The sequence below is a fragment of the Thermomonas sp. genome (assembly GCF_046293095.1).
Lineage (GTDB): Bacteria > Pseudomonadota > Gammaproteobacteria > Xanthomonadales > Xanthomonadaceae > Thermomonas.
The window spans coordinates 221,419-445,929 of sequence record NZ_JBKBPN010000001.1; the positions used below are offsets into that span (position 1 = coordinate 221,419).

A 224,511-nucleotide genomic window follows, 5' to 3' on the forward strand; every position below is an offset into this window, starting at 1 on the left:
AATTGACCGGCGATCCGCACGGGCTCGCTTCCGCGCTCGCGAAGATCGAGCGGTTGAGCCATTCCTGGCGCGCCTGGCTGTTACCCGGATGGGGCAATCCGGAACCCTCCTGGTTGCGCACCCACCCGGCGACGGCGGAGCGCATCCAACGCTTGCGGGAGTTGGCCGAGTCGATGGCACCGCAGCCGCTTCAATCCAGGCCATTCCGGCCGGAATTCGCCCTGGTGCAGCGTCCGCCGCGCTGGCGCGCCAGTGGCCTCTGGCGCTGATTTCAAAAAGGAGATCCTGATGACCTACCCCGACCCCTACAGCCGCCCGACGCCGGACCGATTCATCCGGCGCTGGCTCGTCATCACCGCCAGTGTCGCGGCGCTCATGCTGCTGTGGCAGTTCCTGCCGGCCATCGAAGCCTGGTTCAGCCCCCGCGAGGCAGCCGAGCGCACGGTGACGCCACGCGGCGATCTGGCCGCCGACGAAAAGGCCACCATCGAACTCTTCGACAAATCGCGCGCCTCGGTGGTCTACATCACCACGGCCCAGTTGGTGCGCGATGCCTGGTCGCGCAATGTGTTTTCGGTGCCACGCGGCACCGGCTCAGGCTTCATCTGGGACGAGGCAGGTCACGTCGTGACCAACTTTCACGTCATCCAGGGGGCGTCGTCCGCCACGGTCAAATTGGCAGATGGCCGCGACTATCAAGCAGTGCTCGTCGGCACCAGTCCTGCGCATGACATTGCGGTGCTCAAGATCGGCGTCGGCTTCAAGCGCCCGCCGGCAGTGCCGGTCGGCACCAGTGTCGATCTCAAGGTGGGCCAGAAGGTTTTTGCCATCGGCAATCCCTTCGGGCTCGACTGGACGCTCACCACCGGTATCGTTTCCGCGCTCGACCGCACGCTCGACGGCGAAGGTGGCGGCCCTGCCATCGACCATCTGATCCAGACCGACGCGGCCATCAACCCCGGCAACTCCGGCGGCCCCTTACTCGATTCGGCGGGGCGGCTGATCGGCATCAACACCGCCATCTACAGCCCTTCGGGCGCGTCGGCCGGTATTGGCTTCTCGGTGCCGGTCGACACGGTCATGCGCGTGGTGCCGCAGATCATCAAGACCGGCAAGTACATCCGCCCGGCGCTGGGCATCGAGGTGGACGAGCAACTCAACGCGCGCCTGCAGGCCCTTATCGGCAGTAAAGGCGTGTTCGTGCTGCGCGTGACGCCAGGCTCGGCAGCACAAAAGGCCGGACTGACTGGCGTCGACGTCGGCCCGCAAGGCATTTCGCCCGGAGACCGCATCGTCAGCATCGACGGTAGTACCGTCGACGATGTCGCCCAACTCCTGGCCCGACTTGACGACAAAAAAGTTGGCGATGTCGTGATCTTGTCAGTGGATCGGGCTGGTAAGTCGCGCGAGGTGCAGGTGGAGTTACAACCGGGAGTTTGATGAAAAGTGGATCATGGGCCTGGGCCTGCACAGCGAAACAACCTAGCAACTTCAGCCTCGCGCCGAGTAACGAGCCCCGGCAGCACTTTCCCGCCACCATAGACCCAACGGCGCAGCTCACTTGCGGCAGCAGCCCAATCCCGCTGATTGACCCGGCGACGCAACGTCGACGTCTGCAACCGCCCCGCACCGAGGTTGAACGTAAAGTCCACGATGGCCGCCAGCCGCCCCCCGGGCTCGGTGGCCAGCACCGGGCAGTAGCGCAGCGTGGCGGTGAGCGCCGTCTGCAGGTCACTGGCCAGATAGGCCTCCGCCTCGTCCTCCGTGATCGGTGGGTGATTCGGATCGCAGAGGTGGCCGTAGCCGATGCTCCAGTAGCCGGCCGGGCAAACGTAGGGATGTGCGCGGCCCGGATCGGCTCTCGGCACACGGTGGAAGCCCTCGAAGCGCTTGGCCAGTTCGATGGCCGCTTTTGGTACCTCGATCAAGGCCGCACCCGGTCGAACACGCGGCCGAGGAACCAGAAGTTGAGCACCCCGGCCCACAGTGCCTGATCGGCCTCGGTCCAGGCGTGCAGGATCGCGGTGCCCCAACCTGCGCCAGCGGTCACGGCGGCCGCGAACGCCGCCGTCTTGGCGGCGCAGTACAGCGTCATGAACCAGTAGGTGATGACCGGGCGCACGCTGCAGGACAAGGCATCAGCCCAGCGCACCCCGGCTTTCTCGCCCTGCGTGCGGACGGCTTCGCGCAGCGTCTCGATGGCACCGACGTTCCACGCGGCATCGGCACCCGCGCCGATTTCCGACATTCGCTGCGCTCCGCGCAGCTTCTCGAACTCCAGCGCCTTGTCCTGCATCGCGAGCTCGTGACTGCGCTCGCCTTTGCGGTCCAGCCATTTCAGGATTTCAGGCGCGAGGCGGAAGGCCCCTCCAAGGAGGCCACCGAGCAGTGTCTCGATCATTGCGGGCCTCCAATCAGTTTCAACTTGATGGCGGCGCCAACGAGCAGTGCGGCCAGGATGCCGGTCGTGATGACCTTGACGGTGGTCTGCCAGGCCGTGCGTCGGGCATCACGCCAGGCTTCCAGCAGGTCGCGTAGTTCGCGGATGTCGCGTGCGGCGTGGCCGTTTTCCAGGCCAAGGTGGGTCAGGACACGCTCGGCTCCGCGTTCAGCGGCGCGGTCCAGCAGTTCGTCGAAGTCCTCGCGGCGCAAGAGGAGCATGTTCTCGACGAGAGCAGGCTGTTGTTGTTCGGGTTCGGTCATTGCGGTCTCCAGAAATGCGAAACCCGCCTCGTGGGCGGGTTTCTGGTGGGTACGAAGATGGGAAATCAGATGGCGATGCCTGCGCTCCAGCCGGTGGACTTGTAGGCCGAGAGCTTGGCCTCGTCCTCGATGTAGCAAAGCCAGCCGATCTTGGGCGAGTGGTACTCCCAGGCATCGGCAATGCGCGCCGCGATCTGGTTGGTTTTGCCTGCCCACACGCCGGTGGCAGCGGCAGGAATGAGGTAGCGGTCGCCGTTGGTGGGGCTGGCAGGTGGCGTGGTCAGGTCGCGGTCTTTCACGGATAGGCCGACCACAGCGCCGAGGCGCTTGAGGTTGGCGTCCATGCCGGTGTCCCAGCCGCTCTCGCCGAGCGTCCAGCCGTAGTTGAGCCCAAGGTTCGGGTCGGTCGATGACATGGTCTATCTCCAGAGGTTCGATGCTTGGCGAATGTGCCGGACTGCTTCCGGGTCGCCGGTGCGGTGGCTTTGCTGCGGATGCTGCCGCCAGTGACGCCCAACGATGGGCAGGTACAGCACGCCACCGCGTTTGGCTACGAGCAGGGTCAGCAGCCAGTCGGCAAAGTTGTGGATGTCGGTGGTTTCCTCGAGTACGGCCTCGACGGCGGACCGGCGCATCACGATCAGGCCGTGCACGTGGCTGGCGCTGTTGGCGTGTTGCCAACGGCTGTAGGCCAGACGCCGCACCGCGATGTCCCGGCCAGACTCGTCCATCAGCGCTTCGTCGGTGTAGGCCATCACCGCCTGCGGGCAGGCACCCAGCGCATCGGCCAGTTGCGTGAAGGCACTGGCTTCGTACAAATCGTCGGGATCGACAAAGGACACCAGCGGCAGCGTGCCTTGTGCATAGCCTGCCGCGCGTGCCTCACCGATACGGCCCGGAATGCCGGGCAAAACGTGCAACTGGATCGGTGCCTCCTCGAGGCTGGCGATGCAGACCTCACGCCATTCGGCAGGCTCGTTCAGGGTGAGCAGATGAACATCGATGCGCGGCTCCATCACACACCTCCCCAATACTGCCCCCAGCGTAGGCCGTAGCCCGCGCGATCCATGACCCGCACCTGCGGCTGCCAGCTGCTCAAACCATCGCGCTCGGCACTGATCTCCACCGTGATGCGGTCGCCCAGCGCAGCGGCATCCAGCGCGGCCACTGCTGCCGTCCAGATAAAGGTTGTGCCGAGCAGTCCCGTTTCGGTGTGCGCCAGCACGCCATTGCGATTGCGGATGCGTAGCGTGTAGGTCACGCCCAGTTCCGGCCCGATGTCGCCCTCGTCTTGCTGCACGAGATAGGCGGTCTGCTGCGTGCGGTCGCGATGCGCCCACGCGACGTTGAGATCACCGGCCACCACGGCAGGCTCAGTCTGGCCGTTGAGGCGGATACGACCGGGGGGATACGGCAAAGCCTGCCGACCGGCCAGCACCATCGGCTGCCCATTGGCGGCCAACACAGGATCGCCCTGATCGGTCGACGTGCGAGGAATCGCGCCCACGAACACCGATTCCCCCGGGGCGCGCTCCGCACCTTCGGATGCCAGCCATTCGCCGACACCGATCAACCGAGTCCCCGAGGCATGTGCTTGGGGTGTGGTGTCGAGCACGCCGCGTGCGAGATCGATGGTCGCGTTGGCAGCATCGAAGGCCAAGACGGCAACGGCCTCTGCAATCGCCCCACTGGCGGCCATCAGATACGCGTAGTCGCCCTCGGCCAGTCTTTCCGGCTGACTGACGGCGGTCACCGGCACGCCGATGGCATCGACCTCGCTGGCAGGCAAGGCTGCATCGAGCATCAGCAGCGGCGCATAGTCCTCGCCCACGTCGGCAGTGAGGTCGCCACTCGATGCGCCGGTGGCCAGTTGCCAATTCAACTGCCCGGCGCCACCGGCGGCGGCCAGCGCACCGACGTAGGTGTCCGTATCGGTCAGGTAGGCCAGATCTGCGCGCGACAAGCGTCGGGCCAGTTCCCAGTACGGCACCTCGACGGCCAGCACCAAGGCGGGTGGCAACGGTGAGAGGGGCGGCTCCTCGACGTGCGGCGGCGGGGGTGACAGTACGGTGTCGTTCATCCCGAATACATCCTCCATGGCTTCGATGCGCCACTCGGCCGCGCCCAAGGTGCCGGTGTCGATACCGGTGACGCGCACCACCATCCTCTCGATGCCCAAACGCGGCCAGTTCAGCAGGAACACGTCGCCCGGTAGCGGCGCGCGTTCCAGTGCATCGCGTGCCACGGTCAGACTCATCCGCGCCAGGGGTGAACCCAAGGCGCGCAGGTCACGCAAGGCCAGCCGAGCAGCCAGCGGCCCGTAGTTGACGCCAGGGTAGTCGCGGCGCTGATTGATCACGCCGCCTTGCAACTGAATGGCAGCGAGGTTTTCCACGGTGACGGTCGCATCACCGCCGGTTTGCCAGTCGGTGTAGACTACCGTCAGTTCGTTGGGCAGTTCGCCCCACTGGGCGCGCTCGAAGCGCTCCAGCCGCACGATCTCGTCGGGCCCCAACTGCGGCAGGCTGTCGATCCAGTAATCGTCGCGCAGCAGCTTGAGCTCGAAAGTGCCTTGTTCCGGGTCGGTGTAGAGGATGCCGCCGATGTGGTCGATGACCTGGCCGATGAAACTCTCGATGGGCTGTTGCCGTGTCCAGATCAGATTGAGGCCGAAGCCTTCGCTCGACAAAGCCCATGCCGCGTTCCAGAAACTCCAGCCGATGGTGCTCTGCGGATAGCCCATACCCCAATGTGGATCGGTGAGGCACTGCACCAGGATGTGCGCCGGGTTCATACCGACACTGATCTCACGGGCCTCAATCTCATCCCAGGTGCGGACTTCGGCGTTCCACTCCATCCACGGCGCATCGAACCAACCCGCCGTGAAGCGCCGGACGCGCACTGCCCACGGTTTGATGTAGGGGTTGTTGGCCGCGAACAGGATCTTGCGTGCCACCAAGGACAGCACGCCCCGAAATGCCGGAATGGAACCGCCGAGGCGGCTCATCAGATAGTCGTTGCGGCTCTGACCGGCACCACCTGCCAGCACATCGATGGTGCCGACCACGCCGCCCTCGTGCGAGTCGCCACCGAACAGATCTGGCTTGTTGATGCTGATGCTGGCCAAACCATGTCCGGAGGGCAGCGGCGCGCGGTCGGCATCGCCCCACGCGGTACGGTCGCCCATCTGGATTTCCTGCACGGCATCGACGGGCCCTTGGCATAGAGCCAGATGCAGTCCCATCCGGTAGCGGTAGCCGACGGTTTGCTTCTTGCTGCTGCCACCCATCAGCCGTGCTCCTGCTGATTGGGACGCTGGCGAGCGTGCTCGACCACGCGCAGTGCCATCGCATCGCCCGTGGCCAGCAAGGTTTCGGCATCACAGCCCTCGCGCAGGAAGGTGCGGAAATCCAGATCGTGACGGGCGAACCACACGCGCGTGCCGTTCACACACAGGCCGACGGCGCGCACATGATCGATGGTGACGACGGTCTGCGTGCTCATTTCTTGCCACCTTTCTTCTTGATCGGATCGGCCTCCAGATTGCCGTACCAGACGACGTTGGAACCGCGCAGCAGCACCGTGCCGAACACGACCGGGATCGGTCGGCCTTCTTCTGCGGTGGGGGCATCGACGTCGGACAGCGATGCCGGTTTGGGTTCGGGCGGTTTCGGGGCGAGCGCGACCGAAACCAGCGCCGCCACCACGATGACGACGAGGTACCACATGGCGATTTCTCCAAGGATTCAGAAGACGCCCGTCGAAAACGGGTTCTTGCTCGGGATGGCGGGAAAACCGCCGTAGTTGTCGAGGTTGCCGAAGCGCGAGGCGCACATGGCCGTGCTGTGGTCGCAGCCCACTGTCAGTTGCACCTCGGTGCCGACTTCAATGGCCACCGGATAGAGCAACTCCACACCACCACCGTAGTCATTGACGATCATGTGGCGCGCACCTTCCGGGGTTTGCAGCCAGCCACCGGCCAAGCCACCACTGACGCTGCCGGGCGTGCCACCGTCGAGATCGACGTTGCGGCCATGGCTGTTGCTCACCAAGGCGCTGGCAGAAATCGGTGACGCGCCGCAGGCCGCCGAATACAGCACATGGGAACACTTGCGGCTGTAGAGCCGCCGCAACCCGATGCGCTTGAGACTGACTTGCGCGGACTCGTAGCGAACCCGAGCCACATCGTCCGCGACCTCGACCCCGAGCACCCGGCCCATCCAGCGCGTACCGGAGATCCACCAGTAGTCGCCCCAAGTGTCGCGCCGTCCGATGCGCAGGGTAGCGGCCTGCCGCAGTCCTGGTCACGCTGGCCACGTTGTGCGACGCGCGCACGACGATCTGGTTGCCGACATAGCCAAAGCACACCCACGCCCGGGCCAGGCCGGGGTGGGTGGCGTCGATCTTGGTCTTGACCTCGAGTCCGACACGACTGGCCAGCGCACTGATGCGCGATGCGAGACTCATCAGACCAGCGCACCCACAAAGACCGCGACGAAGTCAGTGTCTGTGTTGCCGACATCACTGGCCGCGACAGCACCGATGTTGCTGCGTGCCTGAAGTTGCTCGGCCACGGTCAGCGACTGCGCCGCATCGAAGCGCACACGGTTGTTGACGGCGGCCAGCAAGGCATCTAGGCCACTGGTGCCGTTCTGCAGCAGTTGCTGGATTTCCACCAGCGTGTCGTAGGCGGCATCGGCACCACCCAAGATCTCGGTCTTGAGCGCATCGAGCAGCGAGACGATTTTGTTGGACGAGTACGTGGTCGTGGCCGCGACGTGCGCATCGTCGATCACTGCCGAGGACACTACGGCGGCTTTCAGTTCGTTGATGGCCGCGACCAGATTTGACTTGTCGGTGGTGGTGAGGTTGGCCAGGTTGCCTGCCTTGGCGCGGACGTCGTTGAATTCCTGCGCGACGCGGATGACCAGGCTTTCGATACGGGTACCGGCTGCAGGAGTTGGAGTTCCGCAAGGTCGACGCCAACCTGCTGGATCGCAACCAGCGTCGCATCGAATCTCTGGTCGAAACCGGCAAGGTGAAAAAACGCGACCGCGATTACCGTCCGGCCGCCGGCACCGCGCTGGTCCGGGAATACAAAGGCGTCGAGTACCGCGTGATCGCGACCGCCGACGGTCAGTATGACTTCCAGGGACGCATGTACCCGAGTCTCTCAATGATCGCCCGCGAAATCACCGGCATGCGCTGGTCGGGGCCGCTGTTCTTTGGACTCAAGCCGCCATCCACTGCCAAAACCAAGCCCACAACCAAGAAGAGAGGTGGTCGATGAGCGAAGTCTTGAAGCGCCGCATGCGCTGCGCGGTCTACACGCGCAAATCCACCGATGAAGGGCTGGACCAGGAATACAACTCCATCGATGCCCAGCGCGATGCCGGTCACGCCTACATTGCCACCCGCCCATCATCAGCCGCGAACTGTGGGACAGCGTCCACGCGATTCTGGCCACCAATGGCTGGGTGCGCGGCAATGCAACGCGGGCAACCGTGGCGTATTTACTCAAGGGGATCGTGTTCGGCAACGATGGCCGCGCACTGTCGCCGTGGCACACCACCAAGAAGAACGGCCGGCGCTACCGCTACTACGTGCCCCAGCGCGACGCCAAGGAACACGCCGGCGCCTCGGGTCTGCCGCGACTGCCTGCCGCAGAACTCGAATCGGCAGTGCTCGATCAACTACGCGCGATCCTGCGTGCCCCGAATCTGCTCGGCGACATGCTGCCACAGGCGATCAAGCTCGACCCGACGCTGGACGAGGCCAAGATCACCGTGGCCATGACCCGGCTTGATGCGATTTGGGATCAACTGTTTCCTGCGGAGCAGACCCGGATCGTCAAGCTGCTGGTGGAGAAGGTGATCGTGTCGCCCAATGACCTCGAAGTGCGACTGCGCGCCAACGGCATCGAGCGGCTGGTGCTTGAACTGCGCCCCGAGCCGGTCGAGCAAACTGAGGAGGCCCTGGCATGAGCGACATCCGCATCCAGAAAACCGGCGAGCCGGGCATCGTTGAGGCGAGTGATGGCCGGCTGACCCTGTCCGTGCCGATCCAGATCAAACGGCGCAGCGGCCGTAAGCTGGTCACCTTGCCAAACGGCGAAACCGCGCCGGTCAGACCGTGGGACATGGCGCCGACCTCCATCCAACTGGCGCTGGCCAGGGGCCACCGCTGGCTGGCCATGCTGGAATCGGGGGAAGCGAAGTCCTTGAAGGAGATCGCCACGCGGGAAGGAATCGACAACAGCTACGTCAGCCGGATGGTCAATCTGACCACGCTGGCACCCGACATCGTGGCGGCCATTCTGGATGACACGCTGCCGAACCACATCACGTTGTTCGATCTGGCGGTGGACCCGCCAGCGCTGTGGGATGAGCAGCGGGTGAGAGTCGGGCTCTGAGGTGGAGACACCACCTCAGCTCAACAAGCCCTTGAGATCCTTGAGCATCAGGAACAGGTGGTACGGATCGGTCGGGCTGGGCTCGAATTCCCAGGATTCGTACCACTGCCGCGCTGCGTCGTCTTTCGCATGGACCAACAGGCAGCGGATGCCGGCGATGTCGGCGGCCTGTGCGGTGCGCAGCAGGGCGTCCTTGAGCAAGGCTTGGCCCAAACCTTTACGCTGATGCGCCTTGTCCACCGCGAGTCGCGCCAGGATCATGACCGGCACCGGGTGGCGCGCCAGCCCCTTCATGACCCTCGACGGCGCAGCAATCGGATCGACACTACCAACGGCCAGGCTGTAGAAGCCGACCACCATGTCACCCAGGCAGCAGACATAGGTCTGCGCGCTGTTGGCCTTCTGGTTGACGAGCGCGTAGCGCTGCAGGAACTGGTTCAGCGCGGTCTGGCCGCAGTCGAACGCATCGACCTGATCCGTAGCAAGCAGCTTGCGAACGGGGGAGTAGTCATTGCTCAACCCAGCACCCCGGGTTCACGTAACAACTTCTTCAAACGCGGCTTGCTTTGCACCGGGCGGTCCAGCGCCTCCTGGAAGGCCTGCCACTGCGTATCGTCCAGCACGAACTGGCGACGATCTGCCAGCGTCTGCGCGGCCGCCGTCACGCCCGCGTCGAGCAGGAACTCGCTGACGTTCTTGTGGCAGGCGCGCGCAGCATCCTGCAGCAGTTGCTTGACTGGCGTGCTGGCACGAACGTCAATGCGTTCGGTCTTGGAAAGATTCAGGGTGCTCATGGTGCCCCTCCGGACAGATTTTGGATGTCTCTATTGTAGGCGTCCGGACATTGTCCTGACAAGGTGTTTCTTATCTTGGCCAGCATCCAAGCACGTACTTCTGCGTTGCAATGTGTCGGTAGTGCTCGATAACGACCGACGAAATGCAACCGCAGCGTTTCCGTCGCCACCCGATGCTGCAATCCAACCGCTTGATTCGTCCGCGCGTAACCCATTGATCTGTATGGGGCTGATTTGCGGCCTTTGCGGACTTCGGGCCGGTTTCAGGGAGCGAGGTCGGAGCGAGGAATGGCCAGGAGAGAGTGGAATGTGGCCCAGAACGGGCTGAGAGGCTGACCGGTGCAGTCCGCAGGTTTCCGCAGAAACCCCCAAGAACACGCGGGAACCGGTGCGATCGGGCAAGAAAAAACCCCAACCGAGAACGGTTGGGGTTTTGTTATTGGTGGAGGTGGGGGGAATTGAACCCCCGTCCGAAGGCACTCCATGCCCGGCACTACATGCTTAGCCCGGTGTTTGGTCTCGGATGCCGGCAACACACCGTGCGAAGCACGCCGTCATCCACACCCGCTAAATTTCGGAGCCGGTTGGCGGGTCGCCGCCGGAACCTATCCTGTGATAATGACCCTACATCCACGAGCACAGGCACAAGTGGGTTCGGGGCTAGGCCTTAAGCGGCCAGAGCGTAGTTGTCGTCGTTGGCAACTATGAGTTTTGCAGCTGGATTAGCGAGGAAAGCTACCCCCTCGGCATGCGCCGTGCGATTTCGCGACCCCCGTCGAAGCCAGTGCACCCCCGGGAAGCGTCGATCTCACCGACACCGCCAGTATAGGGGCGGCGCCGGGGTTCACAAGCCCGGCGTGCCGGGGCGTTCACCCGGCGCAACGGAAACGGGCCGCGCGTGGCGGCCCGTTCCGGATGCCTGCAAGGACGAACGGCTTACGAGCGCAGCGGCAGCAGGCGGATTTCCACCCGGCGGTTGAGCGCGCGGCCCTGCTCGGTGTCGTTGCTGGCAATCGGGAAACGCTTGCCCATGCCCACAATCTCGAAGCGTTCGCGCTGCACGCCCTGCGCCATCAGGTAGCTGGCCACCGCATTGGCGCGCTGCTCGGAGATGCGCTGGTTGACCGCGTCGCTGCCGATGTTGTCGGTGTGGCCGCTAACCTCGACGATGGTCTGGTTGTACTCGCGCAGGGTGCTGGCGATGGTGTTCAGCGCCGGATAGAACTGCGGCTTGATGTCGGTCCGGTTGAAATCGAACGTCACGCCATCCGGCAGGTTGAGCTTGATGACGTCGCCGTCGCGGGTCACGTCCACGCCGGTACCGGCGGTGGCGCGGCGCAGCTGGGCTTCCTGGCGGTCCTGGTAGGCGCCGATGGAGCCGCCTGCCAGCGCGCCGATGCCGGCGCCGACCATGGCATGCTGGCGACGCTCCACCGCGCTGTCGCCGCTCAGCAGGCCCGCGGCGGCACCAATGGCCGCGCCGATCAACGCGCCGCGCTTGGTGCGGTTGGGGTCGTTGGGGTCGTTGGTCTGGCCGGTGTAGGTGGCACAGCCGGCGGTGAAGGCGGCCAGGCATACGCCCAGGATGGCAAGCTTGATGTGGGGCTTCATGCGGATGTCCTCGTCTTGGATGGCGCAGCGGATGTGCGCAGCAGAGGCTAGGAGGCACTGCGTGGCCTGAATGTGAACGGCCCCGCGCCCGTTAAGCCACGGTTGCGTCTTGCAGCAGGGCTTCGGCCGCCTCGGCGTCCAGCGGCGCGTCCCAGCCGCCCATCATCACCAGGTACAGCAGCTTGTCGAACTCCTCGCCGAAACGCCGCACCACTGCATCCGGGTCGGGGATCAGGCGCGCATCGGCGATCAGCCCGAAGTGCACCTTGCCGCGGTAGCTGAGGATCGACAGACCCAGGCCGATCGAGCCGGTCTGCGGCACCCAGAACATGATGTCGCGCAGCGTGCAGCCCGCCATGTAGAGCGGTTGCTGCGGGCCGGGCACATTGGTGGCTACCGCGCTGGCCTTGCGGCTGAACAGCTCCAGCGCCATCTCCTGCACGGGCTGCGGGGCGATGCCCAGCGCCGCCAGCAGGCCGTAGGCCACGATCGCCTGGCGCGACTGCTTGAGCTGGTTCATGCACTCGGCCACGCGCTGCAGGCGCCGCAGCGGATTGTCCTCGCCCACCGGCAGATCGAGGAACACCAGGCCGAAGTGGTTGCCCAGCTTCTTCGCGTGCTCCAGCGGGCGCAGGTTGACCGGCACCGTGGCGCGCAGGCTCAGGCCGTCCAGCGCCTCGCCGCGTTCGCGCATGTAGCCGCGCAGCGCACCGGCGGCGGCGGCCATCAGCACGTCGTTGACGGTGCAGCCGCAGGCGCGCCCGACCGCCTTCACTTCCTCCAGGTCCAGCGGCTCGGCCCAGGCCACGCGCTTGCTGACCCCCAAGCGACCGCGCAGCAGCGACGGGGGGTCGTCCGGCAGCGACAGCGCATACAGCAGCTCGCGCGCGATGTCGCCGCCCTCCTTCGCCAGCAGCGTGGCCAAGGACGGGTCCTGCATCATCGCCATGCCCTGCTCCAGCGCCTTGCCGCCAAGCTTCATGTAGCGCTCCATCGCGCCGACACGTCGCGCCACCGGCGCCGCCTGCTCCTTCAACCAGGCCTTGTCGAGGCGCGAGGCCGAGGACGATTCGCGGCTGGTATCGGTGAGCGACAGCAGCACCTGCACCAGCGCGATGCCGTCGGCATAGCAATGGTGGATGCGGGCGACCACGGCGGAGCCGCCCTGGTAGCGCTCGACCAGGTGGAACTGCCACAGCGGCTTGGTAGGGTCCAGCGGGCTGGAAGCCAGCTGGCTGACGAAGCGTTCCAGCGCGCGCTTTTCGGCCGCCCTGCCCGGCCGCCCCGGCAAGCCGGACAGCCGCACGTGCCAGTCCAGGTCGAAGTTTTCGTCCTCCACCCACTGCGCGCCGGCGGCACCGTCGACCGGCTTCTGCCGGAACCGGGCATAGGCGAGGAAGCGCTGCTGGATCACCCGTTTCAGCTGCGCCAGCGACATCGGCTCGGCGAACATCAGCACGCCGGTGATCATCATCGGGTTGGTTGGCCGCTCCATCCGCAGCCAGGCGGTGTCCACCCGCGACATCGGCTCGCGCTTCGGGCGCCGGCGCGGCGCCTCCCTGGAACGCTTCGGACGCGGCTTGGACATCGGCATTGCGGCTCTCCCCGGGCTCCGGGCGAGTGAATCACGCCGGCTTGCAGATGGTCAACGCGGGCCTGCGTCCCGCCATGCGGACTGCATGCCCAGGCCGAGGCACAACAGGAGCAGGACACCGATTTCCGTCGCCCACACCGAATAAGGCACGCCCAGCGCCGCCAGCAGGACAACCCGCCCGTGGATCCAGTCGCCGTACACCGCGGCATCGATGGCGGGCACCCCGAGCAGGGGCAGCATCGGCAGCAGCAGCGCAGCCGGCAACATCCAGCCGCGGCGCCCCGGCGGCAGCGCCCGCCAGCACGCCCACAGCGGCGGCAGCACCAATGCCAGCACCGTGACGGTGGCCGGCCACGGCGCGGCACGTGGTGCAACCAGCGACCACAGGCGCCCCTCGTCGCCACCGCCGGTCGCCGCCGTCAGCAGCCGCATCAGCGGCTTGTTGGCGATGACCAGGGCGAACCCCCACCACGGTGCGCGGCCGCGCAGCACCAGTACCATGCCGGCCCACATCAACACGTAGCTCAGCGCCGGGCCGGCGGCGGTGGTCCAGGGCCAGCGCGCATCGCAGCCGTCGGCCAGTGCGAACAGGCTCAGGCTCATCCGCCCGCTGGGCCCGCACAGCACCAGGCCGGCCAGGTGGTGCGTGAACTCGTGGGCGAAGGACGCCAGCCAGCACAGCGCCACCAGCGCGAGCAGGCTGCGGGGATCGAAGGGGAAACGGTATCCGGGCATCGCGGCGCATCCGTGGGCAACGCTACAGGGATGCCGCCGGCAGGCAAACGGTTTACCCGGGTTGGGAGACGCCCGGGTATTCGCGTGGCACGCGCTCGTTGAGGCGGGTGAGGATTTCGTAGGCGATGGTACCGGCGCGCCGGGCCACGTCCTCGACGCGGATCGTCTCCTCGCCCTGGCTGCCGATCAGCACCACGTCGTCCTCGACGTAGGCGGTGCCGTCCGGCCCGAGATCCACCATGAACTGGTCCATGCACAGGCGGCCGACGATGGGGCGCCGTCGCCCGCGGATCAGCACCTCCCCGTTGTTGGACAGCGCGCGCGGATAGCCGTCGCCGTAGCCGATGGGCACCGTGACCACGCGGGTGCCAGCGGGTGGCGCCCAGGTGGCGCCGTAGCCGACCGGATGACCGGCGCGCACCACCTTGAAGTACACCACTTGCGAAATCAGCGACAGCGCGGGACGCAACTCCACGGTGCGGTGCGCGTCGGGGTCCGGCAGCACGCCGTACAGGATGATCCCGGGCCGCACCATGTCCAGCCAGGTGTCGGGGAAATGCAGCACGCCGCCGGAATTGGCCAGGTGGCGGATCGGCATCGGCGCGCCCAGCCGGTCGAAGTGCGCGCATGCCTCAGAGAAGCGCTCCAACTGCAGCGCGGTCATCGGCGATGCGGGGTCGTCGGCGCAGGCAAGGTGCGAATAGATGCCCTTGATCTGACACCAGCGCGACGCCAGCGCGGCCTCGATCAGCGGCCCGCACGAATAGCTGTGCACGCCAATCCGCTCCATGCCGGTATCCACCTTCAGGTGGATGACCGCCTTGCGGCCCAACGCCTCCGCGGCGGCCTCCACCTGCCGCAGCTTGTCCAGCGACGACACCGTGATCTCAAGGTCATTGCGCAGCAGCGATGCAACCTGTCGGCCCAGGATGCCGCCCAGCACCAGGATCGGCGCGGTGATGCCGGCGCGCCGCAGCGCCTCGCCCTCTTCCACGAAGGCCACGCCCAGCTGTTCCGCACCCTGCGCCACCAGATGCCGTGCCACCGGCACCAGCCCGTGGCCGTAGGCGTTGGCCTTGACGATGGCCATGACCGGCACGCCGACGCGCTGGCGGATGGCACGCAGGTTGCCGCCCACGGCGTCCAGATCGACCACGATCCGGGTGGGACGCTGGTTCAGAGGTTCGCTCATGGAGGGCTATTCGACCACGCACGCCCGGCGCTGCCTAGCCGGCGACCGGGCAAGAGGGCGCATGGCCTATTCGAAACTGCCCACGCTGTCGTGCGCGAGGTTGTCGAAGCGGGTGTACTCGCCGAAGAACTTCAGCTTGAAGCTGCCGGTGGGGCCGTTTCGGTGCTTGCCGATGATGATCTCGGCCAGCCCCTTGTCCGGCGAGTTTTCCTTGTTGTAGTACTCGTCGCGGTAGATGAAGACGATCATGTCGGCGTCCTGCTCGATCGCGCCGGATTCGCGCAGGTCGGCCATCACCGGGCGCTTGTCGGTGCGCGATTCCAACGAACGGTTGAGCTGCGACAGCGCGATCACCGGCACGTTCAGCTCCTTGGCCAGCCCCTTCAGCGAGCGGCTGATCTCGGAAATCTCGGTCGCGCGGTTCTCGCTGTTGCCGGGCACCTGCATCAGCTGCAGGTAGTCGATCACGATCAGTCCAAGATCGTGCTCGCGCTTGAGCCGGCGCGCCTTGGCACGCAGCACCTCGGGCGACAGGCCGGGGGTGTCGTCGATGAAGATCTTCACGCCGTTCATCTGCGCGATGGCGCCGGTGACGCGGCTCCAGTCCTCGTCCTCCAGATCGCCCGTCTTCAGGCGCGTCGCATTGACCCGGCCCAGCGAGGAAATCAGGCGCAGCGCCAGCTGCGCGGCGGACATTTCCATCGAGAACACCGCCACCGCCTTTTTCGACTTCAACGCACCGTACTCGGCGATGTTGAGCGCGAAGGTGGTCTTGCCCATCGCCGGACGCGCCGCGAGGATCACCAGGTCAGTAGGCTGCAACCCGGCCGTCATCTGGTCGAACTCGACATAGCCGGTGGGCAGGCCGGTGACGCCGCTGCCGTTCTCGGCGCGCTTCTGCAGCACTTCGAACGCCTCGGCCAGCGCGCGCCGCACCGGCACGAAGTCCTGCTTGCCGCGCGAATGCCCCTCGGCGATGGCGAACACTTCCTGCTCGGCCTTCGCCAGCAGCTCGCCGGAGTCGCGCCCCTCCGGCTGGAAGCCGTCGTTGACGATGGCGGTACCGACGTCGATCAGCTTCCGCTGGATCGCCTTGTCGCGCACGATCTCGGCGTAGGCCTTGATGTTGGCCGCGCTGGGCGTGCTGGCGGCAAGCTCCACCAGATAGGCGCCGCCGGCAACCTGCTCGCCGATGCCCTGCGAGTCGAACCACTCGCCCACGGTCACCGCGTCGCACGGCCGGTTCTTTTCCACCAGCTCGCGAATCGCGCGGAAGATCAGCTGGTGGTCGCGGCGGTAGAAATCCTCGTCCACCAGCTGGTCGGCGACGCGGTCGAACGCGCTGGGGTCCAGCATCAGACCACCCAGCACCGCCTGCTCCGCCTCGATCGACTGCGGCGGGACGCGCAGTTGTTCCACCCGCTGGTCGTTGCGGGTCTTGAAGCTGGATTCCTGGCGTGCCCCTGGCCTGGCGCTCATCGGCTGCGTGACTCCCCCGGCGCCCCGTCGTTGCGGGCCGCTCGTTGTTGTTCAGTGGATACGGGCATCGTAGTCGGCTCCGGCGGGAAGCGTTGCAGATAACCCTGTGGATAACCGGTGGGCATCTCACCCGCTGCGACGCCGACGCTCCGGAAAACGAAACGGGCGCCTTTCGGCGCCCGTCCCGGTGTGGCTGGCTGCGGCAGGATCAGGCCGCTTCCGGCACCACCACCACCTTGACGGTGGCATCGACGTCGGCGTGCAGGTGCACGTGCACCTCGAACTCGCCGGTGTGGCGCAGCGGGCCTTCGCCCATCACCACTTCCGACTTGTTCACTTCGACGCCCAGCTGCTTGGTCAGGGCCTCGGCGATCTCGCGCGGGCCGACCGAGCCGTACAGCTTGCCTTCGGTCGAGGCGTTGGCGGCAACGGTCACGCTGGCATCGGCCAGCTTGGCCTGGCGGGCGGTGGCCGCGTCCAGGGTGGCGGCAGCCTTGGCTTCGTACTCGGCGCGCCGGGCTTCGAACTCGGCCAGGTTGGCAGCAGTGGCCGGCACGGCCTTGCCCTGCGGGACCAGGAAGTTGCGGCCGTAACCCGGCTTCACGTCGACCTTGTCGCCGAGATTGCCCAGGTTGGTGACCTTCTGCAGGAGGATCAGTTGCATGGTGGTGCTCCGTATTCGTTAGCAGGCGATGCCTGCAACGGGTGCTGTCCGAATCGGACGGGGATACTGCCAGCGGCGGGCCGGCGGCAAGGCCGGCCAGCGCTGGCGAGGCATCAGATATTGTGGTTGTCGGTGTACGGGATCAGCGCCAGGAAGCGCGCGCGCTTGATGGCGTTCTGCAGCTGACGCTGGTACTTCGACTTGGTACCGGTGATGCGGCTGGGCACGATCTTGCCGGTCTCGGTCAGGTACTGGCGCAGGGTGTTGAGATCCTTGTAGTCGATCTCGGTCACGCCTTCGGCGGTGAACTTGCAGAACTTGCGGCGGCGGAAGAACTTGGACATGGACGTGCTCCTCAGGCGGCTTCGGCGTTGTCGGATTCGCCAGTGCCCACGGCACTGTCGCTCTCGTCGTCGCGGCGGCGACGCTCGGGCTTGTCGCCCTTCTCGTCCTTGTTCTTCATGATCAGGGACTGTTCGGTCACGGCATCGTCGCGACGGATGACCAGGTGGCGCAGGATGGCGTCGTTGAAGCGGAACGTGTTGACCAGTTCGTCCAGCACGGACTGCTCGGCCTCGATGTTCATCAGCACGTAGTGCGCCTTCACCAGGTTCTGGATCGGGTAGGCCAGCTGGCGGCGACCCCAGTCTTCCAGGCGGTGGATCTTGCCGTTGCCGGCTTCGATCGCGCCCTTGTAGCGCTCGATCATCGCCGGGACCTGCTCGCTCTGGTCCGGATGGACCAGGAACACGATTTCATAGTGACGCATGGTGGTTTCCTTGTGGATGGCGGCTGGCACGATGCCGGCCGGACAGCCCTCGGCCACCTGCCGATGGACGGGCAGGCGCGTTCGGGCAAGAGCCTCCCGCGAGCGGGAGCCCGCCATTATGGCGAATCAAGGGGTTGCGTGCAAATTCAGGCGCGCGCGTCGGGGGCGGTGGTGAAGCTGGACCCGCAGCCGCAGCCGCCGGTCACGTTAGGGTTGTCGAAGGTGAACTGCTCGTTCAGGCCCTGCTTCACGAAGTCGATGCGGGTGCCGTCCACCTGCGGCAGGCTGGCGGCATCCACGTAGATACGCACGCCGCCGTCGTCGAACACCACATCGTCGGCCTGCTGCTGGCGCGCCATGTCCACCTTGTAACCCCAACCCGAGCAACCGCTGCGGGACACGCCGAAGCGCAGGCCCAGGGCCTGGGGATCGGCTTCGAGATAGCCCCGGATACGGGCGCGTGCGGAATCGGTGAGCTGGATGGCCATGCGGGGATTGTAGCTCCGGTAAACTGCGCGTTCTATTTCAGGCTTGCAACGCAGGATTTCAAGATGACGACGATCTCCGTGGCCCAGGCACTGGCCGGGCACGTGCCGGAAGGTGGCCAGGTTTCCGTGCGCGGCTGGGTGCGCACCCGCCGCGATTCCAAGGCCGGCCTGAGCTTCGTCAACGTCAGCGACGGCTCCTGCTTCGCGCCCATCCAGGTGGTGGCCCCCGACACCCTGGCCAACTACGAGTCCGAGGTGAAGCACCTGACCACCGGCTGCGCGGTCATCGCCACCGGCACGCTGGTGAAGTCGCAAGGCCAGGGCCAGAGCTTCGAGGTGCAGGCATCCAGCATCGAGGTCGTCGGCTGGGTCGAGGACCCGCTGACCTACCCGATGCAGCCCAAGCAGCACTCGCTGGAATACCTGCGCGAGTACGCCCACCTGCGGCCGCGTACCAACTTGTTCGGTGCCGTCACCCGCATCCGCCACTGCCTGGCGCAGGCGGTGCACCGCTTCTTCCACGAGCGCGGCTTCTACTGGATCAGCACGCCGATCATCACCACCTCCGATGCCGAAGGCGCCGGCCAGATGTTCCGGGTGTCCACGCTGGATCTGGCCAATCTGCCGCGCGACGGCAAGGGCAACGTGGACTTCAGCCGCGATTTCTTCGGCAAGGAAACCTTCCTCACCGTGTCCGGCCAGCTCAACGTGGAGGCGTTCTGCCTGTCCCTGAGCAAGGTCTACACCTTCGGCCCCACCTTCCGCGCCGAGAACAGCAACACCACGCGCCATCTGGCCGAGTTCTGGATGATCGAGCCGGAAATCGCGTTTGCCGATCTGAACGACGACGCCAACCTGGCCGAGGACTTCCTCAAATACCTGTTCAAGGCGGTGCTGGACGAGCGCGCCGACGACATGGCCTTCATCGCCGAGCGCGTGCAGAAGGACGCCATCACCCGGCTGGAGGCCTTCATCAATGCGCCGTTCGAGCGCATCGACTACTCCGATGCCATCTCCCTGCTGCAGAAGTCCGGCAGGAAGTTCGAGTTCCCGGTCGAATGGGGCCTGGACCTGCAGACCGAGCACGAGCGCTGGCTGACCGAAGAGCACGTGGGTCGCCCGGTGGTGGTGATGAACTACCCCGAGCACATCAAGGCGTTCTACATGCGCCTGAACGACGACGGCAAGACCGTGGCGGCAATGGACGTGCTGGCGCCGGGCATCGGCGAGATCATCGGCGGCAGCCAGCGCGAGGAACGCCTGGACGTGCTGGACGCACGCATGGCGCAGTTCGGTCTGGATCCGGCGCACTACGGCTGGTACCGCGACTTCCGCCGCTACGGCACCGTACCGCACGCCGGCTTCGGGCTGGGCTTCGAGCGGCTGGTGGTGTACGTCTGCGGCCTGACCAATATCCGCGATGCGATCGCCTACCCGCGCGCGCCCGGCCACGCGGAGTTCTGAGCCCGCCATGGATGCCGACCTGGTTTTGTTCCTCGCCCTGTTCGCCTTCGCCATCGCGATCGCGGGCGCCACCGCGTTCGTGATTTTCTGGCCGCTGACGCTTGTGCATATCCGCGACCGTCACCCGCAAATCACCGCTCAACTGGGCGAAGGCGCCTTCCTGAAGCCGCGCGCCCTGTGGTGGCTGCTGCGCGGCGGCTATCGCACCGCCGGCGACCGCAACCTGTCGGGTCTCGCCACGCCGTCGCGCATTTCGCTGCTGGTGATCCTGGGCGGCGTGGCGCTGGGCGGCGTGCTGTGGTTCCTCGGGCAGGCACTGACATGAGTGCGCCGCGCGATCGCTGGTGGCTGGCCACCCTTGGGCGCACCGTGGTCTGGGCACGCCTGCGCGAGCGGGATGCCGGCACCGCCGAGGTGTTCGACAGCGACGGCAACACCCTGCCCTACGACAGCGTGGACACCGCGTGCGCCGCGCTGATGGACGCCGAGTTCGTGGAATTCGATGGCCTGGACGAGGACGACGCGCTGGCCCGCGGCTTCTCGCTGGGGGAGATAACGCCGCCCAGTGCAGGCGACGAGGCCACGCTGCGCGAACGGATGGTGCAGTCGCTGGGCGCGCGCGCCTGATACCCAGCTCGCCCCCGCTGCGGGGCGCGCGGCACCGGCGAGGCTGGCCGACGCCACGGCGAACCAAGGTCAACTAGGGCGAAGGCTTCGTCGGTACCGGCACCGGCCGGACGCTGCCGTTGTCTTCCTGCAGCGCCGGCTTGAACGGGATGTCCGGCGCCGCGCGACCGGTGGACGGCTGCTCGTTGGCATCCGGGTCGACCGGCAGGCAGCCGCCGCCGAACTGCAGCAGCGAGATCACGCACTTCAGCTTGAGGCCGGTGCCCGGGATCGGAATCGACAGCTCCTTGATCCCGCGCCGCACCCATTCCTGCAGCAGATTGCCGTCCGGAATCCAATACCTGTCGAAACGCGTGCCGCGATATTCCAGGCCCGGCCGCTGCAGCCAGGTACCGGCGCGATCGAGGTCCAGGCCGTCTTTCTTCGACCATTCGTCCGGCAGCCGCACGCTGCCGTCGCCGTTGAACAGGCCCGGCTTGCCATTGTTGCCGCTGCCATCGCGGGTGCCCTGCCCCGACCCCGTGCCGGCGATATTGCGGGACGATGCCCCCCAGTCGTCGCTCCTGGCAGCACCCGGCCACCCGCCCGGCGCAGGTTTCAGGGCGGGCCCGGCGCCCTTGCCGTCCGCCGCCACGCCGCGACCGTCGGCCGATGCACTGCGTGCCCCCTGCCCGGTTCCCGCTGCGGCCTGTCCGCCGCCCGCTGCCACGGCCGCCTGCCCCGGTGTCGTCCCCTGACCGGCCATGGCCGGCGATCCACCTGACTCCTCGGGGCGCAGTGGCAGCGCGCGGACTTCGCCACGCAGCTGCGGCACCTGCACTGCCGGCGTCCGCGGGGCCGGCGCGGCCCGCTCGCGCACCACCAGGGCACTGTCGGGCTGGAACACCTCCAGTTCGCGCACCTGCTCTTTCAGTTCCGGAGTCCGCAGCGCCAGCTGCGGCGGGGCCTGCGACAGCGTGCGCACCCGGGGCGCATCAAGCTGCGGGACCGCCTCGACCTGCTGGCGCGGCTGGATCTCGCGCAGCGTCGCCTGCGGCAAGGCCACGCTGCGTTCGCGCGGGGGCGGCAGGCGGAATTCGCCGGGCTGCGGCTGGGGCACCTCACTGACCTGCAGCACCTGGCGCGGCAAGGTCGGCGCTTCCGCAAGCGCGGGCACCGGACGGCTGGCGTCGATCGGCGTCGGTGGCGCCAACGCCGCCGGGGCGAGATCGGGTGCCGGAGGGGACACCTCGGCAGGGCGGGATGCCGCGGCGGGCGCTGCCTGCCGCGAAACCGCCGATCGCGTCGGTGCGGACGCCGGCGCCCCCGCACTGGCCTTCGCGCCGCCGCCCGTTTCGGCATTGCCACGCCCGATGAATTCCACCTGCACGACCTGGCCCGGATCGTCCTGCGGCTGCGCCATCGCCAGCAGGCGCAGGTACATCAGCCACAGTAGCAGCGCCACCAACACGACATGCAGCAGGATGTCCACGACGCCCACGCCGATGCGCAGCGCGCGTTCGTCGCGCGGGTCAGGCGGTCGCGTCAGGCGCTGCAGATGGAAGAACGGCAGGCCCAGACGCGTGGCCCGCGCCTCCTTTTCGTAAGTCAGGCGCTGCGCCAGCGGCGCCACCCAGGCATCGACCTGCGCCCGCGCCGCAGCCGCATCGACCGAGGGCTGCGCGTCGAACCAGCGCTGCCAACCCGCAGGCATGCCGCTGGGCGCGTCCGCCGCGCCACGCCTGAGCAGGCGGCGGCGCTCCAGCGCGGCGATCAGCTCCTGTGCCGTCGTCACGCGCGCCCGGCGCCGTCAGGTCCGGCCGTGCGGCAGGTAGGGTGCGCTGCCAGTCGCATGGTCGGTGGCATCGCGCACACCGGTCACGCCCGGCACCTTCTCCAGCAGGGTTTTCTCGACGCCCTGCTTGAGGGTGATATCGACCATGCTGCAGCCGTGGCAGCCACCGCCGAAGTTCAGCACGACGATGCCATCCGCGGTGACTTCGGTCAGGGTGACGTGGCCCTTGTGCATGGCCAGCTGCGGGTTGATCTCGTTTTCAACCACCCAACGCACGCGCTCCACCAGCGACGCCGACTCAGCCGGCGCCAGCCCCTTGATCTTTGGCGCGCGGATCTGCAACTGGCCGCCGGTCGCCAGGGTGGCGTAGTCGATCTCGGCGCCGTCGAGGAAGGGCACGCTGGCGGCATCCAGCCACAGCGTGAAGCCCTCGCAGTCGATGGCCCATTCGTCGCCCGCCAGCTCCTCGCTCCCGGCGAACTCCAAGCGCACGTCGGCGCGTGGGGTGCCCGGATGCTGCGCCGACAGGCGCACGCCCAGGCCCGGAATGGCCTCGCGCTGGATCAGCTTGCGGAAATGCGCCTGCGCGGCTTCGGAAATCTGGATCATGCCGCTATTCTAGCCACGCAGCGCTGCCACTGCGCATCGCCCGCACCCCGGTTCAGCCCCCGCACGGAGACCCCCATGGCCGACCTCATCCCCCTCGCGCAGGCGCACTGCATCGTCCGCCGCGGCCACGAGCACCGGCTGGGCGAAGCCCGCATCCGCGAACTGCTGCCGGAAATTCCGGGTTGGGAGCTGGTCGAGCAGGGCCACGCCCTGACCAAAACCTTCACCTTCCCGGATTACTACCGGACGATGTCGTTCGTGAACGCGCTGGCGCATGTCGCCAACACCGAGAACCACCACCCCGACCTGTCGGTGCACTACGACCGCTGCGTGGTGCGCTTCTCCACCCACGACGTGGGCGGCCTGAGCGAGAACGACTTCATCTGCGCGGCGAAGGCGGACCAACTGGCGGGCTGACGCCGCGCGTTCCGACGGCCGCCCCAACGGGTCACCCCAACCGGTCCAGCACCTCGATCAACTCCGGCACCAGCGGGGCATTCAGCGTGTACGGGGCCTTGCCACCGTCCAGCGCGAACTCCAACGTGGAGGCGTGCAGGAACAGGCGCTTCAGCCCTGCCTGCTCGCGCAGCCGCTTGTTGGCCGCCGCGTCACCGTACTTGTCGTCACCCGCGACGGGGTGGCCGATGTGCTGGGCATGGACGCGGATCTGGTGGGTCCGGCCGGTTTCGATGCGGACTTCGCAGTAGCTCTGACCGCCCCGCCGCTCCAGCACCCGGAAATGGCTCATCGAGGGCTTGCCGGCCGGATTGACCTGCACATGGCGCTCGCCGCCCTGGCGCAGGCCGACGTGCAGCGGCGCATCCACGCTCATGACGCCACCGGGCATGCGGCCCACCAGCAGCGCCAGATAGCGCTTTTCGATGCCGGATCCATGATCTTCCCGCAACAATCGCTGAAGTTCCGTCAGGGCGGAGCGTTTTTTTGCCAACACCATCAGGCCCGACGTGTCCCGGTCCAGCCGGTGGACCAGCTCCAGGCTGTCGCGCGGCCGAAGCGCGCGCAGGGTCTCGATGACCCCGAACGAAATGCCGCTGCCGCCGTGGCTGGCGATGCCCGAGGGCTTGTTGATCGCCAGCAGGCGCGCATCCTCGAACACGATCGCCGCGTCCAGCACCGCCAGTAGACCTTTCGGCGGCGAACGATCGCCATCCTGCGGCGATTCGATGCGAACAGGCGGGATCCTGACCTCATCTCCTGCCTCCAGCTTGCGCTCGGCCTTGGCCCGCCCGCCGTTGATCCGCACCTGGCCGCTGCGCACCAGCTTGTAGACCAGGCTGCGGGGCGCACCCTTCAGCTGCCCCAGCAGGAAATTGTCCAGCCGCTGGCCGGCACGGTCCTCGGGGACGCGGACCGTGCGCGCGCCGCCGCTGGGGGAAGAATCCGGCTGTGTCATCGGGACCTGATCTGGTACACTCGGGGGGCGATGCAAGGGTTTGATTTCGCAGGAAGAGTCGGGCGTTACAACGCCCATCCGGCCGAAAGCCGGCCTGCCTGGCGAGGCCCGCCGCAGTGACGTTGCCACCACCCTCGGGGCGGACATGTTAACGGCTGCGCGGCAAACCCGCCCGTTGCCGGCCGTAGGCCGTGACTGTCCCCGTTGAACAACGCCCCGCGCGACGCGCCCATTCCGCAAGGTTTGGCGTGGCGGTCGCCGGCCCTGCAACACTAAAACCAAGGAACAAGCGCTCCCGCGGTTCGCCGTGGTGTGGCAGCGCTGGAAAACTCAAGAGCAGCCCGGCCCGCGCCCCGCGCGGCCGCGCGCTTCGCGGTCTCCAGAAGCGAAACGCCGATGGCGTTCCGCGCATCGCCCGTGACCGGGCGAGGGGCGCAGAAGGAACGCACTATGAAGCGAATGCTCATCAACGCCACGCAGGCGGAAGAACTGCGGGTCGCGATTGTCGACGGGCAGACCCTGTACGACATCGACATCGAACAACCCGCGCGTGACAACAAGAAATCCAACATCTACAAGGGCCGCATCACCCGGCTCGAGCCCTCCCTCGAAGCGGCCTTCGTCGAATACGGTGCCGAGCGCCACGGCTTTTTGCCGCTGAAGGAAATCTCCCGCGACTACTTCCAGGCCGGCGTGGATCCCAACAAGGCCGGCATCAAGGAACTCCTGCGCGAGGGCCAGGAAGTGGTGGTGCAGGTGGACAAGGAGGAGCGCGGCAACAAGGGCGCCGCCCTGACCACGTTCATCTCGCTGGCTGGCCGCTACATGGTGCTGATGCCGAACTCGCCCACCGCCGGCGGCGTGTCGCGGCGGATCGAGGGCGACGATCGCGCCGAGCTGAAGAAGGCGATGGACGCGCTGACCATCCCCGACGACATGGGCGTGATCATCCGCACCGCCGGCGTCGGCCGCGACGCGGAAGAGCTGCAGTGGGACCTGGACTATCTGCTCAGCATCTGGCGCGCGATCGCCGAAGCCGCGCTGACCAAGCCGGCGCCGTTCCTGATCTACCAGGAGTCGCGCCTGATCGTGCGCGCCCTGCGCGACTACATGCGCTCCGACATCGGTGAAATCCTCGTCGACACCCCGGAGATGTACGCCGAGGCGCTGGAGTTCGTCGAGCAGGTGATGCCGCACAACAAGCGCAAGCTGAAGCACTACACGGACGATGTGCCGCTGTTCAACCGCTTCCAGATCGAGTCGCAGATCGAGAACGCCTACGAACGCACCATCCGCCTGCCCTCCGGCGGTGCGCTGGTGATCGACCAGACCGAGGCGCTGACCGCGATCGACGTCAACTCGGCACGCGCCACCAAGGGCGGCGATATCGAGGAAACCGCGTTCAACACCAACCTGGAGGCGGCCGAGGAAGTCGCCCGCCAGCTGCGCCTGCGTGACCTCGGCGGGCTGGTGGTCATCGACTTCATCGACATGTCCTCCAGCAAGCATCAGCGCGAAGTCGAAAACAGGCTGCAGAACGCCCTGAAATACGACCGTGCGCGCGTGCAGATCGGACGCATCAGCCGCTTCGGCCTGCTGGAGATGAGCCGCCAGCGGCTGCGCAACAGCCTGGGTGAGGCCAGCCAGATCGTCTGCCCGCGCTGCGAGGGCCACGGCCGCATGCGCAGCGTCGAATCGCTGAGCCTGTCCATCATCCGCGTCGCCGAGGAGCACGCGATGAAGGACAACACCGGCCAGGTGCTGGTGCAGGCCCCGGTGGAAATCGCCAACTTCCTGCTCAACGAGAAGCGCAGCGCGCTGCGCGAGATCGAGCGCCGCCACGACGCACCGATCGTGATCGTGGCCGACGAGCAACTGCAAACGCCGCACTACGAAGTCACGCGCATCCGAGACAACGAGATGGGCGAGGAAACCAGCAAGCCCAGCTACCAGCGCGGCACCCCGCGCAAGCTGAACACCATCGCCCTCACCAAGGCCCAGCTCAACATCCCGCCGCCGGCGGTGACCAAGGTCAAGCCTGCGCAGCCGGCCCCGCTGCGCGAGCCCAAGCCGATGCCGCAAGAGCCCCAGCCGGCAATCGCCCCGGCATTCGCACAGGCACCGCAGCCGGCGCCTAAGGTCGCCGCGCAGGGCGGCGGTGTGCTGGGCTGGTTGCGCAGCTTGTTCGGCGCTGCGCCGGCGGCATCGGCCCAACCCGCAACCCGCGACGATGGCAACGGCCGCCGCGACGAGCGCGGCAACCGCCGCAGCGAGCGCGATGGCCGTGGCAACCGCGATGGTCGTCGCGACGACAACCGCCAGCGGGACAACCGTGGCGAGGCGCAGAAGCAAAAGCAGAAGCAGCCCCAGGGGCAGCAGCCGAAGCAGGATAAGCCGCAGCAACAACCGCAGACACAGAAGCAGGACCGCCAGGCCCAGCCGCAGAAGCAGGAGCAGCCGCGGCAGGACAAGCAGGCCCAGCCGCAGAAGCCGCCGCGTCCGCCGCGCCCGGATCGTCCGGCGGACCCCGCTACGCCAGTCGCCGCCGACACCGCAGCGGCAGCGGATGTGATCGCCGCAACCACCGCAGCGCCGCAGACCAACGTGCCATCGCCAGTACCGGCGGATGCCGAGGCGCCGATCGCCATGGCCGCGGACACCGCCGCGACCGGTGCGCCGGGCCAGGAGGACAGCACCGCAGGTGAAGCCGGCAGCAAGCGCCGCCGTGGCCGGCGTGGCGGCCGCCGCCGCCGCCGTGGCAACGGCGAAGCCGCGGGCCTGGCGGACGACACCGCAGCGGAGCAGGACGAGGCGCTGGACGAAGTGGTGGCGGTCGATACCGCGCAGCCCGAATTCGACTTCGACGACATCAAGGCACCGAAGCCGGCCGCCTTGCCATCGCCCCAGGCACCGGCCCCGGCTCCCGCTGCCAGCCCGGCAGCGTCGATGGCCACCGCCGCTGGCATCGCGCCGCAGGAAGCGATGGCGACGGCGGCGACTTCCACCGATGCCACCACGCAGGCGATCCGGGAGGAAGCCGCCCCCGTCGTTGCGGAGGCGTCGCCCGTGCCACTGCCGCCGGTGGATGCGACCACCGCGACGGCGTCGGTCGACGCCAGCGCGGATGCCGCAGCAGCGATGGCGCCGGTAGTGGAAACCACCGCGGCGCACGCCCCGGCAATGGCCGAGGCCATGGCTTCCAACGTGGCCAGCGTCGAGGCCAGCGTCGAGGCCGGCGCACAGGCCACCACGCCGGACGCGGAGGTGCCAGCGGATGCCGTTGCCCACAACGCCAACCCGACGCCGGGCCTGTTCGAGTCGCTGCCCGATATCACCGCGCCAGCGGCCGCCAACGCGGCCACCCCTGCCGCGGACGACGAGGCCACGCGCAACGTCTGACCGGCGCTTGCAGGCAGGAAAACGAAAAACGGCGCCGGGGTCACCGGCGCCGTTTTTCATGGGCAAGGCAGTGGATGGGGGCGTGCGCTCAGTGCACCGCGTGCGCGGGATCGACCAGCCCGTACTGGCTGACCAGACGCGCCAGCGCGATGTTGTCGTGGATGCCCAGCTTCTCGAACAGGCGGGTCTTGTGGGTGTTCACGGTCTTGGCGCTCAGGCTGAGCTGGCGGGCAATCGCCTCCTGGCGCAGGCCCTGGTTGAGCAGCAGGGCGACTTCCAGCTCGCGCGGCGTCAGCGTGTCGAACGGGGATGCCGAATCCCCCTGCAACCCGGACAACGCCATGCCTTGGGCGATGCTGCTGGCGAGGTACTTGCGCCCGCGCGCCACGTCACGCACCGCGCGCAGCAGCTCGGACGCATCGCAGGCCTTGCCGACGTAGCCGAAAGCGCCCGCCTCCAGCAAGCGGCGCGGCATCGGGCCGTCTTCCAGCACCGACACCGCGATGACCCGCGTGCCGTAATCGCCGCGGACGACCCGCTCGGTCAGCTCCAGCCCGCTGAGGCCCGGCAGATGCAGGTCGCACAGCACCACGTCCGGCTTCAACTTGCGGATCTGCGGCAGCGCCAGCTCCGCGCTGTCCGCCTCTCCCACGACCTCGATATCGGCCTCCGCGCCCAGGATGAGGCGGAACCCGGCACGCACCAGCGCGTGGTCATCGACGATGTAAACCTTGATCCCCATGGCGGCTCCCCTGATCCGATGGGTACAAGGTAGCGCCACGCCCTGCTCCGGCCAAGCGGGGTTCGCCGCACCGGCTGCTAGGGAAACTCCGACCCGCGTGCCGCCAGCATCCGATCCAGCATCGACTTGAGCGCCAGCGGGCGCAGCGGCTTCACCAGCAGCGGCAGGCCCGCTTCCTGCGCGGCCAGGCGGACCGCGCCGGTCTGGTCGGCACTCAGCAGCATGCAGGGCGCCGGCGGGACGCGCGCAGCCAGGCGCGCATGCAGCGCCACACCATCGTCACCGGCATCCAGGTGATAGTCGAAGATCCACAGGTCGAAGCTGCCCTCGACGAGTGCTGCCGATGCGCCGGCGCCATCGGCCACCGCCACCACGTCGCATCCCCAGCCGCTCAGCACGCTGGCCAGCGCTTCGCGAGCCTGGGCCTCGTTGTCCACCACCAGCACGCGTAGGCCCGCCAGACCGCGACGGGCGGCCGTGCCCGAAACCGCCGCAACGGGCGCACGGGGCACGCTGACGGCGAAAGTGCTGCCGCGACCCGGGGTGCTGTGCAGCAGGACATCCGAACCGAGCAGTTGGGCAATCCGGCGGGCGATGGCCAGCCCCAGCCCCAGGCCCTGCCCCGGCGCGTCGTCGCCGCGGCGGAACTCCTCGAAGATCACCGCACGACGCGACGCCTCGATGCCGGGGCCGGTGTCGTGCACCTCGATGCGCAGATCGTCGCCGTGGCGACGCACGCCCAGCAGGACGCGGCCACGGGCGGTGTAGCGCACCGCATTCGCCAAGAAGTTCTGCAGCACGCGCCGCAGCAACTGCGGGTCGCTGCGTACCCACGCACGCGTCGGCACGAACGCCAGTTGCAGACCGTGTTGTGCGGCCAGCACGCGGAACTGCGCGACCAGCGGCTCCAGCACGTCGGCCAGCGGGAACGGGCGCGGCTGCGGCACCAGCCCGCCCGCCTCCAGCCGCGACATGTCCAGCAGCGTGGTCAGCAAATCCGTAGTGGAATCCAGCGCCACCCCGATCTGGCGCGCCAGATCGCGCTGCCCGGCATCACCGCGCTGTTGCAGCGTATCGGCGAACAGATGCGCGGCATGCAGGGGCTGCAGCAGGTCGTGCCCGATGGCGGCAAGGAAGCGGCTCTTGGCGTCGTTGGCATGCTCTGCCTCCCGCTTGGCCGCCTCCAGCAGTGCGGTGCGCTCGGCCACCCGCAGCTCCAGCGTTTCGTTCACCCGTATCAGCCCGGCCTCGGCCTGGCGGAACGCGGTGACGTCGGTGAACGTGGCGACAAATCCCCCGCCGGGCATCGGGTTGCCGCGGATTTCGACGATGCTGCCGTCGGGGAACACGCGCTCGGACAAGTGCGGCGTGCCGGCGCGCATGTGCGCCAGCCGGCGCTCCAGCGCGGCGGCGTCGCGGGCGGGGTCAATGCTGGCGATCTCGCGTAGCGCCCAGCGCGCCGCCTCGGCGATCGGCATGCCCACCCGCAGCATCCCGGCCGGATAGCCGAACAACTCCTCGTAGCGCCGGTTCCACGCCACCAGACGCAGCTCGCCATCGACCACGCTGATGCCCTGGCTCATGTTCTCCAGCGCCGCCTCCAGCACGCGCTGGTTGAAGCGCAGGTCCTGCGAGGCTTCGCCGACGATGGCGGCGACGGTGTCGAGGTCGGCGCCGCGGCGGTCGGCATCGTCGACGGGGTCGCGCCGCGCGGCGTCCAGCAGCAGGCGCGCGGAGGCGCTGCCCAGCACGGCGGCTAGCTCGTGTTCCAGCTTCGATTCAATCCGCGCCGGCACCGGGCCGGTGGCGGGCGCATGCCGCAGCAGGGCATCCACCCGTGCAGCGGGCAGGAAACGGCGGCCGGCATCACGCAGGCTGTCCCGATCGGCTGCGCCCGCCTGCCGGCGGTGCGGCGCGCCGCGCAGCGCCGCCACAAGCAGCGTCATCGTCGTGCCGACGAACAGGCTGACGCCAACGGCGCGGCCCAAGCGGCTCCAACCGGTCAGGCCGAACAGCGCATCCGGCGCCAGCGCCGCGATGCCGAACGGGCCGCTGCGCAACCAGCCAAGGTCACCGCCCATCGCGGCCACCAGCGTCGGCACCAGCATCACCCACAACCACGCGGCAAACCCGGCCAGCACGCCCGTCGTGGCGGCGACGGCAGGCGTCTGCGGCCGCCAGACCGCGAAGCCCAGTGCTGGCACCAGCGTCGCCAGCGCCGAGAACGACACCGCGCCGACGTCCGCCAGCGCCTCGTTGCCGCTGACCAGCCGGCTGTACGCCCAGCCCAGCAGCATCAGCGCAATGATCCCGACCCGGCGCAACAGCAGCAGGTCGCCGCGGTGGTCGTCGCCCTGCCCGCGTGCCCACGCACTGCGCAGCAGGCCCGGGGCGAACCAGTGGTTGCCGATCATCAGGCTCAGCGTGAGCGTGCTCACGATCACCATGCCGGTGGCGGCGCTGAGGCCGCCCAGAAACACCAGCAATGCCAGCGCCGTATTGCCGCGTGCCAGCGGCAGGGCCAACGCGTACATGTCGGTGGGCACCGCATCACCCAGCAGCGCCGCACCGGCCCGGGCCAGCGCCAGCGTGGGCAGCGCAATCAGCAGCAGGTAAAGCGGGAACTGCCAGCGCGCGGTGCGCACGTCGGCCTCGTCGCGGCATTCCACCACCCCGACATGGAACTGGTGCGGCATCACGAACATGGCGAGTGCACCCAGCAAGACCAGCGGGATGAAACCACCCGACGCAGGCGGAACCGAGATGGCAGGCGCCACATCCAGGCCACGCAGGCCGAACCAGACGAACGCCCCGAGCGCCAGCATGGCGACCAGCTTGAACAGCGACTCGAACGCCAGTGCCAGCACCAGCCCGCGGTTATGCTCGGCGGCACTGACCCGTCGGGTACCGAACAGAATGGCGAACAGCGCCATCGCCAAGGCGACGTACAGCGCGCCATCGCGCCATAGCGGCGGCGCATCCCCACCCGGCGCGCCTGGCCCGAGGGTGACGGTGGCCAGGCTCATGGTGATCGCCTGCAACTGCAGCGCGATGTAGGGAATCAGCCCAAGCACCGCCACCAGCGTGACCACGGCCGCCAGCCACGCATCCTTGCCCAGCCGGGTGGCGATGAGGTCGGCCAGCGAGGTGGCATTGCTCTCGCGGGCCAATCGCACCAGGTGCGCCATGAACCCGATGGCCAGCGCGTAGAACAGGATGGCGCCAACGAACGTGGGCGGCAGCGGCCAGCCGTAGCGCGCCGCCTGGGTCACCGTGCCGTAGAAGGTCCACGATGTGCAATGCACCGCCAGTGAAAGCGCATACACATGCCGCCAGTGGCGGGCGAACACGCCGGGATGGCGCTCCGCGTACAGCCCGGCGCCGAACAGCAGGCCCAGCCAGAGCAGTGCGGCGGCAACGACCGAAGCGATGCTCAGCATCGCGGCACCTTCAGGCACGGGAACGGCGGGACGTCATGGCGATCCATGGCCGGCGAGCATAACGCGACGGCGGGCCGAGGCCCGCCGCCGCACTGCCCCGCCGGAGGGCTGCCGGGTCAGAAGTTGTAGCGCACTGACAGATACATGTTGCGCGGCAGGCCGTAGTAGGCGGTCTGGATATTGGCGACACTGGAAAATTCCTGACCATCGATCATGTAGCTCTCGTCGGTCAGGTTGCGGATACCGGCACGCACCTGCCAGGTGTATTGCGGCGAATCCCAGACGCCGTAGACACCGACCACGCTGTAGTAATCCTGCTTCAGCACGTCGCGGTTATCGACCGACAGCCAGGTGGTGCCGCGGTAGGACAGGTCGCCGCCGATCGTCAGGCGCGAGCCATTGGCCAGGCCGAAGCCTTGCTGCACCGCAACGCGGGCGGTCACCCTCGGCGAGAACGGCACATGGTCATGGTTCACATTGAGGTCGTAACCCGGGTAGCCGGGGTCCAGGCGGAAGTCGTCGAAGCGCTTGTACTTGGCATCCAGCCAGCTGAACTGCGCGATGATCGTGGTGGCATTGCCCACCAGGGTGCTGCCCTCCAGCTCGATGCCCTTGATGTCCAGGGCGGCTGCGTTGAGCACCGGGAAGGTACCGACGTCCTGCGACACGCGCGCTTGGAAGTCCTTGTAGTCGCTCACGAACGCGGTGATCCCGCCACGCTGGCGGCCGTCGGCGGACTGCGCCTTCAGGCCGGCTTCGTAAGTCCACACAAACTCGGGGTCGTACTTGGCGTTGAGCACGTCGTAGGGCGTGTTGGCGCGGCCGTTGAAACCACCGGACTTGTAGCCGCGGTTGGCCGAGATGTACCCCATCAGGCCGTCGCTGAACTTCTTCTGCAGGCTGACCGACGGCGTGACCGCGGTCCACGAGGCCGAGCGGCGCGGGAACGGCACGGTGCCATTCAGGCCGGTGAACGGCGCGCCCCAGAATGTGCTGGTGGAACGCTCGTAGTCCTTGGTGTCCTTGGTCCAACGCACGCCGGCAGCCAACGTCCAGGTGGGCGCGAACTCCCAGTTGGCGTGCGCGAACGCGGCGGTGCTGGTGGTGGTCAGGTCGTCCTCGATGGTGCGCAGGAAGTTCACGCCGCTGCCGAGATAGGAGAACAGATCATTCGCATAAGCCTCCTGGTAGGAGGTCACGTGTTCGCGCAGCCAGTACGCGCCAAAGGTGAGGTGCAGGGTGCTGCCATTGTCGTAATGCAGCTGGAATTCCTGGCTCTTCTGGTTCTGGTCCAGCGCCACCAGCACGTCGCCCAGCTGGTACTTCGAAGCATCGATATCGATGTAGGAATGGGTCTTCAGCATCCGGTAGGCGGTGATGCTCTTGAGCCGCCACTGTGCATTGATGTCCCAGTCCATGGCCAGCGAGGCACCGTCATGCTTCAGCGTCTGGCCCTTGTCCGGCGAGAACGAGGTCTCGGCCGAGTGGTTCCAGTTCCCCGTCTCGCCCGGCTGCAGCACCTTGACGCCGGCCGGGAACAGGCTGGTCTGGAGGAGCGGGGCCATCGGCCGGCCCATGGTCAGCGCGGCGTCCTGCTTGGTGTGATCGATCGAGAGCGTGGCGCTGAAGGCATCAGAGGGCCTGAACGCCAGCTTGGCGCGCAGCGCCTCGGTGTCGTCGTCGTTGAAGTTGTGACCGCCGGCGCGATTCTTCACGTAGCCGTCGTTGGTGATCTTGGCGCCGGCGATGCTGGCGGCGAAGGTGTCGCTGAGCTTGCCGCTGTAATAGAAGCTGCCCTCGCGGCGGCCGTAGTCGCCGAACGTCAGCTCGGCGGCACCGCCCTCGTGATCGAACGGGTTCTTGGTGCTGACCTTGATCGCGCCGCCGGTCGAGTTCTTGCCGTACAGCGTCCCCTGCGGGCCGCGCAGCACTTCCACCTGCGACACATCGAACAGCGAGAACAGCGCACCGTTGATGCGCGAGTAGTAGACGTCATCGACGTACAGGCCCACGCCCGGGTCGAAGGTCTGCAGCGCATCCGGCTGGCCGATGCCGCGGATGAAGGCGTTCACGCTGTTGGCCGAGCCGCGGCCCTGCACGATGTTCGCGTTCGGCACCGAACCCTGCAGGCCGTCGATGCCGGTGGCCTGCATGTCCTTGAGGTCGCTCTCGCCGAAAGCGGACACCGCCACCGGCACGTCCTGGATGGATTCCGCTCGACGGCGTGCGGTCACCTTCACGGTGTCCAGGGTCTTCGCCTCCTGCTCGCCCTTCGCGGCCTTGGGGGCCTCCTGCGCGGCGGCCTGGCCGGCGCCGACCAGCAGCGACACGGCCAGCGTGCCGTGGATCACCATGCTCAATTGCTTGCGTTTCATCTGTCCCCCTCCGGGTGCTGCGGGCGGCACGATTACCACCAATGCCCGGCACGGTAATCGCCCTGGCCGCGCGGCGGCATTGGACGTTCGGACAATGGGCCGCCCCGCCCCGGGCCCGGACACTCGCAGCCCTGCAACCATCGCCGGGAATGGGCATGTCGTTTCTGATCGTGTTGGCCGCGCTGTGCTTCCTGATGCTGGTGGCCTACCGCGGCTACAGCGTCATCCTGTTCGCGCCGGTGGCCGCACTGGGGGCGGTACTGCTGACCGACCCCTCGCAGGTCGCGCCGATGTTCACCGGCCTGTTCATGGACAAGATGGTCGGTTTCCTGAAGCTGTACTTCCCCGTGTTCCTGCTGGGCGCGGTGTTCGGCAAGGTGATCGAACTGTCCGGGTTTTCCAAGGCGATCGTGCAGGCCGCGATCCGGGTGGTGGGCGCGCAGCGCGCCATGCTCTCCATCGTGCTGGTCTGCGCGCTGCTGACTTACGGGGGCGTCTCGCTGTTCGTGGTGGTGTTCGCGGTGTATCCGTTCGCCGCCGAACTGTTCCGCCAGAGCGACATCCCCAAGCGGCTGATCCCCGGCACCATTGCGCTGGGCGCGTTCACCTTCACCATGGACGCGCTGCCGGGCACGCCGCAGATCCAGAACATCATCCCCACCACGTTCTTCGGTACCAACACCTGGGCGGCGCCAGTGCTGGGGACGCTGGGCGGTGTCTTCATCCTGGCCGCCGGCCTGCTGTACCTCGACTGGCGGCGCCGGGTGGCTGCACGCAATGGCGAAGGCTACGGGGACGCGGCTGCGCTGGTCAACGAGCCTGCGCCGTTCGCCGGCGGCAAGCTTGCCAACCCGGTAATCGCCGTCCTGCCGCTGCTGGTGGTGGGCGTGGTGAACAAGCTGCTGACCCTGTGGATCCCGCTGCACTACGGCGAGAGCGCCAGTTTCGTGCCGGCAGTGATCGGCAACCCCGCGCCGGTGGTGCAGGAGGTCTCGAAGGTCGCGGCGATCTGGGCGGTGGAAGGCGCCCTGCTGGCCGGCATCGCCTGCGTGCTGCTGTTCGCCTGGAAGGCGGTCAAGGCCAGCTTCGCGGAGGGCAGCAAGTCGGCCATTTCGGGTGCACTGCTGGCGGGCATGAACACCGCATCGGAATATGGGTTCGGTGCCGTCATCGCGGCGCTGCCCGGCTTCCTGGTGGTCGCCAATGCGCTGCGTGCGATCCCGAACCCACTGGTCAACGAAGCCGTGACGGTCACCGCGCTGGCCGGCATCACCGGCAGCGCGTCCGGCGGCATGAGCATTGCCCTGGCGGCGATGGCCGAAACCTTCATCGCGAATGCGAATGCCGCCGGCATCCCGATGGAGGTCCTGCACCGCGTCGCCGCCATGGCCTCCGGGGGCATGGACACGCTGCCGCACAACGGCGCGGTGATCACCCTGCTGGCAGTCACCGGCCTGACCCACCGGCAGGCCTACAAGGACATTTTCGCCATCACCTGCGTCAAGACGCTGGCGGTGTTCGTGGTGATCGGCCTGTACTACGCGTTCGGGCTGGTCTGACCGGGCTTGCCAGCGCGCCGCGCCGCCCGCACCATCGGCGGCCATGAACGAACCCATCGAAGACCCGCGCCAGCTGTCGCGCCGCACCACGCCCACCTGGGAAGTCGAGCTGCTGATCTCCGGCGTGGCGGTGTTTGCCATGCTGCAGCTGCCGGGCCAGCTGGACGATGCCCTGCTCACGCTGGAGCCCCGCCTGGATGGCAATTGGCGGCAGCTGGCCGTCTTGACCTACGTCTATGCAAAAGGCGCTGCGATGATCCTGGCGATCACTTTCGTCCTGCATCTGTTGCTGCGCGCCCGCTGGATCGCGCTATCCGGCATGCATGCCGTGCATCCGGACGGCATCCGCTGGGACAAGCTGAAATCAGGCCCGATCATGCGCCGCATCGAGATCGCCCGGAGCCGCCCACTCCCCGAATCCATCGAACGTGCCGATCACCGCGCATCCGTCGTTTTCGCCATCGGGGTGATGATGGCGCAGATGATGATCGCGATCGCGGTGGCCGCTGCGGCCGCATTCGTGGTCGCACTGTTGCTGAAGTCGACCACCGGCATCATGGGCGTGCCGGGCTGGCTGGCCGTGCTGTTCACCGTGATCATGCTGCCCTACGTGGCGGCCGTGCTGATCGACCAGAAATTCACCACGCGCATGCGGGAGGGCGGCCGCGGGCAACGCCTCCTGCATCGCGTGCTGGATGCCTACGCACGGATCGGGTTTTCCCGTGGCAGCAATCCTGTGATGGCGCTACTGGCCAGCCACGACGGTGACCGCAAGACCATGCTGATGACGACAGGCCTGATGATGCTCGCGCTGGGCAGCGTGGCGGTCAGTCTGGTGATGCTGGCCTCGCCGGAACGTTTGGGCAGCTACGGGATGTTTCCGCGGGCGGACGCGCTGACCGCTGACGTGGATGGCGCGCACTATGATGACCAGCGCGATCCGCTGCGCGATGGCGCCCATCCCTACATCCAAAGTGCAGTAGTCACCACGCCCTACCTCAAGCTGGTGGTGCCTTACCAGCCGCGCCGCGACGAGGCGGCGATGCGGGCCAGTTGCCCGCATGCCGACGCGCTGCCGAGGCAGGCGCAGGCCCAGGCCCGCCTGGCCTGCCTGGCGGCACTGCATCCGGTGTCACTGGATGGCAGACAGCTGGGACAACTGGCCTACGATGCAGGCAGCGACGCACGCGCCGACAGGCCCGCGCTGGTGGCGATGATCGACCTGCGCGGCCTGTCGCCGGGACGGCACGAGCTTCGCGTCGGCCGCCCCGTCCGCAGTGACCTGCCGGAAAAACAGGACAACCCGGACCCCGGTTACGACGCCATTCCCTTCTGGCGCTGAGCAGGGCGGGCAGCGGCATAAAATCGGCGGGTGAGCGCCCGGCAACGCAAGATCATCCACGTCGACATGGACGCGTTCTACGCGTCGGTGGAGCAGCGCGACGACCCCACGCTGCAGGGGCAGCCCGTGGTGGTGGCGTGGAAGGGGGCGCGCTCGGTGGTTTGCGCCGCCAGCTACGAGGCGCGCCGGTTCGGAGTGCGCTCGGCCATGCCCGCGCTGCGCGCCGAGCGCTTGTGCCCGCAGGCGGTGTTCGTGCCGCCCGACTTTCCGCGCTACAAGGCGGTGTCGCGGCAGGTGCGCGCGATCTTCGAGCGCTACACCGACCGCATCGAGCCGCTGTCGCTGGACGAGGCCTACCTCGACGTCACCGCACCGAAGCGCGACCTGGGCAGTGCCACCGCCATCGCCACCGAGATCCGCGACGCGATCCGCGAAGAGACGCACCTCACCGCCTCTGCCGGCATCGCGCCCAACAAGTTCCTGGCCAAGATCGCCAGCGACTGGAACAAGCCGGACGGCCAGTTCGTGCTCAAGCCGGCGATGGTGGATGCGTTCGTCGCCATGTTGCCGGTCGGCAGGATTCCCGGCGTCGGCAAAGTGATGGAGGCGAAGCTGGCCGAATTGGGCATCGTCACCTGCGCCGACCTGCGCGCGTTCGGTGCCGTGCCGCTGGAAGCGCGTTTTGGCCGCTGGGGCCGGCGCCTGCACGAGCTGTCGCTGGGCATCGACGAGCGCGAGGTGCAGACCGGGCGCCCGACCGTGCAGATTTCCAGCGAGGACACCTTCGCCAGCGACCTGCCGCTGGATGCGCTGGGGCCACACATCCGCCGGCTGGCGGCCAGCACTTGGGCCGGCTACCTGCGCGAGCGCGCGCAGCACCCGGACCGGGTGGCCCGCACCGTTGTGCTCAAGCTCAAGACCGCCGACTTCCGCACCCTCACCCGCAGCCTGACCGCGGCGGAGCCGCCGACCTCGGAGCAGGCGCTGGCCGATACCGCCTGCGCGCTGCGGGCCCGCGTCGGCCTGCCCGGCGACACCCGCTATCGGCTGGCCGGCGTGGGTCTGACCGGCTTCGCCGAACCCGACGGCAGCCGCGCCCAGGACGACCTGTTCGCCTGAACGCGGCGGGGCGCCGTCAGGGCAGCGTGCCCGCCACCACCGGCAAGCTGATGTAGCTGGCCTGCTGCGGCGTCGCCCAGATCCGCTGGGTTGCCTTGCGGTAATCGCCAGGCTGGGCGAAGAAGATGTTGTCGACGAAGGCCTGCGGGTTGCGGTCGTACAGCGGGAACAGGCTGGACTGCACCTGCACCATTAGGCGGTGGCCAGGCTTCAGCACATGGTTCACGTTGGGCAGGTCGAAGGTGTAGGCCAGCGGCGCATCGGCCTGCAGCGCCTGCGGTTTGTCAAAGCCCTCGCGGTAGCGGCCGCGGAAGATGGTGAGCGCGATCGGCAGCTGGTAACCGGCCATCTTCGGGTCGTCCGGGTACTGGTCGGGATAGACGTCGATCAGCTTCACCACCCAGTCGCTGTCGCTGCCCGAGGTGGATGCGAACAGATGCGCGACCGGGATGCCCGCCAGCGACAGCGGCGCGGACAGCGGCGCGCTGGTATAGGTCAACACGTCGGTGCGGCCGTCAACAAAGCGTTGATCCTTCACCAGCCAGGTTGTCCACGTCGCGCGGTCGCCCATGTCCACCGGGCGCGGCACGAACGGCACCGGCTTGGCGGGATCGGACACGTACTCGGCGTACCGGGGCCCGCCGGCCGCGGGCGTCGCGCCGAGGGTCTCGTCACCGCGCAGGTACAGCGGCACGGACGCGTGGGGGCAGCCCCCTGCACAGCTCTGCGGCCAGCGCTCGTAGCGGTCCCAGCGGTTGCTGCCCGCGTCGTAGACCAGCACCGGCGGCGTCTTGGCCACCGGCGCACCGGGCTTGAGGTACTGGTCGAAGAACGGCTTGAGCACGTCGCGCCGCCACTGCAGGGCGGTGTCGCCGTCGAAGCGCAGGTCGCCCAGGCTGCTGCCGTCGTAATTGGCCTGGCTGTGCCGCCACGGCCCCATCACCAGGAAGTTGCGGGTGTTGTCGGTGTCCTTCGGCTCCAGTGCCGCCCAAGCGTGGTGGGCGCCATACATGTCCTCCTGGTCCCACAACCCCTGCTCCCACATGGTGGGCACGGTGATCGCGGGCAGCTTCGCCAGCAGCTTGTCCAGTGCCTGCTGCTGCCAGAACGCGTCGTAGGCCGGATGCTGGCTGACCTTGTGCCAGGCCGGGATCTGCTCCAGCCCGGCCGCCTTGGCATACGCGCCCACCGAGCCGGCGCGCAGGAAGCTGGTGTAATCGTCATTGGTATCGCGCGGGATCTGGGCGCCTTTGCCCCGCGCCGTCATCTGGCCAGCGAAATAGCCCAGGTTGACCTGCCGGTAGGCGCCGTTCTGGAACCAGTCGTCGCCGATCCAGCCGTCCACCATCGGGCTTTCCGGCGCCGCCACCTTCAGCGCCGGGTGCGGGTCCAGCAGCGCCATCACCACGGTCAGGCCCTCGTACGACGAGCCCAGCATGCCGACGCGGCCGTTGCTTTCCGGCAGATGCTTCACCAGCCAGTCGATGGTGTCCCAGGCATCGGTGGCGTGATCGATGCCGGTCGCGTTCAGCGGCCCGCGCGGCGGCCGCGTCATCACGTAGTCGCCTTCGGAGCCGTACTTGCCGCGCACATCCTGGAACACGCGGATGTAGCCGTCCTCGGCGAACACGCTATCGCCCTGCGGCAGCGCATCGACCATGCGGGTGGCGTTGGGGATGCGCTCCGCCCGCGCAGCCGCGTTGTAAGGCGTGCGGGTCAGCAGGATCGGGGCGTCGTGGGCGCCCTTCGGGATCATGATGACGGTGTAGAGCTTCACCCCGTCGCGCATCGGGATCATCACCACGCGCTTGGTGAAATCGCGCTGCGGCTCGGGCGCCTTGAACGCCTTGCCGGTGATGTCGGGCGTCATCGCCGTCACCGCCGGTGCCCGCTGCGCGGCAGCACTCCCCGCCATGCCCAGAGCCAGCACCACCACCCCCGCCAATGCCGCCCTCCCCATTGCCTTCTGCCTGCGCATCGCGTGCCTCCCGTCGGACCAGCGCCGGAGTCTGGCACGGCGGCGGGCGCGGGTCTGCGTGCCCGTCCGCACTTCGCCGCCGGCGCGGCTTGGCATATTCTGGGCGGATGACTGCCCGCTCCCCGTCCGCGCCCGGCCTGTCCCGCCAGCAGGCCAAGACTCTGGCCCTGGCCTCGCTGGGCGGCGCGCTGGAGTTCTACGATTTCGTGGTGTTCGTGTTCTTTGCCACCACGATGGGCGCGCTGTTCTTCCCCGCCGACATGCCCGAATGGATGCGCTTGGTGCAGACCTTCGGCATCTTCGCCGCAGGCTACCTGGCCCGACCGCTGGGCGGCGTGCTGATGGCCCATTTCGGCGACCTGTCGGGCCGCAAGCGGATGTTCCTGCTGAGCATCCTGCTGATGGCGTTGCCCACCCTGCTGATGGGCCTGCTGCCGACCTACGCCCAGATCGGGGTCGCGGCGCCGCTGCTGCTGTTGCTGCTGCGGATCCTGCAGGGCGCAGCGATCGGCGGCGAAGCGCCGGGGGCGTGGGTGTTCGTCAGCGAACACGTCTCACCGCGCCACCGCAACCTCGCCTGCGGCTCGCTGTCGCTGGGCCTGCTGGCCGGCATCCTGCTGGGGTCGCTGGTGGCGCGCGCACTCAATGCAATGCTGGACGAGGCGCAGCTGATGGCTTGGGGGTGGCGCCTGCCGTTCCTGATCGGGGGCGTGTTCGGCCTGCTGGCGATGCGGCTACGCCGCCAGCTGCAGGAAACCCCGGTGTTCGCCGAACTGCAACAGCAACGCGCGCTGTCAGCGGAGCTGCCGCTGAAAGCGGTGGTGCGCGACTATCCCGGCGCGGTCGCGCTGGGCATGCTGCTGACCTGGCTGCTGACCGCTGCGGTGGTGGTCACGATTCTGATGATGCCCACCTTCCTGCAGGGCATGGGGGTCAGCCGCGACGCCGCGCTGGCCGGCAATGCGCTGGCGGTGCTGGCGGCGATGATGGCGAACCTCATGGCAGGCGCGCTGGCCGACCGCTTCGGCGCCGGCCGATTGCTTGCCCTGTGGAGCCTGCTGCTGGGCATCGCGTTCTGGTGGTTCTACGGCGAGGCGCAGGCCGGCGCGTATTCGCCGTGGCACTACGCGATCGCCGGCAGCGCAGTAGGGCTGACCGCCATGATTCCGGCGATCGCGCTGGGTGGATTCCCGGCCCGGGTCCGGTTTTCGGGGTTGTCGTTTTCCTACAACGTCGCTTATGCCATCGCCGGTGGGCTGACCCCGGTACTGCTGAGCCTGGCGATGAAAAACAACCCGGCCGCGCCCGCGCACTACATCGCCGGCGTCGCCATGCTGGGCGTGACGCTGGGTGCGTGGGTGGAATGGCGCGACCGCTGCAGCTCCATGCACTGAGTCCCTGCGCAGACCACAGTAGCCACTGCGACGTTGTCAAGCTGTTGCCGACGCGACGACAGGGCGACAATGCGGTTTCCGTGATCGCGTGAAGCCGTCTGTTGATGACCCCGTCCTCTCCCGCCCTCGCCCGCAGCCTTGCGCAGAAAATCGCCGCCACCATCGCCGATGACATCGGCGCGCAGCCGCAGCAGGTGCAGGCGGCCGTCGGCCTGCTGGACGAAGGCGCCACCGTCCCGTTCATCGCGCGCTACCGCAAGGAAGTGACCGGCGGGCTGGACGATACCCAGCTGCGCACGCTGGAAACGCGCCTGACCTACCTGCGCGAGATGGAGGACCGCCGCGCCGCGATCCTGTCCAGCATCGAAGAGCAAGGCAAGCTGACCGACGCACTGCGCGCCGAAATCGAGGCCGCCGACAGCAAGTCGCGCCTCGAAGACCTCTACCTGCCGTACAAGCAGAAGCGCCGCACCCGCGCCCAGATCGCCCGCGAAGCCGGGCTGGAGCCGCTGGCCGACGGCCTGCTGGCCGACCCGACGCGGGTGCCGGAGGAGTTCGCCGCCGGCTTCGTCGATGCCGACAAGGGCGTGGCCGATGCCAAGGCCGCGCTGGAAGGCGCGCGCGCCATCCTGATCGAACGCTGGGGCGAAGACGCCGCATTGCTGGGCGAGCTGCGCGAGTGGCTGGCGCGCGAGGGCCTGATTCGCTCGAAAGTGGTGGAAGGCAAGGAAGCGGCGGGCGAGAAATTCCGCGACTACTTCGACCATGCCGAGCCGCTGGCGAAGATTCCCTCGCACCGCATGCTGGCGCTGCTGCGCGGCCGGCGCGAAGAGTGCCTGCAGCTGGACCTCGACCCCGGCGCGGATGCCGAGGCGGGCCACCAGTACGCGGAAGGGCGCATCGCCCTGCATGCCGGCATCGAGTCACGCGGCCGCCCCGCGGACACCTGGCTGCGCAACGCGGTGCGGCTGGCCTGGCGCGCGAAGATCCACATGCACCTGCTGCTGGATCTGTTCAACCAGGCGCGCGAGAAGGCCGAGGGCGAGGCTATCGCCGTGTTCGGCGACAACCTCAAGGACCTGCTGCTGGCCGCGCCGGCCGGCCCGAAGGCAGTGCTGGGCCTCGATCCCGGCCTGCGTACCGGCGTGAAGGTGGCGGTGGTGGATGCCACCGGCAAGCTGGTGGCCACCGATACCCTCTATCCGCATGAACCGCGCCGGCAGTGGGATCAATCGCTGGCGACGCTGAAAAAACTCTGCCTTGCCCACGGCGTGCAATTGATCGCCATCGGCAACGGCACCGCCTCGCGCGAGACCGACAAGCTGGCCGGCGACCTGCTGAAACAGGTGCCGGAACTGAAGGCGCAGAAGATCGTGGTCAGCGAAGCCGGCGCGTCGGTGTACTCGGCCTCGGAACTGGCGGCAAAGGAGTTCCCCACCCTGGACGTGTCGCTGCGCGGCGCCGTCTCCATCGCCCGCCGCCTGCAGGACCCGCTGGCGGAACTGGTGAAGATCGAGCCGAAAGCCATTGGCGTGGGCCAGTACCAGCATGACGTGGACCAGTACCGCCTTGCGCGCGCACTGGACGCCAAGGTGGAGGACTGCGTGAACGCCGTCGGCGTGGATGTCAACACCGCTTCCAGCGCCCTGCTGGCGCGCGTGTCCGGCCTGTCCGCGACGGTGGCGGAGAACATCGTCGCCTACCGCGACCAGCACGGCCCGTTCAGCACCCGCAAGGCACTGCTCAAGGTGCCGCGGCTGGGTGAGAAAACCTTTGAACAGTGCGCCGGCTTCCTGCGCATCATGGACGGCGAACAGCCGCTGGACGCCTCGGCGGTGCATCCCGAGGCCTACCCCGTGGTCGAGCGCATCCTGGCAGCCGGCGGCAAGTCGGTGAAGCAGATCATCGGCGACACCGCGTTCCTGCGTTCGCTCAAGGCCGCGCAGTTCACCGACGCGCGCTTCGGCGAACCCACCGTGCGCGACATCCTCAAAGAGCTGGAGAAACCCGGCCGCGACCCACGCCCGGAGTTCAAGGCCGCGCAGTTTGCCGACGGCGTGGAGGACATCAAGGACCTGCGCCCCGGCATGGTGCTGGAGGGCGTGGTCAGCAACGTCGCCGCGTTCGGCGCCTTCGTGGACATCGGCGTGCACCAGGACGGGCTGATCCATATTTCCGCCCTGTCCGACCGCTACGTCAAAGACCCGCGCGACGTGGTCAAAGCGGGCGACATCGTCAAAGTGAAGGTGCTGGAGGTGGACGTCGCACGCAAGCGCATCGCCCTGACCCGCCGCCTGGATGATCCGGTGGGCGAAGCCCGCCCCGATGTGCGGCGCGATGATCGCCCGCGCCGCGACGGCCAAGCCGCGCGCGACCCGCGCCCGTCGATACAGCAGGCGCAGCCGGCGAAGGCGCCCTTCAACAGCGCACTCGCCGATGCCTTGCGGGGTCTCAAGCGATGACCGCGGCAACACCGCCCGACACACCGCCCGACCCGCGCCCGCAGCCGCCCACACCGCCGCTGCCGGGCGAATGCTGCGAGAGCGGCTGCGAGCGCTGCGTGCTGGACATCTATGCCGAAGAGCTGGCGTATTACCGGCAGGCGCTGGCGGCGTGGAAGCAGCGCCACCCAGACGCTGACGACTGACCTGCTCAGCCCGGCAGCGGCGGCACCGGCGTGGGCCGTCCGCGGCCATCCAGCGCGATCATGGTGAAGCGCCCACGCGTGCACAGCTCACGCTCGCCCCCCAGCAGGTCCTCGGCGATCAGCTCCACTTCCACCTGCATCGAGCTGCGCCCGACCCCGACGATCCGCGCCACCACCTCCACTGACTGGCCCTGCCGGATCGGCAGGCGGAAGTCCACCTGTTCCGAGCGCGCCGTCACCACCGTGCGCCTGGCATAGCGTGACGCCGCAATGAACGCCGCCTTGTCCATCCACGCCAACGCCTGGCCACCGAACAGCGTGCCCAGGTGGTTGGCGTGATCCGGAAACACGATCTCCTGCAAGCGCGCCTCGATGGGTCGCGTCAGGTCAGAAGGCATGATCGAACGCCACCTCACCCTGCACGCCCACCTGATACGCCGATACCCGCCGCTCGAAGAAGTTGGTCAGCTCCTGCACGTCCTGCAGCTCCATGAAAGGCAGCGGGTTGCGCACGTGGTACTGGCGCGCCATGCCCAGCTTGTCGAAATGGGCATCCGCGCAGTGCTGCAGGTATTGCCGCATGTCGCGGGTGGAAATACCGGCCACGCCACCAGCCAGCACGTCCTCAGCGAACTGCAGCTCGCATTCAATCGCTTCTGCCAGCATCTCCCGCACCTGCGACTGCAAATCGGCATCGAACAACCCGGGCTCTTCGGACAGAATGGTGCGCACGCACTCGAAGGCGAACTCCATGTGGCAGCTTTCGTCGCGGAACACCCAGTTGGTGCCGGACGACAGCCCCGGCAGCAGCCCGCGAGACCGGAAGTAATAGACGTAGGCGAAGGCGGCAAAGAAGAACAGGCCTTCGATGCAGGCGGCAAAGCAGATCTGGTTGAGCAGGAACTGCCGCCGCTGTGCGAGGGTTTCCAGCCGTCTCAGGCCGTGGATCGAATCGATCCACTTGAAGCAGAAATCCGCCTTCTTCTTGATCGAGGGGATATTTTCCACCGCCGCGAAGGCGCGGAAGCGCTCGTCCGGGTCAGGCAGGTAATTGTCCAGCAGGGTCAGGTAGAACTGCACGTGCAGCGCCTCTTCATAAAGCTGGCGCGACAGGTACATGCGGGCTTCCGGCGCGTTTAGGTGCTGGTACAGGTTCAGCACCAGATTGTTGGACACTATCGAATCGCCGGTGGCGAAAAACGCCACCAGCCGGTGGATCAGGTGACGGTCGGCGGGAGAAAGCTTCTGGTGGAGGTCCGCGATGTCGATCTGGAAGTTGATCTCGTCCACCGTCCAGGTATTGCGGATGGCGTTGCGGTACATCTCGTAGAACTGCGGATAGCGCATCGGCCGCAGGGTCAGGGCGAAGCCGGGATCAAGCAGCATGGCGGGGCCGGAGGCGCTCATTGGCAGGCCTCGCAGGTTTCCGGGTTTTCCAGCGAGCAGGCTACCGCCTGCGTCGGCGTGTAACTGGCCACCGTGGTCTTGGCGATTTTTGTTGCAGGTCGAGAGCGCAGGTAGTAGCAGGTCTTGATGCCTTGCTTCCATGCGTACATGTACATGGACGACAACGCGCCGATGGTGGGGCTTTCCATGAACAGGTTGAGCGATGCGGACTGGTCGATGAACGCGCCGCGGTCGGCGGCCATCTCGATCAGGCTGCGCATCGGCAGCTCCCATACCGTGCGATAGACCTGGCGCAAGGGCTCCGGGATTTGCGCAAGGGCCTGGATCGAGCCGTCGGCCAGCTTGATCGCATCGCGCATCTCCGGGGTCCACAGGCCCAGCTGCTTCAATTCGGCGACCAGGTAGCGATTGACCTGTAGGAAATCGCCGGAGAGGGTCTCGCGCTTGAACAGGTTGGAAACCTGCGGCTCCACGCACTCATAGCAGCCGGCGATCGAGGCGATGGTGGCGGTGGGGGCGATGGCGACCAGCAGTGAATTGCGCAGGCCGTGCTGGCGGATGCGCGCGCGCAGCGCCTCCCAGCGCTCCTGATGCTCCGGCACCACGCCCCAGGCATCGAACTGAAGCTCGCCGAGCGAGGCACGGGTATCGGCAAATGCGACGTGCGGGCCATGTTCAATGGCCAGCTCGCAGGAGGTTTCCAAAGCATGGAAATAGATGGCCTCCGCAATCCGGCTCGAGAGTGCGCGCGCAGGCTCCGAGTCGAATGGCAGGCGCTTGCGGAAGAACACATCCTGCAGGCCCATGCAGCCCAGGCCCACCGGGCGCCAGCGCAGGTTGCCGCGACGCGCCGGTTCAATCGGGTAGAAGTTCAGGTCGATCACCCGGTCAAGCTGGCGCACCGCCAGGCGGACTGTTTCGGCGAGCTTTTCGAAATCGAACTCGCCGTCATCGTCAAGATGGTTGGCAAGGTTGATCGAGCCGAGATTGCATACCGCGGTTTCCTCGGCGCTGGTGACTTCCAGGATTTCGGTGCACAGATTGGACAGGTGGACGACGTTGCCGGCACGCAAGGTCTGGTTGCTGGCGCGGTTGCACTTGTCCTTGAAGGTCATCCAGCCGTTGCCGGTCTCGGCCAGCGTACGCATCATCCGCGCATAGAGCTTGCGCGCCGGGACCGTCCGCACCGCTTTGCCCTGCGCCTCCGCCTGCACGTACGCGCGCTCGAAATCCTCGCCGTAAAGATCGACCAGCTCCGGCACCTTTGCCGGATCAAACAGTGACCAGTCCTGGTCTGCCTCGACGCGCTTCATGAACAGGTCGGGCACCCAGTTGGCGAGATTGAGATTGTGGGTGCGGCGCGCCTCGTCGCCGGTGTTGTCGCGCAGCTCGAGGAAGTCCTCGATGTCGGCATGCCAGGTCTCCAGATACACACAGGCCGCGCCTTTGCGCTTGCCGCCCTGGTTCACCGCCGCCACCGAAGAGTCCAGCGTTTTCAGCCAGGGGATGATGCCGTTGGAATGGCCGTTGGTGGAACGGATCAGCGAACCGCGCGAACGCACGCGGCTGTAGCTGACGCCGATCCCGCCGCTGAACTTGGACAGCTGGGCGATCTCACCGTATCTGGCGTAGATGGATTCCAGCGAATCCTGGGGCGAATCCAGCAGGAAGCAGGACGACAGTTGCTCGTGGCGGGTGCCGGCATTGAACAGCGTGGGGCTGGACGGCAAATAGTCCAGGCTGCCCAACCGCTGGTACAGCGCCAGCGCCTCCGGCACGTCCTCGGAGAGTGCGCTGGCAATGCGCAGGAAGAACTGCTGCGGCGTCTCGATAACCTTGCGGGTGTGCGGGTGGCGCAGCAGATAGCGGTCGTACAAGGTGCGCAGGCCGAAGTAGTCGAAGTTCCGGTCCAGCGCCGGGTCGATGGCATCGTTGAGCTTGCGCGCATGGGCCTGCACGAAGGCCAGCAGACGGTCGTTGATCAGGCCGACTTCATGGCCGCGCGCGACCGACTGCGAGAACGCGTGGATCTCCTGTCCGGCCACTTCCTTGGCAATGGTGTTCGCCAGCAGGCGCGCGGCCAGCCGGCCGTATTCCGGTTCCTCGCCGATCAGCAGGGCGGCGGTGCGGATCGACAGCTCGTCCAGTTCCTGCGTGGTGGCGCCGTCGTACAGGCCGGAAATGGTGCGGGTGGCCACGCGCATCGGATCGACCGCGTGCAGGCCCTCGCAGCAGCGCTGGATGGCACGCACGATCTTGTTGAGGTCAACCGGCTCGCGGGCACCGTTGCGTTTGGTGACACCCATCGCGGTCGCAGTGGGGGGCGGCGCGAGATCGAACGGCGGAGCGGCCGGCGCGTCGGCCGACAGGCGGGTGGAAGGTGGCATCAGTGGTCTCCCTGCGTGATGCACGGGCCCGGGCCTGTCCCTCGCAGGCGCGGATGGCATCGGAAACCACAGGGTGGACGGGCGGTGTCGCACGGCCTGCGACCGGCACGGCTTCGTGCGGTGCGACCCTGCTGCTACCTGCCATCTCCCCCCGGAGATTCCGCGGCCGGCACCGCGCGGCGTGCTTCGCGCGGCTGTCGGCAGGTCTTCGGACTCGTGGATGTGGCGGGCCAGGGGCCCGACCGCCTCGGTCGCCGCTTCCCAGGGCCACCGCCCCAGTGCGAATCGCGACTTCGTCTCCACCTACCGCTGCGGGGCAGTGCCGGGATTGGCGCGCCATTTTGAAACAACGCGCGCCGCACCGGCTTCCCTTTTCATCCGACAGGTTGTGCCTGACGGAACCGACGCCCCCAAGATAATGGGGCTTCCCCGCGGGGTCAATCCCGATCTATCGCCCCGGCGGCGGTGTCCGCATAGCACCAGCAGGTCGGCGTGCCCAGGGCATCCCCCGGATCCTGCAGGCGGGTTCCCGGCGCCATCGCCAGGGCCAACGCCCCCTTGCCAAACGCCCAGGCCAGCGCCTCGGCGCGACCGCCCTCGGCGGCGGGGCGTGCTGCAACCGCGCGGGCAGCCCGCGGCTGCAAGCCCACGCCCTTGCGCTTGCCGTGCGCCTCCTTGAGGGCCCACAGGGTATGGAACACCGCGGCGCGGGCAGAACCGGCCGCGTCACGCACGCGCTGCTGCTCTTCACGCGAGAAGACAAATCGGGCCAGTGCCTCCCAGTCGCGCTCGCGCCGCGGCAGCTCCACGTCGACCCCCACCGGCGCATCGGCCAGCGCCAGCGCCAGCCAGTCGCCGCTGTGGCTCAACGACACATGCAGCGGCGCGACTTCCCCATCAACGCGCAGCAGCGGGCGGCCATTGGCCTGCGCATCCAGCGCAATCCGCTGCACGTCCAGCTGCAGCCATTGCGCCGCCAGCCAGCGTGCTTGCCAGTGTCCGGCAAGGAAGCTGGCGCGGCGCTCGGGGGCAGCGATCGTCTGGAAACGATGCCGCTCCGTCTCGCTCAGCCAGTCCAACCCGCGTGCCTCCGCGGCGGCGGCGGCCGACGCGAGGGGCAGCAGGTGCAAGCGCGCGACACCGCTCATGCGGGCGACCGCCGCACCTGCTTGCGCACGTCAATCCACCATCGCCGGCAGCAGCTTCTCGGGTTCGGCCTGCACGTCCAGCACCAGCTCGCCTTCGACGGCATCCAGCACTACCCGGCCGCCATCCACCAGCTTGCCGAACAGCAGCTCGTCGGCCAGCGGGCGCTTCACCTTGTCCTGGATCAGCCGCGCCATTGGGCGCGCCCCCATGAGCGGGTCGAAGCCCTGTTGACCCAGCCATTCGCGCGCGGCCGCGGTGGCCGAGAGCGAGACTTTCTTCTCGTGCAACAGGGTTTCCAGCTCGATGAGGAACTTGTCCACCACGCGCAGGATGTGCTCGAAGCCCAGCGGCTGGAACTGCACCACCGCGTCCAGCCGATTGCGGAACTCGGGCGTGAAACCGCGACGGATCGCCTCCATCGCGTCCGGGCTGTGGTCCTGCCTGGTAAAGCCGATGCTGCGCCGCGCCGCCTGGGTGGCGCCCGCGTTGGTGGTCATCACCAGGATCACGTTGCGGAAATTGGCCTCGCGCCCGTTGGTGTCGGTCAGCGCGCCGCGGTCCATGACCTGCAGCAGGATGTTGAAGATGTCCGGGTGGGCCTTCTCGATCTCGTCCAGCAACAGCACGCAGTGCGGCGTCTTGACGATTTTTTCGGTCAGCAGGCCACCCTGGTCGAAACCGACGTAGCCCGGAGGCGCGCCGATCAGGCGGCTCACCGAATGCGGCTCCATGTATTCGCTCATGTCGAAGCGGATCAGCTCGATGCCCAGCTGCAGGGCCAGCTGGCGGGTGACCTCGGTCTTGCCCACGCCGGTGGGGCCGGCGAACAGGAAGTTGCCGATCGGCTTGTCGGGGTTGCCCAGCCCGGAACGCGCCAGCTTGATCGCGCTGGCCAGCGTCTCGATGGCCGGGTCCTGCCCGAAGATCACCATCTTCAGGTTGCGCTCCAGGTGCTGCAGCACATCCTTGTCGGAGGCGCTGACCTGCTTGGCCGGGATGCGCGCCATCTTCGCGACGATGGTCTCGATCTCCTCCACGTCGATCAGATGCTTGCGCGCCTCCGGCGGCTGCAGGCGTTGGCGGGCGCCGGCCTCGTCGATCACGTCGATGGCCTTGTCCGGCAGCAGGCGGTCGCCGATGTGCTTCACCGACAGATCCACCGCGGCGCGGATCGCCTCGTCGGCATAGGCCACGTCGTGGTGCGCCTCGTACTTCGGCTTCAGCCCCTTGAGGATCTCCACTGCTTCGCCCACGGTGGGCTCCACCACGTCGATCTTCTGGAAACGCCGCGCCAGCGCGCGGTCCTTCTCGAACACGCCGCGGTATTCCTGGAAGGTAGTCGAGCCAATGCAGCGCAGCTCGCCATTGGCCAATACCGGCTTGATCAGGTTGGACGCGTCCATGGTGCCGCCGCTGGCCGAGCCGGCGCCGATGATGGTGTGGATTTCGTCGATGAACAGGATCGCGTTGGGCTGCTTCTTCAGCGACGCCAGCACGCCCTTCAGGCGCTTCTCGAAATCACCGCGGTACTTGGTACCGGCCACCAGCGCGCCAAGATCCAGCGAATAGATTACCGCTTCCTGCAGCACCGCCGGCACCTCGCCGTCGACGATGCGCTTGGCCAGCCCTTCCGCCAGCGCGGTCTTGCCCACGCCGGCCTCGCCCACGTACAGCGGGTTGTTCTTGCGGCGGCGGCACAGCACCTGGATGGTGCGCTCGATCTCGTCCGCGCGGCCCACCAGCGGGTCGATCTTGCCGGCAGCGGCCAGCGCATTGAGGTTCGCCGCGAACTCGGTGAGCGGATCGGCCTTGGACTCGCCTTCGCCCCCCTCGGCCTTGCCCTCGCCCTCCTGTGGCTGCGCGCCCGCCTCGTCGTCCTGGCGGGCGATGCCGTGGCTCAGGTAATTCACCACGTCCAGCCGGTGCACGTCCTGCTGGTTGAGGAAGTACACGGCGTGCGAGTCCTTCTCGCCGAAGATCGCCACCAGCACGTTGGCGCCGGTGACCTCCTTCTTGCCGGAGGATTGCACGTGGTAGACCGCGCGCTGCAGCACGCGCTGGAAGCCCAGCGTGGGCTGGGTGTCGCGCCCGTCGTCGTCGGCGAAGCGGCTGACCGAGACTTCGATCGCATTCTCCAATTCATCGCGCAGCCGCGGGATATCGGCGCCCACGGCGCGCAGCACGGCTTCGGCGGACGGATTGTCCAGCAGCGCCAGCAGCAGGTGTTCGACCGTCATGAACTCGAAGCGCGCCTCGCGGGTGCGCTTGTAGCACTGGCCGATGGTTTGCTCGAGATCCTTGCTGAACATGATGCTGCGCCTTGGGGGAACGTCTCCCTCTATGTAAGGCGCAATCCGGCGCGGGGCAAGCCCCCCGCCGGACGCGGGTTCAGGAAGCTCCGGCCCCATTGGGGCGACCACCGTCCAAGGTTGGCCGGCCCGCGGAACAATCGTGCAAGCGATTGATTCAGCGAAGATCCGAACAAGGCCATCCTGGCGTAGTCAGCCCACGCCGCGCCCGGCACCTGCCCGGGCTCGGCCCATAAATCAATCGCTTGCGCGATCGATGCGTGATTGACCCTCCATGGCCGAGGCAGTCTCCGAAGTGTTCGGAGATTCCTGGCAACATCCGAATCCGGACAGGCGCCGGCATCGACATGGCGGACATGTCCTGGAAAGTCCCGCCCGGGGCGCCCTTCAGGCCCGCTCCATGGTGCACAGGAGGGGGTGCTGGTGCATGCGGGCGTATTCGTTCACCTGCGCCACCTTGGTCTCGGCGATCTCGCGGGTGTAGACCCCGCACACCCCGCGCCCGCGGGTGTGCACGTGCAGCATGACCTGGGTGGCCTTCTCCAGCGACATGCTGAAGAACTGCATCAGCACGTCCACCACGAAGTCCATCGGGGTGTAGTCGTCATTCAGCAGCATCACCGTGTACAGCGGCGGTCGGGCCAGCTCCGGGCGATCCGGGGCAACCACGGTGCCGTGGTCGGGTTCACGCTGCGGCTTGTCGGGCTCGGTCGGCATGTGCAAATTATACGGGCGCCCTTCCCTGCCGGCGGCGCGGATCCCCTCTTGGCAGACATTGCACGCCCAACTCCGGAGCCCCCATGCGTCTGCCAATATTTGCCCTTGCCTGCCTGCTCCCTCTCGCCGCGTCGTCCGCCCACGCCAGTGATGCTTCGGTCAAATCCAGGCTCGAGGCGCGCGGAGTGAAATACGAGATCGACGATGATGGCGACTACAAGATCCTGATTTCCTACAAAGCGGAGAAACGCACGCAACTGGTCTTCGTCTCGGGCGCCACCCAATCGGTAAAGGGCTTCCAGGTGCGGGAAGTGTTCTCACCTGTGGGCCGCGTGGAAGAAGACGGAATAGCCAAGCAGGCGCTCGCACTCCTCGAAGAAAGCCGGTCGATGAAAATCGGCGCGTGGGAAGTCGCAGACGATGTCCTGTACTTCGTCATCAAACTGCCGGACACCGTCGACGCGACCCAGCTGGAGGCCGCCATCGAGATCGCCGCACAAAACGCGGACGACAAGGAAATCGAGCTGTCCGGGGACAAGGACGCGTTCTGATGAGCTATCGCGAAGGGCGCTTCTGGCAGCCGGACGTGACCGTGGCCACGGTCGTGGTCCGCGACGGGCGCCTGCTGTGCGTCGAGGAACGCGTGGCCGGCCGGCTGGTGCTCAACCAGCCTGCCGGGCACCTGGAGCCCGACGAAAGCCTGGTCGACGCCGCCCTGCGCGAAACCCGTGAGGAGACCGGCTGGAACGTCCGCATCACCCATCTGATCGGCACCTACCAGTGGAAGGCTCCGGAGACACAACGGCATTACCTGCGTTTTGCGTTCGCGGCCGAGCCGCTGGACGAGATCGCCGGCGCCACCCTCGACGAAGGGATCGTGCGCGCCCTGTGGCTGACGCCGGAGGCGCTGCAGGCCGAGGCTGCGCGCCACCGCAGCCCGCTGGTCTGGCGCGCCGTGGCCGACTATCTCGGCGGCAGCCGGCACCCGCTGTCGCTGGCGCGGCAGATCGTATGAACCCGGCCCCGCGCATCGTCGTCGGCATGTCCGGCGGCGTGGATTCGTCGGTCGCGGCCCTGCTGCTGCGCGATGCCGGCTGGGACGTCACCGGCCTGTTTATGCAGAACTGGGCCGAGGACGGCTCCGGCGAGTGCCGCGCCGAGGACGACCGCCGCGACGCGGTGGCGGTGTGCGGCGCATTGGGCCTGCCGATCCGTTTCCGCGACTTTTCGAAGGAATACTGGGACGGCGTGTTCCGCCATTTCCTCGACGAATACGCGGCCGGCCGCACGCCGAACCCGGACGTGCTGTGCAACCGCGAGATCAAGTTCAAGCATTTCCTCGACGCCGCCCGCGAGCTGGGCGCCGAGGCGATCGCCACCGGCCACTATGCGCGCGTCGATGCGCAAGGCGGCATGTACCGGCTGCTGCGCGCCCTCGATCGCGGCAAGGACCAGAGCTACTTCCTGCACCAGCTGGGGCAAGCCCAGCTGGCCGCCACCCGATTCCCGCTGGGCGAGCTGCAGAAGAACGAGATACGCCGGATCGCCGCCGAACACGGCCTGCGCACGGCCGGGAAGAAGGATTCCACCGGCATCTGCTTCATCGGCGAACGCGATTTCCGCAGTTTCCTCGCGCAGTACCTGCCGGCGAAGGAAGGCGACATGCGGACCCCCGACGGTGTCCGCATCGGCAAGCATCCGGGCGTGTTCTATTTCACCCTCGGGCAGCGCGAGGGACTGGCGATCGGCGGCGTACGCGGGCGTCCGCAAGCGCCGTGGTTCGTGGTCGCCAAGGACGTGGCGCGGAACATCCTGTACGTGGACCAGGGCCACGACAGCCCGTGGCTGCTGTCGCGCACGCTGCGCAGCGAGGCCGCGCACTGGATCGCCGGCAGTCCGCCCGCCACGCGCTTCTCCTGCACCGCGCAGACCCGCTACCGCCAGCCGGACGAGCCTTGCCAGGTCGAGGTCCGTGACGACGGCACCCTTGCCGTGCGCTTCGAGCGCCCGCAGCGGGCAGTCACGCCCGGTCAATCGGTGGTGCTTTACGATGGTGACCTCTGCCTCGGCGGCGCGGTAATCGCGGCCACCGACGCACCCGTTCCCGAGACCCATTCCACATGAGCAATCCCATCGACGACCGCGTGCTGGCGCTGGCCGGGATGGTGCAGGCACTGACCCTGGTGCGCCGCATCGCCGACACCGGCCAGTCCGAGTCGCGCCCGGTGCAGGTCTGTCTGGACAGCGTGTTCCGCATCGATGCCGCCGATACTGCGGCCGTCTATGGCGGCGCCGACGCCCTCCGCGATGGCCTGCGCCATCTGCGCGACTACCTCGCCAATGGCAACAAGGACGAGGCGCTGGGCCGGCTGGCGCTGGCCGTCCTGCAATTGGAGCGCCGGTTCGTCCGCGCCGACGCCATCATCTCGAAAGTGCAGGCCGGCCTGCGCCAACTGTCAGGCGAGGCGCAGGCCCAAGGCAGCGCCCATCCCGACGTGATCGCCGCGCTGGCGCGGCTGTATGCGGAGACGATCAGCACGCTGCGGCCTCGGGTCATGGTGCAGGGCAACCCGCACTACCTCGGCCAGGCCGGCGTGGTAGCGGAAATCCGCGCCCTGCTGCTGGCTGCACTGCGGTCGGCCGTGCTCTGGCGCCAGCTGGGCGGCAGTCTGTGGGATTTCGTCCTGCGCCGCCGCGAAATGGCCGCCGCCATCGATGCCCGTCTGGCCTAGTACGCGGGGTCACCGCCGCGACGCCACGGGCGCGCGGCGGCGACCACCCGCGACTCAGAAGCGGTAGCTCCCCCACAGCGAGGCCATGCCACCGCGCCCGGCACTGCTGGCGCGATGGCTGACATCGAAGCGCAGCTGCGCACCGCGCCCGAAGCCCGCCGACAGCCCCAGACCAAGCCACTGGCTGCGCCCGGCCAGGCCGATGCCCTGCAGGGGCGCCCACTGCGACAGGCCGGTGAAACTGGCATTGAACAGTTCGCCGCTGGCCGCGAAGGACTGCTGCCATTCCACGCGCGCATCGGCGCGCAGGTCCAAGGCCCCAAACCGCCAGGCGCGATCCGCACGCAGGCCGGCCAGCCCCTGCCAACGGCGGCTGTCCCATGCATTCGCCTGCAGGCCGAAGCCGGTATCGCCACTCTCCGCAAAGCCATCGTTGGCGATGCGCACAAACTGCGCGCCAAGGTAGGGGGTCAGCGCGAATCCACCCAGGTCGATGCGCCGGCCCACCTCGCCGAACGCCGAGACGTAATTACCGGACAGCGGCGTCGCCACCGTGTCGCGCAGGCCACCCAGCAACAGGTTTCGCTGCATCTGGCGCTGGAAGCCGCCGGCGGCCAATTGGGCCTGCACCTGCCAGGGGCCACGCCACGCTGCCAGATACAGCTGCGCCTCGTGCTGGCGACCGCGGCTGTGGTCGCCGGATGCGCCGAGCCAGCTGGACTGGTCGAGCCGGTTCATCGCCAGGCCCACCACGGCCGAGGACCCGATGCGCCAATCGTTGCCCACCATCTCGCCGACGGCATCAAGGCCCATGCTGTCGTAGCCGGCCTGCGCCAGCTGGCCGCTGGCCGCCAGGTCGCGGTACCAGCCGCCCGCCCGTGCAGGGGCAAGGGCCAAGGCATCAACCCGTTGGGCCAGCGTGCGTCGCCCGGCATCGATGGCGTCCAGCGTCATCGCCGACGAGGCGGCGTGCAGCTCGCCGGCGAGACTGCGCAGGGAGGCGTCCGCGTTGGCGGCGCTGCCGGACTGCTGCAGCGCGCCCGCCGCGTCGATGAACGTCGCGCCGATCCCGCCGGGCGCGAGCCCGCCCAGCTGGGCGTCGATCGCCTGCATCGCCGATTCCACCCGCACCGCCGCGGCCAAGCTGATGCCTTGCAGCCCCATGCCCGCTACCGCCTTGGTGACGTCGATGCGGTTGATGTTGAGGAAGACGTTATTCGGGTCGTAGGCCAGCGAGGCATCCAGGAAGACGTTGGTTGCCGCTTTCAGCGAAGTGAAACTGCCGTTGATCCCGCCACTGGCGTTGAGCAGCGTTTCCTTCGCCGACGTGGTGTAGCCGCTCTTCACGCCCAGGATCGAGATCGTGCCGTTGAGCGCGGCCGCGCCGGACACCCGCAGCGCGCTACCCAGCCAGACGCCCAGATTGCCGTTGGCGGTCTGGTTGAAGTTGCCCGCGATGGTGGCCGGTGAGGACGCACCGGACAGGAAACGCCCGCTGTTGGCGACATTGCCGCCCAGCGCGCCACTGGCCCAGACCGTGGCGCCGTTGGCGATGGACAGGTCGGACTGCAGCCCCTTGCGGATGTCCAGGCCGCCGCCCTCGACCCGGGTCGCGCCGGTGAACCTGCCGGGTTCGGCCAGCGTCAGGGTGCCGCTACCGCCCTTCACCAGGCCACCGCTGCCGACAATCTCGTTGCGCCACACCGAATTGCCGGAGAACGACACGCTGAAATCGCCCCAGGCGAAGTTGCTCGGCCCCATCGCCGCCTTGGTGACGTCCAGCAGGCCCCAGCCGAACACGGGATCGACGCCCGCTGCACCGAGGTCCTTGGCGCCACCCAGGATGGCCTGCCGCACCTGGTCGTTGCTGAAATACGGGAATGCCGCCCACACCACCGCTGCGGCGCCGGCCACCTGCGGCGCCGCGTAGGAGGTGCCGCCACCCGAATACAGTGCGTAGCTGGCATCGCCGACCTTGGCCTTGGGATCGATGAAGACCACGTTCCCGGGCGCGGCCAGGCAGTAGTTCATGGCGCTGCCGCACTGCTGCGAATAGCCGGTGAGCTGGGTCGGATTGGCGGGATCCAGCGCCGCTACCGTCAGCCAGCCCTTTTCCAGCTGGGCATCGGCCGCCAGGGTCGGCAGCCGTGCATTGTCGGAGGGTTCGCCCGCGTAGCGCGGGTCATTGCCGCTGTTGCCATTGGCGAACACCACGATGCCACCGCGATTGACCACGAAATCCTTCCAGGCATTGGCCAGCTCCAGCGTCAGCGCCGGGTCGTTCCAGTACAGGCCGCCCCAGGAGTTGTTGATGATCTTGGCGCCAGCATCGGCCAGTTCCTTGTTGATGGCCTGGAAAAAATCGCCATAGCCCTGACCCGCCTGGATCTCGTTGCCCGCACCGGAGCCATCGTCCACCGGCGGCGCATCGCTGATGATGCGCGAGGCCACGATGCCGGCCGACTGCGCCACGCCGCCGCCCCAGTTGCCGATGGCCTTGCCGGCCGCCATCTGCGCGACCACGGTGCCGTGGCCCACCTTGTCGTCGACGGTGGTGTCGTTGGTCGCCGGATCGACATGGACGAAGTTGCGCGCCACCCGGCCGGACAGCGCCGGATGGTTGCGGTTGGCGCCGGTATCCACGAAACCGATCGTCACCCCCTGCCCGGTGAGCCCCGCGCCCAGTGCACCCGCTGCATTGGTCAGCTGCAGGTGCTGGCTGTACTGCGGCAACGTGCGGGGGGCCGCCAATGTGGGCAACGTCGGCGGATTGACCTCCAGCGACGCATCGTTGGCGACGTTGGGCGTGAAGCCCAGGCCGGTGGGCGCCGGCGGCGGTGGCGTGGGCCGCACGTTGGCACCGCCGCCTCCACCGCCGCACGCAGCGAGCGCAAGCGCGATGGCGCCGGGCAAGAGGAGCGAAACCCGCGGCAGCGGGCGATGCATCGGGAACGGCTTGTCCATGAGACCCCCAGGGTTGGTTGCCGGGCATGCCGTCGGGGCACGCGCCAATGGCCATGTTGTAAGCGGTCGCAGCCGCCATCGCAACGCTGCGTCCCGCGGCACCAGCTGAATGCGGCGCCGCAACATGGGCGGTATTTCAGGCGATAATCGGGGCTTGCCGGTTCCTATCGGCCCCACGCATCCGGAGCTTCCCATGAGCGACGTCGTCATCGTCGGTGCCAAGCGCACCGCCATCGGTTCCTTCCTCGGCCAGTTCACCGGCGTGCCCACGCCGACACTGGGTAGCACCGCCATTGCCGCCGCACTGGCGCAATCGGGCCTGTCTGCCGAACGGGTGGATGAAGTGATCATGGGTTGCGTGCTGCCGGCCGGCCTGGGCCAGGCCCCGGCCCGGCAGGCCTCGCGCGGCGCCGGGATCCCCGATGCCGCCGGCTGCACCACCATCAACAAAGTCTGCGGTTCCGGCATGAAGGCGGTAATGCTGGCGCACGACCTGATCAAGGCCGGCTCGGCCCAGACCGTGGTGGCCGGCGGCATGGAGTCGATGACCAATGCTCCGCACCTGCTCAACGGCTCGCGCACCGGCATCCGCTACGGCAGCGCCGAGTTCCTCGACCACATGGCCTACGACGGCCTGACCAACCCCTACGACGGCAAGGCGATGGGCGTGTTCGGCGATGCCGCCTGTGCCAAGTACGGCTACGACCGCGCCGCCATCGATGCGTTCTCTGCCGAAAGCGCGCGCCGCGCCCAGGCCGCCCAGGCCGCCGGCGCCTTTGATGCCGAAATCGCCCCGGTGACCGTGAAGACCCGCAAGGGCGAGGTCGTGGTCGCCAAGGACGAAGAGCCCGGCAAGATCGACCCGGCCAAGATCCCGGAACTGCGCCCGGCGTTCGGTAAGGACGGCGTGCTGACCGCCGCATCGTCCTCTAAGATCTCCGACGGCGCCGCCGCGCTGGTGGTGATGTCGGCCGACGCCGCCGCTGCGGCCGGCGTCACGCCACTGGCCCGCATCAAAGCCCACGCCACCCAGTCGCAGGCGCCGGAGTGGTTCACCACCGCCCCGATTGGCGCCATCCAGCGCGTGCTGGGCAAGGCCGGCTGGCAGGTGGCCGACGTCGATCTGTTCGAAATCAACGAAGCCTTCGCCTGCGTGGCGATGGCGCCGATGACCGACCTGGGCATTCCGCACGACAAGCTGAACGTCAACGGCGGCGCGCTGGCGCTGGGCCATCCCATCGGCGCCTCCGGCGCCCGCCTGCTGGTGACCCTGATCCATGCCCTGCGGGCCCGCGGCGGCAAGCGCGGCGTGGCCTCGCTGTGCATCGGCGGGGGCGAAGCCACCGCCGTGGCCATCGAACTGGCGTGAAGCAGGCGAACGGATGAATGAAAAAAATCCGGCCAACCGCTTGACACGCGCAACAGGCTTGTCATCATGGTAGGGCACGCAACACTTTGCGTTGCCCGGATTTATTTAAGACGAGGAAACCGCATCATGTCGATCAACAAGATCCTGCTGGCGATGGCGCTGGGCCTGGCCCTGACCGCGTGCAGCAAGCCCGAGTCGGCTGCCGACGCCGCCAACGCCGAGGCCGCCCCGGCTGCCGACGCCCAGGCTGCCGCCGACAGCGCCGCTCAGGCTGCTGACGCCTCCGCCGAAGCCGCGCCGGCCGACGCCGCCGCTGCCCCGGCTGAAGCTGCGCCGGCCGACGCCGCTGCTGCCCCGGCTGAAGCCCAGCAGGCTGCCGACGCCGCCGAGCAGGCTGCAACCGCGGCCGAAGAGGCCAAGAAGTAATCAGGGCGACGGGGACTATATTTTCCAGAGCCTTGTACCAAAAATCGGGAAAGCCGTCGGCGTTCCGGCGGCTTTTTCGTGTCCCGGCCATCCGGGGCTGTTTTAGTCAGTGAACGACCCGCCGGCGCCTGCCGGATCGCTAAGCGCACTGGCGTTGTCTGATCAACTCCCGCTCCACCCTTCAGTCAACCCTCATCAGGAGATTTCCATGAACACCAAGCTTTTCGCGCTCCTCGCCGCTGGCGTCCTCGCTCTGTCGGCCTGCAAGAAGGAAGAAGCCCCGGCCGCCGACGCCGCTGCCCCGGCTGATGCCGCTGCTGCTCCGGCTGCCGACGCCGCTGCTCCGGCTGCTGACGCCGCTGCTCCGGCCGCTGAGGCCCCGGCTGCTGACGCCGCTGCCCCGGCTGCTGACGCCGCTGCCGCTCCGGCCGCTGACGCCGCTGCCGCTCCGGCCGCTGACGCCGCTGCCGCTCCGGCTGCTGAAGGCGAGAAGAAGTAATCGCCTGCCGGCGCAAGCCGGTCGAAAAGGCCCGCCTCACGGCGGGCCTTTTTTTTGATTTTTCGCCCACCCGGCATCGCCATGTTCTGCGGCACGCAAAAAAGACCCCGCCGAAGCGGGGCCTGGAATGGTGCGGAAATCCCGCGGGCTCAGGCCGGCTTGACGCCTGCGGCCTGCATGCCTTTGGCGCCTTGCTGGACCTCGTAGCTGACGCGCTGCCCTTCCTGCAGGCTGCGGAAGCCCTTGGCGTCGATGGCCGAAAAATGCACGAACACGTCGGCGCTGCCGTCCTCCGGGGCGATGAAACCGAAGCCCTTGGCGTCATTGAACCACTTCACGGTGCCGTACTGCATGGTGGCGAAGACCTCTCTTGCGGATGCGTTGGATGATGGGGCCGTTGGGTGGAACACGCCGCCGCAAGGCAGCGGCGCCTGCCGAGTATGCAACAGCGCCCCGTCGGCGCAAGGCCCCCTTCAGCCCACCAACAGCGCCCGCAGTAACGGCGGTACATTGCCCATGGCCACCGCGACGTTGTCCAGGACATCCTGCAACGTGATCACTTCGTCCACGTCCGGCCCCGCGCCCGCGGCCCAGTTGGCGACGATGGCCAGACAGGCATAGTCCAACCCCAGTTCGCGGGCCAGGCCGGCCTCGGGCATACCGGTCATGCCCACCAGATCGCAGCCGTCGCGACGCATGCAGGCGATCTCAGCCTTGGTTTCCAGGCGCGGCCCCTGGGTTGCACCGTAGCAGCCGCCATCGACCAACGGGACGCCGGCGCGGGCAGCGGCGGCCAGCACCTCGCGCCGCAGCGCCGGCGTGTAGGGATCGCCAAAATCCACGTGCAGCACGTCGCTGCCCGGCTCTTCGCACAACGTCGAGATGCGGCCCCAGGTGTAATCGATCAGCTGGTCCGGGCAGGCCAGCACACGTGGTCCGAAGCGTTCGGTGATGCCGCCGACGGTGTTCAGCGCCAGCACGCGCGTCGCACCCAACGCCTTCAGGGCAGCCAGATTGGCCCGGTAGTTGATCTTGTGGGGCGGCAGCGAATGGCCTTCGCCGTGGCGCGCGAGGAAGGCCACGCGATGGCCGGCATAGGTACCCACGCGCACCGGCCCCGACGGCGACCCGTAAGGGGTTGCCGGCTGGTGGGTTTCGACGTCGGCCAGATCACCCAGCGCATAGACGCCGGTGCCGCCGATGACGGCGAGTTCGATGGTCATTGCTTTACTCCTCCCGCTCTCCCCGCATGCGCGGCGTGCGTGTACCGGCGGGGCGTTGACGGACTAGCGGCAACAGGGATGTCACCGGGAACCCTGCATGGACGTCTTCACGGCGCGCCCGGCCGTGTCTGGCCGGCTCGTGCATGACGCATCACTCCCCCAGCGCATAGATCGCCGGCAGGTTGCGGCCCTGCTCGTGGTAATCCATGCCGTAGCCGAAGACATACGCGTCCGGCACCTGCACGCCCACATGGTCGGCGTGGATGCCTTCGACGCAGCGGTCGTGCACTTTTTCGGCCAGCACCGCGATGCGCACGTCGGCCGCGCCCTGGTCCTCGCACCACTGCCTGATTGCCAGCAGGGTGTGGCCTTCGTCCAGGATGTCGTCCGCCAGCAGCACCTTGCGGCCGCGCAGCGGCGTGGCCGGCCGGTGCAGCCAGGCCAGGCCAGCGCCGCTGGTCTGCCCCCGGTAACGGGTGGCATGGAGGTAGTCGAACTGCAGGTCCAGCCCCTGCTCGCCCAGCGCGAACGCCAGTTGGGCAGCGAACGGCAGCCCGCCGTTCATGACCGTGAGGTACAACGGCACATCACCGTCGGCGTAGGCGGCGCGGATCTCGCCGGCCATGCGGAGGATTGCGGCTTCCAGCGCCTCGCGCCCGAACAGCACCCGCGAGGATGCCAGCGCGTCGGCCAGTCTTGGGGCAGTCATGCCGCGTCTCCCATGTGGGTGGCGCCCGAGAGGACGCCGCTTGCCAGTTCGGGGGCCCGTACGGCATCCAGCCGCGCCTGCACGCCGGCCCGACGGCCATCGGCCAGCAGGCCGTCCCAGCCCAGCGCACCGCGCCCCAGCAGCCCCACCAGCGCCATCGTGTTGAGCGGCCGGCCAGCGATCGCCGTCAGTGCGTCCTCGACCTGCTCGACGTGGCTGACCAGCACCACGTCGCAGCCGGCGTCGAGGTGCGCGTCGATGCGCGCCCTGGTCCCGCCGACAGCGCCCGCGGCGGCCATGCCGATGTCGTCCGAAAACACCACGCCGCGGAAGCCCAGGCCGCCCTCGGACGGATCGCCGCGCAGGATGCCGTTGATCCAGCGCCGCGAGCACCCCGCCGGCTCCGGCGCGACCTGCGGATAGGTCACGTGTGCCATCATCACCGCGTCCGCACCGGCCGCGATCCCGACCACGAACGGCACCAGATCGTGGGCGCGGATCTCCTCCAGCGGGCGCGGATCGATGGCCACGTCGTGGTGGGTGTCTTCCAGCACCGAGCCGTGGCCCGGGAAATGCTTGAGGGTGGCGGCCATGCCGGCTTCGTGCATCCCTGCCACGTAAGCCCGGGCGAACGCGGCCACCACCTGCGGATCGGCCGCGAATGCACGATCCCCGATCGCACGGTTGCCACGCGCCAGGTCCAGCACCGGGGCGAAGCTGAGATCCACGCCGCTGGCCCGCATCTCGCTGGCCATCAGCCAGGCGTGTTCGCGGGCCAGCGCCAGCGCCGCGTCGGCATCGCGCTGGTACAGCGCCTCGAAGCCGTGCAGCGCCGGCAGCCGGGTGTAGCCCTCGCGGAAGCGCTGCACGCGCCCGCCTTCCTGGTCCACGCAGACCAGCTGCGGGCGCGGGGCCGCCTCGCGGATCGCCTGCGAAAGCTCGGCCGCCTGCGCGCGCGAGGCGAAATTGCGCGCGAACAGGGTGACGCCGGCGCAGGCGGGATGCTGCAGCCAGTCGCGCTCGCGCGCGGTGAGTTCGTGTCCGGCAACGCCGATCAGCAGCATCCGTGTCCGTCCTTCAGGTCCAGGGCCTGCCGCTCGTCCTCCCGCCATTGCGAGAACGGGCGCGAGGCCAGGGCCAGATTGTAATAGCGCTGCGCGTGGGTGACCTCCAGGCCGGCCCAGTCGGGCTTGGCGAAGGCGGCGTCCGCCGCATCCAGTTCGATCTCGGCTACGACCAGCCCGGCGTTGTCGCCCAGGAATTCATCGACCTCCCACACCTGGCCATCGTGCTCGACGTAGTGGCGGTGCTTCTCGACCAGGCCGCCGACGCACAGCTGCAGCAGCGCGCGCGCGTCCGCGAGCGGCACGGGGTATTCGAACTCCTGCCGGCGCGCGCCCAGCTCGCGCGATTTGATATTGAGGAAGGCCGCGTCGCCCTCGATGCGCACCCGCACCGAGGCCTGCATCGCGCCGGACTCGACCAGCGCCAGGTCGTTGAGGTAGCCCTGTGCCATCGGCACCACTTTGTGGGCGGCGGCACGCCAGCCGTCGCCACGCACCAGGAACTTGCGTTCGATCTCGATACCCACGGCTCACCCCTTCCTCGGCGGATCGAACACGGCGATCGATTCGACGTGCGCGGTGTGCGGGAACATGTCCATCACGCCCGCCTCGCGCAGCGTCCAGCCGGCCTCGTTGACCAGCCAGCCGGCGTCGCGCGCCAGCGAACCCGGATGGCAACTGACGTAGACGATGCGCTTCAGGCCCTTCAGCGGCAGCTGTTTGAGCACCTCGATCGCGCCCGAACGCGCCGGATCCAGCAGCAGCTTGTCGAAGCCGGCCCTCAGCCACGGCTGCCCGACCAGGTCCTGCGCCAGATCGGCGACATGGAACTGCACGTTCCCCATACCGTTGCGCTGGGCATTGCCGCGCGCACGCGCCACCAGCCCGGCATCGCCCTCCACGCCCACCACGGCGCCATCGCCCGACGCACGCGCCAGCGGCAGGGTGAAATTGCCCAGGCCGCAGAACAGGTCCAGCACGCGCTCGCCCGGCTGCACGTCCAGCAGGTCCAGCGCGCGGGCGATCATCTCTTCATTGAGTCGCGCGTTGACCTGGATGAAGTCCAGCGGGCGGAACTGCAGCTCGACATCCCACTGCGGCAGGCGGAACGAGAGCGTCACGTCCTCGCCCAGCGGGTGCACCGAATCCAGTCCGCCCGGCTGCAGGAACACGGCGAAGCCGTGCGCCTGAGCGAACGCGGCCAGCTTGGCCTTGTCGGCCTCCGAGAGCGGCTGCAGGTGGCGGAATACGAGCGCGGTGACGGCATCGCCGGCGATGAACTCGATCTGCGGGATATCGCGGCGCGCGTCCAGACCATCCACCAGCGCGCCCAGCGCGGCGACCTTCGTCCCGAGCTGCGGCACCACCACGTGGCATTCCGAGATGTCGGCGACGAAGCGCGGGTCCTGCTCGCGGAAGCCGACCAGGGTCTTGTCCTTCTTCTCCACCCGGCGCACCGAGAAGCGCCCCTTGCGCCGGTAGCCCCAGGCCTCGCCGCGCAGCGGCGGCAGCACGGTGGACGGCGCCACGTGGCCGATACGCTGCAGGTTGTCCAGCAGGACCTGCTGTTTGTAGGTGATTTGGCGATCCTCGGCGAGATGCTGCAGCACGCAGCCGCCACAGGTGCCGAAATGCGGGCAGCGCGGCTCCACGCGGTCCGGGGAGGCCACCAGCACCTCCAGCGTCCTGGCCTCGTCGAACTGCTTCGAGCGGGCGGTCTGCTGCACGCTCACGGTCTCGCCCGGCAGCGCGCCGGCCACGAACACGGCCTTGCCGGCCTGCGGGTGCCCCTCCGGCCAGCGGGCGACGCCGCGGCCGTCGTGGGTCAAATGAAGAATGTCGAGGGTCTTGGGGGTCTGGTCGAGGCGGGCCACGAGGCGGGACACGTCGGGGTGGCCGGTCATTGTCGCAGACTGCCGCCCCGGGTCGGGGGAGTTCGAAGCACAGGCGGTATCCTTGGCGTTTTGCCGCCCGCACCGGACGCCCCATGCCCGCGCTGACCTCGCAACTCGATCCCCGCTCGCAGGACTTCCTTGACAACGCCGCCTACCACCGCGCGCTGGTGGCGGAGCTGGACCGCCGGCTGGCGCGCGCGGCCGAAGGCGGCGGCGACAAGGCACGGATGAAGCACACCGAGCGCGGCAAACTGCTGCCGCGCGAGCGCATCGACGCCCTGCTGGATCCCGGTTCGCCGTTTCTCGAGATCGCGCCCCTGGCGGCCGAGGACATGTACGACGGCGCCGCCCCCGCTGCCGGCATCATCTGCGGCATCGGCCGGGTGATGGGCCAGGAAGTGGTGATCGTGGCCAATGACGCCACCGTCAAAGGCGGCACCTACTTCCCGATGACGGTCAAAAAACATCTGCGGGCGCAGGAAATCGCCCGCGAGAATCGCCTGCCCTGCGTCTATCTGGTCGATTCCGGTGGCGCCTTCCTGCCGCTGCAGGACGAAGTGTTCCCGGACAAGGAGCACTTCGGCCGGATTTTCTACAACCAGGCCCGGATGAGCGCCGAAAACATCCCACAGATCGCGGTGGTGATGGGCAGCTGCACCGCCGGTGGCGCATATGTGCCGGCGATGTGCGACGAATCGGTGATCGTCAAGGAACAGGGCACCATCTTCCTTGGCGGCCCGCCGCTGGTGAAAGCCGCGACCGGCGAGGTGGTGGATGCCGAGACGCTGGGCGGCGCCGATGTGCACACCAGCATTTCAGGGGTCGCCGACCATTTCGCCGAGGACGACCGCCACGCGCTGGAGATCGCCCGCGGCATCGTTGCTTCGCTCAACCGTAAGAAAGTCCTGCCGGTGGCAACCCGGCCCGTGCGCGAGCCGCTGTACCCGGCCGAAGAGCTGTATGGCATCGTGCCCAAGGACGCACGCCGGCCGTTTGATATCCGCGAGGTGATCGCCCGCATCGTTGACGGCAGCGAGCTGCAGGAATTCAAGGCGCGCTACGGCAAGACGCTGGTGACCGGCTTCGCCCATCTGCACGGCTACCCGGTCGGCATCGTCGCCAACAACGGCATTCTGTTTGCGGAGAGCGCGCTGAAAGGCGCGCACTTCATCGAGCTGTGCAACCAGCGCGGCATCCCGCTGGTGTTCCTGCAGAACATCACCGGCTTCATGGTCGGCAAGAAGTACGAGCAGGCCGGCATCGCCAAGGACGGCGCCAAGATGGTGACCGCCGTGGCCTGCTCGCATGTGCCCAAGTTCACCGTGGTCATCGGCGGCAGCTTCGGCGCCGGCAACTACGCCATGTGCGGCCGCGCCTACGGCGCCCGCTTCCTGTGGATGTGGCCGAACGCGCGCATCAGCGTGATGGGCGGCGAACAGGCGGCCAGCGTGCTGGCCACGGTGAAGCGCGATGGCATCGAGGCCCGCGGCGCAGTGTGGACGCCCGACGAGGAAGAGGCGTTCAAGGCGCCGATCCGCCAGCAGTACGAGGACCAGGGTAGCCCCTGGTACGCCACCGCGCGCCTGTGGGACGACGGCATCATCGACCCGGCCGACACCCGCCGGGTGCTGGGGCTGGGGCTGTCGGCATCGCTCAATGCGCCGATCGAGGAACGCACCCGGTTCGGCGTGTTCCGGATGTGATCCGGAATGTGACAGGCATCGCATTCGACGGGCAGCCGCCTTGCGCATTCAGCAAAAACACCGCTGAAAATCGGTGTTAGCCTCGCGAATCCATTCCCCCGCTAGAGAGCATCGTCATGGCCATCGGCTGGAAAGATTCCTCCAAGACTGCGGAACCCGCCCGTTTCGATCTGGCATCGCCGCCGCCCGCCGCCGCTGAGCCGGCGCCCGCGCCCGCCCATCCGGCGCCCATGCGGGCCGTGGATCCGCCCGCCCGCGAGTCGGTGATCGCCGCCGATCTGCAGATCGAAGGCAAGATCGAAGGCGCCGGCCACGTCCGCATCGCCGGCAAGTTCAAGGGCGACATCAAGGTGCAGGGCAACCTGACCATCGACCAGGGCGCCAAGGTGTCCGGCGGCGTATCGGCCAACAAGGTGGCGCTGGCTGGCGAGCTGGAAGGCAACATCACCAGCGCGCAACAGGTGGACATCCTGCCCAGCGGTGCGATCAACGGCGACCTCAAGGCCGGCAGCCTCACCGTGGCGGCCGGCAGCCGCATTCGGGGCCACGTCGAGTGCGGCTGGGGCAAGGACGAGAAGCCGGCGAAGGCGGAGGGCGGCAGCGCCGCATGAGCACCGCCCGCCCCGACGTGGCGGGCACCACCCGCAGTTGCCCCCACTGCAAGACCACCATCCTGCAAAGCTCGGCGATTTGCCCGGCCTGCCGCGGCCACCTGCGCTTCGACGCGCCGGCCAGCGACGCCGCGCAGCGCTTCGTGCCGCTCAAGGTGGAAGGCACCCTCAACGCGCCGGACGACGGCGCGTTCGAGTACACGATGGTGGTGGTGATCCGCAACGAGCGCGGAGAGGAAGTGGGGCGCCACGTGGCAGGGGTTGGCGCCGTGTTTCCCGGCGAATCGCGCAGCTTCAGCGTGGCGGTCGAAGCGGCTCCCGCAGCGCCTGGCAAACGCCGCCGGCACTGAGCCGGCAGGGGCTTTGCACTCTTTTCACATCCAGCCCGCTAGGATGCAGGCTGCCGCCATGGCGGCCCGGCTTGGCTGACCCTGCTTCCATCGCAGGGTGCGCCCTGCGCCCGTTTTCCAACACAGGAGTTCCGACCCATGAATGCCAAGCTTTACGTCGCCCTGGTAGCTGCCGCACTGGCACTGACCGCCTGCAAGAACGAGACCGCCACCGCCAAGAACGAGGCAGCCGAGGCCAGCGCCGCCGCCGCCGATGCGGCTGACGCTGCAGCCAATGCCGCCACCCAGGCGTCCGAGGCTGCTGCTGCCTCCACCGGTGAGGCCGTGGGCGAAGTCAGCGACTCGATGAAGAATGCTGCCGACGACGCCAAGATGGCAGCGGATGAGGCCGCGGCCTCGGCAGCCGGCGCCACCGCCGATGCCGCCCAAGCCACGGCCGACGCGGCCCAGAAAATGGCGGACAAGGCCAAGGCCGCCGCCGACGAAGCCAAGAAGTAATCGCTCCCGGCGACCGCCGGAATACGACAAGGCCCGCGCATGCGGGCCTTGTTTTTCGGCCCACCACGCCTGGGACGGGCCTCAGCCGCAGCCGTTGCAACCGCCGCAGTTCTTGCCGCCGCCCTGTCCCGGCGGCGCGATCCGGCGCGCCCACGCGCGCAACCAGGCCGGACGCCCCTCGCGCAGCAGCGGCAGCGCGATCGCGATGCGCAGCCGCCGCGTCGCATTCGGGAACTGCTTGTGCATCACCGCCCCCGCACTCACCAGCACGGCCAGCGCAACCACGAGGTACTGCAGCAGCAGCGGCCCGTCCATCAGCCTGCTCCGAGCGCCAGCGCGATGCGGTAGGTCAGCAGCGACGCCAGGTAGGCCAGTGCGAACAGGTAGCCGGCAGCAAAGGCCGTCTGCCTCCAGGAATGGGTTTCGCGCCGGATCGTCGCCAGCGTGGAGATGCACTGCGGCGCATAGATGAACCACACCAGCAGCGACAGGGCGGTGGCCAGCGACCATTGGCCCTGGATGATCGGTGCCAGCGCCTGCGCCGCGGCATCGTCGCTGGCAGCGGAAAGCGCATAGACCGTGGCCAGCGACGACACCACCACCTCGCGTGCCGCCAGCCCCGGAATCAGGGCGATGCTGATCTGCCAGTTGAAGCCGATCGGCGCAAACAGATAAGCCAGCCCATGCCCGATCCGGCCGGCCAGGCTGTAATCAATGGCCGGGCCAGAGGCACCTGCCGGCGGTGCCGGGAAGCTGAGCAGAAACCACAGCAGGATGGTCAGCGCGAGGATGATGCCGCCCACCCGCTTGAGGAAGATCATCGCCCGCTCCCACAAGCCGATGGCCAGATCGCGCGGATGCGGCAACCGATACGAGGGCAGCTCCAGCAGCAACGGATGCTCGCTCTGATCCCGGCGCCAGCGCTTCATCACCCAGGCCACCGCCAGCGCGCTGAGAATGCCGGCGACGTACAGCCCGAACAGCACCAGGCCCTGCAGGTTGAGCACGCCCAGCACCGGCCGCTGCGGGATGAACGCGCCAATCAGCAGGGTGTAGATCGGCAACCGCGCCGAGCAGGTCATCAACGGCGCCACCAGGATCGTGGCCAGCCGGTCACGCGGGTCCTGGATGGTGCGCGTGGCCATGATGCCGGGCACCGCGCAGGCGAAGCTGGACAGCAGCGGGATGAAACTGCGGCCGGACAGGCCCGCCGCCGCCATCGGCCGATCCAGCAGAAACGCCGCCCGCGGCAGATAGCCGGATTCTTCCAGCGCGAGGATGAAGAAGAACAGGATCAGGATCTGCGGCAGGAACACCACCACGCCACCCATGCCGGCGATCACCCCATCCACCAGCAGGCTGCGCAGCGGCCCGTCGGCAAGTAAACCGCCGACCAGATCCCCGGCCCAGCCGGTGATCTGCTCGATGCCATCCATCAGCGGCGCGGCCCAGGCATAGACCGCTTGGAAAATCAGGAACATCACCGCAGCCAGGGCGACAAACCCGAAGACCGGGTGCAGCAGCCAGCGATCCAGCGCCTCGTCGATGGCCGCAGTGCGGCGCGGCATCCGCACCGCCAGCGCCAGAATCCGCCGCACCTCCTGATGCAGCGTTTCCTCGTCAGGCAAGGCGACAGGCTGCACCGGGTCTGCGGGCATCCGCTCGAGCTGTTCCAGCAATGCCCGGGCGCCATCGCGGCGGATCGCGACGGTCTCCACCACCGGCACGCCCAGTTCGCGCTGAAGCGCCGCCACGTCAATGGCGATCCCACGCCGGCGCGCCACATCACACATGTTCAGCGCCACCACCATCGGCTTGCCCAGCGACCGCAGCTCCAGCACGAACCGCAGATGCAGCCGCAGGTTGGTGGCATCGACCACGCAGACCAGCACATCGGGAGCCGGCTCACCCGGGTAGAACCCGCGGATGACATCGCGGGTGACCGCTTCGTCCAGGCTGGCCGCATGCAGGCTGTAGGCGCCGGGCAGATCCAGCACCACCACGCTGCGGCCGGACGGCAGAAAAAACTGCCCCTGCTTACGTTCGACCGTCACCCCGGCATAGTTAGCCACTTTCTGGCGGCTGCCGGTGAGCAGATTGAACAGCGCGGTCTTGCCGCAGTTGGGGTTACCCACCAGCGCAATCCGCAATGGCGGCTGCAATGCGGCGTTCATGCCTCGCCCTGACCGTTGCGCAGACGCACCCGCGCTGCCTCGACCCGACGCAAGGCAAAGCGGGTGAAGCCGACCTGCACCAGCAGCGGGTCGCCACCCAGCGGCGCTTCGGCCAGCACTTCGACCTGCTCGCCGGCGACAAAGCCGAGTTCACCCAGACGCCGCGCCACTGCGTCGTTGGGGGCGTGCGCCTCCACCGTCTCGACGATCGCCGGATGCCGCCGCGGGAGTTGGTTCAGCCACATGCGAATGCGCACAAATGGGAATTGTTCTCAATCTTAGCATTCCCCCAAGCACTCGCCTTGATCCTACTCAAGCCGCGCGCGACTGCATTCAGGAATCCACCACGCGCGCAAATCCGGGGGGTTCCTTATCATTCGGGTTTGCCCACACGACCTGCCCGCCCATGCCGACCTCGCTGCACCTGCTCCGCGACGGCCCGTTGGCCCGCCTGCGCCTGGCCCGCGGCTCACTGCACAACGCGTTTGATGCCGCGCTGATTGCCGAACTGACGGCGGCGCTGGAGAGCCTTGCCACCGACCCGTCCGTGCGGGTGGTGGTGCTGGAAGGCGAAGGCCCCTCGTTCTCGGCCGGTGCGGATCTGCACTGGATGTGCGCGATGGCCGCCGCCAGCGAGGAAGAAAACCGCGCAGATGCCCTGGCCCTGGCCCGGCTCATGCGCACCCTCGACACCCTGCCCAAGCCCACCATCGCCCGCGTTCACGGTGCGGCGTTTGGCGGCGGCGTCGGATTGATCGCCTGCTGCGACATCGCCATCGGCGTGCCCGAGGCCAAATTCGGCCTGACCGAAAGCCGGCTGGGTCTGCTGCCAGCGGTGATCTCGCCCTATGTGATCGCCGCCATCGGCCCGCGCCAGGCACGCCGTTATTTCGCCACTGCCGAACTCTTCGATGCCGCCGAGGCGCTGCGGATCGGCCTGCTGCATCAGGTGGTGCCCGCCAGCGAGCTGGATGCGGCGGTGCAGCGCCAGATCGACCTGCTGCTGAAGGCCGGGCCCCTTGCCGCCGCCAGCGCCAAGCAGCTGGTACGGTCGGTGTGCGCGCATACCGACAGCGCCCGCCATGACGCCGACAATGCCGCGCTGATCGCCCGCCTGCGGGTGTCGCCAGAAGGCCAGGAAGGCATCACCGCGTTCCTGGAAAAACGCCCACCCCACTGGATTGCACGCTGATGTTCGACCGCCTGCTCATCGCCAACCGCGGCGAAATCGCCTGCCGGGTCATCCGCACCGCACGCCGGCTCGGCATTCACACCATCGCCGTGTTCTCCGACGCCGATGCCGACGCCCAGCACGTGCGGCTGGCCGACGAGGCGCACCACATCGGTGGCCCGCGCCCACAGGACAGCTACCTGCGCGGTGACGCCATCCTCGACGTCGCCAGGCGCACCGGCGCCCAGGCGATCCACCCCGGCTACGGCTTTCTCTCCGAAAACGCCGACTTCGCCGACGCGGTGCAGGCCGCCGGGCTGGTGTTCGTCGGCCCGCCGGGCGCGTCGATGCGCCGGATGGGCAGCAAGGCCGGCGCCAAGGACCTGATGGCCGCCGCCGGCGTGCCGGTGGTGCCGGGCTATACCGGCGAGGACCAGTCGCCCGAGCGACTGCAACGCGAGGCCGACCGCATCGGCTATCCGCTGATGATCAAGGCCGCCCACGGCGGCGGCGGCAAGGGCATGCGCATCGTGCGCAGCGCCGAGGAGTTCCCGGCGTTGCTGGAAAGCTGCCAGCGCGAGGCGAAAAATGCCTTCGGCCGCGACCGGGTGCTGCTGGAACGCTACATCGAGCATCCCCGCCATATCGAGATCCAGGTGTTTGCCGACCACCACGGCGGCGTCATCCACCTGGGCGAGCGCGAATGCTCGGCGCAGCGCCGCTACCAGAAGGTGCTGGAGGAATCCCCCTCGCCGTTCCTCACCCCGGCGCTGCGCACGGCCATGGGCGAGGCCGCCGTGCAAGCCGCTCGCGCCATCGGCTATGTCAATGCCGGCACGGTGGAGTTCATCGTCGCACCGTCCGGCGAGTTCTACTTCATGGAGATCAACACCCGGCTGCAGGTGGAGCACCCGGTCACCGAGCTGGTCACCGGGCTCGATCTGGTCGAATGGCAGCTGCGCATCGCCGCGGGCGAACCGCTGCCGCTGGCGCAGCAGGACATCCGCCAGCACGGCCACGCCATCGAAGTGCGGCTGTACGCGGAAGACCCGGACGCCGGCTTCCTGCCGGGCTCGGGCACGCTGCGCACCCTGCACCTGCCTGCCCCCTCGCGCCACGTGCGGATCGATTCGGGCGTGATCGAAGGCGATACCGTCACCATCTTCTATGACCCGATGATCGCCAAGCTGATCGTCTGGGACGAGGATCGCCCGCGCGCACTGGCGCGCCTGCGCGAGGCGCTGGCGCAGTGCCAGGTGCAAGGGCCCAAATCCAATGTCGCGTTCCTGGAACGGCTGGCGCGCCATCCCGCCGTGGTGGAAGGCCGCATCGACACCGGCTACCTCGACCGCCATCTGGACGAATTCCTGACCCCGACGACACTGGACGTGCCGGCGCTCCTGGCCGCTGCCACCGCCTGTCTGTTGACCCAGGAATCCGACGCCCGCCTTGCCAGCGCCCAGACTGCCGACCCTGCCTCGCCCTGGGCCTTGACCGACGGCTGGCGGCTGGGTCATGCCGGCGCGCGCCGGCTGCGCCTGCAGCATGGCGGGCAAGACCTGACCCTGCTGGCACAAGGCGACAACGGCCACTATCAGATCGACCACGCCGGCCAGAGGCACGCGGTGGACGCGGCGCGGCTGGAGGCCGGCGAACTCAGCGCACGCATCGACGGCGTGATGCGGCGCTATCGGGTGCACTGCAGCACCGACGCCGTCACCGTCCACGACGGCAGCACCCGGCTGCACCTGCAACGCGTGGACGAACGCCACCAGACCCACCATGCCGGCAGCAGCGGCGATCAGGCCATCCGCGCCCCGATGCCGGGCCGGGTGGTGCTGGTGCAGGCCAGCCCTGGCGAGCCGGTCAAGGCCGGCCAGGTGGTGCTGGTGCTGGAAGCGATGAAGATGGAGCTGGCCCTCAAGGCCCCACGCGATGGCGTGCTGGCCGAGCTGCGTACCGCGGCCGGCGAGTTCGTCGATGCCGATGCCGTCCTGGCCACCCTGGAGGAATGAGCCATGGCCCTGCCTGCCTCGGTTCGCATCGTCGAAGTCGGCCCGCGTGACGGGCTGCAAAACGAGAAAGTCGATATCGGCACCGCCGCCAAGATCGCACTGATCGACCGCCTCTCGCGCACTGGCCTGCGCACCATCGAGGCCACGGCCTTCGTCAGCCCGAAATGGGTGCCGCAGATGGCCGACGCCGAGCAGGTGCTGGCCGGCATCACCCGTGTTCCCGGCGTGTCCTACCCGGTGCTGGTGCCGAACGAACAGGGCTATCTGCGCGCCCGCGCCGCCGGCGCCACCGAAGTGGCGGTGTTCACGGCGGCCTCCGAAGCATTCAACCGAAAGAACACCAACGCCAGCATTGCCGAGTCGCTGGAACGCTTCGCGCCGGTGCTGGAACGCGCCCACGCCGACGGCGTCAAGGTGCGCGGCTACGTCTCCACCGTGCTCGGCTGCCCATACCAGGGCGACGTGCCGCTGGCCGAGGTGGTGCGCGTTGCCCGCGCATTGTATGCGATGGGCTGCTACGAGATCTCGCTGGGCGACACCATCGGTGTCGGCACGCCCGGCAAGGCACGGGCGATGCTGCGGGCGGTGGCTGCCGAGGTTCCGATCGAGGCGCTTGCCGTGCACTTCCATGACACCTACGGGCAGTCGCTGGCGAACGTGCTGGCCTGCCTGGAAGAAGGGGTGTCGGTGGTGGACAGCGCGGTGTCAGGCGCCGGCGGCTGCCCCTACGCCAAGGGAGCCAGCGGCAACGTGGCCAGCGAAGACGTGGTGTACATGCTGCATGGCCTGGGCATTGCCACCGGCATCGACCTGCCGCAGCTGGCCGAAACCGGCCGCTGGCTGGCCGGCCTGCTCGGCCGCGAGACTGGCAGCAAGGTCGGTCGCGCCCTGCAGGGAGCCGCCGCGTCATGATGCCGTCCATGCCAGACGTGACCATCCGCCCGATCCAGCCCGATGATGACGCCGCCATCGCCGCCATCATCCGCACCGTGATGCCCGAGTTCGGGGCTGTCGGCCAAGGCTTTGCCATCACTGATCCGGAAGTGGACTGGATGAGCCGCGCGTATGCCGCGCCACGCCATGCCTATTTCGTGGTGGAACGCGACGGCCGGGTGCTGGGCGGTGGCGGCATCGCCCCGCTGGCCGGCGGGCCGGACGATGTCTGCGAGCTGCGCAAGATGTATTTCCTGCGCGAAGCCCGTGGCCTCGGCGCCGGCACGGCCCTGATGGCGCGCTGCCTGGATGCCGCGCGCGGCTTCGGTTTCCGCCAGTGCTATCTGGAAACCCTCACCGGCATGGACGCGGCGATGCGGCTGTACGAGCGCAGCGACTTCCGCCGCATCGACGCCCCGATGGGCGCGACCGGGCACGGCGGCTGCAATACGTTCTACCTGCTGGATCTCTAGCCGCTCTCGGGGAAACCGCGCCCGCGAGGAACGGCGCGTCGGCGGGCGGTGCGTTGCCGCGCAGAGCGGGCCATGGATGGCCCGCGTCGGCGATATCGAACAGCAGGTTCGCATTGAGCCGCGAGCGGCACCGCACCGGCCGCTGACGGGCCCGCCGTGCCACTGGCATCCGCTAAAATCGCTGTTTTCCGCCCGCAGGACTCCCCATGCAACTCGCTTCCGTTCGCGCCGTGGTCACCGGCGGCGTTTCCGGCCTCGGCTTCGCCGTGGCCAAGCACCTGGTCGCCCACGGCGGCAAGGTCGCCCTGTTCGACGTCAACGACGAGAAAGGCGCCTCCGCCGTCGCCGAGCTGGGCGAGGCCAACGCCCGCTTCTACAGGACCGACGTCAGCAACGAGGCGCAGGTGGCGGCCAACGTCACCGACGCAAAGGCCTTCCTCGGCGGCCTGAACGCCGCCATCAACTGCGCCGGCATCCTGGGCGCCGGCCGCGTGCTGGGCAAGACCGGCCCGATGGCGCTGTCGCACTTCCAGACCACCGTGATGGTGAACCTGGTCGGCAGCTTCAACGTCGCCAAGACCTGCGCCGACCTGATGCAGCACAACGACGCCGGCCCCGACGGCGAACGCGGCGTGATCGTCAACACCGCCTCGGTGGCCGCCTACGAAGGCCAGATCGGCCAGGCCGCCTACTCGGCGTCGAAGGGCGGCGTGGTCAGCATGACCCTGCCGATGGCGCGCGAACTGGCCCGCTTCGGCATCCGCGTGATGACCGTGGCCCCGGGCGTGTTCTGGACACCGATGGTGGACGGCATGCCGGAGGACGTCCAGAAGTCGCTGGCCGCGACCATCCCGTTCCCCTCGCGACTGGGCAAGCCGGAAGAATTCGCGGACCTGGTGGCCTACATCCTCGGCAACACCTACCTCAACGGCGAAACCATCCGCCTGGACGGCGCAACCCGCCTGGCGCCGAAGTGAGCGGGTACGGCTCGCGCGCGGAGCGCTGGGTGGCCACGCGCTGGCCGGCCATCCGCGCCCGCGGCATGTGGCGCTTCGTGCTGGTCAAGGGAGTAGCGTTCTGGGGCGGGCTGATGCTGGCGTTCATGGCCATCACCATGACCCTGCAGCTGGGCCCGTCGCATCCGCGTCTGCCGCTGGTGCTGGCCGTCGCGGTGCCGCTGTGCGCACTCGGTGGCCTGGTCTGGGGGCTGCTCACCTGGCTCTTGAACGAACGCCTCTTCCACGCAATCCAACAACAGAAGAACAACCTCCCATGAAGGCTTACGACATCAAGAAGGGCAACGTCGTCGAACACAACGGCGGCGTGTACCAGATCCGCGACATCGAGCGCAGCAGCCCGCAGGGCCGCGGTGGCAACGTGCGCTACCGCTTCACCATGTATTCCATCCCGGGCGGCAGCAAGCTGGACGCCAGCTTCGACGGCGACGACGACCTGCGCGAAGTGGACATGAGCCGCCGCCAGTGCACCTATTCCTACAAGGACGGCGATGCCTTCGTGTTCCTCGACGACGAGGACTACACCCCGTACACGCTGGATGCGGACGCGGTGGGCGACGCTGCGGGTTACATCGTGGACGACCTCACCGGGATCTACGTGCAGCTGATCGATGACACCCCGGTGGCAATCCAGCTGCCGCAGTCGGTGGCCATCGAAGTGGTGGAAACCCCGCCGGAGCTGAAAGGCGGCACCGCCACCAAGCGACCGAAACCCGCCAAGCTGGCGACAGGCATCGAAATCATGGTGCCGGAATACATCGGCAACGGCGAAAGAGTGTGGGTCAACACCACCACCGGCGAGTTTGCCGGCCGGGCGGATTGATGCTTGGCGGTCATCCCCGCGAAAGCGGGGATGCCGGACGGAACACCATGACCGGGCAGCTCGCCCCCATCACCCTGTCAGGCCACGGCATCCGCCTGGAGCCGCTGGCGCGCGACCATATCGCCGCCCTGCAGGACGCGGTGGACGACGGCGACATCGGCGCGCTGAACTACGTCAACGTGCCGGGCCGCGACGGCATCCCGGCCTGGGTCGAACACGCGCTGGCGATGCGCGACGCAGGGCGCGAACTGCCGTTCGCCATCCTCGCCGGCGACCGCGTGGTCGGCAGCACGCGCTTTTACGACATCGAGCTCTCGGTGCCGACGCTGGCGATCGGCTACACCTTCCACGCCGGCTCGGTCTGGCGCACCCACGTCAACACCGCCAACAAGCGGCTGATGCTGGGGCACGCCTTCGACACGCTGGGCGCGCAGTCCGTGTTCTTCCACACCAGCCACCTCAACCTGCGCTCGCAGGCGGCCATCGAACGGCTGGGCGCAACGAAGGACGGGATCCTGCGCGCCCATCGCCGGCACAAGGACGGCAGCCTGCGCGACACCCATACCTACTCGATCCTCGCCGCCGAATGGCCGGCGATTCGCACCCGGCTGGACGCCCGTCTTGCGCAAGGTGTCAGGCGCGATTCCGGCGCTTAACCGGCAACCCGCGCATCGATTACGCAGCGCGGGATTCTCAGTCGAACAGCTTGCCCGGATTCATGATGCCATTCGGGTCCAGTACCGCCCTGATGCCGCGCATCGCCGCAATCTCCGCCGGGCTGCGGGTGCTCCACAGGTACGGTTTCTTGACCAGCCCGATGCCATGTTCGGCGGAGATGCTGCCGCCGTGGCGCTGCAGCAGCTCGGCCAGCAGCTTGGTGACGCGCTCGCAGTCGGCCACGAAATGGGCCTGCGCCATGGCGTCAGGTTTCAGGATGTTGATGTGCAGGTTGCCATCGCCGATGTGGCCGAACCAGACCACCTCGAACTGCGGATATTCGCTTTCCAGCAGCGCCTGCGCCTGGGCCAGAAAGGCCGGCATCGCGGAGATCCGCACGGCCACATCGTTCTTGTAGGGGACGTAGCGGGCAAGGCTTTCGGTGATGCCTTCGCGCAGCCGCCACAGCTGGGCCGCCTGCGCCTGGCTGGAGGCAATCACGCCGTCACTGGCCAGTCCTTGTTCCACGCACTGTTCGAACGCCGCCAACGCTTCTGCCTCGCTGGCCTGGTCCGCGCCGAACTCTGTGACGACATAGAAGGGATGGGCGTCGTCGAACGGCGCCTGCGCGCCGTGGGCCAGCACATGCCGCAGCGCAACGTCGGTGAAAAACTCGAACGCCTGCAGTGGCAGGCGCGCGCGGAAAGCCGCGAATACCTGCATCAACGCCTCGAAACTGGGCAGTGCCAGCAGCATCACATTGGTCGGCGGCGGGGGATCGGTAAGCCGCAAGGTGGCTTCCACCACGATCCCCAGCGTGCCCTCCGCGGCAATGGCCAGATGCCGCAGATCGTAGCCACTGGAGTTCTTGACCAGTGCGCGGCCAAGATCCAGCAGCTCGCCGGCGCCGGTGACCAGCTTCAACCCGGCAATCCATTCACGGGTATTGCCGTAGCGCACCACGCGGATGCCGCCGGCATTGGTGGCGATGGTGCCGCCGATGGTGGCCGAACCACGTGCGGCAAAATCCACCGGGTACTGCAAGCCTTGGGCGCGCGCCGCCTCCTGCGCCAGCTGCAGCGGCAGGCCAGCCTGCACGGTGAGCGTGCGGTCCACCGGATCAAAGTCCAGCACCTTGTTCATCCGCTCCAGGCTGACCACCAGCTCGCCGTTGGCCGCGACCGCCCCGCCCGACAGGCCGGTGCGCCCGCCCGAGGGCACCACCGCGACCTTGGCCGCATTGGCCCAGCGCACCACGGCCTGCACTTCCTCCACGCTGCCTGGCAAGGCGATGGCCAACGGCGCCGGCGTCCAGCGCCGGGTCCAGTCGCGGCCGTAGTGCTCAAGGTCGGCGGGATCGGTGAGCAGGCGCAGGCCCGGCAGGGCGGCGCGCAGGGCGTCAAGGCGGGCGTCGGGCATGGCAAGGACCGGGCGGCAGGCGAAGGGAGCGCACCCCGCCAGGGTGGCGGGGCGCAGCGTGAAAATATCATGACGCAGCGCAACAACGGGGCCGGGTTTCTGGCTATAGTCGCCACTCTTCTCCCTTCCCGCCCAATGCCGCCGCCATGTCCGCCAAGAAGACCTCGTTCCCGAAACAGGACATCCGCGTGCTGCTGCTGGAAGGCGTCAGCAACACCGCGGTGGAGGCGTTCCGCGCGGCCGGCTACAGCCAGATCGAAACACACGCCAAGGCGCTGCCTGAGGACGAGCTGAAGGCCAGGATCGCCGAGGCCCACATCGTCGGCATCCGCTCGCGCACGCAGCTCACCGCCGATGTACTGGCAGAGGCCAAGCGGCTGATCGCCATCGGTTGCTTCTGCATCGGCACCAATCAGGTGGACCTGGACGCCGCCGAACTGGCCGGAATCCCGGTCTTCAACGCGCCTTACTCCAATACCCGCAGCGTGGCCGAGCTGGTGGTGGCGCAGGCGGTGATGCTGATGCGCGGCATCCCGCAGAAGAACGCCGAGTGCCACCGCGGCGGCTGGTCCAAGGCCGCCACCGGCAGCCACGAGGTGCGCGGCAAGACGCTGGGCATCATCGGCTACGGCCACATCGGCACCCAGGTCGGCGTGCTTGCCGAAGGGCTGGGCATGCAGGTGCTCTTCCACGACATCGAGACCAAGCTCGCGCTGGGCAACGCGCGTGCCGCTGCCGGCCTGGACGACCTGCTGGCGCGCGCCGACGTGGTGACCCTGCACGTACCGGAAACCCCGTCCACGCAGTGGATGATCGGCGCAGCGCAGCTGGCGCGGATGAAGCGTGGCGCCCACCTCATCAACGCCGCGCGCGGTACCGTGGTGGTGATCGAGGCGCTGGCCGAGGCGCTGGCCAGCGGCCATCTGGGCGGCGCGGCGGTGGACGTGTTCCCGGTGGAACCCAAGGCCAACGGCGACGTCTTCGAATCCCCGCTGCGCGGCCTGGACAACGTGATCCTGACGCCGCACATCGGCGGCAGCACGCTGGAGGCGCAGGACAACATCGGCCTGGAAGTGGCCGCCAAGCTGGTGCGTTACAGCGACAACGGCAGCACCCTGTCGGCGGTGAATTTCCCCGAGGTCACCCTGCCCGAGCACGAAGGCAGCCTGCGCCTGCTGCACATCCACCGCAACGTGCCGGGCGTGCTGTCGAAGGTCAACGAGATCTTCAGCCGCCACGCAGTCAACATCGACGGCCAGTTCCTGCGCACCGACCCGAAGGTGGGCTACGTGGTGATCGACGTGGCTGCCGACGAGGCGCAGGCCACCGCGCTGCGCGAGGAACTGGCCACGATCCCCGGCACGCTGCGCACGCGCGTGCTGTACTGATTCCTGCGGCGCGACTTCAGGGCCGCGCCAGCCACTTGCGCGCCATCCGGCCTACCGAGCCGTCGGTGGCGGGATCGGTGGCCAGCGCCACGATGGGCCGCCAAGCGAGATCCAGCGACTCCTCGCTCACCACATAGTCCTCGTGCTCGCCGGCCGTGACCACGTAGCGCACGTCGTAATGCCAGTGCGCTGGGACACCCTTGTGCTCGGGGATCCAGTGGCGATCAAGATCGAAGATCTCCGACGCCACCTGCAAGCCCGCCAACCCGGACTCTTCCTCGGCCTCCCGCAGCGCGGCGAGGTGCAGCGCGCGCTCGCCGTCGGCATGGCCGCCCAGCTGCAGCCACAGGCCAAGCTTGCGGTGATGGGTCAGCAGCACGCGCTCGCCGCGGCGGTCCACCAGCCAGCAGGAGGCGGTGAAATGGCCAGCCAAGCGCTCGCGCCGGAACGGATCCTCGGCATCCGCCAGCAGCGCCCGGAACAACGCGACGGTGTCCGCCTCCGCGGGCCAGCGTGCGGCGTAATCGACCAGCGCCCCGGCCAGTGCGCGGCTTGCATTGGCTGCCATGCAGTCACTCTCCCGTTGGAATCTGAATGCGCGGCATTATCGCCCGCCGTGACCCCCGCCGCTTGTGTCGCGGGCCCCTGTCCGTTTATGGTCGGCCACTTGCGGCTGCCCGCACGGTGGCCGTCCACGCTCAAGATCCATGGGGGAACCACCTGATGCTGTTCCAGCGAGTCAAGCCGCTCGACAAGATCCTCGAGACCGCCGAGAAGAAGGCACTCACCCGCCAACTCGGCGCGTTCCAGCTCACCTTGCTGGGCATCGGCGCCATCATCGGCACCGGTATTTTCGTACTGACCGCCGAAGCCGGCCAGAAGGCCGGTCCAGCCATGATGCTGGCCTTCGTCATCGCGGCCGTGGTCTGCGCGCTGGCGGCCCTGGCCTACTCCGAGTTGGCCTCGATGGTCCCGGTTGCGGGTTCGGCCTACACCTACACCTACGCCGTGATGGGCGAAGCCATCGCCTGGACGGTGGGCTGGGCGCTGGTGCTGGAATACGCGGTTGCCGCCGGCGCGGTGGCGGTCGGCTGGTCGGGCTACATGAACGGGTTGCTGGCAAGCGCAGGCATCGAATTGCCGCTAGCGCTCAAGACCGGCCCGATGGACGGCGGCGCCTTCAACCTACTGGCTTTCCTGATCGCCCTGGTGGTTACCGGCCTGCTGGTTATCGGCACCTCCAAGTCGGCCAAGGTCAATGCGGTACTGGTGATGATCAAGGTGGTCGCGCTGACCGCCTTCATCATCATCGCGGTGCCGGCGGCCAAGGACAGCAACTTCCACCCATTCTTCCCCACCGGCTGGGGCAGCCCGCTGGGCGGCATCGGCGTGCTGGGCGCGGCGGCATCGATCTTCTTCGCCTACGTCGGCTTCGATGCGGTCTCGACCGCCGCCGAGGAAACCAAGAACCCGAACCGCAACATCCCGATCGGCCTGATCGGCTCGCTGCTGGTGTGCACCGTGTTCTACATGCTGGTGGGCTACGGCGCGGTTGGCGCGATCGGCTCGCAGCCGATGCTGGACGCCAACGGCGTTGCGTTCCACCCGGGCACCCCGGAGATGGCGGCTGCATGCGCCGGCTCTGATGCGCTGGTGTGCAGCAAGGAGCCGCTGGCCCACGTGCTGAAGATGCTGGGCTTTGCCGGCTGGGGCAATGCCATCGGCCTGGCCGCGGCCCTGGCGCTGCCGTCGGTGGTGCTGATGATGATCTACGGCCAGACCCGCATCTTCTTCACGATGTCGCGCGACGGCCTGCTGCCGGAAGTGCTTTCGAAGGTGCACCCGAAGTTCAAGACTCCGCACGTGGTCACCATCATCACCGGCCTGTTCGTGGCGCTGTTCGCGGCGATGTTCCCGGTGGGCATCCTGGCCGACATCTCCAACTCGGGCACCCTGTTCGCCTTCATGGCGGTGTCGCTGGGCGTGCTGATCCTGCGCAAGCGCGACCCGCAGCGCCACCGCCCGTTCCGCACCCCGATGGCGTGGGTCGTCTGTCCGCTGGCCATCCTGGGCTGCCTGCTGCTGTTCCTGAACCTGTCGATGTATACCTTGGGCCTGTTCGTTGGCTGGGCGGTGCTGGGCCTGATCGTGTACGCCTTCTACGGCTACCGCCACAGCGACTTGGCCCGTGGCATCACCGGCCCCGAAGGCGGCCCGAAGATGGACGCGGAACCGCCGTTCCATGAGGGCCCGCAGGCCTGATCCTCACGCCTCGGCGCATGGCGAAAACCCGGCTTCGGCCGGGTTTTTCGTATCGGCATGGCCGCCTGCGCTCCCGGGCAGGCACTTCCTGCGATCGCCATCCAGACCAAACAACAAACCCCGGCATGGCCGGGGTTTGTTGCGTCGGGGAAAGGCGATGCCTATCTCCGGACTTTCCGCAGGCGGCGCAACCCCGGTCTGACCGACCGGAGCGACAGTTCAGACCTTCTTGGCCCAGGCGCTGCACCAGCCCTTGGCGGCGACACTGTTCTTGGGGAACAACTGGCACGGCCCGTAGGCGGCACCGGCGGCGCCCTTGTAGAAATTGCAGTTGGCGCAGTGGCTGCCCGGCTTGAATGCCGGATGCTTGACCGCAGCCGCATCTTCGGCATACGCCAAGGCCTTGGCCGCAGGATCGGCGACGGTCAGTTTGGGCAGATCGGCCGCCTGGGCCTGCAGACTGCGCAGCATGAGGGGGGTCGCTGCCGCCGCAGCTGCGGCCAGGGTCACGAACCGGCGACGGGAAGGATCGAACGTCATGGGATACCTCGCTGGATGGGCATGAAGGAACCGACTGGCACGATACGCCTTCTGCCGCTCGTCTGCCTTGGCCTGGATCAATGCCGGTCCGATGCGATCCGGGCTATCCTTTCAGGTCACCCCTTGCCTGCCGTCGCATGCACGACCACGAGCGCGCCGCCCGCCAGTCACTGATCGACCACTGCCGCGCCATGAACGCCAGTGGGCTCTCCCTGCACAAATCCGGCAATGCCAGCCTGCGCTGGGGTGACGGCCTGCTGATCACGCCCACCGGCCGTGCCTACGACCGGCTGCTGCCCGAGGACATCGTCTACCTCGAGGCCGACGGCACCTGCCCCCCGGGGCAGCTCATCCCGTCCAGCGAGTGGCGGTTCCACTGCGACATCCTGCGCGCGTTTCCCGCGATGAACGCGGTGGTGCATGTGCACTCCACCCACGCCACCGCGCTGGCCTGCCTGGGCCAGGGCATCCCGGCGTTCCACTACATGGTGGCGGTGGCCGGGGGCGACCGCATCCCCTGCGCCGACTACGCCACCTTCGGTACCCCCGAGCTGTCCAGCAATGTCCTGCAGGCGCTGGACGGCGGCCTGCGCGCCTGCCTGATGGCCAACCATGGCCAGGTCACCACCGGCAAGACGCTGGCCGAAGCCTACGCACTGGCCGAGGAAGTCGAGAACCTGGCCCGCCAGTACCTGCTGGCCCGCACGCTGGGCCCCACCCGCGACCTGCCCGCGGACGAGATGGCACGCGTGCTGGAGAAGTTCAAGCACTACGGCCAGCAGCGCAAGCCGGACGCCGGGTGATCCGGACCGGCCGAATCGTCATTTAGCACGGCTGCCGGCAGTCGCTACACTGCGCGGATGGACACCTCGCCCGCCTTCGACCACACCCTCTACGCCGGCTGCGCCGCCCAGATCATCCAGCACACCCGCGAACTGGCGGCCAAGGGCTGGACACCGGCCACCGCTGGCAACTTTTCGATCCGGATGAGCCCGGAGCACGCCGCCATCACCATCTCCGGCAAGGACAAGGGCCGGTTGACCGAGGCCGACATCATGGTGGTGGACATGGCCAACCGCCCGGTCGCCACCCACCACCGGCCGTCCGCCGAGGCCGCGCTGCATACCCATCTGTACCGCAAATTCGCCGATGTGGGTGCGGTGCTGCACACCCATTCGCCCACCCAGACCATCGCCGGCCTGCTCTACGCCGACGAAGGCCGTGTGCGGCTGCGCGGCTATGAGCTGTTCAAGGCACTGCGCGGCCACACCACCCACGAGGCCGAACTGGACCTGCCGGTGGTGCCGAACTCGCAGGACATGGACGCGTTGATCGCCAGCGTCGATACCGTGCTGACCCAGCCCAACACCTGGGGCTACCTGATCGCCGGCCACGGCCTGTACGCCTGGGGACGCGACATCAGCGAGGCGCGCCGGCATCTGGACGCCTTCGAGTTCATGCTCGGCTGCGAGCTGGAAATGCGCCGCCTGCGCGCCTGAGGACGCCCACCATGAGCCGACTCCGTATCTTCCATCACGACGCCCCGCAGGCCCCGCTGCTGGCCACAGACGACCACGCTGCCATCGCCGCCGAACTGGCGCGCATCGGCGTGGCCTTCGAGCAATGGGAGGCCGCGCAGCCGGTCAAGCCGGGCGACCCGCCGGAGGCCATCCTGGCCGCCTACCGCGCCGACATCGACCGGCTGGTCGAGGCCCGCGGCTTCAAGAGCGTGGACGTGGTCAGCATCGCCCCGGACCATCCCGACCGCGAGGCCATGCGCGCCAAGTTCCTCGACGAGCACGCGCACAAGGAGGACGAAGTGCGCTTCTTCGTCGCCGGCGCCGGGCTGTTCTCGCTGCACGTGGGCGACAAGGTCTACGAGGTGCTGTGCGAGGCCGGCGACCTCATCGCGGTGCCCGACGGCACCACGCACTGGTTCGACATGGGCCCGACGCCCAGCTTCGTCGCCATCCGCTTCTTCACCGCGCCGGACGGCTGGGTGGGCCACTTCACCGGCAGCGACATCGCGCGACGCTTCCCGCGCTTCGAGACAGGGCAAGCGCGTTGAGCACGATCCTTACCGACATCGAGGGCACCACCAGCAGCATCTCGTTCGTGAAGGACGTGCTGTTTCCCTATGCACGGACGCGACTGCCCGGGTTCGTCAGCGCGCACGGCCAGCGGCCCGAGGTACGCCGCTGGCTGGACGCCGTGGCGGTGGAGATCGCCGCCAGCGCCTGCGACGATGATGTGATCGTCGAGACCCTGCAGGGCTGGATTGACCAGGACCGCAAACACACCGCGCTGAAGGCCCTGCAAGGGATGATCTGGGAAGCCGGCTACCGCGATGGCGACTTCACCGCCCCGCTCTACCCCGATGTGCTGCCTGCACTGCGGGCCTGGCATGCGGCCGGCCATCGGCTGGCGGTGTATTCGTCCGGCTCGGTGCCGGCACAGAAGCTGCTGTTTTCGCACACCGAGGCCGGCGACCTGACGCCGCTGTTTTCCGGCTTCTTCGATACCGAAATCGGCGGCAAGCGCGAGCCCGACAGCTACCGCCGCATCGCCGAGCAGCTTGGCAGCGCGCCGTTTGACCTGCTGTTTTTGTCCGATGTGGTGGCCGAGCTCGACGCCGCCCGCGACGCGGGGCTGCGCACCGTGCTGATCGACCGCCGCGACGACTACCCGCAGCCGCGCCTGGGCGAAGCCACCCACGGTCATGTACGGGTGGAATCGTTCGCCGAGATCAATCCTGACCTAGGCCGCTGAGGCACCGCCCGCAAGCCGGTGTACGCACGCTGCTGGCCAGCGTGCGTCACGATCGCGCACATACGCGCCGTCACCACCGGGCATGCGGTGATGGCAATGTGAGGTGCGACACCCAGAAGGAACGCGGTCAGCCCGGCATCAACGGGCATCAAGCAGCGAATAGGTGGTCGTGGCCCTGACCTCGCCGCGCCAGCGGTCGAACGCGCGCACCTCGATGCGGTGCTCGCCCGCGGCCAGCTTGGTCGGCAGCGCAGCCCGCCAGAGGTGCTGCGATACCTCCGCTTCCGGCGAGCGGTCGTAGCCGCGCAGTGCGGTAGCCTCGTCGTCGCGCACGTTCTCGGCCAGCAGGCGCGGATCCGGCTGCAGCACTTTCTTCATCGGCATCCAGTCACCGTCATCGACGCGGAACTCGACGCGGGTGTCGTCATCCCCCATATACACGTTGGCAAACACGCCCCACGCCGGATACGCGCCACGGCGCAACACCCGTGGGGCATGCAGGCCGATCTGGGTATCCTGCGGATCGCGCGCGGCGTGCCAAGCCAGCGCGTACTCTCCGCCCGCCTTCACGGTCAACACCGCGTAGCCGTTCGGGGTGCCGTCGGCCATCGTTGCATCGGGAATGCCCTCGACATCCTTCGCCCCCGACCAGTACGAACCGCAAGCGGCGCCAAGGTTGAATTCATGCAGCGGCGCCGCGCCCTGCCAGCCATCCCGCGCGTCGTGGAAGTAATGGCGTTGGCTGTGGCTGTGCGCGCTCAGCACGAGGACATGCGGGAATTCCGCCAGCAGCGCGAACAGCCGCGCCCGGTCGGCATGGCGGAAAGTTTCGCGGCCGTCCGCATCGAACAGCGGGATGTGCAGCGCCACCACCAGCAAGCGATTCTTCGGCAGGGTCGGCAGCCAGCGCGCGAGGAAGGCGAACTGGTCTGCGCGCAGGCCGCCGATGTAGGCCGGCTTGCGGCCCGGCAGATAGATCACGTCATCCAGCGCCACCAGGTTGGCCAGCGGGGTCTCGCGGGCGAAGGTGTCCGGGCCGATGGCGCGATGGAACAGGCCCAGCGACGCCTCATCGCTGGCGGTGCCAGGATCGACGTCGTGGTTGCCGGGCACGTGCATCCACGGCACGTTCAGCGACGCGGTGGCCTGCTTCACCGCGGGCAGCAGCGCGGGCACGTCGTCCACCAGGTCACCCAGGGTCAGGCCCAGCCGGGCGTGGTGACGACCGCGCAGCGGGTCGATGATGTCGCGCTGGAAATAGTCCACATCGGCAGCCGATTTCACCTGCGGATCGCCGAACACCAGCACATCCGCGGTAGCGCCCGCCAGGTTGCGCGGGGCGCGCCGGTAGACGATGCAGCCCTCCGCGGCAGGCGCCCGCACGTTGCGCGGCAGCGGCAGCGGCGCCTCCACGTCCACGGGCACACAGGCGGGTATTTCCCCCAGGGCGGGCCGGACCAGCGGCAGGGACAGCAGCAGGAGGACGACGGACAACAGATATCGGCGCATCCGCGGATTATGCGCGGATGGCGCCACCCTGCACTAGAATCGGGGCATGGGGACGATGGGGATCACCACGCGCACTGCGAGGGGCTGGCGGATGCTGGCCGGCTGGCTGCTGGTGGCGGCCACGTGCCTGTGCCTGGCCCTGCCGGCCGCGGCCACGCCGCTGCGGCTGACACCCGGCGACTCCAGCTTCCCGTTGGCGGGCGCCATGGCGTACTGGCATGACACCAACGCAAATGCGACGCCGGAACAGGCCTTCGCCCGCGCGCAGACGGGCGGCTTCGCACCGCTGCCCGGCGGGAATCCGGCGTTTGGCTTCCAGACCGGCGCCTATTGGTTCCACCTGTCGCTGGAGAACCTGCAGCCCGAGGAGCCGCTGTGGATCCTGGTGCAGGAGTATGCGCTGAGCGACCACCTGGATCTCTATCTGCGCTACCCGGACGGCCGCATGGAACATAGCGCCGGAGGCGACCATGTGCCGTTCGGCGACCGGTTCATCCGCTACCGGCACCCGAATTTCCGCCTGGACCTGCCCGCCGGCCAGCGCGTGGAGTTGCTGCTGCGCGTGCAAAGCGAAAGCTCGATGCAGGTGCCGCTATCGCTGTACACGCCCAAGGCCTTCGCCGAACTGCTGCGCGACGCCCAGTTCTCCAACGGTCTGTACTACGGGATCGTGCTGGCGCTGCTCTGCTACAACCTCGTGCTGTGGCTGATGCTGCGCGACGCCAGCTATTTCTGGTACCTGCTGCACACCGTGGCGTTTGGCCTGGTGCTGTTCGCTCTCAACGGCTACGGGTTTGAATACCTCTGGCCCAACTCGGTCTGGCTGGCGGACGCGTCGATCCCGCTGTCGATCTGCTTCGCCCTGATCGGCATGCAGCTGTTCGCACGCAGCTTCCTCGACCTGCGCACCCGCTGGCCCGTGGGCGACAAGGTGTGCCTGGCCGTGGTGGCGTTCTTCGTGCTGCTGGGCGCGGCCTCCACGTGGCTGCCCTACAGCGTCGCCACGCCCATCGCCTCGCGGGCGGTGCTGCTGGGCGTGCTGTGGATCATCATCGCCACGCTGGTGATGCTGCGCCGCGGCTACCAGCCGGCCCGGCTGTTCCTGCTGGCCTGGTCGCTATTCCTCGCGGGCACCGCGGCCTTCACTCTGCTGGCCTTCGGGGTGCTGCCGCAGAACTTCTGGACCCAGAACGGCGTGCAGATTGGCTCGGCGCTGGAACTGCTGCTGCTGTCGCTGGCGCTGGGCAAGCGCTATGCCAGCCTGCGCGAGGAAAACGTGCGCCTGGTGCAGGAAACCAACGAGAAACTGGAGCGTGGCCTGATCGACCGTACCCGCGAACTGCGCACCGCGATGGCGCAGCTGGGCGAAGCCAACGTCAAACTGCTGGAGTACAGCCGGCGCGACCCGCTGACCGGCACCTACAACCGCCGCTACTTCCACGAAGCGTTCACCCGCCTGCTGGAGGAGTGCGGTGCCGACGGACGGACGCTGGGTCTGCTGCTGCTGGACCTGGACCACTTCAAACGCATCAATGACCGCCACGGCCACCAGGCCGGCGACGCCTGCCTGGTGCAGACCGCGCGCAGCATCGAGGCCATTGCCCATTCCTACGGCGGATTGGTGGCCCGCTTCGGCGGCGAGGAATTCGTGGTGCTTCTGCCCTGCAACAACGCGCAGGAGGCGCTGCAGGCGGCGGAGGGGATCCGCCTGCGCATCCAGCAGAACCCGGTGGTGCACGAGGGCCACAGCATCCATCTGAGCGCCAGCATCGGCCTGCACACGGTAGCCGCCGGGCGCGGCATGGGTCAGGAGGATGTCATCCGCATGGCAGATGCAGCGCTGTACCGCGCCAAGGACGACGGCCGCAACTGCGTGCGGCATTCCCTCGCTTCGGCCTGAAAATCCGCCGCACTATCCGCGCCGGGCTGCCAGCACGCGCCGCACGTCGTCCAGCGCCAGGCCGCGCGCGCGCAGTGCCACCAACAGGTGGTACAGCAGGTCCGCCGCTTCACCCAACAGCGCATCGTTGTCTTGCACCACCGCCGCCAGCGCGGTTTCCACGCCCTCCTCGCCCACCTTCTGGGCGATTCGGCGGATGCCGTCCTCGAACAGGCGCGTGGTGTAACTGCCCGGCGGGCGCTCACGCTCGCGCTGGGCGATGAGGGCATCGAGCTCGGCCAGGCCGTCGCCTGGCGCGTCCGGGAAACAGCTGGTGCGGCCAAGGTGGCAGGTCGGGCCGTGCGGTCGGGCCTGCACCAGCAAGGTATCGCCATCGCAATCGACATCCACCGACACCAGCGCCAGTACGTGACCGGAAGACTCGCCTTTGGTCCATAGCCGCCGCTTGCTGCGACTGTAGAACGTCACCTGACCGCTGGCCAGCGTCGTTGCCAGTGCCGCGCGATCCATATAGCCCAGCATCAGCACGCGCAGCGTGTCCGCGTCCTGCACGATGGCCGGCAGCAGGCCATCCTGCTTGGCCCAGGCCAGCGCTTCGATGTCCAATGTCGTCGTGCTCACAGCCGCACCTCGATGCCCTGCCCGCGCAGGAACCGTTTGAGCGCGGGGATTTCCACCGCGCCGGAATGAAACACGCTGGCCGCCAACGCCGCATCGACATCGGCTTCCAGGAACGCTTGCGCAAAATGCTCTGGCGCACCGGCCCCGCCGGATGCCACCAGCGGCACCTGACAGACGGCTCGCGCCGCACGCAGTTGGGCGATGTCATAGCCTGCCCGCACGCCATCGCTGCCCATGCAGTTGAGCACGATTTCACCGGCGCCAAGACGCTGCGCTTCCTCGATCCAGTCCAGCGTGCGCTTACCCGGCGCGCGCATCGCATCCGGGCTGCCGGTGTGGCTGCGCACGCGCCACTCGCCATCGGCCTCGCGTACAGAGTCGATGCCGACCACCACGCACTGCACACCGAAGGCGTCGGCCAATTCAGCGATCAGTGCCGGCCGCTCCAGCGCCGGCGTGTTGATGGAAATCTTGTCGGCACCGGCGTGCAGCACCGCGCGCGCATCCTCCACGCCGCGGATGCCGCCCGCCACGCAGAACGGTATGTCGATGAGCCGCGCCACCCGCTCCACCCAGCCGCGATCCACGCTGCGGCCTTCGGGGCTGGCGGCAATGTCATAGAACACCAGCTCGTCAGCGTCGGCATCGCGGTAGCGCAGCGCCAACTCGACGATGTCGCCCATATCGACGTGGTCGCGGAAACGCACGCCCTTGACCACGCGGCCATCGCGCACATCCAGGCAGGGAATGAGACGACGGCTCAGCATGTCAGTGCCTCCGCCAGAGACAGTCGCCCGTCCAGCAGCGCCTTGCCCAGCACCACGCCGGCGCAACCAGCGGCGCGCGCCGCAGCCACGTCGGCGGCGTCGCGCACCCCGCCGCTGGCCTGCACGCGCACACCGGGGTGGCGTTCGCACAGGCGTCGGTAGAGGTCGATATTCGGCCCCGCCAGCATGCCGTCGCGGGCGATGTCGGTGCACAGCAGGTGCGTCAGCCCGGCGTCCGCATAGCGTGCCAACAGGGCGTCCAACGTCTCGGCGGCGACCTGCGTCCAGCCGTGCACCGGCAGGCGCCACGTGCCCGTCGCGTCCTGCCGCGCGTCCAGCGCGACGGTGATCCGCTCACTGCCGAACGTGGCCAGCCAGCCCATCACGGTATCGGGTGCCGTCACCGCCAGCGAACCCACCACCACGCGCCCCGCACCGGCCTCCAGCAGCGCCGACACGTCGGCCTCGCTGCGCACGCCGCCGCCGGTCTGCACCTGCAGGCCCGTGCATGCGCGGAGGTCGCGCAGCAGCGGCTGCAAGGTGTAGCCGCCGGCCTTGGCGGCGTCGAGGTCGACCAGGTGCAGCCATGTCGCGCCGGCATCGGCATAGCGCAGCGCGAACGCCAGCGGGTCATCGCCATAGCGGGTCTCATCGGCGTAGTCGCCCTGACGCAGGCGAACCACCTTGCCGGCGCGGACATCAATGGCGGGATAGACGGTGAAGCTCATGCAGGGCTCCAGCGCAGGAAGTTGTCGAGCAGACGCGCACCGGCGGCGGCGGAGCGCTCGGGATGGAACTGAGCGCCCGCGATATGGCCACGCGCCACCATAGCGGCAAACCGCTCGCCGTAGGTGCATGCGGCGATGCAGTCGGCGGTCACCGGCGCCGCGTAGCCGTGGACGAAGTAGGCATAGGCACCCGCATCAAGACCTGCCAGCAGCGGCGACGCAACGAACGGCTCCAGCGTGTTCCAGCCCATGTGCGGCACCCGCAGGCCGGGGCCACCTTGCAGCTTGCGCACGCGGCCCGGCAACAGGCCGAGGCAGGCCACATTGCCCTCCTCGGAGCTTTCAAACAGCAACTGCATGCCGAGGCAAATGCCCAGCAACGGCACCTCCAGGCGCGACAACACCTCGACGAAGCCGCGCTCGCACAACAGGGTCATCGCAGGCGCCGCCGCACCGACGCCCGGCAGCAGCACGCGCGGCATGCCGCGCAGACCATCGGCGTCGCGCACGATCTGCGGGCGCGCACCCAGCCGCTCCAACGCGTAGCAGACCGAGCCAAAATTGGCCCCGCCGGCATCGATGACAGCGATGTCGCTCACAGCACCCCCTTGGTGGACGGCAGCGCCGCCCCTTCGCGGCGGATCGCCTGCCGTAGCGCGCGCGCCACTGCCTTGAAGCAGGCTTCCACCTGGTGGTGGTCGTTCTCGCCCTGCACCTTCAAGTTGAGGTTGAGGCCAGCGGCATCGCACAGGGAGCGAAAGAAATGCGGCACCAGCTCGGTGGGCAAATCGCCCACGCGCTCACGCCGGAATGTGCCCTCGAACACGAGGTAGGGCCGGCCGCTGAAATCCAGCGCGACGCTGGCCAGCGTCTCGTCCATCGGCAGGGTGAACCCGTAGCGGGCGATGCCGCGCTTGTCGCCCAACGCTTCGCGCAGCGCCTGACCCAGCGCCAGCGCAGTGTCCTCGACGGTGTGGTGTTCGTCCACATGCAGGTCGCCTTGCGCGCGGATCGTCAGCGCAAATCCTCCGTGCTTGCCGATCTGCTCCAGCATGTGATCGAAAAACGCCAACCCGGTGGCCACCTGCGGCTCGGCCTCACGGTCCAGATCCAGCTCAACACGGATCTTCGTTTCCCGGGTGTTGCGCTCGACCAGCGCCTGGCGCGGCGCGTCGGCCAGCGCGTGGGCGATGCCCGCCCAGTCCCACTCGCCACCGAACTGCGCGGTGGCCAACTGGAAGCCGCGGATGCGCAGGTTGTCGGCAAACGCCATATCGGTGGGACGGTCACCCACCATCGCGCTGCGCGCCCAGTCAATCCCGCGATCCTGCAGGTAGGCGGTCATCATGCCGATGCCGGGTTTGCGGTTGGGGCTGTTGTCGGATGGCAGGCTGCAGTCGATCAGCTCGTCGCGGAATGTGAGCCCCTGGCTCTCGAACACCTGGCGCATCAGCGCATGCGGACCGTCGAACGTCGCCCGCGGATAGGCTTCGGTACCCAGGCCGTCCTGGTTGCTGACGATGACAAACTCGTAGCCGGCGTCGCGCAGCTTCAGCAGCGCGGGGATGACGCCGCGCACGAAGCGCAGCTTCTCGTAGGCGTCGATCTGGAAATCGGCCGGCTCCTCGATCAGGGTGCCGTCGCGATCGACGAACAGGATCGGGCGCAGGCTCATGCCGCGGCCTCCATGCGCAGGCCGTCCAACGCGGCCAGCACCCGGCGGCATTCCTCCGCAGTACCCACGCTGATGCGCAGGGCATCGCCCAGCTGGGGCATCGCGCGCATGTCGCGCACCACCACCCCGGCGCCCAGCAGCGCGGCGAACGCGGCACCGGCATCCGCGAAGCGCACCAGCAGGAAATTGCCCGCCGACGGATAGACCCGGCGCACGCCCGCCAGCCCGCCCAGGCCGTCGGCCAGGCGCGCGCGCGCTTCGCGCACCGCATCCATCCGGCTGCGGGTCAACGCCAAGGCCGCCGGCGCCAGCGCGGCCAGCGCCGCATCCACCACCGGCTGCGGCACCGGGTACGGCGCCTGGCAGCGGCGCAGCGCCTCGATCAGCGCCGGCGCACCGAGCACGCAGCCCACCCGCGCTGCGGCCAGCGCGTGCGCCTTGGACAGGGTACGCAGCACCACGATGTTGTCGTGATCGGCCAGCAGCGTGGTGGCGGATGGCATGTCGGCGTATTCGCCGTACGCCTCGTCCACTACCACCAGGCAGCGGCCGCGCAGCCGCCGCGCCAGCATGGCGATCGCGTCCAGCGACAGCAGTTCACCGGACGGATTACCCGGCGAGCACAGGAACAGCAGGCTCGCCCCGCTCTCCAGCGCGGCATCGCCCATCGCAGCCAAATCGGCCTGCAGGCCGTCCGGCGCGTCCACCAGCGGCACCTCCACCAGGCCGGCGCCGTGCAGGCGCGCGCACACCGCGTACATGCCGAACACCGGCGGCGCGATGACGATGCGGCCGCGCCCGGGCGCGCAGAACGCACGCACCAGCAGATCGATGCCTTCGTCGCTGCCGCGGCCGATCAGCAGTTGCGCCGACGCGACGTCGTAGAGCCGCGCCAGGCGTTCGCGCAGCGCGTCCGGCTGCGGCTGCGGGTAGCGGCGCAGGGTCGCGCCGGGATCGGACGGATTGGCCCATGCGGACTCGTTGGCGTTGAGCCAGACCGACCCGGCCAGCGCCTCGCTGCGCGCCGACTTGTAGCCGCCGAAGTCGCGCAGGTCCTCGCGCAACAGCGCGTTCACTGTGGTGCTCATGCCGCTTGCTCCAATCGCAGTTCGACCGCGCGCGCGTGGGCCTGCAGCCCCTCGGCGTGCGCCAGGATGGCCGCGCAGGGCCCGGCGCTGGCAATCCCGGCGCGGCTGGCTTCCTGCACGGTGATCGCCTTCTGGAAGCTGGCCACGGACAGCCCACTCCACGCGCGCGCGGCGCCGCCGGTGGGCAGGACGTGGTTGCTGCCGCTGCAGTAGTCGCCCAGCGCTTCCGGCGTCCAGTCGCCGAGGAAGATGCTGCCGGCGCTGGTGATGCGGTCCAGCCACGCGCGCGGCTCGCGCACCGACAGGATCAGGTGTTCCGGCGCGTAGGCGTCGCTGATGGCGATGGCCTGCGCGATGTCGCGCACCAGCACCAGCCGGGATGCCTCCAGCGCGCGCCGGGCGATGTCGGCCCGCGGCAGCGTTGCCAACTGGGCGTCGACCTCCGCCGCCGCCGCATCCAGCAGCGCGGCACTGTCGGTCAGCAGCAACACCTGCGAATCGGGCCCGTGTTCGGCCTGCGACAGCAGGTCGGCGGCGACGAACGCGGCGTTGGCGCCAGCGTCGGCGATCACCAGCACTTCCGACGGGCCGGCGGGCATGTCGATGGCGATGCCGCCCGGCCGCTGCGCGGCCTGACGCTTGGCTTCGTCCACCCATGCGTTGCCCGGGCCGAACAGTTTGTCGCAGCGCGGCACGCTGGCGGTGCCCAGCGCCATCGCCGCGATCGCCTGGGCGCCGCCAAGCTTGAACACCCGCACACCCGGTGCCTGCCGCGCTGCCAGCAGCACGGCCGGATCGGCGCTGCCGTCCGCCCGTGGCGGCGTGCAGAGGATGACATCGGTACAGCCGGCCAGCCGTGCCGGCACACACAGCATCAGCGCGGTCGAGGGCAGCGGCGCGCTGCCGGCCGGGACGTAAAGCCCCACCCGGCGGATGGGCCGCTGCACGCGCTGGCAGGTCAGCCCGGGCGCGGTTTCCACTGCGTACGGGGACGCGATACCCGCACGATGGAAGGCCTCGATCCGCGATGCCGCCTCGGCAATCGCCGCCTGCACATCAGCGGGCACCGCATCGGCGGCGCGGGCGAATTCGTCCGCGTCCACTTCGAACGCCTCCAGCGCCACGCCGTCGAACCGCGCGGTGAAGTCGCGCAGGGCGGCGTCGCCGCGGGCGGCCACTGCGTCGAAGACCGCCTGCACGCCGGTGCGCACGGCGTCGGACACCGCCTGCACCGGCCGCTGCAGCACCGCCTCGCGCGCGGCATCGTCCAGCTGGTTCCAGTCGATGCGCTTCATGCCAGCATCCGCTCCACCGGCAGCACCATCAGCCCGCGCGCACCGGCGCGCTTGAGATCCTCCAGTCGCTGCCAGGTCATCGCACCGTGGCACAGCGCCTGCAGCGCCAGCGTGTCGGCGCCGTCCACCGGGCACATCGTCGGCGGCTCGGCATCCGGCAGCAGCTGCAGCACCTGCGGCAGCGCCTCGCGCGGGGCCTGGAACAGCAGCAGCTTGCTGTCGCGGATGCGCAGCACGCCGTCCATGCGCCGCAGCAGCAGGTCCGCCAGCTCGGCGCGCACGTCGCCGAACGGCTGCACCGGCCCGGCCAGCACCGCCTCGCTCTGCAGGATGTCCAGCACCGGCTTGAGCTGGTTGGCGGCCAGGGTGGCACCGCTGGACACTAGGTCACAGATCGCATCGGCCTGGCCCAGCCGCGGCGCAATCTCCACCGAGCCGTTCAGCACCACGATGTCGGCGTCGACCTGCTGCTGGCGCAGCCAGGCGCGCAGCTGGTTGGGATAGGTGGTGGCGATGCGCTTGCCGGCCAGCTGCGCCGGGCCCTGCCAGTCCCAGCCCTCGGGCACCGCCAGCGACAGCCGGCAACCGCCGAAGCCGAGCGCACGCCACTCGCGGAAGACCGGTGGCAGGCCGGCCTCACTGCGCTCGCCCGCCTGTTCCAGCAGGACGTTGCGGCCCACCACGCCCAAATCGCAGACACCGTCGGCAATCAGCCCGGGGATGTCGTCGTCGCGGACCAGCAGCAGGTCGACCGGCAGCGATTCGCCATAGCAGAACAGGCGGTCGCGGCTTTCGCGCCAGCTCAGGCCGGCGGACGCCAGCAGGGCGCGGGCCGGCTCGCTGAGGCGACCGGACTTCTGGATGGCGATGCGCAAACGGTCGCGCACCGCCGGATTGGCGGCAGGGCTCATGGGGGTGTCTTCAGTGGGAGTCGTTGGAAAGCCCAAGCCGCCGCGCGGCGGCCCGGTAACCGCCAGCGCCCCGCTCCAGGCTGCGCGCGACGCGGCCGATGGTGGTGACGCTGACCTGGGTGCGGTCGTGGATCTCGCGGTACGGCAGGCCCTGCAGCAGCTCGGGCACTACCCGCCAGCGGTCGCCCATGGCTTCCAGTTCGGCGGGCGTGCACAGGTCCTCGAGGAAGGCGCGGATGTCCGCCGGATCCTCCAATGACGCCAGCGCGTGCGCCAAGCCGTCCAGGGCGCTGGCGGCATCGGATGGCGACGGGGGAGCGGGACGTTGCTTCATGGCGAGGCGTAGGGTTTCGGTCGAATTACTTTATTAATGTAATAGCGCGTTAATACATTAGGTCAAAAAAAGAGGCGCGTCAACCGCGCGCCTCTCCATGCCAATGGCGATGCCCCGTCACCCCGCGATGCCCAGCGACCGGCAGACATCGGAGGTGGCAGCGGCTCAGCCGGACCGCACGGCCGCCAGCAGGCTGCCGTCGGCCACCATCGCCACCGCGGCCGCGACCTCGCCGTCCAGTGCGCGGTCGCGGTCCAGGTAGGGAATGCGAGCCCGGATCGCGGCGTGCGCGGCTGCCACCGCCCTGCCCGGCCGGAACTCGGGGGCCTGGGCCAGCTGTTCGCGCAGGGCGTCCACTTCGGCCAGGAAGCCGGTGCGCTCGGGCGCCTCCGGCAGCGGGCCACCCGCCACCTTGGCGGCGAAGGCCTCGGCGTCCACCCGGCCGGCCAGCGCGCGCGCCGCGTTGATCATGTCGCGGCGCAGGTCCAGCGCCTGCGCGGCGGTGAACAGCTCCAGCCCCAGCACCTTGCCCAGGTCGTGCGCCATCGCCAGCACGTGGCGCGCCTCATTGGCGCCCATCGAGACGTGGTCCTCGGCGTTCGCGGAGGTGGGTATGGAATAGACCGAGGCCGGCATCGCGCGACTGGCAAGATCGTTGACGATGGCCGCCGCGGTGTACTGCACGATCATGTGGCCCGATTCGGTACCGTCCTCGTTGCCGATCAGGAACGGCGGCAGGCCGTCGCTGGTCGCCGGGTCCACCAGCTTGTTGAGGCGGCGCTCGCTGATCGAGGCCAGCACCGGGATGGCCGCCTTCAGATAGCTCATCGCCAGTGCCAGCGGCATGCCGTGGAAGTGGCCGGCGGAAATCACCTGCTCTTCCACGTGCGCGGCGTCCACCTTGTCGGGGAACACCAACGGGTTGTCGGTGACCGCGTTCAGCTCGACATCCAGCACGCGCTTGGCCTGCTCCAGCGCATCGCGCACCGCGCCGTGCACCTGCGGGATGCAGCGCAGCGAATAGCTGTCCTGCGGCTGGTGCTTCTTGCCGCCGCGGAACGGAAGGAAGCGCCGGTAGAACTTCTCGCGGCCATGACGCTGGGAGAACGGCACCCAGTCCCAGCCGATATCGAAGCCCAGCGCCTGCGCCGCCGGCGTGTCCCAGCTGCCGGGCTGCCATTGGCGGAACTTCGGCACCAGGTGGTAGGCGATGTCGGCCAGCGTGGAGCCGTCCAGCAGGCGCAGCAGGTTGGCCGCAGTCGCCACCTGCCCCGGATGCGGGCGCAGCGCGTGCACTTCCGGCGCGAATGCACCCAGGCGTCCAGCGAAGGCATCAATCGTCATCGCCGCGGCCAGATCGGCCACCTCCAGCAGGTCCTCCAGCTGCTGCACCGCCAGCACGCCGGTGGCCAGCATCTGCGCGGTGCCGTTGTTCAGTGCCAGCCCTTCCTTGTAGGACAGCGCAACCGGCTTCAGGCCCTTGCGCGCCAGCGCGTCGGCACCGGGCATGCGTTGGCCATCGACAAAGGCTTCACCGCCACCCAGCAGGACAATGGCCAGGTGCGACAGCGGCGCCAGGTCGCCGGAGGCGCCCACCGAGCCCAGTTGCGGCACCACCGGCACGATGCCGGCATTGAGCATGGCCGCCAGCGCTTCCAGGGTCTGCACGCGAATGCCGGAATGCCCGCGCAGCAGGGTGTTGATGCGGATGCACAGCATCGCCCGCACCACCTCCGGCGCGAACGGCTCACCCACGCAGACCGCATGGGTGACGATCAGGTTGCGCTGCAGTTCGATGTGCGGTGAGTCGCCCGTGGGCATGGCGCCCGGCAGCTCGTCGCGCAGGCGGTGCGCGCCCAGCAGCTTGTCGGCGTTGCTGCCAAAGCCGGTGGACACGCCGTAGATCGGCTCCTGCTTCTCCACCTGCGCGGCCAGGAAGTCGGCGGCGCGTGCCACCCGCGCCAGTGCAGCGGCATCCAGCGCCACCGCGGCGCCACGCGCCACCGCCACCAGCTGCGCGCGGGTCAGCGACAGCCCATCCAGGCGGACGGTCGCACTCATTGCGCGCGCACCGCGCCACTGCGCAGCTGCTCGCGCTCCACCAGCAGCGCCGAGGCCAGTTCGGCCTCGGACACCTCGAACTGCTCGCCGCGGCGCAGGTCCTTGACCGCCACCACGCCCCGCGCGGCCTCATCCTCGCCGCGCAGCACCACGAAGCGGATGCCCGCCTTGTCGGCGTACTGCAGCTGTCTGGCCAGCTTGCGCGGCTCCAGCTGGGTCTCCACGTTCAGCCCACCCGCACGCAGCCGCTGCGAAAGCGCCAGCGCGTGGTCCAACCCGGCGTCGTCCATCAGCGCCACCAGCACGTCGACCGAGCTGTCGGCGGTCTGCACCAGCCCGGCGTCCTTCAGCTGGAAGAACAGCCGGGTGAGGCCGATGGAAATGCCCACGCCCGGCAGCTTCGACTTGGTGTAGTGGCCGGCCAGGTTCTCGTAACGGCCGCCCGAGCAGATCGAGCCGATCTGCGGATAGGCATCCAGCGTGGTCTCGTAGACCACGCCGGTGTAGTAATCCAGGCCGCGCGCGATGGACAGGTTCAGCGCATAGCGCGACTCCGCCACGCCCATCGCCTTGAGCTGCTCCAGGATCGTACGCAACTCGGCGCGCCCCTCCTCGAACAGCGGCGTACCGGCGCCCAGCGCGTCCAGCTTGGCAAGCGCGTCGGCATGGCCGGTCGAGCGCACCTGCGAAAACGCCATCAGCCGCTCGATCACCTCAGCCGAAAGACTGAAGCCCTCGCCCGCCAGCGTCTCCCGCACGGCATCACTTCCGCGCTTGTCCAGCTTGTCCAACTCGCGCAGCACCAGCATCTGCGCCTCGCCTGCGATGCCCAGACCCTCGAAGTAGCCGCGCAGCAGCTTGCGGTGGTTGAGCTGGATGGTGAACTCGCCGATCGCCATGCGATCGAAGACCGCCGCGATCACCGCCGGCAGCTCGGCATCGAACCGGATCGACAGCGCATCCTTGCCGATCACGTCGATGTCGCACTGGTAGAACTCGCGGAAGCGCCCGCGCTGGGCGCGCTCGCCCCGATAGACGCGCTGCATCTGGTAGCGGCGGAACGGGAATGCCAGCTCGTGCTCGTGCTCGGCGACAAAACGCGCCAGTGGCACCGTCAGGTCGAAGCGCAACGCCAGCTCGGGCAGGCCCTCGCCACCCTTCTCCAGCGCGCCGGTGGACTGCACGAAATAGACCTGCCGTTCGGTTTCGCCGCCGGACTTGGTGAGCAGGACCTCGGACAACTCCATCACCGGCGTTTCCACCGGCAGGAAGCCGAAGCGCTCGAAGGTCTGGCGGATGGTGTCCAACATGCGCTGGAACGCGATCTGGTCGCGTGGCAGCAGTTCCATCACACCGGCGGGGGTACGCGGCTTGATCAAGGCAGAGCTCCGGGAGCGCGTGAAACCGCTAGTTTAGGGAATCTCCAAACAATTCGGAGATCCCCGTCGGCCACGGATGGCCGACCACGCACCGATCGCGCAAGCGTTGGATGCATGGGAGCCAAGCCCGGTCATGTGCCAGCCTCGGCGTGGGCGGACAACGCCAGGGTGGCGTTGCCCAGATCTTTGCTTGGCGGGCAGACCGGCCCCTTCGCGGCATCCGCCGGCATGATGGCGACGAAAAGCCGCAGGGGGCTTGCCGACACCGCAACACCCCCCTAAAATACGCGGCTCTGCTGTCGGGGTGTAGCTCAGCCTGGTAGAGCGCTACGTTCGGGACGTAGAAGTCGCAGGTTCAAATCCTGTCTCCCCGACCATCCAGCAGACCCACGAAGAACCGCCGCAAGGCGGTTTTTTGTTTGCCTCGCCCCGTCGACAGGAGCGAAGGCCACGGGCACACACGCTACAGATGCCGTTCGGGCAGCCGATGATGTAACGTGAATATTCCTTTCACGCCCTCCGCGTAGCCCATGCTTATCCTCGTCGGCTTCATCGTCGTCATTCTCAGTGTGTTCGGCGGCTATGTCGCCTCGCATGGCAGGCTGGGGGCCCTGTGGCAACCCTTCGAGCTGGTGATCATCGGCGGTGCGGCGTTTGGCGCTTTCCTGGCCAGCAACCCGATCAAGACCGTCAAGCAGACCTTTGCCGCCGTCATCGGCGTCCTGAAGGGGCCGCGCTACAAGGCGAAGGACTATCTGGATGCCCTCAGCCTGCTCTACGAGGTGCTGAACCGCGCCCGCAAGGAAGGTTTCATGTCGCTGGAAAGCGATGTCGACAATCCCGCACAAAGCGCGCTGTTTGCCAACTATCCGTCGATCCGCGACGACCACCACCTGATGGATTTCATCACCGACTGCCTGCGGCTGATGATCGGGTCCAACATCGAGCCGTACGAGCTGGAGCCGTTGCTGGAGCTGGAGCTGGAGAAGCACCACCACGAGGAGCTGGCGCCGGCACACGCACTGACCAAGGTGGCCGACGGCCTGCCCGGCTTCGGCATCGTGGCGGCCGTGCTGGGCATCGTGATCACGATGGGCTCGATCGGCGGCGATATCGCCGAGGTGGGCGGCCACGTCGCCGCCGCGCTGGTGGGCACCTTCCTCGGCATCCTGCTGGCCTACGGCTTCGTGGCGCCGCTGGCCGCCGCGGTGGAGGCCCGCGCCGAGCAGGATTCGCGCATCTATGAATCCGTGAAGACCGCGCTGCTGGCCAGCCTGCGTGGCTACCCGCCGAAGATCGCGCTGGAATTCGCCCGCAAGACGGTGCCCTCGGCGCTGCGGCCGGGCTTCAGTGAATTCGAACAGCACATCAAGACGCTGAAGTAAGCCATGGCCGGCAAGGACGAAAAGCCGACGATCTTCGTCAGGCGGGTCAAGAAGGTCCAGGGCGGCGGCCACCACGGCGGCTCCTGGAAGGTGGCCTACGCCGACTTCGTGACCGCGATGATGGCCTTCTTCATGGTGATGTGGCTGGTCGGCGCGCTGACCACCAAGCAGCGCGAGGCGGTGTCCGACTACTTCAAAAACCCCAGCCCCATCGTTGGAAAAAGCAAGGCCCCCTCGCCTGGCATGAACGGCCCAGGGGGCGCCAGCAATTCCATGATCAAGCTGGGCGGCACCATGGAGCTGCCCAAGGGCCCCGGTGCGGAGTTCACCCGCGACCCGGCCGACCAGAAAAGCGACGCCGACAAGAAGCGCCAGGAGCGTGAGCGTCTCGAACAGCTCATGCAGGACCTCAACGAAGCCATCGCCAAGAGCCAGGCGCTGGCACCCTTCAAGGACCAGCTGCTGCTGGACATCACCCCGGAGGGCCTGCGTATCCAGATCGTGGACAAGCAGAACCGGATGATGTTCGACCTCGGCAGCGCCAAGCTGATGCCTTACACCGCCGAGATCCTGCACGAGATCGCCGGCTTCGTGAACCGCGTGCCCAACCGGGTCAGCATCGCCGGGCATACCGATACGGCCAGCTACGCCAACCGCATCGGCTACAGCAACTGGGAGCTGAGTGCGGACCGCGCCAACGCCGCGCGGCGCGCCCTGTTGGAGGGCGGCATGGATCCCGCCAAGATCGCCCGCGTGGTCGGTTTCGGCGATGCCATCCTGTTCGACAAGAAGAACCCGCTCAATCCGATCAACCGCCGCATCAGCATCGTGGTGATGACCAAGGCCGCGGAGGATGCCGCGCTGGGCTCGACTGAAACCCTGCCGGTGCCTGTGCCCGGGGCGGCCCCACCTGCAGCCCCGGCTGCGGCAACGGCTGCGCCCGCCAAGTAAACACTGCGCCGGCGCAGCGATCGTTCAGTGCACCCGCCACCCGTGGACGCGCGCCGTCGAGGCGCCGTGCACTACCAGCGGATCCGCGGCGGCGATCGCCTCCGCGGCCGCGAGATCCGCGACGCCGCGGAGCAGGTAGGCACCGCCACTGCGGTCATCGAAACCACCGCTCATCTCCAGCAGGCCTTGCGCCCGCAGGGCCGCCAGAAATTCGGCGTGTCGTGGCAACAGCGCGGGATCGAAGCCCGGCTGTCGCATCACCAGCACCAGGTAGCGGACAGCATCTTCGCTCACAGTGCGTCCCAGCGCGCGCGCAGCATGTCCAGGCGCAGGTCGGCAGAGGCTCCCGGCGACGTGCGTGCCGCCAGCGACCCCTCCGGGGTACGCCCCTGCCCGGCCTCGTCGGCGGCCGCGGCCGCGGCCTTGTAGGCGTCGCGGAACGGCACGCCGGCAATCGCGGCCTCCACCGCCACGTCGGTGGCGTACATGCCCGAGTCGATCGCCGCGCGCAGGCGGTCTTCGCGCCAGTCCAGGTTGGCCAGCAGCGCCGGCAACAGCTCCAGCGCGGCCAGGCCGCGGCCGAAGCCGTGGATGATCGCGCCCTTTGACGCCTGCAGGTCGCGGTGGTAACCCGACGGCAGCGACAGCAGCTGCTCGATCCCGGTGCGCGCCGCGGCCACGCTGGCGTGGGTGGCGCGCATCAGTTCGATCACGTCCGGGTTGCGCTTGTTCGGCATGATCGAGCTGCCGGTGGTGTATTGCGCCGGCAGCGCGACGAAGCCGAACTCGGCGCTGGTGAACAGCGAGAGATCCCAGGCGAGCCGGCGCAGGTCGAGGGTGGCACTGCCCAGGGCCTCCAGCGCGGCCAGCTCGAACTTGCCACGCGAAAGCTGGGCGTAGGCCGGCGAAACCTGCATCCTCGCGAAGCCCAGCGCGCGCGTGGTGTGCTCGCGATCCAGGCGCAGGTTGACGCCGTAACCGGCGGCGGTCCCAAGTGGATTGCAGTCCACCAGTGCGAGCGTATCCGCGGCGCGCACCGCGTCGTCGATGAAGGCTTCGGCCCAGCCTGCCCACCACAGCCCGACCGAGGACACCACGGCGCGCTGGATGTGGGTATAACCCGGCATAGGCAGATGCTTTTCCGCCTCGGCGCGCTCCAGCGCGACCTTGGCGATCCCGCGCGACAGCGCCGCCAGGCGGGCCAGCTTTTCCTTCAGCCACAGCCGCGTGGCCACCAGCACCTGGTCGTTGCGGCTGCGCCCGGTGTGGATCTTGCGGCCGGCATCGCCCAAGCGTTCGGTCAGGCGGGCCTCGATGGCGGAATGGCCGTCCTCGTAGCGGCCGTCCAGCAGGAACGCGCCGCTGCGGAAATCGTCGGCCAGCGTCGCCAGCTCGCGCTTGAGGCCGCCCAGCTCGTCCAACGTGAGGATGCCGATGCGCTGCAGGCCCTCGGCGTGCGCGGCGCTGGCGGCGATGTCGTGCAGGAAGAACTCGCGGTCCAGCAGTACGTCATCGCCGGCCAGGAACGCCTGGATGCCTGCATCGACGGTGACGCCGGGTTTCTGCCACAGCAAATCGCTCATGCCGCCTCCGGTGCGACGCGCATCAAAGGAATGCCGGCCAGTTCGTCGAAGCCGAAGGCCAGATTGAGGTTCTGCAGCGCCTGCGTCGCCGCGCCTTTCAGCAGGTTGTCCTCGGTCGCCACCACCACCAGCCGGCGACCGTCATCGGCCAGTGCGAACCCGCCCAGCTCGACGTGGTGGGCATGGGCGATCCGGCTGACCCACGGCGCCGCGTCGCCCACCTGCACCAGCGGCTCAGCGGCGTAGCGGTCGCGGTAGCGGGCCAGCACGGCCTCGCGCGTGAACGGACGGGACAGGTGCAGGTTGGCGGTGATGGTCAGCCCGCGGAAATGCGGCGCCACGTGGGGCATGAATTCGACCGGATGGCCGAGGTGGCGGGTCACCTCGCGCTCGTGCACGTGTCCTGTCAGCGCGTAGGGCATCAGGTTGTCGCGCAGCAACTCGACATCGTTTTTGTCGGATGGCGAGGTGCCGGCACCGGAATACCCGCTCACGCCGAAGCACTGCACCGGGCCCGCCAGCACGTCTAGCATCGGCGCCAGCGCCAGCTGCATCGCCGTGGCATAGCAGCCGGGATTGCTGATGCGGCGCTGGCCGGCATAGCTGGTGCGGGTCAGTTCCGGCAGGCCGTAGTACCAGCCATCGTCGAAGCGGAAGTCCGCCGACAGGTCCAGCAGCACCGCATCGGTGCCGGCATCGTCGAACTGCTGGACGATATGTCCGGCCTTGCCGTTGGGCAGCGCCAGCACCACCGCATCCGCGCCCAGCTCCGGCAGCGCCTCGTACGCCGGCGAGGTGTAGGCCAGGTCGCCCGCATAGCCGGGGATGTACTCGGCCAGCGCGCGCCCCGCCAGCTCGCGCGAGGTCACGAAGGCGAGATCGAAGGCGGGATGGCCCGCGACCAGCCGGATCAGCTCCGCGCCAACGTGACCCCGCGCGCCCACGATGCCGATGCGCAATGTCTTCATGCCCCGCCCTCCCGGGCGACATCCTCCAGGGTGGCCGGGCGCTCCGCGCACAGCGCCACGTAGCGCGCGATGCGGTCGAACCCGGCCTCGCCGTACCAGTACACCTTCCACTTCGCCTGCTTGATGCAGCCGTCGGATTCGGCATCGTAGAACGCATTGACCGGGTTGCCGTGGCGCGAGCGCCAGAACAGCGCCGGATTCTGCTCGCGCATCACCAGCCACACCGCGCGCCCCAACCCCTCGCCCTGTGCTTCATCCAGCACGGCAAACTTGTCGAGGTAGATGCCGGCATCCTCGCGGGTCAGGATGACTGCCGCGCGATAATGCTCGCTGACGTAGGCGCGGTGCAGCCGGGTGGTCTCGAAATAGTCCGGCAGCAGCCTGCGACCGAACGCCGATTCGATCAGCGCGCGCAGCCGCGGCAGGTCGAAGTCCGTCCAGGCATCGCCCTGCAATACGCGCTCGCCGCGGCGGACCAGCGTGCCGGACCCCTTGTGGGTGAACAGCTCCTTGGCCAGTTCGGACGGCCGGGTGATGGACACCGAGGAGGCCTGCGGCAGGCCGTCAAGAAGATCCTTGATCTGCGCGATCTTCACCCGCATGCCGCCCTCGATCCAGGGCTGCTGCATCAGGTGGTCGTATTCGGTGGACAGGTTGATCGAGTCGATGATGCGGCCGTCCGCGTCCAGAAGCCCGCCGGTGCCGGTCAGGAACACGATCTTGTAGGGCTGCAGCTCCTGCACCAGTTCGTTGGCGGCGAAGTCAGCGTTGACATTGAGGATCTGCCCGCCCACGGTCTCGCCCAGCGAGGCGATCACCGGGATCGAGCCGGCCTGCAGGCTGGCCTGGATGGGCGCCAGGTCGACGCGCTTCACCTCGCCCACCAGCCCGTAGCGCTCGCGGTCGAGGTAGTCGGCTTCGAACACGCCCGAAACAATACTGGTGGCGCGCGCGTCGGCAGCCTGCAGGGCTTCCACCAGTTTCAGGTTCTGCGCGTGGAAGACGCGGCGGACGATGGCCAGTGCTTCCGGCGAGGTCACGCGCAGGCCGTCGATGGTCTTCTTCTCGATGCCGGCAGCGGCCAACTCCACGTCCAGCTGCGGGCCGGCGCCGTGGATCACGATAGGCGTCAGGCCGACGTCCTGCAAGAACGCCAGCGAGGAGACCAGCGCGTCGAGGTCGTCACGCAACACCGCGCCACCCACCTTGACCACGGCAAAGCGCGCCGCGTCGAGCTGGGAGAAGCGCTTCAGATACTGGCTGATTTCCTTCGCGCTGCCCATGCTGGACAGCAACCGCACGATGGTCTGGCGCGTCTGCGGATCGTGCACGGCGTGCGGGGAGAGGATCGGGGTCACGGCAGGTCAGGTCCCAAGAAGGCGGGTGATGGATTCGGCGTAGCGCTGCAGCTCGTCCAGCGCCACCCATTCGCCGGCGGTATGTGCCTGGGCGATGTCGCCCGGGCCATAGACGAAGGCGGTCAGGCCGGCCTGCGAGAACAGCGAGGCTTCGGTCCAGAAATCGACGGCGTTGCCAATCGGCAGGCCCAATGCATCGGCGAGGTCGCGCGCGGCAAGCCGGCGCTCTTCGGCCGTCGCGATGTCACCGGCCGGCAGCGACGGCCCGCGGAAGGTCTCCTCGTAACGCTCCAGTGCGCCTGGCGCGGCGCAGGCGGCAAACCGCGCATGCAGCGTGTCGATATCGTGCGACGGCAGCGGCCGGAAGCCGAAGCGCACCTCCGCGCTGGGCGCGATCACGTTGGCCTTGATGCCGCCCTCGACCTTGCCGATGTTGAAGCGCAGGCCGGTCAGGCCGCCGAAGCGTGCGTGCGCTTCGCCATCAACCAGTGCCAGCGCGTTCGCGCCCCAGCGCATCGCCTGGTGCAGCGCGTTGGCCTGCAGCGCGTTGGCGCCGGAGGCGTGCCCGGCCTCGCCCTTGAAGCGCAGCAGCACCGAGCTGATCCCGCGGTGGGCCAGCACCGCCTCGCAGCGGGTGGGCTCAGCGATGATCGCCTCGGTGAAGCCGCGGTCCTCTGAGAGGAACGCCGCGATACAGCGCGGGTCGTTGGCCTCCTCGTCCGAAGAAAACAGGAACGCGGCATCGCCCGACGTGGCATTGGCCGCGGCCACCAGCCCTGCCGCCGCGCCCTTGATATCGCAGGTGCCCAAGCCGATGGCACGGTCCTGCGTCACCCGCAGCCGCAGCGGGTCGGTATCCCACGCCTCGGACGACGGCACCGTGTCCAGATGCACGTTGAAGACGCGCCGCGGCGTGCCGCGCACGGCCAGCAGCGACACTGCGCCGTCGCCGTGGTCGGTCACGTCGCAGTGGAATCCAGGCAGCTGCGCGCGCAGGTAGTCGAAGATCCCGCCGGTGCCGATCCGGCGGGGCGGGTTGCGGGTGTCGAAAGCCACCAGCGCTTCGAGATGCCGCAGGACCGCATCAAGCATGTCAGCCACCGCCCTGCCCGCCGTTGACCTCGGCCCACAGCGTGCTGCTCATGCCGAACAGCTTGATGAAGCCCTCGGCTTCCTCCACGCCCCAGTCCGCCGACTGCGCGTAGGTCGCGCCCTTGGCGTTCAGCAGGTGCGGCGAGCGCACCGCGATGGCATCCACCCGGCCGCCACTGGTGCGCAGCACCACCTCGCCGTTGACCATGCGCTGGCTGGAGGCCAGGAACGCCTCCAGGTCGGTCTTCAGCGGATCGTGGAAGAACCCCTCGTAGACCAGTTCCACCCACTTGCGGGCGACGTCCGGCTTGAAGCGGTTCTGCTGCTTGGTCAGCACCGCCTCCTCCAGCGCGCGGTGCGCCACCAGCAGCGCGGTCAGGCCCGGCGCCTCGAACACGATGCGGCCCTTCAGGCCGATGGTGGTGTCGCCGGTGTACAGGCCGCGGCCGACGCCGTACTGGGCGAACATGGTGTTGAGCTTGGCCAGGATCTTCTCGCCCGGCAGATCAATGCCGTCCAGCGCCACCGCCTCACCCTGGTCGAAGCGCAGCGTCACCTCCAGCGGCTCCAGCGGCCAGTGCTCGCGGCGCGCGCACCAACCGCGCGCGCCTTCACCCGGGGCCTCCCAGGCGTCGATCTCGCCGCCGGACATCGTGACGCCCAGCAGGTTCTCGTTGATCGTGTACGCCTTCTGCTTGGCGCGCACGCCGAAGCCACGCTCCTCCAGATAGGCCTGCTCGTACGCGCGGGTCTGGGTGTGCTGCTTCTGGATCTCGCGGATCGGCGCCACGATGCGGTAGTCGCCCTGCGCCTTCACTGCCAGATCAAAGCGCACCTGGTCGTTGCCCATGCCGGTACAGCCGTGGGCGATGGCATTGGTGCCCAGCTCGCGGGCCCGCGCTAGGCTGGCGTCCACGATCAGGTAACGGTCGGAGACCAGCAGCGGGTACTGGCCCTGGTAGCCCTCGCCGGCCCACACGAACGGCTTGACGAAGCCGTTCCAGATCGCCGGGCCGCCGTCGACGGTGACGTGCGAAGCCACGCCCAGCTCGGCGGCGCGCGCCTCGATGGCGGCGCGCTCCTCGGCATCCACGCCACCGGTATCGGCGAACACGGTGTGGACGTTCCAGCCCTGCTCTTTCAGATAGGGCACGCAAAAGCTGGTGTCGAGGCCGCCGGAAAAGGCCAGAACGATGTCGCGGGAGTCGTTGGGGGCAGTCATGCGGGGGTATCCGAGGGAAAAACGGGGAAGAGGAATCGGGGCTCAGCGCAGCAGCGCGGCCATCACGGCCTTCTGCACGTGCAGGCGGTTTTCGGCCTCATCAATGGCGATGCAGCGCGGGGAATCCATCACGCCATCGGTGGCCTTGACGTTGCGACGCAGCGGCAGGCAGTGCGAGAACACGCCGTCGTTGGTCAGTGCCATCTTGGCTTCGTCGACGATGAAGTGCTTGTACTGGTCGCGAAGGGGCTTTTCCGCTCCCCAGTTGCCAAAGAACGGCAGCGCGCCCCAGCTCTTGGCATAGACCACGTCGGCGCCGGCATAGGCGCTTTCGATGTCGTGGCTGACCTGGAGCGAGCCGCCGCTTTCTGCCACGTTCTGCGCGGCCCAGCCCATGTAGCGCTCGTCCAGGATGTACTCCGGCGTCGGGCACAGCAGAGTCACGTCCATGCCCATACGGGTGGCAATCGTCAGCGCCGAGTTGGCCACCGCGGTGTTCAGCGGCTTGGGGTGGTAGGTCCAGGTCAGCACGTATTTCCTGCCGCGCAGGTCGGTGGTGCCGAAGTGCTCCTGCAGCGCCAGCGCGTGGGCCAGCTCCTGGCAGGGATGGGTGATGGTCTCCATGTTGATGACCGGCACCGTGGAGTACTTCGCAAACGCCTTGAGCACCCGGTCCTCGCGATCCTGCGACCAGTCGATGAACTTCGGGAAGGCGCGCACGCCGATCAGGTCCACGTAACGCGCCAGCACCCGCGCCACTTCGGCGATGTGCTCCTCGGTGTCACCGTCCATCACAGTGCCAAGATCGAACTCGATCGGCCAGGCGTCCTTGCCCGGCTGCAGCACCACCGCATGGCCGCCCAGCTGGAATGCGCCCAGCTCGAAGCTGGTGCGGGTACGCATGGAAGGGTTGAAGAACACCAGCGCGATCGAGCGACCTTTCATGGCATCGCCCAGCTTGCTGCGCTTGAACGCGGCGGCCTGCGCCAGCAGGGCATCTAGGTCGGGGCGGCTCCAGTCCTGGGTGTTGAGGAAATGCTTCATGGGATCGGCTCGATGTGATGGGGAGGCGTTGTCGGGGCGGGCCGCTCCTGCGCATCCTGCGCCCGCGGCATTCGTGCATCCTGCACGTCAAAACGCAAAAACCCAGCCTGGGGGCTGGGTTCGGATGGTGAAACACGATGACGCGTCCGGATTACCCAGCGGGATGTAAGGGTTCCGGTCGGCGCGCGCGCGACGTCATGCCGGAGGCCATCCGGGCGGTGTCAGCGTGGCGCGTGGCAAGGTGGGCATGCATCGGGGCGGCATCCTCGCACGCCGGGGCAGCCGGCGCAAGCGACTTCAGTCGAGGGGCTGGGGGGCGATGGCGATGCGGATCCGCAGGCGATAGCCGGGGTCCCGGTCCATGCGGGTCCGGAACTTCGCGCCGCGGTACATGTAGTCCACGTCGTAGGCGATGGTGCGGCGATGTTCCTTCACCACCGGCTCCATCCGGCAGTTCTTGGCATCGCCTGCCGCATCGTCAGCGGACGCCCGGTTGCGCACGGCGTTCATCACCCGCGCCAGCGTGGCGCTGATGGCAGGCTCGCGCGTATCGCAAACCTGTTCCATGCTGGTGGTGCGCAGGGTCTGGTAGACCGGGCGGACCGACAGCACCTGCGCATAGTCGTAGCGCACGTTCTCGGCGGGGAGAACCACCTCGCGCGGCACCTCCTGCGCGGATGCGGCGCCACCGGCAAGCAGCCCAACGGGCAGGCACAGCGCAGCGAAGTGGCGTGGCATTGGCATTGCCGCAGTGTATCGGGACAACGATGTGGCCGGCTGAATCGCCGCTGTCGCCGCAATGCCGCGGGCCGCGGCCGCTACAATGGCGTCCCCACTGTGCCTGCCGCCATGAGCCTGCATCTCCACAACACCCTGACCCGCCGACTGGAACGGTTCGAGCCGCTCTCACCGGGGTGCCCGACGCTTTATCTGTGCGGGCCCACCGTCTACAACTACGTCCACATCGGCAATGCCCGCGGGCCGGTGGTGTTCGGCGTGCTGGCCGCGCTGCTGCGACGCCGCTTCGGTGGCCTGCGCTACGCCCGCAACATCACCGACGTGGACGACAAGATCAACGCGGCGGCGCAGGCGCTGGGTACGCCGATTTCCGCGATCACCGACAAATACGCCGCCGCCTACCGGCAGGACATGGCCGCGCTGGGCGTCGTCGGCGAGTTCGCCCCGGACATCGAGCCGGCGGCGACCGCGCACATGCCGCAGATGATCGCGATGATCGAGCGCCTGATCGCCGACGGCCACGCCTACGCGGCGGAGGGCCACGTGCTGTTCTCGGTGGCCAGCTTCCCGGGCTACGGCAAGCTCTCGCGCCGCGATACCGAGGAAATGCTGGCCGGCGCGCGCGTCGAGGTGGCGCCTTACAAGCGCGATCCCGGCGACTTCGTGCTGTGGAAACCCTCCACCGACGACCTGCCGGGCTGGGACTCGCCCTGGGGTCGCGGCCGCCCGGGCTGGCACATCGAATGTTCGGCGATGGCCGAGGCCCACCTGGGCGAAACCATCGACATCCACGCCGGCGGCGTGGACCTGCAGTTCCCGCACCACGAGAACGAAGTGGCGCAAAGCGAGTGCGCGCACGGCGGCAAGCCGTTCGCCCGGTTCTGGCTGCACAACGGCATGTTGAACTTCGGCGGCGCCAAGATGGCGAAGTCGGTGGGCAACATCCAGCGCGTGCATGAGCTGGTGCGGGCGCATCCGCCCGAAGCGCTGCGCTACGCCCTGTTGTCGGCGCATTACCGGCAGCCGCTGGAATGGTCGGACGGGCTGATCGAGCAGAGCGTGCGCACGCTGGATCGGCTGTACGGCACCCTGCGCGACCTGGCGGACGTCGATGCCGAGCCCGTCGTTCCCGCAAGCATCGAGTCGGCGCTGGACGACGACCTCAACACGCCCGCCGCACTGGCGGAGATTGCCCGCATCGCCGGCGAGGCCCGCAAGGCCGGCCCCTCCGGGGACAAAGCCAGGCTGAAGGCCCAGCTGCTGGGCGCGGGGCGGGTGCTGGGACTGCTGCAGCAATCCCCGTCCGCCTGGTTCGCCCGCGGCGCCTCCGGCGACGACGATGCCCGCATCCAGGCCTTGGTAGACGAACGTACGGAAGCCAAGAAGTCCCGCGATTTCGCCCGCGCCGATGCGATCCGCCAGCAGCTGGCCGACGAAGGCATCCTGCTGGAAGACACGCCGCAGGGCGTGCGCTGGGTGAGGAAGCGCGCATAGCCGGTGCCCTATTGGCACCGGCTGCACTTCCGAACGCCCGGCCAGGGATGGCCGGGCCGGACGATCCGAATCATGGATGCAGCGCCACGGATGGCAGCCAGCAAGTTCCCGGAAACGACATGACCGAAACCGCCTTCCCCCTTGAACCCACTGCCGCCGACGCGCAGGCCGCCATCGCCGAGGAGTTCGGCCTCTTCGGCGACTGGTCGGAGCGCTACCAGTACCTGATCGACCTGGGCCGCAAGCTGCCGCCCTTCCCCGACGCGTGGAAGACGGACGAGCACCGCCTGCACGGCTGCCAGTCGCTGGTGTGGATCGTGGCCGAAGGTGACGCCGACCGGCTGGTGTTCCATGCCGCCAGCGACTCGGCCATCGTCTCCGGACTCGTCTACCTGGCCCTGCGCGTCTACTCGGGCCGCGGCGCAGCGGAGATCCTGGCCACCGAGCCGGACTACATCGCCCACATCGGCCTGGCCAAGCACCTGTCCCCCACCCGCAGCAACGGCCTCGCCGCGCTGCTGGCCTTCATCCGCGAGCGCGCCCGCACCGCCCTGCCGGCATGAGCGATGCGCCCGCGCCGCCCCTGCACAGCATCGGTTTCCGCTGGCTGCTGCTCTACCGGATCTGCACGCTGCTGTCTTACCAGATCGTGGCGGTGGCCGTGGGTTGGCACATCTACGCGCTGACCCGCGACCCGCTGGCGCTGGGGCTGGTGGGGCTGGCCGAGGTGGTGCCGTACTTCTGCATCGCGCCGTTCTCCGGCTACCTGGTGGACCACCTGCCGCGACGCAAGCTGGGCGCCGCCGCCTGCGTCCTGCTGGCCGTCAATGCCGGCGTGCTGGCATTGCTGGCGGCGGGCGTCATTCCATCCCATGGCACCTGGGCGATCTACCTGGCGGTGGCGGTGGGCGGCATCGGCCGCTCCTTCCTCGGCCCCGTCTACAACGCCCTGTTCGCCCGGGTGCTGAAACGGGATCAGTTCAGCCGCGGCGCGGGCCTGGGCAGCGTGGTGTTCCAGGCCGGCCTGGTGCTGGGGCCTGCCGCAGGCGGCATGCTGGTGGGCGCGCTGGGCAATCCACTCACCTTTGCCGTGGGCACCGGCTTCGCCTTGCTGGCCGCCGCCACCCTGCTGGCCATGCCGGTCAGCGAGCCAGCGCCGGTACAGCAGCGCGGCCCGATCTTCGCCAGCATCGCCGAGGGCGCGCGGTTCGTGGCCGGCAACCAGATCTTGCTGGGCGCGATGGCGCTGGACATGTTCTCGGTGCTGCTGGGCGGCGCCGTGTCGATGCTGCCGGCGTTCATCAAGGACATCCTGCACGCCGGGCCGGAGGCGCTGGGCATCCTGCGCGCCGCGCCGGCGGTCGGCTCCATTGCCATGGCGCTCTGGCTGACCCGCCACCCGCTGCAACGCCATGCCGGCCGGGTGCTGCTGCTGGCCGTCGCCAGCTTCGGCGTGTGCACCATGGCGTTCGCGCTGTCCCGCCAGCTGTGGCTGTCGGCGTTGCTGCTGGTGGCCTACGGCGCCTGCGACGGCGTCTCGGTGGTGCTGCGCTCCACCATCATGCAGCTGGTGACGCCGGACGCCATGCGCGGCCGCGTGTCCTCGATCAACGGCATCTTCATCAGCTCCTCGAACGAGCTTGGCGCGTTCTACGACGGCGTGATGGCGCGCCTGCTGGGCCTGGTCCCGGCGATGATCGTGGGCGGCTTCGTGACCCTGGGCGTGGTGGCCACCACCGCCCGGCTGGCCCCGCGCCTGCGCCGGCTGGACCTGCGCGAACTGCAGTAACCGGCGGCCAGCCGCGCTAAACTACACGCCTGACGCCAACGCTCCACGGATCCCGGACCATGCCCTTCGTCGTCACCGAAAACTGCATCAAGTGCAAGCACACCGACTGCGTCGAAGTGTGCCCGGTGGACTGTTTCCATGAAGGCCCGAACTTCCTGGTGATCGACCCGGACGAGTGCATCGACTGCACCCTGTGCGAACCAGAGTGCCCGGTGGGCGCGATCTTCCCGGAAGAGGACGTTCCGGCCGGCCAGGAAGTGTTCATCGGCCTCAACGCGGAATTGGCGAAGGAATGGCCGGTGCTGACCGTGCGCAAGGACCCGCCCGCCGACCACGCCGAGTGGGACGGCAAGCCGAACAAGCTGGCGCTGCTGGAGCGCTGATCAGCCGGTTCCATCGGCAGCCCACCGCCCCACGTACTGGAACACCCGGCAACGCCATCGACCGGGCCGCGCCCGGATCCCACTGCCCACGCCTGTGCAGGGTTTATCCGTGCTGACCGGCCAGCCGCTGCGCGACCCCGGGGCGCGTCCTGCGCGAATTTGTCGTTCCCATCAAAACAGATGCGCCTCGCGCCGGAGACGCGAAGCGCGGCGACAGGATGCGGCATCCGCACCCAGGACTTGCCGAGCAAGCCCCAGGCCGGTGGAGGACAATGCCCCCGGTTACGGTGCGATCGCGGCCTTGAGCAGACCGATCAGCTTGCCGGCGGCTTCCCCGCTGGGCGGCAGGCCGCGCGGGTCGACCGCGGACACGTAGGTGCCGTCGCCGGCCTTGGTCACGCGGACCAGGAACTTGGCGCCCATGTAATCCACGTCGTAGGTGCCCAGGATCTCGGCCTTGCTGGCGATCTGCACGCCGGACGTGGCGCCCAGCACGTCGCCGACCTTGGCGAACACCGCGTCGCGGTCACCGGCGGCGTTGAAGCCCAACGGAGCCACCGCGGCCGGGACGGCAGCGGACGCCGTGACGCTGGAGGTCCCCACGGACGGCAGCGCCATGGCCTTGTCGGCGGCCGGACGGTCCAGATCCGGCGGCACTTCCAGCGGGCGCGCCTCGGCGCTCTGGGTGTAGAGCTCGTTCTTCTTCTTGAACCAGTGGCAGCCGGAGAGCCCCCCCACCAGCAGGACGGCGACAAGGGGGGCGGCCAGGGTCGCGCGGAAAGTGCGGTGCATCGGGTTCTCCAGTCAGGCCGCGTCGGCGCGGCTGCGTTCTTCGAGTTGGCGGATGGCGGTGTGCAGGCGCTGGGCCTGGGCAACATGCGCCGATGATAGCGGTTGCAGCGGCAGGCGCAGGCCGTGCCCGATCCCGTCCAGCGCCAGAAGCGCCTTGACCGGGATCGGGTTGGGCTCCACGCCGAGGAAGTGATAAAGCTCGGCCAACGCGCCGTCCAACACCTGCGCGCCGGCCGCGTCGCCCGCACGGGCGCGGTCGCACAGGCGGCGGAAGGTGGCCGGAACGACGTTGGAGGCGACCGAGATGACGCCATCGGCGCCGGCCAACATGACGCGCACGGCGGTCGGATCATCGCCGCTGAGCACGGCGAAGTCCTCGCGGCGCAGCGGCAGCAGGGCTTCCATCCGGTCTTCCTCGGCGCGCGCCTCCTTGATGCCGATGATATTGGCGTGGATCGACAGCTCTCCCACGGTAGCGGGCACCATGTCGCAGCCGGTGCGGCCGGGCACGTTGTACAGCACCACCGGCAGCCCGCCCTCGTCCGCCACCGCGCGGTAATGCGCCAGCAGTCCGGCCTGGGTAGGCCGCACATAGGGCGGGGTGACCACCAGGGCGGCATCGGCCCCCAGTGCAGCCGCGCGCCGGGTGCAGCGGATGGTCTTGGCGGTATTGGACTGCCCGGTGCCGGCTAGAACCGGCATCCGCCCCCCGAGCCGCTCCACCGCGGTCTGCAGCAGCAGGTCGTACTCGTCATCGAACAGGGCCGCGGCCTCACCGGTGGACCCGGCCACCACCACCGCCTGCGTCCCCGCCGCCAGCTGCGCCTGCAGCAGCCGTTCCCAGGCGGGAACATCGAGGTCGCCGGCGGCCGTGAAAGGGGTCGCCAGGGCGGTAATGCTGCCGGAAAGTCGCAAGGGCGGAGGACTCGTGCAGGGCGCGGCGCCGGGGCGCAGCGCAGGTTCGGGGGAAAACACGCGGATACGGTGATCTTACTTGCGGCTAGAAAGCGCCGGCAAGTATGCTGACACCGATGCAGCCATGCGCTGGCGGCATTTCCCCACCGCCCTGGATGTCCCGCATTGAGCAAGACCGCCGCTCCCCGGCCCGCCGCGCCGAACGAGAACCACCTGCTGATCAACGCCTACACCACCCATCCGCAGTCCCCGCTGCTGGCGGTGACCCGGCGGATCGCGGACTCCGGGTGCAACCTGGTGGACACGCGGCTGGCCACGGTGGGCCGCGACGTGTCGGTCACGGCGCTGGTGACCGGCTCCTGGGACGCGGTGGCCAAGCTGGAGACCATGCTGACCAAGCTGGAGCGCGAGGAAGGCCTGAAGCTGGTGTGGTACCGCACGGGCCCCAAGCCCCTGCAGTCCAGCCTGCTGCCCTACGTGGTGGAGGTCATCGCCGCCGACAAGCCGGGCATCCTGTTCCAGCTGGCCGACTTCTTCGACCACCAGGGCATCACCATCGAAAGTCTGCACTGCTCGCGCTACCGGGCGATGCAGACCGGCGCCGACATGTTCTCCGCGCAGCTGACCATCGGCGTTCCGGCGGACATGCACATCGCCGCCCTGCGCGATGATTTCCTTGAGTTCTGCGACCACCTGAATCTCGACGCCATCATGGACCCGATGAAGTACTGAGCGGAGTTCGCATCCCGATGATCGACACCGGCGACCGCATCCCCGACCTGCCTCTCGCACTGTCCAGCGGCACCACCGCCACGCTTGGCGACTACGCAGGCAAATGGCTGGTGCTGTACTTCTACCCCAAGGATTCCACCCCCGGTTGCACCACCGAAGGGTTGGACTTCAACGCCCTGTTGCCCAAGTTCCAGCGCGCGGGCGCCGTGGTCCTTGGCGTGTCCAAGGATTCGATCAAGTCCCACCAGAACTTCTGCGCCAAGCAGGGCTTCCGGTTCGACCTGGTCAGCGACACCGACGGTACGGTATGCGATGCCTTCGGGGTGGTGCAGCCCAAGAAGCTGTACGGCCGCGAGTATCTTGGCATCGTGCGCAGCACGTTCCTGATCGACCCTACCGGCACGGTGCGCCAGAAATGGCAGCCCGTGAAGGTGCCCGGCCACGCGCAGGCCGTGCTCGACGCGCTGCAGGCCGCCCAAGCCAAGTGATCGCCCCCGCCGCCCTTTTCCTCCACTGCCCCGCCCTGCGGGATGCGGTGGCCCGCTGCCGTCCGACCGAAGGGAATGCCGCATGACCCGGAGCAAGCGCATCTACGTCCTCGATACCAACGTGCTGATGCACGACCCCACCGCGCTGTTCAAGTTCGAGGAACACGATGTGTACCTGCCGATGCAGGTGATGGAGGAGCTGGACAACGGCAAGAAGGGCACCAGCGAAGCCAGCCGCAATGCCCGCCAGGTCAGTCGCTTCCTCAACGAGCTGATCGAGGCCCACGGCAGCGCCGACGTCCACAACGGCATCCCTCTGGCACGCCCGCAGGGCTTGCAGCTGCGTGGGGCCGAAAGCGCGGGCAAGCTGCGCTTCCAGACCGGCGATTTCGATGCCGGCAAGCGCTTCGGCACGGTCATCCCGGACAACAACATCCTCGGCGCGATCCTGGTGCTGAAGCAATCCGAGCCGGAAACGCCGGTGGTGTTCGTGTCCAAGGACATCAACCTGCGCATCAAGGCCTCGATCGCCGGCATCGTCAGCGAGGACTACGAAAACGACCGCGCGCTGGACGACTTCAGCCTGCTTTACACGGGCGCCACGCCGCTGGCCGAGGACTTCTGGCAGCGCCACGGCAAGGACCTGAAGTCGTGGACGGACAAGGGCCGCACCTATTACGAGATCGCCCGCGCCGAGGGAGAGGAGTGGTATCCCAACCAGTTCGCCTTCCTGCCCGGCGACGAGCAGTCGGAGTTGAAGGTGGCCAAGGTCGATGGCGACCGCATCACCCTGCGCATCGTGGACGACTTCCGCCACAACCAGCATGCGGTCTGGGGCATCGCCGCGCGCAACCGCGAGCAGAACTTCGCACTCAATGCACTGATGGACCCGGACATCGACTTCGTCACCCTGCTGGGCACCGCCGGCACCGGCAAGACCCTGCTGGCGCTGGCGGCGGGCCTGGCACAGACGATGGACCAGCAGCGCTACCGCGAGATCATCATGACCCGTGCGACGGTCAGCGTGGGCGAGGACATCGGCTTCCTCCCGGGTACCGAGGAGGAAAAGATGACGCCGTGGATGGGCGCCCTGACCGACAACCTGGAAGTGCTGACCCACAACCAGGACGGCGGCAGCTGGGGCCGTGCGGCCACCAACGACCTGCTGGCTTCGAGGATCAAAATCCGCTCGCTCAACTTCATGCGCGGCCGCACCTTCCTGTCGCGCTATCTGATCCTCGACGAGGCGCAGAACCTGACGCCCAAGCAGATGAAGACCCTGATCACCCGCGCCGGTCCTGGCACCAAAATCATCTGCCTGGGCAATGTCGAACAGATCGACACGCCCTATCTGACCGAGACCACCTCCGGGCTGACCTACGCCGTGGACCGCTTCAAGAGCTGGGCCCACAGCGCTCACGTCACCCTGCGCCGCGGCGAGCGTTCCCGCCTGGCCGATTACGCCTCCGACGCGCTCTGAGCCGCCTCGGCCTGCCCGTGCGCATCGGCAAGCGCGCGCAGGGCATCGGCCAGATCCGCGTAATAGCCATCGGGATGGTCGCGGCGCACCAGCTGCGCCCGCATCAGCTTGCGCAGCACACGCAGGTTGGCGCCGCACAGCACCACCTTGATCCCACGCTTGTGCATGGCTTCGATGGTGGACTCCAGCCGCTTGAGGCCGGTGGCATCGATCAGCGGGACGCGTTCCAGCCACAGCACCAGCACCTTCGGCGGCTGCCGCGACCACGACAGCGCCCGCTCCAGCGAATCCACCGAGCCGAAGAAGAACGGCCCTTCGATGGCGTACACCACCAGATCGGGCGGCAGCGCCTGCAGCCCGGCCCGGGCCAACTGCTCGCGCAGGCTGTGCGGATCGTGTTCGACCACCGACACGGCCGCACTCATCCGCCGCATGAACTGGAACATCGCCAGGATCACGCCGATATTCACCGCCACCACCAGGTCGGTAAAGATGGTCAGTGCGAAGGTGATCACCAGAATGCCGGCATCGGCACGCGGCGCATGCCGCAGCAGGCGCAGGAAACGGTGCACCTCGCTCATGTTCCAGGCCACCACGAACAGCACGGCGGCCAGCGCCGCCAGCGGCACCTTGCCGGCGTAGGGCGCCAGCGCCAGCAGGATCAGCAGCAGGGTGATCCCGTGTACCACGCCTGCAATCGGTGCATTGCCGCCATTGCGGATGTTGGTGGCGGTACGGGCAATCGCCCCGGTCGCGGCAATACCGCCGAACAGCGGCGAGAGGATATTGGCGATGCCCTGCCCGATCAGTTCCTGATTGGAATCATGCCGGGTGCCGGCCATGCTATCGGCAACCATCGCCGACAGCAGCGACTCGATCGCCCCCAGCATGGCGATGGTGAACGCCGATGGCAGCAGCGCCATCCAGCGGTCGAAATCCGCCACCGGGAACTGCAAGGACGGCAGGCTGCGCGGAATCGCCCCGTAGGTGGATTCGATGGTCGCCACACTCGGCAGACCCAGCACGCTGACGATGCCCGTGGCCACCAGCATCGCCAGGAGCGGCCCCGGCACCCGCGACAGCCCCGGAATGCGCGACCCCCACAGGGTCAGCAGCAGGCTGACCATGCCCACCGCCGTGGTCGCAGGATCGAGGTGCCCGAACGACTGCACAAGCCGCCAGAGCTTGAGATAGAACGGGCCATCGCCGGGCGCCGGCAAGCCGAAGAAGTACTGCCACTGCCCCACCCAGATGATGACCGCGATCCCCGCGGTGAAGCCGACGATCACCGGATCGGGGATGTAGCGGATCACCCCGCCCAGACGCGCCCAGCCCATCGCCACCAGTATCACCCCGGCCATCAGGGTTGCCAGCAGCAGGCCATCCACACCGAACTGCGCCACTATCCCAGCCAGGATGACGATGAAGGCTCCGGTCGGTCCGGCGATCTGCACGCGCGAGCCGCCGAACAGCGACACCGCGATCCCGGCGATGATCGCCGTGTACAGGCCCTGTTCCGGCTTGACGCCCGACGCGATGGCAAAGGCCATGGCCAGCGGCAGCGCCACCACCCCGACGATGACACCGGCGACCAGATTGCGCGGCCAGTTTTCCCGCCGCAACAACCCGGCTCGTGCGGCTTCCACGATCGCGATCATTGCATCCGACTCCTGCTCATGACGTCTGGTTTCTGGATTGCAGGCGCACACCGCGCCCACCGCCCGGACTGCTCGCCCCTTCGCCGATCAGCTCCACGCCGGCGGCCTCCAAGGCCTCCACCACCCGGGTGAGCGAGTCGACCATCCCGCGCACGGTCCCGTCGCTGGCCTCCATGCGCTGGATGGTCGGCAGCGACAGGCCGGCCAGCTTGGCCAGGGTCTTCTGGTCGATACCGAGCAGGGCGCGGGCTGCGCGCATCTGGGCGGAGGTGATCACGGCAGGTCTCCCGACACCATCTTGGACTATTAAGCATCACTATAGATGTTTTATACATCTATCGAGCTGTATTTTACCAAGCATCGACCGGAAAATTGCAACGCCGGCACATCCCATCACCGGCGCCGGGATGGGGTGGACATGACGGAGGCGAACAGGATTTGTCGTCGCGCGCCACGGATGCACGGGAGCGCCGTGGCGGCGTGGCTCAAGCCCGTGCGAACACCAGCGCAGCGTTGGTGCCGCCGAAGCCGAAGCTGTTCGACATCACCACGTCCAGCCGCGCCTCGCGGCTCTCCCACACGATCGGGAAACCCGCGGCCTCCGGGTCCAGCACCTCGATGTTGGCGGAGCCCGCGATGAAGCCGTCGCGCAGCATCAGCAGGCTGTAGATCGCCTCGTGCACGCTGGCCGCACCCAGGGAATGGCCGCTGAGCGCCTTGGTGGACGACAGCGGCGGCACCGCGTCGCCAAACGCCTCGCGCACCGCGCGCAGCTCCACGATGTCGCCCAGCGGCGTCGACGTGCCGTGGGTGTTGAGGTAATCCACCGGGCGGTCCACGCCCTCCAGTGCCATCTGCATGCAGCGCACCGCACCCTCGCCGCTCGGTGCGACCATGTCGGCACCGTCACTGGTGACACCGTAGCCCACCAGCTCCGCGTGGATATGCGCGCCGCGCGCGACCGCGTGGTCCCAGTCCTCCAGCACCAGCATGCCGCCGCCGCTGCCGATGACGAAGCCGTCACGGCCTGCATCGTACGGACGCGAGGCGCGTTCGGGCGTCGCGTTGTAGCCGGTGGACAGTGCGCCCATCGCGTCGAACATCACCGTCATCGTCCAGTCCAGATCCTCGCCGCCGCCCGCGAACACGATGTCCTGCGCGCCGTGGCGGATCAGGTCTGCGCCGGCCCCGATGCAGTGCGCGGAGGTCGCGCAGGCGGCGCTGATGGAGTAGCTCAAACCCTTGATATGGAAGGCGGTGGCCAGATTGGCGGACACCGTGGAGCACATCGTCCGCGGCACCATGTACGGCCCCACCTTGCGCACGCCGCGCTCGCGCAGGATGTCGGCGGTCTCCACCTGCCAGCGGCTGGAACCGCCGCCGGAACCGGCGATCAGGCCGGTGCGCGGATGGCTGACCTGCGCCTCGTCCAGGCCGGCATCGGCGATGGCGTCGCGCAGGGCCAGGTAGCTGTAGGCGGCGGCGTCGCTCATGAAGCGCTTCAGCTTGCGGTCGATCACGGCATCGAGATCCAGCTCGACCGCGCCGCCCACCTGGCTGCGCAGACCGCGCTGGACCGAATCGGGCAGCGTGCGGATCCCGGAGCGGCCCTCGCGCAGGGCGCGCGAGACGGTATCGAGGTCGTTGCCGAGGCAGGACGTGATGCCCATCCCGGTGATGGCGACACGACGCATGTCAGAAGCTCTCCGTCGAGGTGAACAGGCCCACCCGCAGGTCCTTCGCGGTGTAGATCTCACGACCATCGACCAGCGTGCGGGCGTCGGCCTGCGCCACCACCAGCTTGCGGTTGATCACGCGGGTGACGTCGATTTCGTAGGTGACCACCTTGGCGGTAGGCAGCACCTGGCCGGTGAACTTCACCTCCCCGCAGCCCAGTGCGCGGCCGCGGCCCGGGGCGCCCAGCCAGGTCAGGTAGAAGCCGACCAGCTGCCACATCGCGTCCAGGCCCAGGCAGCCCGGCATCACCGGGTCGCCGAGGAAATGACACTGGAAGAACCAGAGGTCCGGGCGGATGTCCAACTCGGCACGCACGAAGCCCTTGCCGTGCGCACCGCCGTCGTCGTTGATCTCGACGATGCGGTCAAACATCAGCATCGGATCGGCCGGCAGGCGGGCAACGCTGTTGGGGAACAACTCGCCACGGGCGCTGGCCAACAGCTGCTCGCGGGTGAACGATGAAGCGCGGGTCATGGACTGGCCGAAAGGGGGAAAACGCGAGTTTAAACTCCGTATCTCGACATACCTAGGCGTATTGCCCAAGGCGCCGCAGGCCACGCCGTACGCGCTCAGCGGCAATTGAAAACGTGTGCACCGCCGACCTGAACGACAAAGCGTATTAAGCTTGGAACATCCTCGTTTTTGGACCGATTCCGTGACGCATGCCACGCCCGCTTCGTTGTTGACCGTATTCGGCGCCACCGGCGACCTGGCAAGACGCATGCTGCTGCCATCGCTGTACAGCCTGCAGGCCGAACGCCTGCTGCCGGACGGCATGCGCATCCTCGGCACCGCGCGCAGCGAGCTGGACCGCGACGGGTTCGCCGCGCTGGTGGCGGCGAGCATCAAGGAGCGCATACCCGCCGCGGAACGCAGCGATGCCGCCCTGCGCGGCCTGCTGGACCGGCTGGACTACTGCGCCGCCAGCGCCGACGACGATGTCTCGATGCAGACGCTGGCCGGGCACATCAATACGCTGCGCAACGGCGACGTGCTCTACCACATGAGCACCGCACCGCGGTTCTACGGCCCGGCCTGTCGCGCACTGGCGGCAAACGGCGTGGCCGGCCCGGGCACGCGGGTGATGCTGGAAAAACCCATCGGCAAGGACCTGGCCAGCGCAACGCTGATCAATGACGCGGTGGCCAAGGCCTTCGACGAGGAGCGCATCTTCCGCGTCGACCATTACCTCGGCAAGGAAGGCGTGCAGAACCTCATCGCACTGCGCTTCGGGAATGCACTGTTTGAACCCCTGTGGAACGCACGCCACATCGAACAGGTGCAGATCACCGTCGGGGAAACAGTCGGCGTCGAGGGCCGCGGCGACTATTACGACGATGCCGGTGCACTGCGCGACATGCTGCAGAACCACATGCTGCAGCTGCTGTGCCTGGTGGCGATGGAGCCACCGGCGCGGTTCGATCCCACCGCCGTGCGCAACGAGAAGATCAAGGTGCTGCGCTCGCTGCGCGCCATCGACCGCACCAACGTGGCCACCGAGTCGGTGGCCGGCCAGTACACCGCCGGTGCCATCGATGGCCGGGCGGTTCCGGGCTACGCGGAGGAGCTGGGCAGGGCCAGCCGCACCGAGACCTTCGTGGCGCTGCGTGCACACGTCGACAACTGGCGATGGTCGGGTGTGCCCTTCTACCTGCGCACCGGCAAGCGCCTGCCGTCGCGCAGCACCGAGATCTATATCCAGTTCCGCAAGGTGCCGTACTCGATCTTCGGCGGCCCTGCGGCGGCGGACATGCAGCCGAACGGGCTGCTGATCAAACTGCAACCGGAGGAGCGCATCGAGCTGGACCTGATGAGCAAAACGCCTGGCCTGGACCGCCACGGCCTGCGCCTGTCGCAGGTGGCGCTGGACCTCGATTTCCACCAGGAATTCCAGAGCGCGCGCCGTCGCATCGCCTACGAGCGCCTCTATCTCGATGCGATCGAGGGCAACGGCACGCTGTTTGTCCGCCGCGACGAGACCGAGGCCGCCTGGCAGTGGGTGGACGCCATCGCCGATGGCTGGCACGCCACGGGCATGCAGCCCAAGCCCTATCCCGCCGGCACCTGGGGCCCGGCCGCATCGGTGTCGCTGGTGGACCGTCTTGGCCACAGCTGGCGCGAATGAGCGACCGCACGGTGATGACGTCCGTCGAACACCTCTACGAAGATACCGCCGCGCTGGTTGGCGGCGTGGCCGCGGCGATGGAAGCGGCCTGCCGTGACGCGATCGCGCGGCGCGGGGCCGCCTGGCTGGCGCTGGCCGGCGGACGCACGCCGCTGCCGGTCTATGCGCATCTGGCGCGGGCGGCCCTGGGCGGCCGCATCGACGCCGTACCCACCGACGACCGCTGCGTCCCGCACGACCATCCGGCCTGCAACCTGCGCAACCTGCGCGCAGCGTTTGCCGGCAATGCCTTTGCTCGTCCTTCCCGCGAAGGAGGGAATGACGTTGCTCTGTTGCAGCCCGCAGAGACCAGCATCTCTGTGCATCCGATCACCGCCGCCAATGGCAACATTGACGCCTCGCTGGCGCAGTCGCGCGCCTTGCTCGCCGCGCATCCCGAACCCTTCGACGCCGTGCTGCTGGGCATGGGCGCGGACGGCCACATTGCATCGCTGTTTCCCGGCGCGGCCAACCTGCACGATGGCCTGGCGATGGACAGCGGGATCGACGCGATCGCCACCCTGCCCGAGCCGCTGCCGCCCGAAGCGCCGTTCGCGCGGATCAGCCTGACCCTGCCGCGGCTGCTCCGCGCATGCGCCGTGCACCTGGTGGTGACCGGCCACGACAAGCGCGCGGTCCTGCGCGAGGTACTGCAGGCGCCGTCAACCCCACTTCCGGTCGCCGCGCTGCTGCGCGCCGGCGCCCCGATCCACGTCCACTGGAGTCCCTGATGGCCACCGTTGCGCTGCATCCCGTCGTCGAACGCGTCACTGCCCGCATCGCCGGGCGCAGCCGCGACACCCGCGCCGCCTATCTGGCGCGGATGGACACGGCGCGCGGCAATGGCCCGTACCGATACAAACTGTCCTGCGGCAACCTCGCCCATGCCTTCGCGGCCGCAGGCCCGGACAAGCCGGCGCTGCGCAGTGGTCGCGGCGGCAACATCGGGATCGTGACGGCCTACAACGACATGCTGAGCGCCCACCAGCCGATGGAGCACTACCCGTCGCTGATCCGGATGGCGGCGCGCAACGCCGGTGGCAGTGCGCAGGTGGCCGGTGGCGTACCTGCGATGTGCGACGGCGTGACCCAAGGCCGCGCCGGCATGGAACTGTCGCTGTTCTCGCGCGATGTCATCGCCATGGCCACCGCGGTCTCGCTGTCGCATGACAGCTTTGATGCGGTGCTCTGCCTGGGCGTCTGCGACAAGATCGTGCCGGGCCTGCTGATCGGCGCACTGAGCTTCGGCCACCTGCCCACCATCTTCGTCCCGGCCGGGCCGATGCCCTCCGGCATCCCCAACAAGCAGAAGGCCGAGGTCCGCCAGCGCTACGCGCTGGGCCAGGCCAGCCGCGAGGAGCTGATGGAGGCCGAAGCCGCGTCCTACCATGCGCCCGGCACCTGCACGTTCTACGGCACCGCCAACTCCAACCAGATGCTGATGGAGGTGATGGGCCTGCACCTGCCGGGCAGCGCCTTCGTGCCGCCGAACACGCCGCTGCGCGATGCGCTGACCGTGGCTGCCGCCGAGCAGGCGCTGCGCATCACCGCGCTCGGCGATGACTACCGTCCGCTGGCACGCACGATCGACGAAAAAGCCATCGTCAACGCGATGGTGGGCCTGGCCGCCACCGGCGGCTCCACCAACCACACGCTGCACCTGGTGGCGATCGCACGGGCTGCCGGCATCCTGATCGACTGGGACGATTTCGATGCCCTGTCCCGCGCCACGCCGCTGCTGGCGCGCATCTACCCCAACGGCGCCGCCGACGTGAACCACTTCGAGGCCGCCGGCGGCATGGGCTTCGTCATCAGCCAACTGCTGGACGCCGGCCTGCTGCACGAAGACATCGCCTGCGTGCACGGCGGCACGCTGCGCCAGCAGGCGAGGCAGCCCTGGCTGGACGACCTGGCGCTGCGCTGGCGCGACCCGCCGGCCACATCGCGCGATACCGATATCGTGCGGCCGGTGTCGGCGCCGTTCGACGCCGAAGGCGGCCTGCGCCGGCTGCAGGGCAACCTGGGCCGCGCGGTGGTGAAAATCTCGGCGGTAGCCCCAGAATTCCGCCGCCACCAGGCACCGGCCCGCCTCTTCGACTCGCAGGACGCGCTGTTGGCCGCCTTCCAGGCCGGCACGTTGGACGGCGATTTCATCGCGGTGGTCCGCGGCCAGGGGCCGCGCGCCAACGGCATGCCCGAGCTGCACAAGCTGACGCCCACGCTGGCGGCGCTGCAGGACCGCGGCCAGCGCGTCGCGCTGCTCACCGACGGCCGCATGTCCGGCGCATCGGGCAAGGTGCTGGCAGCGATCCACGTGACCCCCGAGGCTGCCGACGGCGGGCCGCTGGCCAAGCTGCGCGACGGTGATCCGGTCTGCATCGACGCCGAGGCCGGCACGCTGGACGTGCTGGTGGATGCCGTCGAGTGGGCCGCACGCGACGCCGCGGCGCTGGACCTGTCGGGCAACCAGGCCGGGATGGGCCGCGAATTGTTCGGCCTGATGCGTGGCAACGTCGGCTCCGCGGAAGAAGGCGCAAGCCCGCTGTTCGGGGCCGGCGCATGAGCCGGTCCGGGCTGGCGCTGGTCGGCGACATCGGCGGCACCAATGCGCGCTTCGCGCTGGTGGACCTGGCGTCACCGACCGTCGAACTGCAGGCCTCGAAGTCGCTGCCGAACGCCCAGTTCGCCAGCCTGCAGCACGCCATCGAGCATTACCTGTCGGGCGTGGACGCCACCCCGACCCGCGCCGCGCTGGCCGTCGCCTGCCCGGTCGGCAGCGACGAGATCCGTCTGACCAACCGCGCCTGGTCGTTCAGCCGCAGCGAACTGCAGCGGACGCTGGGCTTGTCCGAACTGCGCATGCTCAACGATTTCGGCGCGGTGGCCTGGGCCATTCCGGCCCTCGACGACAGCCATCTGGTCACCCTGCATGGCACCCTGCAGGCGCCGCTGCGCGGGCCGATCAGCGTGCTCGGCCCCGGCACCGGGCTGGGCGTCGCGCTGCTGGTCGGGGACCCCGACCGCGGCTGGCAGGTGGTGGAGACCGAGGGCGGGCACGTCGGCTTTGCGCCCATCGGCGACGAAGAGCGGACGATCGCCGCGTGGCTGACCGCCCAGCACGGCCGCACGTCCACCGAGCGCCTGCTGTGCGGGAAGGGGCTCTCCGAGATCGACGCGGTACTGCGCGGCGTCGGTGACCTGCTTCCTGACGCGCTGCCGCAACCCGGCGAAACCACCCTGCGCCGCCCTGCCCTGCGCGACCCGGCCGACGTGGTGGCCGCCGCGCTGGATGGCCACGACCAGGCCGCGCGGCGCGCACTGGCACGCTTCTGCGCGGTGCTGGGCAGCGTTGCTGGCGACTGCGCGCTGATCCACGGCGCGCGCAGCGTGGTGATCGCCGGCGGCATCGTGCCGCGGTTCCTGCCGTTCCTGCGCAGCAGCGCCTTCCGCGAACGCTTCCTCGCCAAGGGCCGCATGGCCACGCTGCTGGAATCGGTGCCGATCCACGTCATCACCCACCCCCACCCCGGCCTGCTCGGCGCCGCCTGCGCGCTGCGCGCCTCGGAGTCCTGACCATGTTCGATCCCGACCGCCTGCGCGACCGCGTGGATGCCGTGTTCGCCCGCGCGCCGGTCATCCCGGTGCTCACCATCGAACGGCTGGAGGATGCCCTGCCGCTGTGCCGCACGCTGGTGGACAACGGCCTGCCGGTGCTGGAAGTGACCCTGCGCACAGCCTGCGCGCTGGAGGCCATCGCGCTGCTGGCGCGCGAACTGCCCAGCGCCTGCGTGGGCGCGGGGACGGTGCTGTCCGCCGCGGACCTGGCGCGCGTGACGGAGGCGGGCGCGGCGTTCGCCATCTCGCCCGGCGCTACCGATGCGCTCTATGACGCCGCGAGGGACTGTGGGACGCCGCTGATCCCGGGCATCGCCACGGCCAGCGAGCTGATGCGCGGGCTGGAACACGGCTGGCGCCGCTTCAAGTTCTTCCCGGCGGAGGCCAGCGGCGGCACCGCCGCGCTCAAGGGCTTCGCCGGCCCGTTCCCGCAGGCACGCTTCTGCCCGACCGGCGGGATCGACGCTGCCAAGGCGCCCGCCTACTTGGCGCTGCCCAATGTGGCTTGCGTCGGCGGCTCCTGGATGCTGCCGGGCGACGCCATCCAGACCGGCGACTGGGGCCGGATCGGCCGGCTGGCACGCGACGCGGCCGCGCTGGCGCACCGCACCTGAGCCCCCCGCCGGCGTTTTGCCGGCGCCCCTCCTCCACACCGCCCCCTGCCGGGGTGGGCCTCGCGCGCGTTCGTGCAGCGCGCAAGCAGTGTTCCGGCTGCCTCCGCGCTGGATTTTCCAGAGACGCCACCACCTCGCCCGCCCAAAGAAAACCCCGCCGGCTTCCACCGGCGGGGCGTCCATCACAGGGGTGAGGCGTGTGACGGGTCGAGCGCGGATCAGAACTTGTAGCTGGCGCCCAGCAGCAGGGTGCGGCCCCACTTGATGGTTTCCAGCGGACGGTCCTTGGTGCCCGCGTACGTGCGGTACGACGCGTCGCCCAGGTTGCTGGCCTGCAGCAGCAGGCTCAGGCCCTTGAAGCCGCTATCGTCGCCAAAGGTGTAGCTGACCTGCGCGTCGGTGATGTTCTCACCGACCACGTAGCGCAGCGAGCGGGCACCATCGAAGTTGCCGATCTCGCCGATGAAATCCGAGCGGCGTCGGTTGTTGATGCGGAACTCGAAGCCGTTGCGCTCGTAATAGGCGGTCAGGTTGTAGACCCGCTTGGACAGGCCCGGCAGGGTGATCGGATCGTTGCCGATGCTGCTGGCATTCTCCGGCGCCAGGATCTTGATGCTGCTGTCGGTGAAGCTGGCACTGGCCACGACGCCAAAGCCGTTGAACGCTTCGCCGAAGAGCATGTTCAGCGGCATCGAAGCAGTCAGCTCCAGGCCCTGCAGCTTGCCGCCCTTGCCGTTGAACGGCGCGGTGTAGTTGCCGGTGTTCTGCACCGTCACGCCCGGCGGCAGGGTGCTGCCGTTGACGGCCAGCCACGATGCCACCTGATCGGTGAAGTCATAACCGTCGCGGGTCTGGGTGTAGATGTAGCTGGTCAGCTGCTTGTAGAAGTAAGCGGCGGCCAGATAGGCCTTGGAACCGTAGTACTTCTCCCACGACACATCGAAGGCGTTGGCACGCCACGGCGCCAGCTCCGGGTTGCCGCCACCGCCGCCCGGCTTGCCGGTCGCGGTATTGACGCCGAAATCCAGCGAGGCGCGCATCTGGTCGACACGGGCGCGCGCCACCTGGCGGGCCAGCGCCACGCGCACGGTCTGATCATCGGCCAGCGAGAACGCCAGGTTCATGCTGGGCAGCACATCGGTGTACTTGGCGCCCTTGTGGATCGGCAGCGCGCGGCTGCCCGCCGGCTGCGTGGCATCCCAGTAACGGGCATCGGACGACTGGTCGGTGTACTGGACCTGCACGCCAACGTTGCCGCGCACCGGCACCGAGCCCCAGGTGGTGTCGATGTTGGCCTTGAAGTAGCCGGTGGTGATGCGTTCGGTGACGGTCCAGGCCTTCGGGATCAGGTAGTCGAGGTTATCGACCGGATTGAAGGTCATGTAGCGGGCAACCGCGCCCGGGACGTTCCAGGACGGGATCATGCCCACGCCAGCAAAGCCCAGGTCGACCAAGCCGTACTGCAAGTCGGAGGCGATGGTGGTGTCGCCCTGTGCGCCGACGTTGATGCCGCCTTCGGGCTGCCACTTCTGCTTCTGCCGGTCGGCGTAGTTGAAGCCCGCGTTGAAACCTGAGAAGAGGTCGGCCATCGATGCCGGCACCGGGAATTCGCCATCCAGACGGAAGCTGCTCAGCTCGTCCTCGACCCGCGGGGTCTTGCCGTAGCCGGAGCCGTAGATGGTGTTGCGCAGATAGAGCTTGGTCGGATCCGAGTAATCGCGGCCGGGGGTCAACTGCGGGAACGGGCTGTTGCCGTAGTTGATGGTCAGCGTATCCAGCTGCTTGGCCGGCACCAGCTGCGTGTTGTTCTCGAGATTGATCTCGTTGCGCTTGGCCTTCGACCAGCTGGCGTCGGCGGTCAGCTTCACCTGGCCGAAGAACAGCTCGTTTTTCCAGGCAACGGCATTGATCTCGTCCTTGCGCCTGTTGTACATGCCGCGCACCAGCGGATAGACGTTCACCACCTGGCCGCTGCTGAGGCTGCCGTTACTCGTGGTAGTGACGTTGGTCCAGCTGCAGGCCGGGCTGCAGGGATAATCGCCGTTGTAGTAGAGGTGCGACTCGAACTGGTTGGCGGTGTCTTCCTGCTTGGACTGCGAATGGAAGGCGTCGAACGTGCTGATCCAGGTATCGGAAGGGCGGAACTCCAGTGTCGCCATCACGCCGTCACGCTTGGTGTAGCCGGTCCGGCGCAGCGCCTTGATACCGTCCGAGAACCAAGTGCCGGCGGGAATGCCGGGGCGCCAGCCTGCGCCCGTCTCAAACCACGGCTCGTACAGACCGACCTGGTTTTCCTGGATCGGCGTGTCGGAGTGGGAGTAACCGATCGAATAGCCGACGGTGCGGTCGGCGGACTGGCCGATGTAGCTGGCGTTGAAGCGGTTGCCGGTGGCGCCCTGGTTGGCGGCGGACCCCAGCGAATTGCGCTGCCAGCGGCCGCTGATCGCGATCACCGGCTTGTCATAGTCCAGCGGGCGCACGGTGCGCATGTCCAACGTGCCGGACAGGCCCTGACCCACCAGCGCCGCGTCGGGCGTCTTGTACAGGGTGACCCCGGCCATCAGCTCGGACGGGTACTGGTCGAACTCCACGCTGCGGTTGTCGCCGGTGCTGACCAGCTCGCGGCCATTGAGCAGGGTGGTGGAGAAGTCGGGCGACAGGCCACGCACGCTGATCACCTGCGCACGGCCGGCCACGCGCTGCGCGGCCACGCCCGGCAGGCGGGCGATGGATTCGGCGATGCTGACGTCGGGCAGCTTGCCGATGTCCTCGGCGGAGATCGCCTCGACGATCGAGGTGGCGTCCTTCTTGATGTCGATCGCGCGCTCGATGCCGCCGCGGATGCCGGTCACCACTACGGTGTCCAGGTTCTTGGCGTCGGCCTTCTTCTTCGCGGCCGGCGCGTTCTGCGCGGCGGGCTGTGCCTCCTGCGCAAACGCCTGGGTGGCCATCATCATCGCGGCCGATGCCAGCGCCACGCTCAACAGATTTCGCTTCAACTGCACCATCTTCCCCTCCAGAAATGGTTTTCGATATAGGCGGGCTGTGTCGCCCGCTCCTTCATGCCCGCGCCGGGCGCATCACATGAACGTTGCGATGGTAGTCCTGCCACGGGCCAACAGACGGTCCTGCATACGTATTCATCCCGGGCACGCCTGGAAATCTTGCGGCCCGCGCCAGCGCTCGCTTTCAGCCCAACAGGCAAAGAGGCCCGCCACCCTGCATGCAGGGCGACGGACGAAGTAAACCGGCAGGCGGGAATGTGCCGCCGCGGCTCAGAATTCCGGCACGAACCGGACGGCAGCCCCGCCGCCGCCGGCCAGCCAGAGGGACAGGCGGTCACCGCGGGCTACGGCCCTGGTCTCGCGCACGAAGCGGAAGCGCGCCGGGCCGCGCCAGTCGGCGCCGTCGCCGTCGCGGTAGATCTCCGCGCGGTAGCGCCTGCCTGCATCGAGAAAGTCGAGCGGCAGCACCAGCGTGCGCGGATGGCGATCGTTCATTGCCCCGACGAACCAGAGCGGCGCGCCGCGCTGCTTGCGGGCAATGGCCACGTACTCGCCCACCTCGCCGGCCAGCACGCGGCTCTCGTCCCAGTCCACCGCCACGTCCTTGATGAACTGGAACGCCTCCGGATGCTGCGCGTAATGCTCGGGCAGATCGGCCGCCATCTGGATGGGGCTGTAGATGCCGACGTAGAGCGCAAGCTGCCGCGCCAGCGTGCTCTGGATCTCCTGCCCGTTGCGCCCGGTCAGGCTGACGATGCCGGGGGTGTAATCCATCGGCCCGGCCAGCAGGCGGGTGAACACCAGGGTGACCTCGTGCTCGGGCGGGTTCGGCGGATTGCCCCAGGCGTTGTATTCCATGCCACGCGCCCCTTCGCGGGAGATCCAGTTCGGGTAGGTGCGGCGCAGGCCGGTGTCCTTGATCGGCTCGTGGGCATTGATGGCGATGTGGTGGCGGGCGGCCGCCTGCACCACCCGCAGGTGGTGGTTGCTCATCCACTGGCCTTCGTGCCATTCGCGCAGGACCGGCCCACCCACGGCGTCCTGGCGCTCGATCTGGCCGGCGTCGCAGACATAGCCGGTCTTGACGGCGTCGATCCCCAATCCCGCGAACAGCGTGAACGCCGCGTCCATCCCGCGCTCGTAATGGCTAACCGCGCAGGCGGTCTCGTGGTGGCCGATCAGGTGCACGCCCCTGGACACCGCATAGGCGCCAAGGCCGGCGAGATCGTAGTCCGGCGTTGGCTTGCTGAAGTCGAAGTTCCAGCCGTTGGCGAACCAGTCGCCGTCCCAGCCCAGGTTCCAGCCTTCCACCAGCACGCCGCGGAAGCCGTTGGCGGCGGCGAAATCGATCATGCTCCGGGTGTTGTCGGTGGTCGCGCCATGCTTGGGCCCGCTGGCCCAGCTCTGCTGGTCCAGGTGCAGCGACCACCACACGCCGACGTACTTGGCAGGCGTGAACCAGCTGACATCGCCGAGCACGTTCGGCTCGTTCAAGTTGAGGATCAGGTTGGACTCCACCAGGCCACCGGCGCGGTCGCTGATGGTGATCGTGCGCCACGGCGTGGTGAACGGCGTGGTGCGGACCACCGGCACCGGGCTGCCCGGAGTCAGGAGCGCACGCAGCTCGCCGTCGCCGCCGCGCATCAGATTCATGCCCGCGTAGTCCACCAGCGCGGCCTCGTGGATGCTCAGATGCAGCCCGTCGTTCGTGCGCAGGGTCAGCGGCGTCTGCGCGACGGCGACCTGCTCCAGTGGCGTGCGCCGGTAGAGGTATTCGGCGCGGTTCCATTCCAGCGCGGGGATCCACCACGCCGTGGCGGGCCGTGTGACGGCGAACTCGGTCAGTTCCTGGACGATCTGCGCTTCCTGCAGCGCGGGTTGACGGGGAACCTCGTAACGGAACCCCACCCCATCGTCGAACACGCGGAACACCATGTCGAAACGGCGGTGGTCGCCATCCTTCTCCACGAACGTGGCGCGCAGCTCGTTGTAGCGGTCGCGCACGAAGCGGCGCTCACCCCAGGGTTGTTCCCAGGTGTCATCGACACTGCGCCGCGTCTGGCCATCCAACCGCAGGTTGCGTAGCAGCTGGCGAGCGTTGCGGAAAATGAAACCCAGGCGCGAATCGCCAATGACCGGCGCGCCGTCGCGCGACACCCGATAGGCCAGGCGCCCCTCACCGTTGAGGTCGAGCGTCACCTCGATGCGGCCATCCGGGGAGGCCACCGTGGCCACCTGCTCCGCCCGGGCCGAGCCGAACCAGGTCAAGGCTGCCAGCAAGACACCGGCCAGCCGTATCGCAATCGTTCCCCGCATATCCCGCCCCCTTCGTTCAGTGCGCCACTGCAAGGCAGGCCACGCCGCGCGGCGGCAGCCGGAGCACATCGCCGTCCAGCGTCGCGGCCACCGGGCCGGGCAGCTCCAGTGGGGTTCCAACGACCGGCAGCGGCCATTCGCAGGCCTGACCCGACAGGTTGAACGCCAGCAGCAGGTGCTGGCCCTCATGGAGACGCTCGAACGCCAGCACCTGCGCCGGCGCATCGAGGAAGCGGATCGCCCCCTCTACCAATGCCGGCTGCGCCTTGCGCCAATGCAGGAACGCGCGCACGGCGTTCAGCACGGAGTCGGCGGCATGCTCCTGTATCTCCACGCTGCGTGCACGGTGGGCGTCGGGCACCGGCAGCCACGGCGCGTCACTGCCGAAACCGGCGTCGCTGGCGGCGCGCCACGGCATCGGCGTGCGGCAGCCGTCACGCCCCTTGAACGTGGGCCAGAACGTCTTGCCATAAGGGTCCTGCAGTGCCTCGAACGGCACCTCTGCTTCCGGAAGCCCCAGCTCCTCGCCCTGGTACAGGCAGACACTGCCGCGCAACGAGCAGACCAGCGCCACCAACTGCCTGGCCAGGGCATCATCGGCATCGGCGCCGCCCCAGCGCGTCACCGCGCGCTGAACGTCGTGGTTGGAGATGGCCCAGCACGGCCAGCCTTCGGTCATCTTCGCTTCCAGCGCTTCGACCGTGGCGCGGATATGGGCCGGGCTGCCATCCTCGGTCAGCAACTCGAAGCTGTAGCCCATGTGCAGGCGGCCTGGGGCACAGTATTCGGCCATGGTGGCCAGCGAGTCTTCCGAGGAAATCTCGCCTAACGCCCCGACATCCGGGTAGCGGTCCATCAACGCACGCAACGCCTCCAGAAAGGTGAGATTCTCCGGCTGGGTGTTGTTGTACCAGTGGTACTGGAAGGCATATGGGTTGTCCGGGCTGAAGCCCCGCCCGGTGCGCAGCTCCGGCGGCTTGGCCGGATTGTCGCGCAGCTGCGCGTCATGGAAGCAAAAGTTGATCGCATCCAGACGCAGGCCATCAACCCCACGATCCAGCCAGAACCGCACGTTATCCAGTTGCGCGGCGCGGACATCCGGGTTGTGGAAGTTCAGGTCGGGCTGTGACGCCAGGAAGTTGTGCAGGTAGTACTGACAGCGGCGCGGCTCCCACTGCCAGGCCACGCCACCGAAGAGCGACAGCCAGTTGTTGGGCGGCGTGCCGTCCGGCTTGGCGTCGGCCCAGACGAACCAGTCGGCCTTGGGGTTGTCGCGGCTCTGCCGGCTTTCGCGGAACCAGGCGTGGTCCATGGAGCAATGGCTGAGCACCTGGTCGATCATCACCTTCAGCCCCAGCGCATGCGCCTTGGCCAGCAACCGGTCGAAATCGTCGAGAGTGCCGAACAACGGATCGACATCGCGGTAGTCGGCGATGTCGTACCCAAAGTCGGCCATCGGCGAGGTGAAGAACGGCGAAATCCAGATCGCGTCCACGCCCAGCGAGGCGATGTAGTCGAGGCGCGCGAGGATGCCCGGCAGGTCGCCGACGCCATCGCCATTGGTGTCGAGGTAGCTGCGCGGGTAGATCTGGTAGATCACCGCGCCGCGCCACCAGTTCTGCCCTGCCATTCCCGCTCCGTGCGCCTGTAGCAACGCCGGACTATGCCGCGTCCGCACCGGCCTTGCGCCGACTGCACTGCGTGAATACGTTTACATGCAGGATGCCGCGGAAGCGGTGCGGTATATGTACCCGGCCGCCCGCACCGGCCGGTTTTCGCACACGGGACAACGCATGCACGCCACCGGTTCGACGTCCAAGCCGCCGCTTTCGTTCTGGCAGATCTGGAACATGTGCTTCGGCTTCCTGGGCATCCAGTTCGGCTTCGCCCTGCAGAACGCCAACGTCAGCCGCATCTTCCAGACGCTGGGCGCCGAGATGGACTCGCTGCCCGGGCTGTGGGTCGCCGCGCCTTTGACCGGCCTGCTGGTGCAGCCGGTGATCGGCTACCTGTCCGACCGCACCTGGACCGGGTTGGGCCGCCGCCGCCCCTATTTCCTCGCCGGCGCCCTGCTCGCCTCGCTGGCGCTGCTGTTCATGCCCCACTCGCCCACCCTGTGGATCGCCGCCGGCCTGCTGTGGGTGCTGGATGCCTCCATCAACGTGTCGATGGAGCCCTTCCGCGCCTTCGTCGGCGACCAACTGCCGGTCTCGCAGCGCGCCAAGGGCTATGCGATGCAGAGCTTCTTCATCGGCATCGGCTCAGTGGTGGCCAGTCTGCTGCCGTGGCTGCTGGAGAAGGTAGGCGTGGCCAACACCGCCGGCCCCGGCCAAGTGCCCGACACCGTGCGCTACGCGTTCTACGCCGGTGCCGCGGTGCTGGTGGGCGCGATCGCCTGGACCGTGCTGCGCACCCGCGAATACCCGCCGGACGCGCTGGAAGCCTTCGACGAGGCGGCGCCGCTGGATCGCGCACCGCTGGACCGCGTGCGGGCCACCCGCTTCGGCCTGCTGTGGCTGGCGATCGGCGCGCTGGGCCTGGCCGGCGTGGCGTGGCAGGGCCTGCCGCGCGAGCTGTACCTGCTGGGTGCGCTGCTGGCGACCTACGGCGTGGCGCTGCTGGCGCTGACCGTGGTGGGCCGCGACAGCGGCTTCGCCCAGGTGATGACCGACATCTATGCGATGCCACTGGCGATGCGCCGGCTGGCGGTGGTGCAGTTCTTCTCGTGGTTCGCGCTGTTCGCGATGTGGATCTACACCACCGCCACCGTGACCAGCGTGTACTACGGCAGCACGGACACCGCCTCCGCCGCGTACAACACCGGCGCCAACTGGGTGGGCGTGCTGTTCGCCGCGTACAACGGCTTTGCCGCGCTGGCGGCGATCGCGATCCCGTGGATGGCCCGCCGGTTCGGCCTGCGCGGCAGCCACCTGGTGAACGTGTCACTGGGCGGGCTGGGCCTGGCTTCGATCCCGTTCCTGCCCGACGAGAACTGGCTGGTGCTGTCGATGGTCGGCGTCGGCATCGCCTGGGCCTCAATTCTGTCGCTGCCCTATGCGCTGCTGTCCGACAGCGTGCCCGCCCGCAAGATGGGCGTGTACATGGGCATCTTCAATTTCTTCATCGTCATCCCGCAGCTGGTGGCGGTGGCCACGCTGGGCTACATCCTCAAGCACGTGTTCGCCGACGACCCGGCGAAGATCCTCGTGCTGGGCGGCGCCAGCATGCTTGTCGCCGGGCTGTGCGTGCTGCGCGTGCCCGAACCCGCCGCCCATACCTGAGGCACGTCCCGACCATGCACCCGATCCGCAACGCTCTTGCCGCCGCCCTGCTGGCTGCCACCGCCACCGCCTGCGCGGGCACTGCGTCCAGGCCGGCACCGCCGGCAGTCGACTACTACGGCACGCTGGAGCCGTTCGCGCGCGAAGCGGTCTACTTCGTGATGACCGACCGCTTCGTCAACGGTGACCCCGGCAACGACCACCGCGACCAGGGCGGCGCACACCGCACCTTCGACATCCCGCTGGCGCCCTGCAACGGCGTGGCCGGCAACATCGGCTACCTGGGCGGCGACTTCAAGGGGCTGGCGGACCACCTGGACTACATCCGCGAGATGGGCTTCACTTCGGTGTGGATCACCCCGATCGTGGACAACCCGGACGAAGCCTTCACCGGCGGCACCGCGCCCAGCTGCAAGGGCTTCCTCTCCGACCAGGGCAAGGCTGGCTATCACGGCTACTGGGGCGTGAATTTCTACAAGGTGGACGAGCACCTCCCCAGCCCCGGCCTGGACTTCAAGGACCTGACCGACGCGGTGCACGGCAAGGGCATGAAGCTGGTGCTGGACATCGTGGGGAACCACGGCTCGCCGGCCTGGGGCATGGCCTACGACCAGCCCAAGTTCGGCAAGCTCTACGACAAGGACGGCACGCTGATTGCCGACCACCAGAACCTGCCGCCCCAGCAGCTGGACCCGGCGCACAACCCGCTGCACCGGTTCTACAACACGGTCGGCCCGGTGGACGGGGCCAAGGGATCGATCTTCGACGGCAACCTGGCCCAGCTGTCCGACCTCAACGAGCGCAACCCCGCGGTGCTGGACTACCTGGCCGGCGCCTATGAGCAGTGGATCGATCAGGGCGCGGACGCGTTCCGCATCGACACCATCGCCTGGATGCCGGACAGCTTCTGGCAGGCCTTCACCACCCGCATCCGGGCAAAGCACCCGGGCTTTTTCATGTTCGGCGAGGCCTTCGACTACGACGCTGCCAAGATCGCCACCCACACCCTGCCCGGCCACGGCGAAACCAGCGTGCTGGACTTCCCGATGAAACAGGCGATGGAGGAGGTCTTCGGGCGCAAGCAGGCCGGCTTCGAACAGATGGCGCCGGCGCTGCATCTGACCGGCGGCCCGTATGCCAACCCCTACGAGCTGGCCACCTTCTACGACAATCACGACATGCCACGGCTGGATGCCAGCGATGCAGGCTTCATCGATGCACACAACTGGCTGTTCACCGCGCGTGGCATTCCGGTGGTCTATTACGGCTCGGAAATGGGCTTCATGCGCGGCCGGCCCGAGCACGGCGGCAACCGCAACTACTTCGGCACCGAAGGGATTGCCGCCGCCAAGGCAAGCCCGATCCGTGCGGCGCTGACCCGCATCGCGCAGGTGCGTGCCGCCTCACCGGCGCTGCAGCGCGGGCTGCAGCTCAATCTGGAGCTGCAAGGCAACCGCGCCGCGTTCTACAGGGTGTACCAGCACGACGGCGTGCACCAGATCGCGCTGGTCCTGCTCAACAAGGGCGACGCGCCAGAGCATTTCGACGTCCGCGCGATGCTGCAGGCTGGCGACTGGCGCGACGCGCTGGGCGGCGGCATCCTTCCGGTACGCTCCGGCGAAGCGCTGCAGGCCGACGTGCCGGCGCACGGCGTGCGCGTGTTCCTGCTGGACGCCCCGGCGACCGAGCCTGCGCTGCTGGCCGCGCTGGACGCGGCAATGGCCGGCGCGCGGCTGCCGCGCTGAACCTCAGCGCCCGCTGGAGGCGCGGACGTCGAGCGTCGGCTCCAGCATCACGCTGCGGGCCGGCTGGTCGCGCACCTGCTTGAGCAGGGTATCCACCAGCAGCTCGCCGGCGCGCGAGGTGTCCTGCACCACGGTGGTCAGCGGTGGATCGGCGAAGCGCGCCATCGGCGTGCCGTCGAAGCCCACCACCGCCACGTCGTCCGGCACCCGTCGTCCCGCCTCTTTCAGCGCATGGATCGCGCCGATCGCGATCAGGTCGCTGGCCGCGAAGATCGCGTCGAACACCTCGCCGCGCGCCAGCAGGGTGCGCGCCGCGGCATAGCCCGCTTCCTCGGTGCTATCCGCATCCACCTGCAGGGCCGGCGCCATGGCCAGCCCTGCCTCGTGCAGGGCCGCATCGCACCCCTGGTAGCGGGCAAAGAACTCAGGGAACCGGGACGACGCGTCGCCGAGGAATGCAATCCGCCGGCGTCCGCGTTCCAGCAGGTGGCGGCCGGCCAGCATCCCACCCGCATGGTTGTCGCAGCCGATCGAAATCCCCGGCTGGCCAGGCTGCACCTGCCCCCAGCGCACGAAATGCGTGCCCTGCTCCACCAGCCGCTCCAGCTTGCCCCGGTAGGCGAGATAGTCACCGTAGCCCAGCAGGATCAACCCATCGGCCTTCATGCTGTCCTCGTAGTCGGCGTGCCAGTCGTCGGACAGCTGCTGGAACGAGACCAGCAGGTCATGGCCGTGACGGGCGCAGGCGCGGGTGATCGACCCCAGCATGGCCAGGAAGAACGGATTGATGTGCGACTCGTCCGGGGTCGGGTCCTCGAACAGCAGCAGCGCCAGCGTGCCGGCGCGCTGGGTGCGCAGGCTGGACGCATGGCGATCCACCTTGTAGTTCAGCTCGCGCACCGCCTGCTCCACCCGGCGGCGCGTGTCGGCATTGACCAGCGGGCTGCCTGCCAGCACGCGGGAAACAGTGGCCTGCGAGACGCCCGCCCGGTGGGCGATGTCCAGCGAGGTGACCCGGGTTTTCTTGCGGGTGCGACGAGACTCCTGCATGGCGGGAGTGTAGCAATGCCGCCGCCTGCCGGCCCCCAACCAGCCGTCGGCAGGCGGCGAACGACCTCGGGCGCAGGCTCGCTGGCGCCCATACGGCGCGGGGATCGCCGGTGATTTCAGACCCGCCGCGCAGCAGCACCCACAGGTGAACTTGCCCGAGACGAATCCCGCCAAGTGCGACCAATGAGCGGAATGATCCCTTGAAGCCGCCGCTGTCTCGACTGATCAACTGGCACAGCACGGATGTGGCACGGATCTGATACGGAGGCCGGTTGAAGCCCCAAAGCAAAAGGGCCAATGAGCGCAGGCTCATTGACCCTGGTGCGATCTGGATGGCGCGCCCGGAAGGATTCGAACCTCCGACCCCCAAGTTCGTAGCCTGGTGCTCTATCCAACTGAGCTACGGGCGCAGAAGCGGAATTATGCAGAACCGCTATTTGCACGTCAACGGAAATTTTCCATCGCCACGCAAGTTGTTTCGGGTTTCGCCGCAAGTGGCGGAGACTGAGGGATTCGAACCCTCGATGGAGCTTTTGACCCCATACTCCCTTAGCAGGGGAGCCCCTTCGGCCTCTCGGGCAAGTCTCCGTGAGGCGAAACCGCGAGCCGGGAAGGATACAGGCAATGCGGCGTTCCGGCAAACCTCAGGACGATTTTTCTTCGTCACCGCCGGCGGCGTCGCCCTGGATGCGCTGGTAGATCTCCTCGCGGTGGACTGCGACGTCCTTCGGGGCGGTGATGCCGATCCGCACCTGGTTGCCTTTTACGCCGAGCACGGTGACGGTGATCGCATCACCGATCATCAGTGTCTCGCCAACCCTTCTGGTCAAGATCAACATCGCGCAACTCCCCTGTCGCTGGCTTTCGCAGGCGCCCGACCATACGGGTGCACAGACGTCCAGTCCAGTCGATCATACTGGCGTGCATCCGCCCGCGACAACCCAAGCGGGCCTGCACCGGCTCAAGCCTGCAGCTTGCCTCGCACCCACTCTGCAACGCCGGCCAGCGCGGCAACCAGCGCCGGGCCATCCTCACCCCCACCCTGTGCCAGGTCGGGACGACCGCCCCCCTTGCCATTGGCCTGGCGGGCAACGTCGCCCAGCACGTCGCCGGCCTTGACCTTGCCCAGTGCGGCGCCGCTGACACCTGCCACCAGTGCGGCCTTGCCGGCATCCGCGCCAGCCAGCACCACCACGGCATCGCCGAGCTGCTGCTTGAGCCGGTCCACCGCTTCGCGCAGTGCCTTGGCGTCGAAACCCTCCAATCGCGCCGCCAATACCTTGATGCCGGCAACCTCCTGCGCCTGCCCGGCCAGATCACCGGTGGCACTGGAGGCGGCCTTGGCCTTGAGCGCCTCGACCTCGCGCTCCAGCTTCTTCTGCCGTTCCAGCAGCGCTCGAAGCTTGTCGGCGACCTCCCCGGCATTGCTGCCAAGCAGCTGGGCGACCTCGTGCAGGCGTTGCTCCTGCGCAGCCACATGGTCCAGCGCGCCCTGCCCGGTCACCGCCTCGATGCGACGCACGCCGGCGGACACGCCGCCCTCTGACACGATCTTGAACAGGCCGATGTCACCGGTGCGGGACACGTGGGTGCCGCCGCACAATTCGGTGGACGCAGGACCGAAGCGCAGCACCCGCACCTGCTCGCCGTATTTCTCGCCAAACAATGCCATCGCGCCGAAATCCAGCGCCTCCTGCATCCCCATATGGCGGATTTCGCCTGCGTGGTTGGCACGCACCTCCGCGTTGACGCGACGCTCCACTTCGGCCAGTTCCGCCGCGGTCATCGGCTGGAAATGCGAGAAATCGAAGCGCAGTCGATCCGGCGCGACCAGCGAACCCTTCTGCTGGACGTGAGTGCCCAGTACGTTGCGCAGGGCGGCATGCAGCAGGTGGGTAGCGCTGTGATTGAGCACGATGGCGCCGCGACGGGCCGCATCGACCGCACCTGCCAGCACATCGCCCTTCCTCAGGCTGCCGGACTGGAGCATGCCAGCATGGCCATGGAACTGGCCGGCAAGCTTGAGGGTATCGCTCACCGCAAACTGCACGCCGCTTGCCGACAGCACGCCGGTATCGCCCACCTGGCCACCGGATTCGGCATAGAACGGGGTTCGGTCGAGCAGAACGATGGCGGCATCGCCCGCCGCGATCGCATCGACGGGCTTGCCATCCTTGAGCAGCGCGACCACGGTCAACCCATCGACGGCCAGGGTCTCATAACCCAGGAAGCCGGTCGGCGCCAGGTGCGCCACCAGCTCGGCCGGCAGCTGCACGCCGCCGCCGAACTTGCCGGCCGCGCGGGCGGTTTCCTTCTGCTGCGCCATGGCGGCATCGAAGCCGGCAACGTCCACCGACATGCCGCGCTCGCGCGCCATGTCCTGGGTGAGGTCCAGCGGGAAGCCGTAGGTGTCGTACAGGCGGAAGGCGTCGCCGCCCGGGATGACGCCGTCGGTCACCTTGGCCGCGACGTCGTCGAAGATGCGCATGCCGGCATCGAGGGTTTCGGCGAAGCGTTCCTCCTCGGCCTTGAGCGCGCGCTCAGCGGTGGCGCGGCCGTCGCGCAGCACCGGATAAGCCTCGCCCATCAGGGCGTCGAGGGTGGCGACAAGCTTGTGGAAAAAGGGCTCGCGCATGCCCAGCATCCAGCCGTGGCGCAGCGCACGGCGGATGATCCGGCGCAGCACGTAGCCACGCCCTTCATTGGACGGCAGCACGCCATCAACAATCAGGAAGGCGCAGGCGCGGATGTGGTCTGCGATCACACGCAGCGACTTGTTCTCCAGGTCTTCCGTGCCGGTCAGTTCGGCGGCACGCCTGATCAGCGCCTGGAACAGGTCGATCTCGTAGTTGGAATGCACGCCCTGCAGGATGGCGGTAATGCGCTCCAACCCCATGCCGGTGTCCACGCAGGGCGCGGGCAGCGGCGTCAGGGTGCCGTCCGCAGCGCGGTCGAACTGCATGAAGACGTTGTTCCAGATCTCGATGTAGCGGTCGCCATCCTCGTCCGGCGAGCCCGGAGGCCCCCCGAAATGGTCGGGGCCATGGTCGTAGAAAATTTCGGTGCACGGGCCACAGGGGCCGGTATCGGCCATCTGCCAGAAGTTGTCGGAGGCGAACGGGGCGCCCTTGTTGTCTCCGATGCGGATGATCCGGTCTTCCGGCAGGCCGATGTCATCGCGCCAAATGGCGTAGGCCTCGTCGTCAGTGTGGTAGACGGTGGCCAGCAGGCGGTCCTTTGGCAGCTTCCAGACCTCGGTCAACAGCTCCCAAGCCCAGGCGATGGCCTCTTTCTTGAAGTAATCGCCGAACGACCAGTTGCCCAGCATTTCGAAGAACGTGTGGTGGCGGGCGGTGTAACCGACCGAATCCAGGTCGTTGTGCTTGCCGCCTGCGCGCAGGCAGCGCTGGACGTCCGCCGCGCGCACGTAGCTGCGCTTCTCCGCGCCCAGGAAAACATCCTTGAACTGCACCATGCCGGAGTTGGTGAACAGCAGGGTCGGGTCGTTGCCCGGCACCAACGGTGCGGACGGCACGATGGTGTGCCCCTTGGAGGCGAAAAACTCGAGGAAGTCGCGGCGGATGTCGGAGGTGGTTTTCATGCGGGCATCGGAAGGTGGCGGGCGCCAGTGGGCCCGCAAGCCGACCAAGATGCGGCCGCGGAACCGAGTTGGCAACCCAATGCCGTCAGTTTACAGGCCGCGCCGGCTCTGGAGCCCGGTGACTGGATGCCTGTCCGGGCGCCGGCGTTGTCCATGTGCCGCATTGTCGCCGCCGCGAAGGCCGGCAGCTCAATCCAGATCGGCGGCCAGCGCCGTCTGGACCTGGGCCAGGTCGAACCCTCGTCGCAGCAGGAAATTCGCGGCTTTGCGACAGGCATCCCGATCCCCTTCCAGCGCCTGCGGGTGGCGCCGCTGCAGCAGCTGGCGGGCATTGTCGATCCAGTCGCCCTCATACCCGGCCATCGCAGCCTCGACCACCTCCCCGGACAGCCGGTGGGTGCCCAGCTCGGCGCGGATGTAGGCCGGCCCGTAACCGCTGCCAGCGCGACTGCGGACCAGGGACTCCGCAAACCGGGCCTCGTCCTGCCAGCCAGCCTCGGCCAGCCGGTCGACCGCGGCAGCTGCGTCATCGGCCTCCACGCCGCGCTGCTTGAGCTTGCGGATGAGTTCGTCGCGGGAATGCTCGCGGCGGGTCAACAGGCCAAGCGCCCGCTGGACGGGCGTCGGTTCCGGGCGGCGGCGCTTCGGCGCTGACGAGGACGCCCCATCGCCACCGCCGCCGGATGCAGTCATTCGTCGATGCCGGCGTCGCCTTCCTCGCGCGCGGCCTCCTCGGGTACGAACTTCTCGCGCAGTGCGGCTTCCAGCTTCTGCGCGGCGGCCGGGTTTTCCTTGAGGTACTGGCGGGCGTTCTCCTTGCCCTGGCCGATGCGCTCACCGTCGTAGCTGTACCAGGCGCCCGCCTTCTCGACCAGCTTGGCCTCCACGCCCATGTCGATCAGTTCGCCCTCGCGGCTGATGCCCTCGCCGTAGAGGATCTCGGTGACCACCTGCTTGAACGGCGGCGCCAGCTTGTTCTTCACGACCTTGATACGGGTCTGGTTGCCGATGATCTCATCGCCCTTCTTGATGCTGCCGATGCGGCGGATGTCCAGCCGGACCGAGGCATAGAACTTGAGCGCATTGCCGCCAGTGGTGGTCTCCGGGCTCTGGCCGGGCATCATCACGCCGATCTTCATGCGCAACTGGTTGATGAAAATGACCAGGCAGTTGCTGCGCTTGATGTTGCCGGTGAGCTTGCGCAGCGCCTGGCTCATCAGGCGCGCCTGCAGGCCGGGCAGCTGGTCGCCCATCTCGCCCTCGATCTCGGCCTTCGGGGTGAGTGCGGCCACCGAGTCGACCACCACCATATCCACGGCATTGGAGCGCACCAGCATGTCGGCGATCTCCAGCGCCTGTTCGCCGGTATCCGGCTGCGACAGCAACAGGTCATCCAGGTTCACGCCCAGCTTCTGCGCGTAGATCGGGTCCAGCGCGTGTTCGGCGTCGATGAAGGCGCAGGTACCGCCCGCCTTCTGGCACTGGGCGATGGCCTGCAGGGTCAGCGTAGTCTTGCCCGAGGACTCCGGCCCGTAGATCTCCACCACGCGGCCCTTCGGCAATCCGCCGATGCCCAGCGCGATGTCCAGCATCAGCGAGCCGGTGCCGATGGTTTCCACCGCCTCCACCGTGCGATCGCCCATGCGCATCACGGAGCCCTTGCCGAACTGGCGCTCGATCTGGCCCAGGGCCGCCGCAAGCGCGCGCTTCTTGTTCTCGTCCATCGTGGTGCTCCTCAAGTCGGTGATCTCTGGAATGGGGTCAGCTTAGGCGGGGCGCGTCGCACGGGCTGCGACGCGACAGCGCGAGGGGAAACGTCGCATGGCGAGCCGGGCGCGGAGCATCGGGAAACGCCGGGCGGCGGCTCGGGGTTCCCCGTGCGTACGGGCCGGAACAACGGCCGGATCACGCATTGGGACGCACCAGGCCGCAATAGAGCCCCTCGATGGCGAAGTCCTGCCCGGGCTGCACTTCGATGGGGGCGTAGTCCGGGTTGCGCGGCAGCAGGCGGATCCGGCCCGACCCGATCTTCAGCAGCTTGACGGTGATTTCGTCGTCGATGCGGGCGATGACGACCTGGCCGTTGCGGGCCTCGGAGGTGCGGTGTACGCCGATCAGGTCGCCATCGAAGATGCCTTCATCGCGCATGGAGTCGCCCTTGACCTTGAGCAGGTAGTCGGGCGTGGGCGAGAACAGCGCTCGATCCATCAGCACCATCTGGTCGCTGCCGATGTCGGCGCCGATCGGTACGCCCGCCGCCACCTGCCCCAGCACCGGCAGTTGGAGGGCGGCGTCGTTCGCGGCCGGCAGGTCCAGCGCCTGCTGGAGCGACGCCGGGACCTGCAGCAGGCGGATGCCGCGGGCGCGTCCGGAGACACGCTCGATGACCCCCGCAGCCTCCAATGCTTCCAGATGGTACTGGGCACCCCGAAGGCTGAAGGCAAACGCCTTGGCGATCTCGGTCTGCGACGGGGGCATGCCTTCCGCTTCGAGGCGGTCGGCGATGAAGGCGTGGATGGCGCGCTGGGTGTCGGTCAGGCTCATGGGTAGTAGTAATACTACTACCGACAACTGGCGTCAACCGCCCTGGCCACCCATCTGCGCATCCAGACCGTGCAGGGCCGCGGCCACGGTCTGCCGGCGCACCGCATCGCGATCCCCATGGAAATGGAAAACCTCGGCGTGGGCATAGCCACCGCGCCGTTTCCAACCGATCCACACCGTGCCCACCGGCTTGTACGGATTGCCACCGCCCGGCCCCGCAATGCCGGTCACCGCCACGGCAATGGTCGCGCCGGAGTGCACCAGCGCGCCCGACACCATTTCCACCACGCACTCGCGACTGACCGCGCCATAGGACTCCAACGTCTGCGGACGCACGCCCAACAGCGCCTGCTTGGCTTCATAGCTGTAGGCGACCATGCCGCAATCGAACCAGGCCGAGCAGCCGGGGATGTCGGTCATGCATTTGGCGATCCAGCCGCCGGTGCAGCTCTCGGCCGTCACCAACATATGCCGCGCCGCCAGCAGGCGTTCCCCGGTGTGGCGGGACAGCGCTTCGAGTTCGGCATCGGTGGGAGCGTGCATGACCGGGATCCACGGGAGTTGCACGCGTTGTAACGCATATGGGCCGGAAACAAAACCGGCCCGCTCGCGCGGGCCGGTGGGAGGCCGGAAGACGCCGGGCGCGCCGGGCAATCCTTCAGTAACGCCAGCGCAGGGTGACGCCGTAGGTGCGCGGCTGGCCGAGGAATGCGTTCCACGAGCCGGTCTGCAACGGCGCGTCAAAGGCCACCTGCATGTACTCGGCATTGGTCAGGTTCTGCGCCCACAGCTCGACCGCCCAGTCGCCCTTGCGGCCGCCCAGGCTGGCGCGCGCATTGACGGTGGTGTAGCCCGGCTGCAGCTTCTGCGGGTCGAGGTCGGAGCCGGTGTTGTACTCGCTCATGTACTTGGCGCCGATGTGCAGCCGCGCAACCAGGTTGCGGCCCACGTCGAACTCGTAGCCGATCGACGTGGTGGCCGACCACTTGGGCGCGAAGCTGGCGGTGCTGCCCGGCAGCAGCACCAGGTCCGCATCCGGCAGCAGATCGCGGCCGTACTTGGTGGTGGCGTAAGTCAGGCCGCCCTGCAGGAACAGCCCGCCGCGCTGGTACAGCACCTCGGCATCGACGCCGCGCGATGTGACCTTGGGAATCGAGCGCACCACGAAGCTGGTGCCCAGGAAGCTGTTGAGCTGGAAGTCGCTGTAGATCTGGTTGAACAGCGTCGCATTGAGCAGCAGGTTGCCGCCCAGCCAGGTGGTCTTGGCGCCCAGCTCGTAGCTGTCGACGAACTCCGCCGGGAACGAGGTGTCGTCCACCGGCACGATGCCGCTGGTGCCGCTGGACAGGCCGGTGTTCGACTGCACGCGATCGAGATTGAAGCCGCCCCCCTTGTAGCCGCGCGCTGCGGAGAGATAGGTCATCACGTGCGGGTTCCAGCGGTAGGCCGCCTTCACGGTGCCAGACCATTCGCCTTCCGACATGTCCTGTTGGGTATGCCGCCCGTTATGCGCCACGTTGGTCCATGGCAGGCAGGAAAAGCCGATCACCTGCGGTGCCGCGGCCGAAGCCTGGGAAACCGTCAACCCGCGCGCCACCAGTGCGGCCACCACCTGGGCCGGATTGGCGAGCATCGACGCACAGCCCAGGCCGCCGTTCGGATTGCTGTAGGACGACGACAGCGACTTGTCCTCGCGGGTGTAGCGCAGGCCCACGGTCAGGTCGAACGCGTCGGTGGCATGCCAGGTGTTGTTGGTGAACAACGCCAGGCTCTTGGCGTTCTGGGCGTAGCGGTCCTTCGCGCCCTGGCCCAGGAAGACCGTGCCGAACGGCCGCCCGGACGCCTGCGACAGGAACAGCGGCGCGGTGGGGCTGGCCGCCAGCGCCGGATTGATCCGGCTCAGCAACGCGATCGAAAGATACGGCTCGTACGCGGCACCGATGCGGTAGGCCTCGTTGCGGTCCAGGTCCTCGTTCGAATAGAACGCGCCCACCATCCAGTCGACGCTGCCGGTGGCGCCGGTCAGACGCAATTCCTGGCTGAAAGTGTCGAACGCGCTGTAGTTGTCGTCCTTCGTGGGCTCGCGGTACAGCAGGTCGGCGGTGCTGAAGTCGAAGTCGAGGCCGTTGGCCGAGCTCCACCGGCGCTTGGCGGTGATCGAGGTCAGGGTGGCGCCGTCGAACCACGGCGTGATCCAGTCGGCCTGCAGCGACAGGCCGCGGTCCTTGATGTGCTGGCCGGTGCTGCGGTTGCTCCAGGCCTGGCGTGCATAGGGATCGGCAACCGGCGCAACCCCGGTATCGCCGGGAAGCGGCGTCAGCGCATCAAGGATCGCCGCGGTCGGCCCGCGGATGATGGTCACGCCGGTGCAGCAGTCCTCGGTGCGGTTGGTGACGTCCGTGGCAAGGTTGAGCGTCAGGTTGTCGGTGGGATCCCAACGGAACTGCGCCCGCACCGTGCCGAAGTCCTGGTTGAAGTCGTCGGTTTCGGCGCGCGGGCCGGCGCCGGTGTGCACGTCGATGTAGCCGTCGCGGGCACGCTGGGCGGCGTAGATGCGGAACGCGGAGCGGTCGCCGATCGGCAGGTTCAGGCTGCCGGCCAGGCCGATCGCACCGTAGTTGCCCATGGTGAACTCGACGTCGGCGGCGGGCTCGAAGCCCGGGCGCTTGGTGACCACGTTGATCACGCCGGCCGAGGTGTTCTTGCCGAACAGGGTGCCCTGCGGCCCCTTCAGTACCTCGATCCGCTCCAGCTCGCCCAGGTCGCCGAACCCCACGCCGTTGCGCGGGCGGTACACGCCGTCGATCACCACGCCCACCGACGACTCCAGGCCGGCGTTGTCGCCCACCGTGCCAATGCCGCGGATGCGCGCGGTGGTCAGGGCCTCGCTCTGGGTGCTGGTCACGGTCAGCCCGGGCACCAGCACCTGCAGGTCCTTGACGTCGCGCACGCCGGTGTCCCGCAAGGTCTGTTCGGTCAGCGCGGTCACCACCACCGGCACGTCCTGCATGAGCTCTTCGCGCTTCTGCGCGGTCACCACCAGCGTGTCAAGGGTCTTCGCCTCCTGCGACTGCGGCGATGCTTGCTGCGCCATCGCCGGCAGGGCGAACATGGAAACCAGTCCGACGACGACGGCGGCGGACAGTGCACAACGTTGCGGCTGCTTGCGAAGCATAGGTCCCCCTCGAAAGATGGTGGTGTGATGCGATGGCGACAACACGCCATGCCCCGGAAACGGGGCGGATGGCCAGTGGGGGTTGGCCGGTGCCATGACGCTAGCACAGTCGGGACAGGCCGGATAGCGGGGGTGCGCGGGTCGCCGGAACCCGCGCGAGCGACCCTTCGGGCAAACTACCCAGCCCTCTCCTGACCGACCCACGGATGGCCGCCGAGCACACCCCCCTGATGAAGCAGTACTTCGCCGCCAAGGCGGAGCATCCGGACGTGCTGCTGTTCTTCCGCATGGGTGATTTCTACGAGCTGTTCTTTGATGACGCCCGCAAGGCGGCGCGGCTGCTGGACATCACCCTGACCCAGCGCGGGCAGTCGGCCGGCCAGCCGATCCCCATGGCGGGGGTGCCTTACCACGCCGCCGAGGGCTATTTGGCGCGGCTGGTGGCGCTGGGCGAATCGGTGGCGATCTGCGAGCAGATTGGCGACCCGGCGGCGGCGAAGGGCCTGGTGGAACGCAAGGTGGTGCGCATCGTCACCCCGGGCACGGTGACCGACGAGGCGCTGCTGGACGAACGCCGCGACACCCTGTTGCTGGCCGTCACCCGCGGCGGTATGTCCAGCAAGGGCCGCGGCTACGGCCTGGCCTGGGCGGACTTGGCCAGCGGCCGCCTGCGCGCCAACGAGGTGATCGGCGAGGACGCGCTGGAAGCCGAACTGGCCCGCCTGCAGCCCGCCGAGACACTGGTGCCGGACGAGGACGGCTGGCCGCCCTGCGTGCTCGAAGCGCGCGGCCTGCGCCGCCGGCCGCCGTGGCTGTTCGATGCCGACAGCGGGCGCCGCCAGCTGCTGCAGTTCTTCGGCGTGCACGACCTGACGGCCTTCGGCCTGGACGACCGGCCGCTGGCCGTCGCCGCAGCCGCCGCGGTGCTGGGCTACGTGGAGGAAACCCAGAAGCAGCGGCTGCCGCACCTGCGCGGCATCGCGCTGGAGACCAGCGACGAAGCGATCGCGATGAACGCCGCCACCCGCCGCCACCTGGAACTGGATTCGCGCGTCGACGGCGACGTGAAAGCCACCCTGCTGGGCGTGCTGGACAGCACCGTGACGCCGATGGGCGGGCGGCTGCTGCGGCGTTGGCTGCACCGGCCGCTGCGCGACCGCCGCACGGTGGGCGAGCGCCACCATGCGGTGCAGGCGCTGCTGGATGCCCGCGCCGACGAGGCATTGCGCGACGCGTTCCGCGGCCTCGGCGACATGGAGCGCATCCTGGCGCGCGTGGCCCTGCGCAGCGCGCGCCCGCGCGATTTGTCCACCCTGCGCGACGGCCTGGCGCTGCTGCCGGGGGTGCGCGCGATCCTGGCGCCACTGGATTCCCCGCGGCTGCAGGCGCTGCATGCCGAGCTGGGCGAACACGCGGACACCGCGGCTCTGCTGCAGCGCGCGATCGTCGAACAGCCGCCCCTGCTGGCCCGCGACGGCGGCGTGATCGCCGACGGGTTCGATGCCGATCTGGACGAGCTGCGCCGGCTCTCTACCCACGCCGACCAGTTCCTGGTGGATCTGGAGGCGCGCGAACGCGCGGCCACCGGCATCGCCACCCTCAAGGTCGGCTACAACCGCGTGCACGGCTATTACATCGAGATCAGCAAGGGCCAGAGCGACAAGGCCCCGGTGCATTACACCCGCCGCCAGACCCTGACCGGCGCGGAGCGCTACATCACCGAGGAATTGAAGGCCTTCGAGGACAAGGTGCTGTCCGCGCGCGAGCGCTCGCTGGCGCGCGAGAAGCTGCTCTACGACGGCGTGCTGGACGCACTGAACGCCGTGCTGGAACCGCTGCGCCGCTGCGCGCTGGCGCTGAGCGAGCTGGACGTGCTGGCCGGCTTCGCCGAGCGCGCCCAGGCGCTGGACTGGAGCCGACCGACGCTGCGCGACGCGCCGGGCATCCGCATCGAGCGCGGCCGCCATCCGGTGGTGGAGGCGCTGCGCGACGCGCCGTTCGAGCCGAACGATCTCGTCTTCGATGACGCCACGCGCATGTACGTCATCACCGGGCCGAACATGGGCGGCAAGTCCACCTTCATGCGCCAGAACGCGCTGATCGTGCTGCTGGCCTGCATCGGCAGCTTCGTGCCGGCCTCAAAGGCGGAGATCGGCCCGATCGACCGCATCCTCACCCGCATTGGCGCCGGCGACGACCTGGCCCGCGGCCAATCCACCTTCATGGTGGAGATGAGCGAGACCGCCTACATCCTCCACCACGCCACCGAACAGTCGCTGGTGCTCATGGACGAGATCGGCCGCGGCACCTCCACCTACGACGGCCTGGCGCTGGCAGACGCGGTGGCGCGCCAGCTGGCAACGACCAACCGCAGCTACACGCTGTTCGCCACCCACTACTTCGAGCTGACCGCGCTGGCCGAACCCGGCAGCGGCATCGCCAACCTGCACCTGGACGCGGTGGAGCACGGCGACGCGCTGGTGTTCATGCACGCCGTGCGCCCCGGCCCCGCCAACCGCAGCTTCGGGTTGCAGGTGGCGGCGCTGGCCGGCCTGCCGAAGCCGGCGCTGCAGCAGGCGCGCGCGCGCCTGGCCGAACTGGAATCGCAGAACCGCGACGCTCCGCCGGTGTCGATGGCCGCCCCCGCGCTGGACCAGCCGCAGCAGTTCGGGCTGTTCGCGCCGTCTTCGGCCGCGCTGGACGCCTTGGCGGCGCTGGACCCCGACGAGCTGACGCCGAAGCAGGCGCTGGAGGCGCTGTACCGGCTGAAGGCCCTGGCCTGACGTGCGGCTCACTGCCCGACGGGCGAGCGCATCTCGATAGGTCAAGACTATCGATTGATTCATATCATTCGATTTTCATTCTCAAGCGGATCGGAGGACAGTGCATGGCACACCCCAGCCAATGCGGAGATCCGCCATGTCCACGCCATCGCAATGCCCGTTCCACGCCGCAACCCGCGGCACCTCCCCCCAAGACTGGTGGCCCAACGCGCTGAATCTGGACATCCTGCATCAGCACGACACCAAGACCAATCCGTTGGATCCCGGCTTCAACTACCGGGAAGAGGTCAGGAAACTCGATGTCGAAGCGCTCAAGCGTGATCTGCGCGCCTTGATGACCGACAGCCAGGACTGGTGGCCGGCCGACTGGGGCCACTACGGCGGGCTGATGATCCGCATGGCCTGGCATGCCGCCGGCACCTATCGGGTGGCCGACGGTCGCGGCGGCGGCGGTACCGGCAACCAGCGCTTCGCTCCGCTCAACAGCTGGCCGGACAATGTCAGCCTGGACAAGGCACGACGCCTGCTGTGGCCGATCAAGAAGAAATACGGCAACAGGATCAGCTGGGCCGACCTGATGATCCTGGCCGGCAACATCGCCTACGAGTCGATGGGCCTGAAGACGTACGGCTTTGCCTTCGGCCGCGAAGACATCTGGCACCCGGAGAAGGACATCTATTGGGGTTCGGAGAAACAGTGGCTGGGCCGCGCGCGCTACGAGAGCGACGATAAGCCCGAATCACTGGAGAACCCGCTGGCAGCCGTCCAGATGGGACTGATTTACGTCAATCCGGAGGGGGTCGGCGGCAAGCCGGACCCGGCCAGGACCGCGCTGGAAGTGCGCGAGACCTTCAAGCGCATGGCGATGAACGACGAGGAAACCGCCGCGCTCACCGCAGGCGGCCATACCGTCGGCAAAGCCCATGGCAATGGCCGTGCCGATCGGCTGGGCCCGGAACCGGAAGCCGCCGACGTGGACAGTCAGGGCCTGGGCTGGGCCAACCCCGACATGCATGGCAAGGCGGCCAACGCCATGACCTCCGGGATCGAAGGCGCATGGACCTCGAACCCCACCGTGTTCGACATGGGGTATTTCGAGATGCTGTTCAACCACGAATGGGAGCTGCGCAAGTCCCCCGCTGGCGCCTGGCAATGGGAACCGGTGGATATCCGGGAAGAGGACAAGCCGCTGGATCCCAGCGATCCCAGCAAGCGCCGTAACCCGATCATGACCGACGCTGACATGGCGATGAAGGTCGATCCCGTCTACAACGCGATCTGCCGCAAGTTCATGGCCGATCCCGCGTATTTCCGGGACACCTTCGCCCGCGCCTGGTTCAAGCTCACCCACCGCGACATGGGCCCGAAGACCCGCTATATCGGCCCGGATGTGCCGCAGGAAGACCTGATCTGGCAGGACCCGATTCCGCCCGGCAACAGCGCCTATGACGTCGAGGCCGTCAAGGCGAGGATCCGCGCCAGCGGGCTGTCGGTGTCCGATCTGGTCAGCACCGCCTGGGACAGCGCACGCACCTTCCGCCAGTCCGACTACCGCGGTGGCGCCAATGGCGCGCGTCTCCGCCTGGCCCCGCAAAAGGACTGGGAGGGCAACGAGCCGGCACGCCTGGCCCGGGTATTGTCGGTGCTGGAGCCGATCGCACGCGACACCGGCGCCTCAATCGCCGATGTGATCGTACTGGGCGGCAACGTGGGGCTGGAACAGGCGATCCGGGCGGCAGGCTTCGACGTACCGGTGCCGTTCGCACCGGGCCGTGGCGATGCCACCCAGGAGCAGACCGATGTCGAATCCTTCGCCTATCTCGAACCGGTCGCCGACGGCTACCGCAACTGGCAGCAAAAGGCCTATGCGGTCAGCGCGGAAGAGCTGCTGCTGGACCGCACTCAACTGATGGGCTTGACTGCCCCGGAAATGACCGTGCTGATCGGCGGCATGCGGGTGCTTGGCACCAACCACGGCGGCACCCGCCATGGCGTGTTCACCGATCGCGTGGGTGTGCTCAGCAACGATTTCTTCGTCAATCTGACCGACATGGCCAACACCTGGGTCAAGGCGGGCGACCATTACGAAGTCCGTGACCGCAAGACCGGGACACTGAAATGGACCGCCACCCGAGTGGATCTGGTATTCGGCTCCAACTCGATCCTGCGCGCCTATGCCGAGGTATATGCCCAGGACGACAACAAGGAGAAATTCGTGCGCGATTTCGTGGCCGCCTGGACCAAAATCATGAACGCCGACCGCTATGACCTGCGCCCCTGAGGAAGGTCTGCACAACGCCCCCCCTGGCGTTGTCAGCCCATGCCGAGCCCGGCACGTCCACCGCCCCGGTCATCCCGGGGCGGTGTGCATGCCCCGACCGGCTCAACCGGAGGCCAGCGCCTGCGTCAGGTCCTGCCAGAGGTCCTCGACGTCTTCGATACCCACCGACAGCCGCAGCAGCCCCGGCGTGATGCCGGTGGCGGCCTTGACTGCCTCCTCGACAACCCGGTGCGTCAGCCCGGCAGGATGCTGGATCAGGCTGTCCACCGACCCCAGGCTGACCGCCGGGGTGATCAGCTGCACGCGTTTCATCACTGCAGCGGCGGCGTCATGCCCGCCGTGCACGTCAAACGCCAGCAGCGTGCCGGGGCCAGCCATCTGGCTGCCGACCAGATGGCCGTTCACGGCGCCAGGCAGGCCCGGGTAGTGCACCCGCGCCACAGCCGGGTGGCGGGCCAGCCGTTCGGCCAGCACCTGGGCATTGGCCTGCGCCGCCTCCACCCGCAGCTTGAGCGTGGGCAGGCCGCGGTGCAGCAGGTAGGCCGCCAGCGGGTGCAGCAATGCACCGGTAGCCGCCCGCACGGTGCGCAGTGGAGCCGCGTGGGCCTCGTCGCAGCAGACCACGCCGGCGATCACATCGCCATGGCCGCCGAGAAACTTGGTGGCGCTGTGCAGCACATAGGTCGCCCCCAGGGCGGCGGGCCGCTGCAGCACCGGGGTGGCAAAGGTGGAATCGACCAGCACCGGAACATCACCGGCGGCTTCGACCACGGCGCGGATATCCACCAGGGCGAGCGTCGGGTTGGCCGGGGTTTCGATCACCACCAGCACCGTGTCCGGCCGCCGCCGCGCGGCGATCTGATCGGCCTGCACGAACTCGGCCTCCAGCCCGCACAAACCACTGGCCAGCAAGTGATCGGACGTGCCGTACAGCGGACGCACCACCAGCACGTGCCGGCCGTGCTGGGCACGCGCCAGCAATACCGCCGTCAGCGCCGCCATTCCGGAGGCAAATGCGACGCAGGCCTGGGTGCCTTCCAGCGCCGCGATTGCCCCTTCGGTGCGGGCCACCGTGGGGTTGTGCAGGCGGGCGTAGATCGGGTTGGGGGCGCTGGCCTGCCCGGCCACCAGGGCGTCGAAGCTGGCACTGCCGACGTCCAGATCAGGAACCGGATAGGTGGTGGACAGATCCAGCGGCGGCGCGTGCACGCAGAGTTCGACGAAATCTTCGCGGCCGGCATGGACGGCAGTGGTCTGGAAGCGCGGCATGGCACCATCGATACGGTCAGATCTTGGCATCCTATGCATTCGTTCACTTACGATGCACAAATCCGAACAATATTTTTACTTCGCCGGAAATCTCGATGCTCGACCGAATCGACTACGCCCTGCTGCGCCTGTTGCGAAAGAATGCACGCCTGCCCAACAAGGACCTGGCGGAAAAAACCGGCATCGCCCCCTCCACCGCGCTGGAACGGGTGCGCCGGATGCGTGAGGCGAAGATCCTGCTGGGCTACCACGCCGAGATCGCGCCGGAAGCGATCGGTATTGGCCTGCAAGCGATGATTTCGATCCGGCTGGCGCGCCACTCGCGCGCCCTGGTGGACGGCTTCCACCGTCATCTGCTGGGGCTGCCGGAAGTGCTGGCCTGCTACCACGTGGCCGGTGCCGACGATTTTCTCGCCCATGTCGGCGTGCGCGACAGCGAGCACCTGCGCCAGTTCACCCTGAGCGCCCTCACCGAACGCGAGGAAGTGGCGCATATCGAAACCCGGCTGATCTTCGAGTTCCAGCGCAACGTGGAGTTGCCGCCGGCACCTTGAGGATCTGCCCGGCCAGCACAGCGCTTGGGGAAGGCCTGAACAACGCCCTCCTGGTGGTGTCAGCCCACGCCGTGCCTGGCACATGCCCTGGCTTGGCTCACCCGCGTCCATTGCTTGCGCGATCGATGCGGGGGCGACCCTCCATGGCCGACGGGAATCCCCGAATTGTTCGGACCTAGAGCATGTCGATGTCGCCCAGCGCGCGGATCAACCTGCGCGCCCGCTTGTCGGGCTTGGTCTCCGGCGGCTGGAAGCCAGCACGCTCGGCGGCGCGCTGCGCACGCGCCTGCTCGCGGGCCAGCCACGAGGTGTCCGACTCGCGGTACAGGGCCTGCGCGACGCTGGCCGGCCCGCGCACGCTGCCGAGCGCCAGCACTTCCACCTCGAAGCGCTCCTCCAGACATTGCACGACCAGCGCATCGCCAATCCGGACCCCGCGCGAGGGCTTCGCCCGCTGCCCGCCGACCTCGACTTTGCCGGTCTCAATGGCGTGCTTGGCCAACGCGCGGGTCTTGAAGAATCGCGCGGCCCACAGCCACAGGTCGAGGCGGACGCTGGCAGTGTCGTCTGGAGTTGGCATGCGCAGATTTCTTCTGCTCCGAAAACGCAAACGGCCACCCGGAGGTGGCCGTCGTGCGGATGCGCCGTCGCCTTACTCGGCGGCAGCGGCAGCCGCGGCGGCCTTGGCCTTGGCATTGCCGGCCAGGTCTTCCTTGATGCGCGCCTTCTTGCCTTCCAGGCCACGCAGGTAGTACAGCTTGCTGGCGCGCACGGCGCCGCGACGCTTCACTTCCACCGAGTCGATGGAGGCACTGTGGGTCTGGAACACGCGCTCGACGCCGAAACCGTGGGAAATCTTGCGCACGGTGAAGGAGGAATTCAGGCCGGCGTTCTTCTTGCCGATCACCACGCCTTCATAGGCCTGCACGCGCTCGCGGTTACCCTCCTTCACCTTGACGTTGACGATGACGGTATCGCCGGGACCGAAATCAGGCAGCTGGCGCGAGGCCTGTGCGGTTTCAAAGTCCTGGACGAGGGTGTGGATGGAGGGCTTGTTCATGGGATCAACCTGATTGGATGCGTGTTGCGTGCATTGGCACGCGCCTGTTGGAGTCGTTGTTGCGCGAGTGCACGTGGACCCGCGTCATGGCACTGGTGTAGCACTGGGTCTTGGCCCAGCCGCGCATTATAGCGGGAAATTCCGTTGCGTGCCCACGGGTTAGGCGTCCCCGTCCGGCGGCTCGCCGGCCGCCGCCAACCACTGCGCCCGGAACGCGTCCAGCAGGGCGCGATCGGCCTTGGACAGGGCGGCCTCGTCCAGCAGGTCGGGACGGCGCAACCAGGTGCGACCCAGCGACTGCTGCCGGCGCCAGCGCGCGATCTCGGCATGGTTGCCCGACAGCAGCACCTCCGGCACTGCGCCCAAGGCGTGCTGCACCGGCCGGGTGTAATGCGGGCAATCCAGCAGGCCGTCCCCCTCGAAGCTGTCCTGGGCCGCGGATTCGGCGTCGTTGAGGGCACCGTCCAGCAGCCGCGCCACCGCATCCACCACGACCGCCGCAGCCAGTTCGCCGCCAGACAGCACGTAATCGCCGATCGAGATCTCCTCGTCCACCTCGGCCTGCAGCAGGCGCTCGTCGACGCCCTCGTAGCGCCCGCACAGCAGCACCAGCCGCGGCAGCGCCGCCAGCTCACGCACCTTGCGCTGGTCAAGCCGGCGCCCCTGGGGGCTCAGGTAGACCACCCGCGTCGGGGCGGGATCGGCCGCACGGGCGGCATCGATCGCCGCGCGCAGGGGATCGATCAGCATCACCATGCCGGGCCCACCGCCGAACGGCCGGTCATCGACGCGACGGTAGTTGCCCTCGGCGTAATCGCGCGGATTCCAACCGTGGATCGACAGCAGGCCGCGCTCGCCCGCGCGCCCCACTACACCGTGGGAGGCCAACTGGGCGACAAACTCGGGGAACAGGCTGACGATGTCGAAGCGCATGACCTCTCCGGTGGCGGATCGCCGTAGCCGCGCAGGCGCGCGCCGCGACGGCGCGGATCAGAACTCCGCGTCCCAGTCGACGGTGACCACACCGGCGGCAAGGTCCACCGCGCGGACATAGTCCGGCTGCACGAACGGGATCATCCGCTCACGGTCACCCTGCGCCACCAGCACCTGGTTGGCACCATTGTCGAACAGGTAGGCAACGCGACCGAAGTCCACGCCTTCGAGGTTGACCACGCGCAGGCCTTCGAGGTCCACCCAGTAGAACTCACCCGGTGCGGTCGGCGGCAATGCGGCACGCGGCACCAGCACCTCGGTGCCCCGCAGCGCATCGGCGGCGTCGCGGTCGGTGATGCCGGGCAAGGTGGCGATCAGGCCCTTCGCCCCTTCGCGCACCTTGGCGCCTTCGCAGGCACGCTCGACGCCGCGTGCATCGCGCAGCGTCCACGGCTGGTAGCGGGCGATGGCACGGGCGGGGTCGGTATAGCTTTCCAGCTTCACTTCGCCACGCACGCCGAACGCACCGTGCAGCCGGCCGACGGGGATCATCCGCTGGCTGCTGTCCGGTGCGTCCATGGAAGCGGGGCGTCGCGGGCCGCGCGCTGGCGGCCCGACGGACTCAGGCAGCCTTGGCGGCCTGCTTGTACAGGTCGGCGACCTTGTCGGTCAGCTGGGCGCCGTTATCGACCCAGAACTTCATGCGCTCGAGGTTCAGCTCGACGCGTTTTTCCTGGCCCTGCGCCACCGGGTTGTAGAAACCGACGCGCTCGATGTTGCGGCCGTCGCGGGCGCTGCGGCTGTCGGTGACGATGATGTGATAGAACGGGCGCTTCTTGGCGCCGCCACGGGTAAGGCGAATCTTGACCATTGCGGTTTCTCGGTGTTGCCCAGCGGCCGGAATGGCCGGGTAAGCCGGAAAGTATAGCGGGAATCTGCAGGCCAGCCAAGCCGCCCGATGCGGCCCGGAAGATGCGCCGGACGCCCGCAGGCCGGGCTGCAGGCTCAGCGGAACGGCAGGCCGCCGCGACCGCCCATCATCCCCGACAGGCCGCGCATCATGCCCTTCATGCCGCCGCGGCCCAGCTTGCCCATCATCTTTTCCATCTGCTGGTACTGCTTCAGGACGCGATTGACATCGGCGGGGGTCAGGCCGGCGCCGCGGGCCACGCGGGCACGACGCGAGCCATTGAGCAGGTCGGGGTTGCGGCGCTCTTTCTTCGTCATCGAGTTGATGATGGCGATCATGCGCGGCACTTCCTTGCCGGTGACCTGCTGCTTCACCGCATCCGGCAGCTGGCCGACGCCGGGCAGCTTGTCCATCAGGCCGTGCAGGCCACCCATGGCCTGCATCTGCTCCAGCTGGTCGCGCATGTCGTTGAGGTCGAACTTCTTGCCCTTGGCGACCTTCTCGGCCAGCTTGGCGGCCTTGTCTTTGTCGACCTGCGCCTCGACCTGCTCGACCAGCGAAAGCACGTCGCCCATGTCGAGGATGCGACCGGCCGCGCGGTCGGGATGGAACACATCCAGCCCGTCGGGCTTCTCGCCGGTGCCGACGAACTTGATCGGCTTGCCGGTGACGTAACGCACGGACAGCGCCGCGCCACCGCGGGCGTCGCCGTCGGTCTTGGTGAGCACCACGCCGGTCAGCGGCAGCGCCTCGCCGAAGTGCTTGGCGGTGACCGCGGCGTCCTGGCCGGTCATGGCGTCGACCACGAACAGGGTTTCGACCGGATTGACCGCCGCGTGCAGCGCCTTGATCTCGGCCATCATCGCGTCGTCAATGCTGGTCCGGCCGGCGGTATCGACGATCAGCACGTCGACGAAGGTCTTGCGGGCTTCCTCGATGGCGGCCTTGACGATGGCCTCGGGCTTCTGCGCCGCATCGGACGGGAAGAACACCGCGCCCACCTGCCCCGCCAGCGTCTGCAGCTGCTCGATGGCGGCCGGACGGTAGACGTCCGCAGACACCACCATCACCTTTTTCTTGCGCTTCTCCTTCAGGTGCTTGGCCAGCTTGCCTACGGTGGTGGTCTTGCCCGCGCCCTGCAGGCCGGCCATCAGGATGACCGCCGGCGCCGGCACGTTGAGGTTGAGGTCGGACGCCTGCGCGCCCATCACCGCGGCCAGCTCGTCGCGCACGATCCGCACCAGCACCTGGCCCGGCGTCAGCGAGCGCATGACCTCCTGACCCACCGCGCGCACCTTGATGCGCTGGACCAGCGCCTGCACCACCGGCAGGGCCACGTCGGCCTCCAGCAGGGCGATGCGCACCTCGCGCACGGCCTCGCTGATGTTGGATTCGGTCAGGCGGCCACGGCCGCGCAGGCGCTCGATGGTGCCGGACAGGCGCTGGGTCAGGGATTCGAACACGCGGGGACGACCTTGCGGAAGAAAATTCGGAAGCAGGCAAGTATAGCGGCAGGACCCGCCGCCCCGCCCCCGCGCGCACAGGCTCTGTGCCGGTTCTGGGAGCACGCCTGCCTGTGCGACACTTCGCGCATGTGGATCACCCTCACTGCGCTCGTCCTCTATCTGGTCGCTGCCGCCTGGCTGGTACAGGACGCTCGCCGCGGCGCATCCGGCACCGGGCGCGGCTGGCTGCTGCCCGCCATCCTCGCCCTGCTGCTACATGCCAGCCTGCACTGGGCGGTATGGGAATCGCGCGGCAGCAGTGACCTGCACTTCTTCGGCGCGCTGTCACTGGTGGGCCTGGGAATGGCGGCACTGACCACCCTGGTGGGGGCCACCGGCCGGATGCGGGCACTGGGTGTGGTGGTCTTCCCCATCGCCGGCCTCGCCCAGCTGGCCTACCAGCTCTACGGGCACTCCGGGCCGACTGCGGCGCTGGACTGGCGGCTGCTCCTGCATGCGTGGCTCGCCCTGCTGGCGTACGCCACGCTGGCACTGGCCGCGCTGCTGGCGGTGTTCCTGTCGGCGCAGGAGCGTGCGCTGCGGCGGCGCGAATTCCATGCCTGGCTGCGCGCGTTGCCGCCGCTGACCGAGCTGGAGACCCTGCTGTTCCGCACGATCGCCGTCGGCTTCGTGCTGCTCACCGCCACCCTGCTGACCGGCGTACTGTTCGTCGAGAACCTGCTGGCCCAGCACTTGGTCCACAAGACGGTGCTCAGCGTGCTGTCGTGGCTGGCGTTCGGCGCCCTGCTGCTGGGCCGCTGGCGCTACGGCTGGCGCGGCGCACGTGCGGTGCGCTGGACGCTGGCGGCGATGGCGCTGCTGGTGCTGGCCTTCTTCGGCAGCAAGTTCGTGCTGGAGCTGGTGCTGCACCGAACCGGCTGACGCGCCCGCTCCTGCCCACGGCTCCCCCCGTCCCGGCACTGTTCCAAGGCACAAACGCTGCGGTGCGCTTGCGCCATCAATATTTGCATTGACAAATATTGCGCTGACCAACAAAATGCCGCCCCATGTACGCACAAGCCTCCACCACCGAAGCCTGCAGCGGCTCCGCGCTGGGCCTGCTGTTCCGCCAGGTTCGCGATGCCATGTGGGCGCGGATGGAGCGCGAGCTGGCGCTGGCCGGGCATGACCTGACCTTCAGCCAGTACATCACCATCAAGAAGCTGGCCGACGGCACCAACGCCAGCGTCACCGACCTGGCCCGTGCCGCCGACCTCAACCCCGGCGCGATGACCCGCCTGCTGGACAAACTGGAGGCCCGCGGCCTGCTGGCCCGCGTGGCCGACCCCCACGACCGCCGCGCCCTGCACATCCATCTCACCGATGCCGGCCGCAGGCTCTGGAGCGATGTCGACCAATGCGGCCGACGCGTCCGCGAGCGGGCCCTGCACGGCATGGACGATGCCACCCGCACCCGGCTGACCCAACTGCTTGAGCAAGTGCGCGACAACCTTCTCTCCACGGACTGACCTCGATGTCCCGACCTCTTCCTTTTGCCGGTGTTCTGGCTGGCGCACTGCTGGCTTCCGGCTGCGCCGGCACCGGCGGCCTGCAGCCTGTATCGGCCCCACGGGATGCCGCCGACTATGCGCTGACCCGCAGCCTGGCCGGCGCCCCGCTGAGCGACGCAGCCTTCCCCGACCGCCAGTGGTGGCGTTCCCTCGGCGACCCGCAGCTGGATGCACTGATCGACGAAGCCCTGCGCGGCACGCCCTCGCTGGCAGCAGCCGATGCCCGCGTCCGCAAGGCGCAGGCGCAGGCCGGTCTGGCCGATGCCGCCCGCAAACCCACCCTGGGCGGCAGCGGGCAATACGCCATGGCGCAGTTGCCCGAAGGGCTGGTCGGCGATGCGCTGGGCGGCCGCCTGCTGCACAACGAAGTGCTGACCTTCAAGCTGGACTGGCCACTGGATGTCTGGGGCGGCAAGCGCGCCGCCTATGCGGCAGCACTCGACCAGGCCCATGCGCTGCAGATCGACGCGCAGGCGGCGCGACTGGCGCTGGCCGCCAACGTGGCGCGCAGCTACGTCGCCCTGGCACAGGCATTCGATGCGCTGGACATCGCCCAGCGCGAGCAGGCGCGCAGCGAGAACCTGCTGCAGCTGGCCACGCAGCGCGTCAAGGCCGGCCTGGACAACCGCATCAGCCTGCACAACACCGAGGCCATGATTGCCACCGCCAAGGCCCAGGCCGGCGCTGCGCAACAGCAGATCGACGCGCTGCGCAACACTCTGGCGGCGCTGCTGGGCCAGGGCCCGGATCGCGGCCTGGCGATCGCCCGCCCGCAGCTGCTGAACGCCCCTGCGCCCGTGCTGCCATCCGTGCTGCCCAGTGAACTGCTGGGGCATCGCCCGGACGTGGTGGCTGCCCGCTGGCGGGTGGAAGCCGCCGCGCAGGGCATCAAGACGGCCAAGGCCAGTTTCAAGCCCAGCATCGACCTCAGCGCACTCGTCGGCCTGGCATCGGCCGGCATCGAGGATCTGTTCCGCAGCAGCTCCCTGCTTGGCTTTGGCGGGCCGGCGATCAGCCTGCCCATCTTCGACGGCGGGCAGCTGCGCAACAATCTGGCCGCACGCAACGCCGACTACGACCTCGCGGTTGCCGACTATGACGCCACTGCGACGCAGGCGCTGCGCGAGGTGGTGGACACGCTGCAGGCGATTCGCGCGCTGGACGGCCAGATTGCGGCATCGGAGCAGGCCCGGGCTGCCGCCAAGGCCGCGCTGGAGCTGGCGCAAGCGCGCTACCAAGCCGGCCTGAACACCCGGCTCGACGTGCTGGCCGCACAGAAGCCGCTGCTGCAGATCGAACAGCAAACCGCCGGCCTGCGCGCGCAGCGCTTCCTCGCCGGCATCGACCTGGAACGCGCCCTTGGTGGCGGGCTCCAGATCGATCCCCCCGACACTACCGCATCGCACTGAGCGCCCCCATGACCACCGAATCCACTCCGAACACCTCCACCGGCCCGGCCGCCCCGCTGCCGCCCTCGCAGGTCACGCGGACGCCCGCACAGGGCAAGCGGCGCCGTGCCCTGCTGGTCCTGCTGGCCATCGTCGTCGTCGCCGGCATCGCCTGGCTCGCCTATTACCTGCTGGTCGCCCGCTGGCACCAGGACACCGATGACGCCTACGTGCAGGGCAACATCGTCAGCATCACCGCGCAGACGCCGGGCACGGTGGTCTCCATCAACGCCGACGACGGCATGCGGGTGAAGGCAGGCCAGGTGCTGGTGCAGCTGGACCCGAACGATGCGCAGGTAGCGCTGGAACAGGCCGAAGCCAACCTTGCGGCAACGGTGCGCCAGGTCCGCGGCCTCTTCAGCAGCGTGGACAGCGCGCAGGCCGACATCGCCGCGCGCGAAGTGGCGCTGCAGCAGGCGCGCGCCGACGTCGCACGCCGCAGCGGGCTGGTCGCCAGCGGCGCGGTGTCTTCCGAGGAACTGGCGCATGCGCAGGCCCAGCTGAAGGCCGCGGAAGCCGCGCTGTCGGCCTCGCGCGGGCAGCTCTCGCGCAACCGCGCGCTGGTCGACGCCACCACTGTAGCCAGCCAGCCCCAGGTGCAGGCCGCTGCCGCACAGCTGCGCCAGGCCTATCTGAACCTGCAGCGCGCGGCCATCGTGGCGCCGGTCGATGGCTTTGTCGCCAAGCGCAGCGTGCAGTTGGGCCAACGCGTGCAGCCGGGCAGCCCGCTGATGGCGGTAATCCCGCTGGAGCAGGTCTGGGTGGATGCCAACTTCAAGGAAACCCAGCTGCGCAACATGCGCCTGGGCCAGCCGGTGACCCTGACCGCCGATGTGTACGGCAGCGACGTCACCTTCAACGGCAAGCTGGTCAGCCTGGGCCTGGGGACCGGCAGCGCGTTCGCCCTGCTTCCGGCGCAGAACGCCAGCGGCAACTGGATCAAGATCGTGCAGCGCATCCCTGTGCGCATCCAGCTGGAGCCGAAGCAACTGCGCGACCACCCGCTGCGCCTCGGCATGAGCATGGCGGTGGACGTGGATGTGCATGACCAGAGCGGCCCCGTGCTGCCGGCCGCGCCGGCCGACAAGCCGGTGCTGACCACCGACGCCTATGCGCGCCAGCTGCACGACGCCAACGCACTGATCGAGCGCATCATCGCCGGCAACCTGCCGCAGGGCCGCGCGTCCTGACCGACTTCGCAGGAGTCGCGCCGGCGGCGCCCGTTCCCTCCCCTCCCCCTCTGGGTGACGGATCCCGCCCGGCCGGCAGCCACCGCGTTGCCGCTCCTGCACCTTCCCTAGCAACGAGCCCCCATGGCCAACACCATCGCCCAGCAAGAAGAATCGATGGGACTGCCGCCCGGCCCCGAAGCCAAGGCGAATCCTTCCGATTTCCGCCCGCCCAACGTGGCGCTGACCACGCTGGGGCTGGCGCTGGCCAGCTTCATGCAGGTGCTGGACACCACCATCGCCAACGTGTCGCTGCCGGCCATCTCCGGCAACCTCGGCGGCAGCGCCAACCAGGCCACGTGGGTGATCACCTCGTTCGCGGTCAGTACCGCGATCGCGCTGCCGTTGACCGGCTGGCTGACCCGCCACTTCGGCGAGCGCAAGCTGTTCATGTGGTCCACGCTGGCGTTCGTGTTCGCCTCGTTCCTGTGCGGCATCGCCCACAGCATGGGCCTGCTGGTGGTGGCGCGCGCCCTGCAGGGCTTCGTGGCCGGCCCGATGTACCCAGTGACGCAGGCGCTGCTGCTGTCGATCTATCCGCCCGCCAAGCGCGGGCAGGCGATCGCGCTGCTGGCGATGGTGACGGTGGTGGCGCCGATCGCCGGGCCGATCCTGGGCGGCTGGATCACCGACAACTACAGCTGGGAATGGATCTTCTTCATCAACATTCCCCTCGGCATCTTCGCCAGCACGGTGGTCGGCTCGCAGCTGAAGGGGCGGCCGGAGCGGCTGGAAAAGCCCAAGATGGACTATATCGGTCTGGCCACGCTGGTGGTCGGGGTGGGCGCGCTGCAGGTCCTGCTGGATCTGGGCAATGACGAGGACTGGTTCGCCTCGCCCACCATCGTGACGCTGGCCATCGTCTCGGCCATTGCGCTGACGGTGTTCGTGATTTGGGAGCTGACCGACAAGGACCCGATCGTCAACCTGCGCCTGTTTCGCCACCGCAATTTCCGCTCCGGCACCATCGCAATGATGGTGGCTTACGGCGCGTTCTTCAGCGTCGGCATCCTGGTGCCGCTGTGGCTGCAGCGCAACCTGGGCTACACCGCCATCTGGGCCGGCTTCGCCACGGCGCCCATCGGCATCCTGCCGGTGATCCTGACGCCCTTCGTCGGCAAGTACGCCAACCGCTTCGACCTGCGCATCCTGGCCAGCTTCGCCTTCATCGCGATGTCACTGACCAGCTTTGCGCGCTCCCACTTCAACCTGGACGTGGACTTCCAGCACGTCGCCCTGGTGCAGCTGTTCCAGGGCTTGGGCGTGGCGCTGTTCTTCATGCCGGTGCTGCAGATCCTGCTGTCCGACCTAGAGCCGCACGAGATCGCCGCAGGCTCCGGCCTGGCCACGTTCGTGCGCACGCTGGGCGGCAGCTTCGCGGCCTCGCTCACCACCTATGCCTGGAGCGAACGCGGCGCGGTGCACCACGCCCACCTGACCGAGCGGCTGTCGTCGCTGGACCCGACGGTGATGCAGGCGGTGGCGCAGTACGGCGGCGGTGACATGCAGCGCGGCGCTGCGGCCCTGGAGCGGATGATCTCGAACCAGGCAGCCCAGCTTGGCTTCAACGAGATCTTCCACCTGCTCGGAATCATCTTCCTCTGCGTGATCCTGTTCGTCTGGCTGGCGCGTCCGCCGTTCGACGCGAAGATGGGTGGCGCGGCGACAGGCGGCGGGCACTGAGTCTTGCTCCCACCGCCCATGTCACCCCGCAACCTCCAGCGCATCGGCCAGCCGCGCCACCGGCACCACCTCCATGCCCTTGTAGCTGCCCGACTTGGGCGCGTTGGCCTTCGGCACGATGGCGCGCTTGAAGCCGTGGGTCGCCGCCTCCTTGAGGCGCTCCTCGCCGTTCGGCACCGGGCGGATCTCGCCGCTCAGGCCCACCTCGCCGAAGGCGATGGTCTTGCCGGCCAGCGGCGCGTCGCGCAGCGACGACAGCACCGCCAGCAGCACCGGCAGGTCGGCGGCGGTTTCCTGCACGCGGATGCCGCCGACCACGTTCACGAACACGTCCTGGTCGCCCACCATCACCCCGCCGTGGCGGTGCAGCACCGCCAGCAGCATGGCCAGCCGGTTGCCCTCCAGCCCGACGACGACGCGGCGCGGATTGGACAGCGGCGAGGCGTCCACCAGCGCCTGCACCTCCACCAGCAGCGGACGCGTGCCTTCGCGCGTGACCATCACGCAGCTGCCGGGCTGCGGCGCGCCCATGCCGGACAGGAAGATCGCGGACGGGTTGGACACTTCGCGCAGGCCGCCGTCGGACATCGCGAACACGCCCAGTTCGTTGACCGCGCCGAAGCGGTTCTTGAACGCGCGCAGCACGCGGAAGCGGCTGCCGGAGTCGCCTTCGAAATACAGCACGGCGTCCACCATGTGCTCCAGCACGCGCGGACCGGCGATGCCGCCCTCCTTGGTCACGTGCCCGACGAGGAACACCGCGGTGCCGGTTTCCTTGGCGAAGCGCACCAGCCGGGCGGCCGATTCGCGCACCTGCGACACCGAGCCCGGCGCGGCGGTGAGCGTGTCCGTCCACAGGGTCTGGATGGAGTCGGCGATCAGCAGCCGCGGCCTGGCGGCCATGGCGTGTTCGAGGATGCGCTCCACGCAGGTTTCGGCCAGCGCCTGCAGCCCGTCCAGCGGCAGACCGAGGCGCTGCGCGCGACCGGCCACCTGCGCCAGCGACTCCTCGCCGGTGACGTACAGGCCGGGCCATGTCGGCGCCATCTGCGCCAGCGCCTGCAGCAGCAGGGTGGACTTGCCGATGCCGGGGTCGCCGCCGACCAGTACCACCGCGCCCTCCGCCAGCCCGCCGCCCAGCACCCGGTCGAACTCGCCGATGCCGGTCGAAGCGCGCGCGCGCGCGTCCAGCTGCACGTCCGCCAACGCCATGATCGTCGGCGCGTCCACCTTGCCCGCCCAGCCGCTGCGGCGCGAAGCCGGCGACCTGGCCTGTGCCGCCGTTTCCAGCGCGATCTCCGACAGCGTGTTCCACGCCCCGCAGGCCTCGCACTGTCCCTGCCACTTGGCGTAATCGGCCCCACATTCGGAGCAGACGTAGGCAGTGCGGCGCTTGGCGGAAGACGGGCTTGCGGCGGGAGACTTGGCCATCGATCGATCCGGGTCCGGGTCCGGGAGTATCGGTGACTTTAGCCGGCGCGCGTCGCACTTGCCGAGACGGTACGTGCTGGATGGGTGCCCGGCCCGGCGGCGCCGAACACTCCGCGAAGACCCGAAACGCGAAAGCCGCCCTTGCGAGGCGGCCTTGGCGGTCAAGCTGGTGCCGGAAACAGGAGTCGAACCTGCGACCTACGCATTACGAATGCGCCGCTCTACCAACTGAGCTATTCCGGCGAGGCCGGCGATTGTAGCCGGTGCCGGGTCAGGGCGCCAGCTGCCGCAGCTCCTTGGGGAGGGCGAACACCATGCTCTCGGGCTCGCCGTGCAGCTCGCGCACGTCCGCGGCACCCAGCGCATGCAGACGCTCCAGCACCCCGCGCACCAGCACTTCCGGTGCCGAGGCGCCGGCGGTGACGCCAACCCGGCGGCGGCCGGCGATCCAGGCCGGGTCGATCTGCTCGGCATTGTCGATCAGCCAGGCCGCGGCGCCCTCGCGCTCGGCCAGCTCGCGCAGGCGGTTGGAATTCGACGAGTTGGGCGACCCCACCACCAGCACCGCGTCGCAGCCGTCCCGCACCAGCTCCCGCACCGCATCCTGGCGGTTCTGGGTGGCATAGCAGATGTCATCGTGCTTCGGCCCCTGGATGGCGGGATATTTTGCTTTCAACGCGGCGATGATGTCGCGGGTATCGTCCACGCTGAGCGTGGTCTGGGTGGTGTAGGCGCAGTTGTCCGGCTGGTCCAGCATCAGGGCGGCAACATCGTCGATATCTTCAACCAGGTGGATGCGCCCGGTCTGGCCATCGCTGCGCCATTGCCCCATCGTGCCTTCCACCTCCGGGTGGCCGGCATGGCCGATCAGCACCATGTCGCGACCACGCCGGCTCTGCCGGCTGACTTCCAGGTGGACCTTGGTCACCAGCGGACAGGTCGCGTCGAACACCCGCAGGCCGCGACGCTCCGCCTCGGCGCGTACCGCCTGGGAGACACCGTGGGCACTGAACACGACGGTGGCGCCGTCCGGCACCTCGTCGAGCTCCTCGACGAACACCGCGCCGCGCGCCTTCAGATCGTCCACCACGAACTTGTTGTGTACCACCTCGTGGCGCACGTAGATGGGCGCACCGAAGACCTCCAGGGTGCGCTTGACGATCTCGATGGCGCGGTCGACGCCGGCGCAGAAACCGCGTGGATTGGCGAGCAGGACGTCCATGCCGGGATTATCCGCCCTTCGGTGCGGGCTTGCCCGCCAGCAGGCCGAACAGCGCGATGCCGATGGCACCGCCCACCACCGCGCAGTCGGCGATGTTGAACGCGGGCCAGTAGTGCTGGCCCACGTGCCATTGGATAAAATCCACCACGTGGCCGTGCAGGAAGCGGTCGATCACGTTGCCAACCGCGCCGCCGATCACCAGCGCCAGCGGCAGCGCCTGCTTCCAGTCGCCACGCGGCGTGCGCGCCAGCATCCAGACCATCAGGCCGCTGATGCCGAAGGCCAGCACCATGAAGACGTACTTCTGCCAGCCGCCGGCATCGGCCAGGAAGCTGAAGGCCGCACCGGTGTTGTAGGTGCGGTACCAGTTCCAGAATCCGTCGATGACCGGCACCGCGGTGAATTCCGGCAGCGCACGCAGCACCCAGGCCTTCGACCACTGGTCCAGGCCCAGCACCAGCGCGGACACCGCCAGCCAAGGCAGCGCATTCTTCTTGGGAGCAGTCGATGCGGCCATCAGAACCACACCCGGTTTTCACCCGGACCGTCAACATTGGCCACGCAGCGTCCGCACAGCAGTGGATGCGCAGCATGCGCGCCCACGTCCTCGCGGTGGTGCCAGCAGCGCACGCACTTGGGCTTGGCGGTCGGCTGCGCCAGCACGCCGATTCCGCCCTTGGCCTCGGGATCGGGCACCACGCGCACATCGCCGGTGATCAGCAGGAAGCGCAGCTCGTCGGCCAGCGGTGCCAGCCAGTTCTGGTCGGCCACGTTGCAGCGCAGTTCGATCTCCGCCTCCAGCGCTGCGCCGATCAGGCCTTCCGCGCGCAGCGGCTCCAGCGCGCGGGTGACCTGCTCGCGCAATTCCAGCAGGCCTTCGAAATCGCGCTCGGACAGCGCGGCATCGGCCGGCAGTGGCGCCAGGCCGTCGTACCAGGTGGTGAACAGCACGTTGCCGGCGCGCTCGCCCGGCAGGTGGCCCCACATCTCGTCGGCGGTGAAGCTCAGGACCGGCGCGATCCAGCGCGCGAAAGCCTCGGCGATGCGGTACATCGCGCCCTGCGCACTGCGACGACCGGCGGAATCCTCCGGCATCGTGTACAAGCGGTCCTTGGTCACGTCCAGGTAGAGCGAGCCGAGGTCCACGCTGCAGAAGTTCATCAGCGCCTGCACCACCGCCGCGAAGTCGTAGCGCGAGTAGGCCGCGGCGATCTCTTCCTGCACCTGCCAGGCGCGGTGCACGATCCAGCGGTCCAGCGCCACCATGCGCTCCAGCGGCGGCAGGTGGCGCGCCGGGTCGAAACCGTGCAGGTTGCCCAACAGGAAGCGCGCGGTGTTGCGGATGCGGCGATAGGCATCGGCATTGCGCTTGAGGATCTCCTGCGACAGCGACATCTCGTTGCTGTAGTCGGCGGAGGCGATCCACAGGCGCAGGATGTCGGCGCCCAGCGTCTTCATGATGTCCTGCGGCTCGATGCCGTTGCCCAGCGACTTCGACATCTTGCGGCCGTGCTCGTCCACGGTGAAGCCGTGGGTGAGGCACTGCTGGTAGGGTGCCGCCTTGTCGATGGCGACGCCGGTCAGCAGCGACGACTGGAACCAGCCGCGATGCTGGTCGGAACCCTCCAGGTACAGGTCGGCCGGCTTGCCCAGTCCGCGCGCGGCCAGCACGCCTTCGTGGGTGACGCCGGAGTCGAACCAGACATCAAGGATGTCGATGATCTTGTCGTACTGCGTGGCCTCTTCGCCCAGCAGCTCGGCGGCATCCAGCGAATACCAGACGTCGATGCCGGCCTGCTCCACCCGGTCGGCCACCTGCCGCATCAGCTCGACGCTGCGCGGATGGATATCCCCGGTCTCGCGGTGCACGAACAGCGTGATCGGCACGCCCCAGGTGCGCTGGCGCGAGATCGTCCAGTCCGGGCGACCCTCGACCATGCCGGCGATGCGCGCCTGGCCCCACTCCGGGTACCACTTCACCGTCTTGATCGCCTCCAGCGCGTCGCGGCGCAGGTGCGCCTGGTCCATCGAGATGAACCACTGCGGGGTGGCGCGGAACGCGATCGGTGTCTTGTGCCGCCAGCAGTGCGGATAGCTGTGGGTGAGCCTACTGAAGGCCAGCAGCGCGCCGTTGTCGCGCAGCACCTCCACCAGCGCGTCGTTCGCTTTCCACACGTGCAGCTGGCTGAGATCGACATTCCCTGCCGGCGGCGTCGAAGGCAGGTACACGCCGCGGCCATCGACCGGGTTGAGCTGCGCGGCACTGACCTTGCCGACCAGGCCGTACTTCTGCGACACCACGAAGTCTTCCTGGCCATGGCCGGGCGCGGTGTGCACCGCACCGGTGCCGTCCTCGGCGCTGACGTGGTCACCCAGCAGCACCGGGATGTCGCGCTCGGCATAGAACGGGTGGCCGAACAGCATGCCTTCCAGCTTTTCGCCGACCGCGTGGCCGAGCACCACGACTTCGTCCACGCCGTAGCGCTTCAACGCCTTCTCTGCCAGCGCTTCGGCCAGTACCAGCCAGCGGCGGGTGCCGTCGGCCTTGGCCGGGCCTTCCACCAGCACATAGGGCAGCTCCGGCCCCAGCGAGATCGCCAGCGACGCGGGCAGTGTCCACGGCGTGGTGGTCCAGATCGGCAGCGCCACTTCCACGCCCTCGGGCAGCTCGCTGCCGAACGCACGGCTGACCTGCTGCGGGTTGCGCGCGGCGTACGCCACGTCGATCGCCGGCGACACCTTGTCCTGGTATTCGATCTCCGCCTCGGCCAGCGCGCTGCCGCAGTCGAAGCACCAGTAGACGGGCTTCACGCCGCGCAGCAGGTGGCCGTTCTCCACCACCTTGGCCAGCGCGCGGATCTCGTCGGCCTCGAAGCTGAAGTCCAAGGTGCGGTAGGGATGCTCCCAGTCGCCCAGCACGCCCAGGCGCTTGAAGTCACGGCGCTGCACCTCGATCTGCTCGGTCGCGTACTCGCGGCACTTCTGGCGAAACGCGGCGGCATCGAGCTTGGTGCCCACCTTGCCCCACTTCTTCTCGATCGCGATCTCGATCGGCAGGCCGTGGCAGTCCCAGCCGGGGATGTAGGGCGCATCGAAGCCGGCCAGTGTCTTCGACTTGACGATGATGTCCTTGAGGATCTTGTTGACCGCATGGCCCAGGTGGATGGCGCCGTTGGCGTAGGGCGGGCCGTCATGCAGCACGAACTGCGGGCGGCCTTTGGCCACTTCGCGGATCTGCGCGTACAGGCCCTCGGCTTCCCAGCGCGCCAGCGTGTCGGGCTCGCGCTTGGGCAGGTCGCCGCGCATGGGGAACGCGGTCTCCGGCAGCAGGATGGTGGCCTTGTACGGGTTGTCCCCGCTCTTGTCGCTACGTTGGTCGCTCACGCGATGGCTCGCTGTGGTTCGTGTTGGTGAAGGATGGCCCGCGCCTGCGCGTCGTCCTGGTGCATCTGCGCCACCAGCGAGTGCAAGTCGGGGAATTTTTCCTCGTCGCGCAGTTTCGCGACGAACTCGACTTCGATGCGGCGTCCGTACAGGTCGCCGGCGAAATCGAATAGATGGGCTTCCAGCAAGGGCTCCACGCCGTCCACGGTGGGCCGGGTGCCGAAGCTGGAGACCGACGGCCAGGGTGCATCGCCGACGCCATGCACCCACGTGGCGTAAATGCCGCGCAGCGCGGGGATCTTCCCGCCGTAGCGGAGGTTCGCGGTGGGATAACCCAGCGTGCGGCCCAGCTGCTGGCCGTGAACGACGCGGCCGCCGATGGCATACGGCCGGCCGAGCAGGCGCGCCGCATGTACGAATTCACCCGCCGCCAGCGCGGCGCGGATGCGCGTGCTGGACACGCGCTCGCCCTCCACATGGACGGGCGCGATCTCGTGCGCGGTGAAGCCCCGGCCAGACGCCGCCAGCGCCGCGCCCTGCGCTTGCAGCAGCGCCAGATCACCCGCGCGGCCTTTGCCGAAACGGAACTCGGGGCCCACCCACACCTCGTGTGCGGCCAGCTGCTCCACCAGCACCTGCCGGATGAAGTCCTCGGCCGGCATCGCCGCCAATGCCGCGTTGAAGCGCAACAGGCCGACGCCTTCGCAGCCCAGCGCGCGCAGGCCCTCGACCTTGGCCCGCGCCAGCATCAGCCGCGGCGGCCTGGCCTCGCGGGCGAAGAACTCGCGCGGCAGCGGCTCGAAGCCCAGCGCCACCGCCGGCACTCCCAGCGCGCGTGCGCGCTCGACAGCGCGGCCGACCAGCGCACGATGGCCCAGGTGAAGGCCGTCGAAGGCACCGATGCAGACCACGCTGCCCTGCGGGCAGAATGCCCGCCCGTGCCCCGGCGAGGGGCTGGCATCGCGAAAAAGGAAGGTCATGACGCGATGCAGTATAACGGCGCCGCGCCGGCCGGACCGCCCCGCCGGCGCCTCAATGCTCGCGGAAATCGCGCGGCCGGAACCCCAGCACCAGCAGCGCCAGCGCATAGGTCGCCGCGCCGCCGCCGACCAGCAGGCCCAGCCAGCCGATCCGGGCCCACTTGTCGGCCTGGGTGAACTCCGGCGCCAGGTGCAAGCCGGCCAGCACCGCGGCGGCCATCGCCGCGTTCGCCAGCAGCATCCGCAGCAGGAACCGCCCCCAGCCCGGCTGCAGGTCGAACACGTTCGCCTTGCGCAGCCAGCGCCACAGCAGCAGCAGGTTCAGGTAGCTGGACAGTGCGGACGCGATGCCCAGCGCGAAATGCAGGCCAGGCACCCGCGCCAGGGTGGCCATGACGCCCTCGGCCTTGGCCGCGTCCGGCACCCACAGCAGGTACAGCAGCGCCAGCAGGGCCACGTTGAAGACCATATTGGCCACCATCGCCACCAGCCCCGCGCGCACCGGCGTGCGGGTGTCCTGGCGGGCGTAGAACGCCGGCAACACGGTCTTGACCAGCGCAAACGCCGGCAGGCCGAAGCTCAGGCCGAACACCGACAGCGCGGTCATGCGCGCGGCGTCGGCGGTGAACTTGCCGTACTGGAAGATGGTGGACACCAGCGGCAGTGCCAGCAGCATCAGCCCCAGCATCGCCGGCAGGATGATCAGCAGCGTGGTGCGCAGCCCCCAATCCAGCGCCTTGGAGAAGCCGTCGCGGTCGGTATTGACGTGGTGGCGCGAGAGCGTCGGCAGGATCACCGTGCCCAGCGCGATGCCGAACACGCCCAGCGGGAACTCCAGGAAGCGGTCGGCGGTGGACAGCCAGCTCTGCGAGCCGTGCACCAGCATCGCCGCGATGAAGGTGTCGAACAGCAGATTGACCTGCGCCACCGAGGAGCCCAACAAGGTCGGCACCATCAGGCGTACGACCTTGCGCACGTCGGGATGCCGCCAGCCCCAGCGCGGCAGCGCCAGCAGGTCCAACCGGGCCAGCTGGGGCAGCTGGAACAGCAGTTGCAGCACACCAGCGGCCAGGATCGCCCAGCCCATCGCCAGGATCGGCGGATCGGTGAGCTTCGACCCCCACAGTGCGCCGGCGATCATGCACAGGTTGAGGATGATCGGGGTGAACGCCGGCCAGCCGAAACGCTGGAAGCTGTTCAGCGCGCCGGCCGCCAACGCGGTCAGGGAAACGAACAGCAGGAACGGGAACGTCAGCCGCAGCAGCGTGGTGATCAGCTGGTCCTGCCCCGGTGCCGGATCGGCCTGGGTGAAGGCGGTGGCCAGCTGCGGGGCGAACAGCATGCCCAGCGCCGTCACCAGCAGCAGCACCCCACCCAGGGTGCCGGCGGTGCGCGCCATCAGCGCCTTCAGATCGGCGTGATCGCGGGTTTCCTTGATTTCGGTGAAGACCGGAACGAAGGCGGTCGAGAACGAGCCCTCGGCGAACAGCCGGCGCATGAAATTGGGGATCCGGAACGCGACCCAGAACGCGTCGGTCATCCAGGTGGTGCCGAAGGTCGTGTTGAACACCTGGTCGCGGATCAGCCCGAACACCCGGCTCAGCATGGTCATGCCGCCGAACGACAGGACCCCGCGCGTCATGCTGCGCGGGCGCGCTCCGCCCCCCGCCGTACCGCCGCTCATGCCCGCTCCGTGGGCGCCGGGCGCCCTTTGTTGACCCAAGCCATTGAATCGTCCATAATTCTTGGTCTACCCGAATCCTTCGTTCGTGGGCCATTGTGCCAGCGGACGATCCCCGTAGCCAAAACCCAAGACTTCCCAGGATTTTCCCAGTGGCCAACATCAAGTCCGCCAAGAAGCGCGCCAAGCAGACCGTCGTGCGCAATGCCCGCAACGTCGCCCAGCGTTCGCAGCTGCGCACCGCCGTCAAGAAGGTGATCAAGGCGCTCGACGCCAACGATGCCGCCGGTGCCGCCGAAGCTTTCGCCGTTGCCCAGCCGCTGCTGGACCGCTTCGCCGCCCGCGGCCTGATCCACAAGAACAAGGCTGCCCGCCACAAGGCCCGGCTGACCGCCCGCATCAAGGCGCTCAAGGCCGCCTGACGCCCTGCGGCAGGATTCGGCAAAAAGCCCCGCTCCGGCGGGGCTTTTTGTTGGCGCGCCCCAACCGGACGCGCAGCGATCGGAAACGATTTGGCCTGCCCCGGGGACGCCCGGCCGCACGGCGCCGTTAGCCGCCGGCATCGGCCTCGGCCCTGGCCTCGAGCTCGTCCGCGCGCAGGCGGTCGAAGAAGGCCTGCACCGCCAGCATGATCGGCCAGGTGCCCTCGCGGCCCAGCGCCGAGACCAGGTACCAGGGCTGCGTCCAGCCAAGCTCGTTGACGATCTTCTCGGCCGCCTCGCGGGCCTCGTCCTCGAACATCAGGTCGGCCTTGTTGAGCACCAGCCAGCGGGGCTTTTCCAGCATGTCCGGGTCGTACTTGCGCAGCTCGCGCTCGATGGCGCGGACCTGCTCGACCGGTGACACCGCACTGCCCTCGTAGTCCATCGGGGCGATGTCCACCAGGTGCAGCAGCAGCCGCGTGCGCTGGACATGGCGCAGGAACAGGCTGCCAAGGCCGGCACCGTCGGCGGCGCCCTCGATCAGGCCCGGGATGTCGGCAATCACGAAGCTGCGGCCCGGTTCCACGCTGACCACGCCGAGGTTCGGATACAGCGTGGTGAACGGATAGTCCGCCACCTTCGGCGTCGCCGCCGACACCGCGCGGATGAAGGTGGACTTGCCGGCGTTCGGGAAGCCCAGCAGGCCCACGTCGGCCAGCAACTTCAGCTCCAGCCGCAGCGTGCGGGTCTCGCCCTCGCCGCCCGGCGTGGCCTTGCGCGGCGAGCGGTTGACCGAACTCTTGAAGTGCATGTTGCCAAGGCCGCCCTGCCCGCCTTTGGCCACCAGCAGGCGCTGGCCGTGGGTGGTCAGGTCGCCGATGATCTCGTCGGTGTCCACGTTGTGGACCACGGTGCCAACCGGCACGGTGATGACGGTATCCTCGCCGGCCTTGCCGTACATCTGCCGGCCCATGCCGTTTTCGCCGCGCTGGGCCTTGAACTTGGTCTGGTGGCGGAAATCGACCAGGGTGTTGAGGTTCTCGTCGGCCTGCAGCCAGACGTCGCCGCCGGCGCCGCCGTCGCCGCCATCCGGCCCGCCCAGCGGGATGAACTTCTCGCGGCGGAACCCGATGCAGCCGTTGCCGCCATTGCCGGCGGTGACCGTGATTTCAGCTTCGTCGACGAGTTTCATATGGGAACCAGGAGCGTGGAGGGGAGCTTATCGCGTTTGCCGGGCACCGCCCGCCGGGACGGCGGTACGGGGGCGGGCGGAAACGAAAAACCCCGCCGAAGCGGGGTTCTTCGCACGGCATCGGCGGCGCTTACTGCGCAGCGGCGATGCTGACCGTGCGGCGCTTCTTCGGGCCCTTGGTGGAGAACTCCACCGTGCCGTCGATCAGCGCGAACAGGGTGTGGTCGCGGCCCAGGCCCACACCGGTGCCCGGGTGGAACTGGGTGCCGCGCTGGCGGACGATGATGTTGCCGGCTTCAACGGCCTGGCCGCCATACAGCTTCACGCCCAGGTACTTCGGATTCGAGTCGCGGCCGTTGCGGGTCGAACCACCAGCCTTTTTGTGTGCCATGACTGCGTCTCCTTACTTGCTGCCACCGGCGATGCCGGTGATCTGGATTTCGGTGTAGTGCTGCCGGTGGCCCATCTGCTTGCGATGGTGCTTGCGGCGGCGGAACTTGACGATGCGCACCTTGTCGGCGCGGCCGTGGCCGACGACCTTCGCGGTGACGGCGGCACCCTTCAGCGCGTCGCCCAGCTTGATGCCGTCGGCGTCGCCCAGCATCAGGACATTGTCCAGGGTGATCTCGCTGCCGGCTTCGGCTTCGAGCTTCTCGACGCGGAGCGTTTCGCCCTGCATCACGCGGTATTGCTTACCGCCGGTGACCAGTACTGCGTACATGTTGGAGTCTCTCGGTTCTGTAGTTCTTCTGGGTGCCCGTCGCCGGATTTGCGCAGGGCCTGCCGCCATCGAGGGCGGACAGGAGCGGAATTGTAGCGGATTCAGCGGGTTAGGGTCAACCCGCCCACCGGACGGGCGGAATGCACTTCCTCCATGCGGCCCGCCCGACGGGTGGCCGCTGCATCCGGACGGCACCGACGCCCGTCTCATCCCGGGCGACGCCCGCCAGCGAAACTGGCAATCCCGCGATTTGCCCCCAAATCGCCCCCTCGCTACGCTTCCCGATTGGCCTGCGCCCGGCGCCGGCCTCCCCCACCCGCAGGACATCCCGATGGCCCTGGACTACATCCGCATCCGCGGCGCACGGACGCACAACCTCAAGAACATCGATCTCGACCTGCCGCGCGACAAGCTGATCGTGATCACCGGCCTGTCCGGCTCGGGCAAGTCGTCGCTGGCGTTCGACACCATCTACGCCGAAGGCCAGCGCCGCTACGTGGAATCGCTGTCTGCCTACGCCCGGCAGTTCCTCAGCGTGATGGACAAGCCCGACCTCGACCACATCGAAGGCCTGTCGCCGGCCATTTCCATCGAGCAGAAATCGACCAGCCACAACCCGCGCTCCACGGTCGGCACCATCACCGAAATCCACGACTACATGCGCCTGCTGTACGCGCGCGTGGGCAGCCCGCGCTGCCCGGACCACCACTTCCCGCTGGAGGCGCAGACCGTCAGCCAGATGGTGGACCAGGTGCTGGCGATGGAGGCCGATCCGGCACTGGCCGGCCAGCGCTGGATGCTGCTGGCCCCGGTGGTGCGCGAGCGCAAGGGCGAGCACCAGCAGGTGTTCGACCAGCTGCGCGCGCAGGGCTACGTGCGGGTGCGGGTGGACGGCGTGCTGCACGAGATCGACGCGGTGCCGCCGCTGGGCCTGCGCCAGAAGCACACCATCGAGGCGGTGATCGACCGCTTCAAGCCGCGGTCCGACCTCCGCCAGCGGCTGGCGGAGTCGTTCGAGACCGCGCTGAAGCTGGGCGACGGCATGGCCATCGTGCAGTCGATGGACGAGGCCGAGCGCGCCCCGCTGCTGTTCTCCTCGCGCTATTCCTGCCCGGTCTGCGACTACTCGCTGCCGGAGCTCGAGCCGCGGCTGTTCTCGTTCAACTCACCGGTCGGCGCCTGCCCGGGCTGCGACGGCCTGGGCGTGGCGCAGTTCTTCGATCCGGCCAAGGTGGTGGCGCATCCCGAGCTGTCGCTGGCCGCCGGCGCGATGCGCGGCTGGGACCGTCGCAACGCCTATTACTTCTCGATGATCGCGTCGCTGGCCAAGCACTACAGGTTCGACGTGGACACGCCGTGGCAGCAGCTGCCCGAGCGGATCCGCAACATCGTCCTGCACGGCAGCGGTGACGACGTGATCCAGCTCACCTACGTCAGCGAGAACGGCAGCAAGTACCAGCGCAAGCATGCTTTCGAGGGCATCCTGCCGAACTTGGAGCGCCGCTACCGCGAGACCGAGAGCGCGGCGGTACGCGAGGAGTTGTCGAAATACATCAGCGAGCGCCCCTGCCCCGAGTGCGGCGGCGCCCGCCTGAACCGGCAGGCCCGCAATGTGTTCGTGGCCGACCGGCCGCTGCACGAGATCGCGGTGCTGCCGATCGACGCCTGCCTGGCGTTCTTCGACGGCCTGTCCCTGCCCGGCTGGCGTGGCGAGATCGCCACCAAGATCGTCAAGGAGATCCGCGAGCGGCTGGGCTTTCTGGTGGACGTCGGCCTCGATTACCTCACCCTGGAGCGCAAGGCCGATTCGTTGTCCGGCGGCGAAGCGCAGCGCATCCGCCTGGCCAGCCAGATCGGCGCCGGCCTGGTCGGCGTGATGTATGTACTGGACGAGCCGTCGATCGGCCTGCACCAGCGTGACAACGAGCGCCTGCTGGCTACCCTGACCCGCCTGCGCGACCTGGGCAATACCGTGATCGTGGTCGAGCACGACGAGGACGCGATCCGGCTGGCCGATCACATCGTGGACATCGGCCCCGGCGCCGGTGTGCACGGCGGCGAGGTGGTGGCCGAGGGCACGCTGGATGACGTGCTGAAGGCGCCGCGCTCGCTCACCGGCCAGTATCTGTCCGGCAAGCGGCGCATCGAGGTCCCGTCCCAGCGCCACGCGCCCAACCGCAAGATGCTGCTGAAGCTGAAGGGCGCCAGCGGCAACAACCTGAAGGACGTGGATCTGGAGATTCCTTCCGGGCTGTTCACCTGCATCACCGGCGTGTCCGGCTCGGGCAAATCCACCCTGATCAACGACACCCTGTTCGCGCTGGCCGCCAACGAGATCAACGGCGCCTCGCATACACCGGCGCCCTGCAAGGACGTCGTCGGACTGGACCTGTTCGACAAGGTGGTGGATATCGACCAGTCGCCGATCGGCCGCACCCCGCGCTCCAATCCGGCGACCTACACCGGCCTGTTCACCCCGCTGCGCGAACTGTTCGCGCAGGTGCCGGAGGCGCGCGCGCGCGGCTATTCGCCAGGCCGCTTCAGTTTCAACGTGCGCGGCGGCCGCTGCGAGGCCTGCCAGGGCGATGGCCTGATCAAGGTGGAGATGCACTTCCTGCCCGACGTGTACGTTCCCTGCGACGTCTGCCAGGGCAAGCGCTACAACCGCGAGACGCTGGAGATCCGCTACAAGGGCTACAACATCCACGACGTGCTGGAAATGACCGTGGAGGACGCGCTGGAGCTGTTCCAGCCGGTGCCCAGCATCGCCCGCAAGCTGGAAACACTGATGGACGTGGGCCTGAGCTACATCAAGCTGGGCCAGAGCGCGACCACGCTGTCCGGCGGCGAGGCGCAGCGCGTGAAGCTGTCCAAGGAGCTGTCCCGCCGCGATACCGGCCGCACCCTGTACATCCTCGACGAGCCCACCACCGGGCTGCACTTCCACGATATCGAGGCGCTGCTGGGCGTGCTGCACAAGCTGCGCGACGACGGCAACACGGTGGTGGTGATCGAGCACAACCTCGACGTGATCAAGACCGCCGACTGGGTGGTGGACCTCGGCCCCGAGGGCGGCCACCGCGGCGGCCAGATCATCGCAGTCGGCACGCCCGAGCAGATCGCCGCCCATCCGGCCTCGCACACAGGCCGGTTCCTTGCGCCATTGCTCGAAAAACATCCGGCACGCTCGGCGCCCACGCCCCGCAGGAAAAAGGCCACCGCATGACCCCGACCACGCCCCCCACCGTGTTCCGCGCGCCCATCCCGCTGCGCTGGAGCGACCTGGACGCCTTCAACCACGTGAACAACGCGCGCTACCTGACCTTCCTGGAGCAGGCGCGCATCGAGTGGTTCGAGACGATCGACGAGCCCTGGATGACCGAGGAGGCCGCGCCGGTGGTGGCCTCGGCCACGCTGAACTTCAAGCGCCCGATCGAGTACCCGGCAAACGTCTTCGTCGAGCTTTTCACGGAGAAACTGGGCACCAGCAGCGTGGTGATTGGCCATCGCATCGTGGCCGCCGACGGCACCTTGCACTGCGACGGCCAGGTGGTAGTGGTCTGGATCGGGCGCCGGGACGGGCGGCCGACGCCATTGCCCGACTGCGTGCGCCGCGCCTCCGAGCGGCTGCTCGCCGCACCCACGGCCTGAACCGCCCCTCCCGTGGCCCGCGCCATGGCGGGCCTATGATGCTTCATCCCACACCGGATACTGCGCATGTCCCTAATCCAGACCACCGTCCACGGCACGATCCACGAGCTGCGCCTGGCGCGACCGCCGGTCAACGCGCTGAACCCCGCGCTGTGCGCCGACCTCGTGCAGGCCCTGCGTGAGGCGCTCGCGCTCGGCGCGCGCGGCATCGTGCTGGCAGGCGGGCCTAAGGTGTTCTCCGCCGGCCTCGATGTGCCCTACCTGCTGTCGCTGGGTGACGACCGGGACGCCCTGCTGCAGGCATGGACGGCGTTCTTCGAGGCCGCACGCGCACTCGCCGCCTGCCCCGTGCCCGTGGTCGCGGCCATGGCGGGGCACGCCCCGGCCGGCGGCTGCGTGCTGGCACTGTGCTGCGACTACCGCATCCTGGCCGACGGGCCGTACCGGATCGGGCTTAACGAGACCCAGGTCGGCCTGGTGGCCCCGGACGGCATCCAGGCCCTGCTGGCCCGCGTGGTGGGCCCGCACCGTTCAGAGCGGTTGCTGGTGGCCGGCGCGATGCCGGACGCCGCCGAAGCCCTGCGGATCGGGTTGGTGGACGAGCTGGTCCACATCGACGAAGTGGCGGTCCGCGCGCGCGCCTGGCTGGAGGAATTGCTCCAGCTGCCGCACATGCCGATGTTGGACACCCGCGCCATCGCCCGCCGCGACGTCATCGCCGCACTGGCGGACGAGCGTATCGACCTGCCCCGCTTCGTCGCCCAGTGGTCGCATCCGGACACCCAGGCGGCGCTGCGCGCGATGCTGGCCAGGATCGGAAAGTAGGGACACGGCCGGCACGGCAGGACGCCCGGCTACAGCAGCTCCAGCACCGTTTCCGGCGGCCGGCACAGTCGCACGCCCTTGGGCGTGAACACGAACGGCCGGTTGATCAGGATCGGCGCCGCCACCATCGCCTCCAGCAGCGCATCATCGGGCAGGGCCGGATCGGCGAGTTCACGGGCGGCGAACTCCGGTTCCTTGCTGCGGATGGCCTCGCGCACCGTCAGGCCCGCGTCGGCGATGGCCTGACGCAGCCGCGCCACGCTGGGCGGGTGGGCCACGTAGTCCACGACCACCGGCGTGATGCCGGCCTCGCGCAGCAGCTGAAGCGCCCCGCGGGAATGGCTGCAGCTTGGGCGGTGCCAGATCTCGACCTGCCCCGCGCGCATGTTCATGCGCCGGTCGCCACCGGCCTGCGGGGGTCGGCCAGCCAGCCGCTCCACGATCCGGTGAACAGCTTGGCACCGCGCAGGCCCGCGCGTTCCATCGCCAGGATGTTGTGGCAGGCAGTCACGCCGGAACCGCACATCATCACGACGTCCGAAGGATCGCGCCCGGCCAGCAGCGCGCGGTATTCGTCGGCCAACTGCATGGGCGCCTTGAAACGGCCCTCGGTCAGGTTCTGCGTGTACGGGCGGTTGATCGCGCCGGGCACGTGCCCCGCCACGCGGTCCAGCGGCTCTTCCTCGCCGCGGAAGCGGGCCGCGGCGCGGGCGTCCACCAGCATGCCGCCATTGGCCAGGTGCGCCTCGACGGCCGCCGCGTCGAGCAGGCGCGAGCCGTCGAAGGTGGCCACGTAGCGCTGACTGGCCGGCGGGCGGGTCAGAGTCGAAACCGGCAGTCCTAGCGATGTCCAGCGCGACCAGCCGCCGTCCAGCACCGCCACCTTCTCGTGGCCCAGGGTACGCAGCAGAAACCACAGGCGGGCGGCGTAGGCGCCATCGCGGTCATCATAGGCCACCACCTGCGAGGAGGGCGTAATGCCCCAGCCGGTCAGCTTGGCGCAGAACGTAGCGGCATCTGGCCACGGGTGGCGACCCGCGCCATGCCGCGTCATATCCGAGAGGTCGCGTTCCAGATGGGCATACGCTGCGCCCGGCAGGTGGCCCTGGCGCCAGGCCTGTTCGCCCAGCACTGGGTCTTGCAGCGAAAAGCGGCAGTCCACGATGGCAAGGTCGGGACGCCCCAGCGCCACCGACAGGACATCCGCCTGCACCAAGGTCGTCCATCCGGCCATCACACCCTCCATTGGTCCGTGCCCGCCAGCCGTTCACGCAGGTTGTACAGGATCGAGGCGGTCGCGCCCCAGATCCGCTGCGGCTGGTAGCGGTATTGGAACACGTGACGCGTGCGTCCGCCCAACTGCAGCGCAACCGTCTCCAGCTGGCCGGGGTCCATCAGCAGGTCCAGCGGCACTTCGAAGACCTCCGCCACCTCGCCGGGCTCCGGCTCCGGGTGGAACGCCGGATCCACCAGCACCACCGTGGGCAAGACGCGGAAACCGGTGATGGTCAGCAGGGGATCCAGATAGCCGAGTGGACGCGCCTGCTGGGCCTGCAGGCCGACTTCCTCGCGCGCCTCGCGCAGGGCCGCCGCGGCGGGGCTTGGATCCTCCGGTTCAATCCGCCCGCCCGGAAAACTGACCTGCCCTGCATGGTGACGCAGACCCTGGGTACGCCGGGTCAACAGGACGCCCGGCCCGGCGGGACGAGGAATCACGCCCACCAGCACGGCGGCAGGACATGGCGAGGCAATGGGCACCACGCCGTCCAGATCAACCAGATTCCAAGGCGCGCTGGCCGGCGGCGCCTCCAGCGGATGCAGGGCCGCACGCAGGCGATCAGCCAGCCGCTCTGGCCCCATCAGCCGCCCGTCCCGCCCGGCGCACGCGCAGGTAGAACGACGTCCATCAAGTGCAGACGGGTGGCATCGTCCAGCACCGACCAGGCAGCGATTTCCTGGCCCGTCCGATGGCAACCTTCGCACAGGCCGCGTTCATCAAGGCTGCAAATGCCGATGCAGGGGCTGAGCACAGCGCGGAATGGATCACTCATAGGCCGCATGGTAACGCCCTCAAACGCGATGCGCCGGCACGGGGCCGGCGCATCGGGGCTTGCTGCGGATTATCGCGCCGGGGCGCGATGCGCCGGTTTTACTTGACCACGCCCAGCTCGATCTGCAGGGCCACGGCCTGCTGCGCGAACTGCTGGTTCTGTCCACCGCCCAGACCCTTGCCGGGCGGGATCACCACTTCCCACACCGCGCCCTGCTGCATCAACGGCAGGGTTTCCTTCAGCGCCGGGATCGGCGCATCGGCCACCTTGAACGGCGGCGGGGTCTGCACGCCACTGAGCGGTACGCCCACGGCGGCCAGGAAGCTGCGGAACGCGATCTGCACCTCGCTGTTGGCAGTCGGCTTGGCGCCGGTGCCGGCCTTGGCGACACGGTACATGATGCCGCTGGGCAAAGTGATCACGCCCTGCTGCGCCTTGAACTTGTTGACGAAGTCCGCCGACTGCGCCTGGTTGTCGGCCAGCGCTTTGCGGAAGGCTTCCTGGGCCTTGATCTCCATCCGCTGCTGGAACCCCGAGTAAGCCGCACCCAGCTGCTGCTCGGTGTAGGCCGGCTGCTTCTTGGCGAACGCATCCTGCAGGCCGCGCACCACGGTGGCGATATCGATCGGTTCGCCGGTGTTGGCCAGTTCCTGGCCAAGCTGCCAACCGAAGGCGTAGCTGGCATGGGTCTTGTCCACCACCGGCGGCGCCGCTGGCGCAGCTGCCGGCGCCGCCGGAGCGGCTGCAGGCTTGGTCTGGGCCGAGGCGATGCCGGCAGTCAGGGTCAGGGCCGCCACACTGGCAGCAATCGCACGAAACTTCATCCACAACCTCATCTGTCGAAGCAGCTGCCAAGGCAAGCTGCAGGAAATCCGGCACCCGCCGGAGGGTTCGTCAACGCCAGCCGGAACACTCCGGCGCGACGCGTTAGGATACTGACACCGGCACGACACGGCTACCGGTGCCCTTCTGCGACAGCCGGCAGCGGCTCAAGTTCCCGCCTTCCCCACCTCTTACCGCCCCCATGACCGATACCCTGCTCCTGATCGACACCGCCGACGGCGTGCGCACTCTCCGCATCAACCGTCCCGACAAGCTGAACGCGCTGAACGCGGCGACCCTGGACGCCCTGGACGCTGCATTCGCCGATGCCGCCCGCGACGACGCTGTGCGGGTGGTGGTGCTGACCGGCGCTGGCCCCAAGGCCTTTGTCGCTGGCGCTGACATCGCGGAGATGAATACCCTGTCACCCGTGCAGGGCCGCGACTTCTCGCTGCGCGGCACCCGCATGATGCGGCGTATCGAAAAGCTGCCCAAGCCGGTCATCGCCATGATCAACGGCTTCGCCCTGGGCGGCGGCCTGGAACTGGCGATGAGCTGCCACCTGCGCATCGCCGCCGACACCGCCAAGGTCGGCCAGCCGGAAATCAACCTCGGCCTGATCCCCGGCTTTGGCGGCAGCCAGCGCCTGCTGCGCCTGTGCGGCCGCGCCGCCACCCTGGAGCTGTGCCTCACCGGTGCGCCGGTCAGCGCCGAGCGCGCCCTGCAGCTGGGCATCATCAACCGCGTGGTGCCCGCCGCAGAGCTGGAGACGGAGACCCTGAAGCTGGCCGCACAACTGGCCAACGCCGCGCCACTGGCACTGCGCGGCATGCTGGACTGCGTGAACATCGGCGGCGAATGCGGGATCGAGGAAGGCCTCGAGTACGAATCCGCGCAATTCGGGCTGATGTTTGCCACCGAGGACATGCGCGAGGGCACCACCGCCTTCCTCGAGAAGCGCAAGCCGGCCTTTGCCGGCCGCTGAGCTGGCGATGGGCGCGCCCTGCCCCCGCTGCGGCTGCACCGCCACGGATGCCGTTGGCGCGCACGCACTGACGGCCGCACTGCTGGCCGACGATCTGGCCCAGGCACTGGCCGATGGCCTGCTGGATGCCTGCCCATGCCCCGGCTGCGCACCGGCCTGCAATGGCGCGCTGCTGGAGGCTCGCGATGCGCGTCGCTTCGCGCTGGCCGCGCGCGCGCGCCATCGCGCCCGCGCTCTGCGGCTGGCGCGGCTCCAGGCCGAACGCGAGGCCGCACGTCGCTCGGCGCCGGCGCCCATGCCCGCGGCTGCGCCGGTCGCATCGCAAACACCCCCCGCATTGCCCTCCGCCGCCGCGGATGCACTGGCGCGCGCACTGGCGAAAGCAAAGGCGCGCCACGCATGACCGCGCCGCGCAAGCCGCGCGCCGCGCGCGGCAGCAAACTGACGCCCGACGAGATCGTCGCGCTGTTCACCCGCCTGCGCGACGCCAATCCGCAGCCCACCACCGAGCTCGAGTACACCACGCCGTTCGAGCTGCTGGTGGCGGTGGTGCTGTCCGCGCAGGCCACCGACGTCGGCGTCAATAAAGCCACCCGGAGACTGTTCCCGGTCGCCAACACGCCCGCTGCCCTCCTGGCGCTGGGCGAGGACGGCCTGAAGGGCTACATCAACACGATCGGCCTCTACAACGCCAAGGCAGCCAACGTCATCGCGCTGTGCCGGCTGCTGCTGGAGCGCCACGACGGCGAGGTGCCGCGCACCCGCGAGGCGCTGGAGGCGCTGCCCGGCGTCGGCCGCAAGACCGCCAACGTGGTGCTGAATACCGCCTTCGGCGAACCGACCATTGCGGTGGACACGCACATCTTCCGCGTCGCCAACCGCACCGGTCTTGCCCCGGGCAAGACCGTGCGCGCGGTGGAGGACAAGCTGGTCAGGCTGGTGCCCGCCGAGTTCGCCCGCGACGCCCACCACTGGCTGATCCTGCATGGCCGCTACGTCTGCAAGGCGCGCAAGCCGGACTGCCTGCACTGCCCGATCCACGACCTGTGCCGCTGGCCCGGGAAGGGCCCGTCGAGCTGGGCCAACTGAACCTCTGCAACGAAAAAAGCGGCGGACCGAAGTCCGCCGCCCCTGCCACTTCGTCTGGCTGCTTCCTGGGATCAGAAGCGGAACTCGCCCCACACGCCGAACTCGTCGGTCTTGAGGTCCTTGCTGCGCGCGTCGTTGCGCTGGTCGGTGTGCTTGTACACCGTCGCAATCTTCACGCCCGGGGCGATCGGGAACTCGACGCCCAGGTTGTAGTAGGTGTCCTGCAGGCTGGGATCCAGCGTCTTGCTGATGTCGCTGCGGTCGTAGCGGCCGAACACCGTCACGCCCTTCTCGTTCAGGCCCATGCTGCCCCACAGCGACCAGCCGGTGGCCTTGTCAGTGGCAACGGTCAGCACGTTGTTCCAGTTCTTGGCCTGGAAGTACTCCACGCCGAAGCGGGTGTTGCCGGAGGCATACGCCGCCAGGAAGTCCATGCGGTTGGCAGTGTGCTGCGCGTTGACCGTCTGCTTCTCCTTGCCCAGCGTGCCGGAGTAGGCGCCGATGGCCAGCACGGTCTTGTCGGTCGGGGCGAAGCTCAGGCGGCCCTCGAAGTCCAGGCCCTTGCTGCGGCTGGGGTTCTTGTAGCCATTGCCGTTGAGCGCGGCGACGGCATATTCCATCGAGCCGTCGGCCACCTTGCCGCCGGCGTGCAGGCCCCAGTCGGCCGAGGTGCCGAACTTCAGGCGGTCGATCAGGGTGTTCTCGATGTAGCGCATGCCGTAGTAGTTCTCGGCGAACGGCACCCACGGCAGGTCGGCGGCACCGGCGCGCAGCACGAAGGCATCGCTGAGCTTGTACTGCACGTAGGCCTTCTTCAGGTACACCTCGGTGGAGGAAATGGCCGAGGAATACTGGAAGTCGGTGGTCAGGTTCATCGACCACTGGTCGTTGAACTTGTGGTCCACGCCCAGATAGAAGCGCTTGATGTCGAAGGCGAAGCCCGACTTGTCGGTCTTCACGCCGCGGTTCTTGTCGTCGATGTTGGTCAGGTCGTAGTACAGGCGGCCGCTGATCTTGGTGTCGTTGACCAGCTTGGCCAGCTTGTCGACCTTGCCCTTGGTGGCGTCGGCATCTTCGAGCGCCTTGGCCTGGGTGATGTTGACGTCCGACTGCGCGTCGGCACGTTCTTCGAGGCTTTCGATCTGCGCCTGCAGGGCGGCGATCTGCGCCTTCAGTTCGGCGATGTCCTGAGCGCTCGGTGCGCTCTGCGCAGCAGCATTGAAACTGGTGCTGGCGAGAGCCACGACGATGGCGGCGGCCAGATGGGTGGGACGCATGGTGAACTCCGTATGTGGTCGAAAAGCGGCGGATATGTCGGGAATGTGCACATGAGCAGGCGACCCAGCCGATGCCCATGCCGGGGAGCTATTTCAATCCGTGTTCATTGCAGGTTTATGTCGGGATCACGTTTTTTTCACGCCTGCGCCTCGCCGGCCACGGCAGCGGTGTCATTTTTGTGTCACACCAGGGACGCACATCCGTCATTCGCTGCCGGTGGAATAGCGGCAAGTGGCTACCCCCACTGACCCCATCCCAAGGAGTTCCTCGTGCTCAAGACGCTCAAGTCCCGAATCGCCGTGCTGGCCATCGCCTCCAGCTTTGCTGCGACCGCTGGGGCCGCCGATATCACCGGCGCCGGCTCCACGTTCGTCTACCCGATCCTGTCCAAGTGGTCGGCCGACTACAGCACCGCCACCGGCACCAAGATCAACTACCAGTCGATCGGCTCCGGCGGCGGCATCGCCCAGATCAAGGCGGGCACCGTGGATTTTGGCGCCAGCGACAAGCCGCTGCCGCCGGACGAGCTGGCCAAGGCCGGCCTGGCCCAGTTCCCGCTGGTGATCGGTGGCATCGTGCCGGTGGTCAACGTGCCGGGCGTCGCCCCGGGCGCCATGAAGCTGGACGGCACGCTGCTGGCCGACATCTACCTGGGCAAGATCACCATGTGGAATGACGCGCGCATCGCCGCGCTCAACCCGGGCCTGAAGTTGCCGGCGATGAAGGTCACCGTGGTGCACCGCTCCGATGGCTCCGGCACCACCTTCAACTTCACCAACTACCTGTCCAAGATCAGCCCGGAGTGGAAACAGAAGGCGGGCGAAGGCACCTCGGTGGCCTGGCCGGCCGGCGTGGGCGGCAAAGGCAATGAAGGCGTGGCCGCCTATACCCGCCAGATCCGCGGCGGTATCGGTTATGTCGAGTACGCCTACGCCCTGCAGAACAAGCTGAGCTATACCCTGATGAAGAATGCCGCGGGCAACTTCGTCAAGCCCAGCGACGACAGCTTCCAGGCGGCGGCCGCCTCGGCCAACTGGGGCGCCACCAAGGACTTCCACCTGGTGATGACCAATGCCCCCGGTGCGCAGGCCTGGCCGATCGCGGCCACCGTCTTCATCATGATGTACAAGAAGCCCAAGGACGCCGCCCGCAGCCAGGAAGCGCTGAAGTTCTTTACCTGGGCCATGGAAAAAGGACAGCCGCAGGCGGCGGCGCTGGACTACGTGCCCCTGCCGGACAGCCTGGTCAAGCAGATCGAAGCCTACTGGGCGCAGAACATCGGCGCCCGCAAGTAATCGATCGCTTTGCCATGCACGACACGAGGCGGGCCTGTGCCCGCCTCGTTCGTTTTTACGGTCACACTGCCGCACCGGCAGATGGCCTGGGTATGACAACCGGATGCCATCGTCATCGTTTTGTCACGAAACCCGGGTTAGATGGCGGGGCTGTGCCGGCCCGGTGATGGGCTCCCCCACCGCGCTGCCGGCGCCGGTCATGTCCGGTCCGCGCTTCTCATCCCACAGGCTGCAATGAACACCACAGATCCCGCTCTGCTGTCGCGCGCCAGCGCCGATGCGCGCACCGACCGCCGCTTCCGCTGGCTGGTGACTGCCGCCGGTCTTTTCGTCCTGGCCACGCTGCTGGCGGTGGCGCTGTCGATGCTGTGGGGTGGGCGCGAGGCGTTTGCCAAGTTCGGCCCGGCATTCCTGTGGACCGACCAGTGGGACGCGGTGCAGCAGGAGTTCGGTGCGCTGGTGCCGATCTACGGCACCGTGGTCACCGCCCTGCTGGCGATGCTGATCGCGGTGCCGGTGAGCTTCGGCATCGCGTTTTTCCTCACCGAGATCGCGCCCAAGTGGATGCGCCCCACCATCGGCGCGGCGATCGAGCTGCTGGCCGGCATCCCGTCGATCATCTACGGCATGTGGGGCCTGTTCGTGCTGGTGCCGCTGCTGGGTGAACACGTTTTCCCCTGGGTGGACGAACACCTGGGCCAACTGCCGTGGCTGGGGCCGCTGTTCCAGGGTCCGCCGCTGGGGCTGGGCATGGGCACCGCCGGCCTGGTGCTGGCGGTAATGGTGATCCCCTTCATTTCCTCGGTGATGCGGGAGGTGTTCCTGACCGTGCCAGGTCCGCTGAAGGAATCGGCCTATGCGCTGGGCGCCACCCGCTGGGAAGTGGTCTGGGACGTGGTGGTGCCTTACACCCGCTCGGCGGTGATCGGCGGCATCTTCCTCGGCCTGGGCCGGGCGCTGGGTGAAACCATGGCGGTGACCTTCGTGCTGGGCAATGCACATGCGCTGACTGTCTCGCTGCTGGAGCCGGGCAACTCGATCGCCGCCACCATCGCCAACGAGTTCACCGAAGCGGACTCGCCGATGTACCTGTCCTCGCTCATCGCGCTGGGGTTCGTCCTGTTCCTGGTCACCTTCATCGTGCTGGGGATCTCGCGGCTGCTGCTGAGCCGTCTGAACAAGCGGGAGGGCAACTGATGACCAATATCCTTTACCTGCGCCGCGCGGTGAAAAACGCCATCGCCCAGATCCTGGCGGTGCTGGCCGCGGTGTTCGGCATCTTCTGGCTGCTGTGGATCCTGTGGACCACGCTCAAAATGGGGATCACCGCGCTGACGCCGGCGCTGTTCACCCAGATGACGCCACCGCCGGGAGAAGAGGGCGGCGGCATGCTCAATGCATTCTTCGGCAGCGCGGTGATGAGCCTGTTGGGCATCGTGCTGGGCACGCCCATCGGCGTGCTGGCCGGCACCTACCTGTCCGAATACGCCGACCGGCACTGGATCGGCGGCGTGATCCGCTTCGTCAACGACATCCTGCTGTCCGCGCCGTCGATCGTGCTGGGCCTGTTCGTCTATACCCTGGTGGTGATGCGGATGGGGCATTTCTCGGCGCTGGCAGGCGCGATCTCGCTGGCCCTGATCGCGCTTCCGGTGGTGGTGCGCACCACCGACGAGATGCTGCGGCTGGTGCCGCGGCAGATGCGCGAAGCGGCCTTGTCGCTGGGCATTCCCCAGTGGAAGGTGATCACCCAGGTGCTCTACCGCAGCGCCCTGCCCGGCATCGTCACCGGCATCCTGCTGGCACTGGCACGGATCAGCGGCGAAACCGCCCCGCTGCTGTTCACTGCGCTCAACAACCAGTACTGGACCACCGACCTGCTGGCGCCGATGGCCAACGTGCCGGTGGTGATCTTCCAGTTTGCGATGAGCCCCTACGACGGCTGGCACGCACTGGCCTGGGCGGGCGCCTTCGTCCTCACCCTGTTCGTGCTGGTGGTCAGCCTGATCGCCCGTGCCATCGTTGCACGCAACCGCATGCACCATGACTGATTTTCCCGGAACCTCCGCCATGACCGACCTGCACATCGCAGCGAAAACCGCCGCGCCAGAGGTGGCCGCGCCCGCCGTCAAGATCGCCGCGCGTGGCCTCAACTTCTGGTACGACAAGTTCCACGCGGTCCGCAACATCGACCTGGACATCCCGGAGAACCGGGTCACCGCGCTGATCGGCCCGTCCGGCTGCGGCAAGTCCACCCTGCTGCGGGTGTTCAACCGCATCTACGCGCTGTACCCCAAGCTGCGCGCCGAAGGCGAGGTGCTGCTGGATGGCGAGAACGTCCTTGACCCGGCCTACCCCATCAACCGGCTGCGCAGCAAGGTCGGCATGGTGTTCCAGAAACCGGTGCCGTTCCCGATGACGATCTACGAGAACGTCGCCTACGGCATCCGCCACCACGAGCGGCTGTCGCGTTCGCAGCTGGACGATCGGGTGGAACAGGCCCTGCGCCAGGCCGCACTGTGGGATGAAGTGAAAGACAAGCTCAAGGCCAGCGGCCTGGGGCTGTCCGGCGGCCAGCAGCAGCGGCTCTGCATCGCCCGTGCGATCGCCCTGCGCCCCGAGGTGCTGCTGCTGGACGAACCCACCTCGGCGCTGGACCCGATTTCCACCGGCCGCATCGAGCAGCTGGTGGAAGAGCTCAAGCAGCAGTTCACCATCATGATCGTCACCCACAACATGCAGCAGGCGGCGCGGGTGTCCGACTACACCGCCTTCATGTACCTGGGCGATCTGGTCGAATACGGCCCGACCGCGCAGATCTTCTCCACCCCTGCCAAACAGCAGACCGAGGACTACATCACCGGGAGGTTCGGCTGATGAACGAGCACAACCACATCGTCCGCAGCTACGACCAGGAACAGGCCGCGCTGCTCGACGAACTCATCCGTATGGGCCAGATGGCCGCTTCCCAGCTGGAGGCCGCGTTGGAAGTGGTGGATCGCCGCGACGCCAGCGCCGCCGAACGGGTCATTGCCAACGATGACGCCATCGATGCCCTGGAGCAGCAGGTCAACCACGACGTGATCCACCTGATCCGCCGCGGCCCGCTGGCCTCCGACCTGCGTACCATCCTGGCCGCACTGCGCGTGGCATCCGACATCGAGAGGATCGGCGACTACGCCGCCAACATCGCCAAGCGTTCGCTGGCCCTCAACATGGCGCCGCCATTGCCGCATACCCGGGGCTTGGGGGCGCTGGGCAAGATGGCCGTGCAGCAATTGCGCGACGTGATGGCGGCCTATCGCGACCGCGATGTCGAAGCAGCCGTGCGCGTACGCGACCGCGATGCCGAGCTGGACACCCTGTACACCGGGCTGTTCCGCGAGCTGCTGACCTACATGATGGAAGACCCGCGCGCCATCACGCCCTGCACGCATCTTCTGTTCATGGCCAAGAACCTGGAACGCATCGGCGACCATGCCACCAACATCGCCGAGAACATCTGGTTCCTGCAGCATGGCGAAAGCCCGCTGCCCGAGCGTGAGAAACGCGACGAAAGCAATACCGTCGCCCCCTGAACGCCCCCGGCGGTACTGGCCGCGGTAGCCGGCACCGGGTAGGATCGGCCTACCCCAATGCCCATGCGCAAGGAGCCCACCATGTCCACTCCCCGTACCCCACTGGCGCTGCTGGTTGGTGCCGCCGTTGCCACCGGCACTCTGGCTGCAGGTTCCCTGTTCTCCATGGATGCCATGGCCCACGGCTACATGCAGGACACCGGCAAAGCCGCCGCGACCGAAGGTAAATGCGGCGAAGGCAAATGCGGGGCCGGCATGATGGCCGGCGCCGGCAAGCCGGCAATGGCAAAGGCCGACCATGAGGGTGGCTGCGGTATGGCCAAGATGGATACCGACAAGGACGGCCGGGTCTCGCGTCCCGAATTCGCAGCCGCGCATGACGGCAGGGACGCGATGTTCTCCAAGATCGACACCAACGGCGACGGCTTCATCAGCCAGGCTGAAATGGACGCCCACCACGCCACCATGCAGAAGCCCGCCGCTGGCGCCAAAGCCGCCGGCGAAGGCAAGTGCGGGGAAGGCAAGTGCGGCGAGGGGAAATGCGGCGGCGCCATGTAAGCCGCCATGACCGAGGCACTGCCCCCGCGCAGCGCGGGTCTGGGTCTGCGCCGCGCGCTGCTGGATGAGCTCATCGAGGCGCCTGCGGGCGCCTTCGATTTCCTGGAATGTGCGCCGGACAACTGGATCGGCGTGGGCGGCGTGCCGGGCGACAAACTGGCGGCGCTGGCGACCCGGCATCCGCTGAGCTGCCACGGACTCTCGCTGTCGCTGGGCGGGCCCGACCCCTTGGACCGCGTCTTCCTGCGCCAGACCCGCGCGTTCCTGGATCGGCACCATGTGGTGCTTTACAGCGAACACCTCAGCTACTGCGCGGCCGGCGGCCACCTCTACGACCTGCTGCCGCTGCCGTTCACCGAGGAGGCGGTGCGCCACGTCGCCGCCCGCATCCGCGAAGTGCAGGATGCGCTGGGACGCCGCATCGCCATCGAGAACGTGAGCACCTACGCGCAGCCTTTCAAGGCGATGGACGAAGCCGGCTTCGTGCGTGCGGTGCTGGAAGAAGCAGACTGCGACCTGCTGCTGGACGTGAACAATGCCTACGTCAACGCGATCAACCACGGCGGCGACGCGCGCGCCTTCATCGCCGCGATGCCGGGCGAGCGCATCGCCAGCATCCACGTGGCCGGCCACTACGACGAAGCCAACGATCTCAAGATCGACACCCACGGCACCGCGGTGAAAGAGGCGGTATGGGCACTGCTGGAGTTTGCCTACGCCACCCACGGCGTGCGCCCCACTCTGCTGGAACGCGATTTCCACTTCCCGCCCCTGCCCGTGCTGCTGGACGAGGTGGCGCGGATCCGGACGCTGCAGGCGGCGGCATGAGTGCGCTGCAAGACCAGCTGCACGCGCTGGCCGCACACGTGCGCAACCCGGCAACGCATCCTGGCCCGGCTGGAATCGAGGACCGCCGCCTGGCGGTCTACCGCGAGCTGGTGTTCAACAACCTCGACGGCCTGCTGGCCGGCACCTTCCCGGTGATCCGCAGAACGCTGGGCGATGGCGCCTGGCGGGACCTGCTGCGGAGCTTCCTTGCCACCCATCGCAGCGAGACCCCGCTGTTCACCCGGCTGGGGCTGGAGTTCACGGCCTTCCTTGGCAGCCGGGACGATCCCGGACGCCCGTGGTTGGCGGAACTGGCGCACTACGAATGGGCCGAGCTGGGCCTGCAGCTCAGCGACGCGGCACTGCCGCCGCACGATCCCGCAGGCGACCTGCTGCACGGCGTCCCCGTGCTGTCGCCGCTGGCCTGGCCGCTGGCCTACCGCTGGCCGGTGCACCGGATCGGCCCGGACTACCAACCCGACACCGCACCCGACACCCCGACCCTGCTTCTGCTGCACCGCCAGGCGGACGGCACGGTGCGCTTCTCGCTGCTGTCCCCGCTGCTGTATCAGCTGCTTGCGCTCGCCGATGGCCAGCGCAGCGGCGAGCAACTGCTGCACCGGCTGGCCGAAGACGCAGGGCTTATGTATGACGCGGCATTCCGCGCCGAAGCGCTGCCGATGCTGCGGCAGCTGTACGCTCACGGGGTGTTGGTCGCTGCCTCACCCTGAAGGTTCGGAAACTGTATCCCGCCGGAAACCGATCCGCATCGTATGCTGCTGCAGGATGGAAACCTCCACCACCCACCACAGGAGTTTTCCCATGCGTACCTTTTCGATCACCCTGCTGCTGTCCGCCCTGGCTGCAGCAGCCACTGCCAACGCCGCCTCCGCGCCCGTCACACGACCGGCACCGATCAGCCTGGATGAGGCCCGCGCCATTGCCCTGCGCGTGGCGCCCGGCAAGGTTGTCAAGCAGGAACGGGAGAAGGAGAACGGTGCACTCCGCTATTCCTTCGACATCCTGCAGGACGGCCGGATCCATGAGATCGGCGTAGACGTGTCGACCGGGAAGATCGTCGAAGACAAGTTCGAAGACCCCAAGGCACGCGACTGATCCACGCCGATGCTGCGCATCCTGCTGGCCGAAGACGATAACCAGACCTGCCAGTTCGTGGCGCGCGGGTTGCGTGAAGAAGGCCACACCGTCCTCGCCGTGACCAACGGCGAGGACGCCTTGCATCTGGCGCTTGGCGAGATGCTGGACGTGATCGTGCTGGACCGGATGCTGCCCGGTCTGGACGGGCTGCAGGTCCTGCAACGCTTGCGCGCCGGCGCGGTGGCGACCCCGGTGCTGCTGCTGACTGCGCTGGGCAGGATCGAAGACCGGGTACAGGGCCTGAACGCCGGTGCCGATGATTATCTGGTCAAGCCGTTTGCTTTCAGCGAGCTGGCGGCGCGGGTTCAGGCGTTGGCCCGGCGCCGTGCGCCCGTCACCGTCGCCACCCACCTTCAGGCAGGCGGCATCGAGATGGACCTGCTGCGCCGCGAGGTGCGGCGTGAGGGCCGGCCGGTGGCTCTGCAGCCCCGCGAATTCCGGCTTCTGGAAGAGCTGCTGCGCAATGCCGGTGCCGTGGTCACCCGCACCATGCTGCTGGAGCGCGTATGGGATTTCCATTTCGACCCGCAGACCAAAATCGTCGAAACCCACATGAGCCGCCTGCGCGCCAAACTCAATGATGGTTTTGCCGAAGATGCCATCGAAACCGTCCGTGGCGCCGGCTACCGGATCCGCACGACATGAAGCCGCATCGCCAGCCGTCCAGCGCAGCACGCCGCATCGCCCTGTTCGGGCTGCTGCTGTATGCGCTGGCTCTGCTGCCTTTGGGCATGGCGGTGCATTACGCCACCCACGCCGCACTGCAGCGCCAGATCCAGGCCAATCTGCTGCAACTGTCCGACACCCTGCGCAGCGACTACCGCAACGATGGCGTGCGCGGTGTCATCCAGGTGATGACGCGGCTGCACGGCGCCGGCCCCGTGCCCCAGGGTGCTGCGCTGTTTTCGCCGCAGGGGCAGCGCCTGGGCGGCAATATCGAAACCGTGATGCCCGCCCCAGGCTGGCAGCGCATCCTGCTGGCCGATCCGCGCGAAGGGCCGGATCCGGCATTGGCGCTGGTCAGCGTGCTGCCGGATGGCAACCGCCTGGTGGTGGCAGCCGATCTGGAATCGCTGGAAGTCATCGACCGCACGCTGCTCGGCATGTTTCTGGTCACGGGCATCGCTCTGCTGTTGCTCGGTGCCGTTGCCGCCTGGCTGCTGGCGCGCTACCTGCAAAACCGGCTGGCACCACTGGAGGCCACGGCGACGGCCGTGATGCGCGGCGACCTGACCACCCGCGCACGCATCGGCCCGGCCGGCGACGAGTTCGATCGGGCCGCAGCCTCGCTCAACGCCATGCTGGATCGGATCTCCGCACTCGTCGGCCAGTTGCGCGAAGTCAGTGCCGATCTTGCCCATGATCTGCGCACCCCGCTGATGCGTCTGCGGCATTCGCTGGATGCCTTGCGGACAATCGATGATCCGGTTCGCCGATATGCCCTGATCGATCGCACGGTGGAGCAGACCGAGGAAGTGCTGGGTCTGTTCGATGCGATCCTGCGGGTCAGCGAGGTCGATTCCGGAACACTGGCCAGCCACTTCACCACGGTGGATGTCTCCGACCTGCTGACCGATCTCGCCGAATCCGTCGCCGCGGCGGCCGAAGACAGCGGTCACGCGATCCAGGCCCAAATCGCCCCCGGATTACGGCTTCACGGCGATCGCCAGCTGCTGGCGCAGGCCGTGCTGAACTTGATCGAAAACGCACTGCGGCATACGCCTTCCGGCTGCCACATCCATCTGGATGCCCGCCGGCAAGACGGGGACCTGCGGATTGCCGTCTGCGACGATGGCCCGGGCATCCCGGATGCGGATCGTGACCGGGTACGCCAGCGCTTCGTGCGTCTGGATCGCGCACGTAGCAGCCCGGGACACGGGCTGGGCCTGAGCCTGGTCGATGCCATTGCGCGCGCCCACGGCGGCCGGCTGTCCCTGACCGATGCCCGGCCAGGCCTGTGCGCCTGTCTGGAACTGCCTCTGCAGGAGCCCGAACGATGACCCCCCTGCGCATGCGTGCCCTGCTCGTGCTGACCTTATTGGCCGGTTGCGCCAGTTACGCCCCGGATCCACTGCGCAACGATCCGGCCGTGCTGGCACTCCCGGCAGCCGAGATCCTGCAGCGTCGCGCCGAGGCGATCACCCGCTCCTGGCTGACACCGGCACGGATCGACCTGGACGCCCCTCTTGACGCCAATGCGGTGGCCACCCTGGCGGTGCTCAACAACCCCGACCTGATCGCCCTGCGCGCGCACGCGGGCGTTGCCGATGCCCAGGTCTTTGCCGCTGGCCTTCTGCCCGATCCCAGCTTCAGCCTGGGTGCCGACCGGGTACTGCGCGGCCCCGATACCCTGCTCAATCTAACGGCAGCGCTGGGGCTGGATCTGAACGCACTGCGCAACCGGACACTGACCCGCGCCCAAGCCATCGCCCGGGCACGGAGTGTGCGCCTGGACCTGGCCTGGGCGGAATGGCAAACCGCAGGTCAGGCCCGCCTGCAAGCGGTGCGCATCCTCGGCCTGCAAAGGCAACTGCCCCTGCTTGAAGCCGGCGCCCAAGCGGCACGAATGCAGGCCGAACAGGCACTACGCGCTGCTGCACGTGGCGACCTGGCCAACAGCGAGGCACAGGCACTGCGACTGACGGCCTTCGACGCCGACACGCGTCTGCGCGATGCCCGCCAGCAATTGCAGCAGGCCGAGCAGTCCCTTGCCCGACTGCTCGGCCTGCCTTCCGACAGGGTGCTGCCGCTGGCCGCACAGCCATTGCCGCCGCCTCCGCCAACGGCGGCGCGCCTGTTCGAGCTGGCACGACGCGAGCGTGCCGATCTGGCCGCCCTGCGTGCCGGCTACGATGCCCAGGAAGCCAGCGTGCGGCTGGCGGTGCAGCGCCAGTTCCCTACCCTGAACCTCACCATCAACGGCAATCGCGACTCTGCGGGCAACCTGCTGCTGGGACCCGCCGTGGATTTCACCCTGCCGCTGTGGAACCGCAACCGGGGCGACATTGCCATCGAACGCGCTACCCGCAGCGCACTCAAGGCCGACTACGAAGCGCGTCTGTTCCAGACCCGAGCCGACCTGGATGCCGCAGTGACTGCCCTGCAGCAGGCCCGTGACCAACTGGCCCAGGCCCGCGTGGATGCCGAAGCACTGCAGCAGCGCGCACAGGCGGCACAGGCGGCACAGGCGCGTGGCGATCTGCCCGCCGCTGCAGCCCTGGTGATCGAGCAGGCATGGCGCGACCGCAACCTGCTGATCGTCCAGCTGGAGCAGACCATCGCCGAACAGACGCTCGCCGTCGAACTGCTGTGCGGCGTCCCGTTGTTTCAGGAGTTGCAATGAGAACCGTGTTGATCGCAATGCTGTGCTGCCTGCTGCCCACGGCCTGTACCAGCAGCAATGACGGGACCGAACCGACGGCAACCCCAGTCGCCACCGTATCGACGGCCCAAGCCCGCCGCGGCGCTGTCGCCCAGCCCTACACCGCATACGGCCAGGTGGAACGCGGCAGCGACAGCCAGCAGATGCTGGCCGCACCCATCGAGGCCATCGTGCGCCGCATCGATGCGCCTGCCGGCAGCGAAGTTCACGCTGGCGACCGGATTGTGCTGCTTGACCCTAGCCCCGCCACCCGGGCGCAATGGCAGGCTGCGGTCGCTGATGCCGAAGCCGCCGCCCAGGCCCTGGCCCGCGCACAGCGGTTGCGCGCCGACGGCCTGGGCAGCGATGCCGATGTTGAAGCCGCGCAGTCGCATGCCCAGGCAGCCCGCGCCCTGCGCGACTCCCTGCAACAACGGCTGCAGCACCTGGAACTACGCGCCCCTGTCGATGGCGATGTCGAACGCATCGCGGTCAATGTCGGCGACCTGCTGCAACCCGGTGCCACCGTGGCCTTGCTGAGCCGGCGGGGTGCCGCCCTGGCCCGGTTCGGGATCGACCCGGCCCTGGCGCAACGCCTGCGGGTTGGTCTGCCCGTCACCCTGGACACCGACAGCGGCGGTCCGAGTTATTCCCGCCCGATCCGCAGCATCAGCCTGGCCCGGGATCCGCAGACTCTGCTCGCTTCGTTCCTGGTCGAAATCCCAGCCGAACGGATGCCGATGCCAGGCCAGCCATTGCGGGCGCAGGTGAGCGTGGACAGCGCTCACGATGCCGTGCTGGTGCCCTATGCCGCTTTGCTTGACGATGCCGGCCAGGCCTACGTCTACGTGGTCAAGGATGGGCTGGCCCACCGGCGCGACGTGCAGACCGGGCCGGGGGATGGACGGCAGATTGCGATCCTGCGCGGGCTGCACGCTGGCGAGACAGTCGTCATCGCTGGCGGCACGGCACTGGAAGACGGCATGCGGGTGCGCAGCCCATGAGCGCGCGTCTGGCCCTTCACGCACGCAGCATGTGGCTGGGGCTTCTGCTGCTGACGCTGGGTGGCGTCGCCGGTGCGCTGCGTATGCCGGTCAGCCTGTTCCCGCAAATCGATTACCCGCGGGTGCTGGTGGCGATCGATGCCGGTGAACGAGATCCTGCGCAAATGGAGGCCGAAATCACGCGGCCCATGGAGCTTGCCCTGCGCTCGGTTCCAGGCGTGGCCCACATCCGCTCCACGACCAGCCGAGGCTCCGCGGAAATCGCGCTCAACTTCCCCTGGGGTCAGGACATGACCGCGGCCACGCTGGCCACCCAGGGTGCCCTGGCCACCCTCGCAACAACCCTGCCCGCCGGTATCCGGTATGAGGTGCGGCGCTCGGATCCCAGCCTGTTCCCGGTGCTGGGATTGGCCCTGACATCGGAGTCGATGGATCCCCAGGCCCTGCGCCAACTGGCCGAACTGCGGCTACAGCCGGCACTGATCGCCACACCGGGCGTGGCGGGCGTGGACATTCTGGGAGGTGCACCGCGCGAGTTCGTGGTGGAGATCGACCCAGGCCGGCTGGCGGCGCTGGGCATACCGATCGATGCGGTGAGCCGCGTTCTGGCCCAGGCCAATCTGGTTCGCGGCGTTGGCCGGCTGCAGGACCGCCATCGGCTCTACCTCGTGCTGGCGGAGCACCGGCTGGCCACGGCCGATGACCTGGCCCGGCTGCCGATCAAGCGCGGTGACAGCGCCGGCGCCGGGCAGGTCATGCTGGGCGATATCGCACGGATCCAGTCCGCGGCTGCCCCCAATTACACCCTGGTCAACAGTGACGGTCGGCCAGCGGTTCTGGTCAACATCCGCCAGGCGCTCGGCGGCGATACCGTCCGCATCGTCCGCGACAGCCAGGCCAGATTGAACGCACTGGGGCTGCCGCCCAGCGTCAAGGTCACCCCGTTCTACGACCAGTCCGAGCTGGTGCTGGGCGCAGCGGTGGCGGTCCGTGATGCCATCCTGCTCGGGGCGCTGCTGGCAGGACTGGTGCTGTGGCTGTTCCTGCGCTCGTGGCGGCTGATGGCGATCACCGCCCTGGTGCTTCCTGCGGTGCTGGCCGGTGCCAGCCTGATCCTGTACGCGCTGGGCATGCACTTCGACATGATGACCCTGGGCGGGATGGCCGCGGCGGTCGGGCTGATCGTGGACGACGCCGTGGTGATGCTGGAACACGTGATGCGGCGCATGCAGGAAGGCGTCGCCCGCAATGCCAACGCGGTTCTCGCCGCTGCTACGGAAATGACCAGGCCACTGGTCGGATCGACCGCCGCCACGCTGGTGGTCTTTCTGCCCCTGGCCTTCATCGCCGGTGTCAGTGGCGGTTTCTTCAAGGCGCTGGCGGTGACCATGGTGGCCGCGCTGGTGATTTCGCTGCTGTATGCACGCCTGCTGATCCCGCTGCTGTGTGCGTACTGGCTGCGCCCGCGTGACGCCGAGCTGGCCGAACGTAGCAGCGGCTGGCTGGGCGGCCTGATCCATCGCTATCACGGTGTCCTCCAACACTGGTTGGCCCATCCGGCACGCTACGTCGCTGTCACGGCCGGTCTGCTGGCGCTGGCCGGAGCACTGGCGTGGTACTCGGTGCCATCCGGCTTCATGCCGAAAATGGACGAGGGCGGCTTCGTTCTGGATTACAAGGCCCAGTCCGGCGCAGCGCTGTCCGATACCGACCGTCTGCTGCAGCAGGTCGAAGCCATCATCCGCGCCACACCGGACGTGGCCAGCTATTCGCGTCGTACCGGCCTGCAGCTGGGCGGCGGCCTGACCGAAGCCGACGAGGGCGATTACTTCATCCGCCTCAAAAGCGGATCGCGCAGGCCGATCGAAGACGTGATGGCGGAGATCCGCCAGAAAATCGCCGATCAAGTCCCCGGCTTGCAGGTGGAGACTGCACAGCTGATGGAAGACCTGATCGGCGACCTGACCGCCGTGCCGCAGCCCATCGAAATCAAGCTGTTCGGGGATGATCCGGTCCTGCTGGCGCGCTCGGCACGTGCGGTGGCGGCGGCGATCGGCCAGATCCCGGGTGTCGTGGAAGTAGTCGATGGCCTGCGGGTGGCCGGTGATGCCATCGTGATCCGCGTCGACCCGGCCCGGGCCAACCTGCACGGTCTCGACCCCGCCCAGATCGCCGACCAGATCGAGAGCCTTGTCGGCGGCAGCATCGCCACCCAGGTGCGGATCGGCACGCAGATGATCGATGTGCGCGTGCGCGGCCCAGCCGATGTGCGGGCGCGTGCGCAGCTGCTGGCCCAGCTGCCGCTGACCGCTGGCGATGGCCATCTGCTGCGCCTGTCGCAAATCGCCGACGTGACCATCGTGGCGGGACAGAAACAGCTGACCCGCGAGGATCTGGCGCCATTCGTCGATGTCACTGCGCGCCTGGAGGGCCGCGATCTCGGCTCGGCCATGGCCGACGTGCGCAAGCGCGTGGCCGGCCTGCACCTGCCCTCCACGCTGCGGGTGGAATACGGCGGCCAGTACGCCCAGCAGCAGCAAAGCTTTGCCGACATGGCGATGGTCTTTGCCGCTGCACTGCTGCTGGCTGCCCTGCTGATGACCCTGCTGTTCGAACGGCTGCGGTGGACGCTGGCCGCGATGGTCACCGTCCTGCTGAGCGCCGGCGCCGTCTTCATCGGGCTGTGGCTGACCGGCATCGAGCTGGATGTCTCCGCGCTGATGGGTCTGACCATGGTGGTCGGCATGGTCACCGAACTGATCGTGTTTTATCTGTCGGAACTGCCCACTTCCGTATCTCTTGATGTGAAGGCATTGGCCTTGGCCGGCGAAAAGCGACTGCGCCCGATCCTGATGTCGGCGCTGATCGCCATCCTCACTTTGAGCCCGCTGGCGCTGGGGCTGAGCCGGGGCGCTGGCCTGCAACAGCCACTGGCGACCGCGATCATCTTTGGCCTCACCGCCGCCGTGCCGCTGGTGCTGCTGCTGTTGCCGGCCCTGCTGGCACTGCTGGAAGGACGGCCACGAGACGCGGCACGTAACTGACGCGCAAAAGCCCCGCAGGCGCCTCTGCTAGTCTTTGCGGATGACGGAACCCCACGACGCACTCACCTTCCCGCCCATGGCCGACCGGTTTCGCGGCTACCTGCCCGTGGTGGTGGACGTGGAAACCGGCGGCTTCGACTGGAATCGGCATGCCCTGCTGGAGATCGCTGCGGTACCGATCGAACTCGATGCCGCCGGCCGCTATGTGCCAGGCGAAGTCGCGCATGCCCACATCGCACCGGCGCCCGGCACCGAGATCGACCCGAAATCACTGGAAGTCACCGGCATCAAAATCGGCCATCCACTGCGCGGCGAAGTGGACGAACGCACCGGCCTGGATGCGATCTTCGTGCCGGTCCGCGCCGCGGTGAAGAAGCATGGCTGCCAGCGCGCCATCCTGGTCGGCCACAACGCCCACTTCGACCTCAACTTCCTCAACGCCGCGGTGGCACGGGTGCAGCACAAGCGCAACCCGTTCCACCCGTTCAGCGTGTTCGATACGGTGACCATGGCCGGCCTGGCCTATGGGCAGACCGTGCTGGCGCGCGCGGCGATGGCCGCGGGCCTGGGATGGGACCCGAAGGAAGCACACTCGGCGGTGTACGACACGCTGCAGACCGCCAGGCTGTTCTGCGCGATCGCCAACGCCTGGCCCCTGCAGCGGCCTGCGTCGGGCGATGCCTGAACGCCGGGGCCTACGGGGCCTTGGGGGCGCTGCGGGCCTTGAAGGTGCGCACGATGCCGTAGGCGCTGATGGCCATCCAGGTGGCCTCCAGCACGAACACCGAGACGTTGAACTTGCCCAGCAGCGACACCAGCACGCCGCCGGAACCGAACAGGTTCAGCAGCTGGTAGACGATGCCGGTGCCGGACAGCCGCCCGGCCTGCAGCAGGAAAAAGGCCACCAGCACGGCCAGCGTGCCGGCGATGCCCACCCAGTCGTACCACGCCAGATTCAGTGCCATCACGCGCTCCTCTGCCGCACTGCTTCGAACAGGGCGACGCCGCTGGCCACCGAGACATTCAGGCTCTCGAACCCGCCCGGCATCGGAATCTTCACCAGCCCGTCGCAGTTGTCCCGGGTCAACCGGCGCAGGCCCTCGCCCTCGCTGCCCATCACCAGCGCCACGTTGCCCTTGAGATCGATGGCATACAGCGACGCGTCCGCCTCGCCCGCCAGCCCGTAGATCCACACGCCGGCCTTCTGCAGATCGCGCAGGGTGCGCGAGAGGTTGGTCACGCTGAAGATCGGCAGCGTGTCCGCCGCACCGGCGGAGGTCTTGCGCACCGTCGCGTTGACCTGCACCGCCTTGTCTTTGGGAATGACCACCGCAGTGGCGCCCGCCGCGGCCGCACTGCGCAGGCAGGCGCCCAGGTTGTGCGGGTCCTGCACGCCGTCCAGCACCAGCAGCAGCGCCTTGCCCTCGGCCGCCTCGACCAGCGCCGGCAACTCGTGCTCGTCCCAGGTCTTGGCCGCCGCATAGCGCGCCGCCGCACCCTGGTGGCGGACGCCGCCGGCCACGCCGTCCAGCGCCTGCTGGGCGACCCGGCGCACGTCGATGTCCTTGCGCCGCGCCTGCTGCTCGATCTCGGTGATGCGCGGATTCTTGCCGCCGGCTTCCAGCAGCACTTCGCGCACATGTTCGGCATCGTGCTCCAGCGCGGAAGCCACCGCGTTCAGGCCGACGATCCATTGGGAGGATTTACTCATGCGCACATTGTGCCGCAAGGCCACCTGCGCGGCATGCCGGCCACCACGGCACACCGCGGCAGGCACCGCCCCGGAGCATGGCCGCTGTCGGAGCGGCCGCCCTCAGTACGGCCGCTTGGCACGCTTGGCCGGCTTGCCGCGCTCTGGCGCCGGCGGCAGTCCGGCGTCCTCCTCGGCCAGGCGGAAGTCGATCTTGCGCTCCTCCACGCTGGCTTTGAGCACCACCACCCGCACGCGATCCCCCAGTCGGTAGGTGTGGCCACGGCGTTCGCCGGTCAGCGTCTTGCGGACCGCGTCGAAGTGATAGAAATCGCGCGGCAGCTGGGTGACGTGGACCAGCCCGTTGACCTTGGAGTCGTCCAGTTCCACGAACAGGCCGAAGCTGGTGACGCCGCTGATGGTGCCGTCGAATTCCTTGCCGACGTGGCCTTCCATCCATGCGGCGCGGTAGCGCTCGTCGACCTCGCGCTGGGCCTCGTCCGCCCGGCGCGAGCGCTCGGAGCATTGCAGCGCCAACGCCGCCATGTCGTGCGGCGAGTATTCGTAGGTCTCGGGACTGCCGCCACGCAACGCATGCTTGATCGCCCGGTGTACCAGCAGATCGGCGTAGCGGCGGATCGGCGAGGTGAAGTGCGCGTAGGCCTCCAGCGCCAGCCCGAAGTGGCCGATATTGTCCGGCGCGTACACCGCCAGCGACTGGCTGCGCAGGATCACCGACTCCAGCAGCGCGGCATCGGGCCGTTCGCGGATTTTCTCCAGCAGGTTGCGGAAATCCTTGGGCTTGACCTTGCTCCACGGCGGCAGCCGCAGGGCGAATTCCTTCAGGAACTCCTCAAGGTCGGCGTACTTGGATTCCGGCGGCTTGTCGTGGTCGCGGTAAGGCGCCGGGATACGCGCATCAAGCAGGAACAGCGCGGCCTGCACATTGGCCGCGATCATGCATTCCTCGATCAGCTTGTGGGCGTCGTTGCGCTGGAGCATGCCGGCCTGGGTCACCACGCCCTGGGCATCCAGCACGAAACGCACTTCGCCACTCTCGAACTCAATAGCGCCGCGCTTGGCGCGCGCCTTGTCCAGCACCTTGTAGAGCTGGTGCAGGCGCTGCACCTGCGGCAGCAGCGGGCCGATCTTGGCCAGCGCCGCCGCGTGGTCGTCCTCCGGGATGCCCTCGCCCACCGCGTTCCACACGTCGGTGTAGGTCAAGCGGGCGTGCGAATGCATCACCGCCTCGTAGAAGCGCGACTCGCGTACGCTGCCGTCGCGCCCCACCTGCATGTCGCAGCAGAAGCACAGGCGATCGACCTTTGGATTGAGCGAGCAGATGCCGTTGCTCAGGGTCTCCGGCAGCATCGGCACCACGAAAGCGGGGAAGTACACCGAGGTGGCACGCAGCTGCGCCTCGTCGTCCAGCGCGGTGCCGGGGCGGACGTAGTGCGAGACGTCGGCAATGGCCACGATGAGGCGGAAGCCGTCCTTGTTCGGCTCGCACCAGACCGCGTCATCGAAGTCCTTGGCGTCCTCGCCGTCGATGGTCACCAGCGGCACGCCGCGCAGGTCAACGCGCCCGGCGACATCGGCCGGCTGCACCTCCAGCGGCACCGCCGTGGCCTGCGCCAGCACCTCGGGCGGGAACGCGTGCGGGATATCGTGGCCGTGGATGGCCGCCTCCACGGCCTGCGAGGCGGTCAGCTTGTCGCCCAGCACCGCCAGCACTCGTCCGATCGGCGGACGGTGCGCTTCCGGCGGCTGCAGGATCTCGGCCACCACCAGCTGGCCGGCGCGTGCGCCGTTGCGGGCGTCCTGCGGGATCAACACATTGCGCTGGATGCGCTTGTCGTCCGGCACCACGTAAGCGATGCCCAGTTCTTCGGTATAGCGGCCCAGCAGGCGGGTCAGGCGGCGCTCCAGCACCTCGACGATGGTCGCCTCGCCACGCCCGCGCCGGTCCATGCCGGTGATACTGACCAGCACGCGGTCGCCGTGGGTGACTTTGCGCATCTCGTAGGGAGGCAGGAACAGATCGTCGCCGCCCTTCTCCGGACGCAGGAAGCCGAACCCGTCCGGGTTGGCGATGACGGTGCCGGCGATCAGCTCGGCCTGCGCCGCCGGCACGTAACCGCCCCGGCGGTTCTGCAGCAGCTGGCCGTCGCGCAGCATCGCCGACAGGCGTTTCTGCAGCGCTTCGAACCGATCCGGCGCGGTCAGTCCCAGCTTGCTGGCCAGTTCGGTGTCGTCCATCGGACCGTCCTGGGCCGCCAGCACCTGCAGGATCATCTCGCGGCTGGCAATCGGCTGGGCGTAGCGCTGCGCCTCGCGCTGGGCATGGGGATCGGCGATGGGCGCGGCCGGCGGCGGGCCCTGCCGGCGCTGATGGGCCGGCACCGCTACAGGCTCGGGCATCCACGGCGGGCGCTTGCCCCCGCCCTTGCCGCCACCGCGGGACGCTTTGCCGGGACCGGACGATGCACCGCCGGAGGCCTTGCCGCGACCTGGGCCGCGCTTGCTTGGGGGTTTGCTCATGCCGCGATGGTACAGGCCTGCAGCACCCACCGGAATCGTTCGCAAAAAACTGTTGACAGCCTCGCCTTGTGCCCGGAGAATGCGCGCCTCACCACCGGCCCAGGTGGCGGAATTGGTAGACGCACTAGTTTCAGGTACTAGCGGGTAAAACCGTGGAGGTTCGAGTCCTCTCCTGGGCACCACGCTTCGAACAGGCACCGCCTTGACGACGCAACAAGAAACCCGCCAGCGGCGGGTTTTTTTGTGTCCTCTGCAAGGCGGGCCGCCCTGCTGCTGGCGTGCGTTATTCCAGCGCGCGCCGCCGCGCCAGCTGGTCGCGGTCCAGCTGCAGCAGGTAACGGAACAGCTTGCGCTGCACCGCTGGCGTCAGGTCCACGAACTCGCAGCCGGCCTGCGCGACGTCATAGCCAAGATGGCCTCGCAGCAGCACATGGCGGACTTGCAGGTTGACCTCCACCTCGCCCACGTCGGGCAACTCGATCCGGCACCCCCGCAGCAGGTCACCCACCTGGAACTGCACGGCCGAGCGGGTGGCCACGATCGCCAGGCCGCCGCCACCGATATCGCGAATCGTGGCTTCCACCTCGCGCTCGGTTTCCGGCAGGTGCAGCAGGCAGGCCAATGCCCCGAACGGCGGCTCGCGACGGATGAACTCGCGCCGCTGCAGGTAGAGCATGCGCTGCGGGATCGGCAGGCGCAGCGCCGGCTTGTCTCCGTAGGTATCCAGCCGGGCCGGGCCGCTGGAAAACCGCAGCGCGGCGCGGTCCAGGCTGCCTTCGATCCGCAGCAAGTGGGCAGCCATCCAGACGTCCAGCAGCTTGCGGCTGGATGGCACGTCGATCCACAGGGCACGTTCATCGACCTTCAGCAGCAGGGTGGCCATGGTGTCCAGGCTTCCCTCGGCGCGCACGGTCAACGCGCAGCGCTCGCCCGCCATGCGCTGCAGGTGATGGCGGATTTCGGTCGCGTCGTGGACGTAGAACTTGTCGTAGTAGCCGTCCAGATCGGCCACGTCCTGCTCGGAAGGGGGCGGAGTTTCAGTCATCACACCAGATTAACGGCTCCCGGCCCCGTGCGCTTGATGGCCCCCGACCAGCGGGCGTCAGGGCTGCTCGGCCGCGTCGCCCTCGCGCACGCCGAGATTGGTCGGCGCGGCGTCGTAGGTGGTGCGATCCAGCATCCCGGTCTCGCGCGCCACCAGCACCGGCACCAGGACCTGGCCGGTCACGTTGGTCATGGTGCGCATCATGTCCAGCACGCGGTCGATGGCATAGAGGTAGCCGATGGTCTCCAGCGGCAGCCCGGCCGCGGAGAGCACCACGGTGGCCATGATCACCGCCGTGCCCGGCACCCCGGCGGTGCCGAAGCTGCCCAGCACCGAGGCCAGGGCGATGATCAGATACTGCGCCAGCGACAGCTCGATGCCGGCGTATTGCGAGATGAACACTGCGGCCAGTGCCGGATAGATGGCACCGCAGCCGTCCATCTTGATGGTCGCCCCCAGCGGCACCGCAAACCCGGCATAGTCCCGGTCCACCCCCAGGTTGTGGGTGGCGCTGCGCAGCGAAGCGGGCAGCGCGGCGAAGCTGCTGGACGCCACGAACGCCACCTCCATCGCAGGCGCGGCGCCGCGGAAGAACTTCAGCGGGTTCAGGCCATGTGCCAGCAGCAAGCCGCTGTACACCACCACGATGTGGAAGGCGCAGGCCAGGTACAGCGCCACCACGAAGCTCAACAGCGGGCGCAGCTGCTCGAAGCCATAGCCGCCCACCAGCGCGGCGATCAGGCCGAACGTGCCCAGCGGCGTGAACTCCAGCACGTAGCGGGTGACCTGGATCATCAGCTCGCTGGCTTCGCCCACCAGCTTGCGCACGCCGGCGACCTTGTCGCCCAGCTTGACCATCGCGAAGCCGACCAGGCCGGCGAAGAAGATCACCTGCAGCACCGTGCCGCTGCGCGGCACCAGCACCTTGGTGCCATCGGCCAGCTTGGCGGTAGCCGCACCGCCCAGTGCCTGGAACGGATTGGCCGGCACCAGGTTCAGCAGCATGTCGACGGCGCCGGGCACGTCCTTGGGCGTGTAGTCGGCCGCCATGCGCAACTGACCGACGCCGCTGCCAGGCTGCAGCAGCCAGCCGAACATCAACCCCACGCCCACCGCCAGCACCGCCGTCAGGGCAAACCACAGGAACGTACGGCCGGCCAGCGCGGCAATCGATTGTTTCCCGCTCAGCGAAGCCACCGCATTGATCACCGCGAAGAACACCAGCGGCACCGCGATCATCGAGATCAGGGTGACATAGAGATCCCCCAGCGGCCCGAACCACACCTCGGCGTCCTTGCCGAACGCCCAGCCGGCCAGCGCGCCCAGCACGAAACCGAGCAATACGCGCTTCCAGAACTTGATGCGGAACCACCAGTCGAACATGCGGGCCATCCGGGCATCGGGCAGGCCACCACGATACCCGACCCTGGCCGGCCACGGCAGTTGAAACCCGCGCCGCCATGCAATCGCCACCCCAACCCGTGATAATGGCGTGATGAAGAGTCCGCATACCCCCGTCCGTCTGCTGCCGCTCGCCTGTGGCCTGCTGCTGGCCGCCTGTGCCGGCACTCCGTCCACCCCACCCGCCCCGCCGCCCTCGATGGCCGTGCATGTGGACGTGCCCGCCATCGCCCGCCCACAGGGTGAAACCCCGGCCTGGTGGTATCGCGACGGCGCCGCCCAGGCGGCTGAGCGGGGCGCCATGCAGGGCCGCGCCCGCAACGTGATCGTCTTTCTCGGCGACGGCATGAGCATTGCCACGGTGACCGCCGCACGCATCCTGGAAAGCCAGCGCAAGGGCGGCAGCGGCGAGGAAAACCGGCTGGCCTGGGAGGGCTTCCCTGCCACCGGCCTCAGCAAGACCTACAACACCAACTCGCAGACGCCAGACTCGGCCGGCACCATGAGCGCCATCGCCACCGGCGCCAAGACCCGGATCGGCGTGCTCAGCATCGGCCAGGACGCCGCACGCGGGGACTGCAAGGCCGCCTTGGCCACGCCGCTGCTGACCCTGTGGGAACTGGCCGCTTCCGCCGGCATGGCCACCGGCGTGGTCACCACCACCCGGGTGACCCATGCCACCCCGGCGGCCACCTACAGCCATAGCGCCGACCGCAACTGGGAGAGCGATGCCGACCTGCCGCCCGAAGCGCAGGCCGAGGGCTGCGTCGACATTGCCCGGCAGATGATCGAAACCCCCTACGGCCGCGGCCCGGACGTGCTGATGGGCGGTGGCCGCAGCAACCTGATGCCGGCCAGCCAGCGCGACCCCGAATACGACGACAAGGTCGGCGCGCGGCTGGACGGCCGCGACCTGGTCGCCGAATGGCAGCAGCGCCATCCGGGCGGCGTGTATGTCTGGAACGCGGCGCAACTGCGTGCGGCAGCGGATGACCGGCCGCTGCTGGGGCTGTTCGAACCCGACCACATGCACTTCGAGCACGATCGCCCGCAGGACCGCGCTGGCGAGCCCTCGCTGGCGGAGATGACCCGCGCCGCCATCACCCGGCTGGCGCGCGATCCCCATGGGTATGTGCTGCTGGTGGAAGGCGGCCGCATCGATCATGCCCACCACGCCGGCAACGCCTACCGCGCGCTGGACGAGACCATCGCCTTCTCCGACGCGGTTCGGGTGGCCACCGAGATGACCTCGGCGCAGGACACGCTGATCCTGGTCACCGCCGATCATGCGCACACGCTCAGCTTTGCCGGCTATCCGGCGCGCGGCAACCCGGTGCTGGGCAAGGTCCGTGGCGGCAGTGGCGAGGACAGCGACCCGCACCAGCTGGCGCGGGACGCCACCGGGCTCCCCTACACCACCCTGAGCTACGCCAACGGCCCAGGCTACGTCGGCGCCAGCGCCCGCCAGCCGGAAGGCCCCAAGCGCTTCGAACACAACGCCGAGGACGTCCGCGCCGCCCGCAATGGCCGCCCGGACCTCACCAATACCGACACCGAAGACCCCGATTACATGCAGGAAGCCCTCGTCCCGACCCGGGCAGAAACCCACGGCGGCGACGATGTCGGCATCTGGGCAAGCGGCCCCGGCAGCAGCGCGGTGCGCGGCTCGCTGGAGGAAAACGCGATCTACCACATCCTGCTGCAGGCCACCCCGCGCCTGCGCCAGGCGCTGTGCGCGCAGGGGCTGTGCGACGGCAACGGCGTACCGGTGGCGCTGCCCAACCCCGGCGCCTTTGCCACGCCGCCTGCGCCCGCACGCTGAGTCCGCTGCTCACGCCGTTCCGTCAGACCGTTCAGAACGGCTTGGCCAGCACCAGCCAGACCACCATCACCAGCAGCGGCAGCGGCAGTTCATTGAACCAGCGCAGCGCGTACGGCGAGGCCAACGCCTTGCCCTGCGCCACGGCTTTCAGCTGGCGCCCGGTGATGATGTAGAACACCAGCAACAGGGCGACCAGTGCCAGCTTGGCGTGCAGCCAGCCGCCGCTGATGTGGAAGTGCAGCCACAGTGCCAGCCCCAGCACGAAGGCGATGCCAAACATCACGTGCCCGAAGCGGTACAGCCGGCGCCCCATCAGCAGCAGGCGCTCTCGCACGGCAGGCACATCGCCCACTTCGGCCAGATTGACCAGGATCCGCGGCAGATAGAACACCGCCGCCATCCAGGCGATGACGAACACCAGGTGGAACGTCTTGGTGAGCAGATAGGCCATGTGAAGTCCCGGGTTGGTTGGCAAGCGGCCCGCAGCGGACATCGGATGTCGGGCAGGCATCCGTAGAATGCCACGATGACCAAGCTCTATGACCGCGCCTACTTCGACCGCTGGTACCGCGATGGCGGCATCGGCCACGCCGCGCGGCTGGCCCGCAAGGTGGCGCTGGCGGTGGCCACCGCCGAGTACCACCTCGAACGCCCGATCCGCACCGTGCTGGACATCGGCTGCGGCGAGGGCGCCTGGCGCGCGCCGCTGCTGAAATTGCGACCCAAGGTCCGGTACATGGGGTTCGACAGCAGCGACTATGCCATCGCCCGCCACGGCCGACGGCGCAACCTGCACCACGCCCGCTTCGGCGATTTCGCCCAGCTGCGCCCCTGCCCGCCGGCCGACCTGCTGGTGTGCAGCGATGTGCTGCACTATCTGGACGCGCGCGAACTGGATCGCGGGCTGCCGGCACTGGCGGAACTGTGCGGCGGCGTCGCGTTCATCGAGGTATTCGCCCGCGGCGACGGCGCGGAAGGCGACCAGCACGACTTCAAGCAGCGGCCGGCGGCGTTCTACCGGAACCGCCTGCGCGCCCTGGGCCTGCGCCCGCTGGGCTCGCACTGCTGGCTGTCGCCGGCGCTGGCACCGCAGGCGACCGCGCTGGAACTGCCGGACTGAAGGCGCGAGCCGCGACAGCCGTCACGGCGCCACGAGGCCGATGCGTTATGCTGCAGTGCCGCAAACCGGGCGCAACGCAAGACTCACCACCATGCTCCTGTACCAACTGCACGAACTCTGGCGGGCCGGCCTTGCGCCCTACGCCTACTGGGCCGATGCCGGCGCGAAGATGTATTCCGCGCAGGACAGCTGGCTGTCGATGCTGCCCGGCGCGCAGCGCACCGCGGCCGCCTGCGAATTGATGTACCGGCTGGGCAAGGACTACGAGAAACCCGAATTCGGCATCCACCAGATCGAGGTCGAGGGCCTGCCGATCCCGGTGGTGGAACGGGTGGCGCTGGAAAAGCCGTTCTGCCGGCTGCTGCGTTTCAAGCGTTACCACGACCAGGCCGACGGCCTGGCGCGGATGAAGGACGACCCCACCGTGCTGGTGGTGGCCCCGCTGTCCGGGCACCACGCCACCTTGCTGCGCGACACCGTGCGCACGCTGCTGGCCGACCACAAGGTTTACATCACCGACTGGACCGACGCGCGCATGGTGCCGGCCGCCCAAGGCAGCTTCACCCTCGACGACTACATCGGCTACGTGCAGGACTTCATCCGCCATATCGGCACCGATGACCTGCATGTGATCAGCGTCTGCCAGCCCACCGTGCCGGTGCTGGCGGCCGTCTCGCTGATGGCCGCGCGTGGCGAACCCGTGCCGCGCTCGATGACCATGATGGGCGGCCCCATCGACACCCGGCAGTCGCCCACCGCGGTCAACAACCTGGCCACCCGCCAGCCGCTGTGGTGGTTCGAGAACAACGTGATCCACACCGTGCCGGCCAACTACCCCGGCGCCGGCCGCCGCGTGTATCCCGGTTTTCTGCAGCATCTTGGCTTCGTGGCGATGAACCCGGAACGCCACTTGATGTCGCACTGGGACTTCTACCAGGATCTGGTCAAGGGCGATCTGGAAGATGCCCAGGCCCACCGCCGGTTCTACGACGAATACAACGCGGTGCTGGACATGCCGGCGGAGTACTACCTGGACACCATCCGCATCGTGTTCCAGGAGCATCTGCTGCCGCGCGGGCAATGGGACGTGGCCGGCGAGCGCGTCGATCCTTCGAAGATCCATGGCTGCGCGCTGCTGACCATCGAAGGCGAGTTGGACGATATCTCCGGCCAGGGCCAGACCCGCGCCGCGCACGCCCTGTGCACCGGCATTCCCAAGGCCGACCGCCAGCATCTGACCATAGAAGGTGCCGGACACTACGGCATCTTCAGCGGCCGCCGCTGGCGCACCCAGGTCTATCCGCAGGTGCGCGCCTTCATCGCCGCCCATCGCGGCACGACGCCACCTGCATCCACCGCGACGACGACGCAGAGCAAGCCCATGCGCAAGCGCTGAGGGCGCCATCCGCCGCGCTATGCTGGGCACCTGCCCACCGGAGCCCGACGATGCGCGCCCCCCTGCTTGCCACCGCCCTGCTTGCCCTGCTGACCTGCAACCTGCACGCCGCGGATGGCGCCGCGCCCCCCAAGCGCAAGTCCGCGCAGGAGATCATCGACGCCGCACCGGCCAGCGCCTGGCGTGACCTCGACCCGGCCAACACCCTGTACATGGAATTGCCCGCTGGGCGGGTGGTGATCGAGCTGGCCCCCGGTTTTGCACCGGAGCATGTGGCGAACATCAGGACGATGGCCAAGGGCGGGTTCTGGGACGGCCTGACCATCTACCGTTCGCAGGACAATTTCGTGGTGCAGTTCGGCGACGCCGAGGGCGAGGAGGCCGGCAAGGCCAAGCCCTACCCCGCCGGCACCCGCACCCACCTGCCGGCGGAATTCACCCGCAGCGACCAGGGCGTGCGCTTTGACCGCCTGCCGGACGTGGACGGCTGGGCACCGCAGGTCGGCTTCGTGGACGGCTTTCCCGCCGCACGCGACCCGAACACCGGCAAGGTCTGGCTGGCCCACTGCTACGGCATGGTCGGCGCCGGCCGCAATACCCCGCCGGACAGCAGCATCGGCGCCGAGCTCTACGTCGTGATCGGCCAGGCGCCGCGTGCGCTGGACCACCAGCTCAGCGTGGTCGGCCGGGTGGTCAAAGGCATGGAGCTGCTCAGCGTGATCCCGCGCGGCCCCGCGCCGATGGGCTTCTATGCAAAGCCCGAACAGCGCGCGCCGATCCTGTCGATCAAGCTGGCCAGCGAGGTGCCCGAGGCCCAGCGCACCCCGCTGCAACTGCTGCGCACCGACAGCCAGGCGTTCATCGACGCCACCGAGGCACGCCGCAACCGGGTGGACGATTTCTACACCCAGCCCGCCGGCCACATCGACCTGTGCAACGTCCCGCTGCCGGTCCGCGAGACACCCGCGGCGAAGTGAGCCACACGCACTGACGAGGAAGGCGGTGCTTGGAGAAGCTTCCGAGAAAGCTCCACTTTTGACGTCAGCGATTGGACGGGGGATGACCGGGCAGGTCACTCTTGCTCTGTTGCATGTAACACATGAAGGCCGTAGAGTGTTGCATGTAACAACAAGGAGGCCAACATGGCACACGTCAATTCAAGAGTTCAGAAGCACCGCGACGCCCTGCGCATGGCAGGGTTGCGCCCGGTGCAGCTCTGGGTGCCGGATACCCGCCGTCCCAACTTCGCTGAGGAATGTCGCCGTCAGTCGCGCCTTGCCGCTGAGGCTGACAAGGCCGACACCGATATGCAGCACTTCATGGATGAAGCCTTGGCTGACGTGGACGGCTGGACGGAATGAGGCGAGGCGATCTCGTAACCATCACCATGCAGGGCGACTTCGGCAAGCCAAGGCCCGCCTTGGTGATTCAGGCTGACCAGTTCGACGAGCACGTCACTGTAACCGTGCTGCCGGTGACGAGTACGCTTGTGGCTGCACCCTTGTTGCGCATCACGGTTCAGCCGGACGCCGGGAACGGCTTGCAGAAGCCTTCGCAGGTCATGGTGGACAAGGCCATGACCGTGAAGCGCGATAAGGTGGGGCCAGCCTTCGGGCGCATTGATGTTGATGCACTGGTGGAGGTTGAGCGTTGTTTGGCCGTGTTCCTTGGCATTGCCAAGTAGAAACAACGGCAACCCAATCACCCACTGCGTTTTATGCTATGCAAACCCGCTGCCGCGTTTCCAGCGGGGACCACTTCTGCGCGCCATCTCGCAGGTATTGGATTCGGTCATCGCCGCACATCAGTAGCCACGCACCACAACCCAAAAACAACAAGGCCCGCAACTTGTGTTGCGGGCCTTGTGCGTTATGGGCGATCAGGCGGCGAATCTGGATCCGTTAATCCTGGCTTGTAACTCAGCACCTCGTTTCGTGTGAGCAAGGTATTTCCATCAAATGCGGCAAGATCGGACGGTTCTAATTTCTGTCGAGACCGATACTCACCAGCCTGAAGAACCGAACTTCCATCTTCGGAAAAGACTCGGCACTTCACAACATTTAACGCCACTTGGTCGCAATCGACCCATACGCCGCCATCTTCACCACCCACCCATTTTGCTGCCATTGGAACAGTGCCAGGCCGTGAAGGAATAGGCGAAGTGCCACACCCTGCAACAACAGAGACAAGGCAAAACAACACGACATTAGTTCTGCTTTTTTTCGGGCGGATCATAAGTCACCTTTTCATGGCCACTCTGCCAATCGCCTACAGCGCTCGTAGGGACAACCGCCGAGCTTTTGAATGATGAATCGCCCGCATTGATGACGCTGGTCGCAAAGGTTGCGCAGTTATTCGATGTCAGCGAATAGCCCTCGCGATTTTGGTCGGAGTTTTGCGCCATCCGTCCTTCTGCATACCCCTGCATTGCAGCGAAGTTATCGTTCTTCACGTAGGCGCCTTGGATCGCACCTCCATGACCAGCTTTTTCTGATATTTGCCCTAAAACCTTTTGCATAGACTGCGGGGTTGGCTTCCCATCCTTACCCATAGTCACATTCGAAACAGGCACGGTTCTAACGATGCCCTTCCCACCTTTGTCGTAACGACCGTACTCGTAGTACTTGGTGTGCCCATTTTTGTTATCAATGAGAAGCACGCCTGCGTGACCAAGCCCTGGAACCTTAAGTGGCCCGACTGTGATCTTGTAATCAGGGAAGACAATCGGCACCCCATCACGCCCATCCGGATCGCTGAACCGATATGGGTTGTTGAAGGCGTAGGAGTAGCGGTTGAAGTTGGTCAGCGGCTTCTCGTAAGCCGTGACCGGATCAACGGATAGGAACCGCCCGATCTGCGGATCGTAATACCGCTGCTGCATGTAAATCAGCCCACTCGCCGCATCCATCACGTGCCCCGTGTAGCCCACCCGATCATCATTGATCCGGTTCAGCAGCAGCCCGTACGGCTCGTATTCGCTGGTCTCGATCACCGCGCCCGCGCTGTTCGTCTTCGCAATCGGGCTGCCCAGCGCATCCGTGTGCACATAACTCACCGTCGCCGTCTCCGATCCAAGCGGCCGGCTGAGCTCCGCCAGCAGACTGCCCGCGAAGTACACGTTGTTGATCCGCCGACCCGCCACTTCGTCCCGCTGCCACACCACCCGGCCGTCCTGCGCGTACATGCTGTACCTCCGCTGCCCGCCGCCGCTGTCCTGCCGCACCCGCCGGCCCAGACCGTCATAGCGGTAACTCAGCCCCGCCACGCTGCGCAGGCGGTTGCCAACATCGAAGGCGTAGCTGGCGCCGTTCTTGACCGACAGGTTGCCTTGCACGTCATACGCCAGGGCAATAGCCGCCGGGCTGGTGCTGCAGCTGGGCCCCGTGCGCACGAAGTCCAGGCGGTTGGTGCTGGCGCTGTAGCAGTAGTAGTGGGTCCGGGGCTGGCTGCCACCGCTCACCGTTGCCTGCACCAGGTTGTCGGCGGTGTCGTAGGCATAGCCGGCCGCGCCGAACATCGGCGAGCTGGTGTTGGTGAGCCGGTCCAGACCGTCGTAGCCCATGCTGCGGGTCTGGCGGCCTGCTGTGGTGCCGTCGGTAATGGCGGTGATTTGCCGTTGTAGCCGTAACCAATGCCGCGGGATGGTTGCAGCGTACCCAAGGGCATGGTCTCCACGACCAACGAAGGCCATGACCGATCGGCGCCCGCTATGGCGGCGCTGCCCGGGCGGCCCTTGGGCCGCCCTCCTCGTTGCATCAGAAATCGCGGGAATGTTTTAGAACTCGCGGCTGACCCGAACCCCCAGCGTACGCGGCTGCGCGATCACCGTATAGGGCTCGTAGCCACAGGTGAGCGCCGCGCACTGGGCGAAGCGGGTCATCTGGGCACGCTGGTCGAACGCATTCTTGAGGAATACGTCCACCGACCAGCTGTCCTTGCGCCAGCCTGCCGACAGGTCGACCAGCGTATAGGCGTCCAGATAGCCCAGCAGCGCCGTCTCCGCGGCCCGCAAGTCCACCCGCCGCTTGCCGGCATGCGACAGCGAGGCCTGCCAATACGCCTCGCCAGACCCCAGATCGAAGGTGTAGCGGGCATTCAGCGCGCCCTTGAAGCGCGGCGTGACCGGCAGCGCGGTCCCGGCCGCCGCCTGCGGCCCATTCACCACATTACCGTTGGGATCCAGCGTGCCGGGCGGGCAGACCGTCTCGGGCTTGCCGTCCGGGCGCAGCCAGCCACAGTAGTTCGCGGTCAACTTGGCGTCATACCAGGCAAAGCTGCCGGTGAACTGCAGGCTGTAGGTGGCCGCCCAGCTCAGGTCGAGCTCCATGCCGTCGATGCGGGCCTGGTTGGCGTTGCGGATCTCGGTCAGGCCGTTCTGGCCGAGGTAGGAGAACTGGAAGTCCTTCCAGTTCTCGCGGAACACCGCGCCATTGAAGACCAGGGTGCCATTGGCCCAGGAGGTCTTCCAGCCGGCTTCGTAGTTGGTCAGGAAGTCGGACTTGTAGGGCGGCAAGGTGCCACGCCGGTTGATGCCGCCGGGCCGGTAGCCCTGCGACCAGGTGGCGTAGACCAGCTTCTTGTCGTCGATCTTCCAGGTGGCGTTGAGGCGGTAGATGGCGTCGTGCTCCTTGACCTGCTTGTCCACCACCTTGCAGGGAGCGCCCTCATACGGCTGCCAGTTGGAGGGCGCGCCATATTGCGCAAGACAACCGGCTTCACCGTAGCGGTCCGCCGGGTCCAGACTGCTGCCCGAGGAATACCCGTTGGCGAACCCGAAAAAGCCCTTCAGGCCGTTCTCGGACCGGAACCATCGCCCGCCCGCGGTCAGCTCCAGCTTGTCGGTGGCGTCGACGCTGATCTGGCCGAACACGGCCTGGTCGCGGTCGCGGCGGTCCTGCTCGGTCAGCCAGATGGTCTCCGGCCAGCCGCTGACCGACAGCGCGTCCGCCAGCCCATCGATGCGGTAGCGCTGCTCGATGTCGTGGGTCTGCTCCTGCCAGAACAGCCCTGCCACCAGGCGCACCCGGTTGTCCTGCGGCGAAGCGATGCGCAGCTCGTGGCTGGTCCGCCTGTAGCCGTCCTTCGCATTGATGTGCTGGGCCGGATTGATGAGGTCGCCGTTGTTGTCGTAGAAGTACGCGCCGTAGCCGGCCAGCGCGTCGTACCAGTAACCGTAGTCGCTGTAGTCCGACGCGGAATCGACGTCGCGCTTGAGGTGCGAGAACACATAGGTCAGGTCGAAGTTGCCGACCTTGCCTTCCACCGTCATCGCGGCCTGGTACCAGCGGTCGTCCGAGAACTCCGGGTAGAAGTGCTTGACTGCCATCTCGCCGCTGGACGCGTCGTAGCCGGCGGCGGCGCTGCCCACCAGCGGGTCGATGCCGGCGCTGCCATAGGCTTTCTGCTTCTGCGCGATGACCTGCGGGGTGATGGTCCAGCGGTCGTTGATGTCAAAGCGCAGCGCGGCGCGCATGCCGGCGGTGTCGGCGGTGTTGTAGTTCTTCTCGGCCAGGTCGGCGTTGTCGTCGACGATCCCCGAGGTGGGGTAGGTGCGGGTGCCGCGCAGGTTGTCCACGTAGCCGGCATCGTGCTTCTGCCAACCCACCAGGCGCACCGCCGCGGTGTTCTCCTTGATGGGCAGGTTGACGAAACCTTCCAGCACGTGGCCGATGCCGCCGCCGTCGATGGCGTTGACCTCCACCGCGGCACCAGCCGAGAAGCCGGTCGGATCCGGCTTGCGGGTGATGATGCGCACCGTGCCCGACTGCGAGCTGGCGCCGTACAGCGTGCCCTGCGGGCCAGCCAGCGCCTCCACCCGGTCGATGTCGTACATGTGGATGTCGAGCGCGCCCTGGATGGTGGTGATCGGCTGCTCGTCCAGATACATGCCCACGCTGGGCTGGGACCCGGAATGGTTGCCGTCGCCGCCGCTGGCCACGCCGCGCATGTACACCTGCACGAAGCCCGGCCCGGAGAACACGCCGCCACCGGCGGTGCCGTAGCTCAGGCTGGGGATCAGCTTGGCATAGTCGCTGAACGATTGAACGTTCTGCTGTTCCAGCTGCGCATTGCCCAGCACCTGCAGGCTGATCGGCACCTTTTGCAGGTTTTCCTCGCGCTTCTGCGCGGTCACCGTGACGGTGTCGAGGGTGCGCGCCTCCTTGTCTTTCTGGGCGGCAGGCGCGGCCTGCTGCGCCCACGCCGGGGCGGCGAAGGCCAGCGCGACGGCGGCGGCCAGCGGGATCTTGCGGAATTGCCGGTAACGGCCAACCTGGCGTTGGCCATGCTTGCTTGCGTGCATCGCGGACTCCCCTCCGGATCGTGACAGCAGTTTGATGTTGCGGTTATGGGTACCCTGGTGACCAATCGTGCCTGCTCCACCTATTTACGCCTGCTCCCCCCACGCCGGCAACTGGGCCGGCGGCGGGACCGCCGGGTAATGGGTCAGCACCGGGCCCAGCGCGTCTTCCAGTGGCCCCAGCCAAGGGGCGAAGCGGCGCCACTGGTCCAGTCCATCGCGGTAGATCGGCCGGCGGACCTGCTCGGAGCTGGCGGTGCGCACCGCGCGGTCGTTCTCGAAGAAGCGCAGGCAGCGCGGATCGAACTCCAACCCGCAGTAGTCCAGCAACGCGCGCACCTGCGCCTCGGTGTCGGCCACCATGTCCTCGTAGATCACCCGGTGGATGCGCCCCGGCAGCACGGCGTCGAAATGCGCCATCAGCGCGACGTAGTCGGCGTAGTACTGGCCCAGGTCGGCAAGGTCGTAGCTGAAGGCCTGGCCGCGGGCGAAGTGCTGCTTGAAGTTGGAGAAGCAGCAGGCCAGCGGATGGCGACGGGCGTCGATGATCTTCGCGTTCGGCAGGATCGCGTGGATCAGGCCGACGTGGGCGAAGTTGTTCGGCATCTTGTCGATGAACAGTGGCCGGCCTTCGCGTCGGTGCACCTGCGCCCGGCGCAGGTAGTCCTCGCCCAGCGCGGCCAGTTCCGCTGGCTCCAGCCCGGCCAGCACGTCGTGGTAGGACGTGGTTTCCGGGTTGCCGTCGCGCTGGCGCAACTCGCGGGTGATCGCGATCAGCGACGGCAGCTCCATCGTGCCTTCCACCTGCGGATGGCTGGAGAGGATCTGTTCCAGCAGGGTGGAGCCGGCCCGCGGCATGCCCACCACGAAGATCGGGTCCGGCGCCGGGCAACCGGCCCCCGCGCGCGCCGCGAAGAAGGCGGGCGTGTAGGTGCGGATGGCGCGGCGGGTCCGTTCGCGCCCCAGCCCGGCGTCGTACGGCAGCTGCGCACGCCGCAGGGCATTGCCGCGCGCGTAGTGGGCGAACGCCTCGGCGTCCTCGCCGGCGTCCTCCAGCCCCTTGCCCAGCGCGAACTCGAAGTGCAGGCGGGCATCGTCGTCCAGATCCGTGCGGCGCAGCTGGCCACGCATCGCCTCGAGGTCGGCGGCATCGAAGCGCACCGTCTTGAGGTTGGCCAAGCTCCACCACGCACCGCCGAAGCCGGGCCGCAGCGCGATGGCGCGGCGGTAAGCGGCCACCGCCTCGGCGGTGCGGTTGGCGGTCTTGAGCGCGTGGCCGTAGCCCAGCCACACCTGCCACTGGTCCGGCGCGCGGGCCAGCACGCTCTCGTAGCCGGCGATGGCGCCATCGAAGTCGCCCAGCTTGCCCAGCACCACCGCGCGCATGTTGCGCAGCGGGGCATTGCCCGGGTCGCGCTCCAGCAGCCTGTCGATCTCGGCCAGCGCTTCTGCATGCCGGTTCGCGCGATTGAGCACCACCGCATAGTGCTGGCGCGCGGCGTCGAACCCGGGCGCACGCTCCAGCGCGTGCTCGAGCAGCAGCGCGGCCTCGTCGTTGCGGCCCAGCCGGACCGCCAGTTCGGCCAGCATCCGCACGGCCGCCACGTCGCCCGGTTCGCGCGCCAACCGCGCGCGCAATCGCGTTTCCGCCTCGGGCAAATCCCCGCGCGCCAGGGCATCCGCCGCCGCCAGCAGCGCCGGATCCCGCGCGCTGTGGCGCACGTGCTCGAGGTAGGCGGCATTCGCGCCATCCTCGTCCCCGGCGGCGAACCGCAGGTCGGCCAGCGCCAGCCAGGCTCCCGGAAGCGCCGGCTGCAGGGCCACCGCGCGCTCCGCGCAGGCCAGGGCGTCCACTCGCCGACCGGCGGCCGCGCGCACGCGCGCCAACGCCAGCCAGGTCATCGCCGAGCGCGGCTGCGCCCGCGCCAGCCGGTCCAGCCGATGCTCGGCCGCTGCCCCGTCCCCCTGTGCCGCGGCGGCCATGCCCAGCACCAGTTCGGCGCCGGGGTGGCCCGGCACCACCGCGAGGATCTCGTGGGCCTGCGCCTCGGCCAGGTCCGGCCGGCTTTCCAGCAACTGCCACGCGTGGGCCAGCGCCGCCTCCACGCTGGCGGCCGGTGCCGCATCCGCCGCACTCATCGCCGCCATCCCGTCCCCGGACGCGCCGGGCGATGGCCCCGGACGGTCATCGGCTGGCGCCGTCATAGGACACCACCGCCAGGCCGGCCAGGTCGAGACCAGGCAGGCAGCGCAGGTTCACCGCCACCATCGGCGCACCGGTCCCGGGATCGGCGCCCTCGCTGAAGGGCGCAACGCCGCAGGTGCGGCAGAAGTGGTGTCGGATGGCATGGGTATGGAAGGTGTAGGTGGCCAGGTCGGCCTCCGGCGTGCGCAGCACCAGCGCGGCGCGCGGGAAGAAGGCCAGCAGCCCGCCGCGGCGGCGGCACAGCGAACAGTTGCAATCGATGGCGGTGTCGATCGTGCCCTCCAGGGTGAACGCGATCGCGCCGCAGTGGCAGCTGCCTTCGTATGTCGCCATCCGCCCGACTCCCCTCGACCGTGACTACCGGCATGTTGCCACGTCCCATCGCTTCGCACATGGTGGAAACACTTTTGCCCGCACACCGCCGGAGAACCCATGCCCAGCCACCGGGTCGCCCTTGCCCTGTCCTCCCTGCTTGCGCTGTCCTCGGTTCCCCTCCTGGCCAAGGTGCCGGGGGCGGCCTCCGCACCCGCCCCCGGCACTGGTTGCGCCAGCATCCCGCTGGCCGCACCGGACGCCGGCGCCGTCCGCGAGGCGAGTGCCGCCAACGCCTGGGGCGGCCCGCGCCAGCCCGGTGCCGCCACCCTGTCCGATCGCGTTGTGGCCTATTCGATCGACGCCGAGCTGGATCCCGCCAAACACACCCTGCGCGGCAAGCAGCAGCTGACCTGGCGCAACCGCAGCGCACAGCCGGTCTGCAGCATCTACGTGCATCTGTACCTCAATGCCTTCGAGGGCCCCGGCAGCACCTTCATGACCGAGCAGCGGGCCAGCGAGCAGGGCTTCCGCAGCAATGTGGCCACCAAGGACGGCGAATACGGCTACATCCGCCTGGACAAGGTGGTGCAGGGCGGCCAGCCCGCGAAGTGGACCTTCGTGCAGCCGGATGGCGGCCCGAAGACCGACCGCAGCGTGGTCCGCATCGACCTGCCGCAGCCGGTGGCACCGGGCGCCAGCACCACGCTGGACATCGATTTCTTCGACCAGCTGCCACGAGTGGTGGCCCGCACCGGCTACTACGGCAGTTTCCACCTGGTCGGCCAGTGGTTCCCCAAGATCGGCGTGCTGGAACTGCCGGGCGAGCGTGGCGCCACCGCGCCGCGCTGGAACGCCCACGAGTTCCACCTGCACAGCGAGTTCTACGCCGACTACGGAAGTTACGACGTGCGCATCACCGTGCCGAAGGACTACACCGTCGGCGCCACCGGCCAGCTGGCCGGCAAGCCGGTGGAACAGGGCGGCAAGACCACCCATCGCTACGTCCAGCACGACGTGCATGACTTCGCCTGGACCGCCGACAAGCGCTACGCCAAGCCGCTGGTGAAGACCTGGAACGGCCCGCTGGGCCCGGTCGAGGTCAAGGTGCTCTACACGCCGGAATACGAAAGCAACGCCGAGCCGGTCCTGCAGGCCACCATCGACTCGCTGGACTACTTCTCGAAGACGCTCGGCCCCTACCCGTACAAGACCGCGACCGCGGTGGTGCCGCCCTACGGCGCCACCGAGGCCGGCGGCATGGAGTACCCGACCTTCTTCACCGCCGACAGCACCACCATGGTGGCGCCCGGCAGCATCGGCCGCTGGATGCTGGACTTCGTGACCGTGCACGAGTTCGGCCACGGTTACTTCTACGGCATCCTCGGCTCGAACGAGTTCGAGGAGCCGATGCTCGACGAAGGCATGAACGAGTACTGGGACCAGCGGATGATGTCCGGCCGCAAGCAGGACCTGGCGCTGGAAATGCCGTGGATGCGCTGGTTCAACATCGGCACCCGCATCGTCCCGTTCCAGATGGAGCGCCTCGGCGCCAGCCTGGCCGACCCGGCCGACCCGCTGGGCCGCAACTCGTGGGTGCGCCTGTCCAGCGGCAGCTACAACACCGTCTATTCGCGCACCGCCACCACCATGCGCCAGATCGAGGCGCTGGTCGGCACGCCGGCGATGGAGCGGGCGATGAAGCTCTACTACGAGCGCTGGAAGTTCCGCCACCCGTCGCTGGCCGACCTGCGCGACACGCTGGCGGAAGGCACCGGCAAGCCCGCCATC

208 protein-coding genes, 5 tRNA genes, 1 other RNA gene, 2 pseudogenes and 1 riboswitch (2 of these 217 cut by a window edge) are annotated in these 224,511 nt (G+C 68.2%); of the genes and pseudogenes, 97 read left to right on the forward strand and 119 right to left on the reverse strand.

Annotated features, from left to right (window positions below; translation table 11 throughout):
• Positions 1-269: the end of a zinc metalloprotease HtpX gene (locus tag ACK4SG_RS01115; RefSeq protein WP_409599024.1), read on the forward strand. It extends 694 nt beyond the left edge of the window; only the last 269 of its 963 coding nucleotides appear in the window; its start codon lies off the left edge, out of view; it ends in the stop codon at positions 267-269.
• A 19-nt stretch (positions 270-288) separates the two neighbouring features.
• The gene (locus ACK4SG_RS01120; RefSeq protein ID WP_409599025.1) at positions 289-1,440 is read left to right on the forward strand and encodes a S1C family serine protease; all 1,152 of its coding nucleotides are present in this window, start codon (positions 289-291) and stop codon (positions 1,438-1,440) included.
• Positions 1,441-1,451: 11 nt separating this feature from the next.
• Here ACK4SG_RS01120 and ACK4SG_RS01125 read toward each other — a convergent pair whose 3' ends face one another.
• From ACK4SG_RS01125 to ACK4SG_RS01170, 10 genes are all read right to left on the reverse strand, one after another.
• Positions 1,452-1,928 (reverse strand): lysozyme, encoded by a 477-nt coding sequence (locus tag ACK4SG_RS01125; RefSeq protein ID WP_409599026.1) that lies wholly within the window; start codon positions 1,926-1,928, stop codon positions 1,452-1,454.
• A complete protein-coding gene (locus ACK4SG_RS01130; protein WP_409599027.1) occupies positions 1,925-2,401 on the reverse strand; it encodes a hypothetical protein in 477 nt (158 codons plus the stop codon). The genes ACK4SG_RS01125 and ACK4SG_RS01130 overlap by 4 nt, the downstream gene beginning before the upstream one ends.
• Positions 2,398-2,703 carry a DUF6127 family protein gene (locus ACK4SG_RS01135; protein ID WP_409599028.1) on the reverse strand — a complete coding sequence of 102 codons (306 nt, stop codon included), beginning with the start codon at positions 2,701-2,703 and terminating at the stop codon, positions 2,398-2,400. Before ACK4SG_RS01135 ends, ACK4SG_RS01130 begins: the two co-directional genes overlap by 4 nt.
• A 65-nt stretch (positions 2,704-2,768) precedes the next feature.
• Complete coding sequence (locus tag ACK4SG_RS01140) at positions 2,769-3,119, reverse strand: DUF2793 domain-containing protein (protein WP_409599029.1); 351 nt, start codon at positions 3,117-3,119, stop codon at positions 2,769-2,771.
• A 3-nt stretch (positions 3,120-3,122) separates the two neighbouring features.
• Positions 3,123-3,719 carry a glycosyltransferase family 2 protein gene (locus ACK4SG_RS01145; RefSeq protein ID WP_409599030.1) on the reverse strand — a complete coding sequence of 199 codons (597 nt, stop codon included), beginning with the start codon at positions 3,717-3,719 and terminating at the stop codon, positions 3,123-3,125.
• Positions 3,719-5,992, reverse strand: coding sequence for a phage tail protein (locus ACK4SG_RS01150; RefSeq protein WP_409599031.1), 2,274 nt, complete (start codon positions 5,990-5,992; stop codon positions 3,719-3,721). The genes ACK4SG_RS01145 and ACK4SG_RS01150 overlap by 1 nt, the downstream gene beginning before the upstream one ends.
• The gene (locus ACK4SG_RS01155; RefSeq protein ID WP_409599032.1) at positions 5,992-6,207 is read right to left on the reverse strand and encodes a hypothetical protein; all 216 of its coding nucleotides are present in this window, start codon (positions 6,205-6,207) and stop codon (positions 5,992-5,994) included. The genes ACK4SG_RS01150 and ACK4SG_RS01155 overlap by 1 nt, the downstream gene beginning before the upstream one ends.
• Positions 6,204-6,431 (reverse strand): hypothetical protein, encoded by a 228-nt coding sequence (locus ACK4SG_RS01160; RefSeq protein ID WP_409599033.1) that lies wholly within the window; start codon positions 6,429-6,431, stop codon positions 6,204-6,206. The genes ACK4SG_RS01155 and ACK4SG_RS01160 overlap by 4 nt, the downstream gene beginning before the upstream one ends.
• Positions 6,432-6,449: 18 nt before the next feature.
• Positions 6,450-6,923: a phage BR0599 family protein gene (locus ACK4SG_RS01165; RefSeq protein WP_409599034.1), complete on the reverse strand. Its 474-nt coding sequence runs from the start codon at positions 6,921-6,923 to the stop codon at positions 6,450-6,452.
• A 246-nt stretch (positions 6,924-7,169) separates the two neighbouring features.
• Positions 7,170-7,643, reverse strand: coding sequence for a hypothetical protein (locus tag ACK4SG_RS01170; protein ID WP_409599687.1), 474 nt, complete (start codon positions 7,641-7,643; stop codon positions 7,170-7,172).
• A 20-nt stretch (positions 7,644-7,663) separates the two neighbouring features.
• On the opposite strand from ACK4SG_RS01170, the gene ACK4SG_RS01175 reads away from it, so the two are divergent.
• The 3 genes from ACK4SG_RS01175 to ACK4SG_RS01185 all read left to right on the forward strand — a co-directional run bounded on the left by ACK4SG_RS01175 (position 7,664) and on the right by ACK4SG_RS01185 (position 9,115).
• A complete protein-coding gene (locus ACK4SG_RS01175; RefSeq protein WP_409599035.1) occupies positions 7,664-7,993 on the forward strand; it encodes a DUF2924 domain-containing protein in 330 nt (109 codons plus the stop codon).
• Between the two features lie 187 nt (positions 7,994-8,180).
• Positions 8,181-8,687: a zinc ribbon domain-containing protein gene (locus tag ACK4SG_RS01180; RefSeq protein ID WP_409599036.1), complete on the forward strand. Its 507-nt coding sequence runs from the start codon at positions 8,181-8,183 to the stop codon at positions 8,685-8,687.
• Positions 8,684-9,115 (forward strand): LacI family transcriptional regulator, encoded by a 432-nt coding sequence (locus ACK4SG_RS01185; RefSeq protein ID WP_409599037.1) that lies wholly within the window; start codon positions 8,684-8,686, stop codon positions 9,113-9,115. The genes ACK4SG_RS01180 and ACK4SG_RS01185 overlap by 4 nt, the downstream gene beginning before the upstream one ends.
• 15 nt (positions 9,116-9,130) lie before the next feature.
• Here ACK4SG_RS01185 and ACK4SG_RS01190 read toward each other — a convergent pair whose 3' ends face one another.
• From ACK4SG_RS01190 to ACK4SG_RS01245, 12 genes are all read right to left on the reverse strand, one after another.
• The gene (locus ACK4SG_RS01190; protein ID WP_409599038.1) at positions 9,131-9,634 is read right to left on the reverse strand and encodes a GNAT family N-acetyltransferase; all 504 of its coding nucleotides are present in this window, start codon (positions 9,632-9,634) and stop codon (positions 9,131-9,133) included.
• A complete protein-coding gene (locus ACK4SG_RS01195) occupies positions 9,631-9,909 on the reverse strand; it encodes a DUF1778 domain-containing protein (RefSeq protein ID WP_013262364.1) in 279 nt (92 codons plus the stop codon). The genes ACK4SG_RS01190 and ACK4SG_RS01195 overlap by 4 nt, the downstream gene beginning before the upstream one ends.
• 440 nt (positions 9,910-10,349) lie before the next feature.
• Positions 10,350-10,703, reverse strand: a transfer-messenger RNA (tmRNA) gene (gene ssrA / locus ACK4SG_RS01200).
• 142 nt (positions 10,704-10,845) lie between these two features.
• The gene (locus ACK4SG_RS01205; RefSeq protein ID WP_409599039.1) at positions 10,846-11,520 is read right to left on the reverse strand and encodes an OmpA family protein; all 675 of its coding nucleotides are present in this window, start codon (positions 11,518-11,520) and stop codon (positions 10,846-10,848) included.
• A gap of 91 nt (positions 11,521-11,611) precedes the next feature.
• Positions 11,612-13,108 (reverse strand): WS/DGAT/MGAT family O-acyltransferase, encoded by a 1,497-nt coding sequence (locus tag ACK4SG_RS01210; protein ID WP_409599040.1) that lies wholly within the window; start codon positions 13,106-13,108, stop codon positions 11,612-11,614.
• Positions 13,109-13,165: 57 nt separating this feature from the next.
• The gene (locus ACK4SG_RS01215) at positions 13,166-13,849 is read right to left on the reverse strand and encodes a hypothetical protein (protein ID WP_409599041.1); all 684 of its coding nucleotides are present in this window, start codon (positions 13,847-13,849) and stop codon (positions 13,166-13,168) included.
• A gap of 52 nt (positions 13,850-13,901) precedes the next feature.
• Positions 13,902-15,041 carry an alanine racemase gene (alr, locus tag ACK4SG_RS01220; protein ID WP_409599042.1) on the reverse strand — a complete coding sequence of 380 codons (1,140 nt, stop codon included), beginning with the start codon at positions 15,039-15,041 and terminating at the stop codon, positions 13,902-13,904.
• Positions 15,042-15,107: 66 nt separating this feature from the next.
• Complete coding sequence (locus ACK4SG_RS01225) at positions 15,108-16,520, reverse strand: replicative DNA helicase (RefSeq protein WP_409599043.1); 1,413 nt, start codon at positions 16,518-16,520, stop codon at positions 15,108-15,110.
• A gap of 208 nt (positions 16,521-16,728) precedes the next feature.
• Positions 16,729-17,184 carry a 50S ribosomal protein L9 gene (rplI, locus tag ACK4SG_RS01230; RefSeq protein ID WP_409599044.1) on the reverse strand — a complete coding sequence of 152 codons (456 nt, stop codon included), beginning with the start codon at positions 17,182-17,184 and terminating at the stop codon, positions 16,729-16,731.
• Positions 17,185-17,297: 113 nt separating this feature from the next.
• Complete coding sequence (gene rpsR / locus ACK4SG_RS01235; protein ID WP_409599045.1) at positions 17,298-17,528, reverse strand: 30S ribosomal protein S18; 231 nt, start codon at positions 17,526-17,528, stop codon at positions 17,298-17,300.
• Positions 17,529-17,539: 11 nt separating this feature from the next.
• Positions 17,540-17,953: a 30S ribosomal protein S6 gene (gene rpsF / locus ACK4SG_RS01240; RefSeq protein WP_409599046.1), complete on the reverse strand. Its 414-nt coding sequence runs from the start codon at positions 17,951-17,953 to the stop codon at positions 17,540-17,542.
• Positions 17,954-18,099: 146 nt separating this feature from the next.
• Positions 18,100-18,441, reverse strand: coding sequence for a HesB/IscA family protein (locus ACK4SG_RS01245; protein WP_409599047.1), 342 nt, complete (start codon positions 18,439-18,441; stop codon positions 18,100-18,102).
• 63 nt (positions 18,442-18,504) lie between these two features.
• Between ACK4SG_RS01245 and asnS the strand changes: the two genes are divergently transcribed.
• The 3 genes from asnS to ACK4SG_RS01260 are packed head-to-tail and all read left to right on the forward strand — an operon-like array spanning position 18,505 to position 20,532.
• Positions 18,505-19,905 (forward strand): asparagine--tRNA ligase, encoded by a 1,401-nt coding sequence (gene asnS, locus ACK4SG_RS01250; RefSeq protein WP_409599048.1) that lies wholly within the window; start codon positions 18,505-18,507, stop codon positions 19,903-19,905.
• Positions 19,906-19,924: 19 nt separating this feature from the next.
• Positions 19,925-20,230: a hypothetical protein gene (locus ACK4SG_RS01255; protein WP_409599689.1), complete on the forward strand. Its 306-nt coding sequence runs from the start codon at positions 19,925-19,927 to the stop codon at positions 20,228-20,230.
• Complete coding sequence (locus tag ACK4SG_RS01260) at positions 20,227-20,532, forward strand: hypothetical protein (protein ID WP_409599049.1); 306 nt, start codon at positions 20,227-20,229, stop codon at positions 20,530-20,532. The genes ACK4SG_RS01255 and ACK4SG_RS01260 overlap by 4 nt, the downstream gene beginning before the upstream one ends.
• Before the next feature lie 73 nt (positions 20,533-20,605).
• Here the strand turns inward: ACK4SG_RS01260 and ACK4SG_RS01265 are convergent, their stop codons facing one another.
• Both ACK4SG_RS01265 and ACK4SG_RS01270 read right to left on the reverse strand, forming a co-directional pair.
• The gene (locus ACK4SG_RS01265; protein ID WP_409599050.1) at positions 20,606-22,306 is read right to left on the reverse strand and encodes a hypothetical protein; all 1,701 of its coding nucleotides are present in this window, start codon (positions 22,304-22,306) and stop codon (positions 20,606-20,608) included.
• A gap of 15 nt (positions 22,307-22,321) precedes the next feature.
• The gene (locus ACK4SG_RS01270) at positions 22,322-22,915 is read right to left on the reverse strand and encodes an NfuA family Fe-S biogenesis protein (protein ID WP_409599051.1); all 594 of its coding nucleotides are present in this window, start codon (positions 22,913-22,915) and stop codon (positions 22,322-22,324) included.
• Positions 22,916-22,990: 75 nt separating this feature from the next.
• Between ACK4SG_RS01270 and ACK4SG_RS01275 the strand changes: the two genes are divergently transcribed.
• Complete coding sequence (locus ACK4SG_RS01275; RefSeq protein ID WP_409599052.1) at positions 22,991-23,332, forward strand: 4a-hydroxytetrahydrobiopterin dehydratase; 342 nt, start codon at positions 22,991-22,993, stop codon at positions 23,330-23,332.
• 31 nt (positions 23,333-23,363) lie between these two features.
• On the opposite strand, the gene ACK4SG_RS01280 is transcribed toward ACK4SG_RS01275, so the two are convergent.
• On the reverse strand, positions 23,364-24,329 hold the full coding sequence (locus tag ACK4SG_RS01280) for an RluA family pseudouridine synthase (RefSeq protein WP_409599053.1): 966 nt from the start codon (positions 24,327-24,329) through the stop codon (positions 23,364-23,366).
• Positions 24,330-24,779: 450 nt separating this feature from the next.
• Here ACK4SG_RS01280 and ACK4SG_RS01285 point away from each other — a divergent pair, with 450 nt between their 5' ends.
• Positions 24,780-27,728 (forward strand): Rne/Rng family ribonuclease, encoded by a 2,949-nt coding sequence (locus ACK4SG_RS01285; RefSeq protein ID WP_409599054.1) that lies wholly within the window; start codon positions 24,780-24,782, stop codon positions 27,726-27,728.
• Between the two features lie 88 nt (positions 27,729-27,816).
• On the opposite strand, the gene ACK4SG_RS01290 is transcribed toward ACK4SG_RS01285, so the two are convergent.
• The 3 genes from ACK4SG_RS01290 to ACK4SG_RS01300 form a co-directional block, all read right to left on the reverse strand.
• Positions 27,817-28,470, reverse strand: a complete 654-nt coding sequence (locus ACK4SG_RS01290; protein ID WP_409599055.1) for a response regulator — start codon at positions 28,468-28,470, stop codon at positions 27,817-27,819.
• Between the two features lie 77 nt (positions 28,471-28,547).
• Entirely contained in the window at positions 28,548-31,910 is a 3,363-nt protein-coding gene (locus tag ACK4SG_RS01295; RefSeq protein ID WP_409599056.1) for a PAS-domain containing protein, read from the reverse strand.
• Positions 31,911-32,026: 116 nt separating this feature from the next.
• On the reverse strand, positions 32,027-34,285 hold the full coding sequence (locus tag ACK4SG_RS01300) for a TonB-dependent receptor (protein WP_409599057.1): 2,259 nt from the start codon (positions 34,283-34,285) through the stop codon (positions 32,027-32,029).
• A gap of 155 nt (positions 34,286-34,440) precedes the next feature.
• Between ACK4SG_RS01300 and ACK4SG_RS01305 the strand changes: the two genes are divergently transcribed.
• From ACK4SG_RS01305 to dinB, 3 genes are read left to right on the forward strand one after another with little or no spacing between them, the layout of a single operon-like run.
• Positions 34,441-35,844 carry a GntP family permease gene (locus ACK4SG_RS01305; protein WP_409599058.1) on the forward strand — a complete coding sequence of 468 codons (1,404 nt, stop codon included), beginning with the start codon at positions 34,441-34,443 and terminating at the stop codon, positions 35,842-35,844.
• Between the two features lie 43 nt (positions 35,845-35,887).
• A complete protein-coding gene (locus tag ACK4SG_RS01310; RefSeq protein ID WP_409599059.1) occupies positions 35,888-37,186 on the forward strand; it encodes a hypothetical protein in 1,299 nt (432 codons plus the stop codon).
• Between the two features lie 30 nt (positions 37,187-37,216).
• A complete protein-coding gene (gene dinB, locus ACK4SG_RS01315; protein WP_409599060.1) occupies positions 37,217-38,305 on the forward strand; it encodes a DNA polymerase IV in 1,089 nt (362 codons plus the stop codon).
• A gap of 16 nt (positions 38,306-38,321) precedes the next feature.
• Here the strand turns inward: dinB and ACK4SG_RS01320 are convergent, their stop codons facing one another.
• The gene (locus tag ACK4SG_RS01320) at positions 38,322-40,265 is read right to left on the reverse strand and encodes a CocE/NonD family hydrolase (RefSeq protein ID WP_409599691.1); all 1,944 of its coding nucleotides are present in this window, start codon (positions 40,263-40,265) and stop codon (positions 38,322-38,324) included.
• A gap of 125 nt (positions 40,266-40,390) precedes the next feature.
• Here ACK4SG_RS01320 and ACK4SG_RS01325 point away from each other — a divergent pair, with 125 nt between their 5' ends.
• From ACK4SG_RS01325 to ACK4SG_RS01335, 3 genes are all read left to right on the forward strand, one after another.
• Complete coding sequence (locus ACK4SG_RS01325) at positions 40,391-41,677, forward strand: MFS transporter (RefSeq protein ID WP_409599061.1); 1,287 nt, start codon at positions 40,391-40,393, stop codon at positions 41,675-41,677.
• Positions 41,678-41,781: 104 nt separating this feature from the next.
• A complete protein-coding gene (locus ACK4SG_RS01330; protein WP_409599062.1) occupies positions 41,782-44,139 on the forward strand; it encodes a Tex family protein in 2,358 nt (785 codons plus the stop codon).
• Positions 44,136-44,324: an oxidoreductase-like domain-containing protein gene (locus ACK4SG_RS01335; protein WP_409599063.1), complete on the forward strand. Its 189-nt coding sequence runs from the start codon at positions 44,136-44,138 to the stop codon at positions 44,322-44,324. The genes ACK4SG_RS01330 and ACK4SG_RS01335 overlap by 4 nt, the downstream gene beginning before the upstream one ends.
• A gap of 5 nt (positions 44,325-44,329) precedes the next feature.
• Here the strand turns inward: ACK4SG_RS01335 and ACK4SG_RS01340 are convergent, their stop codons facing one another.
• From ACK4SG_RS01340 to clpS, 6 genes are all read right to left on the reverse strand, one after another.
• Positions 44,330-44,722: an acyl-CoA thioesterase gene (locus ACK4SG_RS01340; protein ID WP_409599064.1), complete on the reverse strand. Its 393-nt coding sequence runs from the start codon at positions 44,720-44,722 to the stop codon at positions 44,330-44,332.
• Positions 44,712-45,731, reverse strand: coding sequence for a ribonucleotide-diphosphate reductase subunit beta (locus ACK4SG_RS01345; protein WP_409599065.1), 1,020 nt, complete (start codon positions 45,729-45,731; stop codon positions 44,712-44,714). Before ACK4SG_RS01345 ends, ACK4SG_RS01340 begins: the two co-directional genes overlap by 11 nt.
• Positions 45,728-48,118, reverse strand: a complete 2,391-nt coding sequence (locus ACK4SG_RS01350) for a ribonucleoside-diphosphate reductase subunit alpha (RefSeq protein WP_409599066.1) — start codon at positions 48,116-48,118, stop codon at positions 45,728-45,730. The genes ACK4SG_RS01345 and ACK4SG_RS01350 overlap by 4 nt, the downstream gene beginning before the upstream one ends.
• Before the next feature lie 181 nt (positions 48,119-48,299).
• A riboswitch (cobalamin riboswitch) is annotated at positions 48,300-48,539 on the reverse strand.
• A gap of 16 nt (positions 48,540-48,555) precedes the next feature.
• Entirely contained in the window at positions 48,556-49,266 is a 711-nt protein-coding gene (locus tag ACK4SG_RS01355) for a 4'-phosphopantetheinyl transferase family protein (RefSeq protein ID WP_409599067.1), read from the reverse strand.
• A 30-nt stretch (positions 49,267-49,296) separates the two neighbouring features.
• Positions 49,297-51,576, reverse strand: coding sequence for an ATP-dependent Clp protease ATP-binding subunit ClpA (gene clpA / locus ACK4SG_RS01360; RefSeq protein WP_409599068.1), 2,280 nt, complete (start codon positions 51,574-51,576; stop codon positions 49,297-49,299).
• Positions 51,577-51,963: 387 nt separating this feature from the next.
• Positions 51,964-52,293 carry an ATP-dependent Clp protease adapter ClpS gene (clpS, locus tag ACK4SG_RS01365; RefSeq protein WP_409599069.1) on the reverse strand — a complete coding sequence of 110 codons (330 nt, stop codon included), beginning with the start codon at positions 52,291-52,293 and terminating at the stop codon, positions 51,964-51,966.
• An 83-nt stretch (positions 52,294-52,376) separates the two neighbouring features.
• Here clpS and ACK4SG_RS01370 point away from each other — a divergent pair, with 83 nt between their 5' ends.
• From ACK4SG_RS01370 to hflD, 4 genes are read left to right on the forward strand one after another with little or no spacing between them, the layout of a single operon-like run.
• Entirely contained in the window at positions 52,377-52,844 is a 468-nt protein-coding gene (locus ACK4SG_RS01370; RefSeq protein ID WP_409599070.1) for a hypothetical protein, read from the forward strand.
• The gene (locus ACK4SG_RS01375) at positions 52,844-53,308 is read left to right on the forward strand and encodes an NUDIX hydrolase (protein WP_409599071.1); all 465 of its coding nucleotides are present in this window, start codon (positions 52,844-52,846) and stop codon (positions 53,306-53,308) included. The genes ACK4SG_RS01370 and ACK4SG_RS01375 overlap by 1 nt, the downstream gene beginning before the upstream one ends.
• Entirely contained in the window at positions 53,305-54,417 is a 1,113-nt protein-coding gene (gene mnmA / locus ACK4SG_RS01380; RefSeq protein ID WP_409599072.1) for a tRNA 2-thiouridine(34) synthase MnmA, read from the forward strand. The genes ACK4SG_RS01375 and mnmA overlap by 4 nt, the downstream gene beginning before the upstream one ends.
• The gene (hflD, locus tag ACK4SG_RS01385) at positions 54,414-55,025 is read left to right on the forward strand and encodes a high frequency lysogenization protein HflD (protein WP_409599073.1); all 612 of its coding nucleotides are present in this window, start codon (positions 54,414-54,416) and stop codon (positions 55,023-55,025) included. The genes mnmA and hflD overlap by 4 nt, the downstream gene beginning before the upstream one ends.
• A 54-nt stretch (positions 55,026-55,079) precedes the next feature.
• Here the strand turns inward: hflD and ACK4SG_RS01390 are convergent, their stop codons facing one another.
• Positions 55,080-57,989, reverse strand: a complete 2,910-nt coding sequence (locus ACK4SG_RS01390; RefSeq protein WP_409599074.1) for a S8 family serine peptidase — start codon at positions 57,987-57,989, stop codon at positions 55,080-55,082.
• Positions 57,990-58,182: 193 nt separating this feature from the next.
• Between ACK4SG_RS01390 and ACK4SG_RS01395 the strand changes: the two genes are divergently transcribed.
• From ACK4SG_RS01395 to ACK4SG_RS01405, 3 genes are all read left to right on the forward strand, one after another.
• Positions 58,183-59,358, forward strand: coding sequence for a thiolase family protein (locus ACK4SG_RS01395; RefSeq protein ID WP_409599075.1), 1,176 nt, complete (start codon positions 58,183-58,185; stop codon positions 59,356-59,358).
• Between the two features lie 126 nt (positions 59,359-59,484).
• Positions 59,485-59,784, forward strand: a complete 300-nt coding sequence (locus ACK4SG_RS01400) for a hypothetical protein (protein WP_409599076.1) — start codon at positions 59,485-59,487, stop codon at positions 59,782-59,784.
• 308 nt (positions 59,785-60,092) lie between these two features.
• A complete protein-coding gene (locus ACK4SG_RS01405) occupies positions 60,093-60,341 on the forward strand; it encodes a hypothetical protein (RefSeq protein ID WP_409599077.1) in 249 nt (82 codons plus the stop codon).
• A gap of 91 nt (positions 60,342-60,432) precedes the next feature.
• Here ACK4SG_RS01405 and ACK4SG_RS01410 read toward each other — a convergent pair whose 3' ends face one another.
• The 6 genes from ACK4SG_RS01410 to rlmD form a co-directional block, all read right to left on the reverse strand.
• On the reverse strand, positions 60,433-60,636 hold the full coding sequence (locus ACK4SG_RS01410) for a cold-shock protein (protein ID WP_409599078.1): 204 nt from the start codon (positions 60,634-60,636) through the stop codon (positions 60,433-60,435).
• A 120-nt stretch (positions 60,637-60,756) separates the two neighbouring features.
• A complete protein-coding gene (locus ACK4SG_RS01415; RefSeq protein WP_409599079.1) occupies positions 60,757-61,506 on the reverse strand; it encodes an S-methyl-5'-thioinosine phosphorylase in 750 nt (249 codons plus the stop codon).
• A 151-nt stretch (positions 61,507-61,657) separates the two neighbouring features.
• A complete protein-coding gene (locus ACK4SG_RS01420) occupies positions 61,658-62,215 on the reverse strand; it encodes a hypoxanthine-guanine phosphoribosyltransferase (protein ID WP_409599080.1) in 558 nt (185 codons plus the stop codon).
• Positions 62,212-63,279 (reverse strand): beta-N-acetylhexosaminidase, encoded by a 1,068-nt coding sequence (nagZ, locus tag ACK4SG_RS01425; RefSeq protein ID WP_409599081.1) that lies wholly within the window; start codon positions 63,277-63,279, stop codon positions 62,212-62,214. Before nagZ ends, ACK4SG_RS01420 begins: the two co-directional genes overlap by 4 nt.
• A complete protein-coding gene (locus ACK4SG_RS01430) occupies positions 63,270-63,806 on the reverse strand; it encodes a CYTH domain-containing protein (protein WP_409599082.1) in 537 nt (178 codons plus the stop codon). Before ACK4SG_RS01430 ends, nagZ begins: the two co-directional genes overlap by 10 nt.
• Before the next feature lie 3 nt (positions 63,807-63,809).
• Positions 63,810-65,165: a 23S rRNA (uracil(1939)-C(5))-methyltransferase RlmD gene (gene rlmD, locus ACK4SG_RS01435; RefSeq protein ID WP_409599083.1), complete on the reverse strand. Its 1,356-nt coding sequence runs from the start codon at positions 65,163-65,165 to the stop codon at positions 63,810-63,812.
• A 101-nt stretch (positions 65,166-65,266) separates the two neighbouring features.
• Here rlmD and ACK4SG_RS01440 point away from each other — a divergent pair, with 101 nt between their 5' ends.
• The 4 genes from ACK4SG_RS01440 to ACK4SG_RS01455 all read left to right on the forward strand — a co-directional run bounded on the left by ACK4SG_RS01440 (position 65,267) and on the right by ACK4SG_RS01455 (position 68,336).
• Entirely contained in the window at positions 65,267-66,877 is a 1,611-nt protein-coding gene (locus ACK4SG_RS01440) for a carboxyl transferase domain-containing protein (protein ID WP_409599084.1), read from the forward strand.
• Positions 66,878-66,993: 116 nt separating this feature from the next.
• Positions 66,994-67,488, forward strand: coding sequence for a polymer-forming cytoskeletal protein (locus ACK4SG_RS01445; RefSeq protein ID WP_409599085.1), 495 nt, complete (start codon positions 66,994-66,996; stop codon positions 67,486-67,488).
• The gene (locus ACK4SG_RS01450; RefSeq protein ID WP_409599086.1) at positions 67,485-67,838 is read left to right on the forward strand and encodes a hypothetical protein; all 354 of its coding nucleotides are present in this window, start codon (positions 67,485-67,487) and stop codon (positions 67,836-67,838) included. Before ACK4SG_RS01445 ends, ACK4SG_RS01450 begins: the two co-directional genes overlap by 4 nt.
• Before the next feature lie 138 nt (positions 67,839-67,976).
• Positions 67,977-68,336, forward strand: a complete 360-nt coding sequence (locus tag ACK4SG_RS01455; RefSeq protein WP_409599087.1) for a hypothetical protein — start codon at positions 67,977-67,979, stop codon at positions 68,334-68,336.
• Positions 68,337-68,417: 81 nt separating this feature from the next.
• Here ACK4SG_RS01455 and ACK4SG_RS01460 read toward each other — a convergent pair whose 3' ends face one another.
• Genes ACK4SG_RS01460 through ACK4SG_RS01470 form a run of 3 tightly spaced genes read right to left on the reverse strand, consistent with a single transcriptional unit; the run spans position 68,418 to position 70,755 of the window.
• On the reverse strand, positions 68,418-68,651 hold the full coding sequence (locus ACK4SG_RS01460) for a DUF6587 family protein (protein WP_409599088.1): 234 nt from the start codon (positions 68,649-68,651) through the stop codon (positions 68,418-68,420).
• A complete protein-coding gene (locus ACK4SG_RS01465) occupies positions 68,651-70,510 on the reverse strand; it encodes a ferrous iron transporter B (RefSeq protein WP_409599089.1) in 1,860 nt (619 codons plus the stop codon). Before ACK4SG_RS01465 ends, ACK4SG_RS01460 begins: the two co-directional genes overlap by 1 nt.
• A complete protein-coding gene (locus ACK4SG_RS01470) occupies positions 70,507-70,755 on the reverse strand; it encodes a ferrous iron transport protein A (RefSeq protein ID WP_409599693.1) in 249 nt (82 codons plus the stop codon). Before ACK4SG_RS01470 ends, ACK4SG_RS01465 begins: the two co-directional genes overlap by 4 nt.
• A gap of 161 nt (positions 70,756-70,916) precedes the next feature.
• Between ACK4SG_RS01470 and ACK4SG_RS01475 the strand changes: the two genes are divergently transcribed.
• From ACK4SG_RS01475 to ACK4SG_RS01510, 8 genes are all read left to right on the forward strand, one after another.
• Positions 70,917-71,702, forward strand: coding sequence for an enoyl-CoA hydratase-related protein (locus ACK4SG_RS01475; RefSeq protein ID WP_409599090.1), 786 nt, complete (start codon positions 70,917-70,919; stop codon positions 71,700-71,702).
• Positions 71,702-73,696, forward strand: a complete 1,995-nt coding sequence (locus tag ACK4SG_RS01480) for an acetyl/propionyl/methylcrotonyl-CoA carboxylase subunit alpha (protein ID WP_409599091.1) — start codon at positions 71,702-71,704, stop codon at positions 73,694-73,696. The genes ACK4SG_RS01475 and ACK4SG_RS01480 overlap by 1 nt, the downstream gene beginning before the upstream one ends.
• 3 nt (positions 73,697-73,699) lie before the next feature.
• Complete coding sequence (locus tag ACK4SG_RS01485) at positions 73,700-74,608, forward strand: hydroxymethylglutaryl-CoA lyase (RefSeq protein ID WP_409599092.1); 909 nt, start codon at positions 73,700-73,702, stop codon at positions 74,606-74,608.
• Positions 74,608-75,102 carry a GNAT family N-acetyltransferase gene (locus ACK4SG_RS01490; RefSeq protein WP_409599093.1) on the forward strand — a complete coding sequence of 165 codons (495 nt, stop codon included), beginning with the start codon at positions 74,608-74,610 and terminating at the stop codon, positions 75,100-75,102. The genes ACK4SG_RS01485 and ACK4SG_RS01490 overlap by 1 nt, the downstream gene beginning before the upstream one ends.
• Positions 75,103-75,308: 206 nt before the next feature.
• The gene (locus ACK4SG_RS01495; RefSeq protein WP_409599094.1) at positions 75,309-76,079 is read left to right on the forward strand and encodes an SDR family NAD(P)-dependent oxidoreductase; all 771 of its coding nucleotides are present in this window, start codon (positions 75,309-75,311) and stop codon (positions 76,077-76,079) included.
• A gap of 29 nt (positions 76,080-76,108) precedes the next feature.
• Complete coding sequence (locus ACK4SG_RS01500) at positions 76,109-76,378, forward strand: hypothetical protein (protein WP_409599095.1); 270 nt, start codon at positions 76,109-76,111, stop codon at positions 76,376-76,378.
• Positions 76,375-76,941, forward strand: coding sequence for an elongation factor P-like protein YeiP (yeiP, locus tag ACK4SG_RS01505; protein WP_409599096.1), 567 nt, complete (start codon positions 76,375-76,377; stop codon positions 76,939-76,941). The genes ACK4SG_RS01500 and yeiP overlap by 4 nt, the downstream gene beginning before the upstream one ends.
• Positions 76,942-76,988: 47 nt before the next feature.
• The gene (locus ACK4SG_RS01510) at positions 76,989-77,597 is read left to right on the forward strand and encodes a GNAT family N-acetyltransferase (RefSeq protein ID WP_409599097.1); all 609 of its coding nucleotides are present in this window, start codon (positions 76,989-76,991) and stop codon (positions 77,595-77,597) included.
• Positions 77,598-77,634: 37 nt separating this feature from the next.
• On the opposite strand, the gene ACK4SG_RS01515 is transcribed toward ACK4SG_RS01510, so the two are convergent.
• Positions 77,635-79,017 (reverse strand): FAD-binding oxidoreductase, encoded by a 1,383-nt coding sequence (locus ACK4SG_RS01515; protein ID WP_409599098.1) that lies wholly within the window; start codon positions 79,015-79,017, stop codon positions 77,635-77,637.
• A 146-nt stretch (positions 79,018-79,163) separates the two neighbouring features.
• Between ACK4SG_RS01515 and serA the strand changes: the two genes are divergently transcribed.
• Complete coding sequence (serA, locus tag ACK4SG_RS01520) at positions 79,164-80,405, forward strand: phosphoglycerate dehydrogenase (RefSeq protein ID WP_409599099.1); 1,242 nt, start codon at positions 79,164-79,166, stop codon at positions 80,403-80,405.
• 16 nt (positions 80,406-80,421) lie between these two features.
• On the opposite strand, the gene ACK4SG_RS01525 is transcribed toward serA, so the two are convergent.
• A complete protein-coding gene (locus ACK4SG_RS01525) occupies positions 80,422-80,973 on the reverse strand; it encodes an NUDIX hydrolase (protein ID WP_409599100.1) in 552 nt (183 codons plus the stop codon).
• A gap of 155 nt (positions 80,974-81,128) precedes the next feature.
• Here ACK4SG_RS01525 and ACK4SG_RS01530 point away from each other — a divergent pair, with 155 nt between their 5' ends.
• Positions 81,129-82,667, forward strand: a complete 1,539-nt coding sequence (locus tag ACK4SG_RS01530; RefSeq protein ID WP_409599101.1) for an amino acid permease — start codon at positions 81,129-81,131, stop codon at positions 82,665-82,667.
• Between the two features lie 219 nt (positions 82,668-82,886).
• Here the strand turns inward: ACK4SG_RS01530 and ACK4SG_RS01535 are convergent, their stop codons facing one another.
• Positions 82,887-83,207: a high-potential iron-sulfur protein gene (locus ACK4SG_RS01535; protein ID WP_409599102.1), complete on the reverse strand. Its 321-nt coding sequence runs from the start codon at positions 83,205-83,207 to the stop codon at positions 82,887-82,889.
• Positions 83,208-83,344: 137 nt separating this feature from the next.
• Between ACK4SG_RS01535 and ACK4SG_RS01540 the strand changes: the two genes are divergently transcribed.
• The 4 genes from ACK4SG_RS01540 to mtnC are packed head-to-tail and all read left to right on the forward strand — an operon-like array spanning position 83,345 to position 85,976.
• Entirely contained in the window at positions 83,345-84,010 is a 666-nt protein-coding gene (locus ACK4SG_RS01540; protein ID WP_409599103.1) for a class II aldolase/adducin family protein, read from the forward strand.
• A 57-nt stretch (positions 84,011-84,067) separates the two neighbouring features.
• Complete coding sequence (locus tag ACK4SG_RS01545; protein ID WP_409599104.1) at positions 84,068-84,706, forward strand: methylthioribulose 1-phosphate dehydratase; 639 nt, start codon at positions 84,068-84,070, stop codon at positions 84,704-84,706.
• Positions 84,707-84,717: 11 nt separating this feature from the next.
• Positions 84,718-85,275, forward strand: coding sequence for a 1,2-dihydroxy-3-keto-5-methylthiopentene dioxygenase (locus tag ACK4SG_RS01550; protein WP_409599105.1), 558 nt, complete (start codon positions 84,718-84,720; stop codon positions 85,273-85,275).
• Positions 85,272-85,976 (forward strand): acireductone synthase, encoded by a 705-nt coding sequence (mtnC, locus tag ACK4SG_RS01555; protein WP_409599106.1) that lies wholly within the window; start codon positions 85,272-85,274, stop codon positions 85,974-85,976. The genes ACK4SG_RS01550 and mtnC overlap by 4 nt, the downstream gene beginning before the upstream one ends.
• A 138-nt stretch (positions 85,977-86,114) precedes the next feature.
• On the opposite strand, the gene ACK4SG_RS01560 is transcribed toward mtnC, so the two are convergent.
• Positions 86,115-87,485 carry a calcineurin-like phosphoesterase C-terminal domain-containing protein gene (locus tag ACK4SG_RS01560; protein WP_409599107.1) on the reverse strand — a complete coding sequence of 457 codons (1,371 nt, stop codon included), beginning with the start codon at positions 87,483-87,485 and terminating at the stop codon, positions 86,115-86,117.
• 46 nt (positions 87,486-87,531) lie between these two features.
• Between ACK4SG_RS01560 and ACK4SG_RS01565 the strand changes: the two genes are divergently transcribed.
• A complete protein-coding gene (locus tag ACK4SG_RS01565) occupies positions 87,532-89,385 on the forward strand; it encodes a 7TM diverse intracellular signaling domain-containing protein (protein ID WP_409599108.1) in 1,854 nt (617 codons plus the stop codon).
• Between the two features lie 12 nt (positions 89,386-89,397).
• On the opposite strand, the gene hisIE is transcribed toward ACK4SG_RS01565, so the two are convergent.
• From hisIE to hisS, 11 genes are all read right to left on the reverse strand, one after another.
• Entirely contained in the window at positions 89,398-90,006 is a 609-nt protein-coding gene (gene hisIE / locus ACK4SG_RS01570) for a bifunctional phosphoribosyl-AMP cyclohydrolase/phosphoribosyl-ATP diphosphatase HisIE (RefSeq protein WP_409599109.1), read from the reverse strand.
• A complete protein-coding gene (gene hisF / locus ACK4SG_RS01575; protein WP_409599110.1) occupies positions 90,003-90,773 on the reverse strand; it encodes an imidazole glycerol phosphate synthase subunit HisF in 771 nt (256 codons plus the stop codon). Before hisF ends, hisIE begins: the two co-directional genes overlap by 4 nt.
• Positions 90,767-91,501 carry a 1-(5-phosphoribosyl)-5-[(5-phosphoribosylamino)methylideneamino]imidazole-4-carboxamide isomerase gene (gene hisA / locus ACK4SG_RS01580; RefSeq protein ID WP_409599111.1) on the reverse strand — a complete coding sequence of 245 codons (735 nt, stop codon included), beginning with the start codon at positions 91,499-91,501 and terminating at the stop codon, positions 90,767-90,769. Before hisA ends, hisF begins: the two co-directional genes overlap by 7 nt.
• On the reverse strand, positions 91,498-92,100 hold the full coding sequence (hisH, locus tag ACK4SG_RS01585) for an imidazole glycerol phosphate synthase subunit HisH (RefSeq protein WP_409599112.1): 603 nt from the start codon (positions 92,098-92,100) through the stop codon (positions 91,498-91,500). Before hisH ends, hisA begins: the two co-directional genes overlap by 4 nt.
• Positions 92,097-93,170, reverse strand: coding sequence for a bifunctional histidinol-phosphatase/imidazoleglycerol-phosphate dehydratase HisB (gene hisB, locus ACK4SG_RS01590; RefSeq protein WP_409599695.1), 1,074 nt, complete (start codon positions 93,168-93,170; stop codon positions 92,097-92,099). Before hisB ends, hisH begins: the two co-directional genes overlap by 4 nt.
• Positions 93,171-93,172: 2 nt before the next feature.
• On the reverse strand, positions 93,173-94,264 hold the full coding sequence (gene hisC / locus ACK4SG_RS01595; protein ID WP_409599113.1) for a histidinol-phosphate transaminase: 1,092 nt from the start codon (positions 94,262-94,264) through the stop codon (positions 93,173-93,175).
• Positions 94,261-95,559, reverse strand: coding sequence for a histidinol dehydrogenase (gene hisD, locus ACK4SG_RS01600; protein WP_409599114.1), 1,299 nt, complete (start codon positions 95,557-95,559; stop codon positions 94,261-94,263). Before hisD ends, hisC begins: the two co-directional genes overlap by 4 nt.
• Positions 95,556-96,470: an ATP phosphoribosyltransferase gene (hisG, locus tag ACK4SG_RS01605; RefSeq protein WP_409599115.1), complete on the reverse strand. Its 915-nt coding sequence runs from the start codon at positions 96,468-96,470 to the stop codon at positions 95,556-95,558. Before hisG ends, hisD begins: the two co-directional genes overlap by 4 nt.
• 10 nt (positions 96,471-96,480) lie before the next feature.
• The gene (locus tag ACK4SG_RS01610; protein WP_409599116.1) at positions 96,481-96,804 is read right to left on the reverse strand and encodes a YerC/YecD family TrpR-related protein; all 324 of its coding nucleotides are present in this window, start codon (positions 96,802-96,804) and stop codon (positions 96,481-96,483) included.
• 165 nt (positions 96,805-96,969) lie between these two features.
• Positions 96,970-98,865: a histidine ammonia-lyase gene (hutH, locus tag ACK4SG_RS01615; RefSeq protein WP_409599117.1), complete on the reverse strand. Its 1,896-nt coding sequence runs from the start codon at positions 98,863-98,865 to the stop codon at positions 96,970-96,972.
• Positions 98,862-100,244: a histidine--tRNA ligase gene (gene hisS / locus ACK4SG_RS01620; protein WP_409599118.1), complete on the reverse strand. Its 1,383-nt coding sequence runs from the start codon at positions 100,242-100,244 to the stop codon at positions 98,862-98,864. Before hisS ends, hutH begins: the two co-directional genes overlap by 4 nt.
• A gap of 300 nt (positions 100,245-100,544) precedes the next feature.
• Here hisS and ACK4SG_RS01625 point away from each other — a divergent pair.
• The 3 genes and pseudogenes from ACK4SG_RS01625 to motB form a co-directional block, all read left to right on the forward strand.
• Positions 100,545-100,621, forward strand: a tRNA-Pro gene (locus tag ACK4SG_RS01625).
• Positions 100,622-100,774: 153 nt separating this feature from the next.
• Positions 100,775-101,629 carry a flagellar motor stator protein MotA gene (motA, locus tag ACK4SG_RS01630; RefSeq protein ID WP_409599119.1) on the forward strand — a complete coding sequence of 285 codons (855 nt, stop codon included), beginning with the start codon at positions 100,775-100,777 and terminating at the stop codon, positions 101,627-101,629.
• 3 nt (positions 101,630-101,632) lie between these two features.
• Positions 101,633-102,574: pseudogene (gene motB, locus ACK4SG_RS01635) on the forward strand (flagellar motor protein MotB); the annotation flags it as partial.
• 30 nt (positions 102,575-102,604) lie between these two features.
• Here the strand turns inward: motB and ACK4SG_RS01640 are convergent.
• The 8 genes from ACK4SG_RS01640 to ACK4SG_RS01675 all read right to left on the reverse strand — a co-directional run bounded on the left by ACK4SG_RS01640 (position 102,605) and on the right by ACK4SG_RS01675 (position 110,591).
• Positions 102,605-102,838 carry a YciI family protein gene (locus tag ACK4SG_RS01640; RefSeq protein ID WP_409599697.1) on the reverse strand — a complete coding sequence of 78 codons (234 nt, stop codon included), beginning with the start codon at positions 102,836-102,838 and terminating at the stop codon, positions 102,605-102,607.
• A gap of 32 nt (positions 102,839-102,870) precedes the next feature.
• Positions 102,871-104,163, reverse strand: a complete 1,293-nt coding sequence (gene argH / locus ACK4SG_RS01645) for an argininosuccinate lyase (protein WP_409599120.1) — start codon at positions 104,161-104,163, stop codon at positions 102,871-102,873.
• A complete protein-coding gene (argC, locus tag ACK4SG_RS01650) occupies positions 104,160-105,131 on the reverse strand; it encodes an N-acetyl-gamma-glutamyl-phosphate reductase (protein WP_409599121.1) in 972 nt (323 codons plus the stop codon). The genes argH and argC overlap by 4 nt, the downstream gene beginning before the upstream one ends.
• Entirely contained in the window at positions 105,128-106,489 is a 1,362-nt protein-coding gene (locus ACK4SG_RS01655; RefSeq protein ID WP_409599122.1) for an acetylglutamate kinase, read from the reverse strand. The genes argC and ACK4SG_RS01655 overlap by 4 nt, the downstream gene beginning before the upstream one ends.
• A gap of 6 nt (positions 106,490-106,495) precedes the next feature.
• Positions 106,496-107,590 carry an acetylornithine deacetylase gene (locus ACK4SG_RS01660; RefSeq protein WP_409599123.1) on the reverse strand — a complete coding sequence of 365 codons (1,095 nt, stop codon included), beginning with the start codon at positions 107,588-107,590 and terminating at the stop codon, positions 106,496-106,498.
• Positions 107,583-108,803 carry an argininosuccinate synthase gene (locus ACK4SG_RS01665; RefSeq protein WP_409599124.1) on the reverse strand — a complete coding sequence of 407 codons (1,221 nt, stop codon included), beginning with the start codon at positions 108,801-108,803 and terminating at the stop codon, positions 107,583-107,585. Before ACK4SG_RS01665 ends, ACK4SG_RS01660 begins: the two co-directional genes overlap by 8 nt.
• Before the next feature lie 42 nt (positions 108,804-108,845).
• Positions 108,846-109,847, reverse strand: coding sequence for an N-acetylornithine carbamoyltransferase (locus ACK4SG_RS01670; protein WP_409599125.1), 1,002 nt, complete (start codon positions 109,845-109,847; stop codon positions 108,846-108,848).
• A gap of 297 nt (positions 109,848-110,144) precedes the next feature.
• Complete coding sequence (locus ACK4SG_RS01675) at positions 110,145-110,591, reverse strand: hypothetical protein (protein WP_409599126.1); 447 nt, start codon at positions 110,589-110,591, stop codon at positions 110,145-110,147.
• 105 nt (positions 110,592-110,696) lie between these two features.
• Between ACK4SG_RS01675 and cysS the strand changes: the two genes are divergently transcribed.
• The 4 genes from cysS (at position 110,697) to fdxA (ending at position 114,251) form a co-directional block, all read left to right on the forward strand.
• Positions 110,697-112,079, forward strand: coding sequence for a cysteine--tRNA ligase (gene cysS / locus ACK4SG_RS01680; protein ID WP_409599127.1), 1,383 nt, complete (start codon positions 110,697-110,699; stop codon positions 112,077-112,079).
• Between the two features lie 119 nt (positions 112,080-112,198).
• The gene (locus ACK4SG_RS01685) at positions 112,199-112,642 is read left to right on the forward strand and encodes a SufE family protein (protein WP_409599128.1); all 444 of its coding nucleotides are present in this window, start codon (positions 112,199-112,201) and stop codon (positions 112,640-112,642) included.
• Entirely contained in the window at positions 112,639-113,868 is a 1,230-nt protein-coding gene (locus ACK4SG_RS01690) for an MFS transporter (RefSeq protein WP_409599129.1), read from the forward strand. Before ACK4SG_RS01685 ends, ACK4SG_RS01690 begins: the two co-directional genes overlap by 4 nt.
• A gap of 59 nt (positions 113,869-113,927) precedes the next feature.
• Positions 113,928-114,251, forward strand: a complete 324-nt coding sequence (fdxA, locus tag ACK4SG_RS01695; protein ID WP_409599130.1) for a ferredoxin FdxA — start codon at positions 113,928-113,930, stop codon at positions 114,249-114,251.
• Positions 114,252-114,533: 282 nt separating this feature from the next.
• Here fdxA and ACK4SG_RS01700 read toward each other — a convergent pair whose 3' ends face one another.
• Together ACK4SG_RS01700 and dapA are read right to left on the reverse strand one after the other, a co-directional pair.
• Positions 114,534-115,043: a hypothetical protein gene (locus ACK4SG_RS01700; protein WP_409599131.1), complete on the reverse strand. Its 510-nt coding sequence runs from the start codon at positions 115,041-115,043 to the stop codon at positions 114,534-114,536.
• A 12-nt stretch (positions 115,044-115,055) separates the two neighbouring features.
• A complete protein-coding gene (gene dapA / locus ACK4SG_RS01705) occupies positions 115,056-115,958 on the reverse strand; it encodes a 4-hydroxy-tetrahydrodipicolinate synthase (protein WP_409599132.1) in 903 nt (300 codons plus the stop codon).
• Positions 115,959-116,123: 165 nt separating this feature from the next.
• Between dapA and ACK4SG_RS01710 the strand changes: the two genes are divergently transcribed.
• The 3 genes from ACK4SG_RS01710 (at position 116,124) to ACK4SG_RS01720 (ending at position 118,658) form a co-directional block, all read left to right on the forward strand.
• Positions 116,124-116,690: a glycine cleavage system protein R gene (locus tag ACK4SG_RS01710; protein WP_409599133.1), complete on the forward strand. Its 567-nt coding sequence runs from the start codon at positions 116,124-116,126 to the stop codon at positions 116,688-116,690.
• Between the two features lie 17 nt (positions 116,691-116,707).
• On the forward strand, positions 116,708-117,178 hold the full coding sequence (locus tag ACK4SG_RS01715) for a peroxiredoxin (protein ID WP_409599134.1): 471 nt from the start codon (positions 116,708-116,710) through the stop codon (positions 117,176-117,178).
• An 82-nt stretch (positions 117,179-117,260) separates the two neighbouring features.
• Positions 117,261-118,658: a PhoH family protein gene (locus ACK4SG_RS01720; protein WP_409599135.1), complete on the forward strand. Its 1,398-nt coding sequence runs from the start codon at positions 117,261-117,263 to the stop codon at positions 118,656-118,658.
• Here ACK4SG_RS01720 and ACK4SG_RS01725 read toward each other — a convergent pair.
• From ACK4SG_RS01725 to fabA, 4 genes are all read right to left on the reverse strand, one after another.
• Positions 118,637-120,316: a SulP family inorganic anion transporter gene (locus ACK4SG_RS01725; protein ID WP_409599136.1), complete on the reverse strand. Its 1,680-nt coding sequence runs from the start codon at positions 120,314-120,316 to the stop codon at positions 118,637-118,639. The genes ACK4SG_RS01720 and ACK4SG_RS01725 overlap by 22 nt on opposite strands.
• A gap of 16 nt (positions 120,317-120,332) precedes the next feature.
• Positions 120,333-120,593 carry a helix-turn-helix domain-containing protein gene (locus ACK4SG_RS01730; RefSeq protein WP_409599137.1) on the reverse strand — a complete coding sequence of 87 codons (261 nt, stop codon included), beginning with the start codon at positions 120,591-120,593 and terminating at the stop codon, positions 120,333-120,335.
• A 208-nt stretch (positions 120,594-120,801) separates the two neighbouring features.
• Positions 120,802-122,010, reverse strand: coding sequence for a beta-ketoacyl-ACP synthase I (fabB, locus tag ACK4SG_RS01735; RefSeq protein ID WP_409599138.1), 1,209 nt, complete (start codon positions 122,008-122,010; stop codon positions 120,802-120,804).
• A 1-nt stretch (position 122,011) separates the two neighbouring features.
• Positions 122,012-122,527 (reverse strand): 3-hydroxyacyl-[acyl-carrier-protein] dehydratase FabA, encoded by a 516-nt coding sequence (fabA, locus tag ACK4SG_RS01740; protein WP_409599139.1) that lies wholly within the window; start codon positions 122,525-122,527, stop codon positions 122,012-122,014.
• 181 nt (positions 122,528-122,708) lie between these two features.
• Here fabA and zwf point away from each other — a divergent pair, with 181 nt between their 5' ends.
• Genes zwf through ACK4SG_RS01765 form a run of 5 tightly spaced genes read left to right on the forward strand, consistent with a single transcriptional unit; the run spans position 122,709 to position 128,446 of the window.
• The gene (gene zwf / locus ACK4SG_RS01745; RefSeq protein WP_409599140.1) at positions 122,709-124,178 is read left to right on the forward strand and encodes a glucose-6-phosphate dehydrogenase; all 1,470 of its coding nucleotides are present in this window, start codon (positions 122,709-122,711) and stop codon (positions 124,176-124,178) included.
• Positions 124,175-124,948, forward strand: a complete 774-nt coding sequence (pgl, locus tag ACK4SG_RS01750) for a 6-phosphogluconolactonase (RefSeq protein ID WP_409599141.1) — start codon at positions 124,175-124,177, stop codon at positions 124,946-124,948. Before zwf ends, pgl begins: the two co-directional genes overlap by 4 nt.
• On the forward strand, positions 124,948-126,780 hold the full coding sequence (edd, locus tag ACK4SG_RS01755) for a phosphogluconate dehydratase (RefSeq protein ID WP_409599142.1): 1,833 nt from the start codon (positions 124,948-124,950) through the stop codon (positions 126,778-126,780). The genes pgl and edd overlap by 1 nt, the downstream gene beginning before the upstream one ends.
• Positions 126,777-127,790, forward strand: a complete 1,014-nt coding sequence (gene glk / locus ACK4SG_RS01760) for a glucokinase (protein ID WP_409599143.1) — start codon at positions 126,777-126,779, stop codon at positions 127,788-127,790. The genes edd and glk overlap by 4 nt, the downstream gene beginning before the upstream one ends.
• A gap of 2 nt (positions 127,791-127,792) precedes the next feature.
• Positions 127,793-128,446: a bifunctional 4-hydroxy-2-oxoglutarate aldolase/2-dehydro-3-deoxy-phosphogluconate aldolase gene (locus ACK4SG_RS01765; RefSeq protein WP_409599144.1), complete on the forward strand. Its 654-nt coding sequence runs from the start codon at positions 127,793-127,795 to the stop codon at positions 128,444-128,446.
• 218 nt (positions 128,447-128,664) lie between these two features.
• Here the strand turns inward: ACK4SG_RS01765 and ACK4SG_RS01770 are convergent, their stop codons facing one another.
• The 3 genes from ACK4SG_RS01770 to ACK4SG_RS01780 all read right to left on the reverse strand — a co-directional run bounded on the left by ACK4SG_RS01770 (position 128,665) and on the right by ACK4SG_RS01780 (position 135,397).
• Positions 128,665-131,454 carry a TonB-dependent receptor gene (locus ACK4SG_RS01770; RefSeq protein WP_409599145.1) on the reverse strand — a complete coding sequence of 930 codons (2,790 nt, stop codon included), beginning with the start codon at positions 131,452-131,454 and terminating at the stop codon, positions 128,665-128,667.
• Between the two features lie 267 nt (positions 131,455-131,721).
• A complete protein-coding gene (locus ACK4SG_RS01775; RefSeq protein ID WP_409599146.1) occupies positions 131,722-133,767 on the reverse strand; it encodes a glycoside hydrolase family 97 protein in 2,046 nt (681 codons plus the stop codon).
• A 16-nt stretch (positions 133,768-133,783) separates the two neighbouring features.
• Positions 133,784-135,397, reverse strand: coding sequence for an alpha-glucosidase family protein (locus ACK4SG_RS01780; protein WP_409599147.1), 1,614 nt, complete (start codon positions 135,395-135,397; stop codon positions 133,784-133,786).
• Positions 135,398-135,560: 163 nt separating this feature from the next.
• Between ACK4SG_RS01780 and ACK4SG_RS01785 the strand changes: the two genes are divergently transcribed.
• Together ACK4SG_RS01785 and ACK4SG_RS01790 are read left to right on the forward strand one after the other, a co-directional pair.
• Entirely contained in the window at positions 135,561-137,048 is a 1,488-nt protein-coding gene (locus ACK4SG_RS01785) for an MFS transporter (protein ID WP_409599148.1), read from the forward strand.
• Positions 137,049-137,062: 14 nt separating this feature from the next.
• Positions 137,063-138,793 carry an alpha-amylase family glycosyl hydrolase gene (locus tag ACK4SG_RS01790; RefSeq protein ID WP_409599149.1) on the forward strand — a complete coding sequence of 577 codons (1,731 nt, stop codon included), beginning with the start codon at positions 137,063-137,065 and terminating at the stop codon, positions 138,791-138,793.
• Positions 138,794-138,796: 3 nt separating this feature from the next.
• Here the strand turns inward: ACK4SG_RS01790 and ACK4SG_RS01795 are convergent, their stop codons facing one another.
• The 10 genes from ACK4SG_RS01795 to ACK4SG_RS01840 all read right to left on the reverse strand — a co-directional run bounded on the left by ACK4SG_RS01795 (position 138,797) and on the right by ACK4SG_RS01840 (position 149,100).
• Positions 138,797-139,843, reverse strand: a complete 1,047-nt coding sequence (locus tag ACK4SG_RS01795; RefSeq protein ID WP_409599150.1) for a LacI family DNA-binding transcriptional regulator — start codon at positions 139,841-139,843, stop codon at positions 138,797-138,799.
• Positions 139,844-140,176: 333 nt separating this feature from the next.
• Positions 140,177-140,253: transfer RNA gene (locus tag ACK4SG_RS01800), tRNA-Arg, on the reverse strand.
• A gap of 85 nt (positions 140,254-140,338) precedes the next feature.
• Positions 140,339-140,431, reverse strand: a tRNA-Ser gene (locus tag ACK4SG_RS01805).
• Positions 140,432-140,487: 56 nt separating this feature from the next.
• Positions 140,488-140,682, reverse strand: coding sequence for a carbon storage regulator CsrA (gene csrA, locus ACK4SG_RS01810; protein WP_409599151.1), 195 nt, complete (start codon positions 140,680-140,682; stop codon positions 140,488-140,490).
• A 122-nt stretch (positions 140,683-140,804) separates the two neighbouring features.
• The gene (gene alaS / locus ACK4SG_RS01815) at positions 140,805-143,444 is read right to left on the reverse strand and encodes an alanine--tRNA ligase (protein ID WP_409599152.1); all 2,640 of its coding nucleotides are present in this window, start codon (positions 143,442-143,444) and stop codon (positions 140,805-140,807) included.
• Positions 143,445-143,633: 189 nt separating this feature from the next.
• The gene (locus tag ACK4SG_RS01820; protein WP_409599153.1) at positions 143,634-144,137 is read right to left on the reverse strand and encodes a regulatory protein RecX; all 504 of its coding nucleotides are present in this window, start codon (positions 144,135-144,137) and stop codon (positions 143,634-143,636) included.
• Complete coding sequence (recA, locus tag ACK4SG_RS01825; protein WP_409599154.1) at positions 144,134-145,168, reverse strand: recombinase RecA; 1,035 nt, start codon at positions 145,166-145,168, stop codon at positions 144,134-144,136. Before recA ends, ACK4SG_RS01820 begins: the two co-directional genes overlap by 4 nt.
• A 181-nt stretch (positions 145,169-145,349) precedes the next feature.
• On the reverse strand, positions 145,350-145,988 hold the full coding sequence (gene lexA, locus ACK4SG_RS01830; RefSeq protein WP_409599155.1) for a transcriptional repressor LexA: 639 nt from the start codon (positions 145,986-145,988) through the stop codon (positions 145,350-145,352).
• 33 nt (positions 145,989-146,021) lie between these two features.
• Positions 146,022-146,531, reverse strand: a complete 510-nt coding sequence (locus ACK4SG_RS01835; RefSeq protein ID WP_409599156.1) for a CinA family protein — start codon at positions 146,529-146,531, stop codon at positions 146,022-146,024.
• A 115-nt stretch (positions 146,532-146,646) separates the two neighbouring features.
• Complete coding sequence (locus tag ACK4SG_RS01840) at positions 146,647-149,100, reverse strand: TonB-dependent receptor (protein ID WP_409599157.1); 2,454 nt, start codon at positions 149,098-149,100, stop codon at positions 146,647-146,649.
• 269 nt (positions 149,101-149,369) lie between these two features.
• On the opposite strand from ACK4SG_RS01840, the gene mutS reads away from it, so the two are divergent.
• Together mutS and katG are read left to right on the forward strand one after the other, a co-directional pair.
• Positions 149,370-151,946 (forward strand): DNA mismatch repair protein MutS, encoded by a 2,577-nt coding sequence (gene mutS, locus ACK4SG_RS01845; protein ID WP_409599158.1) that lies wholly within the window; start codon positions 149,370-149,372, stop codon positions 151,944-151,946.
• A 136-nt stretch (positions 151,947-152,082) separates the two neighbouring features.
• A complete protein-coding gene (gene katG, locus ACK4SG_RS01850; protein ID WP_409599159.1) occupies positions 152,083-154,227 on the forward strand; it encodes a catalase/peroxidase HPI in 2,145 nt (714 codons plus the stop codon).
• 102 nt (positions 154,228-154,329) lie between these two features.
• Here the strand turns inward: katG and ACK4SG_RS01855 are convergent, their stop codons facing one another.
• Positions 154,330-155,526 carry a trans-sulfuration enzyme family protein gene (locus ACK4SG_RS01855; protein WP_409599160.1) on the reverse strand — a complete coding sequence of 399 codons (1,197 nt, stop codon included), beginning with the start codon at positions 155,524-155,526 and terminating at the stop codon, positions 154,330-154,332.
• Between the two features lie 65 nt (positions 155,527-155,591).
• Between ACK4SG_RS01855 and ACK4SG_RS01860 the strand changes: the two genes are divergently transcribed.
• Entirely contained in the window at positions 155,592-156,050 is a 459-nt protein-coding gene (locus ACK4SG_RS01860) for an Lrp/AsnC family transcriptional regulator (protein ID WP_409599161.1), read from the forward strand.
• A 175-nt stretch (positions 156,051-156,225) separates the two neighbouring features.
• On the opposite strand, the gene ACK4SG_RS01865 is transcribed toward ACK4SG_RS01860, so the two are convergent.
• The 6 genes from ACK4SG_RS01865 to ffh form a co-directional block, all read right to left on the reverse strand.
• Positions 156,226-156,630 carry an RNA-binding S4 domain-containing protein gene (locus tag ACK4SG_RS01865; protein ID WP_409599162.1) on the reverse strand — a complete coding sequence of 135 codons (405 nt, stop codon included), beginning with the start codon at positions 156,628-156,630 and terminating at the stop codon, positions 156,226-156,228.
• Between the two features lie 72 nt (positions 156,631-156,702).
• Positions 156,703-157,110 carry a 50S ribosomal protein L19 gene (rplS, locus tag ACK4SG_RS01870; RefSeq protein ID WP_409599163.1) on the reverse strand — a complete coding sequence of 136 codons (408 nt, stop codon included), beginning with the start codon at positions 157,108-157,110 and terminating at the stop codon, positions 156,703-156,705.
• A 159-nt stretch (positions 157,111-157,269) separates the two neighbouring features.
• Positions 157,270-158,043: a tRNA (guanosine(37)-N1)-methyltransferase TrmD gene (gene trmD, locus ACK4SG_RS01875; RefSeq protein WP_409599164.1), complete on the reverse strand. Its 774-nt coding sequence runs from the start codon at positions 158,041-158,043 to the stop codon at positions 157,270-157,272.
• 57 nt (positions 158,044-158,100) lie between these two features.
• Entirely contained in the window at positions 158,101-158,622 is a 522-nt protein-coding gene (gene rimM / locus ACK4SG_RS01880; protein WP_409599165.1) for a ribosome maturation factor RimM, read from the reverse strand.
• A gap of 43 nt (positions 158,623-158,665) precedes the next feature.
• Positions 158,666-158,914: a 30S ribosomal protein S16 gene (rpsP, locus tag ACK4SG_RS01885; RefSeq protein ID WP_409599166.1), complete on the reverse strand. Its 249-nt coding sequence runs from the start codon at positions 158,912-158,914 to the stop codon at positions 158,666-158,668.
• Positions 158,915-159,048: 134 nt separating this feature from the next.
• Complete coding sequence (ffh, locus tag ACK4SG_RS01890; protein ID WP_409599167.1) at positions 159,049-160,416, reverse strand: signal recognition particle protein; 1,368 nt, start codon at positions 160,414-160,416, stop codon at positions 159,049-159,051.
• A gap of 129 nt (positions 160,417-160,545) precedes the next feature.
• Between ffh and ACK4SG_RS01895 the strand changes: the two genes are divergently transcribed.
• From ACK4SG_RS01895 to ACK4SG_RS01915, 5 genes are all read left to right on the forward strand, one after another.
• Positions 160,546-161,340: an inner membrane protein YpjD gene (locus ACK4SG_RS01895; protein ID WP_409599168.1), complete on the forward strand. Its 795-nt coding sequence runs from the start codon at positions 160,546-160,548 to the stop codon at positions 161,338-161,340.
• A gap of 125 nt (positions 161,341-161,465) precedes the next feature.
• Entirely contained in the window at positions 161,466-161,927 is a 462-nt protein-coding gene (locus ACK4SG_RS01900; RefSeq protein WP_409599169.1) for a MarR family winged helix-turn-helix transcriptional regulator, read from the forward strand.
• 5 nt (positions 161,928-161,932) lie between these two features.
• The gene (locus ACK4SG_RS01905; RefSeq protein ID WP_409599170.1) at positions 161,933-163,378 is read left to right on the forward strand and encodes an efflux transporter outer membrane subunit; all 1,446 of its coding nucleotides are present in this window, start codon (positions 161,933-161,935) and stop codon (positions 163,376-163,378) included.
• A gap of 8 nt (positions 163,379-163,386) precedes the next feature.
• A complete protein-coding gene (locus ACK4SG_RS01910) occupies positions 163,387-164,607 on the forward strand; it encodes an efflux RND transporter periplasmic adaptor subunit (protein ID WP_409599171.1) in 1,221 nt (406 codons plus the stop codon).
• Between the two features lie 156 nt (positions 164,608-164,763).
• Entirely contained in the window at positions 164,764-166,329 is a 1,566-nt protein-coding gene (locus ACK4SG_RS01915) for a DHA2 family efflux MFS transporter permease subunit (RefSeq protein ID WP_409599699.1), read from the forward strand.
• Between the two features lie 21 nt (positions 166,330-166,350).
• Here the strand turns inward: ACK4SG_RS01915 and radA are convergent, their stop codons facing one another.
• The 7 genes from radA to murJ all read right to left on the reverse strand — a co-directional run bounded on the left by radA (position 166,351) and on the right by murJ (position 174,988).
• Positions 166,351-167,760, reverse strand: coding sequence for a DNA repair protein RadA (radA, locus tag ACK4SG_RS01920; RefSeq protein ID WP_409599172.1), 1,410 nt, complete (start codon positions 167,758-167,760; stop codon positions 166,351-166,353).
• A 167-nt stretch (positions 167,761-167,927) separates the two neighbouring features.
• Positions 167,928-168,003, reverse strand: a tRNA-Thr gene (locus tag ACK4SG_RS01925).
• Between the two features lie 28 nt (positions 168,004-168,031).
• Entirely contained in the window at positions 168,032-168,982 is a 951-nt protein-coding gene (gene ispH, locus ACK4SG_RS01930) for a 4-hydroxy-3-methylbut-2-enyl diphosphate reductase (RefSeq protein WP_409599173.1), read from the reverse strand.
• 7 nt (positions 168,983-168,989) lie between these two features.
• On the reverse strand, positions 168,990-169,499 hold the full coding sequence (gene lspA / locus ACK4SG_RS01935) for a signal peptidase II (RefSeq protein ID WP_409599174.1): 510 nt from the start codon (positions 169,497-169,499) through the stop codon (positions 168,990-168,992).
• Positions 169,499-172,288 carry an isoleucine--tRNA ligase gene (ileS, locus tag ACK4SG_RS01940; protein ID WP_409599701.1) on the reverse strand — a complete coding sequence of 930 codons (2,790 nt, stop codon included), beginning with the start codon at positions 172,286-172,288 and terminating at the stop codon, positions 169,499-169,501. Before ileS ends, lspA begins: the two co-directional genes overlap by 1 nt.
• Before the next feature lie 74 nt (positions 172,289-172,362).
• On the reverse strand, positions 172,363-173,346 hold the full coding sequence (locus tag ACK4SG_RS01945; protein WP_409599175.1) for a bifunctional riboflavin kinase/FAD synthetase: 984 nt from the start codon (positions 173,344-173,346) through the stop codon (positions 172,363-172,365).
• A 52-nt stretch (positions 173,347-173,398) separates the two neighbouring features.
• Positions 173,399-174,988, reverse strand: coding sequence for a murein biosynthesis integral membrane protein MurJ (gene murJ, locus ACK4SG_RS01950; protein WP_409599176.1), 1,590 nt, complete (start codon positions 174,986-174,988; stop codon positions 173,399-173,401).
• Positions 174,989-175,179: 191 nt separating this feature from the next.
• Between murJ and rpsT the strand changes: the two genes are divergently transcribed.
• Positions 175,180-175,449 (forward strand): 30S ribosomal protein S20, encoded by a 270-nt coding sequence (gene rpsT / locus ACK4SG_RS01955; RefSeq protein ID WP_409599177.1) that lies wholly within the window; start codon positions 175,180-175,182, stop codon positions 175,447-175,449.
• Between the two features lie 127 nt (positions 175,450-175,576).
• Here the strand turns inward: rpsT and obgE are convergent, their stop codons facing one another.
• The 3 genes from obgE to rplU all read right to left on the reverse strand — a co-directional run bounded on the left by obgE (position 175,577) and on the right by rplU (position 177,362).
• Complete coding sequence (gene obgE, locus ACK4SG_RS01960; RefSeq protein WP_409599178.1) at positions 175,577-176,641, reverse strand: GTPase ObgE; 1,065 nt, start codon at positions 176,639-176,641, stop codon at positions 175,577-175,579.
• A 130-nt stretch (positions 176,642-176,771) separates the two neighbouring features.
• Complete coding sequence (gene rpmA / locus ACK4SG_RS01965; RefSeq protein WP_374555721.1) at positions 176,772-177,032, reverse strand: 50S ribosomal protein L27; 261 nt, start codon at positions 177,030-177,032, stop codon at positions 176,772-176,774.
• Positions 177,033-177,044: 12 nt separating this feature from the next.
• The gene (gene rplU, locus ACK4SG_RS01970) at positions 177,045-177,362 is read right to left on the reverse strand and encodes a 50S ribosomal protein L21 (protein ID WP_374555723.1); all 318 of its coding nucleotides are present in this window, start codon (positions 177,360-177,362) and stop codon (positions 177,045-177,047) included.
• Positions 177,363-177,693: 331 nt separating this feature from the next.
• Here rplU and uvrA point away from each other — a divergent pair, with 331 nt between their 5' ends.
• The 3 genes from uvrA to ACK4SG_RS01985 all read left to right on the forward strand — a co-directional run bounded on the left by uvrA (position 177,694) and on the right by ACK4SG_RS01985 (position 181,838).
• The gene (gene uvrA / locus ACK4SG_RS01975; RefSeq protein WP_409599179.1) at positions 177,694-180,588 is read left to right on the forward strand and encodes an excinuclease ABC subunit UvrA; all 2,895 of its coding nucleotides are present in this window, start codon (positions 177,694-177,696) and stop codon (positions 180,586-180,588) included.
• A complete protein-coding gene (locus ACK4SG_RS01980) occupies positions 180,585-181,013 on the forward strand; it encodes an acyl-CoA thioesterase (protein ID WP_409599180.1) in 429 nt (142 codons plus the stop codon). The genes uvrA and ACK4SG_RS01980 overlap by 4 nt, the downstream gene beginning before the upstream one ends.
• A gap of 66 nt (positions 181,014-181,079) precedes the next feature.
• Complete coding sequence (locus ACK4SG_RS01985; RefSeq protein ID WP_409599181.1) at positions 181,080-181,838, forward strand: enoyl-CoA hydratase/isomerase family protein; 759 nt, start codon at positions 181,080-181,082, stop codon at positions 181,836-181,838.
• A gap of 29 nt (positions 181,839-181,867) precedes the next feature.
• Here the strand turns inward: ACK4SG_RS01985 and arsC are convergent, their stop codons facing one another.
• From arsC to ACK4SG_RS02005, 4 genes and pseudogenes are all read right to left on the reverse strand, one after another.
• Entirely contained in the window at positions 181,868-182,230 is a 363-nt protein-coding gene (gene arsC, locus ACK4SG_RS01990; protein ID WP_409599182.1) for an arsenate reductase (glutaredoxin), read from the reverse strand.
• Positions 182,227-183,084, reverse strand: a complete 858-nt coding sequence (locus ACK4SG_RS01995) for a sulfurtransferase (RefSeq protein ID WP_409599183.1) — start codon at positions 183,082-183,084, stop codon at positions 182,227-182,229. Before ACK4SG_RS01995 ends, arsC begins: the two co-directional genes overlap by 4 nt.
• Positions 183,072-183,898: pseudogene (locus ACK4SG_RS02000) on the reverse strand (CoA pyrophosphatase). The gene ACK4SG_RS01995 and the pseudogene ACK4SG_RS02000 overlap by 13 nt, the downstream one beginning before the upstream one ends.
• A gap of 89 nt (positions 183,899-183,987) precedes the next feature.
• Positions 183,988-184,713, reverse strand: coding sequence for an FKBP-type peptidyl-prolyl cis-trans isomerase N-terminal domain-containing protein (locus tag ACK4SG_RS02005; protein WP_409599184.1), 726 nt, complete (start codon positions 184,711-184,713; stop codon positions 183,988-183,990).
• A 200-nt stretch (positions 184,714-184,913) separates the two neighbouring features.
• On the opposite strand from ACK4SG_RS02005, the gene ACK4SG_RS02010 reads away from it, so the two are divergent.
• Genes ACK4SG_RS02010 through nth form a run of 3 tightly spaced genes read left to right on the forward strand, consistent with a single transcriptional unit; the run spans position 184,914 to position 186,785 of the window.
• On the forward strand, positions 184,914-185,696 hold the full coding sequence (locus ACK4SG_RS02010; protein ID WP_409599185.1) for an enoyl-CoA hydratase/isomerase family protein: 783 nt from the start codon (positions 184,914-184,916) through the stop codon (positions 185,694-185,696).
• A 7-nt stretch (positions 185,697-185,703) separates the two neighbouring features.
• The gene (locus ACK4SG_RS02015; protein ID WP_409599186.1) at positions 185,704-186,099 is read left to right on the forward strand and encodes a hypothetical protein; all 396 of its coding nucleotides are present in this window, start codon (positions 185,704-185,706) and stop codon (positions 186,097-186,099) included.
• The gene (gene nth / locus ACK4SG_RS02020; protein WP_409599188.1) at positions 186,096-186,785 is read left to right on the forward strand and encodes an endonuclease III; all 690 of its coding nucleotides are present in this window, start codon (positions 186,096-186,098) and stop codon (positions 186,783-186,785) included. Before ACK4SG_RS02015 ends, nth begins: the two co-directional genes overlap by 4 nt.
• A 71-nt stretch (positions 186,786-186,856) precedes the next feature.
• Here the strand turns inward: nth and ACK4SG_RS02025 are convergent, their stop codons facing one another.
• Positions 186,857-188,062 (reverse strand): porin, encoded by a 1,206-nt coding sequence (locus tag ACK4SG_RS02025; RefSeq protein ID WP_409599190.1) that lies wholly within the window; start codon positions 188,060-188,062, stop codon positions 186,857-186,859.
• A gap of 270 nt (positions 188,063-188,332) precedes the next feature.
• Between ACK4SG_RS02025 and pstS the strand changes: the two genes are divergently transcribed.
• The 15 genes from pstS (at position 188,333) to rnt (ending at position 203,574) form a co-directional block, all read left to right on the forward strand.
• A complete protein-coding gene (gene pstS / locus ACK4SG_RS02030; RefSeq protein WP_409599192.1) occupies positions 188,333-189,358 on the forward strand; it encodes a phosphate ABC transporter substrate-binding protein PstS in 1,026 nt (341 codons plus the stop codon).
• A 234-nt stretch (positions 189,359-189,592) separates the two neighbouring features.
• A complete protein-coding gene (gene pstC / locus ACK4SG_RS02035) occupies positions 189,593-190,555 on the forward strand; it encodes a phosphate ABC transporter permease subunit PstC (protein ID WP_409599194.1) in 963 nt (320 codons plus the stop codon).
• Positions 190,555-191,409: a phosphate ABC transporter permease PstA gene (pstA, locus tag ACK4SG_RS02040; protein WP_409599196.1), complete on the forward strand. Its 855-nt coding sequence runs from the start codon at positions 190,555-190,557 to the stop codon at positions 191,407-191,409. The genes pstC and pstA overlap by 1 nt, the downstream gene beginning before the upstream one ends.
• Positions 191,402-192,235: a phosphate ABC transporter ATP-binding protein PstB gene (gene pstB, locus ACK4SG_RS02045; protein WP_409599198.1), complete on the forward strand. Its 834-nt coding sequence runs from the start codon at positions 191,402-191,404 to the stop codon at positions 192,233-192,235. The genes pstA and pstB overlap by 8 nt, the downstream gene beginning before the upstream one ends.
• Positions 192,235-192,936, forward strand: a complete 702-nt coding sequence (gene phoU, locus ACK4SG_RS02050; protein ID WP_409599200.1) for a phosphate signaling complex protein PhoU — start codon at positions 192,235-192,237, stop codon at positions 192,934-192,936. Before pstB ends, phoU begins: the two co-directional genes overlap by 1 nt.
• Positions 192,937-193,017: 81 nt before the next feature.
• Entirely contained in the window at positions 193,018-193,494 is a 477-nt protein-coding gene (locus tag ACK4SG_RS02055; RefSeq protein ID WP_409599202.1) for an EF-hand domain-containing protein, read from the forward strand.
• A gap of 6 nt (positions 193,495-193,500) precedes the next feature.
• On the forward strand, positions 193,501-194,322 hold the full coding sequence (locus ACK4SG_RS02060) for a DUF692 domain-containing protein (protein WP_409599204.1): 822 nt from the start codon (positions 193,501-193,503) through the stop codon (positions 194,320-194,322).
• A complete protein-coding gene (locus tag ACK4SG_RS02065) occupies positions 194,319-195,053 on the forward strand; it encodes a DUF2063 domain-containing protein (protein ID WP_409599206.1) in 735 nt (244 codons plus the stop codon). The genes ACK4SG_RS02060 and ACK4SG_RS02065 overlap by 4 nt, the downstream gene beginning before the upstream one ends.
• 91 nt (positions 195,054-195,144) lie before the next feature.
• Entirely contained in the window at positions 195,145-195,438 is a 294-nt protein-coding gene (locus tag ACK4SG_RS02070) for a PepSY domain-containing protein (protein ID WP_409599208.1), read from the forward strand.
• 9 nt (positions 195,439-195,447) lie between these two features.
• Positions 195,448-196,125, forward strand: a complete 678-nt coding sequence (locus tag ACK4SG_RS02075; RefSeq protein ID WP_409599210.1) for a response regulator transcription factor — start codon at positions 195,448-195,450, stop codon at positions 196,123-196,125.
• Complete coding sequence (locus tag ACK4SG_RS02080) at positions 196,122-197,480, forward strand: ATP-binding protein (protein ID WP_409599212.1); 1,359 nt, start codon at positions 196,122-196,124, stop codon at positions 197,478-197,480. The genes ACK4SG_RS02075 and ACK4SG_RS02080 overlap by 4 nt, the downstream gene beginning before the upstream one ends.
• Positions 197,477-198,823 carry a TolC family protein gene (locus tag ACK4SG_RS02085; RefSeq protein WP_409599214.1) on the forward strand — a complete coding sequence of 449 codons (1,347 nt, stop codon included), beginning with the start codon at positions 197,477-197,479 and terminating at the stop codon, positions 198,821-198,823. Before ACK4SG_RS02080 ends, ACK4SG_RS02085 begins: the two co-directional genes overlap by 4 nt.
• Entirely contained in the window at positions 198,820-199,845 is a 1,026-nt protein-coding gene (locus tag ACK4SG_RS02090; RefSeq protein ID WP_409599216.1) for an efflux RND transporter periplasmic adaptor subunit, read from the forward strand. The genes ACK4SG_RS02085 and ACK4SG_RS02090 overlap by 4 nt, the downstream gene beginning before the upstream one ends.
• On the forward strand, positions 199,842-202,889 hold the full coding sequence (locus tag ACK4SG_RS02095; RefSeq protein WP_409599218.1) for an efflux RND transporter permease subunit: 3,048 nt from the start codon (positions 199,842-199,844) through the stop codon (positions 202,887-202,889). The genes ACK4SG_RS02090 and ACK4SG_RS02095 overlap by 4 nt, the downstream gene beginning before the upstream one ends.
• A 40-nt stretch (positions 202,890-202,929) precedes the next feature.
• Positions 202,930-203,574 carry a ribonuclease T gene (rnt, locus tag ACK4SG_RS02100; protein ID WP_409599220.1) on the forward strand — a complete coding sequence of 215 codons (645 nt, stop codon included), beginning with the start codon at positions 202,930-202,932 and terminating at the stop codon, positions 203,572-203,574.
• A gap of 10 nt (positions 203,575-203,584) precedes the next feature.
• On the opposite strand, the gene ACK4SG_RS02105 is transcribed toward rnt, so the two are convergent.
• The 3 genes from ACK4SG_RS02105 to rnr form a co-directional block, all read right to left on the reverse strand.
• The gene (locus tag ACK4SG_RS02105) at positions 203,585-203,854 is read right to left on the reverse strand and encodes a CBU_0592 family membrane protein (protein WP_409599222.1); all 270 of its coding nucleotides are present in this window, start codon (positions 203,852-203,854) and stop codon (positions 203,585-203,587) included.
• Positions 203,854-204,600 (reverse strand): 23S rRNA (guanosine(2251)-2'-O)-methyltransferase RlmB, encoded by a 747-nt coding sequence (rlmB, locus tag ACK4SG_RS02110; protein WP_409599224.1) that lies wholly within the window; start codon positions 204,598-204,600, stop codon positions 203,854-203,856. The genes ACK4SG_RS02105 and rlmB overlap by 1 nt, the downstream gene beginning before the upstream one ends.
• Before the next feature lie 102 nt (positions 204,601-204,702).
• A complete protein-coding gene (gene rnr, locus ACK4SG_RS02115) occupies positions 204,703-207,120 on the reverse strand; it encodes a ribonuclease R (RefSeq protein WP_409599226.1) in 2,418 nt (805 codons plus the stop codon).
• A 97-nt stretch (positions 207,121-207,217) separates the two neighbouring features.
• On the opposite strand from rnr, the gene ACK4SG_RS02120 reads away from it, so the two are divergent.
• Positions 207,218-207,302: transfer RNA gene (locus tag ACK4SG_RS02120), tRNA-Leu, on the forward strand.
• A gap of 101 nt (positions 207,303-207,403) precedes the next feature.
• Here ACK4SG_RS02120 and ACK4SG_RS02125 read toward each other — a convergent pair.
• Complete coding sequence (locus ACK4SG_RS02125) at positions 207,404-208,165, reverse strand: flagellar brake protein (RefSeq protein ID WP_409599228.1); 762 nt, start codon at positions 208,163-208,165, stop codon at positions 207,404-207,406.
• A gap of 57 nt (positions 208,166-208,222) precedes the next feature.
• Complete coding sequence (locus tag ACK4SG_RS02130) at positions 208,223-209,548, reverse strand: dicarboxylate/amino acid:cation symporter (RefSeq protein WP_409599703.1); 1,326 nt, start codon at positions 209,546-209,548, stop codon at positions 208,223-208,225.
• A 112-nt stretch (positions 209,549-209,660) separates the two neighbouring features.
• Between ACK4SG_RS02130 and ACK4SG_RS02135 the strand changes: the two genes are divergently transcribed.
• On the forward strand, positions 209,661-211,388 hold the full coding sequence (locus ACK4SG_RS02135) for an alkaline phosphatase (RefSeq protein ID WP_409599230.1): 1,728 nt from the start codon (positions 209,661-209,663) through the stop codon (positions 211,386-211,388).
• 31 nt (positions 211,389-211,419) lie between these two features.
• Here the strand turns inward: ACK4SG_RS02135 and ACK4SG_RS02140 are convergent, their stop codons facing one another.
• Entirely contained in the window at positions 211,420-211,839 is a 420-nt protein-coding gene (locus tag ACK4SG_RS02140) for a CopD family protein (protein ID WP_409599232.1), read from the reverse strand.
• A gap of 75 nt (positions 211,840-211,914) precedes the next feature.
• On the opposite strand from ACK4SG_RS02140, the gene ACK4SG_RS02145 reads away from it, so the two are divergent.
• From ACK4SG_RS02145 to ACK4SG_RS02165, 5 genes are all read left to right on the forward strand, one after another.
• A complete protein-coding gene (locus ACK4SG_RS02145; RefSeq protein WP_409599234.1) occupies positions 211,915-212,508 on the forward strand; it encodes a class I SAM-dependent methyltransferase in 594 nt (197 codons plus the stop codon).
• Positions 212,509-212,563: 55 nt separating this feature from the next.
• Positions 212,564-213,904, forward strand: a complete 1,341-nt coding sequence (locus ACK4SG_RS02150) for a polyhydroxyalkanoate depolymerase (protein WP_409599705.1) — start codon at positions 212,564-212,566, stop codon at positions 213,902-213,904.
• 50 nt (positions 213,905-213,954) lie between these two features.
• Complete coding sequence (locus ACK4SG_RS02155; protein ID WP_409599236.1) at positions 213,955-214,881, forward strand: peptidylprolyl isomerase; 927 nt, start codon at positions 213,955-213,957, stop codon at positions 214,879-214,881.
• A 213-nt stretch (positions 214,882-215,094) separates the two neighbouring features.
• Positions 215,095-215,265 (forward strand): antitoxin MazE family protein, encoded by a 171-nt coding sequence (locus ACK4SG_RS02160; RefSeq protein ID WP_409599707.1) that lies wholly within the window; start codon positions 215,095-215,097, stop codon positions 215,263-215,265.
• Positions 215,262-215,588 (forward strand): type II toxin-antitoxin system PemK/MazF family toxin, encoded by a 327-nt coding sequence (locus ACK4SG_RS02165; RefSeq protein WP_409599238.1) that lies wholly within the window; start codon positions 215,262-215,264, stop codon positions 215,586-215,588. The genes ACK4SG_RS02160 and ACK4SG_RS02165 overlap by 4 nt, the downstream gene beginning before the upstream one ends.
• A 522-nt stretch (positions 215,589-216,110) precedes the next feature.
• Here ACK4SG_RS02165 and ACK4SG_RS02170 read toward each other — a convergent pair.
• The 4 genes from ACK4SG_RS02170 to ACK4SG_RS02185 form a co-directional block, all read right to left on the reverse strand.
• Positions 216,111-217,595, reverse strand: a complete 1,485-nt coding sequence (locus ACK4SG_RS02170; protein ID WP_409599240.1) for an RHS repeat domain-containing protein — start codon at positions 217,593-217,595, stop codon at positions 216,111-216,113.
• 84 nt (positions 217,596-217,679) lie between these two features.
• On the reverse strand, positions 217,680-220,205 hold the full coding sequence (locus ACK4SG_RS02175; RefSeq protein WP_409599242.1) for a TonB-dependent receptor: 2,526 nt from the start codon (positions 220,203-220,205) through the stop codon (positions 217,680-217,682).
• A gap of 84 nt (positions 220,206-220,289) precedes the next feature.
• A complete protein-coding gene (locus ACK4SG_RS02180; protein ID WP_409599244.1) occupies positions 220,290-222,341 on the reverse strand; it encodes a sulfotransferase in 2,052 nt (683 codons plus the stop codon).
• A 46-nt stretch (positions 222,342-222,387) separates the two neighbouring features.
• Positions 222,388-222,741: a GFA family protein gene (locus tag ACK4SG_RS02185; protein WP_409599246.1), complete on the reverse strand. Its 354-nt coding sequence runs from the start codon at positions 222,739-222,741 to the stop codon at positions 222,388-222,390.
• Between the two features lie 99 nt (positions 222,742-222,840).
• Between ACK4SG_RS02185 and ACK4SG_RS02190 the strand changes: the two genes are divergently transcribed.
• Positions 222,841-224,511 carry the 5' portion of a M1 family metallopeptidase gene (locus tag ACK4SG_RS02190; RefSeq protein ID WP_409599248.1) on the forward strand. The gene runs 528 nt beyond the window's last position, so the window shows 1,671 of its 2,199 coding nt (coding positions 1-1,671); the start codon lies at positions 222,841-222,843; the stop codon falls past the right edge of the window.

Excerpts from the sequence above, each read along its gene's own strand:
- ACK4SG_RS01185 (WP_409599037.1), top strand. The coding sequence starts at position 8,684 with ATGAGCGACATCCGCATCCAGAAAACCGGCGAGCCGGGCATCGTTGAG.
- ACK4SG_RS01455 (WP_409599087.1), top strand. The coding sequence starts at position 67,977 with ATGAATGCCAAGCTTTACGTCGCCCTGGTAGCTGCCGCACTGGCACTG.
- ACK4SG_RS01540 (WP_409599103.1), top strand. The coding sequence starts at position 83,345 with ATGCACGACCACGAGCGCGCCGCCCGCCAGTCACTGATCGACCACTGC.
- ACK4SG_RS01295 (WP_409599056.1), bottom strand. The coding sequence starts at position 31,910 with ATGCTGAGCATCGCTTCGGTCGTTGCCGCCGCACTGCTCTGGCTGGGC.
- arsC (WP_409599182.1), bottom strand. The coding sequence starts at position 182,230 with ATGAACATGCGCGCGGGGCAGGTCGAGATCTGGCACCGCCCAAGCTGC.
- ACK4SG_RS01340 (WP_409599064.1), bottom strand. The coding sequence starts at position 44,722 with ATGCCTTCTGACCTGACGCGACCCATCGAGGCGCGCTTGCAGGAGATC.
- ACK4SG_RS01400 (WP_409599076.1), top strand. The coding sequence starts at position 59,485 with ATGTCGATCAACAAGATCCTGCTGGCGATGGCGCTGGGCCTGGCCCTG.
- ACK4SG_RS02025 (WP_409599190.1), bottom strand. The coding sequence starts at position 188,062 with ATGCGTCCCACCCATCTGGCCGCCGCCATCGTCGTGGCTCTCGCCAGC.
- rpsP (WP_409599166.1), bottom strand. The coding sequence starts at position 158,914 with ATGGTCAAGATTCGCCTTACCCGTGGCGGCGCCAAGAAGCGCCCGTTC.
- ACK4SG_RS02075 (WP_409599210.1), top strand. The coding sequence starts at position 195,448 with ATGCTGCGCATCCTGCTGGCCGAAGACGATAACCAGACCTGCCAGTTC.
- ACK4SG_RS01910 (WP_409599171.1), top strand. The coding sequence starts at position 163,387 with ATGACCACCGAATCCACTCCGAACACCTCCACCGGCCCGGCCGCCCCG.
- ACK4SG_RS01195 (WP_013262364.1), bottom strand. The coding sequence starts at position 9,909 with ATGAGCACCCTGAATCTTTCCAAGACCGAACGCATTGACGTTCGTGCC.
- phoU (WP_409599200.1), top strand. The coding sequence starts at position 192,235 with ATGAACGAGCACAACCACATCGTCCGCAGCTACGACCAGGAACAGGCC.
- ACK4SG_RS01285 (WP_409599054.1), top strand. The coding sequence starts at position 24,780 with ATGAAGCGAATGCTCATCAACGCCACGCAGGCGGAAGAACTGCGGGTC.
- ACK4SG_RS02085 (WP_409599214.1), top strand. The coding sequence starts at position 197,477 with ATGACCCCCCTGCGCATGCGTGCCCTGCTCGTGCTGACCTTATTGGCC.
- ACK4SG_RS01640 (WP_409599697.1), bottom strand. The coding sequence starts at position 102,838 with ATGCGACAGCCGGGCTTCGATCCCGCGCTGTTGCCACGACACGCCGAA.
- rnt (WP_409599220.1), top strand. The coding sequence starts at position 202,930 with ATGACGGAACCCCACGACGCACTCACCTTCCCGCCCATGGCCGACCGG.
- ACK4SG_RS01310 (WP_409599059.1), top strand. The coding sequence starts at position 35,888 with ATGAACGAACCCATCGAAGACCCGCGCCAGCTGTCGCGCCGCACCACG.
- fdxA (WP_409599130.1), top strand. The coding sequence starts at position 113,928 with ATGCCCTTCGTCGTCACCGAAAACTGCATCAAGTGCAAGCACACCGAC.
- ACK4SG_RS01210 (WP_409599040.1), bottom strand. The coding sequence starts at position 13,108 with ATGTCCAAGCCGCGTCCGAAGCGTTCCAGGGAGGCGCCGCGCCGGCGC.
- rpmA (WP_374555721.1), bottom strand. The coding sequence starts at position 177,032 with ATGGCACACAAAAAGGCTGGTGGTTCGACCCGCAACGGCCGCGACTCG.
- ACK4SG_RS01300 (WP_409599057.1), bottom strand. The coding sequence starts at position 34,285 with ATGAAACGCAAGCAATTGAGCATGGTGATCCACGGCACGCTGGCCGTG.
- ACK4SG_RS02065 (WP_409599206.1), top strand. The coding sequence starts at position 194,319 with ATGAGTGCGCTGCAAGACCAGCTGCACGCGCTGGCCGCACACGTGCGC.
- recA (WP_409599154.1), bottom strand. The coding sequence starts at position 145,168 with ATGGACGAGAACAAGAAGCGCGCGCTTGCGGCGGCCCTGGGCCAGATC.
- ACK4SG_RS02105 (WP_409599222.1), bottom strand. The coding sequence starts at position 203,854 with ATGGCACTGAATCTGGCGTGGTACGACTGGGTGGGCATCGCCGGCACG.
- ACK4SG_RS01135 (WP_409599028.1), bottom strand. The coding sequence starts at position 2,703 with ATGACCGAACCCGAACAACAACAGCCTGCTCTCGTCGAGAACATGCTC.
- ACK4SG_RS01790 (WP_409599149.1), top strand. The coding sequence starts at position 137,063 with ATGCACCCGATCCGCAACGCTCTTGCCGCCGCCCTGCTGGCTGCCACC.
- ACK4SG_RS01725 (WP_409599136.1), bottom strand. The coding sequence starts at position 120,316 with ATGATCGCGATCGTGGAAGCCGCACGAGCCGGGTTGTTGCGGCGGGAA.
- ACK4SG_RS01855 (WP_409599160.1), bottom strand. The coding sequence starts at position 155,526 with ATGCCAAGATCTGACCGTATCGATGGTGCCATGCCGCGCTTCCAGACC.
- ACK4SG_RS01545 (WP_409599104.1), top strand. The coding sequence starts at position 84,068 with ATGGACACCTCGCCCGCCTTCGACCACACCCTCTACGCCGGCTGCGCC.
- hisC (WP_409599113.1), bottom strand. The coding sequence starts at position 94,264 with ATGAGCACCACAGTGAACGCGCTGTTGCGCGAGGACCTGCGCGACTTC.
- ACK4SG_RS01260 (WP_409599049.1), top strand. The coding sequence starts at position 20,227 with ATGAGTGCGCCGCGCGATCGCTGGTGGCTGGCCACCCTTGGGCGCACC.
- uvrA (WP_409599179.1), top strand. The coding sequence starts at position 177,694 with ATGGCCCTGGACTACATCCGCATCCGCGGCGCACGGACGCACAACCTC.
- hisG (WP_409599115.1), bottom strand. The coding sequence starts at position 96,470 with ATGAGCCCTGCCGCCAATCCGGCGGTGCGCGACCGTTTGCGCATCGCC.
- ACK4SG_RS01485 (WP_409599092.1), top strand. The coding sequence starts at position 73,700 with ATGGCCCTGCCTGCCTCGGTTCGCATCGTCGAAGTCGGCCCGCGTGAC.
- ACK4SG_RS01715 (WP_409599134.1), top strand. The coding sequence starts at position 116,708 with ATGATCGACACCGGCGACCGCATCCCCGACCTGCCTCTCGCACTGTCC.
- ACK4SG_RS01205 (WP_409599039.1), bottom strand. The coding sequence starts at position 11,520 with ATGAAGCCCCACATCAAGCTTGCCATCCTGGGCGTATGCCTGGCCGCC.
- ACK4SG_RS01440 (WP_409599084.1), top strand. The coding sequence starts at position 65,267 with ATGCCCGCGCTGACCTCGCAACTCGATCCCCGCTCGCAGGACTTCCTT.
- ACK4SG_RS02145 (WP_409599234.1), top strand. The coding sequence starts at position 211,915 with ATGACCAAGCTCTATGACCGCGCCTACTTCGACCGCTGGTACCGCGAT.
- ACK4SG_RS01510 (WP_409599097.1), top strand. The coding sequence starts at position 76,989 with ATGACCGGGCAGCTCGCCCCCATCACCCTGTCAGGCCACGGCATCCGC.
- ACK4SG_RS01860 (WP_409599161.1), top strand. The coding sequence starts at position 155,592 with ATGCTCGACCGAATCGACTACGCCCTGCTGCGCCTGTTGCGAAAGAAT.
- serA (WP_409599099.1), top strand. The coding sequence starts at position 79,164 with ATGTCCGCCAAGAAGACCTCGTTCCCGAAACAGGACATCCGCGTGCTG.
- ACK4SG_RS01770 (WP_409599145.1), bottom strand. The coding sequence starts at position 131,454 with ATGGTGCAGTTGAAGCGAAATCTGTTGAGCGTGGCGCTGGCATCGGCC.
- ACK4SG_RS01700 (WP_409599131.1), bottom strand. The coding sequence starts at position 115,043 with ATGCACCGCACTTTCCGCGCGACCCTGGCCGCCCCCCTTGTCGCCGTC.
- ACK4SG_RS01155 (WP_409599032.1), bottom strand. The coding sequence starts at position 6,207 with ATGAGCACGCAGACCGTCGTCACCATCGATCATGTGCGCGCCGTCGGC.
- ACK4SG_RS01225 (WP_409599043.1), bottom strand. The coding sequence starts at position 16,520 with ATGAGCGCCAGGCCAGGGGCACGCCAGGAATCCAGCTTCAAGACCCGC.
- nagZ (WP_409599081.1), bottom strand. The coding sequence starts at position 63,279 with ATGCTGCTGATCGGCGTTGCCGGACACGAACTCACCGCGCGCGAGCGC.
- ACK4SG_RS02005 (WP_409599184.1), bottom strand. The coding sequence starts at position 184,713 with ATGAAGTTTCGTGCGATTGCTGCCAGTGTGGCGGCCCTGACCCTGACT.
- ACK4SG_RS01245 (WP_409599047.1), bottom strand. The coding sequence starts at position 18,441 with ATGGCCATCCAGCTCACCGATTCCGCACGCGCCCGTATCCGGGGCTAT.
- ACK4SG_RS01395 (WP_409599075.1), top strand. The coding sequence starts at position 58,183 with ATGAGCGACGTCGTCATCGTCGGTGCCAAGCGCACCGCCATCGGTTCC.
- ACK4SG_RS01720 (WP_409599135.1), top strand. The coding sequence starts at position 117,261 with ATGACCCGGAGCAAGCGCATCTACGTCCTCGATACCAACGTGCTGATG.
- edd (WP_409599142.1), top strand. The coding sequence starts at position 124,948 with ATGGCCACCGTTGCGCTGCATCCCGTCGTCGAACGCGTCACTGCCCGC.
- hflD (WP_409599073.1), top strand. The coding sequence starts at position 54,414 with ATGAGCAATCCCATCGACGACCGCGTGCTGGCGCTGGCCGGGATGGTG.
- ACK4SG_RS01470 (WP_409599693.1), bottom strand. The coding sequence starts at position 70,755 with ATGTGGCTGAACCAACTCCCGCGGCGGCATCCGGCGATCGTCGAGACG.
- ACK4SG_RS01900 (WP_409599169.1), top strand. The coding sequence starts at position 161,466 with ATGTACGCACAAGCCTCCACCACCGAAGCCTGCAGCGGCTCCGCGCTG.
- ACK4SG_RS01325 (WP_409599061.1), top strand. The coding sequence starts at position 40,391 with ATGACTGCCCGCTCCCCGTCCGCGCCCGGCCTGTCCCGCCAGCAGGCC.
- ACK4SG_RS01305 (WP_409599058.1), top strand. The coding sequence starts at position 34,441 with ATGTCGTTTCTGATCGTGTTGGCCGCGCTGTGCTTCCTGATGCTGGTG.
- ACK4SG_RS02060 (WP_409599204.1), top strand. The coding sequence starts at position 193,501 with ATGACCGAGGCACTGCCCCCGCGCAGCGCGGGTCTGGGTCTGCGCCGC.
- pstA (WP_409599196.1), top strand. The coding sequence starts at position 190,555 with ATGACCAATATCCTTTACCTGCGCCGCGCGGTGAAAAACGCCATCGCC.
- ACK4SG_RS01290 (WP_409599055.1), bottom strand. The coding sequence starts at position 28,470 with ATGGGGATCAAGGTTTACATCGTCGATGACCACGCGCTGGTGCGTGCC.
- rpsF (WP_409599046.1), bottom strand. The coding sequence starts at position 17,953 with ATGCGTCACTATGAAATCGTGTTCCTGGTCCATCCGGACCAGAGCGAG.
- ileS (WP_409599701.1), bottom strand. The coding sequence starts at position 172,288 with ATGCGCGGCGACCTGCCCAAGCGCGAGCCCGACACGCTGGCGCGCTGG.
- ACK4SG_RS01685 (WP_409599128.1), top strand. The coding sequence starts at position 112,199 with ATGACCGAAACCGCCTTCCCCCTTGAACCCACTGCCGCCGACGCGCAG.
- ACK4SG_RS01795 (WP_409599150.1), bottom strand. The coding sequence starts at position 139,843 with ATGCAGGAGTCTCGTCGCACCCGCAAGAAAACCCGGGTCACCTCGCTG.
- rpsR (WP_409599045.1), bottom strand. The coding sequence starts at position 17,528 with ATGTCCAAGTTCTTCCGCCGCCGCAAGTTCTGCAAGTTCACCGCCGAA.
- rplI (WP_409599044.1), bottom strand. The coding sequence starts at position 17,184 with ATGCAACTGATCCTCCTGCAGAAGGTCACCAACCTGGGCAATCTCGGC.
- rplS (WP_409599163.1), bottom strand. The coding sequence starts at position 157,110 with ATGAACAAGCCCTCCATCCACACCCTCGTCCAGGACTTTGAAACCGCA.
- mnmA (WP_409599072.1), top strand. The coding sequence starts at position 53,305 with ATGAACCCGGCCCCGCGCATCGTCGTCGGCATGTCCGGCGGCGTGGAT.
- ACK4SG_RS01275 (WP_409599052.1), top strand. The coding sequence starts at position 22,991 with ATGGCCGACCTCATCCCCCTCGCGCAGGCGCACTGCATCGTCCGCCGC.
- ACK4SG_RS02055 (WP_409599202.1), top strand. The coding sequence starts at position 193,018 with ATGTCCACTCCCCGTACCCCACTGGCGCTGCTGGTTGGTGCCGCCGTT.
- ACK4SG_RS01490 (WP_409599093.1), top strand. The coding sequence starts at position 74,608 with ATGCCGTCCATGCCAGACGTGACCATCCGCCCGATCCAGCCCGATGAT.
- pstB (WP_409599198.1), top strand. The coding sequence starts at position 191,402 with ATGACTGATTTTCCCGGAACCTCCGCCATGACCGACCTGCACATCGCA.
- ACK4SG_RS01515 (WP_409599098.1), bottom strand. The coding sequence starts at position 79,017 with ATGCCCGACGCCCGCCTTGACGCCCTGCGCGCCGCCCTGCCGGGCCTG.
- clpA (WP_409599068.1), bottom strand. The coding sequence starts at position 51,576 with ATGTTCAGCAAGGATCTCGAGCAAACCATCGGCCAGTGCTACAAGCGC.
- alaS (WP_409599152.1), bottom strand. The coding sequence starts at position 143,444 with ATGAAAACCACCTCCGACATCCGCCGCGACTTCCTCGAGTTTTTCGCC.
- hutH (WP_409599117.1), bottom strand. The coding sequence starts at position 98,865 with ATGAGTGCGACCGTCCGCCTGGATGGGCTGTCGCTGACCCGCGCGCAG.
- ACK4SG_RS01410 (WP_409599078.1), bottom strand. The coding sequence starts at position 60,636 with ATGCAGTACGGCACCGTGAAGTGGTTCAATGACGCCAAGGGCTTCGGT.
- ACK4SG_RS01420 (WP_409599080.1), bottom strand. The coding sequence starts at position 62,215 with ATGACTGCCCCAAGACTGGCCGACGCGCTGGCATCCTCGCGGGTGCTG.
- ACK4SG_RS02090 (WP_409599216.1), top strand. The coding sequence starts at position 198,820 with ATGAGAACCGTGTTGATCGCAATGCTGTGCTGCCTGCTGCCCACGGCC.
- radA (WP_409599172.1), bottom strand. The coding sequence starts at position 167,760 with ATGGCCAAGTCTCCCGCCGCAAGCCCGTCTTCCGCCAAGCGCCGCACT.
- ACK4SG_RS01985 (WP_409599181.1), top strand. The coding sequence starts at position 181,080 with ATGTCCCTAATCCAGACCACCGTCCACGGCACGATCCACGAGCTGCGC.
- pgl (WP_409599141.1), top strand. The coding sequence starts at position 124,175 with ATGAGCGACCGCACGGTGATGACGTCCGTCGAACACCTCTACGAAGAT.
- ACK4SG_RS01820 (WP_409599153.1), bottom strand. The coding sequence starts at position 144,137 with ATGACTGCATCCGGCGGCGGTGGCGATGGGGCGTCCTCGTCAGCGCCG.
- hisF (WP_409599110.1), bottom strand. The coding sequence starts at position 90,773 with ATGCTGAGCCGTCGTCTCATTCCCTGCCTGGATGTGCGCGATGGCCGC.
- clpS (WP_409599069.1), bottom strand. The coding sequence starts at position 52,293 with ATGCCGACCGAGCCCGACAAGCCGCAGCGTGAACCCGACCACGGCACC.
- ACK4SG_RS01535 (WP_409599102.1), bottom strand. The coding sequence starts at position 83,207 with ATGACGTTCGATCCTTCCCGTCGCCGGTTCGTGACCCTGGCCGCAGCT.
- fabA (WP_409599139.1), bottom strand. The coding sequence starts at position 122,527 with ATGACCCGCGCTTCATCGTTCACCCGCGAGCAGCTGTTGGCCAGCGCC.
- ACK4SG_RS01775 (WP_409599146.1), bottom strand. The coding sequence starts at position 133,767 with ATGCGGGGAACGATTGCGATACGGCTGGCCGGTGTCTTGCTGGCAGCC.
- ACK4SG_RS01980 (WP_409599180.1), top strand. The coding sequence starts at position 180,585 with ATGACCCCGACCACGCCCCCCACCGTGTTCCGCGCGCCCATCCCGCTG.
- alr (WP_409599042.1), bottom strand. The coding sequence starts at position 15,041 with ATGAGCGAACCTCTGAACCAGCGTCCCACCCGGATCGTGGTCGATCTG.
- ACK4SG_RS01465 (WP_409599089.1), bottom strand. The coding sequence starts at position 70,510 with ATGAACGCCGCATTGCAGCCGCCATTGCGGATTGCGCTGGTGGGTAAC.
- katG (WP_409599159.1), top strand. The coding sequence starts at position 152,083 with ATGTCCACGCCATCGCAATGCCCGTTCCACGCCGCAACCCGCGGCACC.
- ACK4SG_RS01350 (WP_409599066.1), bottom strand. The coding sequence starts at position 48,118 with ATGCCACCTTCCACCCGCCTGTCGGCCGACGCGCCGGCCGCTCCGCCG.
- ACK4SG_RS02010 (WP_409599185.1), top strand. The coding sequence starts at position 184,914 with ATGACCGATACCCTGCTCCTGATCGACACCGCCGACGGCGTGCGCACT.
- pstC (WP_409599194.1), top strand. The coding sequence starts at position 189,593 with ATGAACACCACAGATCCCGCTCTGCTGTCGCGCGCCAGCGCCGATGCG.
- ACK4SG_RS01675 (WP_409599126.1), bottom strand. The coding sequence starts at position 110,591 with ATGCCAATGCCACGCCACTTCGCTGCGCTGTGCCTGCCCGTTGGGCTG.
- mutS (WP_409599158.1), top strand. The coding sequence starts at position 149,370 with ATGGCCGCCGAGCACACCCCCCTGATGAAGCAGTACTTCGCCGCCAAG.
- lexA (WP_409599155.1), bottom strand. The coding sequence starts at position 145,988 with ATGAGCCTGACCGACACCCAGCGCGCCATCCACGCCTTCATCGCCGAC.
- ACK4SG_RS01405 (WP_409599077.1), top strand. The coding sequence starts at position 60,093 with ATGCCGCTGCTGCTCCGGCTGCCGACGCCGCTGCTCCGGCTGCTGACG.
- ACK4SG_RS01610 (WP_409599116.1), bottom strand. The coding sequence starts at position 96,804 with ATGAAGCAACGTCCCGCTCCCCCGTCGCCATCCGATGCCGCCAGCGCC.
- ACK4SG_RS01345 (WP_409599065.1), bottom strand. The coding sequence starts at position 45,731 with ATGAGCGCCTCCGGCCCCGCCATGCTGCTTGATCCCGGCTTCGCCCTG.
- ACK4SG_RS02180 (WP_409599244.1), bottom strand. The coding sequence starts at position 222,341 with ATGAGTGCGGCGGATGCGGCACCGGCCGCCAGCGTGGAGGCGGCGCTG.
- ACK4SG_RS01495 (WP_409599094.1), top strand. The coding sequence starts at position 75,309 with ATGCAACTCGCTTCCGTTCGCGCCGTGGTCACCGGCGGCGTTTCCGGC.
- ACK4SG_RS01765 (WP_409599144.1), top strand. The coding sequence starts at position 127,793 with ATGTTCGATCCCGACCGCCTGCGCGACCGCGTGGATGCCGTGTTCGCC.
- ACK4SG_RS01780 (WP_409599147.1), bottom strand. The coding sequence starts at position 135,397 with ATGGCAGGGCAGAACTGGTGGCGCGGCGCGGTGATCTACCAGATCTAC.
- ACK4SG_RS01335 (WP_409599063.1), top strand. The coding sequence starts at position 44,136 with ATGACCGCGGCAACACCGCCCGACACACCGCCCGACCCGCGCCCGCAG.
- ACK4SG_RS02080 (WP_409599212.1), top strand. The coding sequence starts at position 196,122 with ATGAAGCCGCATCGCCAGCCGTCCAGCGCAGCACGCCGCATCGCCCTG.
- ACK4SG_RS01905 (WP_409599170.1), top strand. The coding sequence starts at position 161,933 with ATGTCCCGACCTCTTCCTTTTGCCGGTGTTCTGGCTGGCGCACTGCTG.
- ACK4SG_RS01460 (WP_409599088.1), bottom strand. The coding sequence starts at position 68,651 with ATGGACGGGCCGCTGCTGCTGCAGTACCTCGTGGTTGCGCTGGCCGTG.
- nth (WP_409599188.1), top strand. The coding sequence starts at position 186,096 with ATGACCGCGCCGCGCAAGCCGCGCGCCGCGCGCGGCAGCAAACTGACG.
- rlmB (WP_409599224.1), bottom strand. The coding sequence starts at position 204,600 with ATGAGTAAATCCTCCCAATGGATCGTCGGCCTGAACGCGGTGGCTTCC.
- ACK4SG_RS01945 (WP_409599175.1), bottom strand. The coding sequence starts at position 173,346 with ATGACCTTCCTTTTTCGCGATGCCAGCCCCTCGCCGGGGCACGGGCGG.
- ACK4SG_RS01415 (WP_409599079.1), bottom strand. The coding sequence starts at position 61,506 with ATGACCATCGAACTCGCCGTCATCGGCGGCACCGGCGTCTATGCGCTG.
- yeiP (WP_409599096.1), top strand. The coding sequence starts at position 76,375 with ATGAAGGCTTACGACATCAAGAAGGGCAACGTCGTCGAACACAACGGC.
- ACK4SG_RS01565 (WP_409599108.1), top strand. The coding sequence starts at position 87,532 with ATGGGGACGATGGGGATCACCACGCGCACTGCGAGGGGCTGGCGGATG.
- ACK4SG_RS01330 (WP_409599062.1), top strand. The coding sequence starts at position 41,782 with ATGACCCCGTCCTCTCCCGCCCTCGCCCGCAGCCTTGCGCAGAAAATC.
- ACK4SG_RS01785 (WP_409599148.1), top strand. The coding sequence starts at position 135,561 with ATGCACGCCACCGGTTCGACGTCCAAGCCGCCGCTTTCGTTCTGGCAG.
- rplU (WP_374555723.1), bottom strand. The coding sequence starts at position 177,362 with ATGTACGCAGTACTGGTCACCGGCGGTAAGCAATACCGCGTGATGCAG.
- rnr (WP_409599226.1), bottom strand. The coding sequence starts at position 207,120 with ATGAGCAAACCCCCAAGCAAGCGCGGCCCAGGTCGCGGCAAGGCCTCC.
- ACK4SG_RS01475 (WP_409599090.1), top strand. The coding sequence starts at position 70,917 with ATGCCGACCTCGCTGCACCTGCTCCGCGACGGCCCGTTGGCCCGCCTG.
- ACK4SG_RS02095 (WP_409599218.1), top strand. The coding sequence starts at position 199,842 with ATGAGCGCGCGTCTGGCCCTTCACGCACGCAGCATGTGGCTGGGGCTT.
- argC (WP_409599121.1), bottom strand. The coding sequence starts at position 105,131 with ATGAAGACATTGCGCATCGGCATCGTGGGCGCGCGGGGTCACGTTGGC.
- ACK4SG_RS01915 (WP_409599699.1), top strand. The coding sequence starts at position 164,764 with ATGGGACTGCCGCCCGGCCCCGAAGCCAAGGCGAATCCTTCCGATTTC.
- ACK4SG_RS02165 (WP_409599238.1), top strand. The coding sequence starts at position 215,262 with ATGAGGCGAGGCGATCTCGTAACCATCACCATGCAGGGCGACTTCGGC.
- lspA (WP_409599174.1), bottom strand. The coding sequence starts at position 169,499 with ATGGCCGCATCGACTGCTCCCAAGAAGAATGCGCTGCCTTGGCTGGCG.
- ACK4SG_RS01140 (WP_409599029.1), bottom strand. The coding sequence starts at position 3,119 with ATGTCATCGACCGACCCGAACCTTGGGCTCAACTACGGCTGGACGCTC.
- ACK4SG_RS01375 (WP_409599071.1), top strand. The coding sequence starts at position 52,844 with ATGAGCTATCGCGAAGGGCGCTTCTGGCAGCCGGACGTGACCGTGGCC.
- ACK4SG_RS02135 (WP_409599230.1), top strand. The coding sequence starts at position 209,661 with ATGAAGAGTCCGCATACCCCCGTCCGTCTGCTGCCGCTCGCCTGTGGC.
- ACK4SG_RS01525 (WP_409599100.1), bottom strand. The coding sequence starts at position 80,973 with ATGGCAGCCAATGCAAGCCGCGCACTGGCCGGGGCGCTGGTCGATTAC.
- ACK4SG_RS01160 (WP_409599033.1), bottom strand. The coding sequence starts at position 6,431 with ATGTGGTACCTCGTCGTCATCGTGGTGGCGGCGCTGGTTTCGGTCGCG.
- ACK4SG_RS01120 (WP_409599025.1), top strand. The coding sequence starts at position 289 with ATGACCTACCCCGACCCCTACAGCCGCCCGACGCCGGACCGATTCATC.
- rimM (WP_409599165.1), bottom strand. The coding sequence starts at position 158,622 with ATGGACGCACCGGACAGCAGCCAGCGGATGATCCCCGTCGGCCGGCTG.
- ACK4SG_RS01995 (WP_409599183.1), bottom strand. The coding sequence starts at position 183,084 with ATGGAGGGTGTGATGGCCGGATGGACGACCTTGGTGCAGGCGGATGTC.
- cysS (WP_409599127.1), top strand. The coding sequence starts at position 110,697 with ATGAGCCTGCATCTCCACAACACCCTGACCCGCCGACTGGAACGGTTC.
- ACK4SG_RS01835 (WP_409599156.1), bottom strand. The coding sequence starts at position 146,531 with ATGCACGCTCCCACCGATGCCGAACTCGAAGCGCTGTCCCGCCACACC.
- ACK4SG_RS01445 (WP_409599085.1), top strand. The coding sequence starts at position 66,994 with ATGGCCATCGGCTGGAAAGATTCCTCCAAGACTGCGGAACCCGCCCGT.
- ACK4SG_RS02070 (WP_409599208.1), top strand. The coding sequence starts at position 195,145 with ATGCGTACCTTTTCGATCACCCTGCTGCTGTCCGCCCTGGCTGCAGCA.
- ACK4SG_RS02185 (WP_409599246.1), bottom strand. The coding sequence starts at position 222,741 with ATGGCGACATACGAAGGCAGCTGCCACTGCGGCGCGATCGCGTTCACC.
- ACK4SG_RS01530 (WP_409599101.1), top strand. The coding sequence starts at position 81,129 with ATGCTGTTCCAGCGAGTCAAGCCGCTCGACAAGATCCTCGAGACCGCC.
- ACK4SG_RS01865 (WP_409599162.1), bottom strand. The coding sequence starts at position 156,630 with ATGCCAACTCCAGACGACACTGCCAGCGTCCGCCTCGACCTGTGGCTG.
- obgE (WP_409599178.1), bottom strand. The coding sequence starts at position 176,641 with ATGAAACTCGTCGACGAAGCTGAAATCACGGTCACCGCCGGCAATGGC.
- ACK4SG_RS01560 (WP_409599107.1), bottom strand. The coding sequence starts at position 87,485 with ATGCGCCGATATCTGTTGTCCGTCGTCCTCCTGCTGCTGTCCCTGCCG.
- glk (WP_409599143.1), top strand. The coding sequence starts at position 126,777 with ATGAGCCGGTCCGGGCTGGCGCTGGTCGGCGACATCGGCGGCACCAAT.
- motA (WP_409599119.1), top strand. The coding sequence starts at position 100,775 with ATGCTTATCCTCGTCGGCTTCATCGTCGTCATTCTCAGTGTGTTCGGC.
- ACK4SG_RS01145 (WP_409599030.1), bottom strand. The coding sequence starts at position 3,719 with ATGGAGCCGCGCATCGATGTTCATCTGCTCACCCTGAACGAGCCTGCC.
- ACK4SG_RS01130 (WP_409599027.1), bottom strand. The coding sequence starts at position 2,401 with ATGATCGAGACACTGCTCGGTGGCCTCCTTGGAGGGGCCTTCCGCCTC.
- ispH (WP_409599173.1), bottom strand. The coding sequence starts at position 168,982 with ATGGACGTCCTGCTCGCCAATCCACGCGGTTTCTGCGCCGGCGTCGAC.
- murJ (WP_409599176.1), bottom strand. The coding sequence starts at position 174,988 with ATGACGCGCGGGGTCCTGTCGTTCGGCGGCATGACCATGCTGAGCCGG.
- ACK4SG_RS02175 (WP_409599242.1), bottom strand. The coding sequence starts at position 220,205 with ATGCACGCAAGCAAGCATGGCCAACGCCAGGTTGGCCGTTACCGGCAA.
- ACK4SG_RS01370 (WP_409599070.1), top strand. The coding sequence starts at position 52,377 with ATGCGTCTGCCAATATTTGCCCTTGCCTGCCTGCTCCCTCTCGCCGCG.
- ACK4SG_RS01670 (WP_409599125.1), bottom strand. The coding sequence starts at position 109,847 with ATGAAGCATTTCCTCAACACCCAGGACTGGAGCCGCCCCGACCTAGAT.
- ACK4SG_RS01320 (WP_409599691.1), bottom strand. The coding sequence starts at position 40,265 with ATGGGGAGGGCGGCATTGGCGGGGGTGGTGGTGCTGGCTCTGGGCATG.
- ACK4SG_RS01840 (WP_409599157.1), bottom strand. The coding sequence starts at position 149,100 with ATGTTCGCCCTGCCGGCGATGGCGCAGCAAGCATCGCCGCAGTCGCAG.
- ACK4SG_RS01355 (WP_409599067.1), bottom strand. The coding sequence starts at position 49,266 with ATGAGCGGTGTCGCGCGCTTGCACCTGCTGCCCCTCGCGTCGGCCGCC.
- ACK4SG_RS01480 (WP_409599091.1), top strand. The coding sequence starts at position 71,702 with ATGTTCGACCGCCTGCTCATCGCCAACCGCGGCGAAATCGCCTGCCGG.
- ACK4SG_RS01665 (WP_409599124.1), bottom strand. The coding sequence starts at position 108,803 with ATGACTGCCCCCAACGACTCCCGCGACATCGTTCTGGCCTTTTCCGGC.
- csrA (WP_409599151.1), bottom strand. The coding sequence starts at position 140,682 with ATGTTGATCTTGACCAGAAGGGTTGGCGAGACACTGATGATCGGTGAT.
- ACK4SG_RS01550 (WP_409599105.1), top strand. The coding sequence starts at position 84,718 with ATGAGCCGACTCCGTATCTTCCATCACGACGCCCCGCAGGCCCCGCTG.
- fabB (WP_409599138.1), bottom strand. The coding sequence starts at position 122,010 with ATGCGTCGTGTCGCCATCACCGGGATGGGCATCACGTCCTGCCTCGGC.
- ACK4SG_RS02140 (WP_409599232.1), bottom strand. The coding sequence starts at position 211,839 with ATGGCCTATCTGCTCACCAAGACGTTCCACCTGGTGTTCGTCATCGCC.
- ACK4SG_RS02125 (WP_409599228.1), bottom strand. The coding sequence starts at position 208,165 with ATGACTGAAACTCCGCCCCCTTCCGAGCAGGACGTGGCCGATCTGGAC.
- hisA (WP_409599111.1), bottom strand. The coding sequence starts at position 91,501 with ATGAGCTTCACCGTCTATCCCGCCATTGATGTCCGCGCCGGCAAGGTG.
- trmD (WP_409599164.1), bottom strand. The coding sequence starts at position 158,043 with ATGCGCTTCGACATCGTCAGCCTGTTCCCCGAGTTTGTCGCCCAGTTG.
- ACK4SG_RS02130 (WP_409599703.1), bottom strand. The coding sequence starts at position 209,548 with ATGTTCGACTGGTGGTTCCGCATCAAGTTCTGGAAGCGCGTATTGCTC.
- ACK4SG_RS01215 (WP_409599041.1), bottom strand. The coding sequence starts at position 13,849 with ATGCCCGGATACCGTTTCCCCTTCGATCCCCGCAGCCTGCTCGCGCTG.
- ACK4SG_RS01270 (WP_409599051.1), bottom strand. The coding sequence starts at position 22,915 with ATGATCCAGATTTCCGAAGCCGCGCAGGCGCATTTCCGCAAGCTGATC.
- ACK4SG_RS01450 (WP_409599086.1), top strand. The coding sequence starts at position 67,485 with ATGAGCACCGCCCGCCCCGACGTGGCGGGCACCACCCGCAGTTGCCCC.
- ACK4SG_RS01280 (WP_409599053.1), bottom strand. The coding sequence starts at position 24,329 with ATGACACAGCCGGATTCTTCCCCCAGCGGCGGCGCGCGCACGGTCCGC.
- ACK4SG_RS01150 (WP_409599031.1), bottom strand. The coding sequence starts at position 5,992 with ATGGGTGGCAGCAGCAAGAAGCAAACCGTCGGCTACCGCTACCGGATG.
- ACK4SG_RS02015 (WP_409599186.1), top strand. The coding sequence starts at position 185,704 with ATGGGCGCGCCCTGCCCCCGCTGCGGCTGCACCGCCACGGATGCCGTT.
- ACK4SG_RS01165 (WP_409599034.1), bottom strand. The coding sequence starts at position 6,923 with ATGGGCCGGGTGCTCGGGGTCGAGGTCGCGGACGATGTGGCTCGGGTT.
- ACK4SG_RS01895 (WP_409599168.1), top strand. The coding sequence starts at position 160,546 with ATGTGGATCACCCTCACTGCGCTCGTCCTCTATCTGGTCGCTGCCGCC.
- ACK4SG_RS01390 (WP_409599074.1), bottom strand. The coding sequence starts at position 57,989 with ATGGACAAGCCGTTCCCGATGCATCGCCCGCTGCCGCGGGTTTCGCTC.
- ACK4SG_RS02170 (WP_409599240.1), bottom strand. The coding sequence starts at position 217,595 with ATGGCCTTCGTTGGTCGTGGAGACCATGCCCTTGGGTACGCTGCAACC.
- ACK4SG_RS02160 (WP_409599707.1), top strand. The coding sequence starts at position 215,095 with ATGGCAGGGTTGCGCCCGGTGCAGCTCTGGGTGCCGGATACCCGCCGT.
- ACK4SG_RS02155 (WP_409599236.1), top strand. The coding sequence starts at position 213,955 with ATGCGCGCCCCCCTGCTTGCCACCGCCCTGCTTGCCCTGCTGACCTGC.
- argH (WP_409599120.1), bottom strand. The coding sequence starts at position 104,163 with ATGAGCGATTTGCTGTGGCAGAAACCCGGCGTCACCGTCGATGCAGGC.
- asnS (WP_409599048.1), top strand. The coding sequence starts at position 18,505 with ATGACGACGATCTCCGTGGCCCAGGCACTGGCCGGGCACGTGCCGGAA.
- hisD (WP_409599114.1), bottom strand. The coding sequence starts at position 95,559 with ATGAAGCGCATCGACTGGAACCAGCTGGACGATGCCGCGCGCGAGGCG.
- ACK4SG_RS01690 (WP_409599129.1), top strand. The coding sequence starts at position 112,639 with ATGAGCGATGCGCCCGCGCCGCCCCTGCACAGCATCGGTTTCCGCTGG.